Here is a 230,686-nt window from a genome sequence, read left to right as displayed (position 1 = left end):
AAGGCCGTTGAGCCGGAGCGCGTCACTGCACGACAGATCGAAGCGGCCCGCCGCGCGATCACCCGTCACATGAAGCGTGCGGGTCGTGTATGGATCCGCATCTTCCCAGACCTGCCAGTTACATCGAAGCCAACCGAAGTCCGTATGGGTAAAGGTAAGGGTTCGGTTGACTACTGGGCATGCCGTGTGGCACCAGGTCGCGTGATGTTTGAGCTTGACGGCGTACCCGAAGATGTGGCACGCGAAGCCCTACGACTCGGCGCTGCGAAGTTGCCGATCAAGACGCGCTTTATCCAGCGCATAGCTGAATAAGAGAGGCAGCCATGAAAGCCGTAGATGTTCGGGCGAAAAGCCTCGACCAGATTAACGATGAGTTGGCCGCACTGAAGAAAGAGCAGTTCAACCTGCGCTTTCAGAAGGCGACCGGCCAGCTTGAAAAAACCGCGCGCGTGAAGCAGGTTCGCCGCGACATTGCGCGTATTAAGACTATTGCCCGCCAGAAGGCGGTCGCAAGCAAGGCATAAGGAAGTATATCATGCCTAAACGCGTTCTGCAGGGCGTCGTCGTCAGCGATAAGAACGACAAGACTGTCGTGGTTAAGGTTGAGCGCCGCTATTCGCATCCGCTCCTCCAGAAGACCGTGCGTCAGTCGAAGAAGTACAAGGCGCATGACGAGAACAACCAGTTCAAGGTTGGTGATGCCGTTTCCATTGAGGAATCGGCTCCGATCTCGAAGGACAAACGCTGGGTCGTTCTGACGAACGAAGCAGCGGGCTAAATTACAAACACGCAGCTTAGGTAGGGCAGGAGCCCTTAACCAGCTGAAGGAAAAGAAGGCGGCCAGTCATGATTCAGATGCAAACAAACCTCGACGTGGCGGATAATTCCGGCGCACGTCGTGTCATGTGCATCAAGGTGCTGGGCGGTTCGAAGCGGCGTTACGCTTCCGTTGGCGACATCATTGTGGTGTCGGTCAAGGAAGCCATTCCGCGCGGCCGCGTCAAAAAAGGTGACGTGATGAAGGCGGTGGTCGTACGTACCGCCAAGGACATCCGTCGTCCGGATGGCAGCGTAATTCGTTTTGATAACAACGCAGCCGTTCTCATCGATAACAAGAAAGAGCCTATTGGTACGCGTATCTTCGGACCGGTTCCACGCGAGCTTCGCGCAAAGAGCCATATGAAGATCATCTCGCTGGCTCCGGAAGTTCTGTAAGGAAGCAAGACGATGCAAAAGATTCGCAAAGGCGACAGCGTTGTCGTGTTGTCCGGTAAGGACAAAGGCCGTAAGGGCGAAGTTCTCAAGGTCATGCCAAAGGACGATCATGCGATTGTTCGTGGTATCAATATGGTGAAGCGTCATCAGCGCCAGACCCAGACACAGGAAGCCGGCATTATTTCCAAGGAAGCGCCGATCCATTTGTCCAACCTGGCGATTGCAGATCCCAAGGACGGCAAGCCGACCCGTGTCGGTTTCCGTGTTGAGGACGGCAAGAAGGTTCGTGTCGCAAAACGTTCTGGAGCGCTGATCGATGGCTGAAGCAAAGGCACTTCCCCGCTTCAAGAAGCTTTACCGGGAAAATATCCGTAAGGCGTTGCTTGAAGAATTCAAATATGACAACGAGATGCAGATTCCGCGTATCGATAAGGTTGTCATCAACATGGGCGTTGGCGAAGCAACAGGCGACTCCAAGAAGCCGACTGTTGCTGCTGAAGATCTCGGCCTCATTGCCGGTCAGAAGGCTGTAATCACGCGTGCCCGCAATTCTATCGCAACCTTCAAGTTGCGTGAAGACATGCCGATCGGCACGAAGGTCACTCTTCGTCAGGATCGTATGTACGAATTCCTTGATCGCCTGATCACGATCGCGCTGCCGCGCGTTCGCGACTTTCGTGGTCTGAATCCCAAGAGCTTTGATGGCCGTGGCAACTTTGCCATGGGTATCAAGGAACACATCGTGTTTCCGGAAATCAACTACGACAAGGTTGATCAAATCTGGGGCATGGACATCATCGTTTGCACGACCGCCAAGACGGATGATGAAGCGCGCTCACTTCTGCGTGCCTTCAACTTCCCGTTCCGGCAGTAACGGCAAGCGTAGCGAGGTATAATAATATGGCCAAGACTAGCGCAGTCGAAAAAAACAAGCGCCGCGAAAAGTTGGTTAAGCGTCATGCTGAAAAGCGTGCACGTCTGAAGGCGATCGTCATGGATCAGAGCCTTCCGCTGGACGAGCGTTTCCGCGCGACCATCCAGCTCGCCGAATTGCCGCGCAACTCTGCCAAGGTTCGTATTCGCAATCGTTGCGAAGTCTCGGGCCGTCCGCGTGGTTATTACCGTAAACTGAAGATGTCGCGTATTGCGCTTCGTCAGTTGGGTTCGCTTGGACAGGTTCCAGGCGTCGTAAAGTCGAGCTGGTAAGGAGTAGCATATGTCTGTGTCAGATCCTATCGGCGATATGCTGACCCGTATCCGTAACGCGGTCGGCCGCAAGAAGACCAAGGTTTCGACCCCGGCTTCCAAGTTGCGCGCCCGTGTTCTCGATGTCCTTCAGGCTGAAGGTTACATTCGCGGATATTCGCAGAGCGAATTCGTTAACGGCAAGGCCGAGATCGAAATCGAGCTGAAATATTATGAAGGTGTTCCAGTTATTCGTGAGCTTACCCGCGTATCGAAGCCTGGCCGTCGCGTTTACGTATCGGTCAAGTCGATCCCGCAGGTCGCGAATGGCCTTGGCATCTCGATCCTCTCCACGCCCAAGGGTGTGATGGCGGATCATGAAGCCCGTGAACAAAACGTTGGTGGTGAGCTGCTCTGCCGCATCTTCTGATGCGGTCGGCAGCGAACAGATAGAAGACAGGTATAAAAATGTCTCGTATCGGTAAAAAACCCGTGCCGGTCCCGGCGGGCGTGACCGCCAGTGTTGAAGGGCAGACCGTCAAGGCCAAGGGCGCGAAAGGTGAATTGTCTTTCGTCGTGCACGATGAAGTTCTGGTTAAGATGGAAGAGGGCGCTATCGCCGTCGATCCTCGCGATCAGTCGAAGGAAGCCCGATCGAAGTGGGGCATGGCCCGCACGATGATTTCTAATATCTTCACGGGTGTGAAGGATGGCTTCGAGAAGAAGCTGGAAATCAGCGGTGTCGGTTATCGTGCTGCTATGCAGGGCAAGAACCTGCAGCTCTCGCTCGGCTTCAGCCATGAAGTGGTCTACGACGTGCCTGCTGGCATCTCTGTTGCTGTTCCGAAGCCGACGGAAATCGTCGTCTCGGGTATCGACAAGCAGCAGGTCGGTCAGGTTGCGGCCGAGATCCGCGAATATCGCGCGCCGGAGCCCTATAAGGGCAAGGGCGTTAAGTATGCGAACGAAGTCATCGTCCGCAAAGAAGGCAAGAAGAAGTAAGGGAAGCGCGCCATGGCATCGCCAAAACAAACTTTGCAGCGTCGCGCTGCTCGCGTGCGCCGTCAGCTCAAGTCGGTCGCTAATGGCCGTCCACGCCTCAGCGTTCATCGCTCTTCGAAGAACATTTACGTCCAGGTTATCGATGACGTTCGCGGTGTCACCATCGCAGCAGCATCGACCCTCGACGGCGATCTGAAGGGTAAGCTCAAGACTGGTGCAGACCAGGCAGCTGCGGCTGCTGTTGGGAAGCTCCTTGCTGAGCGCGCTGTGAAGGCAGGCGTCAAGGAAGTCGTATTCGACCGTGGAGCTTTCATTTACCACGGTCGCATCAAGGCTCTCGCCGAAGCCGCCCGCGAAGGCGGGTTGAGCTTCTAATCAGCAATTTGTGCTTCCGGAAAAGAATAAAGGAATAGGACATGGCACAGAGAGAACGTAACCGCGATGATCGCGGTCGTGATGAGCGTGACAGCGAATTCGTTGACAAGCTCGTTCACATCAATCGTGTGGCCAAGGTGGTCAAGGGTGGTCGTCGTTTTGGTTTCGCTGCGCTTGTCGTAGTTGGAGATCAGAAGGGCCGCGTAGGCTTCGGTCACGGCAAGGCGCGCGAAGTGCCGGAGGCGATCCGCAAGGCCACCGAGTCGGCTAAGCGTGATATGGTCTTCGTTCCGCTTCGTTCGGGCCGTACGCTGCATCACGATGTGCATGGTCGTCACGGTGCGGGCAAGGTCCTGCTGCGTGCAGCGCCTGCCGGTACCGGTATCATCGCCGGCGGCCCGATGCGTGCGGTGTTTGAAACGCTTGGCGTTCAGGACGTGGTTGCCAAGTCGCTTGGCTCGTCGAACCCTTACAACATGGTTCGCGCGACCTTCGATGCTCTGAAGCATCAGATGCATCCGAAGGACATTGCAGCACAGCGTGGCATCAAGTACTCGACGCTTCAGGCTCGCCGCCATGAAGTGGTCGGTTCGGAAGAATAGCCAAGAGTTTGTGCCAGTCCGGTGTCAACTCATCGGATACGCCATAGACAAGGGATTTGAGTGATGGCTGAGAAGAAGGGTAAGACGGTTACGGTCGAACAGATCGGCAGCCCTATCCGCCGTCCAGTCGAACAGCGTGCTACGCTGATCGGGCTTGGACTTAACAAAATGCACCGCCGCCGCACGCTGGAGGACACGCCTTCGGTTCGCGGTATGATCGCCAGGGTTCAGCATCTCGTCCGCGTTGTGGACGAGGCCTGATAGCGCAGGGAGACAGAGACATGAAACTCAACGATCTGCGTGACAAGCCAGGTTCCGTCAAGGCAGCAAAGCGCGTTGGCCGTGGTATTGGTTCAGGTTCCGGCAAAACCGCCGGTCGCGGCGTCAAGGGACAGAAGTCCCGTTCGGGCGTTTCGATCAACGGCTTTGAAGGCGGCCAGATGCCAATCTACCGCCGTCTGCCAAAGCGCGGCTTCACAAACATCTTCGCAAAAAGCTTCAACGTCGTTTCGCTTGGCCGTGTTCAGGCTGCAATCGATGCGGGCAAGCTGGATGCCAAGGCTGTCGTGAACATCGAGTCGCTGAAGGCTGCTGGCGTGATTCGCCGCGCTAAGGATGGTGTCCGTATTCTTTCGGACGGTGATTTGAAGGCCAAGGTTGCTTTCGAGGTAACTGGTGCTTCCAAGGCCGCGATCGAAAAGATCGAAAAGGCTGGCGGCAGCATCAAACTTCCTGAAGCTGCTGCGGAATAAGACTGCAATACAAATAATAGCGGCGGCCCAGAGCAATTCCCGGAAAAGTGTAAAACAGTTTTCCGGGAAATGCGATAAAAACTGGGCCGCCGCTTGCACCTTTATGCCAATGCGCATATCTGGGTAGGGTCTTCCGGTCTGCGGATACGAGTCTGAGAGATTCGCGTCTTCATAGTCGGAGGGCCGGAGACTTTTCACCGGAGAAATTTAATGGCATCGGCTGCTGAACAGCTAGTTTCCAATCTTAATTTTTCGGCTTTCTCGAAAGCGGAAGAACTCAAGAAGCGTATCTGGTTTACACTGGGCGCTCTGCTGGTGTACCGTTTCGGCACCTATATCCCGCTCCCCGGCATCAATCCGGATGCTCTTGCGCAGGTTTTCCAGCAGCATAGCCAGGGTGTTCTGGGGCTTTTCAATATGTTCGCCGGTGGTGCCGTAGGCCGTATGGCCATTTTTGCGCTCGGCATCATGCCCTATATTTCCGCTTCCATTATCGTGCAGCTTATGACGTCGGTCGTTCCGTCGCTTGAAGCGCTGAAAAAGGAAGGAGAGTCGGGCCGCAAGATCATCAACCAGTACACCCGTTATGGCACGGTGTTGCTGGCGCTCGTTCAGGCCTATGCCATTTCCGTCGGTCTTCAGTCCGGTAGCGGGATTGTGACCTCGCCAGGACCGTTCTTTATTCTTTCATCGGTGATTACACTTGTCGGCGGCACAATGTTCCTGATGTGGCTGGGCGAGCAGATTACGGCTCGCGGCATCGGTAACGGTATCTCGCTGATCATTTTTGCGGGTATTGTTGCGAACCTTCCATCTGCCATTTCGGGCACGTTGGAATTGGGCCGTACGGGCGCATTGTCGACTGGTCTCATTCTCGGCGTGATCGTTCTTGCAGTGGTGCTGATTGCAGTCATCGTCTTTGCGGAACGTGCCCAGCGCCGCCTGCTGATCCAGTATCCGAAGCGCCAGGTCGGCAATCGGATGTTTCAGGGCGATACGTCCCATTTGCCGCTCAAGCTCAATACTTCCGGCGTTATCCCGCCAATTTTCGCGTCGTCGCTTCTGCTGTTGCCCGCGACTGTGGCGGGGTTTGCTAGTACGACAGAAATGCCGACATGGGCAACGACCGTTCTCAATGCACTTGGTCATGGTCAGCCGCTATATATGCTGTTCTATGCTTCGTTGATTGCTTTTTTCTGCTTCTTCTATACGGCGATCGTATTCAACCCCAAGGATACAGCAGACCAGCTCAAGAAGCATTCCGGCTTCATTCCGGGCATTCGTCCGGGCGAGCGTACGGCAGAGTACATCGATTTTGTGCTGACGCGTATTACGGTTGTCGGTGCTATCTATCTCGTGCTTGTCTGCCTTCTGCCGGAATTTCTGATTTCCGCAACCGGCGTGCCGTTTTATCTTGGTGGTACGTCGCTGCTGATTGTTGTCAGCGTAACACTGGATACGGTTGCGCAAATTCAGGGGCATCTTGTAGCGCATCAATACGAAGGGCTGATCAAGAAGTCCAAACTCAGAGGTGGGAAACGTAATAGATGAGATTGATACTTCTTGGGCCGCCGGGAGCAGGTAAGGGGACGCAGGCTGGACTTCTTACCAAGAAGCATGGAATACCTCAGCTTTCGACGGGAGATATGCTGCGTGCGGCAGTCGCCCAGCAAAGCGAGATCGGCAAGCGTGCGAAGGCGATTATGGATGCCGGTGAGCTTGTTTCCGACGAGGTTGTAAACCAGATCGTTTCCGATCGTATCGATGCGCCGGATTGCTCAGCGGGCTTTATCCTCGACGGCTATCCGCGTACGGTGCCGCAGGCGCAGGCTCTTGGGGAGATGCTAGCGAGCAAAGGTCTCAAGCTCAATGCGGTCATCGAACTCAAAGTCGATGAGAACGCCCTGGTCAAGCGGATGGAAAATCGTGTGGCCGAGACTATCGCCAAGGGTGGACAAGCCCGTTCGGATGACAATCCGGAAGCATTCCGCAAGCGACTGGTCGAATATCGCGAGAAGACCGCGCCACTTTCGACCTATTATGCAGGAACTGGCGAGTTGCGTGTCATAAATGGCATGGCGCCTGTTGAAGAAGTTACCGCCGAAATCGAGAGAATTCTCGTTCCGGCGTGAGGTTGAATAGCCGATAATCAGATATGGGCAGAGAAGTGAACCACCTTTCTGCTCATTCTCGCTTCAAAAAGGTTGCTCGAATAGTCTGTAAAGCCGCTTTTGCGGCTTTACAGACAGTTAAGAGTTGACTTTTTCGGGTGATTCCGTCAAAGACTGCGCCACTTCATATGGTTTTGAATGGACGGTGCTGGCGGAAATAGTAAGAAGCCGGGATCGGCTGTTTCATGCCGTCCGGGGAAGGCCTCTGGATGGAGACAATTATAACTCAAGGAGAACAGACGTGGCACGTATCGCTGGCGTCAACATCCCGACGAACAAGCGCGTTATCATTGCGCTTCAGTACATTCATGGGATTGGACCGAAATTTGCCCGGGAAATCGTAACGAAAGTCGGTATCGCCGATGATCGTCGCGTTAACCAGTTGTCGGATGCTGAAGTACTTCAGATCCGTGAAGCAATCGATGCCGACTATCATGTCGAAGGCGATCTGCGCCGTGAAGTATCGATGAATATCAAGCGCCTGATGGACCTTGGCTGCTACCGCGGTCTGCGCCATCGCCGTTCGTTGCCGGTTCGCGGCCAGCGTACGCATACGAATGCACGCACCCGCAAGGGTCCGGCAAAGGCTATTGCAGGCAAGAAGAAGTAATCAATCTGTCAAGCTCATCCGGTTAGCCGGAAGGGTTTGAAACTAGTCCTTTCGCAAGGGCTGGTGGAGCCGCTGGAATTACGGCGGTGTAGAGATCAATTTGAGAGGACTACCATGGCCAAGGAAGCCACGCGCGTTCGCCGCCGCGAGCGTAAAAACATCTCGTCGGGCGTCGCCCACGTAAATTCGTCGTTCAATAACACCATGATCACCATCACGGATGCACAGGGCAATGCGATTGCCTGGTCTTCCGCAGGTGCTCAGGGCTTCAAGGGTTCGCGTAAGTCTACCCCGTTCGCCGCACAGATCGCTGCCGAAGATTGCGCCAAGAAAGCGCAGGAGCACGGCATGCGCTCCCTCGAAGTCGAGGTTTGCGGACCGGGTTCTGGCCGTGAATCCGCGCTGCGCGCCTTGCAGGCTGCGGGCTTTGTTATTACGTCGATCCGCGATGTTACGCCGATCCCGCATAATGGCTGCCGTCCGCGCAAGAAGCGCCGGGTCTGATTTTCATTCGCATGCCGCATGAGCCTCGGAAAACCTCCGGGGCTCCTCTGCGGTTTCTTCACTTGATCGCTACGATAGGATGGTAGCGACGGTTGAAAGAGGAAAACCACATGATCCAGAAAAACTGGCAAGAATTGATCAAGCCGAACAAGGTGGAGTTCATCACTCACGGTTCGGGTACGCAGGCAAGCGTCGTTGCTGAACCGCTTGAACGCGGCTTCGGTCTGACGCTTGGCAATGCGCTGCGTCGCGTGCTTCTTTCGTCGCTACGCGGCGCTGCGGTAACTGCGATTCAGATCGATGGTGTTCTGCATGAGTTTTCGTCGATTCCGGGCGTCCGCGAAGACGTGACCGATATCGTACTGAACATCAAGGAAATCGCCATCCGTATGGAAGGCGAAGGCCCCAAGCGCATGGTCGTTCGCAAGGAAGGCCCCGGCGCCGTGACAGCTGGTGACATTCAGACAGTCGGCGATGTCGAGATTCTGAACCCGGATCACGTCATCTGCACTCTGGACGAGGGCGCTGAGATCCGCATGGAGCTCACAGTCAATACGGGCAAGGGCTATGTGCCAGCCGACCGTAACCGTGCGGAAGACGCTCCGATCGGTCTTATCCCGGTCGACAGCCTGTACTCTCCGGTTCGTAAGGTGTCGTACAAAATCGAGAACACCCGTGAGGGCCAGGTTCTCGATTACGACAAGCTGACGCTTAACATCGAGACGAACGGCTCGGTGACGGGCGAAGATGCGGTTGCCTATGCAGCGCGCATTCTTCAGGACCAGCTTGCAGTCTTTGTCAACTTTGAAGAGCCGCAGAAGGAAGCCCCGCAGGAACAGGTTGCGGAACTTGCTTTCAATCCGGCTCTGCTCAAGAAGGTGGACGAACTCGAACTATCGGTACGTTCGGCAAACTGCCTGAAGAACGACAACATCGTCTATATCGGCGATCTGATCCAGAAGACGGAAGCCGAGATGCTGCGGACTCCGAATTTCGGCCGCAAATCGCTCAACGAGATCAAGGAAGTTCTGGCGTCGATGGGACTCCATCTGGGCATGGAAATCCCAGCCTGGCCGCCGGAAAATATCGAAGATCTCGCAAAGCGCTACGAAGACCAATATTAAGACCGGCAAGCCCGGTAAGATACGAATTAAAGGAGAAGGCTCATGCGCCACGGTAACGGATACCGTAAGCTGAACCGCACTGCCTCGCACCGCAAGGCGATGTTCGCCAATATGGCCGCTTCGCTCATCGAGCACGAGCAGATTGTGACGACGCTTCCGAAAGCCAAGGAAATTCGCCCGATCGTTGAGAAGCTTGTCACGCTCGGCAAGCGCGGCGATCTGCATGCCCGCCGTCAGGCTATCTCGGCTGTGCGCGATCCCAAGATCGTCGCAAAGCTGTTCGATACGCTGGCTACCCGCTATGCAACCCGCAATGGTGGCTATATCCGCATCATGAAGGCAGGCTTCCGCGCTGGCGACAATGCGCCGCTCGCAGTTGTCGAATTCGTTGAGCGCGATGTTGACGCCAAGGGCAAGGCCGATCGCGAACGCGTCGAAGCCGAACAGGCTGCCGAAGCAGACGCAGCGTAATTCACGCTTCAATATGATTTGAGAAAGGGCTGCCTTGCGCGGCCCTTTTTGCATTTGTAAAACGCATTACCTATTGTCGGCATTGCTGCGTCGTTACATTTCTGATCGGGATGCTCAGACGGATTTTGTGAAGAATTGGAGTTTGCCGATGAATTGGCGAGGTTTGGGGTTTGCGGGAATTATTGTTGCTGCCACTGGCCTGGCATTCGTGCCAGCAAGTGCGCAGGCGCCTGCGGCGGTAACAGGTAAGCAGATACCCTTGAGCCGGGCAGATATGCAGCTTTCCTTTGCGCCTCTGGTGAAGGAAACCGCACCTGCCGTGGTTAACGTCTATGCCGCGCGGCAAGTGCAGACACGCTCGCCTTTTGCAGGAGACCCGTTCTTCGAGCAGTTCTTTGGCAGCCGATTTGGTACTGGCAAGCCGCGTGTGCAACGATCGCTTGGTTCAGGTGTTATCGTGGGCGCTTCGGGAATCGTTGTGACCAATAATCATGTCATCAAGGATGCCGATGAGATCAAGGTTGCGCTAGCTGATGGGCGCCAGTTTGAAAGCAAGGTTCTTTTGCGTGACGAAACCACCGATCTGGCCATTCTCAAGATCGAATCGAAGGAAGATTTTCCCGTTCTTGCGCTCGGAAACTCCGACAATGTGGAGGTCGGCGATCTTGTTCTGGCCATCGGTAATCCATTCGGTGTGGGGCAGACGGTAACGAGCGGCATCGTTTCGGCGCAATCACGCACGCAGGTCGGGGTGTCGGATTTCGACTTCTTCATCCAGACTGATGCCGCCATTAATCCTGGTAACTCCGGCGGCGGTTTGATCGATATGCGAGGGCGGTTGATTGGCATCAATACGGCGATCTTTTCTCGTTCGGGCGGCTCGGTGGGCATCGGTTTCGCCATTCCCTCGAATATGGTGCGGGCGGTTGTCGATGCGGCGCTTAGCGGCAGCGACAGCTTCGAACGACCCTATATCGGTGCGACATTCCAGAATATTACCCCGGATGTTGCCGAGGGGCTTGGCATGGAAAAGTCGTTCGGTGTGCTAGTGACGGCGGTTGCCAAAGGTAGTCCCGCCGCGCAGGCCGGGTTGGAGGTCGGCGACGTGGTGCTCTCCGTACAGGACGTGCGAGTGGATAATCTGGATGTGCTGGCCTATCGTCTCTCTACTGCGGGTATCGGCAATACGGTTTCTTTGAAAATTATGCGCGATGGCAAGAACAGTGATCTGCCGGTCAGGCTGGCAAAGGAGCCGGAGGCGAAGCCCGAACAGCGCCAGGTGATCAAGGGGGACAATCCATTCACAGGCGCTACGGTAGAGGAAATGACGCCTTCTCTAGCCGCCCGGATGCGTATGCGCGAGAATGCGCGGGGAGTGGTGGTGGTCGATATTTACTCCGGCTCGCCTGCCGCGCGCACCGGACTGCGACCCGGTGATATTATCCGGGGTATCAATGGGAACCCGATCCGGAATGTCGGCGATCTGACGGCGACACTGAATGCCGGTCGTGGTCTGGCATGGCGGCTGGAAGTGGAGCGAAACGGTGCGCTGATCCGGCAATTCGTGCGTTAGGGTATAGCGGCGAGTGGATGGTTGCATGTCAGTGCAGGCCGGACTATGCCTGCAAGATATGCTGTTGCAGATAGAGCAGGACCAATGAGCGATCTTTTTTCAACTGCGGCTGATCCCACTGCTGACCGTAACAGGCCGCTGGCAGATCGCCTGCGCCCACGTCATCTTTCAGAGGTTACAGGTCAGGAGCACCTGACCGGCCCGGAAGGTGTGCTTACGCGCATGATCGCATCCGGTTCGCTTGGCTCCATGATTTTCTGGGGTCCTCCCGGCACCGGCAAGACGACGGTCGCCCGGCTGCTCGCTGGAGAAACCGATCTCGCCTTCGAACAGATATCGGCAATTTTTTCCGGCGTGGCAGACCTAAAAAAAGTATTTGAAGGCGCCCGCGCCCGCCGCATGTCTGGACGACAGACTTTGCTGTTTGTCGACGAAATTCATCGCTTCAATCGTGCGCAACAGGATTCTTTTCTGCCGGTGATGGAAAACGGCACCGTTATTCTGATCGGAGCGACGACGGAAAATCCGTCCTTCGAGCTTAACGCCGCTCTTTTATCGCGTGCGAGGGTGCTGACTTTTTATCCGCACGACAGCGAAAGTATTACAACGCTTCTGGCGCGTGCGGAAGAACAGGAAGAACGCCCGCTGCCGCTGGATGAGGAAGCGCGTGCGAGCCTCGTTCGCATGGCGGACGGTGACGGACGTGCGGCACTGACACTGGCGGAGGAAGTCTGGCGCGCAGCACGATCCGAGGAAGTGTTCGATGCGCAAAAGTTGCAGGAAGTCGTCCAGCGCCGCGCTCCTATTTACGATAAGGGGCAGGACGGGCATTATAATCTGATTTCAGCTCTTCATAAGTCTGTGCGCGGCTCCGATCCTGATGCAGCGCTCTATTATCTAAGCCGTATGCTTGATGCAGGTGAAGACCCGCTTTATCTTGGGCGCAGGCTCGTTCGTATGGCGGTCGAGGATATTGGTCTTGCGGATCCGCAGGCGCTCGCCATCTGCAATGCCGCTAAGGATGCCTATGATTATCTTGGTTCGCCGGAAGGCGAACTGGCATTGGCGCAGGCCTGCGTCTATCTCGCGACCGCACCCAAATCCAATGCCGTTTATATGGCTTACAAGGCCGCAATGCGCTCAGCCAAGGAAAACGGTTCGCTTCTGCCGCCCAAACATATTCTCAATGCTCCCACCAAATTAATGAAGAATGAAGGCTATGGTGATGGCTATGCTTATGACCATGACCAGCCTGATGCTTTTTCCGGGCAGGATTATTTTCCCGAAACCATGAGGCGGCAGGTGTTCTATGATCCGCCGGAACGTGGATTTGAACGTGAAATCCGCAAGCGGCTCGATTATTGGGCGCGGTTGAGGCAGGAGCGGCGAGGCCGGCACTGATGATCAGGAATGAAGTGCGGGGTAAGTGAAGAAAAGCGCGTGGGTCAGGTTCAGTAGAAAATGCACCATTATGGACGATACCAGCCAGCCGCTTTTTGAATAGGCCAAACCATAGAAAATCCCAGCGATCGCCGCCAGCGCCACATAGGTCCAATCGCTGTAAATATGGGACAGGCCGAACAGGGCCGCGCTGACCAGAATAGCAGTAAAAGGGAGCCATTCAAGCTGTTCAAATGCTTTGGACAGGCTGCCTTGAATCATGCCGCGGAACAAAATCTCTTCAGAAAAAGCCACAAATAACAGATTGTTGGCAGCCCAAATTCCTAAATAGGGCATGATCTTCGGGTCAAACGCAATATATCCGGTAGCCAGACCGACAGGCAGCAGAACGAGAATGCAACCTCCCCACATAAGGAGTATGGTTTTGAGCGTTTGAGGCAGGCGGGAGGGCTGGTAGGGAGACGTCGCAGAGGGCAAAAAGAAACCGCCGCACAGGGCAAGTATGAATGCGGCTCCTACCTTGTCGAAATTTAAATACATCGAAAAAGGCACCGCTCCTTGGGACAGGGCTTCCTCGTCTATCACTTTGGCATTGTGGAAGCCCGGTACATTGTGAGTGGCAAAGGCCAGGGCTGCTATTGTAACGAGTACTCCGGACAGAATTACCGCACCGGGAAATGTAAGCTGAGTAGTATTTTTCCGGAGGCTGAAATGCCAATACGCCAGCGCCAGAACGCCGATGGGGGTTACGTTATTTGCTACCAGTGCCGCGACAAGAGAAATCACTGCCATCATGATCGAAAATTTTCGGAGTCCACAAACAAGTGTGACTGTGGATGCAGCCAATAATAAATACGGGAAGCCATATAGTGGCAATGGAGATAAAGAGAACATCGAAAATACCTGCAAAAATTTACTATGGTAGATCGAATATTACTTTGATCTTGTTTCGGATCGTTATGATGAATGTTTATGTACTCACTGAGATTAGCTCGTAAAAAAACAGCAATGATTCATATAAAATGCTTGATTGAGCTATTTGCTATCATGAGAAAAGCCCGCGCAAGCGCAATATTTGGGGAGGCCAGTGCATGGAGCAACCGCAGCCTGCCGCCAATATGTGCATGATTTAATTTATCGTTAATCTTTACGTTTTATCAATTTTCAAACAAATGAGGTTTTCCATGATGCGCGTTTTGTTTTTCGTCGCGCTCGTTATCCTTGGGGGTTGCGCGACCGCTCCGCGGCAAATCAACAATGTTTGCGCAGTCTTTGATCAACGCGACGGATGGATAAGTAACTGGCAGACGGCCGCAAAGCGCGTTTCGCGCGAATATGGCGTGCCTGTGCCCATATTGATGGCGACCATCTATACCGAATCCGGTTTCCGACCTTATGCAAAGCCGCCACGTACCAAACTTCTTGGCTTTATTCCGTGGACGCGCCCTTCTAGTGCATATGGCTATTCCCAGGCGCTGGATGGGACATGGGATCATTATAAGCGGGAAACAGGACGTTGGGCTGCCTCGCGCAGCAATTTTGCCGACGCCATTCATTTTATCGGCTGGTATCACTATCAAAGCCATTTGAAGAACGGCATTAAACGTACTGACGCCTATAATCTTTATCTGGCCTATTATTCAGGACATGCCGGCTATGCGCGCGGAAGCTGGCGCAACAGCGCAACGGCGCGCAATGGCGCCAAAAGGGCACAAGCCATGGCTAATCGATATGCGGCGCAGTTGCGTTCATGTGGACGCATCAGTTAAAAAAAACCGCCACCGATGGCCAGAAAGATGCCATCCGACCCTAATCAAAGCTATCATTGCCGCCGAATCGAAAATTGAGGATGACTATTATATGCTGAAGAAAATCGGGATTGCTTTTATCGGTGTCACATTTCTGGCAGGCTGCACCACAGATCCTTATACAGGAGAGCAAAAAGTATCGAACACGGCCGGAGGCGCGGCTATCGGTGCCGCAGTCGGTGCCTTGGGCGGCCTTATGGTGGGTGGTTCCAGCCGCGCGCAGCGTAATGCTGTGCTGATCGGCGCTGGCATTGGTGCGCTTGGGGGCGGCGCTATTGGCAATTATATGGACCGCCAGGAATCGGAACTGCGCGCGCAGCTTCAGGGAACCGGCGTTTCTGTCACGCGCAATGGCGATCAGATCATCCTGAATATGCCATCAAACATCACGTTCGACACCGATCAGGATCAGGTGAAGAGCCAGTTCTATCCTACGCTGAACTCGGTTGCGATTGTTCTGCGTAAATTCGATAAGTCGCTTGTTGATGTCTACGGGCATACTGATTCCACCGGCAGCGCTAACTATAATCAGGGGCTGTCGCAGCGCCGTGCCTCATCGGTTGCCAGCTATCTTGGTTCTCAAGGTATCGACCCGCGCCGTTTCGCGGTTATCGGCTATGGTGCCAGCCAGCCTGTCGCAACCAATGCGACGCCAGAAGGGCGTGCGCAAAACCGCCGTGTGGAAATCCAGATTTCGCCACTGCGGGCTGCCAGCTAATCCGGAAACTCTTAACCGGGTGATAATTCGCATTTCGATGCAGCTCTTCGCAAGAAGGGCTGCATTTTTATGTGCTGCGCGCGAATCGTGATGCCTTTTATAAAATTTATACGTGGACAGAATTTATTGATTCACAATCCGATAGCAAAGAACAATAATGGAACAAAATGAGTAATTCTATTTAAATCAATACGTTATGCGTCTTGCAAAATAGGAACAAAACAGATACAAATAGATAATGGTTACGAGCCTGCCGGGCTTCTAGCGAGACAAGGGGATAGTGTAAGATGTCTCAGAAATCGTTGCGACTTGTTGAGGATAATGCAGTGGACAAGACAAAGGCTCTCGACGCGGCTCTGTCGCAGATTGAACGGGCGTTCGGCAAAGGCTCGATCATGCGCCTTGGTCAGAATGAACAGGTAGTTGAGATCGAAACCGTATCGACCGGTTCGCTTTCTCTGGACATTGCTCTGGGCGTCGGCGGTCTGCCCAAGGGACGTGTTATAGAAATCTACGGCCCTGAAAGTTCAGGTAAAACCACACTGGCGCTGCATACAATTGCAGAAGCGCAGAAAAAAGGCGGCATTTGTGCGTTCGTCGACGCGGAACATGCGCTTGACCCTGTCTATGCCCGCAAGCTTGGCGTCGATCTTGAAAACCTGCTGATTTCCCAGCCGGATACGGGCGAGCAGGCGCTGGAAATAACCGATACGCTTGTGCGTTCCGGCGCCATTGACGTTCTGGTTATCGATTCGGTCGCTGCACTTACGCCGCGCGCCGAAATTGAAGGTGAAATGGGTGATTCACTGCCTGGGCTTCAGGCCCGTTTGATGAGTCAGGCGCTGCGCAAGCTTACGGGGTCGATCTCGCGCTCGAATTGCATGGTGATTTTCATCAACCAGATTCGCATGAAGATCGGTGTCATGTTCGGCTCGCCCGAAACGACGACGGGCGGTAATGCGCTCAAATTCTATGCTTCGGTGCGCCTGGATATTCGCCGTATCGGTTCCATCAAGGAGCGTGATGAGGTCGTTGGTAACCAGACCCGCGTGAAGGTGGTCAAGAACAAGCTGGCTCCTCCGTTCAAGCAGGTCGAATTCGACATCATGTATGGCGCGGGCGTTTCCAAGGTGGGCGAGCTCGTTGACCTTGGCGTGAAAGCCGGTGTGGTCGAGAAATCGGGGGCGTGGTTCTCCTATAATTCCCAGCGTCTGGGGCAGGGGCGCGAAAACGCCAAGCAGTATCTGAGGGACAATCCGGAAACTGCCCGCGAAATCGAAACCACGCTGCGCCAGAACGCGGGGCTGATAGCGGAGCAGTTCCTCGAAGATGGCGGCCCTGAAGTAGATGATGGGCCGGAAGCTGCGGAAATGTAAGATCTGCTTAGCAGATCGTCAGAAAAGCCTCATGCTATGATATATGGTATGGGGCTTTTTTTGTTCTGGCGGGTAATGTTTCGTCCTGTCGGCAGAAATTGCTTTTATGGCGCACACGGCTTATCTGGACAGAAAAGCGGGGCGCCGCTAAAAGCGGTCAACCGAAACTCCACTTGACGGACTTTCCTATCTTGGGCGGTGCAAAGCGTGGCGGCATCAGGGTGTCGGGCATCGTGGTAGCAGTGCGTGTGGAAAAGACAATCGATGTGTTTTTGACCGATGCGTTTTCGGCAAAGACGCATCCATGCAGGGCGAGAAAAGCCCAAGGGTGAATTATGGCTGGCGTCAACGAGATCAGATCTACGTTTCTCGATTATTATTGCAAGAACGGGCATGAGGTTATTTCATCGAGCCCTCTGGTGCCGCGCAATGACCCGACGCTGATGTTTACCAACGCGGGCATGGTGCAGTTCAAGAACGTTTTTACGGGCCTTGAACACCGCTCCTATAACCGTGCAGTCACATCGCAGAAATGTGTGCGCGCGGGGGGCAAACATAATGACCTCGACAATGTCGGCTATACGGCTCGCCATCATACTTTTTTCGAGATGCTGGGAAATTTTTCTTTTGGAGATTATTTCAAGGAAGAGGCAATCAGCTTCGCCTGGAATCTGATTACCAAGGAGTTTGGCCTCGCTAAGGACAAGTTGCTTGTCACAGTCTACCATACTGATGACGATGCTGCGAATTTCTGGAAGAAGATTGCCGGACTGTCTGACGACCGTATTATCCGCATTCCGACCAGCGATAATTTCTGGGCGATGGGCGACACGGGACCATGCGGTCCATGTTCGGAAATTTTCTATGACCACGGCGACCATATCTGGGGCGGCCCTCCCGGATCTCCGGAAGAAGACGGTGATCGCTTTATCGAGATATGGAACCTCGTTTTCATGCAGTTCGAGCAGATTACGCCCGAACAGCGTGTCGATCTGCCGCGTCCATCCATCGACACCGGAATGGGGCTGGAACGCATTGCCGCCGTATTGCAGGGTGTGCATGACAATTATGATATTGATCTTTTCAAGGCGCTGATCCGCGTTTCGGAAGACGCAACCGGTGTCAAGGCTGAAGGTGATTTCCGCGCTAGCCATCGGGTGATCGCCGATCATCTGCGTGCATCAAGCTTCCTGATTGCCGATGGCGTTTTGCCATCCAATGAAGGCCGCGGCTATGTGCTGCGCCGCATCATGCGCCGCGCCATGCGTCACGCGCAATTGCTGGGTGCCAAGGAGCCGTTGATGTGGCGTCTACTTCCTGCACTGGTTCGGGAAATGGGGCAGGCATATCCGGAGCTTCTGCGTGCGGAACCCCTCATTTCCGAAACACTCAAGCTGGAGGAAACCCGTTTTCGCAAGACCCTTGAACGGGGCCTGGGATTACTTTCGGATGCTTCCGAGCAACTGATTGAAGGCGATCGCCTTGACGGTGAAACAGCTTTCAAGCTCTACGACACTTACGGCTTCCCGCTTGATCTGACGCAAGATGCACTGCGCCAGCGCGGTATTACCGTGGATGTGAATGGTTTCAATACGGCGATGGAGCGCCAGAAGGCCGAAGCTCGCGCCAACTGGGCCGGTTCGGGTGAAGCTGCAACCGAAACCATCTGGTTTGGCATTAAGGACAAGGTGGGCGCGACGGAATTCCTCGGCTACGAAACGGAAAGTGCCGAAGGCGTCATCACCGCGCTGGTTCGCGAGGGTGCGCTAGTGCAGTCGATTTCGGAAGGCGAGACTGTCTCGGTGGTCGTCAACCAGACGCCGTTCTATGGCGAGTCCGGCGGTCAGCAGGGTGATACCGGGACGATTTCCGGTGAAGGTTTTGCCATTGCGATCAGGGATACGCTGAAAAAGGGCGAAGGTGTTTTCGTTCATATTGGCGAAATCACCAAAGGTACGGCAACGACTGGCGATATGGTTGAGCTAAAGGTCAATGCGGATCGCCGCATGCGCATTCGTTCCAACCACTCTGCAACCCATCTTCTGCATGAAGCCCTGCGCGAAACGCTTGGCACACATGTGGCGCAGAAGGGCTCCCTTGTGGCGCCGGACCGTTTGCGGTTCGATTTTTCGCACCCGAAACCAATTTCTGCAGAAGAACTGGCAACGGTTGAAAATCTCGCCAATGAGATCGTGCTTCAGAATACCCCTGTTTCCACGCGCCTGATGGCGGTTGACGATGCGATTGCCGAGGGTGCAATGGCGTTGTTCGGAGAAAAATACGGCGATGAGGTTCGTGTCGTTTCCATGGGAACGGCGATACATGGTCCGAAGGCCGGCAAGACCTATTCGGTGGAGCTTTGCGGCGGTACGCATGTTCGGCAGACTGGCGATATTGGTCTGGTGCGCATTGTTTCGGAAGGCGCGGTGGCTGCGGGTGTGCGCCGTCTTGAAGCGCTGACGGGAGAGGCTGCCCGCCTTTATCTCGAAGAGCAGGATGAGCGCGTCAAAGCAATTGCAAGCGCGCTCAAAACCACGCCGGCCGAGACACTGGATCGTGTCAATGCGCTTATCGATGAGCGCAAGAAGCTTGAGCGGGAATTGTCAGAAGCGCGCAAGAAACTCGCGCTCGGCGGTGGTTCTTCGGACGGCGGCGGCAGTACCGTCGAATCGGTCAATGGCGTGAATTTTCTCGGGAAGGTCGTCACTGATGTTTCGCCGCGCGATCTCAAGCCGCTGGCGGATGAAGGCAAGAAACAGGTGGGTTCCGGTGTCGTTGTGTTCATCGGCGTTAGCGAGGACGGCAAGGGAAGCGCGGTTGCTGGTGTTACCGACGATCTGGTGGGTCGGTTCAGCGCTGTCGATCTGGTCCGTGCCGCTTCCGCAGCTCTGGGCGGGGCAGGTGGCGGCGGGCGTCCGGATATGGCGCAGGCAGGCGGGCCGGAAGGCGGTAAAGCCGACGCCGCCATTGCGGCGGTCAAGGCATTAATTGTCTGATAAAGTTACATCTGAAATGAGAAAAGCCGGGAAAATCCCGGCTTTTTCTTTATCTTGAGAGGCCGCGTCCATTGCGGCAAATCTAGAGGGCTTTTCGATATTGGATGAAGCCTGACTGCTCGGCAATACTATCATATAGTCTACGAGCAGTTGTGTTGCTTTCCTGCGTGAGCCAATAAAGCCTGTCCGCGCCTTGATTTCGCGCCAGATCAGCCACCGCTTCAATCAAAGCAGAGCCTGTGCCTTTTCCGCGCTGGCTGTTTTCCACATAGAGATCCTGGAGATAGCAGCTTCCCTGGGGCAGCCAGCAAGAGCGGTGAAAAATGACGTGAACGAAGCCAACTAGCAGGCTATCTTCAAAGGCGCCTAATGCATGCATCGGTTCCGACGAATCATGGAAGCGCTCCCATGTCAGTTTCGTCGTCTCGGGGGGAATGACGACCTCATAAAAGGCTTGGTATGCTTGCCAGAGAGGCTCCCATTTCGCGTGATGACGGGGTTCCAATGTATGAATTGTCAGCATGCCGGTTCTTCCTGCAAAGTAATTGTTCAGCGCTACAGATAAACAGACAGTCGCGGATTTGGCGAGGCTTGAATAGAGCGCTTGAAAAAACGGCGGGAAGTTCCCGCCGTTCTTTCTTATTTCTGACTGACTCAGGCAGCCATGGCTTTTTGCAGGTTCTCGTCAATCTTGTCGAGGAAGCCGGTGGTTGAGAGCCAGGGCTGATCGGGACCGATCAGCAGCGCCAGATCCTTGGTCATGAAGCCGGATTCGACGGTGTCGATGCAGACTTTCTCCAATGTTTCGGCAAAACGCTTGAGTTCGGCATTGTTGTCAACCTTGGCGCGGTGGGCAAGGCCGCGGGTCCATGCGAAGATCGATGCGATCGAATTGGTCGAGGTTTCCTCGCCCTTCTGATGCTGGCGATAATGGCGGGTTACAGTGCCGTGTGCAGCTTCCGCTTCGACGGTCTTGCCATCCGGCGTCATCAGAACCGAAGTCATCAGTCCGAGCGAGCCGAAGCCCTGCGCCACGATGTCGGACTGGACGTCGCCGTCATAGTTCTTGCATGCCCAGACATAACCACCGGACCACTTGAGCGCGGATGCGACCATATCGTCGATAAGGCGATGCTCGTACCAGATTTTGGCTTCCTTGAACTTGTCGGCGAATTCAGCGTCAAAGACTTCCTGGAAAATATCCTTGAAGCGACCGTCATAGGTTTTGAGGATGGTGTTCTTGGTCGAAAGATAGACCGGATAACCGCGTTGCAGGCCATAGTTGAGCGAAGCACGCGCGAAATCGCGAATCGAATCATCAAGGTTGTACATGGCCATGGCGACGCCGGAAGACGGCGCATCATAGACTTCATGCTCGATGGTTTCGCCATCTTCACCGACAAATTTGATCGACAGCTTGCCTTTGCCGGGGAACTTGAAATCGGTGGCGCGGTACTGGTCACCAAAAGCATGGCGGCCGACGATAATCGGCTGGGTCCAGCCCGGAACAAGGCGCGGAACGTTCTTGGCGATGATCGGCTCGCGGAAGATCACGCCGCCGAGAATATTGCGGATGGTGCCATTTGGCGACTTCCACATCTTCTTGAGCTTGAATTCTTCTACACGGGCTTCATCTGGCGTGATGGTTGCGCATTTTACACCGACACCGAATTCCTTGATGGCGTTGGCGGCATCAATAGTAACCTGATCGTCGGTCGCATCACGATTTTCAACGGACAGATCGTAATATTTCAGATCGATATCGAGATAGGGATGGATCAGCTTTTCTTTGATGAACTGCCAGATAATACGGGTCATCTCGTCGCCGTCGAGTTCAACGACCGGATTTGCAACCTTGATTTTCGCCATTGATTAAGCCTCTCATTGAATGTCTCGCGCCCGTATAGCATCGGTATGCGAGAAGGCAAAGCGTCGGAGACTTATTCTTTGGCCTATAGTTGTTTCTCAGAGGCAACTATTTGGCAAGCAGATGGATATCCATTGAGAATGGGGAGGTGGGGTCGGCCACATTTCCGTCTGCAAGCAGGCGTAAATTAGTTCGTGCGAACATTGAAGACCGCTCGGTTGGGGGCGGTCTGGAGCACTTCAGCTAAATGTTTTCATTCAGGGAGGAATGTCATGAGAACTCTGTTTCTAGCATGCAGTCTTATCGCTGCATCGACAATTGGTGTGCTGGCTGCGGAACCCGCGAAAATGGCGGACACGGAGGCTGGCAATGTGCTGGTTACGCCAGAAGGCATGACGCTTTACACCTTTGACAAGGACGAGGGCGGCAAGTCCGCTTGCGATGAAAAATGCCTGAAAAAATGGCCGGCATTCCGTGCAGACGACTCGGCTATGGCGGAAGGTGATTTCAGTGTCGTCAAGGGGACCGACGGTAAGGATATGTGGGCTTATAAAGGCATGCCGCTGTATCTGTATCACGACGACGAAAAGGCTGGAGATGCTAAGGGGGATGGAAAGGGCGGCGTCTGGCATGTCGTGAAATAAAAAGAAACGAGTTTTTCATAAGGAGATTGCGGCCTTTTGGCCGCGATGACGGTAGAGTTGTGCTGTTAATGGCTGCATGGTCTCAAAGGTAACAATATCTTTGAGATTCTGCGCTAATTGTGTCAGGGAAACGCCGTGAAACTATAGCAGTTACGGAATATATCATGGCAGGAACCGACAAGCAGCGCACGATCATCGCGGAAGGCCCGGCGATTATTCTGGTCAATCCGCAATTGCCGGAAAATATCGGCATGGTGGCGCGCGCCATGGCGAATTTCGGCCTTGCAGAGTTGAGGCTTGTCAATCCGCGCGAGGAATTCCCGAGTGAGAAGGCGCGGGCTGCGGCCAGTAAGGCCGATCACATCATCGATAATACCAGGGTCTATGACGATCTGCCATCGGCGATTGCCGATCTCAACTTCGTCTACGCCACCACCGCGCGCGAGCGCGACGGTTTCAAGCAGGTGCGTAGCGCTGTCGAGGCAAGCGGCGATCTGCGTCACCGATTTCGCGCAGGAGAGAAAACCGGCATTCTGTTCGGTCGTGAACGTTTTGGTCTCAGCAATGAAGAGGTTGGTCTCGCCGACGAGCTTGTCACCTTCCCTGTCAATCCGGCATTTGCCTCACTCAATATTGCGCAGGCCGTGCTGCTGATGTCCTATGAGTGGATGAAATCGGGCCTTGAAACGCAAACCGATACGGTTTTCCGTGGGCCGGAAATGGAAATTGCGCCCAAAAACGAGTTGCAGGGGCTATTTAATCATCTCGAAGAAGCCCTTGATGTCAGAGGATATTTTCGGCCCGAAGCGCGCAAGGAAACCATGGTCAATAATTTGCGCGCCGTTCTGACGCGTGCTGGGTTCGCTTCGGCGGAACTGAAGCTTCTGCGCGGGGTCGTTACGTCACTTGATGTATTCACCCCGAAAAAGCCGCGCGGTTCGGGTGCGCCGGAAGGGCGTGCGCGCAAACCTGCTACAGAGGGCAAGGCCGAATGAAATACGCGCCCGCTGCTGGCCTTTCCGGCAAATCCCCAGCCAATCATGCAAGACCCATTCTGGTCTTCGATAGCGGTATTGGCGGCTTGACGGTTTTGCGCGAGGCACGGGTGCTGATGCCGGACCGGCACTATGTCTATATCGCTGACGATGCGGGATTTCCCTATGGGGACTGGGAAGAGGAGGCGTTGCGAGTACGCATTGTCGATCTTTTCCGGCAGTTCATTGCCGCTTATGACCCAGAAATCGCAATTATTGCCTGCAACACGGCTTCGACGCTGGTGCTGCAAGACCTGCGCCGCGCTTTTCCCAACATGCCGTTCGTGGGCACCGTGCCCGCGATCAAGCCCGCGGCCGAGCGTACGTCTTCCGGGCTGGTATCAGTTCTCGCGACGCCGGGGACCGTCAAGCGCGCTTATACGCGCGACCTGATCCAGTCATTCGCCACACAATGCCATGTGCGGCTTGTCGGCGCGAACCATCTTGCAAGCATTGCCGAGGCGCATATTCGTGGCAAAAAGGTCGATGATGCGCAGGTGATCGAACAGATGATGCCGTGTTTTGTCGAGAAGGATGGTCTGCGCACGGATATTGTCGTGCTTGCCTGCACCCATTATCCATTTCTCGTCAATGTGTTTCGCCGTCTTGCCCCATGGCCGGTGGATTGGCTTGATCCGGCGGAAGCAATTGCGCGGCGCGCGGTATCGCTGCTCTCGCCCCGCGAGAGCGAAACGGAACTTCAATATAGTGATGACCTTGCCGTTTTTACATCGCAAAAGCCCGACTATGCGATCCGCAGGTTGATGCAGGGATTTGGCCTGCATTTTGAGCGGCAGACTATATAATTCGGGTCTATTTTTCTTCGGTGCCGATTTCGGCCTGCTCTTCCAGATGTTTGAGGATATCCTTGAGCTTGTGGAGGGGCAGATGCTCGGCACCAATGGTTATGCTGTGGGTTGTAGTAACGATACTGAGAATTTCATCGAGCTTGGCCTGCGTGGCGCTTGCTTCTCGGTTCTGGGCATTTTGAATCAGGAAGACCATCAGGAAGGTGATAATCGTCGTGGAGGTGTTTACGACGAGCTGCCAGGTATCGGAGAAGTTGAAGAAAGGGCCGCTCAGCGCCCACAAAATCACGAACAGCGCTGCTAGAATGAATGCCGCATAGTGTCCGGCAAGCTCCGCGGCCTGCTCGCTTAGTCGTGTGAAAAACTGGGACATCGATGCCTCCCTTGTGTCAGGCATAGAACGTTCCAGTTATGGGCGGGTTCCTTTCCACGGAACCTTCAACCTTCCTCTTCGTTGTTTTCTACACCGAATACGCGGAGGTAGGATCATGGAAATCGTTGAAACGCGCATCAGTTCAATTGGCGGCTTTAAATTATATGCGGTCGAATTCGTAACCCAGGGCGAAGAGCGGGTTACGGTCAGGGTCGAAAATGAAACAGATGCTGAGCTGCGGCGCGATGAGGTCATTCGGCGTGCTGCCAGAAAATTGGGCGAAGCCTTTGGTGTTGCCTGCGTCGAATGCGGCATAGAGCCCGAAAACCTGTTAACGCGGCCGAGTGCGCGACGCGCGCATGACAAGGAGGAGCTTGAACGCCAGCTTGATGAAGGGCTTGAGGATACGTTCCCTGCCAGCGATCCGGTTTCGGTCACAAGCTCCGCAATTCCAGCCTCTGCGGATCCCAAATCATAGAATTCTGAGCATGACATGATGCAGGCCGGGATGGTGGTCCCGGCCTGATTCAATATTAGATCAATTGATAAGGGTTTCTAAATAAGCTGATGATTTTAAAGTAAAATCATAAGTTACGGATCTTGCCTTCCATCAGATCGAGCACAGCACGGGCACAGTCAAGCACATTGCTGCCGGGGCCGAAGACTGCTGCGACACCATGATCGAACAGATATTGATAATCCTGTCGCGGCACGACGCCGCCGCAGACGACGATAATGTTTTCTGCGCCCTTTTTCTTCAGGGTTTCGACGAGTTGCGGCAGCAGCGTCTTGTGTCCGGCCGCCAGCGATGAGACACCGAGCACATGCACCCTGGCCTTGACCGCCATGTCGGCGGCCTCTTCAGGGGTCTGAAACAAAGGGCCGGCAAGCACATCGAAGCCGATATCGCCAAAGGCCGAAGCAATGATCTTCGCTCCACGATCATGGCCATCCTGTCCCAGTTTCGCCACCATCACCTTGGGCGTGTGGCCCAATTGGGCAGAGAAATCTTCGAGACGTGCGACCAGCGTCTGATATTCCGGCTCGTCCTTATAGGCGGCTCCATAGACCTTTCTGACGACCTTTGGCACGGCAATATGATCGCCGAAGGCGCGGCGCATAGCGTCGGAAATCTCTCCCACCGTCGCGCGCGCGCGCGAGGCTTCCACGGCGGCAGCCAGAAGATTGCCTTCGCCAGTAGTCGCTACTTTCTCAAGTTCGGCAAGGGCGGTTTCGACTTTCGTTTTGTTGCGTGTTTCCTTGATGCGGTTGAGGCGGGCGATCTGCGACTGACGGACCGCCGTATTGTCGATTTCCAGGATGTCGATGGCGTCTTCCTGCTCGAGCCGGAACTTGTTGACGCCGACGATCACTTCTTCGCCCTTGTCGACTGCAGCCTGTCGTTTGGTGGCAGCTTCTTCGATCAGACGTTTGGGCAAGCCGCTTTCGACGGCCTTGGTCATGCCGCCGAGGCTTTCCACTTCCTCAATCAGTGCCCATGCCTTTTCGGCCAGTTCGTTGGTCAGGCTTTCGATATAATAGGAGCCTGCGAGCGGATCGACCACCTTGGTCACGCCGGTTTCATTTTGCAGAACAAGCTGTGTGTTACGGGCAATACGAGCGGAGAATTCCGTAGGCAAAGCAATGGCTTCATCGAAAGAGTTCGTATGAAGTGACTGCGTGCCGCCAAGGGCTGCGGACATGGCCTCGAACGCTGTGCGGACGATATTATTATAAGGGTCCTGTTCCTGCAACGACACGCCCGACGTCTGGCAATGGGTGCGAAGCATGAGGGAACCGGGCTTTTCCGGATTGAATTCCTTCATGATGCGCGACCAGAGCAGACGCGCGGCACGCAATTTGGCGATCTCCATGAAGAAGTTCATGCCGATGGCGAAGAAAAAGGACAGGCGACCTGCGAATTCATCGACATTGAGGCCCTTTTTCAGGGCGGCTCGCACATATTCGCGGCCATCCGCAAGGGTGAAAGCCAGTTCCTGCACGAGCGTCGCACCGGCTTCCTGCATATGATAGCCGGAAATTGAAATCGAATTGAACTTCGGCATTTCGGCAGCGGTATAGGCGATAATGTCCGCAATGATCCGCATGGAAGGCTCGGGCGGATAGATATAGGTGTTGCGGACCATGAACTCCTTGAGAATGTCGTTCTGGATAGTGCCAGAAAGGAGTTCGCGCGACACGCCCTGTTCTTCGCCCGCCACAATGAAATTGGCAAGAATCGGAATTACCGCGCCATTCATGGTCATGGAGACGGAGATTTTCTCAAGCGGAATGCCGTCGAAAAGGATTTTCATATCTTCGACGGAATCGATCGCCACGCCTGCCTTGCCGACATCGCCTTCCACGCGCGGATGATCGCTGTCATAGCCGCGATGGGTGGCCAGATCGAAGGCGACGGACACGCCTTGCTGGCCCGCCGCAAGCGCCTTGCGATAGAAATTATTGGATTCTTCCGCCGTTGAAAAGCCCGCATATTGACGGATCGTCCATGGCCGGCCCGCATACATGGTGGCGCGAGGGCCGCGCAGGAACGGCTCGAAACCGGGCATCGTATCGAGATGCCCGATCTGCTCAATATCCTCAGCCGTATAGAGCGGCTTGACGTCAATGCCTTCAGGCGTGTGCCAGACGAGGCTGTCAGCAGGGCGTTTAAGTTCCTTTTCGGCCAGTTTCGACCAGTCTTGTCTGGTGGGACGCTCGCTCATTTCCGCTCTCACTCGAATTCCATAATGAGTTCGTCGACCGCGAGACTTGCGCCTTGCGTGGCCGCGATGCGTTTGACGGTAGCACGGCGCTCGGCACGCAGCACGTTTTCCATCTTCATGGCCTCGACGGTGGCCAGCGGCTGGCTCGCCTCAACGGTGTCTCCCTCCTCGACCAGGATGGATGTGATGACCCCGGGCATGGGGCAGAGTAGCATCTTCGATGTATCGGGAGGAAGCTTTACCGGCATGAGCTTCGCCAGCTCCGCCACACGTGGCTTGCGGACATGTGCGATTACATCCATGCCGCGCCAGCGCAGACGCCAGCCGGTGCCGGAACGGGATATTTTTATGGCAATTGGTTCGCCACCGACAGTGAACGAGCCAAGCTGGCTCCCTGGATGCCAGTCGCTGGCAATGGGAAGAGTGCCGCCATGAACGAAATCGACGACCGTACCGCCTTCGCCTTCGACAATCCGGACCGGCAGGCTGAAGCCGCCCAGAGTCACGACCCAATCGACGCTGGCGGGGCGCTTTTCGGGTGAAAGCCTGCCAGAAATCTGGGCATTGCGCTGTTCCAGAACGATGGTGATCTGGGCTGAGACCGCGGCAAGTATTCGCGCAGCCTCCTCGGATGGGGTAACGCCTGCAAAGCCCTCGGGATATTCCTCCGCAATGAATGCCGTGGTGATGGCACCGGAACGAAAACGCGGATGCCCCATCACTGCCGAAAGGAAAGGCAGATTGTGACCGATGCCCTCTACTTCAAAAGCATCCAGCGCATCGCCCATTGCATCTACCGCGCTGGCGCGATCCGGCCCCCATGTGCAAAGTTTTGCAATCATGGGGTCATAATACATCGAAATCTCGCCACCCTCGAATACGCCGGTATCGTTGCGGATAATGGTGCCATCATCGCGCCTGCCTTCAAGCGGCGGGCGATAGCGCGTCAACCGGCCAATGGAGGGCAGGAAGTCGCGATAGGGATCTTCCGCATAAAGGCGGCTCTCGATGGCCCATCCGTTGAGTTTGATATCGGTTTGAGAGATGCGCAGTTTCTCGCCCGAGGCAACCCGGATCATTTCCTCGACCAGATCAATGCCGGTGATAAGCTCCGTCACCGGATGCTCCACCTGCAATCGGGTATTCATTTCAAGGAAATAGAAATTGCGATCACCATCAACGATGAATTCCACCGTTCCAGCGGAATAATAACCGACCGCCTTTGCCAGAGCAACAGCCTGTTCGCCCATGGCTTTGCGGGTTGCTTCATCTAGGAAAGGCGAGGGCGCTTCTTCGATGACTTTCTGATTACGGCGCTGGATCGAGCATTCGCGTTCGCCTAGATAAATCACATTGCCGTGGCTATCGCCGAGAACCTGAATTTCGATATGGCGTGGCTGGGTGACGAATTTTTCGATAAAAATACGGTCGTCGCCGAAAGAAGCTTTCGCCTCGTTGCGCGAAAGCTGGAAACCTTCGCGGGCTTCTCCATCATTCCATGCGATGCGCATCCCCTTGCCGCCGCCGCCCGCCGACGCCTTGATCATCACCGGATAGCCGATGGATTTGGCAATCTTTACAGCTTCGTCGGCATTTTCAATCAGGCCCATATGGCCGGGAACGGTGGAGACACCCGCTTCGGCGGCGAGTTTTTTCGAGGTAATCTTGTCACCCATGGCTTCGATGGCGTTCACCGGGGGACCGATAAAGGTGACATTGGCGCTCTTCAGCGCTTCGGCAAAGCGCGGGTTTTCGGACAGAAAGCCGTAGCCCGGATGCACGGCATCCGCCCCGGTTTTTTCAATGGCGTCGAGTATCCTGTCAATGACGATATAGGACTGGTTCGAGGACGCTGGTCCGATATGCACCGCTTCGTCGGCCATTTTGACGTGAAGCGCATTGCGGTCGGCATCGGAATAGACGGCCACGGTGGCAATGCCCATCTTCTTCGCCGTCTTGATGACCCGGCAGGCGATTTCGCCGCGATTGGCAATAAGAATTTTCTTGATCATGAATTTGGTGCTCTGTTACCGGGTCACAGGGGAATGGTGTCGTGTTTTTTCCAGGGCGTATCCTGCTGCTTGTTGCGCAGGCTTGCAAAGGCGCGGGCAATGCGGCGTCGCGATGAATGCGGCATGATGACCTCATCGATAAAGCCGCGTTCGGCTGCCACGAACGGATTGGCAAAACGCTCCTCATATTCCTTTGTGCGAGCAGCGATCTTCTCCGCATCGCCCAGTTCCGAGCGGTAGAGAATTTCGGTTGCGCCCTTGGCACCCATCACTGCGATTTCCGCCGTCGGCCAAGCGTAATTTATATCCGCGCCGATATGTTTTGAAGCCATCACGTCATAAGCACCGCCATATGCCTTGCGTGTAATCAGCGTGACCATGGGCACTGTCGCCTGGGAATAGGCGAAGAGCAGTTTTGCGCCGTGCTTGATGACGCCACCATATTCCTGCGCCGTTCCCGGCAGAAAACCCGGTACGTCGACAAGGGTGAGGATCGGGATGCTGAAGGCATCGCAGAAACGCACGAAACGCGCGGCCTTGCGCGAGGAATCAATATCCAGACAACCGGCAAGCACCATTGGCTGGTTGGCAACCACCCCGATGGTCTGGCCTTCCATCCGAATGAAACCGATGATGATATTTTTGGCGAAAGCTTCCTGAATTTCAAAGAAATCGCCTTCATCGGCCAAAGCGAGGATAAGCTCCTTCATGTCGTAAGGCGTGGCAGCACTGGCGGGAACCAGCGTATCCAGCCGCATTTCAAGGCGTACGGGATCATCATGAAACGGGCGAACTGGCGGCTTCTGGCGATTGTTGAGCGGCAGGAAGTCGAACAGCATACGCACCTGTTCGAGCGCCTCAATATCGTTCTCATAAGCGCCGTCGGCGACCGAGGATTTTTGCGTGTGGGTGCGCGCACCTCCAAGCTCCTCCGCCGTAACGATCTCGTTGGTCACGGTTTTGACCACATCGGGGCCGGTGACGAACATATAGGACGAATCGCGTACCATAAAAATGAAGTCGGTCATGGCGGGCGAATAGACTGCACCGCCTGCGCATGGCCCCATAATGACGGAAATCTGCGGCACCACGCCAGAGGCGTCCACGTTGCGCTTGAATACGTCAGCATAGCCCGCAAGCGAAGCGACACCCTCCTGGATGCGTGCGCCGCCCGAATCGTTAAGACCGATGACCGGCGCCCCGTTCTTCATCGCCATATCCATGATCTTGCAGATCTTCTGCGCATGGGTTTCCGAAAGCGAGCCACCCAAAACCGTGAAATCCTGGCTGAATACATAGACCTGACGCCCATTGATCGTACCCCAACCGGTCACGACGCCATCGCCCGCCACTTTCTGCTTTTCCATGCCGAAATCGGTGCAGCGATGCGTAACATACATGTCGAATTCCTCGAACGAATCTTCGTCGAGAAGCACCTCCAGTCTTTCGCGGGCGGTGAGCTTGCCTTTTGCGTGCTGGGCATTAATGCGACGCTGGCCTCCGCCAAGACGCGCTTCCATGCGACGGGCTTCAAGCTGTTCCAGAAGTTGCTGCATTGTCTGTGGCCTTTGGAAAGGTATGAAATTGCGATATTTTTCAATTACTGCTTAGAGCCAGTATGCCGCATTGGGAAAGCTTGAAAAGGTGTCATTGTGTAATTTATAAAATTGCAAACAGTGAAATGTGAATTTGCAAACATGGCTCCCAGAAAACTTTACGTTGGCAGGAAGATCAGAGAACTGCGCCAGCAGCATCAGGCCACGCAGGCCGTTTTTGCTGAACGGTTAGGTATTTCAACGAGTTATCTTAACCAGATCGAGAATAATCAGCGGCCGGTTTCCGCTGCGGTTCTGCTTGCTCTGGCCGAAAACTACCAGATTGATATTGGCGCGATTTCGCTGGGTGACGACGACCGCTTGCTTTCCGCCGTTTCAGAGGCTTTGGCCGATCCGGTATTCGACAATTACAAACCGAATTTGCAGGAATTGAAACTGATTACGCAAAATGTGCCAGGGCTGGCGCACGCCCTGATCGCTTGTCATCAGGCATATAGGCGCAACAGCGAGCAACTTGCGAGCCTCGATAATCAGCTTGGCCGCGCGCCATCATTTGCTGAGCCTGCTCCCTATGAGGAAGTCCGCGACTTTTTCCATTTTATTGATAACTACGTGCATGAACTTGATATTGCAGCGGAAAATCTCTCAATGAGGCTGGATATTCCGGGCCGTGATCCGGGGTTGGCACTGGCGCAATATATGGAGAACCACCATGGCGTACGTATTGCGCGCGCGGCACCCGATGAAGCGATCCTGCGCCGATTCGATCCGGCGGCGCGGGTGCTTTACGTCAATCCATATTCGCCGGCTTCGACCCGGAATTTCCAGATTGCATTTCAAATCGCCGAACTGGAAATGGAAGAGATCGTGATTTCAATCGCGAAGCGTGCGGATTTCCGTTCTGCCGAAGCGGTCGAAATTTGCAAAATCGGGTTGCGTAATTATTTTGCTGGCGCGCTGATATTGCCTTACCAGACGTTTTTGACTGCGGCAAAGGAGTTACGGCACGATCTGGAACTGCTGGCGTCGCGCTTTGGTGCAAGTCTCGAACAGGTGGCGCACCGGTTGAGCACCTTGCAGCGGTCCGGTCAGCGCGGGGTACCGGTGTTTTTTGCTCGCATTGACCGCGCCGGGAACATCACCAAGCGGCATAGTGCAGCCAAGCTGCAATTTGCGCGTTATGGTGCGGCCTGTCCGTTGTGGAACGTGCATCAGGCATTTGAAACGCCAAGCCGCATCATTCGCCAACTGGCTGAAACGCCCGATGGAGCGCGCTATCTTTGCGTGGCGACGGAACTGACGAAAAGCGAGGGCGGTTTCAATGCCCTCCAGAGGCGATATGCCATCGCACTGGGTTGCGAAATCGGCTATGCGCAGGATTTCGTCTATGCCGACGGTCTGGATGTCACGATACGTTCGGCCTTCGATCCCATCGGGGTTTCATGCCGCATCTGTGAGCGCGCCGAATGTGTCCAGCGCGCAGTTCCGCCATTGAAAAGCAGGCTCGCGGTCGATCATGACCGCCGCGGAATTCTGCCTTACCAGCTTTTGTAGATCAGAAGCCGGAGTGCTCTGTCAGAAATTCAGTTTCTTCTGCTGTGGTTTCACGCCCCAGCACCTTGTTGCGATGGGGAAAGCGACCGAAGCGCTCGATAATGTCATGGTGCTGTCGGGCAAAGTCGAGCGAGACCGGATCTGCAAGTTTTTCATAAAGCTCGACGGAGCGCTTCTGATCTTTAAGCTTCTCGCTATGCATGAGCGGTAGATAGAAAAACTGGCGCTGGTCGACCGATAGATGGCGGTCAAAATCGTGGTCGAGCGCCTGAACGGCTATATCGCGGGCCAGTCCGTCGCTTTCGAAAGAGCGAGGCGAGCCGCGGAACATATTGCGTGGAAACTGGTCGAACAAGATAGTCAGAGCCAAAGCGCTTTCCGGTTTCTGCTTCCAGGATTCCATCTGATCCTTGCGCGCATCCTCATAGGCGGCGAGAAATCTTTTGCGTATTTCCACATCAATTTCGTCGCTCTTTTCAAACCAGTTTTTCCGCATTTTGGGAGAGAACCAGAAATTGAGAACGTCTTTTGGTTGAACAGCCATGGTTGCCTCTTTCCGGTTAGGGGGACTGGTTAGGATTATCCGGCTGCGGGCAGGGCATCTCGCCCTTCATGTTGCGGGACAAGCATTCGAAGCGGTCAAATCCTTTGCCCGCATCCACCGCGGCTTTCCCGGCACCGCATCCAGAAAGCACTGCCAGCGAGATGAGTAATGCGATCTTTTTCATCCAACCCTCTGTCCGGTGTGCGCTATGATTAACGATAATAGGGGCGAGGGTGCGGGACGGCAATAGACGTTGTATCCGTATCAGCCCCGACCGCGATAATTGGGAACTGTCTGTTCCGGTATCCACACATCCTGCGGCGCTGCGCCCGTCTGATAAAACACATCAATGGGAATTCCGCCGCGCGGATACCAATAACCGCCAATGCGCAACCATTGCGGTTCAAGAAGTTCCACCAGCCGTTTGCCTATGGTCACGGTGCAATCTTCATGAAAAGCGCCGTGATTGCGGAAGGAAAACAGGAAAAGTTTTAGCGATTTGCTTTCGACCAGCCATTCGCCCGGAACGTAATCTATCATCAGGTGGGCGAAATCCGGCTGTCCCGTCATCGGGCAGAGCGAGGTGAATTCGGGCGCTGTAAAGCGCACACAATAGGGCGTTCCAGTCTGTGGGTTTGATACCCGCTCAAGCACGGATTCCTCGGGCGACTGGGGAATTGCAGTGTTCGAGCCGAGCTGCTTGAGGTCTGAATATATTGTTTTTTCAGTCATTTGTGTGCCTTTCTTCGAAAGCCACAGCGCAGTCTTCATATGCAAGCGCGAACGCTTGCAACTGTCCTTGTTTTGACCGGGTAGGCTGCGACCGGTGGCGAATTACCAATTACTCGCGTAGCAGCCATGAAGGCGCAGGTAAAGCCCATGTAACAAGAACCCCGCGACTTCCAAAGTCGCGGGGCCTGCCTGGGAGGGAGAGAATTATCAATTCTTTTCTTCGTCGCATTGTCCTAACGTAAAACCGCTACGCACTTTTGCTGGAAATGCTCTAACGACGATCAGAAATCGCACAGCCAATGGCTACGCCAATCAATATGCCGAGAATGCCAGCCGTGCCGAAGAGGGTGGTCGCGGTTCCGGGGTTTTCCTTGACCGTTTCCGCCACGGCCTGACCGCGTTCACGCACAGTCTGCGCTGCATGACGAATTCGACCGGAAGCATCATCCATGACATCTTCGGCGCGGTCTCGCAGGTCGCCGGAATGGGAAGCGAGCGATTGTGAAAGGCGTTTGAGTTCGCCGCGCATATCTGCGATCTGCTGTTCCAGAGCCTGCTGGATATCATTGGCAGTCTTGTTGTCGGCCATGTTTTATCTCCATGCAATTTGATGAAGATAGAATGCGTGAAAATGGCTTTGGTTCCCACGAGGCAAAAAGAAACCTGAGGATCAATGGGATTATTTGTGCGCACGGAACAGGCGCAGGAAACTCAGGCTGCGCCCGGTGAAAACTCCGATAAATGCTCCTGTAGCCTTGATGAAAAAGTCTGCCATCTCGCCATGCCTACCGGGTGCCAGGCGCTGCAAAAGTTCAAACAGGCCCGCGCAGCCGATGGTGAGCGCAAGCACTGCCAGCCAGTAACGCGGATAAGCCAGCACAAACAGCGCGCCGACTAGAAAAAAAGCTGCAAAACGCTCCACATCGGCAGGTTCGCCGGTAATAGGACGTAACTGGATTGGACTTATCGTAACTATGAGAATCATTACAAGAAGCAGCCAGGCAGCGATGCGCAAAAATCGCGTCATGAAAAGAGGGGCCTTTTATTCTGTCGTATAATTTCTCGCCGGTTCATCCTGCCGGGGATCACCGCAACGCTGATACATCTGATCGGTGAGAGCGTTTTTCATGTCATTGCCGAAAGGCAGTTCATAATGGGCAATGACGTCCACACCCATACACCATTTGACGTTTTCCGGCGAGAGGCCGTAATTGGTTTCCAGAAAACCGATGACATAATTCATGCCTTCCTCGCAATCGGGCGTGGTGCAGAAATTACCGTCTCTGGCCAATTGGCGGATCGAATTCTCACCGATTTTCACAACAATCGGTTCGACCGCCAAAGGTGCTGCGCCCGCAAGCGCCACGATAACCAGTCCGATGAGTGTATATTTTATCGAGCGCCGCATGAGTCGTTATCAAATACCAATCATATCGCGCCATAACGCATGAGCATCCCGGCAATAGCAAGGCCATAGCCAGCCGGAGAGCGCTCTTATTACCGAGATTATGACAGTTTACAGCGTTTTCGATTGACTTTTACGTAAGAGCAGTTGCACAACAGCCGTCTGCATATTGCAAGGCAGGGATGTAATGGTGCGCGAATATTATACGATTACGGAATTGACGCGAGAGTTCGGCATATCGACCAGGACGCTGCGCTTTTACGAAGATGAGGGGCTGATTGCGCCTGTGCGCCGTGGCCGCACGCGTCTGTTTCGTCCTTCCGACCGTCATCTTCTCAAGCAAATCATGCGTGGCAAGCGGCTGGGATTCTCGATCGCCGAGATTCACGAAATCATCCAGATGTATCGCGAGCCGCCCGGTGAAACGGGGCAGTTGAAGCTTCTGATGAAGCGGGTGGAAGAAAAGCGCGACGCCCTTCGCCAGAAACGGCGCGACATTGACGAAATTCTCACTGAACTAGACCAGGTGGATGAAGCCTGCATTGAGCGACTGGCGGAACTGGGCGTTTCTACCTGACGTTTCAATTGTCTGGTGCAGGTGAGCACATCGCGGCTATGTCCTGCACGGTGCTGTTATTGTTCTGGTTCGCCTTGCCGCTGAATACGTCATCGAAAAGGTGGGCCTTATCGAGTTCGCTGACCACGCAATCGCAGAACTGCCGGCAAAGTGCTTCGCCGCCGTCCTGCATGCATGCTGCTATGCATGATTGCGTGAAAGCTTGCCGCGGCGCGGGCGCGGCTGGAGGCATGATCTGCGAAAAGCCATAGATAAGCGCAATCAGCACCGGCTGGTGGATCAGGTAGAATGCGAGGCTGTGGCGACCGATGAAGGTGAGCGGTTTTTGTGGAAAATGCGATTCACTACTCCCGCCAAGCAACGGTAACACATTGAAGCGTTCGCATAGGCGTGCAGCAGCAATGCCAATCAGCACCGCGCCAAACCACGGGAAAAGCGGCACATAATCATTGGAACGCACGGTGATTGTGGAAAGTCCCACCCATGCGAGCAAAGGCTGGTTGAAAATCTCGGCACTTAAATAGAGTGGACCGCTGATGACCAGCGTCGCTATAATCAGCGTTATGAGAGGGTGCAGGCGCTGGAACAAAAGCCCGAGCACGCTTGCCAGGGCGATCTGGTGCAAAATGCCGAAAAAGATGAAGTTTTCGGACGACATATACCATGTCACAGCCGAAATGGATGCTGCTGCGGCGACGATTTGTAAAAGTCGCTTGCCCATGGACCGCCAGCGTATGCCATTTCCATGGGCGAGAACGAGGCTGAACCCGACAAGAAACAGGAAGCTTGAAGCGATGCAGCGGGCAAAGAGTTTCCAGCCGCCCTGCGCTGTCGTCGCTGGGGCCAGGTAGCCGAAAAACTCAAGATCCCAGGCAAAATGATAGATCGCCATCGCAACGAGCGCTGCACCGCGGGCGATATCGACGCGTCCAAGCCGGGGGCGGCGTGAAGGGATGGAACCCGTTTCAGCAGTGCTCTGCATTTTACTTCCCAATCTTGAAGATTCGACTCCGGCAGATTTCTAGCACAGGCTCCGGTACCCGCTATAGTATCGAGCAGCAAGAATCGCTCCGGTCACAACGAGAGCGCGATTTACATCCGGAGATTGCGTTGTTTTTCAGTTTTTCCAAAATTTTCTGGCTGCTTTTCCAGCCTGTGACGATCATTTTCGTGCTCATGCTCGCGGCACTTGTTCTAGTGTGGGCGCGCTTTCGCAGACTCGGTCTCTCACTGCTGGCGGTGGCTGCAATCGTTGTGTTTTCAAGCAGCTACACTACGCTTGGCTCATTGCTTCTTGCGCCACTGGAGGACCGTTTTCCCAAGCAGCCGAATTTGCCACATCATGTTGAAGGCATCGTGGTTCTGGGCGGTTATATGAATGGCGATATCAATGCCGGGCGACCGGGTTTCGAACTGAACAGCGCGGCTGACCGGATATTTGAAGCCATGCATCTGGCCCGACTTTACCCCAGTGCCAGAGTCATCGTTTCTGGTGGGGATGGCGCATTCTTCGAAAAGGCGATGCCGGAAGCTGAAAGCACCCGCAGCATGCTTGCCGGTCTTGGTTTTTCCGGCGAGCGGTTTATTTTCGAGAATAAATCCCGCAATACCGTGGAAAATGCGGCCTTTTCCAAAGCGCTCGCCCACCCGAAAGCTGGAGAAACATGGCTTCTCGTGACGTCGGCCTATCATATGCCGCGTTCTATCGGCTGTTTTAGAAAGGCGGGATTCGAGGTGATCGCGTGGCCCGTCGATTACAAAACGCCAGCGAAAGAGACTTTCTCGCTCTACCTCGAAGCGCCCAATGATGCGCTGTCGCGCTTCAGCGTCGCTATGCGGGAATGGGTTGGACTGACCGCCTATTGGCTGACAGGCAAGACAGATATGCTCCTGCCGCAACCCTGATGCCGCAATTCTGCCACCCCTGTAAAGGTCTTGCTAAGCATCCTTCCAACCAAGTCCTTGATGTAACGCTATCTTTCGAAATCCGGCAGAGCAGGATGTTTGGCCTCGCCCCATTTTAGCCATTTTCCCTGATTGCGTTTTCCCCCCGCTGGGGCTATATCGGCAGTAACAGCGACGTGAAGAGCGCTGTATCCAAGAGTTGCACAACAAGGTTTTCAAAAAAATTCCATGGACGACATCGTTCAAAAGTCCTGCTGGGGCGTTACGCTCCGCGCAGTCGTTGGCCTCGCTACCCTCATTCTCATAGCTTACCTCTTTTTCGTTTAAACTGGATTCCCGCCCGAGACGGGCGGAAGTTGCGTAAAGCGGAAATTTGATGACGCATTTCGGCATTCCGCTTGCGCTGCTCCTCGCCTACACTATCTATAAAGGTGTGATATCATCGCGCCCGGCAGGTTTGCGTGCAGATTCATGTGATCTGAGGTGCAAGGGCCATGCAGCCGTTCGAGCCGGAAATACGGGCTGGAGAAGGTGTAGAATGTTTCTGTCGGTATTCGATCTATACAAGATTGGCATCGGGCCTTCGAGTTCGCACACGATGGGGCCCATGACGGCTGCCCATATGTTTCTTGATGAACTGATTGGCGGCGACTGGCCAAAACCTGCCAATGCGAAAGTTCATCGTCTCAAGGCAAGCCTGCACGGTTCGCTGGCCTATACCGGTATCGGCCATGCGACGGATCGCGCAGTGATTCTTGGCCTTTGCGGTTACAAGCCCGATTCAATCGACCCAGACATCATGGATTCGGAAGTGGAAAAGGTATCCTTGGCGCGCAAAGTGCAGCCGGAGGGCCATCCCGCCTATCATTTCGACCCCAAGACTGATCTAGTGCTGGACCGCAGGACGCCGTTGCCGGGCCATGCGAACGGCATGGCTTTCGAAGCCTATGATCGGGACGATCGACTGTTGCTGCGTCGTGTCTATTTTTCCATCGGGGGCGGTTTCGTGGTGACTGCGGAAGAACTCAGCCGTATTCAGACCAGCGGCGGCAAGCGCGATGAGAAGACGGACGGCGTTCCCTATCCATTTAGCTCTGCTTCGGAAATGCTGGATATGGCCCATACCAGCGGCCTTTCCATCGCTGAAATGAAGCGAGCCAATGAGGAATGCCATATGTCGTGCCTCGATCTGGACGAAGGTCTGGATCGTATCTGGGGTGCGATGCGTTCCTGTATCGAGCGCGGGTTGAGCTGCGGTGGCATCATGCCGGGCGGGCTGAATGTTCGCCGCCGCGCGCGCCAGCTTCATGACAAATTACAGGAGGATTGGCGCAATAACAGAGCAAATCCATTGCTCGCCAATGACTGGCTTTCCGTCTATGCGATGGCGGTCAATGAGGAAAATGCCTCCGGAGGCCGGGTCGTAACGGCTCCAACGAACGGGGCAGCGGGTGTGGTTCCTGCCGTGTTGCGTTATTATCTGCATTTTCATGAGGACGCCGACGAAAAGGGTATTCGCGATTTTCTGCTTACATCTGCTGCGGTTGGCGGCATTATCAAGCACAATGCTTCGATTTCGGGAGCGGAGGTTGGTTGTCAGGGCGAAGTGGGTTCAGCTTCCGCCATGGCCGCCGCTGGTCTTGCCGCAATCCTCGGCGGGACTGCCGAGCAGATCGAAAACGCGGCTGAGATAGCGCTTGAACATCATCTGGGCATGACATGCGATCCGGTTGCGGGGCTGGTTCAGGTACCCTGTATCGAACGCAACGCCTTTGGCGCCGTAAAGGCCGTGACCGCAGCCTCGCTTGCGATGAAGGGCGACGGCAAGCATTTTGTGCCGCTCGATGCCTGTATCGAGACCATGCGCCAGACAGGCCACGATATGAGCGAACGCTACAAGGAAACCAGCCAGGGCGGCCTGGCTGTCAATGTGGTGGCCTGCTGATCGCGGCTTTTTCGCTTTGCGTTGCTTATGGCTTGAAGCCAGTGACGAGCTTGGCTAAATCGGTTCCATGACTCTCAATCTCGTCAAACTTTGCGTTGGATGCGATAGCATCGAAGATTTCGCGGCCTGGATTGATTTCCGGCTGGCTGAACAGCGCGCAGCCGGACTCGTACCGGAACAGTTTCATACCACCCGCATGGTGCCCAAGCGAATAGGCGAGCTCCTTGAGGGTGGGTCGCTCTACTGGGTGATCAAGGGTAATGTGCAATGCCGTCAGCGTCTTCTCGATGTGCGCCCATTCACTGACAATCAGGGGATCAATCGCTGCCATCTCGTACTGGAACCTAAAATCATTCCAACACAGTGGCAACCGCGCCGTGCTTTTCAGGGCTGGCGCTATTTGGCCGAAAATGAAACGCCTGCCGATGAAGCGGCGGGCAAAGCGGGCAGAGCCGCTCTTCCGGCAGATTTGCGACGGGAGTTGACGGAGCTGGGTCTTCTGTGAACGGTAAGGACAAGTGGAAAAGAAAAACCCGCCGAAATGAATGACGGGCTATTCTGAGTTTCAGTTTTCTATGGTGAGGCGTACCGCCACCCTGTCGAGATTGACCGGCAGGGTCATGCGCATCATCGTGCGGGGCTGCGCCAGGCGTTTATTGCGTGCGGCATGGCTGATCAGTAAGCCGACCAGATCGCGCGTCTGGAGGTTTTTGCCATGACGTATATCGGCAATCCGAAGCGCCGCCTGTTTCAGGGACTGGATCGAAAAGAGTGAGCCGAACGCTGAAGGGCGATCTGCTTCGCGCGTCCACGCTTGGGAGAGTGATAACTGCTGTCTGACTGTTTCATTCATATTCGACATCTCGAAACCCTCTACGCATGACAATTACGGGTTTAAAGCGGTCACGAGGGGCGTGCCCCTCGCAGGTTTCAGTTTGCGACTGCGTAGCAGCCATAATTCTTCTTCTTCAGTGAAGCGCAGGCATCCCATGCGTCTTGCTTCGAAGTGAAGCCCACGAAGCGCGCGCGATAAAAAGTGGAGCTGCCTTTAGTAAACGTCTCGGTATAGGGCGAAGCCGAGCGCAGCGAATTGCCCGCCGACGCTGAAACCTTGGCCAGCATTTTGCGGGCCTGTCCTTCGCTAGGCAAAGAGCCGACCTGAATTGCCCAGCCGCCTGCAACAGGTGCGGAAGCGGTCGTGACAGGGTCGATTTCATTAGCGGGAGCGGTAGGAACAGCGGCCTTGGGTGCAGGGCGTATAGCAGCCTGAGCAGCCATCGCAGCCGGGCGCGGAGTAGGGGCGGCCAACGCCAGAAGCTGGGGCTGGTCGGCATCGCCTTCGCCGTTTTCACTGTTGATGACATCTTCGACCGCCACCAACTGACGCGCTACCGGAACAGGTGCGTTACGCGCCGTTGGAAGATCGATGGAAGCAATTACCTGTGGAACATCGGAGCGCATTGCGACGAGTGGCTCGGAGATACGTCCGCGTGTTGCTGCGGGCAGATATTTGCGGATTAGCTTTGTCATGTGCGCATCGCGGCTGGCGCCGGTGTTGCCGCCCATGACGACGGCGACGAGGCGGCGACCGTTATGGTTGACGGAGGAAGCTAGATTGTAGCCGGATGCATTGGTATAACCAGTCTTGATGCCGTCAACGCCCTCTACGCGTCCCAGAAGCCGATTATGGCCTCTGATCGTTTTGCCGCGGAACACGAAGCTGCGGCGCGAGAAATACGAAAACTTGTGCGGAAAATGCTGACGCAACGCGATGCTAAGGATAGCCATGTCGCGCGCGGTTGTATATTGCGCCGAGTTGGGAAGGCCGGATGCATTGCGGAAAACCGTATTACGCATGCCGAGGCGGCGGGCCTTGGTCGTCATCATCTGGGCAAAACGTTCTTCCGATCCGCCAAGATATTCACCGGTGGCGGCGGCAACGTCATTTCCCGATTTGGTAATCATCGCTAATATGGCGTCCTCAGCCCGAATGCGCTGCCCCGGACGAAAGCCGATCTTCGAAGGTGGACGTGAGGCTGCGTAAGCTGATACGGGGAACATGGTGTCCTTGGTGATGCGGCCTGCTTTCATAGCTTCAAAAACCATGTAGATGGTCATCATTTTGGTCAGTGAGGCCGGATAGCGTTTCGCATCGGCATTGGCCGCAAACATGGTTTTACCCGTATTTGCATCGATCACAATTGCCGCATATTTGTCGTTCGCTGCAACAGCAGGCACGGTCGTAGAGGCGGTTGAGCACCCCGTTACGACGGCAAGAAGAAGGGTGGCCTGCGCCGTCCTTTTCAGGGCATGGGCGATTTTATTGAATGCGGTACGCACGATGTTGACCTGCCTGTATCCCGGTTTTTTTAAACTGCGGCGCAAAAGGCACACAGCAATCTAATTCAGCGATACTACTGCCATCAGCGTTACCAATCCGTTTATGGTAACTGCATTATTCATAAAACTTGAAAAAAATTGCCCGTTGGTTCTGGGACGTTGGAGTGCGTTTATGAATGAGGGTCAATAAATTGGGTACGATCTCCGCAACTCCGGTTGCAAGTGTTGCCGAAGACCTTAAAATCAGGCCATGCTGCCCTACATAAGAGGGTGAGCAGGCCAGATAGATGGGCATCCGGGTGATGGGTTCGATGAGGCAGTTTGATTTAGTCATGCAGAGCAAGACCGACGGCGGAAACGGGCCGGATAGCGGTACCGTCGTAGTCACGCGGACGCAGCCTAAAACTAAAAAACCCAGCCTCTACCGGGTTCTGCTCCTCAATGACGACTACACGCCGATGGAGTTCGTCATTCATGTTCTGCAACGGTTTTTCCAGAAAAACCTCGAAGACGCCACGCGCATCATGTTGCACGTTCACAATCATGGTGTTGGCGAGTGCGGTGTCTTTACATACGAGGTCGCGGAGACCAAAGTAAGTCAGGTCATGGATTTTGCCCGGCAAAACCAGCATCCACTACAATGCGTAATGGAGAAAAAGTGAGGTCACATGCCATCGTTTTCCCCCAGCCTTGAAAGGGCGCTGCATCAAGCCCTCACAATCGCTAACGAGCGGCATCACGAATATGCGACGCTCGAACATTTATTGCTTGCCCTGATCGACGACCAGGATGCGGGCGCAGTCATGCGCGCCTGTAACGTCGATCTGGAACATCTCAAACGTATCGTTACCGACTATATCGACCGTGAACTGGACAATCTCGTCACCGGCTATGATGAGGATTCCAAGCCGACAGCAGCTTTCCAGCGCGTGATTCAGCGTGCCGTTATTCACGTTCAGTCGTCCAATCGCGAAGAAGTGACCGGGGCCAATGTGCTGGTCGCCATCTTTGCCGAACGTGAAAGTCATGCTGCCTATTTCCTCCAGGAACAACAGATGACGCGCTATGATGCCGTCAATTATATTTCGCATGGTATTTCCAAGCGCACGCAAAGCAATGAGCCGCGGACGCCGCGCAGTGCTGAAAGCGCGAGCGAAGAGCGCACAGGCGTGGAAGCGGAAGAAAGTGCCAAGAAAAAGCAGGACGCACTTACGGCCTATTGCGTTAATCTCAACGAGAAAGCCAAGGCTGGACGTATCGATCCACTAATTGGGCGTGACAGCGAGATCAGCCGCACAATTCAGGTTCTCTGCCGCCGCTCCAAGAATAATCCGCTCTATGTGGGCGATCCCGGCGTCGGCAAGACGGCGATCGCCGAAGGTCTGGCCAAGCGTATTGTCGAAGGGCAGGTGCCGCAGGCACTGGCTGACGCAACCATCTTTTCGCTCGATATGGGGACCTTGCTTGCAGGCACCCGTTATCGCGGCGATTTCGAAGAGCGCCTGAAACAGGTTGTAAAGGAGCTGGAAGAATATCCGGGCGCCGTTCTGTTCATTGACGAGATTCATACGGTGATCGGGGCAGGGGCTACGTCTGGCGGTGCTATGGATGCATCAAACCTGCTCAAGCCAGCACTTTCTTCCGGGGCGATTCGTTGCATCGGTTCGACCACTTATAAGGAATACCGCCAGTTTTTCGAGAAGGACCGCGCGCTGGTGCGCCGTTTCCAGAAGATAGACGTCAATGAGCCGTCGATCCCGGATGCGATAGAGATCATGAAGGGCCTCAAGCCCTATTTTGAGGACTTCCACAAGGTCAGATACACAGTCGATGCCATCAAGTCGGCGGTCGAGCTTTCTGCGCGTTATATTTCGGATCGCAAACTGCCGGACAAGGCAATCGATGTGATCGACGAAACGGGCGCAAGCCAGATGCTTCTACCTGAAAACAAGCGCAAGAAGACGATAGGCGTCAAGGAAATCGAGGCAACCATTGCCACGATGGCGCGGATTCCGCCCAAGTCGGTTTCCAAGGACGATGAAGCGGTTCTGTCGCATCTCGATGCTGAACTCAAGCGCGTGGTCTATGGTCAGGATCTGGCGATCGAGGCCCTGTCGGCTTCGATCAAGCTGGCCCGTGCGGGCCTGCGCGAGCCGGACAAGCCGATTGGTTCCTATCTGTTTTCCGGGCCGACGGGCGTTGGCAAGACAGAAGTGGCGAAGCAGCTAGCTGCTTCGCTTGGCGTCGAGCTTTTGCGTTTCGATATGTCGGAATATATGGAGCGTCATACCGTCTCGCGGTTGATCGGCGCGCCTCCCGGCTATGTTGGATTCGATCAGGGCGGGCTTCTGACCGATGGTGTGGATCAGCATCCGCATTGCGTTCTACTGCTTGATGAGATTGAGAAAGCTCATCCAGACCTGTTCAATATTCTGCTGCAGGTGATGGATCACGGCTCGCTGACCGATCACAATGGCAAGAAGATCGACTTCCGCAATGTAATCCTGATCATGACCACCAATGCGGGCGCTGCCGACATGGCCAAAGCCGCAATTGGCTTCGGTTCAACGCGGCGCGAAGGCGACGATATGGAAGCGATCAACCGGCTGTTCACGCCGGAGTTCCGCAACCGCCTCGACGCGATCGTGCCGTTTGGCCCGCTGCCGGTTCCGGTCATTCATCAGGTGGTGCAGAAATTCGTGCTTCAGCTTGAGGCTCAACTTGCCGAACGCGGCGTGACTTTCGAGCTGACCGAAGCCGCTATCGCATGGCTTGCCGAAAAGGGCTATGACGAGCGGATGGGCGCGCGTCCGTTGGCTCGCGTCATTCAGGAGCACATCAAGAAGCCGCTGGCGGATGAGGTTCTGTTTGGCAAGCTCAAGCAGGGTGGAACGGTGCGCGTTGATGTCACGACAAAACCCGATGGCAAGACCGATCTCCTGCTGGAATCGGTAGCCGACAAGCCGGTTAAGCCGAAGAAGGACATTCCAGCAGAAAAGAAATTGCCGCAGCGCAGAAAGGCGACTCCGAAGAAGGTGGAAAAGGAAAAGGTGCTGGCCGGTAAGGATGAGCCGGTGGCTAGACCGACAGCCAGAACCGCCGTGCCAAAATCATCGGTGCCGAAGGTGCCGCGCAAGAAGTGAAAATGAAAATGGCCCTTCTTCGGAAGGGCCATTTTTATAATTCCTTATTTATCAAAGGGATGCGATGATTTTTTTAGCATTTGCTGAAAGAACGGCAGGGTCTTCCATCTGCCCGCTGTGAGGCTTTAGGGCGACACCTTCAAATCGCGGTATGACGTGAAAATGCAGGTGATAAACCGTTTGCCCGGAGGCAGGTTCATTGAACTGCATGACGGTTATGCCATCGGCGTTGAACGCCTTTTTTACGGCATTGGCAATTTTCTGCACCGCCTGGATGGCTTCTACGAGCGTTTCGGGCTTTGCATCGAGCAGATTGCGCGAAGGGGTTTTGGGGACGACGAGCGTATGCCCCGTTCCCTGGGGCATCACATCCATGAATGCCAGCACATGTTCCGTCTCGTAAACGCGCGTCGAGGGAATTTCACCACGCAGGATTTTGGCGAAGATATTGTCATTATCATAGGTGGCAGACATGCTATTCTCTCCAATATTTGCATATTTCAATCACACGGCATCCATTGGCTTCGCGCAAGCTGCACGGGATTATCCCCGCCGATAGGGAGAATGCTCTTTGAGTGCCTCATGAATCTGCGCGACTTCACGGCGTTCATGTTCCAGGTAATTATTGACTGCATTTCGCAGTCCTTCATGCGCGATATAATGTGCGGAATGAGTGGTGACAGGCACGTAGCCGCGCGCAAGCTTGTGCTCGCCCTGCGCCCCCGCTTCGACAATGCGCAATTTATGTTCAATGGCGAAGTCGATGGCCTGATGGTAACAGACCTCGAAATGCAGAAACGGGTGGTCTTCGATGCAACCCCAATGACGCCCGTAAAGTGTATCGCTGCTAATGAAATTAATTGCACCTGCAATATAACGCCCGTCGCGACGCGCCATGACCAGCAGAATATCATCGGCCATTGTAGCGCCAATCAATGAAAAGAAGGCCCTGTTGAGATAAGGCCGCCCCCATTTCCGGCTACCTGTGTCGATGTAGAAAGTGAAAAACTCATCCCACACGGTTTCGGTGAGGTCGCTGCCGGTGATCCAGTCGATTTCTATCCCGTCGGACAAGGCGTCGCGCCGTTCTTTCTTCAGCGCTTTACGCTTTCTCGACACAAGCTCATTTAGAAAGTCATCATAATCATAGAAGCCATTGTTTATAAAATGGAATTGCTCATCTATCCTATGCAGGAATCCAGCTTTTTCCAGAGGCTTAATTTCATGAAATGGCGCGAAGGTCACATGGGCGGATGATACTCCGATCTGGTCCGTCAACTGTCGTAGCCCGGCGGCAAGAGCCAGTTGCACGGCTTCGCGATCATAGTCCACATGATGGAGAAGTCTGGGTCCGGTTGCCGGTGTGAAGGGAACAGCCGCCTGGAGTTTTGGATAATAGCTCCCTCCCGCGCGTTCAAAAGCGTCGGCCCAGCCATGGTCGAAGACATATTCGCCCTGGCTATGGCCTTTGAGATAGTTGGGAACGGCACCGATCAGTTCACCGCGCTCATCTTCGAGGCGCAAATGGCGCGGCAACCAGCCCGTTTTGCGCGATACCGAACCGGACTGTTCCAGAGCTAACAGGAAAGCCCTGGAAATAAAGGGATTGTAGGCCGTATCCTGTCGGGATGCTCCGGCAAGGCTGTTCCATTCGTCTTGCGTAAAGTCGTCGATGCTTTCGACGACGCGAAGAACGAAGCTTTGTTCCGTCTGCTTGTCCTTGTCGCTCACCGCTGTTCCTTTGCCGCTCGTTTTGCAAGTTTGCGGCGCGGGCAATTTCTCGTCAAGCGACAAGCGCCCGCGGATCGAAGCCTTCAAAAGTGACCTGATCTACGTTGAGTTCGCTGTGCCTTTGCATATCGGCGTCACGTACGGTCCAACTGATGGCGGGCATATGCAATTTCTCCCGCACAAAGCGGATGAAGGGGTTGGGCAGATGATGGACATTATAGGAGACGAAGGAAATCTCATGCACGAGCATTGAGAAATGCGCCTCCAAATCTCTCACTCCGGTTCCTTCTGCCGTTAATCCTCCGGGAATGCCTTTCGCATCTGTTTTGAAACGGCGAATCAAATGATGATCGAACGACATGATCGCGGCCTCACCCTTATAGGATCGAAGATCCTTCGCCACGGCTGCAACGAGGCCGTCGTCGCGGCCCTCGATGCCCTTGAGTTCGATGATGACGGGCACGCGACCATCGACCAGATCGAGCACCTGGCGCAGTGTCGGTACATGGTCGATCGTGCCACCAATAGGAAGCGCAGTGGCTTCCGCGGTCGTCAGATCAGTGATCCGGCCTTCACGTCCCGTGAGCCGCAAGAGTTCGTCATCGTGAAACACAACAACACCGCCATCGCGCGTGAGATGTACATCACATTCGATGGCAAATCCCGCTTTTGCCGCAGCTTCGAAGGCCGGGAGGGTGTTTTCCCAGCGCTCCTTATTCAGATCATGCAGCCCGCGATGGGCGATTGGTCGTTTCGTGAGCCAATCGAGCGATGACATTTCAGGCGACCTCGATGATTGCTTCCACTTCCACGGGGGCATTCAGCGGCAGGCTTGCAACGCCGACGGCCGAGCGGGCATGTTTTCCCGCATCGCCGAGCACATCGACCAGTAGATCGGATGCACCATTGGCAACCAGGTGCTGTTCAACGAAAGCGACGGTGGAAGAAACGAAGACGGTGATTTTCACCACCCGCTTGATGCGGTTAAGGTCACCAAGCGCAGCTTTTGCCTGTGCAAGCACATTGATCGCGCAGGCGCGGGCGGCAGCCTGGCCTTGCGCAACCGTCAATATATCACCGATTGGGCCTGTATGCATGAGCTTGCCGCCTTCTAGCGGAAGTTGGCCGGAGGTAAGAAGAAGGGAGCCGCTTTGTGCGAATGGAACGTAGTTTGCAGCAGGTGCGGCGGCTTCCGGCAAGGATATGCCCAGTTTTTCAAGACGGTTGTCGAATGTATCGGCCATTCCAGTTACTCCCTGATTACAAGTGATGTCCGCATCCGGTTCAAAGATAGAATCGGTAAAGCTTTCGGGGATGGTGCGTTTTTTGCCTCGCTTCCGCCACGAGTTTTTTTATCATGCAGCATAACAGATCGGGAGATTCATATATGCGGTTTTTCAGAATGGCGCCTTTGACAGGTGGAGCGGCAGTTTGTGTCTGGAGCGTACTGGCAGGCTCCGCCAATGCGGCTTCGGCGGTGATATTGGCGCCCCATCGTGCGGTTTATGATCTGATGCTCGACCGTGCTGACGAAAAATCGGGAATCAGCGGGCTGTCGGGTCGTATGGTCTATGAATTCAATGGCTCGGCCTGCGAGGGCTATACGACCAATTTCCGCTTTGTGACACGTATCGATATGGACGAGCAGCCGCAGCGCCTGACCGATCAGCAAACCGCGACATTTGAAAGCGGTGACGGCAAGGAGTTCCGCTTCGTAAACAAGACCTTTGTCGACAAGGAACTGATCAAGGAAGTGCGCGGCGATGCCACGCTGGACGGCAAGAAGACAGTCGTTGAACTTTCGAAGCCCAAGGAAAGCCGGATCGACCTGCGAGCCACGCAATTTCCCACCACGCATATGGAGGAACTCATCGGCAAGGCAGAAGCGGGTGAGAAATTCTATCAGACGACCTTGTTCGATGCTTCGGAGGATGCCGACCGCGTTGTGGCAACAACCGTTGTCGTAGGCAAGGCACAGGAAGCGAAGAACGAAGAAGCCAAGGTCATGGGACCGTTGACGGACGATCATGCCTGGCCGGTGACGATTGCCTATTTCGATGACAAGGAAAAGCAGGACGGCCTGCCGATCTATCGCATCAATTTCAAGCTCTACAGAAACGGTATCACGCGCGACCTGACGATGGACTATGGCGACTTTTCCATGCATGGAAAGCTCGTCAAGCTTGATGTTTTCGATACGAAAGGCGGTAAAACGGCCTGTGAATAGCTATTGTGGTCCGTCTTTGGCGCTATAATGGCTGCAAGACTTGCATTTTGTGGCGCGATAAGTTAACAGCGCGCCTATTCCACACACGGGATTGGGCTTTCGCCGGGAGAAATCCGGCCTCAGCCTCCGGTGGCGAGTAATCGCCTCAGCCCGTGGAGGTCAAACCGGAAAAGGAAAATACAGATGGCATTGCCTGAATTCAGCATGCGCCAGCTTCTGGAAGCTGGCGTTCACTTCGGCCACCAGACGCACCGCTGGAACCCGAAAATGGCTCCTTTCATTTATGGAGCCCGCAACAATATCCACATCATGGATCTGTCGCAGACCGTTCCGCTGCTGCACAACGCGCTCAAGATCGTTTCCGATACGGTTGCCCGTGGCGGTCGCGTTCTGTTCGTTGGCACCAAGCGTCAGGCGTCGGACATTATTGCCGATGCAGCCAGCCGTTCGGCCCAGTATTACGTTAATGCCCGCTGGCTCGGCGGCATGATGACCAACTGGAAGACGATTTCCAACTCGATCCAGCGTCTGCGCAAGCTTGACGAACTTCTGGCTGGTGACGCACAGGGCTTCACCAAGAAGGAGCGCCTGAACCTCGAACGCGAACGCGAAAAGCTCGACCGCGCTCTGGGCGGCATCAAGGACATGGGCTCGGTTCCGGACCTGATGTTCATCATCGATACCAACAAGGAATCGATTGCCATTCAGGAAGCCAAGCGCCTTGGCATTCCGGTTGTTGCTGTGATCGATTCGAACTGCGACCCCGAGCAGATCGATTACCCGATTCCGGGCAATGACGATGCTGCCCGCGCCATCGCCCTTTATTGCGATCTCATTGCTCGTGCTGCAATTGACGGCATTGCCCGCCAGCAGGGCGCGATGGGCATCGACATCGGTGCACAGGCTGAAACTCCTGTTGAACCAGCCCTTGAGGCTCCGGCTGAAGGCGCGTAACCAGCGCTTGTGAATTTCATCCATCCGTCACGGCGGGTGGATAACCTCTGTTCATTCCGGCGCATATGGCGTCGGCTAAAAGTTGGCACACCCATCCGGTGTGCCTTCGCTTTCGTGAAAGGCGACACTATGAGCATCTCCGCATCACAGGTTAAAGAACTGCGCAACCTTACCGGCGCAGGCATGATGGATTGTAAGGCGGCCCTTGCTGAAACCAATGGCGACATTGAAGCAGCCGTTGACTGGCTGCGTGCAAAGGGCATGGCCAAGGCCGACAAGAAGGCTGGACGCACGGCTGCTGAAGGCCTGGTTGGCGTCGCTTCGACCGGCAACAAGGCGGTTGTCGTCGAAGTCAATTCTGAAACCGATTTCGTGGCCCGCAATGAGGCGTTCCAGGAACTGGTTCGCAAGATCGCTCAGGCTGCTTTGACGACCGATGGCTCGTCAGAAGTTGTTGCTGAAGCAGATGTTGACGGTAAGTCGGTAACGCAGGCTGCCAAGGACGCCGTTGCGACCATCGGCGAAAATATCAGCTTCCGCCGCTCGGCTGCTCTGGAAGTTTCGCAGGGCGTTGTCGCCACCTACGTTCATAACGGCGTGGCTGACGGGCTGGGCAAGCTTGGCGTTCTCGTCGCGGTCGAAACCGCTGGCGATGCGGAATCTGCCAATGCATTCGGCCGACAGGTCGCTATGCATGTTGCTGCCGTCAATCCGCTGGCGCTGACCAATGCGGACGTCGATCCGACTGCCGTCGAGCGTGAAAAGGCGATTTTCATCGAGCAGGCCCGTGAATCAGGCAAGCCCGAGAACATCATCGAAAAGATGGTGGAAGGCCGTATGCGCAAATTCTACGAAGAAGTCGTCCTTCTTTCGCAGGCTTTTGTCATCAATCCTGATCTCACGGTCGATGCTGCGCTCAAGGAAGCCGAAAAGTCTATCGGTGCTCCTGCCAAGATCACCGGCTTCGTGCGCATTGCTCTGGGTGAAGGCATCGAGAAGGAAGAAACCGATTTTGCCGCCGAAGTGGCTGCTGCGGTCAAGAGCTAATCGCGTTTGTTTTAACGCGGACCTTGTTCCGAAAAGCACTTCATACTTTTTGGAAGGTGCTTTTGCCTGAAAAGGCTTTTGATTACGAAGGGCATCGCGTGACAACGCGGTGCCCTTCGTGTATCGGAACCGAACACTATTGATTGACCATCTTCTGCGGAGAACCCTCAATGCTAGTCAAGCCCACCTATAAACGTGTCCTTTTGAAAGCCTCGGGCGAGGCGCTGATGGGCGGTCAGGGTTTCGGCATTGATGTTTCGGTTTCTGATCGTATCGCCAGAGACATCAGCCAGGCGCGTGCGCTTGGCGTGGAAGTGGGCGTCGTGATCGGCGGCGGCAATATTTTTCGTGGGGTGGCTGTCGCCTCGAAGGGTGGCGACCGCGTGACGGGTGATCATATGGGCATGCTGGCGACCGTCATAAACTCACTGGCGCTGCGCACCTCGCTGCACAGGATCGGAGTGGACGCGGTGGTGCTTTCGGCAATTGCCATGCCGGAAATCTGCGAAAGCTTCTCGCAACGCAAGGCAACCGCCTATATGGACGAGGGCAAGGTCGTAATTTTCGCAGGCGGTACGGGCAATCCATTCTTCACGACCGACTCGGCCGCGGCATTGCGCGCGGCTGAAATCGGCGCGGATGCCCTTTTCAAGGGTACGCAGGTGGACGGTATCTATTCCGCCGACCCTAAAAAGGATCCGGAAGCGACCCGCTTCGACCGACTCACACACAAGGAAGTGCTTGATCGCGGGCTTGCTGTCATGGATACAGCGGCCGTCGCCCTTGCGCGTGAGAACGACATTCCGATAATAGTTTATTCTATCCATGAAAACGGCGGCTTGGCCGATATTTTGCAAGGCAAGGGGCGTTGCACGATCGTTTCAGATAATTGATCGTCAAACTTATTGTTGCCTTGCCGCGCACTGAAGGAGAACATGCATGAGCGATGTTTTTGACATCAACGACCTGAAGCGACGCATGGAAGGCGCAGTCAATGCGCTGAAACATGACCTTGGTGGTCTGCGTACGGGACGTGCTTCTGCAAGCTTGCTTGAGCCCATCACGATTGAAGCATACGGCTCCTCCATGCCGATTAATCAGGTCGCCAATATCACGGTTCCTGAATCGCGTATGCTGTCCGTCTCCGTATGGGACAAGAGCATGGTTGGTGCGGTCGAGCGGGCGATTCGCGATTCCGGTCTCGGTCTCAATCCGATCACGGACGGCATGACGCTTCGTATTCCGCTGCCCGAACTCAATGAGCAGCGCCGCAAGGAGCTGGTCAAGATCGCGCATCAATATGCCGAACAGGGCCGTATCGCCGCGCGTCATGTGCGCCGCGACGGTATGGACCAGTTGAAAAAGCTGGAGAAGGATAGCGAGATCAGTCAGGATGAAAGCCGGGTTCTGTCAGACAAGGTGCAGAAACTGACCGATGACACCATCGCCGAAATGGACAAGATCGTCACGGTCAAGGAAGGGGAGATCATGCAGGTCTAGAGCCTGCTGATCTCTATGAGGGAGAGTTCCGCCATGTCCGATCCGCGCCACATAGCCATTATCATGGATGGCAATGGCCGTTGGGCGAAGGCACGCGGGTTGCCGCGTAGCGCTGGTCACAGAGCCGGCGTCGAGGCCCTGCGCAACGTCGTAAGGGCTGCAGGCGATCGTGGTCTGGGCTTCCTCACCCTGTTTGCCTTTTCATCGGAGAACTGGTCGCGCCCCAGCGGCGAGGTCGGCGATCTGATGGGGCTGCTCAAGCTGTTTATCCGGCGCGATCTGGCGGAGCTTCACCGCAACAATGTTTGCGTGCGGATCATTGGCGAGCGGGAAGGGCTGGCGGCAGATATTCGCAGCCTGCTAGGCGAGGCTGAAGCGCTTACCCGCCGCAATGGCGGTCTCAATCTGATTATCGCGTTCAATTATGGCGCGCGTGACGAAATCGTACGCGCGGTACAAAGCATCGGGCGCGACATTGCTGCGGGCCTGCTCGATCCGTCATCGATTTCCTCTGAACTGATCTCGGCCAATCTCGATACGGCGGGGATTCCCGATCCCGATCTTATCATTCGTACGAGCGGCGAGATGCGGCTCTCGAATTTCCTTCTGTGGCAGGCGGCTTATTCGGAGTTTCTGTTCGTATCGTGCCACTGGCCCGACTTCACATCTACCGATCTGGATGCCGCCTATGAGGCGTTCCGTCAGCGAGAGCGCCGGTATGGCGGTATCGAGCAAGGCAAGTCAGAAGAATGCGAGACGATTGTCTCACGCCCTTCAGCCAAGGGAGCGGCGATCTAAGTTCAGCAAAAGCGGGAATCGCCCTCATGCGGCCAGTCCGCTCCGTCGAAAGGTCTCAATGTCCAATCTGCAAACCCGTATTCTGACCGCCACTATTCTGGGCGCTGTCGCTCTGTGGCTGACCTGGATCGGCGGGTTGGGGTTCAGCCTCTTTTCCATCGCTATCGGAGTGGCGATGTTTTACGAGTGGGTCGGATTAACAGCGACGAAACAGACGGCATTTTCCCGCATTTTCGGCTGGGGCTGGTTGATTATCACTTCGATTTCTCTAGTTCTGGATCACGGCGCCTTGCTGACGATTGGGGTGCTCATTGCCGGTTGTCTTGTGCTTTTGGCGACGCAATGGAAAACTGGTCGAGGCTGGACGGCAACCGGACTGTTCTATGCCGGGTTTTCAGCCATTTCTCTTTCTCTGTTGCGGGGCGACGAGCCGTTCGGCTTCATGGCGATCATTTTTCTTTTCGCTGTGGTCTGGTCGACTGATATTGCAGCCTATTTTACCGGGCGGGCTTTGGGTGGCCCGAAGCTCGCGCCACGCTTTTCGCCCAATAAAACCTGGTCCGGCGCTATCGGTGGCGCTGTAGCAGCGGTCGCGAGCGGTGTTCTGGTGGCGTCTCTTGCCGTTCCGTCAGGCAATTGGCTTGTGCCTTTGCTGGCGCTGCTTTTATCTGTTGTCTCGCAGATTGGAGATTTAGCGGAATCGTGGGTAAAGCGCCAGTTCGGTGCAAAGGATTCCGGACGCCTCCTGCCGGGGCATGGCGGGGTTCTTGACCGGGTGGACGGGCTTGTAGCTGCTGCCGCAGTTCTATACCTCTTTGGTGCTCTCATGGCGGAACCTGACGTTCCGTCCGCGATGTTTTTCAGTTTCTAAGTGTGTATGAATTTGTAGGAGTGGTAATTTGCAGGATGCACTGGCCTATTTTATCGGCAGCGAAAGCCTGCTTATAGGGACCATCATTCCGTTTCTTTTTGTGCTGACGGTCGTCGTTTTCGTACATGAAATGGGCCACTACCTGGTGGGCCGATGGTGTGGCATCGGGGCAAGTGCTTTCTCCATAGGATTCGGCCCTGAATTGATCGGCTTCACGGATCGACATGGAACGCGCTGGAAGCTTTCCGCGATTCCTCTGGGAGGTTATGTTAAGTTCATCGGTGACGAGAGCGCGACGAGTTCCCCTGTAGGCGTGGACAACGCCAAGCTAAGCGAAAAGGAGCGTGGCCGGGCGTTTCATACGCAGCCGGTCTGGAAGCGTGCCGCAACCGTCTTTGCCGGTCCTGCCTTTAATATCATTCTGACGATTGCAATTTTCAGCGTATTTTTTGCTCTTTACGGTCGGCAGATCGCGGATCCGCTCGTTGCCAGCGTACAGCCGAACAGTCCTGCAGCCGAAGCGGGATTTGAGCCGGGCGACCGTTTCGTGAGCGTTGAGGGCGAGAAGATCGTCACATTCGCCGATGTGCAGCGGGTCGTTTCGGGCCGTTCCGGCGACACGTTGCATTTCACCGTCGAGCGCGACGGGAAAATAGTCGATCTTGAAGCCGTGCCTGCGCTGGTCGAGCGAACCGATCCGCTGGGCAATAAGATCAGGTTGGGGGCGATCGGCGTGGAAACGACACAGGCAGTCGGCAATTTCCGTCGCGTTGAATACGGTCCGCTCGAATCAGTCGGGCAGGCGGTGGTCGAAACCGGCCATATCATTAGCCGCACTGGCGAATTCTTCAAACGCTTTGCCGCAGGGCGTGAAGACAAGTGCCAGCTCGGCGGGCCGGTGAAGATAGCCGATATGGCGAGCAAGGCTGCCAGTCAGGGGTTCGACTGGCTTATCCAGTTGACTGCCATGCTTTCCATCGGCATCGGGATTCTCAATCTGTTCCCATTGCCGCCGCTGGATGGGGGGCATCTCGTTTTCTATGCGGTGGAAGCGATCAAGGGCAGCCCCGTTTCTGGAGCCGCACAGGATATTTTTTATCGGGTGGGTTTCCTCTTTGTCATGGGATTCATGGGGTTCGTGCTTTTCAACGACCTGTTTGCCTGCTAGACAGCTTGCGGCTGGTGGGAGTTCGTTACGCTTGGAAGCCGAAACACGGGATCGTAAGGATGCTTTGTGTATGGCGAAAGCCACCCAAAGACGTTAATCAGAAGTGAACAATGGGAGCGAATACTCGAAAAGTGAAGCGATCTGTTTACCATAACAGCTGAATCGCGTGGCACGGATGCCACGCTCGTTGCTTAAGTAAACAGAATTTAACCACAGCGCTTGCTTGTATGGGAAAACCGGCTATTACGGTTTCATCCATGCGTGCTTTTCTGGGTAAATCGTCCCGGGGACAGACAGAAACGAAGGTTCGGAAAGCCTATGATGGCAAGTTCTAAATTCTTTGGCGCGGCTTCTGCGCTCGCCATGTCGGTGGCTCTTGTAGCTTCGGGTTCGGCTGCGCTTTCTTTGGCATCGGTCAATGTTGCCAAAGCCGCAGTTGTCAATCGTATCGAGGTGCGCGGCAATTCTCGTGTCGATGCGCAGACCATCCGGGACAATGTCGACATTCGTCCAGGTAAGGCATTCAGCAGCACCGATATCGATGCTGCGGTGAAGCGTCTTTTTGCAATGGGTCTGTTCTCCGATGTTCGTATTCATCAATCTGGCGGTTCGCTGATCGTACAGGTCAGTGAGCGCTCGGTTGTCAACAATGTGTTGTTCCAGGGCAACAAGAAGGTGAAGGATCCTGATCTCGCCCGGGCTGTTCAGTTGAAGCCGCGTTCGCCGTTCAATGCCGCGACCCTGGAATCGGACAAGGAAGCGATCAAGGCTGCCTATGCCCATGTCGGGCGCAGCGATGCGGTTGTGAATGCCCGTACCGTTGATCTCGGCCAGGGCCGCGTGAACGTGGTTTATGAAATCACGGAAGGCTCGCGCACGAAGATCGAGGATATCAACTTTGTCGGTAACAGCGCTTATAGTGCTCGCCGTTTGCGTGATGTCATTTCCACAAAGCGTTCGAACCCGCTTTCGTGGCTGACCCGTAACGACGTTTACGATGAGGGCCGTTTGCAGGCCGACGAAGAAATGCTGCGCCGCTTCTATTACAATCGTGGCTATGCTGATTTCCGCGTTCTTTCGTCCAATGCGGTTCTTGATCCGTCGACCAACGAATACACAATTACGATCACAGTCGATGAAGGGCAGCGTTATACGTTTGGCGATGTCGGCGTTGAAAGTACAGTCGAAGGTGTCGATACGCAGTCGCTCGAACATCTCGTTGAAACTCGTTCCGGCAAGCCTTACAGCGCGAAAGATATCGAAGATTCCGTTCTGGCGATCACCGAGAATGTTGCCGGAAGCGGTTATGCCTTCGCCAAGGTCGAACCCCGTGGCGACCGCGATTTCGAAAACCATACGATCTCGGTTGTTTACAGTGTCGATCAAGGACCGCGCGCCTATATTCAGCGCATTGAGGTTCGCGGTAACGATAAGACGCGCGATTTTGTGATCCGTCGCGAGTTCGACGTGAATGAGGGTGATGCCTTCAACCAGGTCATGGTGCAGCGCGCCAAGCGTCGTCTGGAAGCACTCGATTTCTTCCAGAGCGTCAATATTTCCACGGCTCCCGGTTCCGAGCCGGATCAAGTGGTGCTGGTTGTCGATGTCGTTGAGAAGTCGACTGGTGAATTCTCGATTGGTGGCGGTTACACTACCGGCGGCGAAACGCCTGGTGCCTCGGTTGAAGCTGCGGTTACAGAGCGTAACTTCCTCGGTCGCGGCCAGTATATCCGGATTAGTGCGGGTGCTGGTCAGGATGACATGCGCAATTACGGCCTGTCGTTTACTGAGCCATATTTCCTTGGCTATCGTATGTCCGCGGGCTTTGATGTCTTCCGCCGTTCTTATCGCGTGGATACGAGCGGTCGCTACGATGTGGAGCAAACCGGCGGTACCATTCGTTTCGGCTTGCCGATTACGGATAATTTCTCGGTCGGTCTCGCCTATAATCTTGTTCAGGAAAAATATGACCTGACTAGGACAATCAATGGAGAGCCTGATCCGGATTACTATGCGCCAGCGCTTATTGAAGCCGCAGAGCATAGCCCTTGGCTGCGTTCATCGGTCAGCTACTCGCTGACCTATAATTCCATCGATGATATGAAGAACCCGCGCGAAGGCCTCTATGGCAAGTTCACGCAGGAATTCGCAGGCCTTGGTGGCGACGCGAAGTATATGAAGACGACATTCAAGGGTAACTACTATACCACGCTTATGCAGGAAGCCGACATTATCGGCATGCTGGGGGCGGGAGCTGGTTATATCCATGAATTCGATAGCGACGGTGTTCGTATTTTCGATTTGTTCAAGAACAATTCGGACATTATCCGCGGCTTTAAATTCAACGGCATCGGCCCCTATCAGGATGCTGGCAATGGCAATCGCTACTGGCTGGGTGGCACGACCTACTTCAGCGGTACGGCTGAAATACAGTTCCCGATGCCGCTCATTCCTGAAAGTCTCGGTGTCCGTGGCGCTGTATTCGCTGATGCGGCCACTCTGTATGGAAATGATACAGCTGGTGCACTTGGCGATGACAAGAAGCTCCGCGCATCTGTTGGCCTCAGCCTGATGTGGGCTTCGCCGTTCGGTCCGTTGCGTTTTGACTATGCATTCCCGGTTGCGAAGGCTGATACCGACAAGGTTCAGAACTTTAACTTCGGTGTTTCGACCCGGTTCTAAGCATCTTCAGGAAAAGCAGATCCCGCTTTTCCATCTGGAAATGTGCAAAACAAGTAGTTAGAGTGGTTCTGAATTTTAGTTAAAGATGAACCACTCTGATAGATTTGCCTTTTCCCGGGGCAGTCATGCCCCGGGCAAGAAAGTGCTTTAATGGCAGATCCCATTTTCTTTAGGCCGTCGCGAGAACTCACGATTGGCGATGTCGCAGATTTTACCGGTGCAAGACTTCAAAACCCGAAGCTTGCGCCGCGTTCTGTTGTGCGTCTCGCCTCCCTGAGTGATGCAGGCGAGGATGCGCTGGTTTTTGTCGATGGCAAGAAAAATGCCCAATCTCTGGCGGATATAAAGGCGGCGGGTGTTCTATGCACGGAGGCGGTGGCGGATAATGTTCCTTCCCATATTGCCGCCCTTATCACTCGCAATCCGCATCGTGATTTCGCTTCGGTGGGGCGCATGCTTTTTCCAGCCTCGGCGCGGCCCGAAAGCTGGCTGGGCGAAAAGGGCGTTTCACCAGCAGCTTTTATCCATCCATCTGCGCAGATCGAAGATGGAGCCACGATTGAAGCGGGTGCGGTCATTGGCAAGGGCGCGAGTATCGGTTCCGGTACGCTGATCGCGGCAACAGCCGTAATCGGCGAGAGTTGCCAGGTCGGACGCGACAGTTATATCGCGCCAGGTGTGGCGGTCCAGCATGCGTTTATCGGAAACCGTGTGTCGCTGCATCCCGGTGTGCGCATTGGTCAAGACGGGTTCGGCTATGTGCCGGGTCCGGCAGGAATTGAAAAAGTACCGCAGCTTGGGCGCGTTATCATACAGGATGATGTAGAGATTGGCGCAAACACAACGGTTGATCGTGGAGCGCTTGCCGATACGATTATCGGCGAAGGCACCAAGATCGATAATCTTGTGCAGATTGCCCACAATGTGCGTATCGGTCGCTTCTGTCTTATCGCGGCACATTGCGGCATTTCCGGAAGCTGCACTATTGGCGACCAGACGATGCTTGGAGGGCGGGTCGGGCTTGCCGACCATCTGATCATCGGATCCGGGGTGCAGGTGGCAGCGGCAAGCGGCGTTATGAACGATATACCTGATGGTGAGCGCTGGGGGGGGATTCCCGCGCGCCCCATCAAGCAATGGTTTCGCGATATTGCGAACATCCGCAGCATCGGGCAATCAAGAAAGGAGCAGTCCTCAGATGAATGATATGAGGCAGAGGACGCTGGAAGCCGTTGATATTCAGGCAATTCTGTGCGCACTTCCACATCGTTATCCGTTTTTGTTGATTGATCGCATTATTGATATAGATGGCGATGAATCCGCGACGGGAATCAAGAACGTCACGATCAATGAGCCCCATTTTATGGGCCATTTCCCTAACAAGCCGATCATGCCTGGGGTTCTGATTATCGAAGCTATGGCGCAGACCGCAGGCGCAATCACGGTTCTCAATATGGGGGCCAATGCGCCGGGCGTCGTCTATTTCATGACAATCGACAAGGCAAAATTCCGTCGCCCGGTGGTTCCGGGAGATCAATTGCTTCTTCATGTGAAAAAAATGAAGCAGCGTGGAAATATCTCGAAATATGAATGTACGGCCGAGGTCGATGGCGTCAAGGTTGCCGAAGCTGAAGTCGCCGCCATGGTTGGCGTAGCTGAAGAAAAGCTGTGAGCACTTGATGCAAGAAACTTTCATTCACCCTACCGCTCTTGTGGAGCCAGGGGTCGAACTGGGGCAGGGCGCATCCGTCGGCCCTTTCTGCCATGTCCAGTCGGGCGCTGTCATTGGCGACAATTCCGAGCTGATGAGCCATGTTGTGGCGACAGGAGGCGTCAGGCTTGGGGCAGGCGCCAAGGTTTATCCGCATGCGGTTCTGGGTTGCGATCCGCAGAATGGCAAACATAAGGGTGGCCCGACGACGCTCGATGTAGGCGTTAATTGTCTTATTCGTGAAGGTGTCACCATGCATCGCGGTTCGGACAGCAGCCGTGGTTACACATCGATTGGCGATAATTGCCAGTTTCTGGCCTATGCGCATGTTGCGCATGATTGTGACATCGGTGACTATGTCACCTTCGCCAATAATGTGATGGTTGGCGGACATACGGTGATCGGTCACCACGCTATTCTGGGAGGCGGCGCGGCAGTTCATCAGTTCGTACGTGTCGGCCATCATGCCTTTGTCGGCGGAATGGCGGCGCTTGCTCATGATCTTATTCCCTACGGCAGCGCCATCGGTGTGCACGCCTATCTGGGGGGACTTAATATTATCGGCATGAAGCGTTCGGGCATGAAGCGTCAGGACATTCATAAGATGCGGCATGCGGTGCATATGCTGTTTGATCGCACAAAGCCGGTGCGTGAGCGCGCAAAAGACGTGTTGCAAACCATTCCGGATTCGGTTCCGGTTGCCGATCTGATCGCGTTTATTCTGGCCGATACAAAGCGGGCTTATTGTACGCCGCCGCTTGGCAATTCCATTGGCGGAGTCCCAGATGGTGACGACGATTGATAATGGTCAAGGCCCGGTAACGCACCCCCGTACGGCGATTATTGCGGGTAATGGTCTATTGCCGATCAGGGTGGCGGCAGCTTTGAAGGCGGATGGAAATCCGCCTTTTGTGCTTCCGCTACGTGGCGAAGCTGATTCTTCGCTTTACGAATATGACCATCAGGAAATCTCGGTGATGGATTTTGGGATGCTGATGGGCGCCATGCGCGAAGCAGGTGTTTCGCAGGTGGTTCTGGCTGGTGGGGTCCTCAACCGTCCCCATTTGAGCGACTTGAAATTCAACTGGCCGACCTTGCGGGCGGTTCCTTATGTATTGGGTGCGCTTGGCAAGGGAGACGATGCGCTTCTGCGTGCTTTCATGCGTTTGCTGGAGCGATTCGGTTTTGAAATGGTCGGCGCGCATGAAGTGGTACCCGATCTTCTTTCCCCGGCTCCTGCCCGTTATCTTACACATTTGCGGCCCGATGCACGGGCGCGCAAAAATGTTCTGCTTGCCATGGAAGCTGCCCTACGGCTTGGCGATCTTGATGTAGGGCAGGGCGCGATTGCAGCGGGAGGTCGCGTGATCGCATTGGAAGGAGCCGAAGGCACCGATCTCATGATCGAGCGTGTTTACGAGCTTCGCCAAGCCGGAAGGATATCCAAACGAGGCGGCGTCCTTGTCAAAATGGCAAAGCCGCGACAGGATGAGCGGGCTGATCTGCCCGCCATAGGCCCATCGACGGTGGAAAACGCCGCGCGCGCGGGCCTGTCGGGAATCGCTCTTGAAGCGGGGCGCACGTTCATTCTTGGCTTCGGTGAGACGATTGCTGCGGCAAATGAAAAAGGCATTTTCATAGAGACCATCAGTCGAGAGGGGAAGGACCCGGCAGAGTGAGCAAAACCAGTCGGCCATTGAAAATAGCGATCGTGGCCGGAGAGGAATCCGGCGATCTTCTCGGCGCCGATCTCATCGACGCCCTGCGTCGTCAAACAGACCGGCTGGTGGATATTGTCGGGGTTGGCGGCGATCATCTGGCGCAACGGGGTCTGAAAAGCTTCTTTGATCCGCATGAAATTGCATTGATGGGACTGGGAGCGGTCCTCAAGAACCTGCCGGGGCTGGTTCTGCGCATTCGGCAGACGGCGCGGGAAATCGTTGCCGAAAAACCCGACTGCGTTCTGCTGATCGATAGTCCCGACTTTACGCATCGTGTCGCCAGGAAAATCCGGGCGGCCGATTCTTCAATTCCCATCGTCAAGTATATTGCTCCGAGCGTTTGGGCCTGGCGCCCGCAACGCGCCAGCGCCATGCGATCCTATGTCGACCATGTGCTGACTGTGCTGCCGTTCGAGGTCGAGGTGATGAGGAGGCTCAATGGGCCGCAATCGACCTATGTCGGCCACAGGTTGAGCAGCTATGAGCCGATAGTTGCGACGCAGGCAGAACAACTGGCCATCGAACCACAGCGCTGGAATGACGATACGCGCCGCTTGCTGCTCTTGCCGGGGTCACGCCGGTCGGAAATCCAGATGCTCATGGAGCCGTTCGGCAAGACTATCGCAGAACTGGCCACACGCATCGACAAGCTTGAGCTCATCTTGCCCACCTTGCCCCGCATTGAGGCAATGGTGCGCGATCTTTCACGCGATTGGGCCGTCAAGCCGCTGATCGTGGTAGGCGACGATGCAAAATGGCAGGCTTTCTCTCGCGCAGACGCCGCGCTGGCTGCGTCGGGCACGGTCTCGCTCGAACTCGCCTTGTCACGCATTCCGACGGTTCTTTGCTACAAGGCAGACTGGTTCGCACGCCAGTTTCTCGTATCGAAAATCACAATCTGGAGTGCGGCGCTTCCCAATATCATTGCCGATAAGCCTGTCGTTCCCGAATTTTTTAATGAATTCGTCAGGGCAGGCATGCTGGCGCGCCAGATGGAACAACTGATGCGTCCCGGCTCAGCACGACAAGCACAACTGGACGGTTTCGATAAAGTGGCGTCACTCATGACGACGCAGCGGCCATCTGGAGAAATCGGCGCGGGGATTCTGCTTGATCTTGCTGAGAATGGCAGAAAGCGTTGAAACAAAGAGACAGAGCGCATTGCACTTCATAAAAAAGCCCGGCAGTTTTTCTGCCGGGCTTTTTTATTACTGCGAAGAGAACTGATTATCTGCGCTTTGCAACCGGTACATAATCGCGTTCTGGCGAACCCGTATAGAGCTGGCGTGGGCGACCGATCTTCTGCTGCGGGTCTTCGACCATTTCCTTCCACTGTGCGACCCAGCCGACGGTACGGGCGAGAGCGAACAGGACCGTGAACATTTCGGTGGGGAAGCCGAGCGCCTTCAGCGTGATACCGGAATAGAAGTCGATGTTCGGATAGAGTTTCTTTTCGATGAAATATTCATCGGTCAGAGCGATCTTCTCGAGTTCCATTGCGACGTCGAGCAGCGGATCGTCCTTGATGCCGAGTTCGCCGAGCACTTCGTGGCAGGTCTTCTGCATGATCTTGGCGCGCGGATCATAGTTTTTGTAGACACGGTGTCCGAAGCCCATCAGGCGGAACGGATCGTCCTTATCTTTCGCACGCGCGATATACTCAGGAATACGGTCGACCGAGCCTATTTCCGCGAGCATGTTGAGGGCTGCTTCATTTGCACCGCCATGTGCCGGACCCCAGAGGCAGGCTACACCAGCAGCGATACAGGCAAATGGATTGGCGCCCGAAGAACCGGCGAGGCGAACGGTGGAGGTGGAAGCGTTCTGTTCGTGGTCGGCATGGAGGATGAAAATGCGATCCATGGCGCGGGCGAGAACAGGATTGACCTTATATTCCTCACACGGAACGGCGAAGCACATATGCAGGAAGTTCGACGCGAAATCGAGGTCGTTCTTTGGATACATGAAAGGCTGGCCGATATGATACTTATGGGCCATTGCGGCAAGCGTTGGCAGCTTGGCGACCAGACGGATGGAGGCCACCATGCGCTGATGCGGGTCGGTGATATCGGTCGAGTCATGATAGAAAGCGGACATTGCGCCGACACAGCCGACAATGATGGCCATAGGGTGAGCATCACGACGGAAACCGGTGAAAAATTTCGTCATCTGCTCATGGATCATCGTATGACGAGTCACGCGATAATCGAAATCGGCCTTCTGGGTTGCGGTTGGCAATTCGCCATATAGAAGCAGATAGCAGGTTTCGAGGAAGTCGCCATGTTCGGCGAGTTGATCGATCGGATAGCCGCGATAAAGCAAAATGCCTTCGTCGCCGTCGATATAGGTTATTTTGGATTCGCACGACGCGGTGGAAGTGAAACCCGGATCGTAAGTGAAGGCATTGGTATTCTTGTAAAGCGGACCGATCTCGACGACGTCCGGCCCGACAGTGCCTTGTCGTACGGGCAGGTCGAACGTTTTGCCGTCGAGGGTAAAGCTTGCTGTCTTATCTGACATCCTGTTTCCTTTCGTGTCCACTTGGCCGCTTATGCAACGGCAGAATTCTAATCGTCGTTATAACTTGTCTTCCATTTAATCGAGAATTTGTCACCCGACAGAAAACTCCGCATCAGAGCATTATCCTGACGATTTCGCTCGCCAAACTATCCCAATGATTTCGCGATGCAATGCGTAATTTGAACTATTCCTACCGCTTTTGTCACGTCGTCGTGAAAGATAGCAACTTAACCGACCTGATCGCGGATACGATCAAGTGACTCTTGGCGGCCAAGCACGAACAGCACATCGAATACACCTGGAGAAGTAGCTTTTCCAGTCAGAGCGGCGCGCAGGGGTTGTGCAATCTTGCCCAACTTCAGCCCTGCGGCTTCAGCATGCGCACGCACCGCCGCATCAAGTGGCTCAATGTTCCATTCGCTTACCGATTCCAGATGTGGCAAGACCGAGCCGAGTATCGCTCGACCTTCATCATTGAGCAATGACGCTGCTTTTTCATCCAGATCGAGCGGGCGCGTTGCGAAAATGAACTTCGCGCCGTCGGCCAGTTCTTTCAGGGTCTTTGCGCGATCTTTCAGGCCTGGCATTGCGGCGAGAAGTTGGGCGCGGTGCTTGTCATCGAGCGCGTCGGCCAGCTCCTTGCCACCTTCCAGTTCCGGTAGCACCGTGACAAGCGCATCAAACAATGAATTGTCATCGCTTGTGCGCATATAGAGGCCATTGATGGCTTCAAGCTTCTGGAAGTCGAAGCGTGCGGCGCCCTTGTTGATGTCCTTGACGTCGAACCACTCGATCATCTGCTCGGTGGACATGATTTCGTCATCGCCATGGCTCCAGCCAAGGCGGACGAGATAATTACGCAGCGCTTCGGGCAAATACCCCATAGCGCGATAGGCATCGACGCCAAGCGCACCGTGACGTTTGGAGAGCTTCGCGCCGTCCGCGCCATGAATGAGGGGAATATGCGCCATTTGCGGCACATCCCAGCCCATGGCATTGTAAATCACGGTCTGGCGAGCAGCATTGGTGAGATGGTCGTCACCACGGATGATGTCAGTTACACCCATATCGTGGTCGTCGACGACAACGGCATGCATATAGGTCGGCGTGCCGTCCGAGCGCAGGATGATGAAATCATCCAGATCCTTGTTTGGGAACCGTACATCGCCCTGCACGGCGTCGCGGACGACGGTTTCGCCGTCTTGCGGCGCTTTGATTCGAATGACAGGCTTGATGCCTGCCGGAGCTTCCGTAGAAGGGCGCTCGCGCCAGCGTCCATCATAACGCGGAGGGCGGCCTTCAGAACGAGCCTTTTCGCGCATTTCTTCCAGTTCCTGCGGCGACGCATAGCAATAATAGGCCTTGCCATTCGCGACCAGTTCTTCGGCCACTTCACGATGGCGCGGCGCACGCTCGAACTGCGAAATGACGTCACCGTCCCAATCCAGCCCGAGCCAACTCAGTCCATCGAGAATTGCAGCCGTGGCTGCATCGGTGGAACGTTCGCGGTCGGTATCCTCGATGCGCAGAAGCATCTTGCCTCCACTATGTCTGGCATAAAGCCAGTTGAACAGCGCGGTGCGGGCTCCGCCAATGTGAAGGAAACCCGTGGGCGAGGGGGCAAAACGGGTGACGACCGGTTTCGACATGACGGCTCCACTATATTGCCTCGCAAAGCTGCGATGAGTGCCGGGAACGAGGCGAAATTCTGAATTTGCATTGCCCACCGGCTGGCAGCCTGTGGGCTATTCGGGTTCTTGGTGCGCGAACCCACTCGATTTTAACTCGCGTTCATGTAGCATAGGCAGCACAGTGCGCAAGGGCTTTGCGTTTGTTTAGCTGAGCCGGAATGGGCACAGAAACACTTTTGCAGTCAGGCGGGGGCATGACGGGCATAAGCGAAACACAGGAGATCGACGAGCGGGCGCTTGTGAAAAGCATGCCCGATGGTCTTGCTCGCTCACTATTGCCCGAGCCATGGCAGACCCATGTCAGCGATGGCGAGTCGCCATATCCGCCAGAGACGAAACCTATTCGTCTTTATGAACGACTGGCCGGACTTTTCACCAAAACGTTCGACGCTATTGGTATCGTATGGGGCCGCGAAGCGGGGAGAGGCCTTGTCTTCCTCTTGCTTCCGGTATTTGCCGGTTGCGGAGCACTTATTTATTTCACACTTTCCTTCGAGCCGTACTGGCTGCCGCTGCTATCCATTCTCACGGGATTGATTATTGTGCGCATACTGGTACGCGCGCATTTTATGCCTGCGCAGATTTTGACGCTTGTTGTCGTGCTGCAATTGGGATTGATCGCTGGAAAAGTAGAAACTGAGCGGCGGGCCACGCAGATGTTGGGGTCCGAAGTTTCTGCCCGCGTCACCGGACGGGTCGTGGCGCTGGAATATCGGAACAATGAAAGCTGGCGTGTTACGCTCGACCTGCTTGAAACAGAAAGGCCCAAACTGCGCTATGCGCCGCAACGCATAAGGATTACCGCCCGCGATATTCCTGCCAATACGACGATCGGCAGCGGATTGAACGGCTTTGCCCGCTTGCGTGTAGCATCAGGTCCCGTCAGACCCGGAAATTACGATTTCGCATTTCATGCCTATTTCAGCGGCATTGGCGCTAACGGGTTTTTTCTGGGAACGCCGAAACTTGTTGCTGTGCCGGAAGCGACAGGCATGGTTGCGAAAATCTCCGAGCGGATCGCCACGCTTCGGATCAAGATTTCTGAGCGCATTGCGGAAGTGCTCTCTGGGGAAAACGGCAGTGTCGCGGCGGCGCTGATTGCCGGAGAACGTGCTGGCATCAGCGAGGAGACCAATGAAGACCTGCGTAAATCCGGGCTTGCACATATTCTGTCTATTTCCGGATTGCACATGGCTTTGGCGGCGGGCGTTGTCATGTTGTCACTGCGTTCGTTGTTCGCCCTGTTTCCCGCGTTCAGCCAGCGGCACCCTGTCAAGAAATATGCCGCTTTTCTGTCGCTGTTGAGCTGCACGTTCTATCTGGCAATGTCGGGTGCGGATGTTGCTGCCCAGCGTAGCTATGTCATGATCGTCGTGATGCTTTGTGCGCTTCTGGTGGATCACGCCGCGATCAGCATGCGCAATCTGGCGATTGCAGCAATTGCAATGATCGCAATTTCTCCCCATGAAATTCTGGGGCCAAGCTTCCAGATGTCTTTCTCCGCGACTGCTGCCCTTATCGCAGCCTTTGCATGGTGGAGTGACAGACGGGCCAGCAAACGGTCCAGCGAGGAAAATGACCGCACATCACCCTATGGACTTGCGGCAAAAATTTTCAGGCCCGCGCTGGCCACAGCCGGGACATCAATGGTGGCAGGGCTGGCGAGCGGAATTTTCGCGGCATATCATTTCAACAATACCGCGCCGCTAGGGCTAGTCGGCAATGTGCTCGCCCTGCCGGTAATTTCCATTCTGGTGATGCCGTTTGCTGTTCTGAGCCTACTGCTGATGCCATTGCAACTCGACTGGCTACCTTTGCAAATCATGGGTTTCGGCGTGTCGATGGTCCGCCAGATTGCTGGTTTTGTTGCCAACATATCGCCGGAAGGCAATCCTGGTGCTATACCCGTCACCACACTTTTGCTTTGGACTGCGGCCGTTGTGATTGCCGTCATTTTTACCACGCGGTTGCGATGGTTGGCGTTGCCATTTATCGTTGCAGGATTTATCGTATTCATACGAACGCCATTGCCCGATATTCTGATAAGCGAAGATGCAAAGCTCATTGCGGTTCGGTTGCCGGATGGCAATTTTGCCGTCAATCATAACAGGCCACCAAAATTCACCGCGCAAAACTGGCAAACCGCCTATCTGATCGATGAGTTTATTCCCCCTCAAAAGGTTGGAAAACAAAACCCGGTTTCTGATGAGAATGCTTTCATTTGCGAGGAGGAAGTGTGCAGCATCCCTCTGCGGGATGGGCGCATGTTGGCCTATAGCGCCGATGAGAGTGGAGAGGAAATCGCCTGTAATATCGGGGATTTAGTGATTCTGGCGGTTGTTGGCAAAGTGCGCGGCTGTGGCCGATCCAATGTCCTTGTCATTGGCAAGCAGGAACTAGCCTTAAAAGGAACTTTGGAAATAAGGTTAGGCCGAAAGCTGTCGGATATCCCCGAAAAGGCCGATAGCGCGTCGGACGACAAAGAAAACGGCTTTCTGGAAGAGGGGCGTCCTGTTCCTCGATCGCCGGTTGAGGCGTCGGAGGCAGTCAGAAAATCTATATATGGTGACGAGCTGATCTTTGCAGTCGGCACGCCAGTGCGCCCCTGGCATCTGCATCGCCTTTATTCCCGACCGGCACGCGGTTTGCCAGAACGCGAATATAAAAGAAAGTCTGCAAATTAGAGCGGTTCCTGTTTAAACGGAACCATCGGGCCCGCTCTGATTTTTGTTTTACGCATGCCTTTATTGGAAAAGCGTAGGTCAGTAGCGGCGGATGAGACCAATCAGCTTGCCCTGCACCTGTACCCGGTCCGGGCCGAAGATACGAGTTTCATAGGCGGGATTGGCAGCTTCCAGTGCAATCGATGCGCCCTTACGGCGAAAGCGCTTCAACGTGGCTTCTTCGTCGTCCACAAGCGCTACAATGATTTCGCCTGGGCTGGCTGTATTGCCACGTTTTATAATGACGGTGTCTCCGTCGAATATGCCTGCTTCGATCATCGAGTCACCTTTGACTTCGAGGGCATAATGTTCGCCCGGGCCAATCATTTCGGGGGGCAAGCTTAGAGAATGGGTCTGGTTCTGAATAGCGGAAATCGGAACGCCCGCAGCAATCCGACCCATAACCGGAATCGAAACGGTTGCGGAGGCATCGCTGCTGGTTGCCGATGGCGGCGCTGGCTGAGGCGGAGGAGCTTTGCCCAAGCTGCCTTCTATGACGCTTGGCGCAAATTTCTTCTGCGCATTGAGGCCCGGTGCGATGGAATCAGGCAGTCGCAGCACCTCGAGCGCTCGTGCACGATTGGGTAGCCTGCGGATGAAACCACGCTCTTCAAGCGCTGTGATCAGCCGATGAATACCTGATTTGGAAGCAAGATTGAGCGCTTCCTTCATTTCGTCGAAAGAAGGTGGAATGCCAGACTCTTTTAGACGTTCATGAATGAACAGCAGAAGCTCGTGCTGTTTACGGGTTAACATGTGCGCTACCCTCCCGGCCCAGAATCAAATAAAAACAAATGCAGAACAAACACTATATGTTCCAGTCTTGTTCTGCAATGGTTTTAAAATAATTAATGAAGGCTAAAATAATGTTGGCCGGAAAGGCAGGAGATTATCGGGCATCGCAGCTTTTAGAGCATAAGAACGTGGCAGGGGTCGCCTTCTGATGCTGCGGATGCGCTCGCTTCGCGAATGAGAAGGGTATCAGCGCGCACCAGAGCGGACAGCATGGATGAATCCTGTATCGGATATGGAGTAGCGATCAGGGTTCCATCATCGGCGCGCTTGATCGTGGCACGGATAAAATCGCGGCGCGCGGTATTGGCGGGCATGGCTGCGCCAAGACGCGCGAGCCTTATATCAGCGGTCTGATCGATGCCGGATAACCTGGCCACTAACGGTTGCAAGAAGATGAGGCTGCAAACAAGGCTCGACACTGGATTGCCTGGCAAGCCGATGACATGCACTATCCTGCCCGAAACATCCTTGCGGCCATACATAAGAGGTTTTCCGGGGCGCATCGCAATCTTCCAGAAGCCGAGATCAACCCCGCAATTGCGCAATGCGCCATGAACGAAGTCGCGGTCTCCGACTGATGCACCGCCAATCGTTACGAGAATGTCGATATCGTCATCAAATGCTGCGCTGATTGTGGCCTCGATCAGGGATAGATCGTCCTGAACTATGCCCAGATCGTTTGCGTCTCCACCTGCGCGGCGCACGATTTCGGCAACGCCGACGCTATTGGAGGCAATGATCTGATCCTTGCCGGGGGTGATGCCGGGCGCGACAAGCTCATCGCCAGTGGCGAGAATGGCGACGCCTGGCTTCTTGTAAACGGAAACAGCTGAATGACCGCTTGCGGCTGCCAGCGACAAAGCGGGGGCATCAAGTTCTCTTCCAACTGGGAGAAGTTCATCGCCCGGTGCGAAATCGAGACCAGCGCGGCGGATATGGCGGGTTTTTGTAATACCTTCCAGAATGGTAAGCCGATCACCGGAGCGTTGTGTGTGCTCCTGAATAACGATCGTATCGGCCTCTTTGGGGAGAGGTGCGCCGGTGAATATCCGCACGGCCTGCCCACGGGACAGCCGCCCTTCAAATTGCTTGCCAGCCGCCGATTCGCCGATAATCTCGAATTCGAGCGGATAGGCGATCTCATCAGGCGCGATCAGCGCATAACCGTCCATGGCCGAACAGTCGAAGGGCGGTTGCATAAGGCGAGCTTGCAGCGGTTCGCAGACGACCCGCCCTCCGGCGGAAGCCAGCGCGACCTGCTCGGCACCGCGCGGAGCGGCACCCTCCAATATGCGGGCCAGTGCCTCATCGACCGAAAGAAGGGACATTTTGTTTCCTCCCGTGGGAATCTCAGGCTTTCCAGTCGCCTGATTTGCCGCCGCTTTTTTCGACCACCCGGATGCCGGTCATTTCCATATGGCGGTCAACCGCCTTGGCCATGTCGTAAATGGTGAGACACGCGACGGAAACGGCGGTCAATGCTTCCATTTCGACGCCAGTGCGACCTTTGAGCTTTGCCGTTGCGCGCACGCGCAATCCGGGCAGCGCCGGTTCTGGCTCAATATCCACTGACACTTTCGTCAGCATCAGGGGATGACACAAAGGGATGAGCTCGGCAGTTTTCTTGGCGGCCATGATACCGGCTATCCGGGCAGTGGCGATGACGTCACCCTTGGCAGCATTACCTTCAAGAATCAGCGCCAGCGTTTCCCGCTTCATCCTGACCGCGCCTTCGGCGGTGGCCTCGCGCCCGGTTTCATTCTTGTCGCCGACATCGACCATATTGGCGGCACCCGTGTGATCAAGATGGGTGAGCTTTGGCGTCATTGGTCAGCCTTGCCGGTCAGCAACTCACGCGTGGCTGCGGCCACATCGTCCTTTCGCATGAGACTTTCCCCGATCAGGAACGTTCCGATGCCGGATTTTTCGAGCCGCAAACAATCCCCATGGGTGAAAATACCACTTTCACCGACCAGAAGACGATCCGAAGAAACCATATTGGCCAGCCGCTCGCACACCGCCAGATCGACTTCAAACGTGCGCAGATTGCGGTTGTTGACACCAACAAGACGAGAGGAAAGCTTGAGCGCACGCTCCATTTCCGCTTCGTCATGCACTTCGATCAAGGCATCCATGCCCAGTTCGAAAGCGGTTTCTTCCAGTGCTTTAGCCAGATCGTCATCAATGCTGGCAAGAATGATAAGAATGCAGTCTGCGCCCCAATTGCGCGCTTCATGAACCTGATAGGTATCGAAAAGGAAATCCTTGCGCAGCGCGGGCAATGAGCAGGCATTGCGAGCGGCGCCCAGAAATTCCGGTGCACCCTGAAAGGATGGGGCGTCGGTCAATACGGACAGGCAGGCAGCACCGCCTTCCTCATAGGCATGGGCCAGTGCCGGAGGATCGAAATCGGGACGAATCAGACCCTTTGAGGGGCTGGCCTTCTTGATCTCGGCAATGAGAGCGAATTTATCCGCTGCTCGTTTTGCTTCCAGCGCCTTGAGAAATCCGCGCGCGGGTGGCTGATCCTTGGCGCGGGCTTTCACTTCTTCCAGCGGCAGACGCGCTTTGGCGGCTGCGATTTCATCACGCTTATAGGCTTCGATCTTGCGCAGAATGTCGGTGGACATGAAGCAAATCCTTCCTGGTCAGAGCGGTCTGTCATTGGTGACTGCGATCACCTTTTGCAGAACCGTCAATGCCGCGCCGCTGTCAATAGACTGGGCGGCAAGTGCGATGCCTTCCCTGATATCTCCGGCCTTGCCGGCAATAACCAGTGCCGCACCGGAATTGAGCAGCACGATATCGCGATAGGCATTCTGATTTCCTTCAAGAACGCCCAGAAGCGCCCTGGCATTTTCCGCGGCCTCACCGCCCTTTAATTGGGCCGGATCGACGCGGCGAAGGCCGACATCTTCCGGCTCTAGCTCGAAAGTGCGGATATTGCCGTCTTCAAGGGCAGCGATCCTCGTGGTGCCTGCCGTAGTCATTTCATCAAGGCCATCGCCGTAGACGACCCATACTGTTTCGGAGCCAAGTTCCTTGAGCACATGCGCTAGAGGCTCGACCCAATCGGCGGAAAAGACTCCAAGAAGCTGGCGCTTTACGCCTGCGGGATTGGAGAGGGGACCAAGCAGATTGAATATAGTGCGTGTACCCAGTTCAACGCGCGACGGGCCGACATGGCGCATTGCCGAATGATGTGTAGGCGCGAACATGAAGCCAAGACCTGCTTCATTTATGCAGCGCCCGATGGTGTCCGCGTCGGCTTCGATATTGACCCCGAGCGCGGCCAGGGCATCGGCTGCACCCGAGCGCGATGAAAGTGCGCGATTACCATGTTTGGCTACGGGCACGCCTGCGCCTGCGACGACAAATGCCGAACAGCTCGATACATTATAGGAACCCGACTGGTCGCCACCAGTGCCGACAATATCCACGGCGCCGACAGGGGCCGAAACTGGCAGCATACGCGCACGCATGGAGGCAACGGCTCCGGCGATTTCCGGCACGGTTTCTCCGCGTACGCGCAGTGCCATGAGAAAACCGCCAATTTGCGAAGGAGTCGCCCGCCCGGACATCATGATGTCGAAGGCAGCTTTTGAATCCTCGAACGACAAGGAAGAGCCGGAGGCAACCTTTGCGATATAGGGTTTTAGATCGGCCATGATTCCATACCTGGTGCGGATCAGAATGCGAGGGCGTTGTTGATGACGCTCTGGTTCACTCTGACCGGATATTGTTTTTGCAACTCGCCGACGAATTGCTCGAGAATATCGTCTCCAAGCCTTGTGGACAAATAGTCCCGCTGTTCTTGTGGAATGGCTTCCGGTCCTGCTGCCGTCGGCGCCGTCACTTCCACCACCTTGAAGAGTATCTGCGCATCGTCCGACGACGCCGCTGCTATGCCCGTATGGCCATTAGGACCACGGAAGACCTGAGCGGTCGCTGCCGAGCCGAAATCAGCATCGTTGGTGCTACGGGTAATGCCGCGCTTGGTCTGTTTTTCTGTATCCGCTTCAGCGGCGATCACATCAAGCGTCTCGCCGCTATCGAGGCGCTTCTTAAGGTTTTCCATGCGCTGGCTGAGCCGCTTGACAGCTTCTTCACCTTTCCATGCGGCGATAGTCTGGTCCTTGACTTCATCAAGCGTACGGTCGCGGGCAGGGGTAACTTCATCCACCTGATACCAGAGGTAGCCGGTATTGCCCATGGTCAGCGCATCATTATCGAAACCCTGATCAGCTTCGAACGACGCGGAAAGCAAGGCTTCCGCATTGGGCAGGTCGACCGCGCTTCCGGCCATATCGTTGCCTTCGGCGTCGATAGAGTCGACGGTCACGGCCTTCAGATTAAGCTTGCCTGCAACTTCCGCCATGGTGGCACCATCCGAGCGCTCCTGCTCGTAGCTGTCATGGATACCGTTGATGGAGCTGATGGCGATATTGGTCGCAACCGTGCTGCGGATTTCGCTTTCAACTTCACTCAGCGCCCTGATATGCGCGGGATGGACTTTGGATACACGCAGGATCACTGGGCCGAAAGCGCCATTCACAACTTCGCTGACGCCGCCTTCGTTCAATGCAAAGGCTGCATCGGCAATGACCGGATCGGGGAGAGCCGATTTTTCAAAGGTGCCGAGCGTGAGATCGGCTTCCGACTTGCCCTGTTCCTTGCCGATGTCCATGAAGCTGGTTCCGGCGAGGATTTTCTGATGTGCGGCTTGCGCGGAAGCGTCATCAATAAAGCTCAATTGCTCGATGATACGCGTTTCGGGTGTACTGAACTGATCGCGGTTCTTTTCGTAATAATCGTCGATTTCTTCCTGCGTGACGGCGGAGGGGTCAGCAATATCGGACGGCTCCAGCTTCACATAAGTGATCTTGCGATATTCGGGCGCCCGATATTCATCCTTATGTGCTTCGAAATAGGTCTTGAGGACTTCATCGGAAGGGGCAGGGATGCTATCCGCTTTCTCTGCTGGAATAGCGATGTAATCGGCGCTTCGGCTTTCGCCCTGATAGAGAGCAAGCGCCTTGAGCATGGTATCGGGCATTTTCACGCCATCGGTTGCCGCTTCCACAATCTGTTGGCGTCGGGCGACATTCGCACGGTTGTCGAGATAGTCTTGTGGGCGGATACCCGCCTGACGCAACACGGCGTCAAACTGGGAGCGGCTGAAATTTCCGCTTGCGTCCTGAAATGAAGGATCCTGAGCGGTCAAGCGAGCGATTCCGTCTTTGGAGAGACCGAGCTGCATATTGCGTGCCTCCTCATCGAGAACGACACCGGCCGCAAGCTGTGCCAGAACCTGGTGTTCTATGCCTAATGACTGCGCCTGTTCGCGGGTTAGCCGCTGCCGGAACTGCTGCGACAAACGCAAGAGCTGCTGTTCATAAGCAAAACGGTAGTCTGTTGCACTGACTTCCGACTTGCCGGCGCTCAACGCAGCATTGCCTGCCCTGTCGCCTTGGAAAGCATCGGATATGCCCCAGACTGCAAAGCTTAACACAAGCAGGCCAAGCAAAAATTTGGCGACCCATGAGCGGGCGGCATTACGCAAGCTGTCGAGCATCGGAAACCCTTCGAGAATAAAACATAGCTCGGCTATCGATATAGAAGCCTTGAAAGGGGATAACCTCAAGCTAGGCCCTGATGCAAGGTCTCATTGAATATCGAGTACCTAGAACATTGCATTGAAGGGCAAATACGCTTAGTCAGGGCAAAATCTGGCGCTCCGTACCGTTCTCAATTGAGCGGAGCGTTGCTCAAGGTGAGGAGAATGCGATGACTCCGGGAATCCGTCCGTTGGTGGCTGGCAACTGGAAAATGAATGGCACGGGGGAATCCCTTACGGAATTGCGCGCCATAGCAGCGGGTCTGAGTTCCGATCTGGGCCGCAAGCTCGATGCCGTCATTTGTGTTCCGGCAACATTACTATCGCGCGCGATAGAAACGCTGGAGGGCGGGGCCGTAGTATTGGGCGGTCAGGACTGCCATCAAAAGGTTTCGGGTGCGCATACAGGCGAAATTTCCGCTCCAATGCTGAAAGAGGCGGGCGCAAACCATGTGATTCTGGGCCACTCGGAGCGCCGCACCGATCAATTTGAAACCAATGAGCTGATCCGAAGCAAAGCCGAGGCCGCGTGGGCTGCCGGGCTGGTAGCCATCGTCTGCGTGGGCGAGACGGCCGACGAGCGAAAGGCGGAACGCACGCTGGAAGTAATCGGTGCACAGCTTGCCGCCTCACTGCCGGAAGGCGTGAGCGCGGAAAATACGATTGTCGCCTATGAACCCGTTTGGGCGATCGGGACCGGCATGACGCCGACCGTTCAGGATGTGCGCGCTGCCCATGCGTTCATGCGAGAAAAACTGGCCGAGCGTTTTGGCGCCAATGGAACGCATCTGCGTCTGCTCTATGGCGGCTCGGTCAAGCCTTCAAACTCTGCCGAATTGCTGGGCGTGGCTGACGTGGACGGTGCGCTGGTCGGAGGCGCAAGCTTGAAAGCTGCCGACTTTCTCGCCATATGCGAAACCTATCGCAATCTGTGACCGGTATTCGTATCTGTCCGGGGTTGGATTATCGTATAATAAGGTGTAAGAGCCGCTCTATCTGTTTGTATCATCGTCCGGCCGGACGCAAATTTGCCGGAATGGCATTAGTTCAGAGACATAAAGACCGTAACCTATGCAGACCATAGTCATTGTCATTCATTTGTTGATCGTCCTAGCGCTTGTCGGCGTGGTGCTTATCCAGCGCTCCGAAGGCGGTGGCCTTGGTATCGGCGGCGGCTCGGGCTTCATGACGGCGCGAGGCGCTGCGAATGCGCTCACCCGTACGACGGCCATTCTGGCAGCTGCCTTTTTCGCGACCTCGCTCCTCCTGGGCATCATGGCGCGTTTTGGTGATCGCCCGACCGACATTCTCGACCGTATTCCGGCGGCGACTGGTAGCCAGACTCAGCCTGCAAGCGGTAATGGGACAGACGGCGGCGGAATTCTGGATCAATTGGGCGGCGAATCTTCACGCACCAACAGTGATGAGGCGCCTGCACCCGATGCCGCTCCGGCAGGCACGACCAATCAGGTTCCGAATTCGCAATAGGCTATTTGCAGGACACGAATTTGAAAACCGGCCGATGAAGGCCGGTTTTCTTTTTGTTAACCATCCTCTCCCAAAGTGTTGCATGCAGGCAATAGGGTGTGTTGAATCGCTGCAGGCTGAGCTTGCGGCGAATTGAGTAGCGCTACTGTTTCCAGTAAGGAAAATGAAAGCCTGATTGTTATGGAGCGACAGGCGTTTTCCCATATATGCCAGGATTTCAGGAACTGATCATGACTTCGCGCTTTATTTTGATGGCTGGTATTGCAAGTCTTTGCATCGGGCTTGCCGGTCCCGCTTATGCTGCCTCCCCGACCGATGCAAAAGCCAATTCGGGAACGAAGAAGAAGAGTGCAGCCAGTACCGCTACGGCAAAGAAGGTGGTGCTCAACCGGTACAATATCGATCCGCGCTACCACGCCCAGACGGTTCCCTTCAGCGGCTACAAGCCGGGGACGATTGTGATCGATCCGGCGAAATATTTCCTCTATTTCATCGAAACTCCAACGACCGCGCGTCGCTACGGGATTGCTGTGGGTAAAGTGGGGATGGAATTCAAGGGAACTGCGACCGTTGACGCCAAGCGCGAGTGGCCACGCTGGATCCCCACCAAGGACATGATCGAACGCAGCCCATCGCAATATGGGCGTTACAAGAACGGTATGGATGGCGGTCCGGGCAACCCGCTTGGTTCACGCGCCATGTATCTCTTTCAGGGTAATAAAGATACTTACATCCGCATCCACGGCACGACTCAGCCATGGACCATTGGCAGTTCCGCTTCGAACGGGTGTTTCCGCATGACCAATGAAAACGTCATGGATCTCTATGAACGCGTTGGTCTTGGGGCAGAAGTCGTCGTGCTCTGACGACAGAGCAGTTATTGCCGGAGAAGCCGGGCTTGTCCCGGCTTTTATATTGCACTGATGCTGGACGCATGTGCCAACAGCATTAAAGTGCAGGAAAAAAACGCCTGACAGAATTTTTTAGTGGCGGAATCAATCAGAAGGGTCTAACGACATAAGCCCATGGCGCGATATGTATTCATCACAGGCGGCGTGGTTTCCTCCCTCGGAAAAGGCATTGCCGCAGCAGCTTTGGCTGCACTCCTTCAGGCACGCGGTTATCGCGTGCGTATCCGTAAACTCGACCCTTATCTGAATGTCGATCCCGGCACGATGTCGCCTTACCAGCATGGTGAGGTCTTCGTCACTGACGATGGTGCTGAAACAGACCTCGATCTGGGCCACTACGAGCGGTTCACCGGTCGTCCAGCAAACCAGCAGGACAATATCACCACCGGTCGTATTTACCGCAACATCATCGAAAAAGAACGCCGCGGCGATTATCTCGGTGCGACGGTTCAGGTTATTCCGCATGTCACGGATGCAATCAAAAACTTCGTTCTCGAAGGGAACGAAGATTTCGATTTTGTGCTGTGCGAAATCGGCGGCACGGTCGGCGACATCGAAGCGATGCCGTTTCTCGAAGCCATTCGCCAGCTGGGTAACGAACTGCCGCGCGGTAGCGCCGTGTATATCCACCTGACTTTGATGCCGTATATTCCGGCGGCGGGCGAACTGAAGACCAAGCCGACGCAGCATTCTGTCAAGGAACTGCGCTCCATCGGCATTGCCCCGGATGTTCTTTTGGTGCGCGCGGATCGCGCGATTCCACAATCTGAGCGCCGAAAGTTGTCGTTGTTCTGCAATGTGCGCGAAAGCGCTGTCATTCAGGCGCTCGACGTCTCGTCGATCTATGACGTGCCGATCGCCTATCATAAGGAGGGCCTCGATTCCGAGGTTCTGGCCGCGTTTGGAATCGATCCGGCGCCAAAACCGCGCATGGAGCGCTGGGAAGAAATTTCCCGTCTCGTGCACAATCCGGAAGGCGAGGTGACCATTGCCGTCGTCGGCAAGTATACCGAGCTCAAGGACGCCTATAAGTCACTGATCGAGGCGCTTCAGCATGGCGGTATGGCCAACAAGGTGAAGGTTAATCTCGACTGGATCGAAGCGGAAGTCTTTGAAAGCGAAGACCCGGCTCCCTATCTTGAAAAGGTGCACGGTATTCTGGTGCCGGGCGGCTTTGGCGAGCGTGGCGCGGAAGGCAAGATTCTTGCGGCGAAATTCGCACGCGAGCGCAAGGTTCCCTATTTCGGTATCTGCTTTGGTATGCAGATGGCATGCCTTGAGGCCGCGCGTAATCTGGCTGGTATCGAGAATGCTTCCTCGACAGAATTCGGCCCGACCAAGGAGCCTGTTGTCGGTCTGATGACCGAATGGCTGAAGGGCAATATGCTCGAAAAGCGTACGAAGGCAGGCGATCTCGGCGGTACGATGCGTCTTGGCGCTTATGATTCCACGCTTAAAGCGGGAACGCATATCGCCGAAATTTACGGCTCAACCGCAATTTCTGAACGTCATCGCCATCGCTATGAAGTCAATGTCGATTACAAGGACCGGCTGGAAGCATGCGGTCTGGTCTTCTCCGGCATGTCGCCGGATGGCATTCTGCCGGAAACAGTGGAATATGCCGACCATCCGTGGTTCATCGGCGTTCAGTACCATCCAGAGCTGAAATCTCGTCCGTTTGAACCACATCCGCTGTTTGCATCCTTCATCGCCGCTGCCATGGAGCAGGGCAGGCTGGTTTGATGCATGTGAAGAACTTTTACACGCGACGGAATCCCTTTTATAAAGGGGTTCCGTATTGTCGTTCCCGCTCCAGTTCGGGGATATTGTTTGCATTTGAAGGTTTCAGATCATGACGCCCGCCAATTCTTCCGTGAAAATCGGTAATGTCACTTTCTCGAATAGCGCACCTTTGGCACTTATTGCCGGACCGTGCCAGATGGAAAGCCGCGACCACGCTTTCGACATGGCTGGACGCCTCAGGGAAATTGCCGGAAGACTTGGCATCGGCCTCGTCTACAAGTCGAGTTTCGACAAGGCGAATCGCACGTCGCTGAAAGCGCAGCGCGGTATCGGGCTTGAAAAGGCGCTGGAAGTTTTTGCCGATCTCAAGGCAGAGTTCGGATTTCCGGTTCTCACCGACGTCCATACCGAAGAGCAATGCGCCGCCGTGGCGCAAGTGGTGGATGTGCTGCAAATCCCAGCATTCCTCTGCCGCCAGACTGATCTTCTTATTGCCGCTGCGAAGACCGGACGGGTTATCAATGTCAAGAAGGGGCAGTTTCTTGCCCCCTGGGACATGAAAAATGTGCTCGCCAAAATTACGGAAAATGGCAATTCCAATGTATTGGCAACAGAGCGCGGGGCGTCGTTTGGTTATAATACGCTTGTTTCCGACATGCGTTCGCTACCGATCATGGCCGGTTTCGGTGCACCGGTGATTTTCGATGCGACACATTCCGTGCAGCAACCCGGAGGGCAGGGTGGTTCTTCCGGCGGACAACGCGAGTTCGTCGAGACGCTGGCACGCGCGGCCGTCGCTGTTGGCGTGGCGGGCGTTTTCATTGAAACCCATGAAGATCCCGACAATGCGCCCTCTGACGGACCCAATATGGTGCCAATCGATAAAATGCCTGCGCTGCTCGAAAAATTGATGGCTTTCGACCGCATCGCCAAAGAACTTTAAAAATAGGACGATAATTCACAGGGCGAGGGATTTTCCTTCGCCTTTTGTTTCTATAATGAAGGTCTCACATCGGATTTCTTCAATGGGCCTCGCACCAGAAGCGGGGCAATCTACAGGGAAGGACCTGCTCCTATGACTGCAATCATCGACATCGTTGGCCGCGAAATTCTCGACAGCCGCGGCAACCCGACCGTCGAAGTGGACGTGGTGCTTGAAGATGGCTCGTTTGGCCGCGCGGCCGTGCCGTCCGGTGCATCGACCGGCGCTCATGAAGCCGTTGAATTGCGTGATGGCGGCAGCCGTTATCTCGGCAAGGGTGTCGAAAAAGCCATTGAAGCGGTCAACGGCAAGATTTTTGACGCTATTGCCGGTATTGATGCCGAAAGCCAGTCGCTGATCGATCAGACCATGATCGAGCTTGACGGTTCGCCGAACAAGGGCAATCTGGGCGCCAATGCTATTCTCGGTGTTTCGCTCGCGGTCGCCAAGGCTGCGGCACAAGCAACCGGACTGCCGCTTTATCGCTATGTCGGCGGCGTCAATGCCCATATCCTGCCGGTGCCAATGATGAACATCATCAATGGCGGCGCACATGCGGACAATCCGATTGATTTTCAGGAATTCATGATCCTCCCTGTTGGTGCGCCTTCATTTCGTGAAGCTGTTCGCTATGGCGCGGAAGTGTTCCATACACTTAAAAAACGCCTCAAGGATGCCGGTCATAATACAAATGTCGGCGATGAAGGTGGCTTTGCGCCGAACCTGAAGAATGCGCAGGCGGCTCTCGATTTCGTTATGGAGTCGATTGAAAAAGCAGGGTTCAAGCCGGGCGAAGACATTGCAATCGGCCTTGATTGTGCGTCGACGGAATTCTTCAAGGACGGCAATTACGTTTATGAAGGCGAGCGCAAAACGCGCGACCCAAAGGCGCAAGCCAAGTATCTTGCAAAGCTCGTTGGCGATTATCCGATTGTCTCGATTGAAGACGGTATGGCTGAGGATGACTGGGATGGCTGGAAATACCTGACAGAACTGGTCGGCAATAAATGCCAGCTCGTTGGCGACGATCTGTTTGTCACCAATTCGGCTCGCCTGCGCGATGGCATTCGCATGGGTGTTGCGAATTCGATCCTCGTTAAGGTCAACCAGATTGGCTCGCTGAGCGAAACGCTCGATGCTGTAGAAACCGCCCATAAGGCCGGTTACACGGCTGTGATGTCGCATCGTTCGGGAGAAACCGAGGATGCAACGATTGCCGATCTCGCTGTTGCGACCAACTGCGGCCAGATCAAGACCGGCTCGCTGGCACGTTCGGATCGTACCGCCAAGTACAACCAGCTTATCCGTATCGAGGAAGAATTGGGCAAGCAGGCGGGTTATGCTGGTCGTAGCGCCTTGAAGTTTCTGTAATTCTGACAAGACTGCTCTTGAGGAAAGAACGGCGGCTTTGTGAGCCGCCGTTTGTTTTATTCGGCATTCTCCTTATGGATCATCATGACCACAAGTGCCATCATGCAGGGCAGGGCGTAAAGCAATGCGCCCAATTGCGTGTTGAGCGGATTTTCCTTCGCTTGCCACGCCATGAACCAGTCGCCACCCACGACCATGAAGCCGATGCCCCATACGGCAATGGCGCAAAGCGCGCCCAGCATCGCCCAAGCCTTGCCGCGAGCGAATTCCGAGTAGTCTTTCCGAAAGCTAGAAAGCATCTTGAGAATTCCGGCAGTGGCGAGAATTCCGGCTAGCGTTTCTATGGTCGTAATTGCACCTAAGCCCAGATAGGGCGCCCAGCTTGCCGTGACGGCTCGCCATGTGAGTGCCGGGTTGCCGTAAGTGTCAGTCATGGAAAGTAGAGGGGCGACTGCATTTTGCGCTGTGTCTGTAAAGTCAGCCGTATTGTTAAGAAAACTAAACAGACCCCATAAAGCGGGAAAGAGCGCCATAATGATACATGCAAAGCGTTTCACGATAATATCATTCATATGCTTACCTATTCATTTGAGTAAATAGTATTATTATGATCGTAAATTATTAATAATTATTATATTGGCCTTCTATCTATTCAAGCTATTGATTTATTATTTTAATCAGTAACATTATTACATGATCTTTGTGAGCGGCCTTTTACCGACCTATATTCCAATGGTGCAAATTGACGTGTTTTTAATATGTTGATATCAATGTATAAGCTTCATCCAGCGACAACTCAATGTTGGGCGCGGCCAAAGAATGCAAACGAAGCAATGGGCGGGCAAAAGGGAGAGAGAAATGGCTTATATTGAAGGGTTCGTTGTGCCTGTTCCAAAGGCGAATAAGGAAACCTACCGCAAGCATGCAGCGCAAGCGGCTGCGCTTTTCAAGGAGTTCGGCGTTACTCGCATGGTCGAGGCGTGGGGTGACGATGTACCAGATGGCAAGGTCACTGATTTTCGCCGCGCTGTACAGGCCGGGCCGGATGAAGATGTTGTCTTCTCCTGGTTTGAATATCCGGATAAGGCAACGAGAGATGCCGCTAATGAGAAGATGATGAACGATCCGCGCATGAAAGAGATGGGCAACGAGATGCCTTTCGATGGAAAGCGGATGATATTCGGCGGCTTCTCAACCATTCTCGACGTATAAATTCACTCGTCCAATAATCAGATGGCAGCTTCGGCTGCCATTTGTGTTTTCAGGCGGTAGAGCAACGGAAAATCTCTCAAATTTTTTTTCAGAATAGGGTTGTGATAAACCTCTGTTAAGCAAAATAATGCTTGATGGTAGAAATCGGATTGACGGCCTTTGCACGAATCGGGCCACTCGGAATATCCGGAAAGGAAGCCTGAATGTGGACCAAGCAGAAACGTAAATCCATTCGTGGGCGCTTCGTCCTGCCCGTTCTGACGGCAGCGTTTCTGAGCTATTTCGGTTTTCACGCCTATCATGGCGAGTTCGGGCTTTATTCGCGCATACAGCTTGAAGAGCAGAAAAGCATCCTCACCCGGCAGCTTGAGAAAATTACCGTCGATCGCGTGGCATTGGAAAAGCGAGTCGCGCTTTTGCGCGACGGTTCCATTGAAAAGGACATGCTTGACGAACAGGCCCGCAGGGCGCTTAATCTCTCCCATCCCGATGAGATGACGATAATCCTCTCGCGGGAAGACAGGTCGAATTAACTAAAATCAAGTTAATTGTCTTTTTGTGGTGTGTTTTTAAAGGCTTGGCGGCATAGCAGCTATGCTCCTGGTGCATATTGTATCTTGTAAGATGCCTGTATAACGTCACAATAGAACGACAATTTAGGGAGCGAGATATGGCACCGAGGGCTAAAAGGGCGCCTGCTGGCAAAATGCAGACGTCTTCAGTTAATGCACCCAAGGCACCTGCGCCTGCAAATTTTGACAAGAAGCAGGAACTGGACGCTTATCGTGAAATGTTGTTGATCCGGCGTTTTGAAGAAAAGGCCGGCCAGCTTTATGGCATGGGTTTCATTGGCGGCTTCTGCCATCTCTATATCGGCCAGGAAGCGGTCGTGGTCGGTATGCAGATGGCGTTGAAGGAGGGTGATCAAGTCATCACTTCCTATCGTGACCATGGTCATATGCTGGCAACGGGCATGGAAGCGCGCGGCGTCATGGCCGAACTGACCGGACGTCGTGGAGGTTACTCCAAGGGCAAGGGCGGCTCCATGCACATGTTCTCCAAGGAAAAGGGTTTCTATGGCGGGCATGGCATTGTCGGCGCTCAGGTTCCAATTGGGGCCGGTCTTGCCTTCGCGAACAAGTATCGCGGCAACGACAATGTCTCGCTGACCTATTTCGGCGATGGCGCGGCCAATCAGGGACAGGTCTATGAAAGCTTCAACATGGCGGCGCTGTGGAAGCTTCCGGTGATCTTCATCATCGAGAACAACCGCTATGCCATGGGTACATCGGTTTCGCGTTCTTCTGCTGAAACCGACTTTTCCAAGCGTGGTGTCTCCTTCAATATTCCGGGCATTCAGGTGGATGGCATGGATGTGCGCGCCGTCAAGGCCGCCGCCGATTTCGCTGCCGATTGGGCGCGTTCGGGCAAGGGGCCGCTGATTCTGGAAATGCTCACCTATCGCTATCGCGGTCACTCCATGTCGGACCCGGCGAAGTATCGGACCAAGGAAGAAGTGCAGAAGATGCGTTCGGAGCATGATCCGATCGAGCAGGTCAAGCAGCGTCTGGTCGAAAAGGGCTGGGCAACCGAAGAAGAGCTGAAAGAAATCGACAAGCAGGTACGCGATATTGTCGCCGATGCAGCCGATTTCGCTCAAAACGATCCGGAGCCGGATGTTTCCGAGCTCTACACGGATATTCTGCTCTAATTCTGGAAAGGTGTTGTCATGCCCATAGAAATTCTCATGCCCGCCCTTTCTCCGACGATGGAAGAGGGCAAACTGTCCAAGTGGCTTAAACAGGAAGGCGACAAGGTCGTCTCCGGCGATGTGATTGCCGAGATCGAAACCGACAAGGCGACGATGGAAGTCGAAGCTGTTGATGAGGGTACGGTTGGCAAGATCCTCATCGAAGAAGGCACAGAAGGCGTGAAGGTCAATACGCCGATTGCCGTTCTGCTTGGCGATGGCGAAAGTGCGGACGATATTTCGTCGGCACCGGCGGCGCAAGCCGAGGCACCCAAGGAAGAAGTGAAGCAAGAGCCCAAGACGGAAGACAAGAAGGCCGAAGATAAAAAGGCTGACAGCGTTCCAGCCGCTCCCAGGATAGAAGTAGCTTCCGATCCCGATATTCCAGTCGGCACGGAAATGGTTTCAACAACAGTGCGTGAAGCACTGCGCGACGCCATGGCAGAAGAAATGCGCCGCGATGAAGATGTCTTCGTCATGGGCGAGGAGGTCGCCGAGTATCAGGGCGCATACAAGATCACACAAGGCTTGCTGGACGAGTTCGGCTCGCGCCGCGTCGTCGATACGCCGATCACCGAACACGGCTTTGCCGGTGTGGGTGTGGGCGCCGCCATGGCCGGTCTTAAGCCGATTGTCGAATTCATGACCTTCAACTTCGCCATGCAAGCGGTTGACCAGATCGTCAATTCGGCAGCGAAAACGCTCTATATGTCGGGCGGACAGATGGGGGCGCCCATGGTGTTCCGTGGCCCATCCGGGGCTGCTGCGCGCGTGGCCGCACAACATTCGCAGTGCTATGCTGCATGGTATAGCCATATTCCGGGTCTGAAAGTGGTCATGCCCTACACGGCTGCCGACGCCAAGGGCCTGCTCAAGGCTGCGATCCGCGATCCAAATCCGGTCATCTTCCTTGAAAATGAAATTCTCTACGGTCATCATTTCGATGTGCCCAAGCTCGATGATTTTGTGCTGCCGATCGGCAAAGCGCGCATTCACAAGCAGGGCAAGGACGCGACCATCGTTTCGTTTGGTATCGGTATGACTTATGCCGTAAAAGCCGCGGAAGAACTGGCGGGGCAAGGCATTGATGTGGAAATCATCGACCTGCGCACCATTCGCCCGATGGATATTCCAACGGTTGTCGAATCGGTCAAAAAGACAGGCCGTCTGGTGACTGTGGAAGAGGGCTTCCCGCAATCGTCGGTCGGTACGGAAATTGCGACCCGTGTCATGCAGCAGGCGTTTGATTATCTTGATGCGCCGATCCTGACCATTGCAGGCAAGGATGTGCCGATGCCTTATGCGGCAAATCTCGAAAAACTTGCTTTGCCGACTGTTGCAGAAGTTGTGGAAGCGGTGAAAGCCGTGACCTACACCGCCTGAGGAGGAACGGGACATGCCGATAAATATCACCATGCCTGCGCTGTCTCCGACGATGGAAGAAGGCAATCTGGCCAAATGGCTGGTCAAGGAAGGCGACAAGGTCTCCTCGGGCGATGTGATCGCCGAGATCGAAACCGACAAGGCAACGATGGAAGTCGAAGCCGTTGATGAGGGCACTGTCGCCAAGATCGTCGTTCCGTCCGGTACGGAAGGCGTAAAGGTCAATGCGCTGATCGCAATTCTCGCTGAAGAAGGCGAGGATGTGGCGGAAGCTGCCCAGAGTGCTGGCACTGCTGCTAGCGCGCCAAAGGCGGAAGCGAAGGCCGAAACTCCCAAGGAAGAGCCAAAGGCAGAAGCTGCACCAGCGGCTGCGCCAGCCAGCACTCCGGCTCCGGTCAAGGCTGAGCAGCCGAAGATTGCCGATACGGGCGAGAAGGGCGAGCGCGTCTTCTCATCGCCGCTGGCGCGCCGCATCGCCAAGGATGCAGGCATCGATATTGCAGCCGTCACGGGTTCGGGTCCGCGTGGTCGTGTCGTGCAGCGTGATGTCGAAGCCGCGATTGCTTCAGGCGGTGCCAAAGCTGCCGCTCCACAGGCTGCTGCTGCGCCTGTCGCCGCACCCAAGGCGATGTCGGACGATGCCGTTCTCAAGCTGTTCGAGGAAGGTTCTTACGAAATCGTACCACATGACGGTATGCGCAAGACCATTGCCCGCCGTCTGGTGGAATCCAAGCAGACGGTTCCGCATTTCTATCTGACGATTGATTGCGAACTGGATGCGCTTTTGGCCTTGCGCTCGCAGATCAATGCTGCAGCGCCACTCGTGAAGACGGAAAAGGGCGAGGTTCCGGCCTACAAGCTTTCTGTCAACGATCTGGTCATCAAGGCGACGGCGTTGGCATTACGTGACGTTCCCGATGCGAATGTATCGTGGACCGAAGGCGGTATGCTCAAGCACAAGCGCGCGGATGTCGGCGTAGCCGTTTCCATTCCGGGCGGGCTGATTACGCCAATCGTGCGTCATTCAGAAAGCAAGACACTGTCGGCTATCTCCAACGAGATGAAAGACCTCGCCAAGCGCGCGCGTGACCGCAAGCTGAAGCCTGATGAATATCAGGGCGGCTCGACCTCGGTATCCAATCTTGGCATGTTCGGCGTCAAGGACTTCGCTGCGATCATCAATCCGCCGCATGCGACGATTTTCGCAATCGGTGCAGGCGAGCAGCGCGCCGTGGTCAGAAATGGCGAAATCAAGGTGGCCACGATCATGTCGGTCACGCTTTCGACCGACCACCGGGCGGTCGATGGGGCGTTGGCTGCCGAGCTTGCGCAGGCTTTCAAGCGCCGTATCGAAAACCCGATGGGCATGCTGGTCTGATGGAAAGTGCCGCGCTGAAGGTGCGGCGTTTCCGTCTTTCAGGAATAAGGGCAGGACAATATGGCCGACATCTATGATGTAATTGTTATCGGATCAGGACCGGGTGGTTATGTGACTGCCATTCGCGCAGCGCAGCTTGGCCTCAAGACGGCGATTGTCGAGCGCGAGCATCTGGGCGGTATCTGTCTCAACTGGGGTTGCATTCCGACCAAGGCGCTGCTGCGTTCTGCGGAAGTCCTGCATCTGGGCGAGAATGCCAAGGATTATGGCCTAACGCTGGAAGGCTCGATCAAGGCCGATGTGAAGGCAGTTGTACAGCGTTCGCGCGGCGTGTCGGCGCGCCTGAATGGTGGCGTCGCTTTTCTCATGAAAAAGAACAAGATCGACGTGATCTGGGGCGAAGCCAAGCTCGTCAAGGGCGCCTCGGGCTCTAATCCGGCTGAAATTGCAGTTTCAAAATCGACCAAAGAGCCGATGCAGCCACAGAATCCGGTGCCGAAGGGCGTTCTGGGTGAGGGCAGCTACAAGGCAAAGCACGTTATTGTTGCAACTGGCGCGCGTCCGCGCTCGCTGCCGGGTATCGAGCCGGATGGCAAGCTGATCTGGACCTATTTTGAAGCTATGGTGCCGCCTGCATTGCCAAAATCCATGCTTGTCATGGGATCGGGCGCAATCGGCATTGAATTTGCGTCCTTCTACAATGCGATGGGCGTCGATGTAACGGTCGTCGAACTGATGCCGCAGATCATGCCGGTCGAAGATGCGGAAATTTCAGCTTTCGCGCGCAAGCGTCTGGAAAAGCTCGGCCTCAAGATCATCACCGACGCCAAGGTGACAAAGGTTGAGAAGGGCAAGGATTCCGTTACTGCCCATATTGAAACCAAGGGCGGCAAGGTTGAAAATCTCACCGTTGACCGCATGATTTCCGCAGTCGGGGTGCAGGGCAATATCGAAAATCTCAGCCTTGAAGCGCTTGGCGTCAAGACTGATCGCGGCTGTGTTGTCATCGATGGCTATGGCAAGACCAATGTCGAAGGCATCTATGCGATTGGCGACGTTGCCGGTCCTCCGATGCTGGCGCACAAGGCGGAGCATGAAGGCACGATCTGCGTGGAAAAGATCGCCGGATTGCCCAATGTGCATCCGCTCGACAAGAGCATGATTCCGGGCTGCACCTATTGCAATCCACAGGTCGCGTCGGTTGGCCTCACCGAAGCCAAGGCCAAGGAGCAGGGGCTTGATATCCGGGTTGGCCGTTATTCTTTCGCCGCCAATGGCAAGGCGATTGCGCTGGGTGAAGATCAGGGTATGGTCAAGACGATCTTCGACAAGAAGACGGGCCAATTGCTCGGCGCGCATATGGTTGGCGCGGAAGTCACCGAACTCATTCAGGGCTTCGTTGTGGCGATGAACCTTGAGACGACGGAAGAAGAGCTGATGCATACGGTCTTCCCGCATCCGACCCTCTCCGAAATGATGAAGGAAAGCGTTCTGGATGCCTATGGCCGAGTCATCAATGCCTGATGCATAAAGGAGAGGCAATATTCCTCTGATCGAAGATGGAGGGCCGTGGCGGCGCGCCGCCTGGCCTGCGATCAAATGGTGCACAGTAGGCGGTCTGTTGCTTGGCTTCATTGCCGGCACCTTGAGCCTGCTTGGCGGAAACACCATATCGATCAATGGAATGGCGCTTTCAGGCTGGTATGGCGTCTGGATAGTGACGCTGGCAATGGGCATAGCGGGATTGGCGTTCGGCCTGATATGGGCTTTGGTGTTCCGCGCGCTCGGGCTGGCCGCACGACATTGACAGCAAGCGGCGCAGCAATTACCACCGCTTCAGTTACAAGGAGCTATGGCTGCTCCGGATAGGCAGGAAATAGCATGGTTACAGTTCTCGACATGGTGGACCAGAGCAGACGCCAGCGGCACCCGGAAAAGGCGCACCGCCCCGATAATGAAGTGCTGAAAAAGCCGGACTGGATTCGTGTCAAGGCTCCTGTTTCGCGCGGTTATGCGGAGACCCGCGATATTGTTCGCTCGAACAAGCTGGTCACTGTCTGCGAGGAAGCTGGTTGCCCGAATATTGGTGAGTGTTGGGAAAAGAAGCACGCGACCTTCATGATCATGGGCGAGATATGCACGCGCGCCTGTGCATTCTGCAATGTTTCGACCGGAATTCCGACCGCGCTTGACCCTCATGAGCCGGAAAATGTTGCCAAAGCCGTCAAGCAGATGGGGCTGACCCATGTGGTCATTACCTCTGTTGATCGTGACGATCTTGCCGATGGCGGCGCGCAGCATTTTGCCGAGGTGATCCATGCGATCCGCGCCGCGACACCCAAGACCACAATTGAAATTCTGACGCCGGACTTCCTGCGCAAGGAAGGCGCGCTTGAGGTCGTGGTCAAAGCTCGCCCGGATGTATTCAACCACAATCTGGAAACCGTGCCGTCGAAATATCTCAAGGTCCGCCCCGGTGCGCGCTATTTCCATTCGATCCGTCTCTTGCAGCGGGTCAAGGAGCTGGACCCGACCATTTTCACCAAGTCAGGCATTATGGTCGGTCTCGGTGAAGAGAGAAATGAAATTCTCCAGCTCATGGATGATCTGCGTTCGGCTGAGGTCGATTTCATGACCATTGGCCAATATCTCCAGCCAACCCGAAAGCATCATCCGGTCATCCGTTTCGTGACGCCGGACGAATTCAAATCGTTCGAGACTATTGGTCGGACGAAGGGATTCCTGCTGGTTGCCTCCAGCCCGCTGACGCGTTCGTCACACCACGCCGGTGATGATTTCGCCAAGCTCAAGGCTGCGCGCGAAGCGCAGATCGCAATACAGGCTTCGTAACATATGCCGCAATTTACGACCGTCAGGCGGGTGAACCACCGGGCCGAACAAATGTTCGCTCTGGTTGCGGATATCGAAAAATATCCACTTTTCCTGCCCATGTGTGAGGCTTTGACCATCCGCACGCGCAAGGAGCGAGGCGAAAAGGCGCTACTGATCGCCGATATGACAGTGGGCTATAAGATGATCCGCGAGACATTTACCAGCCAGGTGCTGCTCAGCCCGACGCATAATGTGATCGACGTCAAATATCTCGACGGTCCGTTCCGCTATCTTGACAATCGGTGGACCTTCATTTCCGTTGGCGACGGTTCCCAATGCGATGTGGAGTTCTTCATCGATTATGAGTTCAGGAGCCGTACCCTCGGCTTGCTGATGGGAACCATGTTCGATCTGGCCTTCAAGAAATTTTCCGAAGCTTTTGAAAAACGCGCCGACCAGATTTACGGCATTGCCTGAAGAACCAGTTCCAGCGCGGCAAGTACGGTCGCGTGGCGTATTTCTGCTCGCGTCTTTTCGCCAAAGTGGCATTCTTTATGCAGGGTTGGATGACCGCTGCGTGCACTGGCAATATGCACCAGACCGACAGGCTTTTTGGCGGAGCCGCCGCCGGGACCGGCAACGCCGGTGACAGCGATGCTGATGCCTGCGCGCGAATGGGCAAGCGCCCCTTCGGCCATGGCGATGGCAACTTCTTTCGATACTGCGCCTTTTTCGATAATGAGTTCGACCGGTACGCCGATCATCTCATGCTTGGCTTCGTTGGAATAGGTCACGAAGCCTCGATCCACCACATCGGAAGATCCTGCGATATCAGTCAGGGCCGCCGCAATCAGCCCGCCGGTGCAGGATTCGGCGGTGACAATCATCAGGCTGTGGCTGCGGCAGGCTTCAAGAACCTGAATGGACTTTTCTTCTGCGATCATTCGGGAACCTCACCGGGATAGACCACCGTTGCAGTCACAATAGCAGCAATTCCTTCGCCACGGCCAAGAAAGCCGAGCTTTTCATTGGTTGTGGCCTTGATCGAAATCCGGTCGGTGCTGATACCCAGCATATTGGCCAGCGCCTCGGTCATAGCGGGCCGGTGCGGGCCGATTTTCGGCTCCTCGGCAATCAGCGTCACATCGGCATTGGCGATGCGACCACCCGCGTCGCGCACGATTTTTACCGCATGTTCGACAAAGATATGAGAGGCAGCACCCTTCCATTGCGGATCGGAGGGCGGAAAATGCGTGCCGATATCGCCCGCGCCTCGGGTGGCGAGCAGGGCGTCGGTCAAGGCATGTAAAGCGACATCCGCGTCGGAATGTCCGCTGAGTTTTTTCTCATACGGAATGTCAACGCCGCACAGAGTTACATGGTCGCCGGGCTCGAAGCTGTGAACGTCATAGCCATTGCCGGTGCGAATATCTGGAAATGAAGTCATATTCTGCCTTAAACGTTTGTCGGCCATTTCGATATCCTTGGCCCATGTCAGTTTCGTATTGTCTGCGGAGCCTTCGATTATACGCACCGTCAGCCCGTGCCACTCGGCAATTGCAGCGTCGTCGGTAAAATCCGCGCGCTGGATGGCGAACGCCTTTTCATGCGCTGCCAGAATGGGCGTAAACGGAAAAGCCTGCGGCGTCTGTGCCGAGAACAGGCCTGCGCGCGGGACAGTGGTTTTCACTGTGCCATCGGCTGTCGCCTGTTTTAATGTGTCCGATACGGCAAGCGCAGGCAATATGCCTTCTTGGGGTGACAAGCTGTCAAGAATGCGGGTGAGCAAATCCTGCTTCACAAAGGGGCGCACGCCATCGTGGATCAGGACATATTGTGGCGGATTTTCTGCAAGGGCCAGCAATCCAAGGCGGGTAGATTCCTGCCGGGTCGGGCCGCCGATAACCACGCGCACATTCGCGTAATCGGCCTGAATGGCGTTCTGATAAAGCACGGTGTCATCCGGGTGGATGACGACGATGATCTCATCAATCAGGGGGTAATCAGCGAAAGCGCGCAGCGTACGCGCCAGGACGGTCTCGCCGCCAATGCGCCGATATTGTTTCGGTCCCTCGATGCTCTGGCCTGCCCGTTCGCCCCGACCGGCTGCCACAATGACCGCTGCTGCCCTAGAAATCGCCTTAGCCCTTATGAAAGAATTGCCTCTCCAGCGGGATAATGCCTTGTGACGTCAATTGCCAGTCGGCAATTGTTTTATCAGGGGTCGCGTGTGCTTTTTCTTGCGTCCAAAACACATATTGATTAAAGTATGGGCTAATTCCTTCATGCACATCAAATAGGCATTATTGGTGGATTTCCTTAATCAAGCTTTGAATATCGGTGGCGTGGTACTCAAGAACCGCGTCTTCCTTGCGCCCATGTCGGGTGTGTCCGATCTCCCGTTTCGCAAACGCGCTGCGGAAGCGGGCGCGGGTATGGTGGTTTCGGAAATGGTGGCGAGTGCCGAATTGTGCAATCGCCATAAGGAAAGCATGTTGCGGCTTTCCGGCGAAGGACTTGGTACGCATGTGGTGCAACTTGCAGGCCGCGAAGCGCACTGGATGGGCGAGGCCGCAAAGATAGCGGAGGGCGAAGGTGCCGATATTATCGATATCAATATGGGTTGTCCGGCGAAGAAGGTAACGGGCGGCTATTCCGGTTCGGCCCTCATGCGCGATCTCGATCATGCCATGACGCTGGTGGAGGCCACGGTCGCGGCAGTCAAGGTCCCGGTTACACTCAAAATGCGATTGGGCTGGGATGAAAACAGCATCAATGCGCCCGAACTGGCCAAACGCGCTGAAGATGCCGGTATCGTCATGGTTACGGTGCATGGACGTACGCGCTGCCAGTTCTATGAGGGCAACGCCGACTGGACTGCCATCCGCGCGGTGCGGGATGCTGTGAAAATTCCGCTTGTGGCCAATGGTGATGTTGCATCCCGGCAGGATGCGGAAGAAATATTGCGCCGTTCGGGAGCCGATGCGGTCATGGTCGGGCGTGCCTCTTACGGCCAGCCCTGGCTTGCGGGCTCGATTGCCGGAAGCGATCATGCGCCGCAATCCGAGAATACAATTCTCGATTATATTATAAGACATTATGAAGATATGCTGAACCATTATGGCAGCAAGACAGGTATCCGTCATGCTAGAAAGCATTTGGGCTGGTATCTGGATCGTCACGCAAGCGCGGCATTCTCGCCTGCCGATAAGGCTCAGATCATGACATTGACTGACCCCGCCGATGTTATTGACGGGCTGCGTCGCATTTTCCTGCGCGAGGCAGTTTTGCCTGGCACGACGAGAAAGGTTGCCTGATGCGCGGAAGCGGCGAAGCGGCCAATCTTGCGTCCGCCAATCTTGCGTCGATTGTGCTGGATGCACTCAGCCAGCCTGTCATCATGATCGGCGCTGACAATCATATTGTTTACGCCAATCTCGACGCCGAACAGTTTTTCCGTTCGGGTTCGTCTATTCTGGCACGCAACCGGTTCGAATCCTTCCTGCCATTCGGCAGTCCCTTGCTGGCCTTGGTTGATCAGGTCCGCGCCAGCCAGATTCCAGTCAATGAATATCGCGTCGATATTTCGTCACCGAAGCTCGGTACAGAGCGGATTGTCGATCTCTATGTCGCGCCGGTGATCGAAGCGCCGGGAGCCGTGGTTATCCTGTTCAAGGAGAAGAGCATGGCGGAAAAGATCGACCGCCAGATGACCCATCGCGGTGCCGCGCGTTCGGTGTCGGGCCTTGCTTCCATGCTGGCACACGAGATCAAGAATCCGCTCTCGGGCATTCGAGGCGCCGCTCAATTGCTCGAACAGGTGGTGAGCGATGAAGATCGCGCACTTGCGAGGCTGATCACCGATGAGACGGACCGCATTGTAAAGCTGGTCGACCGTATGGAAGTGTTTTCTGACGAGCGCCCCATTGAGCGTAGTGCCGTCAATATTCATGTTGTGCTTGATCGAGTAAAAGCGATAGCGCGCAATGGTTTTGCGCGACATGTCCGATTTACGGAGGATTATGATCCGTCGCTGCCGCCGGTCTTTGCCAATCGGGATCAGCTTGTGCAGGTTTTTCTCAACCTCATAAAAAACGCGGCGGAAGCCATCGATGGGCGTGAAGGCGGTGAAATTATTCTTTCTTCGGCCTATCGTCCGGGTATCCGCTTGCAGGTTCCCGGCGCGCGAGATCGGGTGGCGCTGCCGCTTGAATTCTGCGTCCAGGACAATGGCCCCGGCGTACCGCAGGATATGCTGCCGCATCTGTTCGATCCATTCGTCACCACCAAGATTAACGGTTCGGGGTTGGGTCTGGCGCTGGTCGCAAAGATTATCGGCGATCATGGCGGCATTATCGAATGCGATAGCCACCCTTCGCGCACGACCTTCCGTATTCTCATGCCCGCCTGGACGAATCCGGCTGATCTCATTGGAATGGCAGAAAATATGCCAGCACGGACAGGAAACGACGCATGAATGCTGGACGTCCCACGGGTACGATATTAGTGGCTGATGATGACGCCGCAATCCGCACGGTGCTCAATCAGGCGCTGTCACGCGCGGGTTATGACGTGCGGGTGACTTCCAATGCCGCGTCGCTTTGGCGCTGGGTTTCCGCTGGAGACGGCGATCTCGTCGTCACCGACGTGATGATGCCTGATGAGAATGCTTTCGATCTGCTGCCGCGCATCAAGAAAACGCGTCCCGATCTGCCGGTAGTGGTGATGAGCGCGCAGAACACCTTCATGACCGCCATACGGGCTTCCGAAGCGGGAGCCTATGAATATCTGCCCAAGCCGTTCGACCTGACCGAACTTATCAATATTGTCGGGCGTGCGCTTGCAGAGCCGAAAAGCAGACCCGTGGCCACATCGCTTGGCGATGAGCAGGTCGAGAATATGCCTTTGGTGGGCCGGTCTCCGGCGATGCAGGAAATCTATCGTCTTCTGGCGCGCATGATGCAGACCGATCTGACCGTTATGGTGACGGGCGAATCCGGGACCGGCAAGGAACTGGTCGCTCGCGCGCTGCATGAATATGGACGCCGCTGCAAGGGGCCGTTCGTTGCGATCAATATGGCGGCCATTCCGCGCGATCTGATCGAATCGGAGCTGTTCGGACATGAGAAAGGCGCTTTCACCGGCGCGCAGAACCGTTCGAGCGGACGTTTCGAGCAAGCCAATGGCGGTACGCTTTTTCTTGATGAAATCGGTGACATGCCGATGGAAGCGCAGACGCGATTGCTGCGCGTGTTGCAGCAGGGCGAATATATGACTGTGGGCGGACGCACGCCGATCAAGACCGACGTGCGGATCGTGGCCGCCACCAATAAGGATCTGCGCCAGCTCATCGCGCAAGGGCTGTTCCGGGAAGACCTGTACTACCGGCTCAATGTAGTGCCTTTGCGCCTGCCGCCGCTGCGTGAACGTAGCGAGGATGTGGCCGATCTCGTCCGGCATTTTTTCAAGCGGATCGCAGACGAAGGATTGCCGGAAAAACGCATTACCGCAGACGGTCTGGACATGATGCGCCATTACCCCTGGCCGGGAAATGTGCGCGAGCTGGAAAACCTCGTGCGCAGGCTGGCAGCGCTTTATCCGCAGGAGGAGATTTCCCCTGAAATCATCGAAGCCGAATTGAAGCCTGATATTCCAAGACCCGACAGTCCGGCGGTCGGGGAGGGAAGTACCGACAATATTACCATATCTCAGGTGGTTGAGCAGAATATGCAGCGCTATTTCGCATCCTTCGGCCCTGATTTGCCGCCGCCGGGCCTCTATCATCGGGTTCTGGCGGAGTTTGAGTATCCGCTCATCCTCGCCTGCCTGACTGCCACGCGTGGCAATCAAATCAAGGCAGCAGAAATTCTGGGCCTTAATCGCAATACATTGCGCAAGAAAATCCGCGAACTGGGCGTCAACATCTATCGCGGAACCAGATCAGGCAACTAAACTGTAAAATACCGTTGCATTTTCGCCACAATGCGTTGCATAGATGCAACGCTATTGGGTAACATGGTTAACATGGAAACAGCGCATTTGATGACGGATACGGATACGGCGGACCAATCATCAGGCAATGAGGGGCGCAGACTCCTGGCCTTGCCGGGAATAATCACCGTTGTCTCCGCTTTGATAACGGCCTCACTCTCCTTTGCCATTCTCATCGGAATTACGCCGCTAACGCCGGATCGTACCGTCACGCTTGCGCTGGTCATAGTCAATGTTGCGCTGATTTCTTTTCTGATCCTGCTGATCTGCCGCGAAGTCTATCGTATCATCACCGCGCGGCGATTGGGAAAAGCGGCTTCGCGCCTTCATGTGCGCATCGTGGCTCTGTTTTCGCTGATAGCGGCAGTTCCCGCTATCGTTGTGGCGATTGTGGCCTCGGTGACACTCAATCTGGGTCTCGACCGCTGGTTTGATACCAATACCCGCGACATTGTAAGTTCCTCGCAAAGCCTCTCGACGGCCTATATTCGCGAAACGGCGCTCAATCTGCAAAGTACGTCCTATTCGATGTTGCAGGAACTGGACGCGCAAAGGACGCTTTACAGCCTCGACCGCGGCGGTTTCATTCGCTACCTTACTCTACAGACCGGCGGGCGCGGCCTGCTTGGAGCGTTCCTTGTGCGCGAGAACGGCGATGTTGTCGTAAAAAGCGAAACAGGTGTGGAAAGCCGCCTGCCGCCGCCGACCGACGATGCGCTGAAGACCGCAGTCGATGGCAAGCCGGTCATCATTCCGCCGGGAAACAGTAATTTTGTCGGCGCTGTCATCCAGATGCGGGAGATACCCGACGTCTATCTTTATACGGTGCGCACGGTTGACCAGCAGGTTCTGGAAGCGATGCGCCTGATGGAAGCCAATACGCAGCGCTATCAGGAAATGGATGCCAATCGCGTCCCGACGCAGATCGCCTTTGCACTGCTTTATTTCGGGCTGACGCTGATCGTGCTGCTTTCGGCCATATGGACAGGCATCGCCGTGGCCGACCGTCTGGTGCGTCCAATCCGGCTTCTGATCGGTGCGGCAGACGAAGTGGCGGCGGGTAATCTGGAAATTTTCGTACCTGTGCGCTCGTCGGATGGCGATGTGGGCGCGCTTTCGGATACATTCAATAAAATGGTCGCGGAAGTCAAAAGCCAGCGCAACGAACTTCTTTTCGCAAATGTCCAGATCGATGAACGCCGCCGTTTTTCGGAAGCCGTGCTTTCGGGCGTTACCGCTGGTGTTATCGGTATCGAGACGGACGGGTCCATTTCCATTCTGAACCGTTCGGCGGAGTATATGTTCGGGGTGAGTTCCGAAGACGCTATCGGCAGAAGCCTCAGCAGCATCGCGCCGGAAGTTGGGCAGGCTTTCGAGGTGGCACGTACTACGGGACGCACAGTGCATCGCGAGCAGGTCAGCATGACCCGTGCGAACATCGCTCGCAACTTCAATGTACAGGTGACGGTGGAAGATGCCGAATCGGACGATCATTCCTATGTGGTGACAGTCGATGACATTACCGATCTCGTTCAGGCGCAACGTTCTTCGGCCTGGGCAGATGTGGCCCGCCGTATCGCGCATGAAATCAAGAACCCTCTGACCCCGATCCAGCTTTCTGCCGAGCGCATTCGCCGCCGCTATGGAAAAGTGATCACCGAAGACCGCGAAGTGTTCGATCAATGCACGGAAACGATCATCCGGCAGGTTGGCGATATTGGCCGCATGGTCGATGAATTCTCGGCATTTGCCCGGATGCCCAAGCCCGAAATGCGCGTCATGGATTTACGCGAGGCATTGCGGGAGGCGTCGTTCCTGATTGAGGTCAGTCGTCAGGATATTCGTTTCAATCACGAGTTTGGCAATGTCCCGATGATGGGCTCTTTCGACAGCCGTATGCTCGGTCAGGCCTTCGGAAATGTCATCAAGAATGCCAGTGAGGCCATAGATGCGGTCGCCAAGGAAGAGCGGGAAGAGGGGCATATTCTCGTTCGTGCGTGCAAATCCGAAGGGCAGTTGGTGGTCGATGTCATCGACAACGGCAAGGGCCTGCCGGGCGACGACCGCCAGAAACTGCTGGAGCCTTATATGACCACCCGCGAAAAGGGTACCGGTCTTGGCCTCGCCATCGTTCGCAAGATCGTGGAGGAACATGGCGGTCATCTGGAATTGCATGATGCGCCGACGGATTTCCACGGAGGTCGCGGCGCGATGATACGCATGATCTTTCCCGAAGCTTCTTCCGGTTCAGCCGGTGCGGAAGAGGGAAATCACGCAAACAGGATAATTGGACAGGTGAATTGATATGGCAGCCGATATTCTTGTAGTTGACGATGAAGCAGATATTCGGGATCTGGTAGCGGGTATCCTGAGCGATGAGGGATATGAAACCCGCACGGCTTTCGATGCGGACAGCGCGCTCGCCGCCATTGACGACCGTGTGCCGCGGCTGGTGTTTCTCGACATCTGGCTTCAGGGCAGCAGGCTCGACGGTCTTGCCCTGCTTGATGAAATCAAGAAGCAGCATCCCGGCTTGCCGGTGGTGATGATTTCGGGCCATGGCAATATTGAAACGGCGGTTTCAGCAATCCGTCGGGGGGCTTACGATTTTATTGAAAAACCCTTCAAGGCCGACCGCCTCATTCTGGTTGCGGAGCGAGCACTGGAAACGTCAAAGCTCAAGCGCGAAGTCTCAAGCCTGCGCAAGCGGGGCGGTCATAATCTCGATTTGATCGGTGCGTCGCTGGCCATCAACCAGTTGCGGCAGACCATCGAGCGCGTCGCGCCGACCAATAGCCGTATCATGATTACGGGGCCTTCCGGAGCAGGCAAGGAGCTTGCCGCCCGCGCCATTCATGCGCAATCGGGCCGCGCCAACGGACCGTTCGTTACGGTCAACGCTGCAACGATTACACCGGAACGCATGGAGATCGAGCTTTTCGGTACGGAAATGGATGGCGGCGAACGCAAGGTAGGAGCGCTTGAGGAAGCGCATGGCGGCATTCTTTATCTTGATGAGGTTGCCGATATGCCGCGCGAGACACAAAACAAGATTCTGCGTGTGCTGGTCGATCAGCAGTTTGAGCGCGTGGGCGGAACCAAGCGCGTGAAAGTCGATGTCCGCATTATCTCCTCCACCGCACAAAATCTGGAAGGAATGATTGCCGAAGGTACATTTCGTGAAGATCTGTTCCATCGTCTGTCTGTGGTGCCGGTGCATGTCCCCGCACTTGCAGCGCGGCGCGAGGATATTCCGGCGCTGGTGGAATATTTCATGACGCAGATTGCCGAACAGGCGGGCATAAAGCCTCGCAAGATCGGCTCGGACGCCATGGCTGTATTGCAGGCACATAGCTGGCCGGGTAATATCCGTCAGTTACGCAATAATGTGGAACGCGTGATGATTCTGGCGCGCGGTGACGACCCGGAAGCGCCGGTGACAGCCGATTTGCTACCTGCCGAAATCGGCGACACGCTGCCGCGCGCGCCTACGGAATCAGATCAGCACATCATGGCGCTGCCCCTGCGTGAAGCGCGTGAGCGTTTCGAGAAGGAATACCTGATTGCCCAGATCAATCGTTTTGGCGGCAATATTTCGCGCACCGCCGAATTTGTAGGCATGGAACGCTCGGCATTGCATCGCAAACTGAAATCTCTCGGCGTATAGGCCTATAGCGAACAGAATATCTCAGATCAGGCGGAACGATCATGCGGGTAATCGTATGCGGAGCAGGGCAGGTTGGTTATGGTATTGCCGAACGGCTTGCTGCGGAAGAAAATGACGTTTCCGTAATCGATACGTCGGCGCGGCATATCGAGATCGTGCGGGATACGCTCGATGTGCGCGGCTTCGTGGGCCATGGGTCGCAGCCGGATGTTCTTGCGGCGGCGGGTGCCGACGAAGCGGATATGATCATTGCCGTCACGCTCTCCGACGAGGTCAATATGGTGGCCTGCCAGGTGGCGCATTCGGTGTTTAATGTGCCGACCAAAATCGCGCGCATCCGCGCTCAGTCCTACCTTCAGGCCGAATATCAGGATCTGTTCTTGCGGGAAAACCTGCCGATCGACGTCATCATCTCGCCCGAACTTGAGGTGGGGGAGGTGGTTTTGCGGCGCATCGCGCTACAGGGAGCGACCGATGTGCTGCGATTTGCCGACGACAAAATCGTTGGCCTTGCCATTGAATGCCTTGAGGAATGCCCGGTTATCAACACACCTCTCAAGCAATTGTCGGACCTTTTTCCCGACCTTACCGCGACCGTAGTCGGCGTGGTTCGCAATGGCAGCCTTTTTATTCCACGTTCTTCCGATCAGCTTCATGTAGGCGATCTTGCCTATGTAGTCACAACGCGTGAGCAGGTGCGTCGAACGCTGTCGCTGTTTGGCCATGAAAAGCCCGAAGCGCGTCGTATCGTGATTGCGGGCGGCGGTAATATTGGCCTGTATGTGGCGAAGGCCATCGAAGACCGTAAGTGGCATACGCGTGTCAAAATGATCGAAAGCGAGCATGAACGCGCTTTTGCAATCGCCGACCAGCTTAGCCGGACCATGGTGCTGCATGGCAGCGCGCTTGATCAGGCACTTCTGCAAGAAGCCGATATTGAAGATGCAGATCTGATGGTCGCTCTCACCAATCAGGATCAGGTTAATATTTTATCGAGTATCATGGCCAAGCGGCTGGGCTGCAAGACGAATATGGCGCTGATCAATACCGTAGCCTATCAGGATTTCACCCATATGGTGGGCATAGATGCCTATATAAATCCAAAGGCAGTCACCGTATCGAAAATCCTCCAGCATGTGCGTCGAGGCCGTATTCGTGCAGTTTACAGTGTCTACCGCGACATGGCAGAAATCATCGAGGCTGAAGCACTGGAGACGTCTTCGCTTGTCGGGGCGCCGTTGCGCGATCTGGACTTGCCGGAAGGATTGCGGATCGGGGCGATCTATCGCGACGGAAAGGTCATCCAGCCCGATGGTGATGTCCAGATAAAACCCAGGGATCGGGTTGTGATTTTTGCGATAGCCGATGCGATCAAGCATGTGGAACAGATGTTCCGCGTCAGTCTTGAATTCTTTTGATCTGTTTTTTTGGGGGCGCAACCAGAAAAGGCCGAATTGCTTGAGGCCGATCGAAAATAACGGAAGATTGCTGTGATCGGTGAAATTTGAAACAGGACTTCCAAAATTGTCGGTTGCCTAAAGATTCCCATCCTGTTAACCGAGTTGTGAAAGCGAAGCAGTTGTCTTTCCACAGCAATTGCAATCAGGCCCCGGTTTTGCGCGCTCCGGCAACTTGATTTATATGTGCGCGCATGTTCGTCTGCAACTAGGCGAACTGACTGCTGATCGATTAAAGGAATAAAAACAATGGCTGAACGATCGCAAAATCTTCAAGATCTTTTTCTCAACTCTGTACGCAAGCAGAAGATTTCACTGACCATCTTCCTCATCAATGGCGTGAAACTTACCGGCATTGTGACGTCTTTCGATAATTTCTGCGTGCTGCTGCGCCGCGATGGCCATTCGCAACTTGTCTATAAACATGCGATTTCGACCATCATGCCGAGCCAGCCCGTGCAGATGTTCGAAGGCGAGGAAGTCTGATATCCTCAGTTTTCATTCAATCATGGTCCGGACCGGAAACGGTTCGGGGCCATGTTCTGACAGGCCGGGGCGTATTCTATTTGAAACCGCTTGTATGATCGCCTATCTGCAAGGGTAAGTTATCCGCAGCCCCGGAGTAAATCTGTTTGCCCAAATTCGAGGATAAAAACACGCCGCCTGCCGATCAGCAAAAAGGCATTGATCTATCCAAGGTAGAGCCGACCAAGGCTGCGGTTATCGTTCCCATACTGCCGGAGCGGTATAGTTCGAGCGCTGCCAATGAGGAAACGGCAAAATCCCGGTTCCAGCGATCCAGTGAGGCGCGGCTTGAAGAAGCCGTGGGATTAGCGCGTGCCATCGACCTCGATATCGTCCATGCTGAAAGCGTAATCGTGAATACTCCGCGTCCGGCAACACTGCTTGGAACGGGCAAGGTCGAAGCGATTGCCGAGACGGTGGAAGAAAAAGCAATCGAACTTGTGATTGTCGATCATTCCCTGACGCCGGTGCAGCAACGCAATCTCGAAAGGGAATGGAACGTCAAGGTCATCGACCGGACCGGCCTTATTCTGGAGATTTTTGGCGAAAGGGCGCGTACTAAGGAAGGTACGCTACAGGTCGAACTGGCACATCTCAACTACCAGAAGGGCCGTCTGGTCCGAAGCTGGACTCATCTTGAGCGACAGCGCGGCGGTAGCGGCTTTCTCGGCGGTCCGGGCGAAACGCAGATCGAGGCCGACCGCCGCATGCTTCAGGAAAAAATCCTGCGCATCAAACGCGAGCTTGAGACGGTTGTGCGGACACGCAATCTGCACCGGCAAAAGCGACGCAAGGTGCCTCATCCAGTGGTGGCGCTGGTGGGCTATACCAATGCCGGGAAGTCGACGCTTTTCAATCGCATGACCGGTGCGGAAGTGCTCGCGGAAGACATGCTGTTTGCAACGCTCGACCCAACCTTGCGACGCATCCGGCTTCCTCACGGCGAAACTGTCATCTTGTCGGATACGGTCGGATTTATTTCGAACCTGCCGCACCATCTGGTCGCAGCTTTCCGCGCCACGCTTGAAGAAGTGGTCGAGGCGGATCTCATTTTGCATGTACGCGACATTTCCGACCCGGACAATGCGGCGCAGTCTGAAGATGTCGAAAGCATTCTGACCAGCCTCGGCATTGAGGCGCAAGATCGTCATCGCGTCATTGAAGTATGGAACAAGATAGACAATCTCGATGAATCCGGGCGTGAAGCGGCGCTTCGCCTTGCCGCCGCAGGCGGCGAAGAGGGGCGTCCCGTTCCCCTGTCGGCCTTAACGGGTGAAGGCATTGACAGGCTGCTTTCGCTGATCGAAACCCGCATAGCAGGCGCGTTGGGAACGGTCGAAGTGGCACTCTCGCCGTTCGAATTGCATATTCTTGACTGGATTTACCAGCACGGCAGTGACGTTGAGCGGGAAAACCTTGATGACGGCTCGGTTCGTATTCGCGTGCGTCTGACTGAAAATGCACGGAAAATGCTCGACAAGAAACGCGGCATTAAGCCTGTCGATGAGGATTCGGAACTGGATTGATCGGCATCTTGCAGAACAGGGGCGCCTCGCCCTATGTATGGGGCATCAACGATTCAAATTCATCCTATCGCCATAAATATCCAGAGGCCAATAATGAGAGATCCCATTGAAACCGTCATGAACCTCGTGCCGATGGTGGTCGAGCAGACCAACCGTGGTGAGCGGGCCTATGATATTTTTTCGCGCCTGCTCAAAGAGCGTATCATTTTCGTCAATGGTCCTGTCGAAGACGGTATGTCGATGTTGATCTGCGCTCAGCTGCTCTTTCTGGAATCGGAAAATCCGAAGAAAGAGATCAACATGTACATCAACTCGCCGGGCGGTGTCGTAACTTCGGGCATGGCGATTTATGACACCATGCAATTCATTCGTCCGCCGGTTTCCACGCTTTGCATGGGGCAGGCCGCTTCGATGGGTTCGCTTCTCCTGACTGCAGGCACTACGGGCCAGCGTTATGCTTTGCCCAATGCGCGTATCATGGTTCACCAGCCTTCGGGCGGATTCCAGGGCCAGGCTTCAGATATCGAGCGGCATGCGCAGGACATTATCAAGATGAAGCGCCGCCTCAATGAAGTCTATGTCAAGCATACCGGTCGCGACTACGAGACCATTGAACGGACCCTTGACCGTGACCATTTCATGACAGCGCAGGAAGCGCTCGAATTCGGCCTGATCGATAAAGTTATCGAATCGCGCGATTCAAGTGCTGAGGAATCGAAGTAAAAGGGACCGGTTTGTCCGGTTTCCTAATTTTTAGCGCACGTTGCCACAAAAGCGGCTTATTTCTTGGCCGTACGTGAAGGTTAACGAGTAGCGTTAAGCATCTGTTGGGGTTCGGGACGCTAGAATTACCCTGATTATGCCGAATCTTCGCAGGGAAGCGGATTTTTCAATTGTCCCCTGTTGCTGGTTCTGCAAAAGTCACTGCAAGGACTTCTTCGGTCGGGAAGTCCGCAGTGACGGTGATAGGTCCGAACCGGAAGAAACGATCAAAATGAACTGCGATGAAACTGGCGTTCATTTTGGTTTATTGAAAGGAAACTGCAATGAGCAAAGTCAGCAACGGCGGCGGCGATTCAAAGAATACGCTTTATTGCTCGTTCTGTGGAAAAAGCCAGCATGAGGTGCGTAAGCTGATTGCAGGCCCGACCGTATTTATCTGCGACGAATGTGTCGAACTTTGCATGGACATCATCCGCGAGGAAAACAAGACCTCGATGGTAAAGTCGCGCGAAGGTGTACCGACTCCGCAGGAAATCATGGGTGTTCTTGACGATTATGTCATCGGCCAGAAGGACGCCAAACGCGTTCTCTCGGTTGCCGTGCACAATCACTACAAGCGTCTCGCGCATCAGTCGAAGAGCAACGATATCGAACTGGCGAAGTCGAATATCCTATTGGTCGGCCCTACGGGCTGCGGCAAGACATATCTTGCCCAGACGCTGGCCCGCATCATTGATGTGCCATTCACTATGGCCGATGCGACGACACTGACGGAAGCTGGCTATGTCGGTGAAGATGTAGAGAATATCATTCTGAAACTGCTTCAGTCCGCCGATTACAATGTGGAACGGGCGCAGCGCGGTATTGTCTATATCGATGAAGTGGACAAAATCAGCCGAAAGTCCGACAATCCGTCGATCACGCGCGACGTTTCAGGCGAGGGTGTGCAGCAGGCGCTTCTCAAGATCATGGAAGGCACCGTTGCGTCGGTTCCACCGCAGGGTGGGCGCAAGCATCCACAGCAGGAATTCCTGCAGGTGGATACAACGAACATCCTGTTCATCTGTGGTGGTGCTTTTGCCGGCCTCGACAAGATTATCTCGGCGCGTGGCGAGAAAACCTCTATCGGTTTCGGTGCGACGGTTAGATCCGTCGATGAACGCCGGATCGGCGATATTTTCAGGGAACTGGAGCCGGAAGACCTGCTCAAATTCGGACTTATCCCCGAATTTGTAGGCCGTTTGCCGGTGATAGCGACACTGGAAGACCTTGATGTTGACGCGCTGGTGACAATTCTCACCGAGCCGAAGAATGCGTTGGTCAAGCAATATCAACGCCTGTTCGACATGGAGAACGTCGAGCTGAGCTTCCATGACGACGCCTTGCGTGCGATCGCCAACAAGGCGGTTGAGCGTAAGACAGGTGCACGCGGCCTGCGTTCGATCATGGAGAAGATTCTTCTCGACACCATGTTCGAATTGCCGACCCTGGAAGGCGTGCAGGAAGTGGTCATTTCCGGAGATGTGGTTGATGGCAGCGCGCGCCCGCTGTATATCTATGCGGAACGTCAGGAAGAGAAGGGGAATGCTTCCGCCTGATAGGATTTAGCGGAATAGATGCGAAAAGGCCGCGAAAGCGGCCTTTTCCTTGTCTACGTCTTGCTCGGAGCGGTAATTGATGTTTGCAAACGGCATATCGTACGGGCCTGATATTGTGCAAAATGTCGAGACGGCGCAGGATAGTTGACGATTCTATGAATGCTGCTTGAATTAAGGGGTTCGGCTCTCCAAGTATGGACCGAAGCACGCTTTGTGATCTGCCTGTAAGGAAAGGGGACACAGGTGTGGCAATCGGGTCGAACGACCTGAGAAAGGACTTGAATAATGACGGGTATTGAACAGAAGACGCCAGTGGGCGGCGAAGACGGGCTGCTTGCCGTCCTCCCGTTGCGCGATATCGTAGTCTTCCCTCATATGATCGTCCCGCTTTTTGTCGGGCGTGAAAAGTCGATCCGCGCCCTCGAAGAAGTGATGGGTGTGGACAAGCAGATTCTGCTTGCGACGCAGAAGAACGCTGCCGACGATGATCCGGCGCCCGATGCAATCTACGAAATCGGTACGATTGCCAATGTGTTGCAACTTTTGAAATTGCCAGACGGTACCGTCAAGGTGTTGGTCGAAGGCATTGCGCGTGCGAAGGTTTCCAAATTTACGGATCGTGAGGATTACCACGAGGCCTATGTTGTGGCCATGCCGGAGCCGGAGGAAGATGCGGTCGAGATCGAGGCGCTGTCCCGCTCGGTGGTCTCCGATTTTGAAAATTACGTCAAGCTGAACAAGAAAATCTCGCCGGAAGTGGTTGGTGCCGCAAGCCAGATCGATGATTATTCCAAGCTCGCAGATACAGTGGCTTCGCACCTTGCGATCAAGCTACCTGAAAAACAGGAAATGCTATCGATTCTTTCGGTGCGCGAGCGTCTGGAAAAGGCGCTTTCCTTTATGGAAGCTGAAATTTCAGTTCTGCAAGTCGAGAAGCGTATTCGCAGCCGCGTCAAGCGCCAGATGGAGAAGACGCAACGCGAATATTATCTCAATGAGCAGATGAAAGCGATTCAGAAGGAGCTTGGCGATGGAGAGGACGGTCGTGACGAGGCGGCTGAACTCGAAGAACGCATCAACAAGACCAAGCTAACCAAGGAAGCACGCGAAAAGGCGCAGGCCGAACTGAAAAAGTTGCGCAGCATGAGCCCGATGTCTGCCGAAGCAACGGTCGTTCGCAATTATCTCGACTGGCTGCTCTCCATTCCATGGGGCAGGAAGTCGAAGGTGAAGCAGGACCTGAACTTTGCACAGGAAATTCTTGACACTGAGCATTTTGGTCTGGACAAGGTCAAAGAGCGTATCGTCGAATATCTTGCCGTTCAGGCTCGTTCGACCAAGATCAAGGGTCCGATCCTTTGTCTCGTCGGACCTCCCGGCGTCGGCAAGACCTCGCTGGCCCGTTCAATCGCCAAGGCGACCGGACGCGAATATATCCGCATGTCGCTGGGCGGTGTGCGTGACGAGGCCGAAATCCGCGGTCACCGTCGCACCTATATCGGTTCGATGCCCGGCAAGGTCATTCAGTCGATGAAGAAGGCGAAGAAATCCAACCCGCTTTTCCTGCTCGATGAAATCGATAAGATGGGCCAGGATTTCCGTGGAGATCCGTCCTCGGCGATGCTGGAGGTGCTCGATCCGGAACAGAACTCGACCTTTATGGACCATTACCTTGAGGTCGAATATGATCTGTCGAACGTCATGTTCGTGACGACTGCCAATACGATGAACATCCCTGGTCCGCTACTGGATCGCATGGAAATCATTCGTATTGCCGGTTACACCGAAGATGAAAAGCTGGAGATCGCCAAGCGGCACTTGTTGCCGAAGGCGATCAAGGATCACGCTTTGCAGCCGAAGGAATTTTCGGTCACTGAAGAGGCTCTGCGCCATGTCGTCCGTCATTATACGCGGGAAGCAGGTGTACGTAATCTCGAACGCGAACTGATGACTCTTGCCCGTAAGGCCGTGACCGAAATTCTCAAGTCGAAGAAGACGTCGGTGAAAATAACCGATAAGAATCTCTCCGACTATCTGGGTGTGGAGAAATTTCGCTTTGGTCAAATCGACGGCGAGGATCAGGTCGGTGTCGTTACAGGTCTTGCCTGGACGGAAGTTGGCGGTGAGTTGCTCACTATTGAAGGCGTGATGATGCCCGGCAAGGGACGCATGACTGTCACGGGTAATCTTCGTGACGTGATGAAGGAATCGATCTCTGCTGCGGCGTCCTATGTCCGTTCGCGTGCGGTTGACTTCGGCATTGAACCGCCGCTCTTCGACAAGCGTGACATTCACGTTCACGTTCCTGAAGGCGCAACGCCGAAGGACGGTCCATCGGCGGGTATCGCGATGGTTACGGCCATTGTGTCCGTGTTGACCGGCATTCCGGTTCGCAAGGATATCGCAATGACGGGCGAAGTCACGTTGCGCGGTCGTGTCCTGCCTATCGGCGGCCTCAAGGAGAAGCTCCTCGCGGCTCTGCGCGGTGGCATCAAGAAAGTTCTGATCCCGGAAGAAAACGCCAAGGATTTGGCAGAGATTCCGGACAATGTGAAGAACAATCTTGAGATCGTTCCGGTATCGCGTGTTGGCGAAGTGCTTAAGCATGCACTGGTTCGTCAACCCGAACCGATAGAATGGACCGAGCCAGCAACGCCGGTTACAGCCCCTGTTGCGGACGACGAAGCAGGCGTTACGACCGCTCATTGACCTTCGTCATTGTCATATAATGTAATAATGCCGGGCTATTTGCCCGGCATTTCTGTGTTTAACCCCGGATTTCTGGGGTTTTTTATTGTTGACAGGCTTGGTTTGTCATTCGTTTTGAATAAACTCCACTCAATCCGGTCACGTTATCCGTTCCGGTCAATAGAGAAAGGAAATGCCTATGAACAAGAACGAATTGGTGGCCGCTGTAGCGGAAAAAGGCAGTCTGACAAAGGCTGATGCTGGTACGGCCGTCGATGCTGTGCTCGCCGCAGTTACTGGCGCATTGAAGGCCGGCGAAGAAGTTCGTCTGCCCGGTTTCGGCGTTTTCTCGGTTTCGCACCGCGCTGCTTCAACGGGCCGCAATCCGTCGACTGGCAAGGAAGTTGCCATTCCGGCTCGTAATGTGCCGAAGTTCTCGGCTGGCAAGAGCCTGAAGGAAGCCGTTAACGGCTGATCTTCTGGGGTGTTGCGAATAATTGTGCGAAAAGCCCGGATTGGTCCGGGCTTTTTTGCTTTTGGCATTTATTCGGCAGCTTCAGCCTTACCCCTTCCAGGGCGGCGTTCCAACAATTCCTTGAGAAAGTGCCCGGTATAGGAACGTGGCTCCTTCACAATGTTCTCCGGACGTCCGACAGCGACAATTTCGCCGCCGCCATCGCCGCCTTCGGGACCGAGATCGATCACCCAGTCGGCGGTTTTGATAACTTCAAGATTATGTTCGATGACGACAACCGAATTGCCCTGTTCGACAAGTTCATGCAGCACTTCGAGAAGCTTTGCCACGTCATGAAAATGCAGGCCCGTGGTGGGTTCATCAAGAATATAGAGCGTGCGTCCCGTCGCGCGGCGTGAAAGCTCCTTGGCTAGCTTCACGCGTTGGGCTTCACCGCCCGAAAGTGTAGTTGCCTGTTGCCCGACCTTGATATAGCCAAGCCCTACCTTGACGAGGGTTTTGAGCTTGTCGCGGACAGCGGGGACGGCAGCAAAGAATTCTGCGCCTTCTTCGACCGTCATATCGAGGACATCAGCGATGGATTTTCCCTTGAAAAGGACCTCCAGCGTTTCGCGATTGTAGCGTTTGCCGTGGCAGACATCACAAGTCACATAAACATCCGGCAGGAAGTGCATTTCGATCTTGATGACGCCATCGCCCTGGCAGGCTTCACAACGCCCACCTTTCACGTTGAAGGAAAAACGTCCAGGCTGATAGCCACGCGCCTTGGCCTCCGGCAACCCTGCAAACCAGTCACGGATCGGCGTGAATGCACCGGTATAGGTCGCCGGGTTGGAGCGCGGCGTGCGGCCAATCGGCGACTGGTCGATATCGATTACCTTGTCGAGAAATTCCAGTCCCTCAATGCGGTCGTGTTCCGCAGCATGCGCACGTGACCCCATGATGCGGCGTGACGCCGCCTTGAACAGGGTCTCGATTAAAAAGGTAGATTTGCCGCCACCGGAAACGCCTGTAACAGCAGTAAATGTTCCCAACGGAATATCGGCGGAGACATTTTTTAGATTATTGCCGCGTGCGCCCACGACGCGGATGCGCTTTTCCTCGGAAATATTGCGCCGCTCCGAGGGAATGGCGACTTCCAGTACGCCTGACAAATATTGACCGGTGAGCGAGTTAGGATTCGACATGACATCGTTGGGAGCGCCCTGTGCGATCACGCGACCGCCATGGATACCGGCGGCAGGGCCGATATCGACCACATAATCGGCAGTCAGAATGGCGTCTTCGTCATGCTCAACGACAATGACCGTATTGCCAAGATCGCGCAGATGGCGCAGCGTGTCCAGTAGCCGCGCATTGTCACGCTGATGCAGACCGATGCTTGGCTCGTCGAGTACGTAAAGCACACCAGTCAAGCCGGAGCCAATCTGTGAAGCGAGGCGGATGCGCTGGCTTTCCCCGCCTGAAAGCGTGCCTGAATTACGCGCCAGTGTGAGGTATTCGAGGCCGACATCGTTTAGAAATTGCAGCCGTTCACGGATTTCCTTGAGAATTCTGACCGCTATCTCACGCTGCTTCTCGTTAAGGCTGCCATCGATGTCGCGGAACCAGATATCGGCATTCTTGATTGACATCTGCGTGATTTCGCCAATGTGCTTCATGCCGACTTTTACCGCGAGAGCTTCTGGCTTCAAACGGTAGCCATTGCAGGCAGGGCAGGGCGTCGAGGACATGAAACGTTCAATTTCCTCGCGCGACCAGGCCGAATCCGTTTCCTTCCAACGGCGTTCAAGATTGGGAATGACGCCTTCGAAAGCCTTGGTGGTCTGGTAGGAACGCAGGCCGTCATCATAGTTGAAGACGATTTCGCGCCCTTTTGTGCCGTAAAGAATAGCTTGTTGCGCTTCCTGCGGAAGATCGGCCCAATGAGCTCCGATCTTGAAGCCGTAAGCTTTGCCAAGCGCTTCGAGGGTCTGGTTATAGTATGGTGATGAAGAGCGCGACCAAGGTGCAATAGCTCCCTCTTTTAGTATCGCGTTTTCGTCAGGAACCACCAGACTGGGATCAATGGCCTGCTGCGTGCCGAGGCCGTCGCAGGTCGGGCAGGCACCAAACGGATTGTTGAAGGAAAACAATCGGGGTTCGATTTCCGAGATCGTAAAGCCCGAAACAGGGCAGGCGAACTTTTCCGAGAACAAAAGCCGATCATGCGTTTCATTCGCCGATTTATTTGCAGCACCTCCTTCCGCAGTCTCTCCAGAAGGCAATGGCTTGTCGGCAAATTCGGCAATTGCCAGCCCTTCGGCTAGCTTGAGGCTGGTTTCAAGACTGTCGGCAAGACGTGTCGAAAGATCGGGACGAACGACAATGCGATCCACGACGACATCAATGTCGTGCTTATATTTCTTGTCGAGCGCGGGTACATCGGCGACTTCATAAAAAACGCCGTCAACCTTGACGCGCTGAAAACCCTTCTTCTGTAACTCGGCTAACTCCTTCTTGTACTCGCCCTTCCGACCACGCACGATAGGCGCCAGAACATAAAGGCGAGTGCCTTCTTCCAGCGCCATAACACGGTCGACCATTTGGCTGACGGTCTGGCTCTCGATGGGCAGACCGGTCGCAGGCGAATAAGGAATGCCAACGCGCGCAAAAAGAAGGCGCATATAGTCGTAAATTTCGGTAACGGTTCCAACGGTTGAGCGTGGATTGCGGCTCGTCGTTTTTTGCTCGATGGAAATTGCCGGGGAAAGACCGTCGATCTGATCGACATCCGGCTTTTGCATCATTTCAAGGAATTGGCGTGCATAGGCCGAAAGGCTTTCGACATAACGGCGCTGGCCCTCCGCATAGATCGTATCGAAAGCAAGCGAAGACTTTCCGGAGCCTGAAAGACCCGTCATTACGATCAGCTTGTCACGAGGCAAATCGAGATCGACATTTTTTAGATTGTGCTCGCGTGCACCACGTATGGAAATGAATTTCTGATCGCTCATTCCGCGTCCTGCTTTTTGGTCATGCCATGGATGTACGGGCGCCGGATAGGGATGCGTCGCTCCGCTCCATAATATGGGGTGGAACCTTCCAAGAAGAAGGGGTCGAAAAATCGTTCCATGCCATTTAACATTAGAACAAATATCGAACAAGCTGCTTTCTGATAGGCGATATGAAATGTGAACGCAAGAGCGTTGACTGTGACTCCTGACAGGTGCAGACTATCATTACTCGCCAGTGACGGAGAGACATCGTTAAGGGATGAAACGATATCGCCAAGAGGTCCAAGCTGAGCGGGTAGACGCAAGAGGAGGTAAAGGAGCATGAGTCCACCTGACCACGTCGTCTAGCTTTCATGATGATGAAAGCACAATCGCATCTGATCGTAGCGCATCTTCTGTAAGGAACGATGCATAGTTGATTAAAAGAAGCGATTGCCGAAAACTTCAACCATGCGCGGTGATTAAATGGCTGTGTGCCATTGATCTCCGAAAAAATTATCGGCGAATTATTGTCGATCTAAGAGCTTTGCTCAACCCCAAGCCCTGCGCGCCAGAGAAACAGTGAGCGGCAGGGCTTTTCCTATGGAAACAGTTTTACAAGCCGGTGATGCAGTTTTGACTGATATGTGGAAAATACCAGGATCTGACCTAAAATTAGCCAAGGCCCCTTGTTTTTCGAACAAATCAAGAACATAAACTCTGTGGACAGTATGAAATTCGCCGCGCCAGAATGAGCGCGGATGGGATGGCTGCTATAAAGTGGCAACTGAATTTTGGCGATGGCGTATGTCTGCGCCTGATCTATCTTTAGGAAGCGCACTCTATTTGGCTGGATATTAAGGTTCGCCAAGCGTGTGTATGCGAGAGACCCGGAGTATAATTTTATGGCTGGTAGCGTCAACAAGGTCATTCTGGTCGGCAATCTTGGGGCCGACCCGGAAATCCGTCGCCTCAACTCGGGCGATCAGGTCGCCAACCTGCGAATCGCGACGTCGGAAAGCTGGCGCGATCGTCAGTCCGGTGAACGCAAAGAGCGCACCGAATGGCACAGTGTCGTCATCTTCAATGAGAACCTGGCCAAAGTTGCCGAGCAATATCTGAAAAAGGGCTCCAAGGTTTACATTGAAGGCGCTCTCCAGACGCGCAAATGGCAAGACCAGAACGGCAATGACCGTTACACGACTGAAATCGTGCTGCAGAAATTTCGTGGTGAACTCCAGATGCTCGACAGTCGTGGCGACAGTGGCGAACAGGGCCGCTCATTTGGTGGCGGAGGTAATCGCAATCAAATGCAGGATCATTCGGGCGGCGATTTTGGATCGTCCGGACCATCCTCTTCGAGTAGCGGTGGCGGTGGTTTTTCCCGCGATCTGGATGACGAGATTCCGTTCTGACCGGAGCGGATCACCATCTAGCAAGATTGAAAAAGAATTCAAACAATGGGCGCTCATGGCATCCATTGTTTTAGCTTGAATTATTAGTTTCATACTTTACTATATCTATATGATTTTAAAAATTATTGTACTGTTTCGCTCTCTATTGAAAGCTCCATGCGGTCGGCGGAAAAGCGTGTCAGAGAGTATTGAACAGGTCTTCCCTGTGCATCGATATTGATTGCGCGCGCGGTCAGCACGATGGCTCCAGGCGAAAGTTTCAAATATCGGAGGTCGCCGGGGGCAGCATGATGAGCTGATATGATGGTTGATTTTCTGAAATAATCATTCAGATCGGCTGCCTTGAAAGCAAGCGTCATAGAAGCGTTTACGGTATAATCTTCGGCAATTGTAGGGAACCGTTCGGCGTCAATCCAATGGGTAGCGATGGATATGGGGTGACCATCGGCGCTATGCATGGTTTCCAGCCTTGTTACCCGCGCGCCTTCGTCGATGGCAAGGTTCTGCGCGATTTCCGCAGTTGCAGCCTCGATAGATGAACCTAGCAGAATGCCTTTGGTTTCACTCACCTGCATCGCCAGTGCCTGCGAAATGCGGGTACGTCGTTCGATCCTGTAGGTGAGGCGTCTGGCATTGGCAACAAAAGTGCCGCGTCCCTGCTCGGCGCGCAGAACGCCTTCCTGTGTCAGGGCGGCAATGGCGCTGCGCACCGTATGACGATTGACACCAAAACGTTCCGCGAGCTCCATCTCCGCAGGCATGCGAGCGCCGGGCTGGAGTTTGCCAGCCATTATATCGCTGCGTATCTCATCGGCGATCTGCCGCCAGATCGCTACGCCGCTGTTTCTCTCAATTCGTCTTGTCTTCGCCATGGATTGTCATCGTCCTGTCATTGGCAGGGTGTAAAAATTAGGCTATTGTATAGTTGTCTATATGAATAGACAATTTGAGATGATAAGTCAACGGGGCCGAACAGGGCAGGAAACTCATGCACAGAACGGATGACGGCGGCAAGAAGACCGCAGGAAATGAAGCGCCGCTGGATGCGACGCAGATTGCGCGGCAGGCCAGCATGGCGGTTCTTGCGCAGGCAAGCACGGAAGAACTCGAAACGTTCTGGGGGCAATGGCCGGAACAGCCTGAATTTGAAATTCTTCGCGGTCCCGAAACCGGACTGGTGATGCTGCGCGGGCGCATGGGTGGTGGCGGAGCGTCGTTTAACGTGGGTGAGGCAACCGTGACACGCGCCACGGTTCGTCTGGCTGATGGTTCGGTCGGTCATTCCTACGCCCTTGGTCGAGACAAGGTGAAAGCGCGTCTGGCCGCCTTGTTCGATGCGCTCTGGCTTGATGAAGGCAGGCGTGATGCGGTGGAACGGAAAGTCCTCGATGCATTGCGCAGCCGTATGGAACAGGCCGATGCGAAAATGCGCGGCGAGGTCGCCGCCACCAAAGTCGATTTCTTCACTATGGTTCGGGGAGACAACTGATGCTTCATTCCTCTCCTGTATTCGAAGGTGGTCTGGCCGATCCGGTCACTGAGGCGCAGTCGGTGTTTCATGCGGTCATGCATGCGATGGCAAATCCCGGATGTATCCAGCCGTTGCTGCGTGCCGCTACGCCGCCGCCACCGCTATCTGCCGAGCTTGGTACGGTCGCTGCCACATTGCTCGATCATGACACGACCGTCTGGTGCGATGCTGAAATCGCGGCCGACGGGAATGCCTGTGACTGGCTTGTGTTTCACACCGGCGCGCCTCGTGTGGATGAGACTTCTCAGGCGCAGTTTGCTCTCGTCGGCAATGTCGCGGCTTTGCCAAAGCTTGCAGTATTTTCGCAAGGGGAACCGGAATTCCCCGATCGCTCCACGACCGTGGTGCTTGCGGTAGCTTCGCTGGGCGGGGGGCAGGGCTTCGCTCTGAAGGGGCCGGGCATAGATGGCGAGCGTGTGTTTCATGTCGATGGTCTGCCGCAGGACTTTATCGAGCAATGGCGCGAGAACGGTGCTCAATATCCGCTCGGTGTCGATCTGGTTCTCGTCTGTGACGGGACGCTTGCTGCACTTCCCCGCACAACCCGTATTACACCTCTGGAGGGCTGAATATGTATGTTGCCGTCAAGGGTGGCGAAGCGGCCATCCGTAACGCTCACCGTTTGCTGGATGATCGCCGTCGCGGCGACCGTTCGGTTCCTGCTCTGCGCCTCGACCAGATCGCCGAACAGCTTGCGCTGGCTGTGGATCGCGTCATGGCGGAAGGCTCGCTTTATGATCGTGAGTTGGCCGCACTGGCTGTTCGCCAGTCGCGCGGCGATCTGATTGAGGCGATTTTTCTGGTGCGTGCCTATCGCACGACCCTGCCGCGCTTTGGTTATTCGCGGCCAATGGAAACGGCTGATATGCTGATTGAGCGCCGCATTTCCGCAACCTACAAGGATCTGCCCGGCGGGCAGTTGCTCGGCCCGACTTTCGACTATACGCATCGCCTGCTCGATCCAGAACTGGCGGGCAATGCTGCGGTGGCGGAGCCGGAATTGCGCGAGAGCGAAAAGGAAGCGACCCCGCGAGTGACTGATATTCTCGGTGTCAATGGCATGATCGAGGAAGACGGCGCGATGCCGGAAGGCCATGAGCCGGGCGATCTTACCCGCGAGCCGTGGACGTTCCCCATGCCGCGCGATTTGCGCTTGCAGGCGCTGGCGCGCGGCGACGAAGGTTTTCTTCTGGCGCTCGGCTACTCCACACAGCGCGGCTACGGCAATTCGCATCCATTTGTCGGCGAAATCCGCATCGGTGAAGTAGATGTTGAATTCGACGTGCCGGAACTGGGTTTTGCTGTCTCGCTTGGTCGCGTGCAACTGACCGAATGCCAGATGGTAAACCAGTTCAAGGGATCGGCCAGGCAGCCGCCGCAATTCACGCGCGGCTATGGTCTGGTCTTCGGCCAGAGCGAGCGCAAGGCCATGTCCATGTCGCTTTGCGACCGCGCCCTTCGAACGCGCGAATTCGATAGCGATGTGACCGCTCCTGCGCAGGATGAGGAATTCGTCATTTCGCATTCCGACAACGTGCAGGCAACGGGCTTCGTCGAACACCTGAAGCTGCCGCATTATGTGGATTTTCAGGCTGAACTCGAACTCATCCGCCGTATGCGTTCCGAATATGAGGAAGCGCAGAACCCAATCAAGGAGGCCGCAGAATGAGCGATCTCGCCACCTATAATTTTGCCTATCTGGATGAACAGACCAAGCGGATGATTCGCCGCGCTATCCTTAAAGCCATCGCCATTCCTGGTTACCAGGTGCCGTTTGCAAGCCGCGAAATGCCGATGCCCTACGGTTGGGGAACAGGCGGCGTGCAGGTGACGGCTTCCATACTGGGGCCGAACGATGTGCTCAAGGTGATTGATCAGGGGGCAGACGACACGACCAATGCCGTGTCGATCCGTGCCTTCTTCCAGAAGACGGCGGATGTTGCGGTCACGACCCATACGGGCGAGGCGACCATTATCCAGACCCGCCATCGCATCCCGGAATATCCGCTGCGCGAGGGGCAGGTACTCGTCTATCAGGTGCCGATCCCCGAACCATTGCGCTTTCTGGAGCCGCGCGAAACCGAAACCCGGAAGATGCACGCCCTTGCTGAATACGGCCTCATGCATGTGAAGCTTTACGAAGACATTGCGCATCACGGCCATATCGCCAAAACCTATGATTATCCGGTGATGATCGAGGGGCGCTATGTGATGGCTCCCTCGCCGACGCCGAAATTCGACAATCCCAAGATGCATATGTCGCCAGCCTTGCAGCTTTTCGGCGCTGGCCGTGAGAAGCGCATCTATGCCGTGCCGCCCTATACGGACGTGGTGAGCCTCGATTTCGAGGATCATCCTTTCGAGGTGCAGAAGTTCAAGGAACCCTGCGCCCTGTGCGCCGCGCGGGGCGTCTATCTCGATGAAGTCGTGCTCGATGATCGCGGCGGCTCGATGTTTGTCTGTTCCGATACCGATTACTGTGACGAACGTCAGGCGGCAGGCCATTACGGGCATCTGGCAGCAAATAACAAGGCTGCGGCCAAGGAGACAGCTCAATGAGCGGCGAACCTCTGCTGAGAGTGGACAGCCTGTCCAGGTTTTATGGCAATCGCCGTGGTTGCGAGGATGTTTCCTTCAACTTGTGGCCGGGTGAAGTGCTGGCAATCGTCGGTGAGTCAGGGTCGGGCAAGACCACATTGCTCAATTGTCTCGCCACGCGGCTGGAGCCGACATCCGGAACGGTGGAATACCGGATGCGAGATGGCGAATTTCGCGATCTCTACAGGATCGGCGAAGCGGAACGCCGCTTTCTGATGCGTACCGATTGGGGTTTTGTGCATCAGAACCCGGCGGATGGGCTGCGTATGACGGTTTCCGCGGGCGCCAATGTCGGCGAACGGCTGATGGCTGTCGGTGAACGCCACTATGGCAATATCCGTTCGACGGCCACGCAATGGCTTGGACGCGTGGAAATTGCGGCTGATCGCATTGATGACCAGCCGCGTGCCTTTTCCGGCGGCATGCGCCAGCGTTTGCAGATCGCGCGCAATCTCGTCACGGCTCCACGTCTCGTTTTCATGGATGAGCCGACGGGCGGCCTTGATGTCTCGGTGCAGGCGCGGCTGCTTGATCTGTTGCGCGGGCTTGTCAGCGACCTCGGCCTTTCGGTCGTCATCGTCACGCATGATCTGGCGGTGGCGCGTCTTCTTTCGCATCGCATTATGGTGATGAAAGATGGCTATATCGTCGAGCAAGGCCTGACAGATCGCGTTCTGGATGACCCGCAAGCGCCTTACACGCAGTTGCTCGTGTCGTCTATATTACAGGTATAACTCAACTAAAACAGAAGGTTGTAGCGTGTTGTTCGTAAGTTAGCGAAACTTCATGTGCAAAATAAAAAATGACTTTTCTGGAAACCCCCTTTCCGTTGGCCGTGTCCGATGTGGCGAAGACCTTCACCATGCATTTGCAAGGTGGCATCGAGTTGCCCGTTGTGCATGGCGTAAGTTTTGAACTTAGATCAGGTGAATGTGCGGTGCTGGGCGGGCCTTCGGGTGCAGGCAAAAGCTCCATACTGAAAATGGTCTATGGCAATTATGCCGTCAATGTCGGCTCTATCACCGTCCGGCATGCCGGACGTCTGGTGGACCTGGCGACAGCCGATCCGCGCGAGGTTCTGGAGGTGCGGCGCGATACAATCGGCTATGTCAGCCAGTTCCTGCGCACACTGCCGCGTGTGGCCGCCATTGACGTGGTGGCGGAACCGCTGGTCGCGCGGGGAACGGATCGTGAAGCTGCCAGGGAGCGCGCGGCTGAACTTCTATCGGGCCTCAATCTGCCGGAACGTCTTTGGTCCCTGCCGCCAGCGACATTTTCGGGCGGTGAGCAGCAGCGCGTCAACATCGCGCGCGGATTCATCACCGACCATCCGGTGCTGCTGCTTGATGAACCCACTGCTTCGCTCGATGCGAAGAACCGCGCTGTCGTGGTCGATCTTATCAAGGCCAAGAAGATGCAAGGCGTGGCCATGCTGGGCATTTTCCACGATGAGGACGTGCGCGGCGAAGTGGCCGACCGCATCATTGACGTGACCGCATTCGCGCCGAAAGCTGCGGCGTAGGAGATATCATGACAAGAGAAACCGTTCTGAAAAATGCCCGTATCGTACTCACGGATGAAATCGTTTCCGGCGCCATTCTGATCCGGGATGGAAAAATCGCAGCCATCAATCGGGGCAATGTCAATAGCGGTGAGGATATGGCTGGCGATTTCGTCATTCCGGGATTGATTGAGTTACATACCGACCAGCTCGAAAGCCATTATGCGCCGCGTCCGAAAGTACGCTGGCACGTCGATGCGGCGGTGCAGGCCCATGATGCGCAGGTGGCCGCTTCCGGTATCACTACCGTATTCGATGCCATGCGAGTCGGCACCGATTACGATCGCGATTTTGCGGGCAAAGATATGCGGACGCTGGCCGACGCCATCGAAAGCGGCGTTCAGGAAAACCGTCTGCGTGCGGATCACTTCCTGCATCTGCGCTGTGAAGTTTCCTCGGCGGATTGTCTGGAGACACTCGCCCTGTTCGAGAATGATGACCGGGTGAAGCTGGTCTCGCTCATGGATCATGCACCAGGCCAGCGGCAATTCGTTGATCTTGAAACTTATCGCACCTATTACATGCGCAAGATGAAGCTTACCGATGAGGAGTTCCGGGTGCATTGCGAAAAGCGCATGGCGGATTCGGACGTCTATTCCGCGCGGCATCGCCGCGCGATTGCCGATCTTGCCGCCACTCGCAATATCGTTCTGGCAAGCCATGACGATGCGACAAGCGCACATGTGGGCGAATCGCTCGATCATGGTGTGCGGATCGCCGAATTCCCGACTACGATGGAAGCCGCCACAGCTTCGAAGAATGCCGGGCTTTCGATTCTTATGGGCGCGCCGAATATTGTTCGCGGTGGATCGCATTCAGGCAATATTGCGGCGCGCGATCTGGTGGAGAATGGCAGTCTGGACATTCTTTCGTCCGACTATATTCCGTTCAGCCTGATACAGTCGGCGTTTGGGCTGGCGTCTGGAGAGCAAGCGATAGCGCTGCCCGAAGCTATCCGTCTGGTTACGAAGAATCCCGCCGATGCAATGGCCATGGATGACCGTGGTGAAATCGCTGTAGGCAGGCGCGCCGATCTGGTACGCGTGCATAGAAAGGGAGCTATTCCGGTGGTTCGTACTGTCTGGCGCGAAGGCATGCGCGTGTTGTGATGCACACACCATATAAATCCCAAGGCTATTTTGTCGCCGTGGTCGGCCCCAGCGGGGCAGGCAAGGACACGATCATGAATGGTGCGCGCGCGGCACTGAAAGACGATGCACGTTTTCATTTCGTGCGGCGCGTCATCACACGTCCGCAAATGCCGGAAAATGAAGATCATGACAGCCTTGATGAGGCGACTTTTGAAAGAGCCTCCCGTGAAGGCGCATTCGCACTTCATTGGCAGGCGCACGGCCTGAGTTACGGCTTGCCGAAGTCGCTTGACGCGGAAATAACGCAGGGCCGGGTGGTCATCGCCAATATATCGCGCCGCATTCTGGGCGATGTACGCAGGCTCTACCCTTCGCGCCTGATCGTGGTGATTACCGCAAGGCAGGAGGTTTTGGCTGACCGGCTGGCCTCGCGTGGCCGTGAAACGCGCGAGGAGATCGAACAGCGACTTGCACGGGAAATCCGGTTTGACAGTACGGATAATGATGTCGTTACGATTGATAATTCTGGTGAAGTGCAGATATCCACGCAGGCCCTCATCCACCATCTTATAAAAACGGGTGAAAAAACAAAACTTTAGTTGAGATTCTCTCGGTAGTGACCAAGTTTACATAAACGTCATGATGCTTTCATTGCAGTGTCATGGACCAGCGTCAGAGTGAGCATGAATGGAGATGAATTCATGCTTCAGCTTAAAGGCATAACCCGCCGCTTCAATGATAAGGTGGCGGTTTCGGATGTTAATCTTGAGATTGAACCCGGTACTTTCGTGGGGATTATCGGGCGTTCGGGTGCAGGAAAATCTACGCTTTTGCGCATGGTCAACCGCCTCGTGGAGCCTTCCGAGGGTACAATCCATTGGGATGACCGCGATGTGACCTGTCTGAAAGGCACGGGACTACGCGACTGGCGCGCACAATGCGCCATGATCTTCCAGCATTTCAATCTGGTTGATCGTCTCGATGTTCTAACCAATGTGCTGATGGGGCGTCTGAACTACGTTTCGACGCCAAAATCGCTGCTGCGTATCTGGAGCGACGAAGAGCGCCTGATCGCGCTTTCTGCCTTGCAACAATTCGATATCGCACATCTTGCCGCCAATCGTGCCGATGAACTTTCCGGCGGTCAGCAGCAACGCGTGGCCATCGCGCGTGCGCTTGTGCAGCAACCGCGCATTATTCTCGCCGACGAGCCGATTGCATCACTCGACCCGCGCAATACGCGCAGCGTCATGGACGCGTTGCGACGCATCAATCGTGAATATGGCATCACGGTGCTTTGCAATCTGCATTCGCTCGATATTGCGCGCAGCTACTGTGATCGCCTGGTCGGCATGTCTGCGGGCAAGATCGTGTTTCGGGGCACTCCGTCCATGCTGACCGAGATGGCGGCACGCGATCTTTACGGCATGGAAGCCGCCGATGTCGTGGATATGGGTGAGGCGATTGAGCCGATGCCTGTTCCGGTTCCACAAGCCGATCAATCCGCATTGCGGCAGATTTCTGCCTGAGACCGATAAATTACGCTCCAAATCAAGGATTAACAGGAGAGACTCATGTTCAACCGTAGAAGTTTTCTGGCGGCTGTCGCGCTGACCGCCACCATGACATTCCCCATGATGGCCTACAACGCACAGGCTGCTGACTGGAGCAAGGATTATCCGGAACTGGTTCTGGGCGTCATTCCGGCTGAAAATGCTTCGACGACCAGCGATCGTTATGCACCGCTCGCAGCCTATCTGGGCAAGGAGCTCGGCACGAAGGTTACGCTACGCGTCGCTAATGACTATGCCGCCGTTATCGAAGGCCAGCGCGCCGGTAATATCCATATCGCTTTCTATGGGCCGGCGTCCTATTCGCGCGCCGTTATGACGGGCGTGGAAACCACGCCGCTTGTTAACCAGCGTCACGACACAGGCGTCAACGGTTACTATTCGGTCGTATATGTCCGCGCCGACAGCCCGTACAAGACCATGGACGATCTCAAGGGCAAGACCATCGCTCTCGTCGACCCAAACTCGACGTCCGGCAATAATGCACCGCGTTACTTCCTCAATCGTGAGGGCTACAGCGTTGACAGTTTCTTCGGCAAGAACTTCTTCGCCGGTAGCCATGAAAACGCCATTCTGGCTCTCTCGCAAGGTACAGCAGACGCTGCCGCCAATTCCTGGAACTCGGAAAACGACTCCAATCTGGTGCGCATGCTGGATCGCGGAATTGTCAAGAATGCCGATGGCAAGCAACTGACCAAGGACGATTTTCGCATCATCTTCAAGTCGGACTTCCTTCCTGAAGGTCCTTTTACGGTTCTGACCGGCCTGCCGGAACAGCTCAAGGCTGATATCAAGCAGGCTTTCCTTGATATGCCAAAGAAGGACAAGGCCGGTTTCGACGCCCTTTCCGACGGCAAGGATAAGGAATTCGTGGCTACCGACGCCAAGGAATACGAGCCGATCATCGAAATGCTCAAGTTTAACGACAAGGCTCGCAAGTCCTGAACGGTCAAACAATCGGAATGCCCGGAGCAGATCAAGCTCCGGGCATTTTTGATGATAAGGAAACGCGCATGACGGTGTCCACTTTTGACGTTAGCGGGGCCAGGGGGCTTCTTGCCGAGTATCGCAGGGAAGTCGGCAGGCGGCGTCTTTACGGCATAGGGCTGCTTCTCGCACTTGTCGTTATCGCCATGGCTGCATCCGTTGTCGCCGATGTCCGGCCGGGCACGCTGGCTGAAAACCTCTTTCGTTTCACGAGCTATCTTGGCCGCATCCTGCCGGAACTGACAGTCGCCAATTTTTGGGGCGATCTCGCCGCATGGTACTGGAATTTCGGCGGCTGGCTCAAGCTGCTGTTCGAGACATTGCTGATCGCCTATCTCGCAACCTTGATTGGCATTGTGATCGCATTCGCTGCTTCTTTTGCAGCGTCGTCGAATATGAGTCCCAATTCAAAAACACGCTTCGTCGTGCGTCGTGGCCTTGAGCTGCTGCGTACCGTACCGGAAATCGTTTTTGCGCTTCTGTTCGTCATTGCTTTTGGCCTTGGTCCCATGGCGGGTGTTCTGGCGCTGATGCTCCATAGCGCCGGTTCCCTGGGCAAGCTTTTTTCCGAGGTGGTCGAGAATATCGACATGCGCCCGGTCGAGGGCATCCGCGCTTCGGGCGGTTCGGGTCTGCAAGTGATCCGCTTCGCCGTGCTGCCACAGGTCGCGCCCAATTTCGCATCCTACGGATTGCTGCGTTTCGAAATCAATGTGCGTGGCGCATCGGTGATGGGCTTTGTCGGGGCAGGCGGCATCGGGCAGGAACTGCTCACCTCCATTCGCCAGTTCTATTATAGCGATGTCAGCGCGATCCTGCTTCTCATCATCGTCACGATTGTCGTGATCGATCTCATCACGCAGCGCGTCCGTCACGCACTTCTTGGCCGCATCGGTTGAGCGAGGGGTTATAATGTCCGACATTGCACAAAGCCTTTCGCGTGAAGCCCATGCACATGAAAAGGAACTCAGGGCAGAATATGCCGATCTGTTTGGCAATGGGCGCATCTGGCGCAACCTGACCATTGCTGGCGTGCTTGTTCTCGCTTCGGTTGCGTTTTCCTTCTATTGGCTCGATTTTTCGCTGTTGCGTATTCTCAACGGGTTTGCTCGCCTTGGCGATTTCGCCCTGATGATGATGCCGCCCAGTTCCGGGGGCCGCTTTAGCCTCTATATGTGGTCGCTGCTTGAGACACTGGCAATTGCCTATCTGGGCACATTGCTCGCGGCCGTCCTTGCCTTTCCGTTCGGTTTTCTCGCGGCAAAAAACATCATTCCGAATGTCTTTTTGCATTTCGGCATTCGCCGCTTTCTGGATACGATCCGCGGTGTCGACACGCTGATATGGGCGCTGATATGGGTGTCCGTGGTCGGTCTTGGACCGTTTGCAGGCATATTGGCCATTGCCTGTTCCGACTTCGGCGCATTCGGTAAACTGTTCTCGGAAGCGATCGAAGGTGCGGACAAAAAGCCGGTCGAAGGCGTTGTTTCGTCGGGCGGTAGAAATCTGCATGGCTATCGCTTCGGTGTGCTGCCGCAGGTATTGCCGTTGATGGGCAGTCAGGTTCTGTATTACTTTGAATCGAACACTCGTTCAGCGACTATTATCGGTATTGTCGGGGCAGGGGGCATCGGTGCGCATCTGGCCGAGCAGATAAAGGTGCTCAATCTTCAGGATGTGTCGTTCCTGATCCTGATGATTCTCGTGGCCGTTGCCGTAATCGACTGGGTTTCTTCCAGATTGCGGCATGCGATGATCGGCAAGAAAGCGCTTAAATCCGCTTAACCACCTATCAGCGCCTTGATGCCATCAGCGACGAACTGTACGGCCAGCGCGGCCAGTATAACGCCGAGAAGCCGGGTGAGGATAGAACGACCGGTTTCGCCAAGAAACCGGTCGACGCGTTCCGCGAGCAGCAGAACCAGATAAGTGATCAGCAAGCATACGAAAATCACGCCGACGAGTGTCAGCCTCGCGCCGATGCCTTGAAAGGAATCAGACGTCAGCACGATGGCTGAAATTGCACCGGGTCCGGCAATGAGCGGTATTGCCAGCGGGAAGGCCGCAATATTGCGGATATGATCCTTGGTAATGGCGACTTCGGCGCTCTTTTCCTTTCGTTCAGTACGTTTTTCGAAAATCATTTCGAAAGCGATCCAAAACAGAAGCAGACCGCCCGCGACGCGGAAAGCACCAATAGTAATGCCGAACATGCCCAGAATCTCGACGCCTGCCACGGCAAAGAGCGTCATGACGCAGAAACCGATCACGGACGCCCGCAACGCGACCTGGCCGCGCGAATGACGATCCATACCGGGGGTAAGCGCCAGAAACAATGGCGCAAGCCCGGGCGGATCTATGGTGACGAGCAAGGTGACGAAGGCGCTGAAAACCGTATCGTAGAAGCCCATATCGTGCTTGCCCCGTTGGTGTTGCTTACTGCCTGAACTGTGATGCGGATTGTAGCCGATGTGCGGCCTATGGTCGACGCAAAGGGCAGGTCCGGGCAACATCATTGCGCGATCTTTATGTGAACATCTTTTAAGTTATTGATTCAACAAAAGAAATCGGTGGCTTGAAATGGCCCTGAAACTGGCATTTTGTGATATCTTCCTTTATAAAGTTACTTTATCGATTCTGTTGAGAAAGATATCTGAATAGTGTCAGATCAAACGCCTCCACCCGGCTCCGGTGATATGAGCGACGACCCTATCGGTCCGAGCGGCATCGAGCCGATTTCCATCATTGAAGAGATGCAGCGCTCTTATCTCGATTACGCCATGAGCGTTATCGTGAGTCGTGCGTTGCCTGATGTGCGCGACGGTCTCAAGCCCGTGCACCGGCGCATTCTCCATGCCATGAACGAGATGAACCTCGCCTATAACCGGCCGTACCGCAAATCGGCGGGTGTGGTCGGTGAAGTGATGGGTAAATTCCATCCCCATGGCGACGCTTCGATCTATGACGCCCTTGTACGCATGGCGCAGGACTTCTCCCTGCGTGACCCGCTTGTGGACGGGCAGGGCAATTTCGGCTCCATCGACGGCGACCCTCCAGCGGCAATGCGTTATACGGAATGCCGTCTGGAAAAGGTTACGGAATCTCTTCTTTCCGACATCGACAAGGATACGGTCGATTTTCAGGACAATTACGATGGCCGTGAACGCGAGCCGTCGGTTCTTCCAGCGCGGTTCCCCAATCTGCTGGTCAATGGGTCCGGTGGTATCGCGGTCGGTATGGCGACCAATATTCCGCCGCACAATCTGGGCGAGATCATCGACGGCTGCATTGCGCTGATCGATGATCCGGCCATCGAGCTTGAAGAAATGATGCAGATCATTCCCGGCCCGGACTTTCCGACCGGCGGCATCATTCTGGGGCGGGCGGGCATCAATTCCGCCTACAGCACAGGCCGCGGTTCCGTTATCATGCGTGGTCGCGCTGTGATCGAGCCGATGCGTGGCGATCGTGAGGCAATCATTATCACCGAAGTTCCCTATCAGGTGAACAAGGCGACGATGATCGAGAAAATGGCTGAGTTGGTGCGCGACAAGCGTATCGAGGGCATTTCCGATCTGCGCGACGAATCCGACCGTGACGGCTATCGTGTGGTGGTCGAACTGAAGCGCGATGTCGTGGCCGACGTGGTGTTGAATCAGCTTTACCGCTACACGCCGCTCCAGACTTCGTTTGGTTGCAACATGGTCGCGCTCAATGGCGGCAAACCCGAACAGTTGACGCTGCTCGACATGCTGCGTGCATTCGTTGCCTTCCGTGAGGAAGTGGTGACGCGCCGCACCAAGTTCTTGCTCAACAAGGCACGCGACCGCGCTCATGTTTTGGTTGGACTTGCGATTGCTGTCGCCAATATCGATGAGGTGATCGCGCTTATCCGCCGCGCTCCTGATCCGGCGACTGCACGCGAACAGTTAATGGAGCGCCGTTGGCCCGCAGCCGATGTCGCCCCGCTGATCAAGCTGATCGATGATCCGCGGCATACGCTCAATGCCGACAACACCTATAATCTTTCCGAGGAACAGGCTCGCGCGATTCTCGAACTGCGGCTTCAGCGCCTCACCGCGCTTGGACGCGACGAGGTGGCGGACGAGTTGAACAAAATCGGTGAGGAAATTCGCGACTATCTGGATATTCTCGGTTCGCGTCTGCGCGTCATGACAATCGTCAAGGATGAGATGATTGCCGTTCGCGACGAATTCGCCACGCCGCGTCGCACCGAATTTGGTCTTGGCGGCGCAGAAATGGACGATGAGGACCTAATCGCCCGCGAAGATATGGTCGTCACCGTCAGCCATGCCGGCTACATCAAGCGGGTGCCGCTTGCGACCTACCGCGCGCAGCGCCGCGGAGGCAAGGGCCGTTCGGGCATGGCGACCAAGAACGAGGATTTTGTCACGCGCCTGTTCGTGGCCAACACGCATACGCCTGTTTTGTTCTTCTCCTCACGCGGTATCGTCTACAAGGAGAAAGTCTGGCGCCTGCCGATCGGCAATCCGCAATCGCGTGGCAAGGCGCTCATAAACATGCTGCCTTTGCAGCAGGGCGAGCGCATCACCACAATCATGCCATTGCCGGAAGATGAAGAATCCTGGGCTAACCTCGACGTAATGTTCTCGACGACGCGCGGTACTGTTCGCCGTAACAAATTGTCGGACTTCGTTCAGGTCAATCGTAACGGCAAGATTGCGATGAAGCTGGAAGACGAGGGCGACGAAATCCTCTCCGTCGAAACCTGTACGGAATTCGATGACGTCCTTCTGACTTGTGCTGGTGGCCAGTGCATTCGCTTCCCCGCCACCGATGTACGTGTCTTCGCAGGTCGCAATTCGATCGGCGTGCGCGGCATCAATCTGGCGGATGGCGACAAGGTCATCTCCATGGCGATTCTGCAACATGTCGAGGCAGATGCAGCCGAACGCTCGGCCTATCTCAAACGCTCAATCGCCGAACGGCGTGCCCAGGGCGCGGACGATGCGGATGATATCGTCGTGGTGGGCGAGGAAGTCGGTGTCGATGCAGAGCTTTCGGAAGAGCGTTATCAGGAACTGAGTGCGCGCGAGCAGACTGTACTCACCGTTAGCGAATATGGCTACGGCAAGCGTTCTTCTTCATATGAGTTCCGCGTTTCAGGCCGTGGCGGCAAGGGCATCCGCGCGACCGATACGTCGAAGACCGATGAAATTGGCAAGCTCGTGGCTCTGTTCCCCGTAGAGCCGCGCGACCAGATTCTGCTCGTTTCGGATGGCGGTCAGCTTATCCGTGTGCCGGTCGACGGTATTCGCATTGCCGGACGTTCGACAAAGGGCGTCACGATCTTCAATACGGCTGACGGCGAGAAAGTCGTCTCGGTCGAGCGCATTTCGGAAGCGGAAAGCGATGAAGAGAATGGCGACGATGCAGTAACTGACGATTCGGTGTCATCAGGCGAAACGCCTATTGAAAACGGAGAATGATCTGGCTGGTTTCACGCAAGATGCGTTGAAACTGTATCGGATGGTTCTGCTGGACCCCAATGAAAAAAGGCCGATGACTAATCATCGGCCTTTTTTAAGATGCCAAGACTGGAGGAGTTGGCAATCCTTAAAACTGCCTAATGCGAGCGCAGATTGCGTATTGTGCTCAGATTGAAAGCTACCGGCCGGACGCGCTGTTTCTTTGCTTCGTTCTCTTCCAGAAGCAGTACGATTGCCGAAGCAGCCATTGCTACCATCATGGATAATGCCAGAAGAAATATCATCATCGCGGTATCCTTTCGACATATATACGCTTGAGACGCGAAAAGGTTGCATCATCCTTGCACCTGTTCTGGTAAATCGGTCGTGAACTTTCTCTGAAATCATTGTTCATGCCACAGTCATCTGCTTTCATGGTTTCCACTTTCTTATTCTTGTGGTTGTTGTTGAAAATCTGATCAGAAAAGGCTAGCTGGGAGAAATGACGATCGCGATTTATGCGGGTTCCTTCGACCCTGTGACCAATGGCCATATGGATGTCCTCAAAGGTGCACTGCGCCTAGCGGATCACGTCATTGTTGCGATTGGCCTGCATCCGGGGAAAAAGCCGCTTTTCAGCTTTGAGGAGCGCCTTGAACTGATTGGCATGAGCGCGGAGCACGGGCTGGGAAAAGACGCCAGCCGCATTTCGGTTATTTCCTTCGATAATCTGGTAATCCACGCCGCGCGCAAACATGGCGCACAACTGATGGTGCGCGGATTGCGCGACGGCACCGATCTTGATTATGAAATGCAGATGGCGGGTATGAACGGAACCATGGCGCCGGAATTGCAGACAGTGTTCCTGCCCGCCGATCCGGCGGTGCGCACGATTACCGCCACATTGGTCCGCCAGATTGCTTCCATGGGCGGCGATATCCGTCCTTTCGTTCCCGCAGTGGTTGCCGCTGCGCTCGAAGCAAAATTCAAATCCTGATCGCAGGGAGTTTTTCGATCATGTCATTCATCCGTTCGGCGCTTGCCGCCGCCGCCTTTCTCGCGCTTTCGCTGGGAACCTCTCATATCGCTTCCGCGGCCGATCCTGAAAATACTGTCGTTCTGACGCTCAAGGATGGGGACGTTGCAATCGAACTTCGCCCGGACCTCGCGCCCAAGCATGTGGAGCAGATCAAGAGGCTGGTTCGCGACGGGGCCTATAACGGCGTTGCCTTTCATCGCGTTATTCCAGGTTTCATGGCGCAGACCGGCGACGTGAAATTCGGAAATATGGATAAGGGTTTCAATGCATCGAGCGTTGGCACCGGCGGTTCTGATTATGCAAATATTCCCGCTGAATTCTCGCAGGAACCTTTTGTGCGTGGTACGGTTGGTATGGCGCGCAGTCAGGATCCGAATTCGGCCAATTCGCAATTCTTCATCATGTTTGCCGATGGCGCGTTCCTGAACGGGCAATATACGGTGGTCGGTAAGGTTGCCAGTGGCATGGAAGCCGTAGACAAGATCAAGAAGGGTGATGAAGCCGATAATGGTTCGGTTGAAAACCCGGATAAGATCATCAAGGCCGCTATCGAGGCCGACAAAAAATAAGTTTGAAAAGGAGAGGCCCGCATGGCTTACAAAGACCCTGAAAATACGCTCGTTCTGGAAACCACCAAAGGCAATGTGATTCTCGAACTCTATCCCGATCTTGCTCCCGGTCATGTCGAGCGCATCAAGGAACTGGCCCGCGAAGGTGCTTATGACGGCGTCGTCTTCCATCGTGTGATCGACGGTTTCATGGCGCAGACGGGCGATGTGAAGTTCGGAAAGACGGGCGGCGCCGATTTCAACGGCTCGCGTGCTGGCATGGGCGGTTCGGAGAAGCCAGACCTCAAGGCCGAATTCTCCAACACGCAGCACAAGCGCGGCACGGCTTCGATGGCACGTTCACAGAATCCTAACTCGGCCAATTCGCAGTTCTTCATCTGCTTTACCGATGCGCCGTGGCTCGACCGCCAGTATACGGTATGGGGCCAGGTGATTGAAGGCATGGATAATGTCGACAAGATCAAGCGCGGTGAGCCAGTCGCTGATCCGGACGTGATCGTGGCCGCGCGGATCGCTGCGGATATCTGATCGTTTATGCATATGATCGCGGCTCCGGCGTAACCCCGCCGGGGCCGTAGTTTGTTTGCCGCATTTTCGGACATAAACCGCTTCGCGCTTTTGCCGGAAATGCTTTGTGAGGTTTCCTATGCGCGTTGATCTTTTCGATTTTGATCTGCCGGAAGAGTGCATCGCCCTGCGCCCGGTGGAGCCGCGCGACCATGCCAGACTGTTATGTGTCCGCCCCGGCCAGCCCTTCGTGGACCGCCAGGTATTTGAGCTCCCCGACCTGTTGCAACCTGGCGACGCCCTTGTTTTCAATGATACCAAAGTGATACCAGCACATCTTGAAGGTATGCGTGAACGCGATGGCAACATTGCGCAGGTAAGCGCGACGCTGCATATGCGCACCGGCCCTGATCGCTGGAAAGCCTTTCTCCGGCCCGGTAAGCGCGTTAAGGAAGGCGATCGTATCCGGTTCGGCCATTCTGGTTCAAGCTGCTTCATGGGTACGCTTGATGCTACGGTCACAGAGAAGGGCGATGCGGGCGAGGCGCTGCTTGTGTTCGACCTGTCCGGGCCAATTCTCGATGAAGCGATTGCCGCTGTCGGCCATATTCCGCTACCGCCCTATATTGCTTCCAAGCGAGCGGAAGACGAGCGTGATCGCAAGGACTACCAGACTGTTTATGCCCGTGAGGAGGGTGCAGTCGCGGCTCCCACGGCAGGGCTACATTTTACGTCCGAGCTTCTCGGAAAAATCAAAGCGCGCGGCATTGAAGAACATTTCGTCACCCTGCATGTCGGGGCGGGCACGTTTTTGCCGGTAAAAGCCGACGATACGGGCGACCACAAGATGCATTCGGAAATCGGCCATGTTTCGCAAAGAACCGCCGACGCGTTGAATGCCGTACATGAGCGCGGCGGGCGCATCGTCTGCGTCGGGACGACCTCGTTGCGGTTGATCGAAAGTGCGTGCGGCGAAGACGGCATTATCCGGCCATGGTCGGGTGCGACCGATATTTTCATCACGCCCGGCTATCGTTTTCGCGCGGTCGATCTTCTGATGACCAATTTTCACCTGCCTCGTTCGACGCTTTTTATGCTGGTTTCGGCATTCAGCGGCCTTGATACGATGCGTGAAGCCTACGGACATGCGATTGTGGGCAATTACCGCTTCTATTCGTATGGCGACGCCGGCTTGCTCGAACGGGCCGACCAAGATAGACACACCACATGAGCAGCGAAAAGTTTGAGTTTAAAGTGCTGGCGCGCGATGGCGCGGCCCGGCAGGGTGAAATCTCCATGCCGCGCGGTGTGGTGCGCACGCCCGCCTTCATGCCGGTCGGCACTGCCGGGACCGTCAAGGCCATGTATATGGATCAGGTGAAGGAGCTGGGCGCGGATATTATTCTGGGTAATACCTATCACCTCATGCTGCGTCCAGGTGCCGAGCGAGTCGCGCGCCTCGGCGGGCTGCACCAGTTCGGCGGCTGGAAGGGGCCAATCCTGACCGATTCCGGCGGATTTCAGGTCATGTCGCTGGCGCAATTACGCAAGCTGAACGAAAATGGTGTCACTTTCCAGTCGCATATTGACGGGAAAGCCTATGAAATGTCGCCTGAACGCTCCATCGAAATTCAGGGACTGCTTGATTCCGATATCCAGATGCAGCTTGACGAGTGCGTGGCGCTGCCGTCGTCAGAAGCCAATACGGAACGGGCGATGGAACTTTCGCTGCGCTGGGCCGAACGCTGCAAGGTGGCCTTCGGCGAACAGCCGGGCAAGGCTATGTTCGGCATTGTACAGGGCGGCGACAATGCACGTCTGCGCGAATGTTCTGCGCAAGCATTGAAGGCGATGAATCTCAAGGGATATTCTGTCGGCGGCCTTGCGGTGGGTGAGCCACAGGCAGTCATGCTTGATATGCTCGAGGTGGTCTGTCCGATCCTGCCACCAGAAAAGCCACGCTATCTGATGGGGGTAGGGACGCCCGATGATATTCTGAAATCGGTTGCACGCGGTATCGATATGTTCGATTGCGTCATGCCGACCCGCGCCGGACGGCATGGTCTTGCTTTCACGCGGTTTGGCAAGGTCAATCTGCGCAATGCGCGCCATGCAGAGGATCATCGCCCGCTCGATCCGGAATCCGATTGTCCGGCGGCGCGCGATTACAGCCGCGCCTATCTGCATCATCTGGTGAAATCCGGCGAGGCGCTCGCCGCCATGCTGCTTACCTGGAACAATCTTGCCTATTATCAATATCTGATGAAGGGCATCCGCGCGGCGATTGCCGAAGGCAATTTCGTCGATTTTTCTGCTGAAACCACGGCAGGATGGGAGCGGGGTGATATTCCTGCCCTTTGATCGAAGTGTGATCAGCCAGCTTCGAGTATTTTTTCCAGCCGACAGATAACGGAGTGGCGTTCCTTCTCCGAGAGTACTTCGCAGTCGAGAAGCTTGCCGCATTCAAGCCCCGTCAGGGCGAGGTAGGCAATCAGGGCAATGTCGGTGTCGCTGGCATCATCAAGCATTCGGTTGAGCAGGACTCGGTGGTAATGGCGCACCGGAATCATGAAATCTGGGTTTTCCATGAGGGCGGCAAGAACACCGCAACCGGGCGGCGCATCGTCGGAGTGAACACGATAAACATCGACAAAAGCCCGCGCCACACGGTTTTGTTCACCCTGCTGAAGATTTTCCTGCACCTTCATGGCGCGCTCATGTTCTTTCATATATTCTTCGACTACAGCTTCCAGGAGCCGGGCCTTGGTGGGAAAAGAATAAAGCAGTCCTCCTTTCGAAAGTCCGGCACGGGCGGCTACCGCATCAAGGGATATATGTGCAGGACCGACTTCCTGGGCCAGTTCCACTGCTGCACGCACAATGCGCTCACGCGAAGATACCTTGTTCCTTGATAGCAATTTCGTTGGCTTCCTGACAGTTCGATAGTTGACATTACCGTCTGGACGGTACAGTTTTTCGCCTCTTTAGTTCAAGTAAAATACGTGCGAGCGCTGCAACGGAAACCGACAGGCAGTTCGCCAACGCCGCCTTTGGAGTGCATCCGCAATGATCAAGCGCCTTATTTTGGCAATAATATTTCTGGCGATCGTCGTTGGCGGACTCGTCGGATTCAATCTTTTCCGAACACAGGCGATCAAGGATTTCTTCGCCAATATGCAACAGCCAGCCAAGACTGTTTCGACTATTACGCTGGAGCCGGGTACCTGGACGCCGGGGATAGAAGCGATCGGCACGGCCAATGCGCGAAACGGTATCGATCTGACGGTACAGGTCAACGGTATCGTGCAGGAAATTGGTTTCAAGGCGAACCAGACCGTCGAAGTGGGCGATGTTTTACTGAAGCTTGAGGACAGTATCGAGAAAGCTGATCTCGCCGCCGCACAGGCCGAGGCGGTTCTTGCCGAGCAGAACCTCAAACGTGCCGATACCTTGCGCACACGCGGTGTCGGTGCGGTGTCCGATGTCGATACGACTGCCGCGGCGGCAAGCGCCAAGCGGGCAATGGTTGCCAAGCTTCAGGCTGTATTGGAGCAGAAGACCGTCACAGCGCCGTTTTCCGGGGTTATCGGAATCGCTAAGGTCGACATAGGCCAGTATCTCACGCCCGGCACGGTGATTGCCACCTTGCAGGAAACTGATACGATGCGCATCGATTTCACAGTACCCGAACAATCGCTTTCTGCCATCAAGCTTGGCCAAAACGTCGAAGCTGGATCGAACAGCCAGTCCCTCAATTATAAGGGCACGATTGTCGGCATCGATCCGAAGATCGATCCGTCCACTCGACTTGTTTCGGTTCGTGCGGAAGTAAAAAATTCCGAACCCCGGCTAACGCCGGGCCAATTCGTGCAGGTGCGCGTTGAACTTCCACAAGAGGATAATGTGCTCGCATTGCCGCAAACTGCAATTGTGACAAGCCTCTATGGTGATTATGTCTATGCGGTTCGCCCGGAGGAGCCAAAGGAAGGCGAGGAAGCCCCGGAGGATCAGGCTGACCGACAGGTCGCACGACAGGTATTCGTGAAGATCGGTCGGCGTTATGGTGGTGTTGCCGAGATCACCGATGGTCTCAAGCAGGGCGATGTCATCATTACAGCAGGCCAGAATCGCCTTGCGCCGGGCATGCCGGTAACAATCGACAATACCATCAACCCGACCCCTGCGGTTGGCAACCAATAGGCGCGCGCGATGAGTTTTTCCGATATTTTCATCCGGCGACCCGTGCTTGCCACCGTGGTTGCCCTCATGATCATTCTTCTAGGTCTACAGGGGATCGCACAGCTTTCAGTACGCGAATATCCAAAGGTAGATGAAACGGTTATCACGATTTCCACCACCTATGCCGGTGCTAGCGCCGAGCTAATTCAGGGGTTTATCACAGCGCCAATCGCTGAGGCCGTCGCGACAACCGAAAATATTGATTATGTGACTTCATCGAGCCGCCCGTCCATGGGGGTGGTGACAGTACAGATGAAGCTCGGCGCAAATCCGGATGCGGCGCTGACCGAAGTCATTGCCAAAGTTAATCAGGTTCGCGGCAAGTTGCCATCCGAATCAGAAGATCCGGTGATTGTTAAGGGTACGGGGCAGAGCTTCGCCACGATGTATCTGGCTGCGCAGAACCCGAATATGACAAGCGAGCAGATCACCGAATATCTGGAACGCGTCATCCAGCCCCGCATGTCGACCATTCAGGGCGTCGCCAAGGCTGAAATTCTTGGCGGGCAGATTTATTCGATGCGTGTCTGGCTCGATCCGATCCAGCTTGCGGCACATGAGATTACGGCGTCTGAAGTTCTTGCGGCCATCCGAGCGTCGAACTTCCTTTCCGCACCCGGCAAGACCAAGAACGAATATGTTTCGTCTTCGATCACGCTGGAATCGACGTTGCAGACACCGGAAGCTTTTGGCGCGATGCCGCTCAAAACGTCGGGCGATGATGTGGTGCGCCTGCGCGACGTGGCGAGGGTCGAGTTGGCTGCCGAGAGCACCGATACCATCGTTTCGTTCAATGGCTCTGCGGGCACATTCCTTGGCGTCTTCCCAACTCCTGCCGCCAATCCCATCGATATGGCGACTGCCGTGCGCAAGGAACTGCCTTCCATTCAGGCCTCACTGCCCGAAGGCATGTCCATCGAACTCGTCTATGACGCGACCGAGCAGATCAGTTCGTCCATTGAGGAAGTGTTTACGACTATTGCCGAAGCGATGGCGATCGTCATTCTTGTCATTATCGTGTTTCTGGGATCTTTTCGCTCGGTTATAATTCCGATCGTCACAATTCCGATCTCCCTGATCGGGGTCTGTTTCTTCCTTTATGTGCTTGGTTTTTCGATCAACCTTCTGTCACTTCTGGCGATGGTTTTGGCAATCGGTCTGGTGGTGGATGACGCCATCGTCGTTCTGGAGAACATCCATCGGCATATCGAGGAAGGGTTACGCCCGATGGACGCGGCCTTCAAAGGCATGAAGGAAATCACCGGCTCGATTGTTGCCATGACAATTACGCTGGCAGCGGTGTTTGCTCCCCTTGGCTTTACTGGCGGACTGACAGGTGCGCTGTTCCGTGAGTTCGCCTTCACGTTGGCGGGTGCCGTTATTATTTCAGGTGTAGCGGCTTTGACTGTCTCGCCGATGATGTGCGCGCGCATCCTCAAGCACGGGGATACATCACGTTTCCAGACCTTTATCGACAATACATTCACCAAAGTTGAAAAGTGGTATCACCGCCGCGTGTCGAACTCGCTGGATTATCGTTCGATCACCTTGATGATCGTGGCGGCTCTGGTTGGCCTGACCGGTTTTCTGTTTATGAATACATCGAGTGAGCTCGCCCCGGAAGAAGATGTCGGGGCGCTATTCTCGCTCTTCAATGCGCCGCAATATGCGACCTCGGCCTATACTAATCTTTACGCCGAGCAGATTGATGAATTGACGAAAGACCTGCCGGAACTGAAAACGCGTTTTCAGATCGTCGGTATGGATGGCGGCACCAACTCCGGTATCGCGCTGTGGGTGCTCAATGATTGGGGAGATCGCACGCGTTCTCAAAAGGAAATCCAGCAGGATCTGACCGAACGCCTGAACAAGCTGGCCGGCGTCGAGGCATTCATTTTTGCGCCGCCCTCCTTGCCGGGTACAGGCGGCGGCCTGCCAATCTCTATCGCTTTGCAGTCTACCGGCCCGGCCGATCAGGTCTTTGAACTTGCGGAAGAAATCAAGAACGAAGCGCAGGCGACGGGTCAGTATATCATTGTGCAGAACTCGCTCTCCTTTAATGCGCCGCAAACGACGATCACCATCGATCGCGACCGTGCCGCAACACTTGGTATTCAGGTGAGCGAGATCGGGGCGACTCTGGGTCTTCTTACGGGCGGCGCGTCAATCGCCAAATTCGATCGCGATTCGAACAGCTATGACATCATAACGCAGGTTCCTGATGTCTATCGTGCCAATCCGGAAAACCTCGGCGACTTCTATGTCCGCAGCGTTTCGGGTTCCATGGTGCCTTTGTCATCTGTCATTCAGATCAAGCAGAACGCCTCTCCGGCAGCTATCGAGCAGTTCAACCAGTTGAACTCCGCAACAATTTCAGCTTTGCCTCTACCGGGCGTGACCACGGGCCAAGGGCTTCAGACACTGGTCGATCTGGCGCGGCAGAAGATGCCGGAAGGCTTCTTCCTCGATTATTCGGGCCAATCGCGACTTGAAGTGGAGCAGGGCAACACGATCCTGATCGCTTTTGGTCTGGCCGTTATCGTCATCTATCTGGTTCTGGCGGCGCAGTTTGAAAGTTTCCGTGATCCATTCATCATCATGATGTCGGTGCCGCTTTCAATCTTTGGTGCTATCGTGCCGCTCAATCTCGGTCTAGGTACGCTGAACATATATACGCAGGTCGGTCTGATCACTCTCGTAGGATTGATAACCAAGCACGGTATTCTGATGGTGGAATTTGCCAATCAGCAGCGCCGCCTACATGGGCATACGCGCCGCGAAGCGATCGTGATCGCTGCTGAAACCCGCCTGCGCCCGATTCTGATGACGACGGCGGCCATGGCGCTTGGCGTTGTACCGCTGATCACCGCCAGCGGCGCGGGCGCTGCGGCGCGCTATTCTATGGGCCTGGTTATTTTCACCGGCATCACCATCGGCACGATCTTCACGCTTTTCGTGGTGCCGATGTTCTATACTTTCATCGCCAAGAAGGATGTGGAGGGCGAGTTCTTGCCCGCCCAGCCCGCCCAAGAAGGCAGCGGTGCGCCAGAGCCTGCTCCGCATCACTGAAACTTGCATTGAAGAACACTTGAAGGGCAGCCTAGAAGTAGGTTGCCCTTTTTTCTGGCTGATGTTGCAACCTTAAGTTATCAACCCATATGAGCAGGCATGATACCTTTATCCGTTCTCGATCTCTCACCCGTTCCCGAAGGCAGCGATGCCGGACAGTCTCTGCGCAATACACTGGAACTCGCCCGGCAGGCGGAACATCTCGGTTTCAACCGCTACTGGCTTGCCGAACATCACAATATGCCGGGAATCGCCAGTGCTGCGACCGCGGTGGTGATCGGCCATGTTGCTGCAGGTACCTCGACCATTCGCGTTGGGGCCGGGGGTGTTATGTTGCCGAATCATGCGCCTCTTGTGGTGGCGGAGCAGTTTGGCACGCTCGAATCTCTGTTTCCCGGACGCATCGATCTGGGCCTTGGGCGCGCGCCCGGAACCGATCCGGTCACAGCCCATGCGCTGCGACGCACGCTTGACAGCGACCCGAATGGATTTCCGCAGGATGTGGTCGAACTGACTAATTATTTCGGTCCTGTCGAGCCGGGGCAGCGGGTGCAGGCTGTGCCGGGCGGTGGGCTGAACGTGCCGATCTGGATATTGGGTTCGAGCCTATTCGGCGCGCAGCTTGCCGCTATATTGGGTCGGCCATATGCCTTTGCGTCACACTTTGCCCCTGCAGAAATGGAACGAGCCGTTGCGCTTTATCGCGAGCGTTTCGAACCATCGCAATATCTCGACAAGCCTCATGTCATGTTGGGATTGAACGTGATTGCCGCCGATACGGACGAGGAAGCAAATTATCTGTTCACCTCGCAGGTGCAGTCTTTCGTCAATCTGCGCACCGGTCGTCCGGGCAAGCTTCCTCCTCCGGTGGAAGGTTATGCGGAACAGCTGGACCCTTCCGCGAAGGCGCTCATTCGTCAGATGCTGTCATGCCGCGTTGTGGGCAGACCTGAAACGGTGGCAAAAGGCATAAGCGAATTTGCGGACCGGACCGGTGCCGATGAACTGATGATCACCGGCATGATTTATGACCATCAAAAGCGTTTGCGCTCTTATGAAATCGTCAGCAATTCAATTGCATGAGGGTCGAATTCGCGGCTGACTTCGCCCAGAAGCCAGTCGCGGAACGCGGCGACCGCAGGTGCATTGGCGTGCGCTTTAGGCGTTATGAAATAATAGCTGCTCGGGCTTTTTACCGTATGCGGATAGGCGATGACGAGTTGCCTGTTCTCGATTTCAGCGCTGATGAGAAACAGAGGCATGAGCGCGATGCCAAGTCCGGCAATGCAAGCCTGTGAAACGTTTGAAAATTGCTCGAAACGCATGCCGCCGGAAACGGGGGCTGTAATATCAAGGCTTTTGAACCAGTGCTTCCAAGCGCCTGGGCGCGACGCCATATTGAAGAGCGGCAAGCGCAGCAAATCTTGCGCTGCACTTATCGGATGCTCTTGCAAAAACTTTGGGCTGCATACCGGCGCTACAATCTCCTCAAGTAAAAATGTGCAGTCGGCATTGGGCCAATCAGCCTGGCCGGTATGGATTGCCGCATCAAGCCCTTCGCGTTCGAAATCGAACTGGCCGATGCGCGTCGCAAAATTCAGGATAATATCCGGATATTGCGCCACAAAACGCGGGATGCGCGGGATCAGCCATCGTGTGCCGAATGTCGGCAGGAATGCCAGATTGAGCGTCGTTCCGCGCATTTGCGACATCACCTGGAGTGAAGCAGCGCGAATGGACGCCAGCGCCGGTCCAACAATATCGAGATAGGTGCGGCCGGCATCGGAAAGCACTACATGGCGGCTGCTGCGGTCGAAAAGCGCTGCGCCAAGCTGTTCCTCCAGCACGGCAATCTGACGGCTCACGGCGCCTTGGGTCAGAGACAATTCTTCGGCGGCGGCAGAAAAACTTTTATGCCGAGCCACGGCGTCAAACGCGGCCAGCGCACTGGTAGAGGGAAGAAGGCGTCGGGATAGTGAGTTCATAATCTATTACTAAATGGAATAGATCGATGAGTAAACGTCGATTGCATGGCTTTCTGTACCGCGTCATATTTGCACCAACCGAATTTGAGGAGACTATGCATGTCACGCGCGGCTTTTAACTGGGAAGATCCATTTCTGCTTGATGAGCAATTGACCGAAGACGAGCGCATGATCCGCGACTCAGCCAAGGCATTTGCCAGCGACGTTCTGCAATCGCGCGTCGAGAAAGCTTATATGGACGAAACCACCGATCCCGAATTGTTCCGACTCATGGGGCAGGCAGGTCTGCTGGGAGTCACGCTTCCGGAAGAATATGGCGCAGCCAATGCAGGCTATGTTTCCTATGGATTGGTCGCGCGGGAGGTCGAGCGCGTGGATTCCGGTTACCGCTCGATGATGAGCGTGCAATCTTCCCTCGTCATGTATCCGATCTATGCCTATGGCTCGGACGAGCAGCGCAAGAAATATCTGCCGGGCCTCGTATCGGGCGAGCTCATCGGCTGTTTCGGTCTGACCGAACCTGATGCTGGTTCCGATCCAGCCGGGATGAAGACCCGCGCCGAGAAAATCGATGGCGGCTATCGCCTGTCCGGTTCAAAAATGTGGATTTCCAATTCCCCGATCGCCGATGTTTTCGTCGTATGGGCAAAGTCAGCAGCACATGACAATGCCATTCGCGGCTTTGTGCTCGACAAAGGCATGAAGGGACTTTCTGCCCCGAAAATCGGAGGGAAACTTTCGCTGCGTGCTTCCATCACCGGCGAAATCGTCATGGATGGCGTGGAAGTTTCCGAGGATGCTTTGCTGCCCAATGTTTCTGGCCTCAAGGGACCGTTTGGCTGTCTCAACCGTGCGCGCTACGGCATTTCATGGGGTGTTCTGGGCGCTGCGGAAGATTGCTGGTTCCGTGCGCGCCAGTATGGCCTTGACCGCAAGCAATTCAATAAACCGCTTGCAGGCACACAGCTTTACCAGAAGAAGCTGGCCGATATGCAGACGGAGATCGCGCTTGGCCTTCAGGCAAGCCTTCGGGTCGGACGCCTTTTCGATGAAGACAAAATGGCGCCGGAAATGATTTCCATCGTCAAGCGCAACAATTGCGGCAAGGCACTCGATATTGCCCGGCAGGCGCGCGACATGCATGGCGGTAACGGTATCCAGATCGAATATCATGTCATGCGCCACGCGCAGAATCTGGAAACCGTGAATACCTATGAAGGAACGCATGATGTTCACGCCCTGATCCTTGGGCGGGCACAGACTGGCATTCAGGCGTTTTTCTGATCGCCATTCCTGCCGCCGTCACGATGGCCCGCTCGCTTCCTGTGGGCGGGCTTTTTCATGGAAGGTTTCAACATGCAGAATACACCGCTTGCCGGTCTCAAAGTGATCGAACTCGCTCGCATTCTGGCCGGACCATGGGTCGGCCAAACCCTGTCTGATCTTGGTGCTGATGTTATAAAGGTAGAAAGCCCGGAAGGCGATGACACTCGCCAATGGGGGCCTCCCTTCATTGAGGTCGAGGGCGAGAAGTCCGCAGCTTATTTTCACGCCTGCAATCGGGGCAAGCGCTCGATCAGAGCTGATTTCCGCACCGATGAGGGCAAGGAGCTTGTCCGGCGACTCGTGGCGGATGCCGATATCGTTATAGAGAATTTCAAATTTGGTGGGCTGGATAAATACCAACTCGATTACGAAAGCCTCAAGGCGATCAATCCGCGCCTGATCTATTGCTCGATCACTGGCTTCGGGCACAGCGGTCCTTATGCCGAGCGCGCGGGTTATGATTTCATGATTCAGGGCATGGGCGGCATCATGGATTTGACCGGTGAGCCGGATCGCGAGCCGCAAAAGATCGGTGTCGCTTTTGCCGATATATTTACCGGGCTTTATAGCGTGATCGCCATTCAATCGGCTCTCATTATGCGCGAGCGCACAGGGCAAGGACAGCATATCGATATGGCGCTGTTCGACTGCATGGCGGCGGTTCTCGCCAATCAGGCGATGAATTATCAGGCATCAGGCATCACGCCAAAGCGCATGGGCAATGCGCATCCCAATATCGCGCCTTACCAGACATTACCGGTATCTGACGGCTATTTCATCATAGCGTGCGGCAATGACGGGCAGTTCGCAAAGCTGGCAACCTTGCTGGGTGTTGACGCGCTGATTCGGGACGAGCGCTTCGTGACCAATGCAGCGCGCGTCGCCAATCGTGCCGCCCTTACAGTTCTACTGGAAGAAAAAACGCGACTGTGGCAACGGGACGATCTTCTGGCCGAACTGGCAAGCATTGGTGTTCCTGCGGGGCCGATCAATACGGTGGCTGATGTGTTTGCCGATCCGCAATTTATCGCTCGCGGCATGATGATCGATCCGCAGGGCATTCCGGGTTTGCGTACGCCGATCCGGTTCTCGGATGCAGAACTCAAGCTCGACCGGCGTTCGCCAAAACTTGGCGAAGATGAAGAAGCAATTCTGGCCGAGCTAGACTACAAATAAAAGATAGCGCGCTCTTCCCAACGGAGGGCGCGTTTTAGCCATGCCGAAAAACACAGACGATCTTCCGGGGTGGAAGAAAATATCATCAGCTCTTATGAGAAGAAATGGTGCGGTCGAGAAGACTCGAACTTCCACGGGTTGCCCCACAGCGACCTCAACGCTGCGCGTCTACCAATTCCGCCACGACCGCCCGTGGTAGGAGCCGAACAGTGTCGGCGAGGGGCATGTAGCAAATCGATTGGGGGTGCACAAGCCCCATCTGTGTGCTGAACTGATCTTTTTATGAAGGAATGCGAAAAAGATTTTGGCCGTTGAGCCAGGCAATTGAGAAAAGCCCGGAAATCCGGGCTTTTTCAACGAGTTCGCCAATCATAAAGAATATCAGAACTTCTTCACATAAGCGCAAAATTCTCACAGAAAACAGGCCAATCCGGTAGAGGCCAGAATCATCATGGGGCAAGATTCGCGCGTACCGCGATTTCAGCCCATAACACCCTGAAGACGCTTTATATCTTCGAGACGCTTGATTGTTTCAGTATAACCCGCATCGATTGCTTCCGCTGCACGATGAAAATCGGCAAGACCGATCTGGCCGACGGTCGGCATCAGTGTCACGTCCGGCGGATCACCGGCCATGCGGGCGCGTGAAATGCGATCCTGGATAATATTGAATGCTTCCATCATCACGCCGGTAATGCCCAAACGGCTTTCTTTTTCACTGCGCAATGTGTCGGAAAAGGATTCCTGCTGTGATTGTGCGTGCTTAATGACTGCGGCGCGTCCAAACTGATCGTAATGCAGGTTCACGGCCAGAACGAGCCGCTGCTCATAGGCGCGGCAAACAGATACAGGAACCGGATTGACAAGCGCGCCGTCCACCAGGACGCGTCCTTGCCAGCGCACGGGCGCAAAAACGCCAGGCAGGGCATAGGATGCGCGCATGGCTTCCACCAGCGGCCCGGTGGACAGCCAGATTTCGTGACCAGTATGTAACTCGGTGCATACGGCGACAAACGGCTTGGCAAGGTTCTCTATGGATACGCCATCAAGATGCTCGCGCATGCGGTTATCGAGCTTCATGCCCCCGAACAGGCCGCTGCCGCGAAATGTAATATCGAGAAGGTTAAACATGCGCCGCCGCGTCAGGCTACGGGCAAAATCTTCCAGCTCGTCGAGTTTTCCGGCAAGGTAGCAGCCGCCAACCAGCGCACCGATGGAAGTGCCGGCAATCATTGCAATCTCGATACCCGCTTCATCGAGCGCGCGAAGCACTCCAATATGCGCCCAGCCGCGCGCAGCGCCACCGCCAAGCGCCAGCGCAATTCGATGCGGTTCCTGCTCGCCCTGCGGGTGCTGGATGATTTCTTCTTGCGGCGTCTCGGCCTCTATGGTCGCAGCCTTACGCCTCGCTCCCCATGCAAGCATTAATGAACACCTCTTTGTTTTCTTAATTTAACAAAGCACGGTATCCAAACAATAAATGCCGCAAATTGATGGCGCGCGCCTGATTGCGCCATCACATAGATTTGAAAGTAATCAGCAAGTGTGATCACCAGTAATTTCGAGCCTGATATTGCTCGCATTGTCTTCCGAACGAACCTTACGATAAAAACACGAACGACGTTCTGTATGACAGGTGGGACCGTCGCCTACAACGCGCACCTTAAGCCATAGCGCGTCCTGATCACAATCGGTGCGCAGTTCGACCACGCTTTGCAGATTGCCGGAGGTTTCCCCTTTTTTCCAGAGCGTGCTGCGTGAGCGTGACCAGTAATGGGCGATGCCGGTTTCAAGCGTCAGGCGCAGGGCTTCTTCGTTCATGTGAGCGACCATCAGCAGTTCACCGTCGCGCGCATCGGTTACGACTGCGGTTATGAGACCAGAGGCGTCAAAACGCGGCATGAAAACCGCGCCTTCTTCAATCGCCTTCTTGTCCGAAAGCTGTGAGGGGAAAAAGCTCATATTCGGCCCTATTGACGAATAAGGTTCATGAAGCGCACCTGTTCATCGACATTTTCCTTGAAAGCGCCGGTAAAAGTGGTCGTGATCGTGCTGGAACCCTGCTTGCGGATGCCTCGCATTGCCATGCACATATGTTCGGCATCAATCATGACGGCAACGCCGCGCGGCTTGAGAATGCGCTGGATGCTGTCCGCGATCTGGGCAGTGATGCTTTCCTGCGTTTGCAGGCGGCGGGCGAACATATCGACCACGCGTGCGATCTTGGAAAGGCCCAGAACCTTGCCATCGGGAAGATAGGCGACATGCGCTTTTCCGATGACAGGCACCATATGGTGCTCGCAATGGGAAAAGAAGGAAATATCCTTCAGCAATACGATATCGTCATAGCCCGACACTTCTTCGAAAGTCGTGCCAAGCACGTCTTCGGGGCTTTCGGCATAGCCGCTGAACAATTCGCCATAGGATTTGGCGACGCGTTTAGGGGTCTCCAGAAGACCTTCGCGCGTCGGGTCGTCACCTACCCAGAGAAGAAGCGTACGCACGGCAGCTTCGGCTTCGGCCTGCGTAGGTCTGTGCAATTTTACGGGCAGGTTGGATTCGTCATCTTTTTTGAGGATACGAGCGTCCATCAGTATTCTCCAGTAGTCTCCTTCGAAGAGGAGACGAGTTAAACGGACAATACAACGATGCGCTTTTGCGAGCGGGCGATGTATTGATCCGGCACCATCAGGCTGCCGGATGGATATTAGTGCGGTCGCCCGTCACCATGTGATAATCTGCCCATGGCGCAGTTGCGACTTGCCTACTATATAGATAGGAGATTGCAACTTCAAACCATGGCTGGCTGACATTTTTTCGTTTTTGCCCGGCGGGGCGGAAGGTTCGTCTAAATGATCGACGATGTTTATAATAAACGTATTCTTGAGTTTGCAGGCAATATCGAGCGCCTTGGGCGGCTTGAGGATGCGGATGCGGTGGCAACAGTCCATTCCAAACTGTGCGGTTCGACCGTCACCGTCTATCTCAAGATGAGCGATGGAATCGTCATCGATTTCGCCCATGAAGTGAAGGCCTGCGCGCTGGGGCAGGCATCTTCTTCGGTTATGGCGCGTAATATCATCGGTGCTTCCGCAGAAGAACTTAAAACTGCGCGCAACGCGATGTATCGAATGCTCAAGGAAAATGCTCCGGCCCCGCAAGGCCGTTTCGAGGATCTGAAATATTTCGAGCCGGTACGCGAATATAAGGCCCGCCACGCTTCCACGCTGCTGACATTCGATGCTGTCGCCGATTGCATTCGCCAGATCGAGGAAAAGGCAAAGGCCGCCTGATATGTGTTCGTGTGGCCGAAATAATGCGGAAACTGGGCGCAATAGGCAAAATGTTAAGCCGCAAACGCGGAATTTCACCGATTCGTGGCAAAAAACGCCCGGACGGCTGTTCGGAACCGCGCTGATACGCATTTATCAGTTGACGCTTTCGTCTTTTATCGGCAATTCCTGCCGCCATATGCCGACCTGTTCCGAATATGCCTATGAGGCGATTGCACGTCATGGCCTATGGAATGGCGGCTGGCTCGGGCTTTTCCGCGTCGCACGCTGCGGTCCGTTTGGTACGCATGGTTACGATCCGGTGCCGCAAACGCTTTCCGCGCGTCAGCGCTGGTATATGCCGTGGCGTTTCTGGTGGCGCGAAAAGAGTTGAACTCCCGCTCCTTATGGGCGAAAGCATGTCCTGGTATGTAAATATATGTTTACATACATTTCGAAAACCACCCGCAATCGTTGGCGGGACTGGATAAGGAAGAATAGAATGTCGAATAATGTTTCCCTGCAATTTCCCGATGGATCGTCCCGCGAATATGACGCCGCAATGAGCGGTGCCGAACTTGCGCAATCGATCTCGAAATCGCTGGCGAAAAAGGCCGTGGCCTATGCTGTCGATGGTACGGTGCGCGATCTCTCCGATCCGCTGGGCAATTCCGGCAAAGTGGAAATCCTGACCCGCGAGGACCCGCGTGCGCTGGAACTCATCCGCCACGATACGGCCCATGTGCTGGCCGAGGCCGTGCAGGAACTTTTCCCTGGTACGCAGGTCACGATCGGCCCTGTCATTGAAAACGGCTTCTATTACGACTTTGCCCGCAACGAGCCTTTTACGCTCGATGATCTGCCGGTGATCGAAAAGAAGATGCGCGAAATCATTGCGCGCAACAAACCGTTCACAAGGGAAATCTGGTCACGCGACAAGGCCAAGCAGGTATTTGCCGATAAGGGCGAGAACTACAAGGTCGAACTGGTCGATGCGATTCCCGAAGGGCAGGACCTCAAGATTTACTATCAAGGCGACTGGTTCGACCTGTGCCGTGGGCCGCATATGGCCTCCACCGGCCAGATCGGCAATTCCTTCAAGCTGATGAAGGTTGCAGGAGCTTATTGGCGCGGCGATGCCAACAATCCGATGCTGACGCGTATCTATGGCACTGCCTTTGCCAATGATAATGACCTTCAGGCATATCTGCATATGCTTGAAGAAGCCGAAAAGCGCGACCACCGTCGTCTTGGCCGCGAAATGGACCTGTTCCACTTTCAGGAAGAAGGTCCAGGCGTAGTCTTCTGGCATGCCAAGGGATGGAAGATGTTCCAGACTCTGGTGAGCTATATGCGCCGCCGTCTCGACACTCATGGCTACCAGGAAGTCAACGCGCCGCAGGTGCTTGACAAGTCGCTTTGGGAGACGTCCGGCCACTGGGGCTGGTATCGCGACAACATGTTCAAGGTGACGGTGGCCGCGGACGAAACCGACGATGATCGCGTGTTTGCCCTCAAGCCGATGAATTGTCCCGGCCATGTGATGATTTTCAAGCACGGCCTCAAATCCTATCGCGATCTGCCGATCAAGCTTGCAGAATTTGGAAATGTGCATCGCTATGAACCATCAGGCGCGCTGCATGGCTTGATGCGCGTGCGTGGTTTTACGCAGGACGATGCGCATATTTTCTGCACCGAAGACCAGATGGCGGCGGAATGCCTGCGCATCAACGATCTCATCCTGTCGGTCTACAAGGATTTCGGCTTTGAAGAGATCACCATCAAGCTTTCCACTCGCCCTGAAAAGCGCGTGGGATCGGACGAGCTTTGGGATCGCGCCGAAAGCGTGATGACAAAGGTGCTGGAGCAGATTCAGCAGCAGTCGAACGGCATCAAGACCGGCATTCTGCCGGGCGAGGGTGCTTTCTATGGCCCGAAGTTCGAATATACGCTGAAAGACGCCATCGGTCGCGAATGGCAGTGCGGAACAACGCAGGTTGATTTCAATCTTCCCGAACGTTTCGGCGCATTTTATATCGACAAGGATTCGGAGAAGCGCCAGCCCGTGATGATCCATCGCGCCATATGCGGTTCGATGGAACGGTTCCTGGGCATTCTAATCGAGAACTTTTCCGGTCACATGCCGCTATGGTTCGCGCCGGTTCAGGTGGTCGTCGCGACTATCACTTCAGAGGCTGACGAATACGCGCGAGAAGCTGCCGCTAGGCTTAAGGCTGCGGGCCTACAGGTCACAACCGATCTGCGCAATGAGAAAATCAACTACAAGGTGCGCGAACATTCGCTTCAGAAGGTTCCGGTCATTCTCGTATGCGGCAAGCGTGAGGCGGAAGAAAAGAGCGTTAATATGCGCCGTCTTGGTTCGCGCGATCAGGAATCAATGACGCTCGAAGAGGCGATCTCACGCCTGTCCGAAGAAGCGACGCCTCCCGATCTCCTGCGTTTGAGTAGCAAGAAAAACTAGTTAAAGAAAGGCCTGTTTGGGCATTTCAAACGGGCCTTTTTTATTCGGAAATGGTTGAATCAGCGGCATCGTCCGGAATTTCATAATTGCCATTGGCCACGACTTCGACTTCTTCATTGTTGCCGGAGGCAACCTTGAAATCGCGCTGGTAGATCCGATCCTTGTTCTTGGCGACGGCAACGTATTCGCCTTCCATCAAAACCATCGAAGAATAGGCTCCCACACTCTCGCGAACCACGTCGCCAGATGCGTTGAGGATCGACCATGCAGTGTCGGCGAGCGCCTCGCCGCCTTTTTCGCGCACGAGTTTCAATATGACCTCGGCTGCACGGTGCTGCACAGTGGCCTCAGTCAGCTTGCCCGCTTCCACGCGAATATCTGCACGAATGATTGCATTTGCGGAACCGTAATTGGAGACGACGTGATAGGTGCCGCTGTTAAGCCTGATGATCGTATCCGGCTTCACGTCGGGCACGATTAGCGAACGTTCGCTGTTATCGTCATCGGCATAGATGGAGAAGCGAACAAGATCACTCTTTATCTTGCCCTCGTCGGGCAAGACTGCGCTGAGCTTCATGCCACCAGCGTCAAGAATCATGACTTCGTTTCGGTTGGCATTCGTAAGCATTATGCGCTTGGTCGCGCCTGCACGTCCATAGGCCGCGTGCACCAGATAGCTGCCTTCCGGCAGATCAAAAACGGCACTCCCGCCTTTCGACGAAGCAACGAGCGGCAATTGCCCGTCAGGTCCGGCATCCGGCGTGAAAACGCGCCATACAATCCCGGTCGATATATCCGCTCCATCCTGATTAAGTCGTGCTTTCAAATCCAGTTCATGAGTCCCGATCAGCGGGTTGTTCTCAGGACTGTCAGGCGCTGCATAGGGACTGAGCGTGGGCAGATCAAGCTTTGGCTCCGGAAGGCTCAACCCAGCGCTGCCGCCTGTTATAGGATCAATACCTTGCGCACTGGCAAAAGACGCCATCAGTGACAGCACAAGAGCACCGGCAAGCGATGTGCTGCGTAATGCCGCTTTATTTTTTGCGCGGAGTAGGTCCATTTTATAAGACATGATGCTTTTGAGCCTAAGCCTGCGGCAAATTCAAGACCAAATCGCAATTGGGCTGGCTTTTCAGCCAGCAACATTGGCCCTTATCCCGTTAGAACAGACTTTACAGTATAATCGAGACGGGCGAGAAGGGGGTAGCCCTGAATAGGGGCGGCATTTTGTAATTTCAGCGGTAAGGTGTTCCTGTGACGTATCCGGTTTTCCAATTTCTCGCGCAGCGCAGTTCCACGCCGATTTCAGCTATTACCGAACCGGCTCCCGAAGGTGATGAACTTGCCGAACTTTTAAAAGTTGCCGCGCGCGTGCCGGATCACGGTCGTCTGACGCCATGGCGTTTCATTCTTTATCGCGGTGAGATCCGTCATCAGGTGGGGGATTATCTTGCCAGCCGTGCACAAGAGCGGGAAGGGCCGCTACCAGAAAGCCGTGTAAACCAGGAGAGGGCGCGTTTTGCGCGTGCACCGCTGGTTATCGGCGTCATTTCAGCGCCTGTCGCACATGAGCGTATCCCGCAATGGGAGCAGTTTCTTTCGGCAGGAGCTGTGGCCTTGAATCTGTGTGTCGCAGCCAATGCGTTGGGTTATGCGACGAACTGGATCACCAACTGGTATTCGGACGATGCTCCGGCTCGCGCCTTTCTCGGTCTGGCTCCAGATGAGCGCGTGGCCGGGTTCGTCCATATCGGGACCGCCGGAAACAAGATGCCTGAACGGCCAAGGGCGGATATGGATCAGATCGTTTCCTACTACGATGGGCCATGGAGGCCTTGAGCCATTTATTTAAATATAATCGGTAAGTTATGGAAAAAATATGTTTTATGAACCTAGGAATGGTCATAACCTACCCCATAATCCATTCAAAGCGATTGTGTCGCCGCGCCCGATCGGCTGGATCGGCACCTGCTCCAGAAGCGGGGCAGTGAATCTCGCGCCTTATTCGTTTTTCAATGCCATTTCCGATACACCGCCTATGGTGATGTTCTCTTCGACGGGCGCAAAAGACAGTCTGGCGTTCATTGAGGAAACGGGCGAATTCACTGCCAGCGCGGTCAGTGACGATCTGAAGATCCAGATGAATGCTTCATCCGTGAATGCACCGCGCGGCGTGAGCGAATTCGGCTATGCCGGGCTGACCGCAGCGCCAAGCAAATTGATTGCGGCGCCCTATGTTAAAGAGGCTTATGCAGCGCTTGAATGCGTGGCAGTCGAGGTCAGGCGCTTGCAGGATAAGAAGGGTAGGGCGACTGATAATTATATGGTTATCGGCGAGGTGGTGGGCGTGCATCTTGATGAACGCGTTCTGACGGATGGTCTGGTTGACATAAAAAAAGCCAAGCCGGTTACGCGTCTTGGCTATATGGATTATGCGACCACCGAAAATGCCTATCAGATGTTCCGCCCCAAATGGGACGGCAAGTCCTGAATTGTGCGACCCCAATCAAAGCCCGTTTTTCTTCGCTTCGCACCAGATCGATTCCATTTCGTCAAGGCTTGCCGCTTCCAGACTGCGATCGGTTTCGTTCAGGCTTTTCTCGATAAAATGGAAACGGCGGCAGAACTTTTCATTTGCAGAAACGAGCGCCGTTTCAGCATCAATTTCAAGATGGCGGCCAAGATTGACCATAGCGAATAAAAGGTCGCCATATTCCTCTTGAATAGCCGCTTTGTCACTGCCTGCCATGGCTTCCTTGAGTTCCCCGGTTTCCTCTGCGATCTTGTCGAGAATTGGAGCTGCCTCGGTCCAGTCGAAGCCAACTCTTGCGGCTTTCTGCTGTAGCTTCAGCGCTCGCAGGAGGGCCGGAAAGGCATTTGGTATATCGTCGAGATAGCCATCTTTGTGCGCTGTCTCCAACCCGAGCCGCGCGCGGCGTTCGGCACGTTCGGCTTTTTCTACAGCCTTGATGTGATTCCACGATCCCTTTGCCATGCCAGCATTTCTGGCCTCCACATCACCAAATACATGCGGATGCCGACGTATCATTTTACGCGTAATGGCTTCCACGACATCGCCGAAAGAAAAATCACCCTGTTCTTCAGCTATGCGTGCATGAAACACCACCTGCAAAAGCAGATCGCCCAACTCTTCGCACAGATCGTCCATGTCAGTGCGTTCAATGGCGTCGAGAACTTCATAGACCTCCTCAAGCGTGTAAGGCGCTATGGTGCGGAAAGTTTGTTCTATATCCCACGGACAGCCGGCTTCGGGGTCACGAAGGGCGGCCATGATTTCCAGCAGGCGATCAATGTTGCGGGAAGGTTCCATCTTCACTCCGAGACAATTGATTGGAACAGCAATTCGTAAAAATTGCGCAAGCGCGGCTTGCAGTCTGCGGCTGTTTTTGCATAGTCAGCCGTGGATCGCACATCGGGGCTTTATGTTCAACATGCGGATAGGTGAAGAATGACGATTCTTGTGACAGGCGGCGCTGGCTACATCGGCTCGCATACTTGCGTTCAGTTGATCGAGGCTGGCCAGGACGTTGTCATCGTTGATAATTTTGCCAATAGCCACCCCGAATCTTTGCGCAGGATAGAAAAAATTACCGGCCAAACGCCACGACAGGAAGTGGGCGATATTCGTGACCAGGCATTTCTGGAGAAGGTTATTCGACGCAATAAATGCACGGCGGTCATTCACTTTGCCGGTCTCAAGGCTGTGGGAGAATCCACCGAAAAGCCGTTGCATTATTATGACTGCAATGTTCTTGGTACATTGCGTCTGTTACAGGCCATGGAAGCTACTGGCCTCAAGAAGCTGGTTTTCAGTTCTTCGGCGACTGTTTATGGCGACCCGCAAAAACTGCCGATCACAGAAGACCAGCCGCTTTCCGCCACCAACCCTTATGGCCGGACCAAGCTGGTTATCGAAGACATGCTGCGCGATCTTTATATCAGCGATGATAGCTGGAGGATTGCGATCCTGCGTTATTTCAATCCGGTTGGCGCGCATGAAAGCGGACTGATCGGCGAAGACCCCAAGGGTATCCCCAACAATCTGATGCCAATTATCGCGCAGGTCGCGACTGGGCGCCGCGAGAAGCTCAGTATATGGGGCAATGATTATGCGACCCCGGATGGCACCGGTGTTCGCGACTATATCCATGTGGTCGACCTTGCTGCAGGCCATCTCAAAGCGCTCACTAAACTCGACGAGCCGCAATGTTTTTCGGTCAACCTTGGAACAGGGCAGGGCTATAGCGTTTTCGACGTGGTCAAGGCGTTTGAACACGCTTCTAATCGCGAAATCAAATACGAGATTGCCCCACGGCGCCCCGGCGATGTAGCAGAATGCTACGCGGACCCCGCCTTTGCCCGCGATTTTCTAGGATGGTCAGCGGAAAAGAATCTGCGCGAAATGTGCCAGGATATGTGGCATTGGCAATCGAAGAACCCGGACGGTTATGAGTGAACCGATACCGGCAGGATGTATGAAGGAACTGATGGCATAATGCGTTTCCTGCCTGATAAATTCACCACCATGCTGGTTGCCACCATGTTGCTGGCATCCTTGCTGCCAGTACAGGGCGAATTCGCCGACTGGTTCGCCTTGGCAACCAAAATTGCAGTCGGACTCTTGTTCTTTCTGCATGGCGCGCGCCTCTCCCGCGAGGCCGTTATTGCCGGTCTTACCCATTGGAAACTGCATGTTGCAGTTCTTTCCGCTACCTTCGTACTGTTTCCACTATTGGGATTACTGGCCGGTTGGCTGGTTCCCGGCCTTTCCCATTCGGCATTTTATACCGGCATTCTTTATCTTTGTTTGCTACCTTCGACAGTGCAGTCCTCCATCGCCTTTACTTCGATCGCAGGCGGTAATGTTTCCGCAGCCATCGTTTCCGCTTCTGCATCCAATATTTTTGGCATGTTTCTCACGCCCTTGCTCGTCGGGTTGCTCTTTGCAATCAAGGGCGGCGGCGGCGTTTCAGTCGATGCGCTGCAATCCATACTGCTTCAATTGCTGGCACCTTTCCTGCTGGGGCAGATATTACAGCCATGGATCGGCAGATTCCTACGCCGCCACAGCAAGTCACTTGGCATCGTCGACCGAGGGTCGATTCTCATGGTCGTCTATCTGGCCTTTAGCGAGTCAGTCGTTTCCGGTCTCTGGCGCACCGTATCCTGGAACGATCTTGGAATGATGATCGGCATGAGTCTCATGCTTCTGGTGGTCGTGCTGGGCGCTACCTGGTATGGTAGCAAGTGGCTTGGTTTTAATCATGCGGACTGCATTACAATCCTATTTTGCGGCTCGAAGAAAAGTCTGGCCAGTGGCGCGCCGATGGCGAGTGCAATTTTCGCAGGTGCAAATGTGGGAAGCATCGTTTTGCCTTTGATGCTGTTTCATCAGATACAGTTGATGGCCTGCGCCATTATCGCGCGCAAGCTTGCCCACCATAAACCGATTACTGAAAGAGTTCCTGCTGCGGCAGAGTAGGGCAAACATGACTCATCATAATGATAAACCCCACAAGCCCAAAATGCTGGATCAGGACGCGCTCGCAGAGGCTTATAATCGGGCCCTTTCTCTTGAGAAAGCGGGTGATCTGGATGGTGCAGCCATGGCTTACCAGAAAGTTCTGGAAATAGATCCAGACGATCATGGCGGTGCTGCCGTGCGCCTGGCGAGCATGGGGCGTGGCATTGTGCCGCCAAAAGCGCCTGATGCCTATGTAGCGACGCTCTTCGATCAGCATGCGGAAATGTTCGATACTATTCTTGTCGATCAGCTTGGCTATGATGTGCCTTTGCAATTGCGCGAAATGTTCCTTGAAATAGATGGCGAATTTCATGCCGCACGCATGCTCGACCTTGGCTGTGGAACAGGGCTTTCGGCTGACGCTCTAGATAATATGGCCAGCCACAAGACCGGCGTAGATATATCCGAGAATATGATCGAAGTAGCCTATGAAAAAGGCGATTATGATGCGCTTTTTGTCGGTGAAGCAGTGCGGTTCCTCGAAACAGCGGCGGACGGTGTCTGGGATTTGATCGCCGCAACTGATGTGCTGCCTTACATGGGAGAACTTGACCGTTTCTTTGCTGGTATATCGGCGCATCTGCAATCAGCAGGATACTTCGGCTTTTCGAGTGAAACGCAGTCCGATGAGCGGTTTTCCGGGCGCGACTTCATAGTTGGTGATTTCCATCGCTTCGCGCATGCACAATCCTATGTGCGGACCATGCTTGCCAAGCATGGTATGGAATGCGTGCGCTGCGAGAACATAACAGTTCGGAGCGAACAAGGTTCTCCTGTGCCGGGGCATCTTTATGTAGCGCGACGTAAGTGAACGACGAAAGCATATATCCGCCGTGAATGTGAGGCTATACGCTTCAGGTTTCATACATATGAGATAGTTCCATAAGATAGATTATGCAATTGACTGATGTAGCAGGCTTTTAATCTCCTTGCATAGCCTTCGACTTAAATGCTGAAAAAAACCAGTAATCCATTTATTAGCAAATAATAAAATACTATTGAGAAAAGATTGACTTGAATCATAGTTGCCGAAAAGCACGTTTCTCCCTAAGATAAATAAATATTAACTACCTTAGATTGTATATGCATTGCGTACGCATCTCACGGTAGCTAAATGCTGTTTTTTATCGTTTGGATGCCTTGCCTATACGAAAGATCGGAAGCAGGCGGCCGAAATATCCTTATCTGGGTGGGAGTGGACTGGACATGAAAATGGCTTTGATGAAGGCGGCGTTGATAACGCTGTCTGTTACCCTTTGTTCATTAGGGGTAACCTGGGCTGTCGGTTTTATGACCGGTTCTATACCGGGCTTTGTTGCTACGAGTCTTAGTATCGCTATTCCCATCGCCACAGCCTTCCCTTCCCTAACTTATATTTTTATCCAGCATAGCAAGCTCCGCGAAACCTATGCACAGCTTGAAAAGGCTCATATCGAGCTACAGGCGCGCTCGCGTATGGACCACATGACTGGCTTGCTCAATCGTGAAGCACTGTTTGAATCGATGAAAATCAGCCGATCACGCATTGAAAACGGGGCTGTTCTGGTCATTGATGCCGATCATTTCAAGACCATCAACGATACGTTTGGGCATGGTACAGGTGATCGTGCTTTGAAGCTGATCGCCTTTGCGATGCAAAATGTAACGCGAAAAGGCGATCTGGTTGGACGGATTGGTGGCGAGGAGTTCTGTGTCTTCTTGCCGGGCGCAAGCGGAGAAACCGGGATGCGCGTTGCCCAACGCATACGCGCAGAAGTTGAAAATACGCCATTTCATGCAACGGAATATGAAATTTATCCGCTGACAATCAGTGTTGGCGTTGCCTCTGCACCCAAACACGAAACCAATTCGCAAGTCCTAAGCCACGCTGATCGTTGCCTGTACATGGCAAAACAGCGTGGACGTAATTGCGTTGTCTTCGATGAGGAAGGCGATATTCAGGTCAGCGCCTCGGTTGTTTCAATCGCTAACGGGCGTGGATCTGCGATGAGAGGATAGTGTGTCAGTCCTCCCACGGGACGACTTCTTCTTCGGACCAGCCAACAGGCACAAAACCCATCTTCTGATATAGCTGCAAGGCTCGTGGATTATCGAGCGTATTAGTGTGGATAGCCACTTTCTGCGGCCCATGCCCCCAAGCGGCAGAAATTGCTTCGCTTAGGAAGAATTTACCCAAGCCCCTGCCCTGATAATCACCGACAAGCCCGAAATAGATGATCTCGGCAACATCTGGCATGGCTGACAGGTCAAGTTCAAGAAAGCCTGCAGGGCAGCCATCTGCATAGAGCACATGAATCTCTGTTGTATCTGCATGAATGATTTGCGCGACCTCCGTATCGCTTTGCAATCGGCGCAACATCCAATGATGCTCTCGTCCTACATACTCATACAGGTAGCGGTAAAAGTGCACAGGCATATGGGTTGCACGCATGATTGCCAGACGCATGCCGGACGGAACCGGTACCGCGATCGTTGACCGAGCCATCATTTCCAGGTGCGTTATTCTGGCTATCAGTTTCTCGGCCATGATTATTCCGCGTCACCCATGACTACAGGTGTATCCTGCCTGCTGCCCCATTCGCTCCACGAACCATCATAAAGCCGGTTATCCTGATGGCCCAATGAAGTCAAAGCCAGCGTTATAACTGCGGCGGTCACGCCTGAACCGCAGCTTGTAACAATCGATCGATTAAGATCGACACCTGCGTCAGAAAAAATCTTTCGCAGGCTATCGAGGTCTTTCAGTTCGCCATTCTCAGATAGAGTACCGGCAGGAACATTACGTGCACCAGGCATATGACCTGAACGCATGCCCGCACGCGGTTCAGCGTCGCGGCCAGTAAACCGACCGGTGGCCCGCGCGTCCGCAATCTGCGAACTGCGTTGATCTACAATTTTTCGCATCTCATCGAAACCGACGACCTGTGCGGCATTAAAAGAAGGCGTAAACAAAGTTGGAGCAATCTTCGTTACTTCATCCGTGGCAGGAAAACCAGCTTTCCTCCAACCATCAAACCCGCCATCAAGCAAGAAAACGTTCTGCACGCCCATGACGCGGAACATCCACCAAACACGCGGGGCGGAGAACATGCCGGGGCCATCATAGACGACTATGGTTTCATCTGCTGTGATACCCATCGAGCCGATATGACGGGCAAAGAGTTCAGGCGAAGGCAATGTATGCGGCAGGCCAGAATCCTTGTCTGCGATCTCGTCCTGATCGAAAAACACCGCACCGGGAATATGTGCCGCGTCATACTCCTCGCGGCCATTACGTCCAGCGGCGGGCAGATACCAAGATGCATCCACTATGGCCAGGCCAGGTTCGCCCAATCTTTTCTTCAGCTTTTCACGGGAAATGACAAATGTGCTTTTCTCAGACATGATTGCTCCTGGAGAAAGATCAGGCTTGTGGAAGAGCGCCGAAACGAATGCGGAAGCGGCGGTTCTCCTTGCCCTTCTTCTCGATTTTACCGATGTGGATCTCACCGACTTCATGAGTTTGAGAAACGTGCGTTCCGCCGCATGGTTGCGAATCCACGGATCCATTTTCACCGATGATGACCAGGCGAATACGTCCCAGACCGACAGGAGGACGAACATTCTTCGATTTCACAATATCGGGATTGGCCAACAACTCATCGTCGCTGATCCAGCGCAGGCTTACTGGATCATCGGCGCGTACCAGTTTCATCAGCCTTTCGGTTACAAATTCCTTTGTATAGCTGGCGTCTGGCAGATCGAAATCAACGCGGCTTTCGTCTTCGCCAACGGCAGCGCCGGTGATTGAAAATGGACAAGCGACAGAGAGCAGATGACAGGCCGTATGCATGCGCATCAGTTTGTAACGCCGCGCCCAATCAATATGCAGCATTAGTTCTTCACCAATTTCCGGCAAGGGCTGTCCGTCTGCGGGAACATGGACGACTTCATTCTTGTTTTCGCCGGTAACCGTTGCGGTAATATCGATGCGAGAGCCGTCCGTTCGCTCGAAATATCCAGTGTCCCCCGGCTGTCCACCGGAAGTCGCATAGAAAATTGTCCGATCGAGAATGATCCCGCCGTTTTCGGTAATAGCCACGACCGAGCCTGCCGCTGTTGAAAGATAAGCATCCTCGCGGAACAGTGCTTCGGTCTCATAGGCCATGATTATTCCTCAAACGGTATATTAATCTCGGTTTTGGTTTCCAGCCAGCCCGGCACCGGCAAGTTCTTACCGCGCAGGAATACCGGATTGAACAGTTTAGATTGGTAACGATTACCATAGTCACAAAGCACCGTCACGATTGTGTGGCCCGGTCCGAGATCTTTTGCAAGGCAGATTGCGCCTGCAATGTTGATGCCGGAAGAGCCGCCAAGGCAAAGTCCCTCTTCCTGCACCAGATCAAACAGAATTTCGATCGCCTCCGCATCGGGAATGCGATAGGAAAAATCTGGGGTGAAGCCTTCGAGATTGGCGGTAATACGCCCCTGCCCAATGCCTTCAGTGATCGAATCGCCTTCAGCTTTCAGTTCGCCTGTCGTGTAAAAGGAATGAAGGGCTGCGCCATAGGGATCGGCAAGAGCGATTTTGATATCCGTGTTTTTGCCTTTGAGTCCTAGGGCTGCACCTGCGAGCGTACCGCCGGAGCCAACAGCCGAGACGAATCCGTCAATCTTGCCGTTTGTATCGCGCCAGATTTCCTGCGCCGTGGTCTCGATATGCGCATCGCGATTGGCAACATTATCGAACTGATTAGCCCAGATCGCGCCATTGGATTCTGTCCTCGCTAACTGATCGGCAAGGCGTCCCGAAAGCCGCACATAATTATTGGGATTACGGTAAGGCGCAGCTGGAACCTCGATCAGTTCTGCGCCAAGCAGGCGCAGCGCATCTTTCTTTTCCTGACTCTGGGTTTCAGGAATCACGATGACCGTACGATAACCAAGTGCTTTGGCAACCATGGTCAGGCCAATGCCGGTATTGCCAGCCGTTCCTTCCACGATGATGCCGCCGGGTTTGAGTAGGCCGCGCTTTTCCGCATCACGAATAATATAGAGAGCTGCGCGGTCCTTGACCGATTGTCCGGGATTGAGAAACTCCGCCTTGCCATAGATTTCGCAGCCGGTAATCTCGGAAGCCTTCTTCAAACGGATCAGCGGCGTATTGCCGACAGCGTCGAGTACCGAACTGAGCATGACTACCATCCTTTCTGGTTGAAAGGAAACTATGGGGAAGCAAGCCCATCTTCAAGCAAGGCTGGGATAATTTTGCATCGCGTTTAACAATTGCGTACTCATATCCATATTCTTAACGAAAAAACCGCCCTTAATCGGGCGGTTTTAAGAAAAACTCATTTCAACAAAGGTGCCTGGCAATTAAAATGTCAGGCAGCTTTTTGCCCGCCACCAGTGTTGCGGCGCTTGCGTCTGAATGGACGCTTTGGCTGCGCAGTGGTATCGCTGTTAGCTGCTTTGGGAGCGGCATTTCCGCGATGATCACTTACATTCTGCGCGGGGCGGCGATGTTTTTGCGGGCCATTCTGCGAGCCGGGCTTGCGGCTTTGCTGTGGCTTGCGTTCATCCGAATCTTTTGCAACTGGTGCAGGTGCAGGTTTTACCGGCGCTTCCCTGACCATCAACTTACTGCGAGTCACCCGCTCCACGGCTTTCAGCTTCGCCTCTTCCGTAGCCGGGTCGTAAAGCGTTACCGAAGCGCCGCTTGCGCCATTGCGTCCGGTGCGGCCAATACGGTGCACATAGGTTTCCGGTTCGTCCGGCAGGTCGTAATTGACGACATGGCTGATTCCCGGAACATCGATGCCGCGTGCCGCGATGTCGGTGGCGACGAGAATACGCAGCGTGCCAGAACGGAAGCCCGTCAGCGCGCGTTGACGTGCATTCTGCGATTTATTGCCATGGATGGCGGCAACATCATAATTGTCGCGCTCCAAATGGCGCACCACAGCATCCGCACCGTGCTTGGTGCGGGTGAAGACGATAACGGATTTCATATCCGGGTTGGTCAGCATCGCCGACAGCAGACGACGCTTGTCCTTTGTCGGGACTGGGTGTACGACCTGCGTGATTTCGGCGGCGGTCGTACCCTGCGGGGCTACTTCCACACGCACGGGATCCCGCAAGAGGCTTTGTGCGAGTGCTGCAATTTCCTTCGGCATAGTTGCCGAGAAGAGAGCGGTTTGCCGGTCCTTATGCGTACCCTTGGCGATGCGTTTTACATCGTTGATGAAACCCATGTCGAGCATACGGTCGGCTTCATCGAGTACCAGCCAGCGGGTTTCCGACAGGTCAATGCAGTTTTCACGTACCAGATCAGTCAAACGGCCCGGCGTGGCAACGAGCACATCAACGCCCGGCTGCATACGCTTGATCTGACTCAGGCGCGACACACCACCGAGAACGAGGGCAGTGGAAACATGCGCATTCTTGGCAACGGTCCGAATCGTTTCCTCGATCTGCACGGCTAGTTCACGGGTCGGTGCAAGAATCAGCGCACGCGCCGTCTTGCCCTTGCGCTTGTCACCAAGCGCAATAATCTTTTGCAGGATCGGCAGGCTGAACGCCGCTGTCTTGCCGGAGCCGGTCTGGGCGATGCCCAGAATATCACGGCCCTGAAGCTGATGCGGAATAGCTTGTGTCTGGATGGGTTTCGGCTCGGTCAGGCCAGCGGCCTCGACGCCTTTAAGCAGAATGCCGGTGACGCCAAGCGCGGCAAAGCCGCCAGTGTTTTCTTTAGTCAATTCAATCTCTTTCGACGGCACTGCCCATCGGCAGTCCGCTTTAAAACTCGGAACAAGCGCAACTTGCCCAATAAAATCTTTTTAATGATACGACGGGACGCCGGAAAATATCCTGGCGACTTGCGCAGCCGTGCCCGAACGCGGTTCGGGTCTCTCCTGTGAACGGACCATTCCGAAAGCAGGAGATGAGACGCAACAAGTCCAAGTCCGGGAAAGCCAAAATCGTTCAGCCCATGCGCCTGAATCGCCATATGGGCTGTTCTGGAGAAAAAAGCAAATGTTTTCGCACTTTTCCGCTCAGATGATGAAATCCGCGAGCACCTGATTGTCGGTGATGTCCTGATAGGCCCAACCGGCTTCCGCGAATTTCTTTTCCAGAACCTTGAAGCTTGTGGCATCCTTGGTTTCTATGCCGATCAGAACGGAACCGAAATTGCGCGCGGATTTCTTCAGATATTCAAAGCGGGCCACATCGTCTTCTGGCCCCAGAAGATCAAGGAAGGAGCGTAGCGCACCGGGGCGCTGGGGAAAGCGGAAGATGAAATACTTCTTCAATCCCTCGTAGCGCAGCGCCCTTTCCTTTACGTCAGGCAAGCGTTCAAAATCGAAATTTCCGCCGGAAACGACAATAACGATGCGCTTGCCCTTCAATTCGCTTTTCTTGAAATCCTTCAATGCGTCGATACCGAGCGCACCCGCTGGTTCCAGTACGACACCTTCGATATTAAGCATTTCGATCATTGTCGAACACAGGCGGTTTTCGGGAATCGTTATGACGGCATTCGCATTGAAGCCTTTGAGAAGCTTGAAGTTTTCCTTGCCAATTTCTGCTACTGCAGCGCCATCGACAAAATTATCGACCTGAGAAAGCTTGATTCGCTTGCCTGCCTCAAGGCTACGCTTAAGGCTCGCCGCTCCCCCTGGCTCGATGAAGCGATAAGCGGTTTTCCAGCCGAGGGCCGTGAAATATTGTGTGACGCCACCCGAAAGACCGCCACCGCCAACGGGAAGGAAAACGAAATCGGGCTTTTTGCCATCCGGTAATTGTCGCTCGATTTCCAACGCCACCGTCGCCTGTCCTTCGACGATTTCCGGATGGTCAAAGGGGGGCACCATGACGCCCTTATGGCTTGCGGCAAACTTCTGAGAAGCTGCATAGCAGACGTCGAAAATATCGCCGACAAGCCGGATTTCGACAAAATCCACACCGAAAGCGCGGGTCTTGTCGATCTTCTGCTGCGGCGTGGTTACGGGCATGAAGATGACGCCCTTGCGCCCGAAATGGCGGCAAGCGAAGGCAAAGCCCTGCGCGTGATTACCTGCAGAGGCACAAACGAAAATGGCACTTTCATCCGCAGTTTTCACAGCGTGGGAGATGAAATTGAACGCCCCGCGTATCTTGTAGGAGCGAACCGGGGTCAGGTCTTCGCGCTTGAGCCAGATTTCCGCGCCATATTTTCGAGACAGAAAGTCATTGAGTTGCAAGGGCGTTTCGGGGAAAAGCGCACGCATTGCTTTTTCGGCTTGTTTCACGGCTTGGACGAAGGCGGTCATCGTTCAGCTTTCTGTCTTTCAGCGGCATTGGGCACGAATGGCTATAGGGCTTTAACGCAGCAAACAAGCCCGCTGTGGCGGAGATAGCGGGCTTTTAGCGGATAAATGGTGCGGTCGGCGGGACTTGAACCCGCAAGTCTTATAGACGACGGATTTTAAGTCCGTTGCGTTTACCAGTTTCGCCACGACCGCAGCTGATGTTTCTATGTCATGATTTGTGCTGCAAATTCAAGCCGGTTCACGCATTTGCAACTACTGGCCCTGATGTCAGTGTATTTTGGGTAAACACTGTAAGGGTTATCGCGCCGAAATAAGTTGCAGCATTCTCCCGCCGGAGATTAACTGTGGAGATACAAAATGGAGTCAGGCATGACGAATACCACCCAGCAGGCCGTTACGGCTGCAATGCTTGCTATTGGCGATGAACTTCTCTCAGGGCGCACTAAAGATAAGAATATCGGTCATCTCGCCGATATACTCACGGCTGCCGGTATCGATCTGAAAGAGGTTCGTATCGTTCCCGACGAAGAAGACGCAATTGTCATAGCCATCAATGCTTTGCGGCCCTGCTTCGATTATGTTTTCACTTCCGGCGGGATCGGGCCTACCCATGACGATATCACCGCCGACGCCGTTTCGCGGGCTTTCGAGGTGCCGTGTATCTATGACGATAAGGCGATGAAGCTTCTTGCGGATAATTATGCCCGGCGCGGTCTGGAATTCACCCAGTCGCGCCAGCGCATGGCGCGAATGCCGCAAGGGGCAGAACATATAGACAATTCGGTTTCGGCTGCACCGGGCTTTCAGATCGGCAATGTCTATGTCATGGCGGGTGTGCCATCCGTATTTCAGGCCATGCTTGATAATGTAGTGCCGGGCCTGCGCGCAGGTCGAAAACTTCTGTCGAAAGCTATGCGCAGCCCATTCGGGGAAGGCGTCATCGGCGCTCCCCTCGCCGCCATTCAGAAAGATCATCCCGACACAATCATCGGCTCTTATCCGAAATTCGAAGAAGGCCGATTCAGCACCGAACTGGTGGTTCGAGGCAGTGATTTAGCGAAGGTTGAGGCGGCAGCCTGGGCGATAGAAAGCATGATTGAAACGCTACAAGAACAAGGTGCGGCCTGAAGGAGAAAAAATTTATATTTGCATAATTGCTTACCTTATATGTTAAAATGGAAATATAGTCGGAAGGAGATCTAATATGTCCTACAAGACGGTGGTGGCCTATTCCCGCAGCGAAAATGAACTGAAACGAGTACTCTCTGCGATCAGGCTTCTGATGCAAAGACTGCCCGATATTCATGTTATTGGGCTGTATGCGATCCCCTCTCCTATCGTTTATGCAGATCCTAATGGCTTCATCGATCCGGGCATGTTTGAACTGCATGATAAGCAACACAAGGAAATTTCCGAGCGGCTGAGGCTGGTTTTCGAAGAAGAAATGCGCCGACAGGCTACCCCTCATGAGTTCCGTGTTACACGCTCGGAGACAGGAACTGCTGCGGACGGCGTTCTCACCTCCTGTCTTGGCGCCGAATTGCTGGTTGCCGGTCAGCCCGATCCCAACGACCCAGCCACCAATGATGAAACCGCCGACACGCTGGTATTCCACTCAAGTTGTCCGGTCCTGCTGGTGCCTTATGCACCCGTTTTGCCGCTTGAAGCGCTCGACCGTATTGTTGTGGCATATAATGGCAAGCGGGAAGCAGCGCGTGCCGCCTTCGATGCCATTCCGCTGATGAAAAGTGCAAGCCGAACAGAAATTATCTGGATCGATGCCCCGGTCCGGGAAAACGAAGATGAGACGCTCGCTGGAAGCGGCCTTGCAGAAGCCCTGTCTCGCCACGGAATTGAGGTGAGTCTCACGCCTCTGCCGTCGAATAATCGTTATGCGCAGGATGTTTTGCGCGAATATATTGTTTCCCAGCGGGCCGATCTTCTCGTCATGGGAGCGTATAGTCATTCTCGACTGCGCGAACTCGTATTTGGCGGCGTGACCCGCGCAATGCTCAATGAGTTGCCAATCTTGACGCTTTTCTCGCGCTAGATATCCATTTTCGGCATCGAATCAGAGGGCTGGCTTTACGTCGCTCTTGCAAGGCAGGGTTCTTTGCGGTTAACAGCATCTCCCGGCGCTGGCTGTGCCGGGCGGAGAAGTTTTCATTAGCGCGCTGCATGCATTCGTGATGCCGGGGCGTATGGGGAAGCATAGATCCATAATACAGTTCAGCGCGAATGGCATTGCGTCGTCGCGCATTTTGGTTTTACAGACCTGGAAGGAATGCCGGGTCTTTCCACGGAGCGTTTTCGATGTCGTTGCCTGATAAAGCCTTTCCCGTTTCCTGGGACCAGTTTCACCGTGATGCCCGTGCCCTCGCTTGGCGCATTGCAGATATGGATCGTGAATGGCGGGCGATTGTCGCGATTACGCGCGGCGGGCTGGTTCCCGCTGCCATCATATGCCGTGAGCTGGGAATTCGCCTAATCGAAACGGTCTGCATCGCCTCCTATCACGACTACACATCGCAAGGCGATATGCAGGTGCTCAAAGGAATTGGCGAGGCACTACTCGAAAATGAAGGCGATGGTGTCATCGTAGTCGACGATCTCACGGATACCGGTAAAACCGCGGCAATCGTGCGCGAAATGATGCCGAAAGCGCATTTCGCAACCGTTTACGCCAAGCCTCAGGGACGCCCCCTCATCGATACCTTCATTACAGAAGTGTCGCAGGATACGTGGATCTATTTTCCGTGGGATTTGGGCTTCACCTACCAGGAGCCGATTTCGCAAGGAAAACGCGGCTAAACGAAACCAAACGAACCCAAATTGCGGTGGAAATTCTGCCGCAATCATCTTATATGAAAGCCAGGCTTATTGGTGTGGCTGAAGGAATTATCGTTTTTCCACCTAAAGTTATATGTCGATATATTTCAGCAACTCCTTTAAAATAAAAGATTTTTTGTTTACCATCACAGGATTTTTTGATTGATCCATTGTCATTTTGGCGAATCAATTCATCCTGCCAAAAAACGATTGGACTTTTCGCAGTGAAACCGCAGGCTAAAAAACTTATTGCAAAGGAGAAGCGTATTCTTACGCCTTCTGGCCGCTTGCAACAGGTTGCAGCGCTCGTTTATCGCTATGAGTCCAACGCATTGAAGATTCTCCTCATCACTAGTAGAGGCACAGGCCGGTGGGTTATCCCCAAGGGATGGCCACAAGTTGGGTGCACATTGGCCGAAACCGCCGCCTGCGAAGCCTATGAGGAAGCCGGTGTTCGGGGCGATATTTCTCAACATCCTATCGGCAGCTTTGATTACAGTAAAAGCGACCTGCCTCCGGAGCGGCTTAATCAATTTACGGTTGCAGTCTTTGCCTTGCACTATTCGCAACAGGCTAAAGATTGGCCGGAGCGTGAGCAGCGCGTTTGCGAGTGGGTTTGCCCCTATGAGGCCGCCAAACGCGTTGATGAAGCTGAACTGAAGCATATTATGCGTGGATTTGCCGACCTACGCCTGACAATGGCCGCCGAATAGCCGTCCATTCGATATGTTCTGCTAATGTGCATGATGCGAGGCATATCTGGCCCGCGTCGCAAACATACGCAAAAGTTTGGCGCTCCTAAAAAATACTGTTCTCCCCGTTATCCACATTCGGCTGCGCTGCTTTCCACAATATATAGGGTATGGCAGCTTATACGAAACCAGTGCTTGACGGTCTCGTCCGAGTCGCTTTTTATAGCAGTGTCGTTGCGTGAGTGGCGTGGCCGGGCGTATCAAATCAGTCGGCCTTTTTTTCAAATCAGTCGAATTTCGGAGCGTGCGTTGTGCCATTCAGGCGCGTATCGCGCGGGGATTTTCGTGTCTGCAATCAGGCCAAACCGCCTGCGGAGAAAAACGTGTTTTAGCGCCACTGAAATTGCATTAACACTAGATTTAGTGTTTTCTGTTGTGGTATTATACCAGATAAAGGGTTACCCACCCACAATACCCTCGACTATGAACAGGGCTGACCTATATGGCTATAGTGCCGAATCCGCTTCGCGGAGAATAAAGTGACTTGATGATTTTCCGGGGAAATGTCGCTCTCCGATACGATTGCCCTTCCGAATGGGGGGTGTTCGGAACAACAAACGACAGACGCACCAGGGCTGGAAGCGAAAGCCTTTAATCAGGCTACCATATATAGAATGTTTGGATGGGACAGATGAAGATCGAACGCCGTTTTACCAAAGAAAACCAGTCGGCTTATGCGGAAATTGAATTCCGCAAGACGATCAGCGAGATCAAAAATCCCGACGGCTCGATCGTCTTCCGTCTTGAGGATATCAATGTTCCGGCGCAGTTCAGTCAGGTTGCAGCCGACATTCTGGCGCAGAAATATTTCCGCAAGGCTGGTGTCCCCGCGCGTCTGAAGAAAGTCGAGGAAAACGACGTTCCGTCCTGGCTGTGGCGTTCCGTGGCTGACGAAGACGCTTTGACGAAGCTCCCCGAAGAGGAGCGTTACGGCTCGGAAATGGATGCTTGCCAGGTCTTTGATCGCCTGGCTGGCACATGGACCTACTGGGGCTGGAAGGGCGGCTATTTTGATTCGGAAGAAGACGCTTCCGCTTTCCGCGACGAACTTGCCTATATGCTGGCTACCCAGCGCGTGGCTCCCAACAGCCCACAGTGGTTCAACACAGGTTTGCATTGGGCCTATGGGATTGATGGTCCCGGTCAGGGCCACTTTTATGTCGACTGGCAGACCGGCAAGCTGACCAGATCCAAATCGGCTTATGAACATCCGCAGCCGCATGCCTGCTTTATCCAGTCCGTTGGCGACGATCTCGTCAATGAAGGCGGCATTATGGATCTGTGGGTTCGTGAAGCGCGCCTGTTCAAATATGGCTCCGGCACCGGTTCGAATTTCTCGTATCTTCGTGGCGAAGGTGAAAAGCTTTCCGGCGGCGGCAAGTCGTCGGGCCTTATGAGCTTTCTCAAGATCGGTGATCGTGCCGCAGGCGCTATCAAGTCGGGCGGTACGACACGTCGCGCCGCAAAAATGGTGGTTGTCGATGTCGACCATCCGGATATTGAAGAATATATCGACTGGAAGGTGAAGGAAGAGCAGAAGGTTGCCGCCCTCGTCACCGGTTCCAAGATCGTCAAGCAGCATCTGGCCGCCATCATGAAGGCCTGCGTCAATTGCGAAGGCCATGATGACGATTGCTTCGATCCGGCTATGAACCCTGCGCTCAAGCGCGAAATCAAGGCGGCGAAAAAGAATCAGGTTCCCGAAAACTACGTCAAGCGTGTGATCCAGTTCGCGCGTCAGGGCTATACCGACATTCAGTTCAAGACCTACGATACGGACTGGGATTCGGAAGCCTATCTGACCGTTTCGGGCCAGAACTCTAATAATTCCGTGTCGCTGAAGGACGAATTTCTACGCGCCGTTGAGAATGACGGCGACTGGAACCTGACCGCACGTCGCGATGGCCGTGTGATGAAGACGCTCAAGGCGCGCGATCTGTGGGAAAAAATCGGCTATGCCGCATGGGCCTCGGCTGATCCGGGTCTGCATTTCAACACCACGATGAATGACTGGCACACCTGCCCCGCCGCAGGGCCGATCCGCGCATCCAATCCGTGCTCGGAATATATGTTCCTTGATGATACGGCCTGCAATCTGGCCTCGATCAACCTGCTGACCTACCGCAACAAGGATGGTTCGTTCGATATTGCAGCCTATGAGCATACAGCTCGCCTGTGGACGATGGTTCTTGAAATTTCGGTAATGATGGCGCAGTTCCCGTCCAAGGAAATCGCGCGTCTGTCTTATGAATACCGTACGCTCGGCCTTGGATATGCCAATATTGGTGGCCTGCTGATGACATCGGGCATTCCTTATGATTCCGATGAAGGCCGTGCGATCTGTGGTGCGCTGACCGCGATCATGACCGGTGTCGCTTATGCAACATCGGCGGAAATGGCTGGCGAACTGGGCACTTTCCCCAGCTATGCGCCTAATGCAGACAATATGCTGCGCGTTATCCGTAATCATCGCCGCGCGGCACATGGGGAAACCCAAGGCTATGAAGGTCTGGCCGTCAACCCGGTCGCTCTTATTGCCCAAGACTGCCCCGATCAGGATATGATTGCTCATGCCCGTGCGGCCTGGGACAAGGCGCTGGAACTTGGTGAAAAGAACGGCTATCGCAATGCGCAGGCCACCGTCATCGCGCCTACCGGCACGATCGGCCTTGTCATGGATTGCGACACGACCGGCATCGAGCCTGATTTCGCCCTGGTCAAGTTCAAGAAGCTCGCTGGCGGCGGCTATTTCAAGATCATCAATCGCGCGGTGCCGGAAGCGCTGCGCACGCTTGGCTATTCGGAAAGCCAGATTGCCGAGATCGAAGCCTATGCAGTGGGCCATGGCAATCTCAACCAGGCTCCGGGCGTTAATCCTTCAACCCTGAAGGCCAAAGGTTTTACGGATGAGAAAGTCGAAGCACTGAATGTAGCCCTCCAGAGCGCTTTTGACATCAAGTTTGCTTTTAACAAGTGGACGCTTGGCGAAGACTTCTGCAAGGATGTGCTCAATCTCACCGATGAGCAGCTCAACGATTTCTCATTTGAAATGCTGTCAGCGCTTGGCTTCACCAAGAAAGAAATCGAAGCTGCCAATATCCATGTTTGCGGTGCGATGACGCTCGAAGGCGCGCCTTTCCTGAAAGAAGAGCACTATCCGGTGTTCGACTGCGCCAATCCCTGTGGTAAAATCGGCAAACGTTATCTCTCGGTCGAGAGCCACATCTGCATGATGGCGGCAGCGCAGCCTTTCATTTCCGGCGCGATCTCCAAGACGATCAACATGCCCAATGAAGCAACCGTCGAAGATTGCAAGAACGCCTATATGCTTTCATGGAAGCTGGCATTGAAGGCCAATGCGCTCTACCGTGACGGCTCCAAGCTTTCGCAGCCGCTCAATGCTTCGCTCATCGCCGATGATGAGGATGAAGAGGATGCGGTAGAAACATTCATCGAAGCACCCGCTGCGGCCCGCGCAGTTCAGGTGACTGAGCGCATCGTCGAGAAAGTGGTCGAGAAGATCGTGCATGAGCGCGAGAAACTTCCAAATCGCCGTCAGGGCTATACGCAGAAGGCGGTTGTCGGCGGCCACAAGGTTTATCTTCGTACCGGTGAGTTTGGTGACGGTCGTCTGGGTGAAATCTTCATCGATATGCATAAGGAAGGTGCTGCCTTCCGCGCGATGATGAATAATTTTGCCATCGCTGTATCGCTTGGCCTGCAATATGGCGTTCCCCTGGAAGAATATGTCGAAGCATTCACTTTCGTGAAATTCGAGCCTGCGGGGATCGTTCAGGGTAATGATGCAATCAAAACCGCGACGTCGATCATCGATTATGTCTTCCGCGAGCTGGCCGTTTCCTACCTTGGGCGCAATGACCTCGCCCATGTAGATACGAGTGACTTTTCCAACACCGCGCTCGGCAAGGGCATCAAGGAGGGCAAGACGAATCTTGTTTCCACTGGCTGGACCCGTGGTTACAAGCCTACTCTCGTAACCAGCACCCAGCCGACTGGCGAAGCAAAAGGCGCCGCCCCTTCGACACCGCAAGCATCCAATGTGACGACGCTGAAATCTCCGTCCGCCCGCGCGGCAACGGTGGGACTGGTGACGGATGGCGCAACGGCCTTCAAACGCGAGTTTGAGGAACAGCCAGCCCCGGTATCCCCACAGCAGGAAAAAGCTTCGGCTACCGCGCTGTTCTCCGATAAGGCAGCAGCTGATGCGGCCTCCGCGCGTCAGGAAAGCGCCAATGCGGCCAAAAAGCTCGAAGCCGATCGCCGCATCAAATCGATGATGCAGGGCTATACAGGCGATAGCTGCACAGAATGCCAGAACTTCACAATGGTCCGTAACGGTACCTGCCTCAAATGCGATACCTGCGGAGCAACAAGCGGCTGTAGCTGATCCTGAACAAATCTGAGTAAAAACAGGCCGGCTTGTTCCCGGCCTGTTTCATTTTGTCTTATTTATTTACCGCATGTAAGGATCGAGCTAGCCGCAACTCTTCGAAAAACGGGAACTGAACCCGCATTTCTACGTTCATTCAATGCGACCGAACGTATAAGGAGATAGTTATGTTTAGGACTACACTTCTGACGACGACGTGTGCATTGCTGATTGGGGGAGCGGCGTTTGCCCAAACAACCGCTCCGGCACCGATGGAATCCCCCCCGGCGGCAGAATTGCCTGTTACGTCACAGAACATGTTTGGCAATCCACCAGCAGAGAATGCCGACAAGGTAGGCTTCGTTGAGGCTAAAGACGGTCAGATTCTGGTTTCGTCTTTTATCGGGCAAAGCGTTTATGAAAGTGAAGCAGCCGACGCACAGTCTGTCGGCAAGCTCAAGGATCTGATCGTAAGCCCTGAAGGCAATATCGAAGCAGCTGTAATCGGTGTTGGGGGATTTTTGGGTGTTGGCGAGAAAGAAGTAGCGGTCAGTCCCGACCAGGTACAACTTGCGACCCGTAGTGATGGCAAGAAATGGCTAGTTATAAAGGCTAGCAAGGAGCAGCTTAACGACGCTCCCGCCTTTGAACGCGACACACTTTTCTCCGAAGGTGTAGCAGACCCGAATGCGGCGACAAAATCGAATGCTACGACCCCGTCAGATGCAGCACCGGCTGACACAGCCCCTGCCCCTGCCCCGGACGCTACTTCGCCTGCCCCCGATAGCACGCCCGCCACTCCGGCTCCGGCCCAGTAAGTATGGCGGCAGCAGTTTTGCGGATATAAAATACAGAAAACCCCGACGATCTTGCCGGGGTTTTTGCATATTGCGGACCAAACGGCTTGATTTCGCCAATTCATCACCGTACCACAGGCAAAGTACTGGTTCGAATGATTTTACTCTCGAAACAATCAGGAAAGTCTATTGCCGGAATTCTTTGCTAGTCATTTGTGGGCACAGACAATTGCTGTCTTGGGCGGCCTTTTTCTTTCGGCCTTTATCGCCAATTATCTGATCAAGGCAATCCTGTTGAAGATTCTTAACAGGATTGTGCAGAAAACATCCTTCGGCCAGGATGAGGAATTAAAACGGCATGGCGTTATTGCTCATCTGGCCAATGTCGTTCCGGCCCTTATTATTGCGTCAGGTATTGCTGCTGTGCCGGGATTGCCGGAAACGGCTGTTACCATTATCAGCAATGTTGCCGTGGCATTCATTATTCTGACATTAGCATTGGCGCTCAGCGCCTTTCTCAGCGTGGTCGATACACTTTATGGCCGTCGTGAGGAAGCGAAAGATCGACCGATCAAAGGCTATATTCAGGTCGGAAAGCTCGTAATCTATGTCATCGCGGTGGTTTTCATCATCGCAACACTGCTGGATCGTTCGCCGATTATCCTTTTGTCGGGTGTCGGTGCCATGGCCGCCGTACTGATTCTGGTCTTTCAGGATACGTTGCTATCCCTTGTTGCCAGTATGCAAATCGCCTCATCCAATATGGTACGGGTGGGTGACTGGATCGAAATGAGCCATCTCGATGCCAATGGGGATGTGGTTGAGATTGCGCTTTATACAGTCAAAGTGCAGAATTTCGACAAGACCATCACCACCATTCCCATCCGCAAGCTCATTACCGAGCCAATGAAAAACTATCGCGGAATGCAGCAAGCGGGTGGTAGGCGCATCAAGCGCTCGATTTTTATCGATCAGGCGACGATCAGATTTCTTACTGAAGAGGAACGGCAGCGGCTCGCTTCCATTGATCAGCTCAAGGATTATCTGCCGAAAAAAGAAAAGGAAATTGCCGATTGGAACGCGCAGCTCGGAGAGCGGGCCAAAAACCCGGTCAATACACGCCGCTTTACCAATATCGGAACATTCCGGGCTTATGTTCAAACCTATCTGCGCAACCACCCACATGTGCATAAAGGCATGACATTGCTAGTACGGCAGCTCAATCCGACTCCGGATGGCCTGCCACTGGAAATCTATTGTTTTACCAATACGGTTATCTGGGCCAATTATGAAAACATCCAGTCGGATATTTTCGATCATCTTTATGCTGTCATGCCGGAATTTGGCCTCACTCCATTCCAGAACCCAAGCGGCAGGGACTTTCGCAAACTGGCTCTCACCGATCTACCGCGGTTATCGCCATAGGTTTCCGGAGCTTATGCCTTGGCATTCGGCGTGCTGGTTTGCAGCCAATTGTGAATGCCGTTGGCTGCTGCAAATCCCATCGCGAAGCATGCAGTCAGAAGATACCCGCCCGTCGGCGCTTCCCAATCGATCATTTCTCCGGCGACAAACAATCCCGGTGTTTTTTTCAACATGTAGTGCTTGTCGATTTCATTCCAGTGGATGCCACCCGCTGTCGATATAGTTTCTTCAATTGGACGTGGATGGAGGAGCGGCACAGCAAGGGTTTTGATTGCCTGGGCTAATTTCTGCGGATTTTTTTCCTGTACGAATTCAAGCACGAGGGCCGCTTTTACGCCGGTGAGCCCCGCCCCTTTTCGCAGCAGATTGCCAAAGCTGAGTTTTGGATTCTGCCGCGCAAGCTCGTTAGCAAGGCGCTCCTGCGTCTTTCCGGGAACCAGATCAAGAACCAGTTCTGCCCTGCCGTTTGTTTCCAGATCGTCGCGAAGCGAAGCGGAGTGCGTATAGATCAGGCTGCCCTCAACGCCATCACGCGTTATGACAAATTCGCCCTGTGTCATCCCCGCCCTACTCGTCACCGTAACTGATTTGACTGGCACACCTGCGAAGCGTTCAACAAAATAATCGCTCCAGCCGGTGCCAAAGCCGCAATTTGCCGGCCTTAACGGAGCAATTTCGATGTTTTTCTCTCTAAATATTTCAGCCCACAAACCGTTGGAACCAAGTTTTGGCCAACTCGCTCCGCCGAAAGCAAATAGGGCAGCATCGCATTGGACGATCTCCCCGCCATGTGAGGTTTCGACCACTGGCCTGCCGCCTTCAAAGCCTGTCCATCGATGCCGCGTCAGGATGCAAACGCCCTGCTGCGTTTCCAGCCGTCGCAACCATGCCCGCAGCAAGGGCGAGGCTTTCATGGCCCTGGGGAAAACCCGTCCCGAAGAACCGATGAAGGTCTCTGCACCCAGTACGTCAGCCCATGAGCGTAATTCGTCAGAGCCGAAGGCCTGCAAGGCCGGTCGGATGTGCTCCGCACTTGCACCATAGCGCACCAGAAACTGTGAAAAATCTTCCGAATGGGTAAGGTTGAGACCCGATTTGCCCGCAAGCAGAAATTTGCGGCCAACAGTCGGCATCTGCTCATAGATCGTGACCCTATATCCCAGAGTCGACAGGCGTTCGGCGGCGATCAGCCCTGACGGGCCGCCGCCGAAGATCGCGACGACCTTCTTACGCATGAGTGCTCACAGGGTGCTGAACAGTCAATCTTCTTTCTCCAGCATTTCCTTAACTGCGGTAGCTAACTGTTTGAGAGAGAATGGCTTTGGTAAAAAACCGAACTTTGCATCGGCAGGAAGATTACGTGCGAATGCATCCTCCGCATAGCCGGATACGAAGATGAATTTGATATCTGGATGGGTCTTGCGCAACTCACGCAGGAGCGTCGGGCCGTCCATTTCCGGCATGACGACATCCGAGACTACAATATCCACCTGCCCGTTGAGTTCTTCCAGAACTTCGAGGGCTTCAACACCAGATGCAGCTTCATGAACCGTATAGCCGCGCGACTGGAGCGCACGTACGCCACCCATACGCACCGCATCCTCATCTTCCACCAGAAGCACCGTTGCCGAGCCAGAAAGATCGGTGGCTTTTTCGATCTTCTTTTCTTTAACAGCTACGGGCGCATCGTCGGCGCTTTTTTCTTCGATATGGCGCGGCAGGAAAATCTTGAAGCAGGTACCCTTGCCCGGCTCGGAATCGCAATAGATGAAGCCGCCGGTCTGCTTGATGATGCCGTAGACCATAGAGAGGCCAAGCCCGGTTCCCTTCCCGACTTCCTTGGTGGTGAAGAAGGGCTCGAATATCTTTTCAACGACATTGGCGGGAATGCCAGTACCTGTGTCCTCCACTTCGAAAAGAACATAGTCGGCCTCCGGCAAGTCGCGGTATTGCAGAGCAGCAACCTCCGCAAGTGGCACGTTGCGGGTACGTAGCGCGATTTCCCCGCCATCGGGCATGGCGTCGCGTGCATTGACCGCGAGGTTGACTGCAACCTGCTCGAATTGCCCCAGATCGGCTTTGACTGCCCATAGGTCGCGGCCATGCTCGATCTTGAGGTTAATATCCTTGCCGACGAGGCGAGCCAGAAGCATGCGTAGATCGGCCAAAACGTCGGTCAGGTCCAGAACTTCCGGTCGCAGGGTCTGGCGGCGCGAGAATGCCAGCAACTGGCGCACGAGCGAAGCGGCGCGATTTGCATTCTGCTTGATGTTCATGATGTCTGGGAATGACGGATCGGCGGCACGATGATTGCTCAGCAACAGGTCCGAAGACATGATGATTGCTGTCAGCACATTGTTGAAATCATGCGCAATCCCGCCTGCAAGCTGGCCCACTGCCTGCATCTTCTGGCTTTGCGCCATCTGGTTTTCAAGCGCTTTCTGCTCGGTTGTCTCGACCGCCGAGATGATTGCCGCTTCCTCGGTCGACTCGCCGCCCAGATCGGTGACAGCGCTGAGATAAAAGCGGATATGACGCTCTTCATTGCCCGGAAGCACGGTGTCGACCGGTGAGATGCTCGCCTGCCCCGCGAATGCCGCCGCGAGTGCTTTATTGAAAGCTTCCCGGTCGCGCTCATGAACAACATTTTCAAGTTTCATACGTCGATCGATGGCATCGCGATCAACCACAGACGAGAAAATATCCAGAAACCGCGCGTTGGTGCGCAGCGTATGACCTTGAGCATCCACCGCTGCAATCGCCATGGGGGCCGAATTGAAGAAACGTGTGAACCGCACCTCGGAAGAACGCAATGCAACCGAAGAATCGTCACCTTCGGCGCGGTCAAGAACAATGGTACGACTGGTGCCGCGCGTTCCATCGCGTGCTGCCTGAACACGATGATAAAAGCGCACGGCGAGGCTTTGGCCGTTACGCTTGATGAGATCAAGGTCGATCACGGTATTGCGGCTGGTTCCGGGCTCCGCCTTGACGGCCTTTATCAGCGCCATGCCGCTTCCGGCGACAATATCGTTGAGCGTCAGCGATCCCGGCGTAAACTGAGTCAGATCGACTCCAAGCCATTCGGCGAGCGTCGCATTGAGATAAATGATCCGGCCGGAAGGGTCGGCAGAAAAAAAGCCTGCCGGAGCATGGTCAAGATGGTTGATCGCCTCCTGAAGCTCTTGGAAGAAGCGCTCCTGCTCGGCTCGTTCTTCGGAAATGTCGGCGATTTGCCAAGCGGCAAGCTGACCTTTGAAATCCTGCCCTCCATCAAAAGGGCGCGCCTTGATGCGATACCAGACCGGGGCTAGCGTGCCGTGACTGCTCTGTGCAAGTCCGCCCGAAAGGCGCACTTCCTCCTGAGCTGACAAGCCGTCCCGCACGGCATTTGTCAACCGATAAATAGCATCGGAGGCGGCGGGCTCTTGAGTGAGAATATTGTCGAGAGAACGCACATTGTCGGCGGTGGCAACACCGGTCATGTGGGCATAGGCATTATTCGCATAAACGATCTGGCCGCGAGAATCGGAAATCACCGTTCCTTCAGGCAGTGTATCGATGAAGGAATGCGCCAGATTCCGGCTTCCCTCACGCTGGTTGAACTGAATAAGGCCGATGGCCGCTCCGAAAAGATAAAAAACGCCCACCATGGAAAGAAGACCCATGAGCACAAGCGCGAAGCCGTCACCCAGCCTGTCCCGGAACAGGAAATAAACAAGAGCAGCCCCGATCAGTACAATACCGATCGTCAGAAGCCGCAAGGCGGCATGAGAGCCACGCCGGGGCATGACAAGCGGTTTCGGATAGGTATTCTCCGTCTGTCGCGACATCAGGCGCACTGCCCTTTCATGCTGTTTTGCTGCACTGTGCGGGTCTTGGTCGCCCGTTTCCTGTTTGGTCTGGGGGCATATGTCAGAATTTTCCACATATTGCAGGGTATATCCGATTCGCAGAATGCGTTAATCGCGCGGCAATACAAGCTTGAGAGCGCGCAAATGAACATTGGGCGACTTTTTACACTGTTTTGGCTGGGGATCATATGATCCCCACAAATGAATGCCACATTCCCAAGCTTGGCAAATTGAACTAGTGTTCTGTGCAACAGTTATTGTCACGATGATTGGAAGCGCGGGGATGTTGCGATGTCCACCAGGCGGACATAGTTCGTTTTAGTTTAGTATGAGAGGGTTTACCGCATGAAGGAATGGCTCAGCGGTCTTGTTGGAGAAAGCACGGCGAATATTGTCGGCTTCATCCTTATTTTTGCGATCATTCTCGGCGGAATTTTCGTTGTTCTTTCCATCATCCGGCGCTTCAGTGGTGGAGGTTTTTCGGCCAGCGGACGAGGTCTGCGCCAGCCCCGGCTTTCGGTGATGGATGCAGCGGCAGTAGACAGTCGCCGCAAGCTCGTTCTGATCCGGCGTGACGACGTAGAGCATCTGCTTCTCATCGGTGGCCCGACGGATGTCGTGGTCGAGCAGAATATCACGATGGAACCGCGCGCCCAGTCTTCGCGCATCGAGCCGGAACATATGGAGCGGTTCCGTCAGCATGAAGCGAGCATTGCATCAGACAAAGACCAGACCATTCAATTGAATTCACCCATAGAAACACGCACTTTCCGCGATCCGTCTGCGATTCAGGAAGCGGCTCCCGCTCCACAGGCGGATCGAGAGGCTGCGCAATTACGCACACCGCCCCAATCGCCCGTCACGCCGGTAGCTCCGCAAGTGCCAAAATCACCAGAAGCGCCAGCGGCTCAGATGCCTCCGCAGCCGCGCTCGATTCCTAATTATCCATCGCAACCGCGCACGGTTCTTCCCGCGCGCCCCGCGGAGCAGCAATCACCGCGTTTGCATCCGGTCTATCCACTCAGTCAGGTTTCGCGCGGTGTCCTGACTTCGACGTCAGGGCTTGCAGCGAGCGTCAAAGAAACACCGACGGTTGCAGCAGCGGATCTTGGCAGTATTACTCCGGCCCGCGAGACGACAGCGCACAAGCCGGTAGAGGAAACTATCTCCCAACCTGTGCCGGAATTCACAGACGACAGTCTCGAAGGACTGGGCGGCGCCCTGCGCGATGCTATCGTGTCCGATCTGGCCACTGAATCGCCGATCGAGCAAAGCGCAAATGAGCCAGAAATGTTCAAGGCTGAAGACTTTGAAAGCGAATTGCTGGGCTCGCTCGATATTACGCCGACCGGAAACAAGTCGGAACATAGTATTGAAGACGAAATGGAAAAGCTGCTTGGTGAACTGACCAGAGATCAGACGCGCTAATTATTAAGGCGATTGTTAGACCCAAGCATGATCCGAACAAAAAAGGCTGCACCAAGATGCAGCCTTTTCAAATTTAAGAGTAAGCTCCGCAAGCCTAGTCATCGCGATAAACTTTTTCGCGGCGCTCATGGCGCTCTTGTGCTTCAATTGAAAGCGTTGCGATTGGTCGTGCGTCGAGGCGTTTCAAGCTGATCGGGTCGCCGGTTTCCTCGCAGAAACCATAGGTGCCCTCGTCAATACGGCTGAGAGCTGCATCAATTTTGGAAATCAGTTTACGCTGTCTGTCGCGCGCGCGGAGTTCAATTGCCCGATCCGTTTCGGAGGATGCCCTGTCCGCCAAGTCCGGGTGGTTTGCATTTTCCTGCTGGAGCGCTTCCAGTGTTTCACGCGCTTCGCGCAGAATATCATTCCTCCAGGCAACAAGCTTTGCACGGAAGTAAGACTTCTGCCGTTCATTCATGAACGGCTCGTCTTCAGTGGGCCTATAGTTAAGGTCGATCAATTCACTCATTCTGAATCACCCCACATCTAGGAGACGCGAGCGGTTATATAAGTCCATCGTAACAAGGACACAACACCAAACAAACAAGCCTCACTATTTTTTAATGCATAAAAATTGAGCAATTTTGATAAAAACAAATCAAATATAATTCGCGAATTGCCGTTCCATTCTTGGAATTATTAAGATTCTTCAAATAATTACCTCATACCTCCTACCATATAATAATAGCGAGCCCAATATAGCTAGCTTACGATTTTGTGCCTAATAAGAAAGCAAAATTATCTGTGAATATTCATTCCTCACGCTAAAAAGTTGGTCGAAAGACCATCCAGTCAAAGAAATCCAAAGACAAATATGGCACAAAGGTGTTGTATCGAGGATAAACCGCCCGGAGGCCGTATCGATGAGCCAGCTTCTTCTTCTCCGCCATGCCAAGGCTGTAAAGGCAAAGCCTGCCATGAACGACTTCGACAGACCTCTTGCTGAAGAAGGTCGTGCGGCTCTGGACTTGCTGGCCAAGGCCATGAAAAAATCATGCATTTTTCCTGACCGGGTGGTACTTTCGGGATCGTGCCGAACCCGCGAAACCGCATTTGGTCTTATCGAGCGTCTGGGTATCGAGATTGAGGCAATAATTGACGATGCGATCTATCATGGCGGGCCGGGCGAATATATGAAGGCGATCACACAGCATGGCGATGTGGAACGATTGATGCTGGTCGCGCATAATCCCACCATTGAAGATGTGGCGCTGACGCTGTGCGGTCATGGCAACACGGATAGCATTGCAAGGCTGGTCGGGGGCTTTTCGACTGCGGCGCTTGCTACGATTTCATTTGAAAAGCCATTGTCGGAAATAGCGCGCAAACAGGGCTTTCTGGAGAGTTTTCCCATACCACGAGTCATTTCGTGACGGACGATGGAAGCTTCTGTTTCTTGTCAATCTGACGGACAGGTTCTTATTTATGGCGCTGGTAAGCAGTAATATGCGCGAGGAAGCAATTGGCAAAACTGACCAGTTTCGGCGATGAAGCAAAGATCGCATTCGATACGCTGACCGAGCGTGCAAGCGGTCTGCTCTCTCCTTCGCTCCGATTGGGCGTTACCGGCCTTTCAAGAGCCGGGAAAACGGTTTTCATCACCGCGTTGGTACATAATATGGTGCATGGCGGTCGGCTGCCGATGTTTGAAGCCTATAAATCGGGCCGGATTTCGCGTTCCATGCTTGAGCCGCAACCTGACGATGCCGTTCCGCGTTTTCAATATGAAGAACATCTTTCAGCACTGCTGGATAAACGTATCTGGCCCGATTCCACTCGCGCAATATCACAGCTTCGCCTGACCATTGAATATGAAACGGCATCCGCATGGGGGCGCTGGCTGTCGCCGGGGCGGCTTTCGGTCGACATTGTCGATTATCCGGGCGAATGGCTACTCGATCTACCGTTGCTGGGAAAGTCCTATCGCGAATTCAGCGCCGATTCCTTCTCGCTTGCTCAGGAGCCTACCCACAAGGATCTGGCGCGTGGATGGCTGACGGAGGCCGAAACTGTAAAGGGGTCCGAAAGCGCTGACGAATTAACCGCGCAGCGGCTGGCGAAAAGCTTCACTGCCTATTTGCGTGCCGGGAAAGCCGACGAACGCGCGCTATCCACCCTGCCGCCGGGGCGTTTTCTCATGCCGGGCGATCTCGATGGCTCGCCCGCGCTGACATTTGCGCCCCTGCCACACCTGTCGCCGGACGATTTCAAAAACGGTAGTCTGGCCGCGATGATGGAGCGCCGTTACGAAGCCTATAAGACGCATGTCATAAAACCGTTCTTCCGCGAACATATCGCGCGTCTGGACCGACAGATCGTTCTTATCGATGCCATGCAGGCTCTGAATGCCGGCGGCGCGGTGGTAGCCGATCTTGAACGCGCGCTGACCGACATTCTTTCCTGCTTCCGCCCCGGGCGCTCCAATCTGCTGACGGGGCTGATCCAGCGCCGGATCGGGCGCATTCTGGTGGCCGCCACAAAGGCTGACCACCTCCATCATGAAAGCCATGACCGTTTGCAGGCCATCGTAAGGCGACTCGTGGAACGGGCGATTGAGCGCGCGGACTTTTCGGGCGCGGATATAGAGGTGCTGGCAATGGCCGCAGTGCGCGCAACGCGCGAGGCGACCGTCAAGGAAGGCAAGGACACCCTACCCGTGATTGTCGGAACACCACTCAAGGGTGAGCGGATCGACGGGGAGTTTTTTGATGGAGAAACAGAAACAGCTATATTTCCTGGAGATTTACCACGTAATCCTAATGTAATCTTTGAACAAGTCTCGAATGAAGAAACCGCCATTCGTTTCGTGCGGTTTCGCCCGCCCAGGCTGGAGCATACCGCGGAGGGTATCACGCTTTCCCTGCCGCATATAAGGCTTGATCGCGCCCTGCAATTTCTTATCGGGGACCGTCTGGCATGAATGAAAAGCCTCCACGCAAACCCGCAGCCTTTAGCGTAAAGCAGTCGCCGGAACTGACACCCGCGCAGGAAACGCCACGACGACGCCCTCGCGCCGTTACCAATCTCGAACAGATCGTGGCCCATGAGGATATTTTTACACTTAGCGATGAAGAAGAAGTCGAACTGGCGGCGCTGGACCCCACATTTGAAGCACAGCCTCGTAGCCGTTGGTCGTTGAGCCGTATCCTGTTTTGGGCTTTGGGCATACTGATCTCATTTGCGGTCGGCATCTGGACCGAAGACCTTATCCGGGCGCTGTTCGCTCGCGCCGACTGGCTTGGCTGGACGGCGCTGGGTGTGGCGCTCGTCGCTCTTGTAGCCTTTATAGCTATCATTGCCCGGGAGTTGATTGCCTTGCGCCGCCTAGCCTCGGTTCAGCATCTGCGCAAAGATGTGGCCGATGCAACTGCGCGCGACGATATGGCGGCAGCAAGAAAGGTGGTCGACGCCTTGCGCGGCATTGCCAGCAACCTGCCCGAAACCGCGCGCGGCAGACAGATGCTCGATAGCCTGGCCGACGACATCATCGACGGACGTGATCTCATCCGCCTCGCTGAGACGGAAATATTGCGACCACTCGACCGTGAGGCACGCGCATTGATCATGAATGCATCGCGGCGCGTATCCATTGTGACGGCCATCAGCCCGCGTGCGCTTGTTGATATCGGCTATGTCATCTTTGAATCAGCACGTTTGATCCGCAGGCTTTCACAGCTTTATGGCGGGCGGCCGGGAACACTTGGCTTCATGAAACTTATACGTCGTGTCGTGGCGCATCTGGCCGTCACAGGAACGCTGGCCATGGGCGACAGTGTCATTCAGCAGCTCGTCGGCCATGGGCTAGCATCGCGGCTTTCGGCAAAGCTTGGCGAAGGCGTCGTCAACGGTCTTATGACGGCACGTATCGGCATTGCGGCCATGGATGTTGTCCGCCCCTTTCCATTCAATGCTGAAAAACGCCCCGGAGTCGGCGATTTCATCGGCGATCTTGCCCGAATGGCTGGCGAGAAAAACACAAAGGCAAAAGCTGGCAATTAAATGCTACTTGCTCTATGCAAATCCTGATGACTTTAATCGGCGCGCAAACCAAGCGTTAACCATTCGCTACGATTATAGAAGGACATGATAGGGTAGAACACTCTAGGCCCTGCATCGTCGAATTATACTGGATGACAATCATTAGAAATCCACCTACGGGTCGGAATTCCGGACAGAGCTGAACATGAAAAAACACATCGTTGCCTGCCTCACGCTGCTGCCTGCATCGCTTCTGGCTGCGCCTGCCGTGGCGGCGGACAGGGATGAAAAGTTCTTTCAGTCGATCGAGGGCCAATGGACCGGCCCCGGCGAGATTGTCGCCGGAAAATATAAGGGTACGAAATTCGTCTGCACACTTGAAGGCTCCACGCCCGACGAGGCGGTGGGCATGACGCTTGATGGCTCCTGCCGGGTCGGCGTTTTCTCTCAGCCGATGAAGGCCACCGTGACCCGTGTCGGCTCCAGCTATTCCGGCAAGTTCAATGATGGCGCCGAAGGCAAAGGGCTGAATGTGACATCGGGCTCAGTGAGCGGAAACAAGGTCATTCTCGGCCTTAACCGCAAAGAACTCAACGGCGCCATGTTGGCACGCGTGGCCGACAGGAACACGATGAATGTCACCGTATCGGTTCGCGTGGAAGAGAACCTTATTCCGGTAATCGGCATGAGTCTCAAGCGGATCGACAATGTAGCCGTCGGCAGTATCGCCAAGAATTAGAGTTATAGCTGCTCCAGCCACCATCCCGCATTCGTGCGGGCTTTTTCTATTCCCGACTGCTCGCAATCCGTCGTCCATTCCGCAACGCTTTTGCCTGCAATATGGAGGTCCGGCGCGATATCGTTGAGTGGCACCAGCACAAAAGCGCGCTCCTGAATGCGCGGATGCGGCAGGATAAGCGATGTTTCATCGATTACGACCGCCCTGCCCGCTTCGTCTTGCATAGCCAGAATATCGATATCGATGATGCGCGGTCCCCAACGCTCCAGCCGCACACGTTTGAGCGTGCGTTCGATTTCAAGGCATGTCTCGATCAACGCCAACGGTTCCAGCGTGGTTTGAATTTCAGCGCATGCATTACGAAACCATGCCTGATCCGTCTTGCCCCATGGGGGCGTGCGGTAAACCGGAGAAACCGAAATTACGCGTGTATCCCCACGCGCATCAAGCGATCGCAATGCGCGCGCCATGGATGCCATCGGATCGTCGAGATTACCGCCGAGACCAAGCCAGGCGCTAAAAGGTAATTTGGCACTCATCAACGTGGATATACCACCGTGACTTCAACATGATCGAGCACGCCCGGCACTGGCGCATTGGGTTTGCGGATGGTGATTTCGGCGCGCTTGATCTGGGGGAAGCGCTCGACCAGTGCCCGCCCGACATCAAGCGCCAGCGTTTCGATCAGATAGCGCTGGCGGCCAGTGACGATGTCTTGAATAACGGTAAAAGCGATGCCGTAATGGACTGTGCCTTCGATATCATCATTTTCCAAGGAATTGCCCGGATCGACATCTAGTACCGCATCGACATAAAAACGCTGACCGAGTTTGTGCTCTTCATCGAAGACGCCGTGATGCGCGAAGAAGGCGCAATTCATGATGCGGATTGTGTACACGGCCTTGTTTCCTGTTCTGTATCTGCTTTGCTCTGCAAGATAGCATCCGCAACGGCAAGAGCATCCCTATTAAAAGCGACATTGTGAACCCGGAAAATGTCGGCACCTGCCAGCCGCATCGCCACAGACGTCGCAGCCGTGCCGATATCGCGCATCAAAGGCTCACTCTGCCCCGTTATAGCACCGATAAAACGCTTGCGCGATGTTCCGACAAGCAGCGGATAGCCGAAGCGCTGGAGTTCCTCCAGCCGCGCCATCAATCCGACATTTTCCTTTGCCTCCTTGCCGAAGCCAAAACCGGGATCAAGCACGATGTGCGACGTTTCGATCCCCGATTTTTGGGCGATTTGCAGCGAGATATCGAGAAAGGCGGACTGATCCGCGATAACATCGGGATTGACCGCGCGGTCGCGGCTGGTATGCATGATGACCAATCCTGCGCCGCTGTCCTTGGCAACCTGTGCTATTTCCGGCTCTTTTTGCAGTCCCCACACATCGTTGACGATATGGGCGCCCGCCTTCACTGCAAGCCGAGCAGTCGATACGCGATAAGTATCGACCGAAACGAGGCAATCGAAACGTTCTGTCAATGCCGCAATAACCGGAACCACTCGCGCTGTCTCCGTTTCAGCATCGACCGATGCGCCACCCGGACGAGTCGATTCGCCGCCGACATCAATGATTGTGGCACCCTCTTCGAGCATTTTTTCCGCAAGCGCCAATGCCTTATCCAGCGTGGTGTAACGCCCGCCATCGGAAAAAGAATCAGGTGTTACATTCAGGATGCCCATAATTACGGATTTTTCGCCCAGTGGAAGACTACGACCATGGGCGAGTTGCCATTGTTTCATCATTGCAGGAAATTCCGGTTGTTTTCATGCCAGGCGGAATACGGATTGGCACGCGCAATATCATCGTCCAAGCTGTTGTTATAGTTCTCTTGACGAATGCATGCCATGTTGCACATGGATGATTTATGAGTTTCTTTCTGATTTTATGAAGAGGTCCCGGAACATGTCTTTAAGGAAACGGGTTCTGGCTTTTGGCCTCGCTTTGATTTTTGTAGCGCCTCAAGCCGAAGCGGCATCTATTTTCCGCACTGTAAGCTATTATGATATCAACGGAAAGACGGCGGCTGATCTCGACAAGGCATTGTCGGGCAGCGGTCCTTTTCTCAAAAAGACTGGTCAACACCATCCTGGCGCAGCGGAAATCCGTTTCGATGCGAAGGTTCGCTACGGACGTGCTACGGGCAATATCGCCTGCAAGGTACAGGACGTTTATGTGAATATTCATGCCAAGGTCATGTTGCCGCGCTGGAAACAACGCCGCAAAGCTTCATCCGAACTGGCGTTAGTGTGGGATACGCTGTTGCGTGATATTCGGCGCCACGAGGAGAGTCATATCGTTATCGCTCGCAGCCATGCCAGTCAGATGGAACGGCAGATCCGGGCTTTACGCAGCCGCACGGACTGCGCTGCACTGCGCGCTGATATCGACAACATCACTGCAAAGTTGATGAAAGCGCATGACCGGGCGCAAGAGCTTTTCGATCGTGTCGAAACCATCAATTTCGAAAGTCGTTTTGAACGGCTGCTTACCTACAAAATGGAACAGATGCGCGAGAAGCAGCACTGAGGTCAGTTTTGGCGCTCGGGAACCCTTACTACGAGTCCATCAATGTCATCCGTTACACGAATCTGGCAGGAAAGGCGCGAATTGGGCTGCGTTTCATAGGCGAAGTCGAGCATGTCTTCTTCCATCGCATCGGGGCCGCCAACTGTGTCCGTCCAGTCTTCGTCAACATAGACATGGCAGGTTGCGCAGGCACAAGCTCCGCCACATTCCGCATCAATGCCGGGAATACCATTGCGAATGGCGGCTTCCATCACGCTCGATCCGTTGTCGGCTTCGACTTCCGTTCGCGAAACACCATCAGCGGAAACGAATATAATTTTTGTCATTTTCAGTTCGGTCCCTGAACGCGCCGACCCGGCGCGATTGAAATTTTCTGACTCACATTTGAAATCATGGCAAGATGTTTACGTGTGATCTTGCGCTGGCAGATACGGCCTTATGCCCACAAGTTCAACACTTGGCCCGCACGGAAGCAGAGAAGTGCGCCAAAATGCCGTATGGAATTCATGTCTAACGCGGATTCCGTTAACGAATTCAGAGCGCGCATTATCGTGGATAATCGCATATAATTAATTTCCACAGAATGATCGTGAAGGCCGGAAGGCCGGAAATCCGGACTTTTTCATAGCTGCGACCCATTCTTGTTAACCTTGTATTTAAAGTTTTAGGCATCGCGCAACCCTGCCTATTTCCTTAACAAGGTTGAGCCGGTACGATGCAAAATGGCGGAATAAGTTTTGTAATGGCTCTTCGGGTCGGGCCGTCACAGTAATGAGTACGAGGTAGGCAAAGCAATGGCTTCCAAATCCAAGGCGCAAAAGCTCGATCACGAGGTCGAAGAAGCGTTGGAAAAAGCACTCAATATCGATTTCGACGATGATTTCGATATTGATATGGATCTGAGTGCATTTGACGACGAATTCTCGGTTGACGATCTGGAGCAGCAGATTTCGCGCGCGGCCGAAGAACTGGTCGCCGAGCAGAGCACGAAGACGAGTGAGGCTACGAGCCCCGCCTCTGTGGAAGTACCTGCGACCAGCAGTTCCAGTTCCGATGTCATCAAAGCCGTTTCTGTGATCGCAAGCCCAGCCGCGCCGCCGGTTCCTCCTGTGGTGCATGCTGCAGCATCCGTTTCACCCGCTGCGGAAAGTATTTCTGCCAAGCCCACCAATAAATCCCCTGCCAATAAATCCAAAGCCACCCAGCAGGAAGCCGTTGCAAAACCGGCAATAGCCGCGCCTTCGCTGGCGCCATCCGCCAATCCGGCCCGCACTCCGGCTAATGACGATTCCCGCAATGGTCGCGCCCTTTCCGCCGCGCCGCGCCGCGTCACCGAGCAATCATCTCGACTTTACTGGACGACAACCGCCATCAGCGTACTTTGGGCCGCAGGCGGTATCGCCATCAGCAAGGCGATCAGCCCGGAAGTATTCTCCACCTTGCAGGCAACCAAAGAGTTCTTCACGTCGCCAGCCGGTATCGGTGTGGCAGCGGGCGTAGCATTGCCAGTCGTGATGTTCTGGGGCTTTGCGCATCTTGTTCGTCGCGCACAGGAGATGCAGTTTGCCGCACGTAGCATGTCTGAGGCGGCATTAAAGCTTCTCCAACCTGAAGCAGTTGCCGGTGATCGCGTTTCCACACTCAGCCAAGCTGTCCGCCGCGAAGTCGCGGCAATGAATGAAGGCATCGAGCGCACGCTTGCGCGTGCCGTTGAATTGGAAACGCTGGTTCAATCAGAAGTCAATCAGCTTGAGCGCGCCTATAGCGACAATGAAGTACGCATCCGTTCGCTTGTCAGCGAACTTGGCAATGAGCGCGAAGCCGTCGTCAGCCATGCGGAACGTGTCCGCTCTTCGATTTCTGGTGCACATGAACATCTCAAGGAAGAATTGTCGAGCGCGGCCAATATCATACGCGATAATGTTGCTTCCGCGTCTCAGCAGCTCAGTTCGCTTCTCGGCGATTCAGGCGAGCGCCTGATCGGCAGCATCAACGAGAGTGGTGGCGCGATTGCCGACGCCATAGAAAAGCGTACCGGAGACATTGCTTCGCGCATCACTACTTCCGGGGAGGCTTTTGCCAATGAGCTGGATACGCGCATTGCAACGCTGGATCAGCACTCGCGCGATATTTCCGAGCGGGTCAGCTCAGCGCTGGACGAGCGCGTCACGGGTATCACCACTCTTCTCGGTGGCGCCACGCAATCGATGGTCAGCGAATTCGATACACGCTTGGCCAGTCTTGAAACGACGCTAGATGAGCGCGGGCGCTCTCTGCTTTCCGAATTCGAGACGCGCGCGCATGCGCTCGATAACAGCACCGAAAAGCTCAATGCCGCGCTTGAAGCACGCTCGCGGCAGATCAATGAAAACCTCATTGCCCGCACCCGCGAGATCGCGGAAACCTTCTCCGGTGGCCGCACCGCGCTTAGCGAGATGATTGATGAAACCAAGGTCAGAATCGGCAGCGACCTAACATCGATCAGCGAAAGCGTAGGGAATGTTCTGAACGAAAAGGCCTCGGCCTTTGCAGGCAAGCTTGCCGAAAGCCGTGACATTCTGGCCTCCTCGCTCGAAGGGGAATCCGAACGCGTCTCTGCTATCATTCGCGGACATACGGACACGCTTGCAGCGCGCACCGGTGACATAGAAAATGCCGTCAGCAACAGTGCATCGGCACTTAATTCAGTTGCCGAGCAACATGCCGCCATCCTTGCAGAGCGTACTGCGGCGCTTCAGCAGGAAATGGCGAATAATGCCACACGCCTCGATACTTCCTTTGCAGACCACGCCCGTTCGCTGGAAGAGCGTGCCGCATCTCTGCATAATGTCATTGCCGGAAATCAGGCGCTGCTTTCTCAGCTTCTGGATGAACGAACCACTGCATTGCGCGATAGTTTCAATGAAAATCGTGAAATGCTTGCGCAGACCTTCGATGAACGGGTCAGATCGCTTCAGGCTCTCATTGCCGATAATCAGGATACATTGGCGCGCGTACTGGATGAGCGGTCGCAAGCTCTCAATGAAACGATCGGCGCGAGCCGCGACGCATTCGAGACCACTTTCAGCGATCATGTGCGCCGGGTAGAGGAACGCACGAGCGGCCTGCGCTCGGTCTTAAGCGATCATAATAGCGCACTCGCCAATATTCTTGACGGGCATGAGCAGACAATCGAAAGCCGAGCCGACACGATCCGCTCCACGCTGGTTGAAACCACCGCTTCCCTGAGCCAGACTCTACAGGACCATGGCGATATTCTTTCGCAGCGCACTGCCAATCTGCACGAAGCAATTGAAAGCAGCAGCAGCACCATCAGCCAGGCATTTGAAGGCCAGACCGGCATCATTGATGAGCGTACGCAGACGATGGAAAAGGCGCTGACCATCGGCGTTGACAATGTTCGCCGCGCCCTTGAGCAGAGCGCAGGAGTGGTTGCGGGATCGCTGCGCGAAAAAATTACCGAAGCGGCCAGCACCCTTTCCGCCGAAGCGGCAAAGGCTGGCGAGGCACTTGACGGTTTTGGTGAAACCTTCAGTTCCCATCTCATCAGCAACCTGTCCGCCACGGAAGAGCGTCTGGGTGAACATGCAAATGCCATTGCCGACCGTCTGGTCGCCATTGAAACCAGCATTGCGGATACGGCCTCCAAGACGAGTGCTACCCTTGCGGGCCAGAGCGAGGCATTTTCCGCCAGTGTTGCGGACAATCTCGCTGGTACAGAAAGCCGCTTGAATGAACGCGCAAGCGCCATTGCAGGCGGTCTTGAAGCTATCGAAAGCCGGCTTACCGGCGAATTGGGTGCAATCGAAGCGCGCATTGCCGAAACAGCCTCCAAGACCAGCCAGACACTTGCCGGTCACAGCGAAGCCTTCTCGGCGAGCGTTACCGAAAACCTGTCGGGCACCGAGGCTCGCCTCACCGAACGCGCGGATGCCATCGCCACCCGCCTTGGTGATATCGGCTCGCGGATTACGATGGAGCTGGGCTCCGTCGAAGCGCGCATCGCGCAGGTCACTGACACCACAGCGGTCACGCTCGAAGAACGCACGCGGGAACTCAATACTGTTCTTGCTGCGCGCTCGCAGGAAATCACGCAGATTCTCAACGATACCGCCGAACCGCTTGTGCAGCGTCTTGCCGACAGCGGACGCGGTCTGGCACAGCAGCTTGAAGAAGCGACCCACGCGGCGACAGATCGCCTGCGTGCGGAAAATGCGGCTTTGGTCAATGCCTTAGCGAGTCGGACCGCGGAAACCATCGCAGCCGTTCAGCAGGCCAAGTCCGGCTTGTCGGACAATGTAAGCGAATTGATCGACCGCCTCTCCGCCTCGAATGGCGAGTTGGGCAAGCTGATCGATGCGGCAGCGCGTAATCTGACGGATATCGATGGGCGTCTGGTCGAAACCACCTCAAGCTTTGTGGAAAACGCCAATCGCGCCGCACAGATGTTCCAGGCTTCGACCGGCCTTATTGATGGTAATATCGGCACGTTACGCGCGCTTTCCGACAGCACTTTGTCGCAGATCGCCGACATTGCCGAACGCTTCGAAGAGCATGGTAAGGTGCTTTCAACGGCATCCGACATGATCGGTTCAGCACAGAACGGTCTTGCAGGCACATTGGAAGATCGGCATCAGGCACTGGACAAGCTTGCTTCGGGGCTCGTTGAGAAGTCCGAAAGCGTCGAAAAGCTTATGCGGTCCTTTGAATCGGTTGTTACTTCCGCTTTCCAACGAGCTGAAGGCCAGACCCGTGCTTCAGCGGAAAAGATGCGCGAAAGCGTATCGGACATTGTTGAACAGGCATCGCAGAAGTTCTCCGCCGCAACCGACGATATCCGTCGCACGGCAAGCGAAATTCGCACCGAGCTGGATAGCACTCGCGGCGAACTTAAGCGCGGCGTATTGGATATGCCAGCGGAAGCGAAGGAAACCACAAGCGCGATGCGCAAGGCGGTGAGCGAGCAGATCAACGCGCTTAAGGAACTGGCAGAAATCGTCAACAAGTCTGGACGTCTGGTCGATGTGGGCGAAAGCCGTGCAGATCGCCCGGTTTCCCGCCCCGCGCAGACGCCGCGTCGTGCTCCGGCTCCGGTGCAGGCCCCGGTCGCCCTGTCACAGGCCGATACAGCAGTGCCTTCGCACCCTGTCGAAGCTCCGCAGGCCACACAAACTGCGTCCGCTAGCGAGAAGCCGCGTGGATGGGTATCGGATCTTCTGGCCCGTGCTTCGCGCGAAGACGATGAAACCATGCAGCCATCGGCGCAGCCAAGCGCGGCTCCACGTTCGCCAAGGCATGTCGTTGAATCTCTCAACTCGCTTTCGGTCGATATTGCTCGCGCCATCGATCACGAAGCATCGGTGGAATTGTGGGACCGCTATCGCCGCGGCGAGCGCAATGTCTTCACACGTCGCCTCTACACGCTCAAGGGACAGCAGACCTTTGACGACATCAAGCGCAAATACCAGTCGGATGGAGAGTTCCGGCGCGCGGTTGATCGGTACATGGACGACTTCCAGCGCCTGCTCGAAGATGTCGCCCGCAATGACCGCGACAATATGGTGACGCAAACCTATCTGACTTCGGATACGGGCAAGGTCTACACCATGCTTGCCCACGCAAGTGGTCGCCTGCGCTAAAAACTATTACGATAATAAATAAAAACGCGGCTCTCGGGCCGCGTTTTTATTTGTCTCAATCAAATAAGATTTGTGCGCAAGGTCTACTGAAAACAGCTACAGGTTTTCTCGTGGCGCGCTTTATTAAAGTGACGATATCGTCCAGTTCACTATTTCGGTCGCAGTGCGTTCGAAGGCTGCGTCCAGTGCCTTGACGTAGGCGTTGTTGCTTGTGCCGGTGACTGGAATTGCCGTGCGGAATATGCGCGTGGCACGCACTTCGCCATTCTTGTCATTCATTAGCTTGACGGCCAGTTCAACGACCGCACTTCGCGGTGAACTATAGGTCTGAATGCCGAACATCCGCAGATCGGTCAATATCTGGTAGTTGATTGCCAAACCGTCGCCCGGGCGCCCGATGCCGCCGAATAAGCCGGTGTTTTCATAAGTCTGCACAAGGCGCGCCTGGACAATATTGGTCAACCGGTCGCCCCATTGGGCGCCTTTGAGATATTCGATAGAACCCGGCGACGAGCTTACCACGATATTCTCGCTATCGAGCGCCTTGAGTGCCGTGGGCGTTGGCACGAGCAACTGGATATTCTTACGATTGGGGGCGCTCACAGCAAGCTGCGGCGCGGATAGGTTGAATGTATCGAGCGGCGTGGTTGTGCCGCAGCCCGCAAAAAGCGTAGCAATCAGGGTGGAGGCTACGGTTTTTGTGATGCGCGGGCGACACGTTCTCATGTCAGTTGAACCGGCTTTGAAAATCAATGACGCGTCCTTCCATCATAACGAGGTACGTTGCCCTGCCCCCCGAAAATGAGACGCTGAGGATTGCGTTCAAGGTCAGTAATTGCTTGCTCTATGCGCTGGAGCGAGCGACGACTGTCAACGACCACCGATTGCACATCACGCAGCCCCTGCCCAGAAAAGCGCTCTAGATTGCTGGCAATGGGTGCGAGGCGCTTGTCGAGATTGGTCGAGGTTTGACGGATGGATTCAAGCGTTGCTTTCGCCTGCGCGACGATACCGTCTTTATCCTCGCTGGAAAGAAGTCTGTCGGCCTTCGCCATAATTCCCTCCACCCGAACGGATGCTGCATTAAGGCGCGCCATCATGTCTTTCGCATCCGATATGATCTTGTTGATATTGCCCGTATTGGAGCCAAGTTCTTCAATCACGCTGGCATTTTTCGCCAGCGCGTCAGTAAAGACTTTGGTGTTATTGATCGTCTCCGTCAACGGCCCACGAGCCTCCTTGGCAAAACCTTCCAGTTCACCAAGTACGCTATTGGCACGGGCGAAAATATCCTGAGCCGTAGCCAGAAGATTGTTGACGGCGGAAGGATCAGCATCAATGCGGGGAACCGTATCTTCTTTCGCAGCTTCCGTCAGCAGATTGGGCTCGTCCAGCCGGCCACCTTTAAGTTCGATATAGGCTTGCCCCGTCAGCCCCTGAAAACCAAGGGTTGCAGCAGTCGAGCGGGTTATCGGCGTTGTTGCGTTGACGCGCGTCTGCACGATCACCATTTCGGGATTTGTCTCGTCAAGGTGCAACCGGCGGACATCACCCACCTTGATACCGTTAAATAGCACCTGACTGCCGATACTCAATCCTGTAACCGAACCGGGTATGCGCACATCCAGTGGCATGGAATCGCGTGCCTCGCCGTATCGGGCGATCCAGTATACGAAGCCAAAAGCCATCAGGCTGATTATCAGCGTGAAGATGCCTACCAGGACGTAATTGGCTTTAGTTTCCATATCTTATCCCGTTTGCAAGCGGCTGCCCGGCCGCCGTCTGCTTGGTGCCGAAGTATCCATCTGGCGCGCTCTCTTGCCTCGAAAATAGGATTTTACCCACGGATCATCCACCGTCAGCATGTCCTCAATAGAGCCGCTGACAAGCACTTTTTTGTTTCCCAGCACCGCAATACGGTCGCAAATCGCAAACAGGCTGTCGAGATCATGCGTCACCATATAGACGGTCAGACCCATTGTATCGCGTAGATTAGCGATCAATTCATCAAATTCAGCCGCGCCGATCGGATCGAGGCCAGAGGTCGGCTCGTCAAGAAAAACGATATCGGGGTCCAGGGCCAGCGCCCGCGCAAGGGCTGCGCGCTTGATCATGCCTCCGGACAATTCCGATGGAAACTTCTCAGCCGTATCCGGCTTTAGCCCGACCAGATCGATTTTCAGCCGCGCCAGCTCATCCATCAGCCTGGGCGACAGATCGAGATATTCGCGCATTGGAACCTGAATATTTTCCAGCACATTGAGCGCGGAGAAGAGCGCACCGTGCTGAAACAGTACACCCATACGCATATCGATAGCCATTTTCTCCAGTTCATTGAGATCGTCGATATTGCGTCCAAGAATCTCGATCTCGCCGGACTGCTTCTTGTTGAGACCAAGAATGGTACGCATGAGAACCGATTTACCCGAACCGGATGGCCCGATGAAGCCAAGCACCTCGCCTTTATAGATATCGAGAGACAGTTTATCGAGCACAGGCGCGCGACCACCAAAAGCCACAGTGACGTCGCGCACCGAAATCATAGGCACTAGCTTCTGGCGGCAATCTTCATGCGGCGGCTGCAACTGGTTTTCGATGCTGTTCTCCATGCTCATTCTTTATCCGAGCTTGTCGCCAGACTAAACCGCGCCAGACAGCCATTATGCCCGTTTGTGTTCGAGTGTGTCAAAAAGACCCCATAAGAATCAATGGATCGCAGCATTTCTAGAAATCAATCGCCGCGTAGAACATTGCAAACATGCCATCTACGACAATTACGACAAAAATCGCCTTCACCACGGATGCAGTAACGCGTCGTCCCAGTGATTCTGCGCTACCACCAACCTTCATCCCCTCTACCGATGCAAGGATACCGATAATCATAGCCATGAACGGTGCCTTGATGAGGCCGGCAAAATAGGTATTGAGCGCAACCGCGTCATGCAGGCGGCTGATGAATGCCTCGGGCGAAATATTCGAATAAAACCATGTGACTCCGGCAGCCCCCACCAGAGCCGCGATGTCGGCGATAATCGTCAGCAGTGGCAGGACGATAACCAACGCAACGAGGCGGGGAAAGACCAGTACTCCGACCGGGTTGAGGCCGATAACCGTCAGGGCGTCGGTTTCTTCGCGCATTTTCATGGAGCCTATTTCGGCGGTGATAGCACTACCTGAGCGGCCTGCAATCATGATTGCGGTCAGCAGAACGCCAAGCTCGCGCAACACGAGGATGCCGACCAGATCGACTACGAAGATTTCAGCGCCGAAATAACGCAACTGGAATGCGCCCTGCTGGGCAATGATAGCTCCCACGATGGTCGACATGAGCACAATAATGGGAATTGCGCCCACGCCCATCCGATCCATCTGATTGATGATGGCGGGAATTGGAATACCACTGCCGCGCCCGGCCTTGAGCTGCGCACCGCGAATGGTCGCGCCCAGAATATGCATGGCCATTTTGAAATCGTCAAAGACCGATACCACGCCACGACCGAGCGCTTCCAGCATGGCGAGGATGAAAAATGGCTTCTTCACTCTGGGAACATCAAGTGTTCGCTCGACGGCTTTGCCGACTTCTTCCATCAAAGGAAGCCAAGCATCGCGGATACCGTCCAGATGCACATCAACGTTCTGGATCGACAAGCGCTGCCGCAGCCGCTCGATCAGCCACGCGCCTGCCGTATCGAGACCGAAAACTCCGGAAACGTTGATAATGGTAAGCTGCGTACCATTACGCTTTTCAAGCTCGCGCATCTTGGCATCGACCAGATTGACACTCTGGGAAACCCAGCGACCGCTCAAATTTATCAGGCGTGCACCATCGCGCTCATCCAAATCAATCTTTGGCATGGGATCGGCGGCAGCACTTGCTTTGTCAGCAGCGTCGGTCAACATGGCTATCCCATATACGAGTCGTTGCGCGACAGAAATACTGCGTCCTGGAAGGCATATCTATGCACAATAGCTTGAAAATCATACATGAACGCTATCCTATTGCCGGGAAATTCACAATCTCCCGTGGCTCCAAGACCGAAGCTGAAGTTGTTGTGTGCGAGATCGGTCGTGGGGACACCACAGGGCGCGGGGAGTGCGTCCCCTATGCGCGCTATGGCGAATCCATTGAAAGCGTAATGCAGCAGATCGAAGCGTTGCGCGAGGCAATCGAAAGTGGCGCCACGCGGCTCGACATACAAAGCCTCATGCAAGCAGGAGCGGCGCGCAACGCCGTCGACTGTGCATTCTGGGATATGGAAGCGAAAATAACTAACAAAAGCGTTGCCGACACGCTGGGCATCAAGGCTCGTGCGCTGGAAACGGCCATTACCGTCTCCCTGGGCACAGCCGCTGAAATGGCACAATCCACCGCGAAAGTAGCGCATTATCCGCTCATCAAGGTCAAAATGGGCGGTAACAATGACATAGAACGCATTCGCGCCATTGCAGCAGCGGCTCCCGACAGCCGCATCATCATCGACGCCAATGAGGGATGGACGCCAGATAATATAGAAGAAAACATGCGTGCGGCGGCGAAAGCAGGCGTGGTGCTGATCGAGCAGCCACTTCCCGCCGGGAACGATGAAATTCTGAACGTAATCGACCGGCCAGTCACGATCTGCGCCGATGAAAGCGCGCATACATCCGAGGGACTGAAAGAGCTGGCAGGGCGCTACGATGCAGTCAATATCAAGCTCGACAAGGCGGGTGGGCTGACTGAAGGGCTGGTCATGCGCGATAAGGCCATCGAACTTGGATTGCAGATCATGGTTGGCTGCATGGTGGGTACATCTTTAGGGATGGCGCCCGCCGTTCTGCTTGCGCAGAAAGCGAATGTGGTTGATCTGGATGGCCCGCTTCTTCTCGCGCGGGACCGGGAGCCGGGTCTGCACTATGAGGGTGCCTTGGTTTATCCGCCTGAAACTGCGCTCTGGGGCTGATTCCCGGCCTGAGACGACAGGATGCTGCTTCCATTCGTGCAGGCGAGAGCGTTCTCAAAAATATCGGCGCAAGCTTTCCATGTAAAAGGCTCCAGCACTTGCGCCGGGTCGAAAACGGGCATTTCAAGTGCTGCCATGCAGGCTGCGCGCAGGTCTTCGGATAAGACGCCTGCGCCCGTCGCGCCGACCACATCGCTTGCTCCGGGAACTGGAAAGGCTGCGACCGGAACTCCTGACGAAATCGCCTCCAGCAGAACCAGGCCGAATGTATCCGTTCGACTAGGGAAAACAAAGACATCAGCACAGGCATAAAGCTTTGCCAGCGCCACACCTTCTTTTTTCCCTGCAAAAACAGCGTCGGGAAAGCGGGTCTTCAGATCGTTCAGCGCCGGGCCATCTCCGACGATCAGCTTTGTGCCAGGCAGATCAAGTTCGAGAAAGGCGGGCAGGTTCTTTTCCAATGCCACGCGCCCCACGCAGATGAAGACCGGCCCCGGCAGATTTTTCTCGATATCCGGGTGCGGATGAAAAAGAGCGCGGTCGACGCCCCGTGTCCACAGATCAAGCCCGGTAAAGCCGCGTGACTGCAAATCGTCCATAATAGATTGGGTCGGCACCAGAGTATGGGATGCGGCATTGTGGAAACGCCGCAGGAAAGCGTAGGTCCACGATAGCGGAATGGGAAAGCGGTCGCGTAAATATTCCGGGAAACGCGTATGGAAGCTGGTGGTGAAGCTCCAGCCCATTTTCTGGCAGGCGCGCCGGGCCATGAAACCAAGCGGGCCTTCCGTTGCAATATGGATATAGTCGGGCTCCAATCCGACGAGCCTATCCTTCACGGCATTCGGCGTCGTCAATGCCAGCCGTATTTCTGGATAGGTCGGGCAAGGTACAGAGCGATAATCCTGCGGCGAGACGACGATCACCTCATAGCCTCGCTCGGTCATGAGTTCGCAGCATTTTGTCAATGTGCGCACCACACCGTTGACTTGCGGATGCCATGCATCGGTGATGATGACGAGTTTCTTCATCTGCCGTTGTTCACTGCCTTCCGAGACGCATATGGCAGTCGGATGACCCTGCCATTTGCTTGATCTTTCTTGCGTTCCGCGGGGAGTGCAGGTTTCCGGTCGAGCCGCTTGGTCCATTCAAGAAGCTCCATGCGGCCATCGAAATGTTCGACAATAGCCGTACAACTTTCCACCCAGTCGCCGGTATTGATATATTCGACGCCATTCATGGTTTCGATCGTTGCGTGATGAATGTGGCCGCAAATGACCCCGTCCACGCCAATGCGCTGCGCTTCCTCAGAAACGACGGCCTCAAACTTGCCAATGAAATTAACCGCTTTCTTGACGCGAAATTTCGCCCAAGCAGAGAAGGACCAGTAGCGCAGGCCAAGCAACGAACGAACACGGTTCATCGCCGTATTTACCCAGATCGCCGTATCGTAGGCCCAGTCGCCAAGATAGGCGATGAAACGTGCATTGCGCACGACGACATCAAACTGGTCGCCATGAATAATCAGAAACTTGCGGCCGTCCACGGTTTCGTGGATGGCGCGATTCATCACTTCGATGCCGCCGAAATGCGTACCCTGAAAATTACGCAGAAATTCGTCATGATTTCCGGCGATGTAGATGATCGATGCACCTTTGCGGCTTTTACGTAAAAGCTTCTGCACCACATCATTGTGTTCCTGCGGCCAATGCCAGTTACGCCGCAGCCGCCAGCCATCGACGATATCGCCCACCAGATAGATCGTGTCGGCTTCATGATAACGCAGAAAATCCAACAGCAATTCGGCCTGGGCTGCTTTTGATCCCAGATGCACATCCGAAATAAAAAGAGTGCGAAATTTCTTGGCTTCAATCGGGTCGGTGCTCATGTGGCCGTCTTTCTCAGTGGCAAGCCGAATTTGAGCGTAGAAAACCCGATTTATGTCACAGCCATATGACGGCCCGATAAGGCCCGAAAACTGATGGAACAGGTGGACATATCCGCACGATAACCAGAATCGGGTTGATCGGAGCCGGAGCTTGATGGCATGTGTGTGGCCGATAGACTTCTTCCGCGCCTTGCTCCCAGGCAGTCGGAAAGAATTGGAAAGCGATGCGATATGACCAAGAAGACCCCCTCCACTTCCGCCCGCTCGGATTTTGACGAAGCGGCGCTGTTTTTCCACCGCTATCCGAAGCCGGGCAAGCTGGAAATCCAGGCCACCAAGCCGCTCGGCAACCAGCGTGATCTCGCCCTCGCCTATTCGCCGGGCGTTGCTGCCCCCTGCCTCGCAATCCATGAGGATGCAGCCACCGCCGCTGAATATACGGCGCGAGGCAATCTCGTCGCTGTGATCTCCAACGGCACGGCGGTTCTGGGCCTTGGCAATATCGGCGCCCTTGCCTCAAAGCCGGTCATGGAAGGCAAGGCGGTATTGTTTAAAAAATTCGCCGATATCGACGTTTTCGATATCGAGATCGAAGCGCATGAGATCGGGCATATCGTCGATGTGGTATCCGCGCTCGAACCGACTTTTGGCGGCATCAATCTTGAAGACATCAAAGCGCCCGAATGTTTTGAAGTCGAAGAGCAATTGCGCAAAAAGATGAACATTCCCGTTTTCCACGACGACCAGCACGGAACGGCGATCATCGTTGCAGCAGCGATACTAAACGGGCTCGAACTGGCCGGAAAGAAGATTGACGAAGCCAAGATCGTGACATCGGGCGCGGGCGCTGCGGCCCTTGCCTGCCTCAATCTGCTTGTCAATCTGGGTGCAAAACGCGAGAATATCTGGGTTTGCGATATTGAAGGCGTGGTCTATGAAGGCCGTGAAGCGCTGATGGATCGCTGGAAACAGGTTTATGCGCAGAAAACGCAAGCGCGTGTTCTCGCCGATATTATCGGTAGTGCGGATGTGTTTCTCGGCCTGTCGGCAGCCGGGGTTCTCAAGACCGAACTGCTCAAGCAGATGGCCGAAAAGCCGCTTATCATGGCGCTGGCCAATCCCAACCCCGAAATTATGCCGGAAGTTGCGCGCGAAGCGCGTTCCGACGCAATGATCTGTACCGGACGCTCGGACTATCCGAACCAGGTCAACAATGTTCTGTGCTTCCCCCATATTTTCCGTGGTGCACTGGATGTGGGGGCGACAGCGATCAATGAAGAAATGAAGTTGGCTGCGGTTCGCGCCATTGCCGGTCTTGCACGCGAAGAGCCTTCCGATGTGGCCGCGCGAGCCTATTCCGGTGAGACGCCGACATTCGGTCCCGACTATCTCATTCCATCGCCTTTCGATCAGCGACTGATCCTGCGCATCGCGCCTGCCGTTGCCAAGGCCGCAATGGAAAGTGGTGTGGCTACCCGCCCCATCGAGGATATGGAAGCTTATCTCGACAAGCTCAATCGTTTCGTCTTCCGTTCGGGTCTCATTATGAAGCCGGTTTTTGCCGCCGCCCGCGCGCAAAGCAAGCCGAAGCGCGTTATTTATGCCGATGGCGAGGACGAGCGCGTACTACGCGCCGCGCAGGTGGTGATTGAAGAACGCATTGCCACGCCAATCCTTGTCGGCCGCCCGCAGGTGGTTGAAACCCGGCTGAAGCGCTATGGTCTCAAAATCCGCCAGGGCGTGGATTTCGAGCTTATCAACCCTGAGGATGATCCGCGCTATCGCGATTATGTAGATCTCTACCTTTCCTATACTGGCCGTCAGGGCGTGACGCCCGAAGCTGCTCGAACCATCGTACGCACCAATTCAACTGCGATTGCTGCCCTTGCCGTCATGCGCGACGAAGCCGACGCCATGATCTGCGGTCTCGAAGGCCGCTTCGAGCGTCATTTGCGTGTCGTGCGCCAGATCATCGGTAAGGTTCCCGGCATCCGCGACTATTCGGCTTTAAGCCTGCTTATCTCGCAACGCGGAACCCTCTTTCTCACAGATACCTATGTCAGTGTCGAACCAGAAGCTGAAGAAATTGCCGAAATGGCGATATTAGCGGCTAAGGAAATCAGCCGTTTCGGTATTGAACCCAAGGCGGCTCTGGTTTCGCATTCCAATTTTGGCTCGAAAGAATCGGCAAGCGCTGAAAAAATGCGTCAGGCGGCGGCCCTACTTGCCCAAAAAGCACCGGAGCTGGAATCGGATGGTGAAATGCACGGCGATTCTGCTTTGTCGCAGGTATTGCGTGACCGGGTGTTCCCAAACTCGCGCCTCAAAGGCGAAGCCAATCTTCTGGTTTTCCCCAATCTTGATGCAGCAAACATCACCCTCAACGTCGTAAAATCCGTGACCGATGCCCTGCATGTCGGCCCCATTCTGCTGGGCGCGGCGCGTCCCGCTCATATTCTGACACCTTCGGTTACATCGCGCGGCGTCGTAAACATGACAGCCCTTGCAGTTGTTGAAGCGCTTCAGCGAGATGGAGAAGCAAAGACAAAAGCCTGAATTAGACTGCAACCAAGTAGTTATATTTAATACTCTAATGCTAACGTCAGGTACATTAAACAATACTTGGCGTTAGTATTTTTTTAACTATAAAAATTAATCATCGCTTCATACGAACAACGAAACAGGCTGTTCTATGATGATTACTCAAAAAATATTTTTTTATATATATTCATTAAAGCACTTTATTTTTTCATCTGTCCGAAGCGATGATTCACAAACCAATGTTCTGGCAACGACGCTAACCGTTGCAGCCCTTCTCGTCGGATGTACCACCATGAGGCCCGCTCCCGATTGCACGCCGCAACAAATTGCGCGCCTGAGCAGCAATATTGCCTCCACGAAAGCAAAACTCGTTCAAAGCAGGCGAAAATTGTCGCGCGTTCGCATCATGATAACCAGAGAGGGCTGTAGGGGTAGCCTCTTCTTACCTGCCGTTGAATCACGCCAGTGCGGGCGATTGACCGCAAGTGCGGACCGGCTGGAAACCCAGATCAGGACGATGGGAAAACAATTGGCTGAAATGAATGCAGCCATTTCCGGCAAGCCGCATCCGCAAGAACACGTAAAGGCTTGTACTGCAAGTTGGCTGCGGCCAGCTGTCCATAAAGTACGAAAAGCCACACCTAAAAAACAGGAGGTGCAAGCGACAAAGTCTACCAGGACACTCACGCCAATAAAGCCAAAAGTAAAGGTAGCCGCCGGCAAGCCGATCAAGGACATAGTCGTTCCGGCTTATGCGGCGCCAGAATCAGCCCGAATTACACCCGCTGCCTTAATTATTGCACCGATAGAGGCAGAAACACCCGCACCCTCGCTTGCACATAATCGCGCCCCTACTGTCAAAGTACCGCCAGTTGAGCGTGGCTATTCTACAGATTCCGACATCAGGGTTGTCGGCCCTTCGTTCTTTCCGGACCAATCAACACCAGAAGGTCCGCCAGTTCTGGTCCATGAGTCTGCCCAGTAAGGGCGATGCGTAAGGGCATGAAGAGGCTCTTGCCCTTACGTCCGGTTTCCATCTTTACCCGCTCGGTCCAGTCTTTCCATGTTTGCCTGTTCCACGGCGCATCGGGAAGCAGCTTGAATGCATCGTGCGCGAAGGCCTTGTCTTCATCGGAGAGAAGCGGCGCTTCCGGTAATTCGCCATTTATGATCTGCCACCAATGGGCGGCGTCGTTAAAGCGCTCAAGATTACCCCGGATGGCCAGCCAGAACGGCTCGGCTTGCTCACCGGATATATCCAGAGCTTCCAATCGGGCCTGCGCCTCTCCAAATGATAGTTCATGCAGCAAGGTGCGGTTCAAAGTGTCCAGTTCCGCCGGATCAAACTTGGCCGCAGATTTGGAAATCCCGGTAAGATCGAACTGTTCGACCAAAGCGGCCATATTTGGAACGGCAGCTACTGCTTCGGAAGTTCCGATCAAAACTGCAAGCGAAGCGACAGACATCGGCTCATAGCCAGCTTCCCGCAATGAGCCGATGGATAATGCGCCGGAGCGTTTGGAAAGCCCCTCACCCGAAACCGTCGTCAAAAGATTATGGTGCCCGAAAACCGGCGGTTCGGCTCCCAGTGCCCTGAAGATGGCAATTTGCGCGCCCGTATTGGTGACATGATCGTCACCGCGGATGATATGGGTCACGCCCATATCGATATCGTCAGTTACCGATGGCAGTGTATAGAGATAGGTGCCATCTTCGCGCACCAGAACGGGATCAGACATGGAGGCCAGATCGACCGTTTGCGGACCACGGATCAGATCATCCCAATGCACCTCGGTGCGGCTGGTGACAAACGGATCGTTTTCAAAATTGGGCAGAAGAAAACGCCAATGCGGCTTGCGACCTTTGGCTTCAAACTCCGACTTGTCCGCATCCGTCAGCTTGAGAGCTTCACGGCCATAGATTGGCGGAAGGCGGCGGGCCAAACGCAATTTGCGGCGACGTTCCAACTCATCGGCGGTTTCGTAGCAGGCATAGAGCAAGCCAGCCTGCTTGAGTCTTTCAACGGCCTTTGCATAAATATGAAAGCGCTGCGACTGGTATTCAACGCAATCAGGCTTGATTCCCAACCAATCGAGATCGACAGCGATAGCGTGCGCATACTCCTCTTTCGAGCGCTCGACATCGGTATCGTCATAACGCAGAATGAATTTGCCGTCATTCTTTTGGGCATAAAGCCAGTTTGAAAGCGCGGTGCGCGTGTTGCCTATATGGATATAACCGGTTGGCGATGGTGCGAAGCGGACAGTTATGGTCATTAAAAAATCTTTCAGCGATCGCGGAAGCGGTTCGTTATCGGATAACGACGATCGCGTCCGAAATTCTTCTTGGTAATCTTGACGCCGGGCGCGGACTGGCGGCGCTTATATTCGGCAAGATTGAGCAGATGCTCGATACGTTGCACGGTTTCAGGTGAATGGCCGCGAGCAATGATTTCCGCATTGCTCATTTCGTTTTCGACCAGACATTCAAGAATATCGTCGAGCACCGGATAGGGAGGCAAGGAGTCCTGATCGGTCTGGTTCTCGCGCAGCTCGGCGGATGGCACTTTCGAGATGATATTATGCGGGATCACCTCGCCTGCCGGACCGAACGCGCCTTCCGGAACATGAGTGTTTCTCCATTCGGACAAGGCGTAGACATGCATCTTGTAAACATCCTTGATCGGGTTGAATCCCCCGTTCATATCACCATAAAGCGTGGCATAGCCCACCGACATTTCCGACTTGTTGCCGGTGGTAACGACCATGGAGCCGAACTTGTTGGAGATCGCCATCAAAATTGTGCCACGGGTTCGACTCTGGAGGTTCTCTTCCGTAACGCCGCTATTGGTGCCTTCAAACAACGGCTCCAGCGCAGATAAAAAACCTTCGACAGGCGGTTCTATCGGCACGATATCATAACGCACCCCAAGCGCCTTGGCACAATCGGCAGCATCCTTGAGCGATTCGCCGGAAGTGTAGCGATATGGCAGCATCACGCAGCGCACGCGATCCTTGCCGAGCGCATCGACACCCAGAGCCGCGCAAATGGCCGAATCTATACCGCCCGACAAACCGAGCACGACATCGTTGAAGCCGTTCTTGTTCACATAATCGCGCAGGCCCAGCATACAGGCGGTATAATCGGCCTCCATTTCTTCGGGCAGGCGGGCTTTCTCGCCTGTGCAGCGCCAGCCTTCGCCATCTCGCTCCCATACCGTAAGAGCCACATGTTCGGCGAATTGCGGCATCTGGAAGCTCAGGGATTTGTCCGCATTGAACGCAAATGAGCCGCCATCGAAAATCAGCTCGTCCTGACCGCCCACCTGATTGGCATAGAGAATCGGAAGCCCTGTCTGGATCACCTGTTTGAGAACCACCTGATAGCGGCGATCTATCTTGGCGCGGTGATAGGGCGAGCCGTTGGGCACCAAAAGAAATTCCGCTCCGCTCTCGGCAAGGGTCTCCGCAACATCGAGATCGCCCCAAATATCCTCGCAGACCGGAATACCGATACGCACATCCCGGAAGTTGACCGGGCCCGGCATCGGGCCGGGCTGGAAAACCCGCTTCTCATCGAACTCACCATAATTTGGCAGATCCACCTTGAACCGTTCGGCTATGATTTTGCCGCCATCGAGCACCGCAACCGCATTATGCAAACCGCTCTGGCGGCGCATCGGCGTGCCTATGATGACACCGGGACCGCCATCGGCGGTATCCTCCGCCAACTGGTTGACCGCCTTCTCGCAAGCCGCGACAAAGGCCGCTTTCAAAACCAGATCCTCGGGCGGATAGCCGGCAATAAAAAGTTCCGAAAACAGAACGAGATCGGCCTTCATCTTCGCAGCTTCGGCGCGGGCTGCACGCGCTTTAGCAAGGTTTCCGGCGATGTCGCCCATAACAGGATTAAGCTGCGCCACGGCAATACGAAGCATATCGGGATTCTCGCGAGTGGTGGTCATGCGCAAGCTTTAACGTGGCGCAGGCATCGATGCAATTACGGCCTTGTCAAATAGGAATAGAAGAGGCTCCAACCATATCAAAATCCAGAAAAATATGCTGAAATCAAAATATACCCCCATACAGTCGCAACAATAATAGTGGAAATGAGAACCGCCAGCGAGCCGCAATCCTTGGCAATCTGTATCTCCTTATGAAAATCCCGCGAAACCGCATCGCATGCGGCTTCAATGCCTGTATTGAGCACTTCGACAAGAATGAGAAACAGGATCGATCCCGTCATCAGCAGGAATGCGAGCCAGCTGGGTGCGAGAAAAAATGCCACCGGCAATGAGATCAAAAACAGTGCCAGTTCCTGCTGAACAGCCTTTTCGTGCTGCGCAAGGTGCTTGAGCGCACGCATGGAATTAAGAAGCGCCAGAAAGATTCGCTGCATGGATAGCCTCAAGCACGAGTTGCGCTGACGATGAATAAAAGAGTTTCTGCGAAAAGCAACAGGGCGGAGTTCGAAACCTCCGCCCTGAAAGCTGTTTATACGTCCGTGCTATCAAATCAGGCGGTTGCCGCCTGTCTTTCAGTACCGGCATCACGCTCCTTCTTGAGCAGTTCCGCCAGAAGGAAAGCAAGTTCAAGCGCCTGATCAGCATTCAGACGCGGATCGCAATGGGTATGATAGCGATCATGCAGATCTTCGGCCAAAATGGCGCGCGCGCCGCCGGTGCATTCGGTGACGTTCTTGCCGGTCATTTCGATATGGATGCCGCCGGGATGCGTGCCTTCGGCGCGGTGGATCGCGAAGAAAGATTCCACTTCCTTTAGAATATAGTCGAACGGACGCGTCTTGTAGCCGCCAGCAGTGATCGTATTACCGTGCATCGGATCGCAGGACCATACGACCTTGCGGCCTTCGCGTTCCACAGCGCGGATTAATTGCGGCAGGTGGTCGCCAACCTTGTCATATCCGAAACGTGCGATGAGCGTCAGACGCCCCGCTTCGTTTTCCGGATTGAGAAGGTCGATCAGATGAATGAGATCATCCGGCTGGAGCGACGGGCCGCATTTAAGACCGAGCGGGTTTTTGATGCCGCGGCAGTATTCGATATGCGCGTGGTCGGCCTGACGGGTGCGATCACCAATCCAGATCATGTGACCGGAGGTGCCATACCAGTCACCCGAAGTGGAATCGACGCGGGTCAGTGCTTCCTCATAGCCAAGCAGCAATGCTTCATGGCTGGTGTAGAAGTCGGTCTCGCGCAAAGCATGATTGCTGTCGGCAGTGATGCCGATGGCACGCATGAAATTCATCGTTTCGGAAATGCGCTGAGCAAGAGCCGCATAACGTTCTGCCTGTGGGCTCTCACCGACGAAACCGAGCATCCACTGGTGCACATTTTCGAGATTGGCGTAACCGCCTTGCGCGAAAGCACGCAGCAGATTGAGGGTTGCCGCCGACTGCCGATAAGCCATATCCTGACGGTTCGGGTCCGGAATGCGGGACGAACTGTCAAATTCGATCCCGTTGATGATGTCGCCGCGATAGGACGGCAGTTCGACGCCGCTCTGCGTTTCCATATCGGACGAACGCGGCTTGGCGAACTGACCGGCGATACGGCCCACTTTAACAACAGGCTTGGAAGCGCCAAAGGTCAGTACAACGGCCATCTGCAAGAAGACGCGGAAAAAGTCGCGGATATTATCCGCGCCATGCTCCGCAAAACTCTCCGCACAGTCTCCACCCTGAAGCAGAAATGCCTTGCCCTCAGCCACCGCCGCCAGTTGCTCTTTCAGCTTGCGTGCTTCGCCTGCAAAAACAAGTGGCGGATAGGTGCGAAGACGAGCCTCAACATCGTTCAGAGCCTGTGCATCCGGATAGAATGGCACTTGCTTGATCGGCTTGCTTCTCCAGGAATTAGGGGTCCAATTCTTCGTCATTTCACACCTGCTTGATTATCCGCACGATTTCTCTTCGGACTAATTTCCTCCTTACACGAAAGCCTGATTCCATTTCGGACAGGCAATTGACCGCCTGCCCCGGAAGACCGGCATACGTGGCCGCGTTGATATAATGCAGACGCGCACTTTATACCAGCAATATTCCTTGACAGAGCGCCGCAACCCTTCGGCGTAGCCCGATCATCTAATCCTCTACCCGCACTCCATCGATAACTCGGTAGGTCGGCTGGTACATGGTAACGAGCTCTTCGGCTGCGGTCGGATGCACGGCCATGGTGCGGTCAAAGTCATCCTTGGTCGCACCTGCTTTAAGTGCGATGCCAACGATCTGCGCCATTTCGCCCGCATCCGGTCCCATAATATGGACACCGACCACCTTGCGGCTTTTGCCATCCACTACGAGCTTCATGAGCATTTTCTCGTTGCGGCCGGACAGTGTATTTTTCATCGGACGGAACAGAGCGCGGTATATTTCCAGTTCGGAATATTTTTTCGCAGCTTCGTCTTCAGGCAGGCCCACTGTGCCAATTTCCGGCTGCGAGAAGACGGCGGTCGCGATAAGCTCATGATCCGGTCTGATCGGGTTGTCCTTGAAGGCGGTTTCCAGAAAACACATCGCTTCATGGATGGCGACCGGCGTAAGTTGCACGCGATTGGTCACGTCACCGACTGCCCAGATATTTGGCACGGTTGTACGTGAATAATCGTCCACCTTAATCGCACCCGTGGCCTCGTCGGTATCAACACCGGCCTGCTCCAATCCCAGATCGGCTGTGTTCGGCTGGCGTCCGATAGCCATCATGGCCTGATCGACTTCCAGCGTATCGCCATTGGAGAGCATGATCTTGAGCTCACCATCGGACTGCTTTTCTACTTGCTTGAAAATAGCACCGCAGATGACGCGAATGCCTTTTGCTTCCATGGTTTCATGGAGAAGGCGTCTCAGGTCGTGATCGAAACGCGAAAGGATTTCCTTACCCCGATAGACGATAGTGGTTTCAACGCCGAGGCCATGGAAAATATTGGCGAATTCTACGGCGATATAGCCACCGCCGGTAATCGCGATCGATTTCGGCAGTTCTTCCAGATGAAAGGCATCGTTGGAATTGATACAATGTTCGATACCGGGCAGGCTATCGCCCATGGCTGGTCGTCCGCCGGTCGCAATCAGGATTTTTTCGGCTGTCACCCGGCGTCCGTCGGCCTTCAATTCGATGGTATGCGGGTCGACGAGCGTGGCGCGGCTCGCGAAAATCTCGACATTCGAATTTTCCAATCCCTTGCGGTAAAGCCCTTCGAGGCGGGAAATTTCCTTGTCTTTCGCTTCAATCAGCTTTGTCCAATCGAAACTACTCTCACCGACAGCCCAGCCGTAGCCGACTGAATCTTCGAAATGCTCGGGGAATTGCGAGGCATAAACAAAAAGCTTTTTGGGAACGCAGCCGCGGATGACGCAGGTGCCCCCCATGCGGTATTCTTCGGCCAGCGCGACCTTCTTGCCCATTGCTCCGGCCAGACGCCCGGCCCGTACACCGCCGGACCCGCCCCCGATAACAAAAAGATCATAGTCAAAACCGGCCATGGGATTCTCCATTAAAGCTAAACAGCTTACTATATGTAGCAAAAGAAAAAGCCCGGCCAAGCGCCGGGCTTTTTAAAATTCACGTTACCGACGAAACTCACTGCTGGGCTGGCTGCTCGGGGGCAGCAGTAGCGCCAGCTTGGGCCGCCAGCACTTCGCCAACGCTTTGTGCGAGATCGCGGGCCACGCCATTCTGCCAGATATTGGCGGCTTTAAGCACTTCGCGCGTGACGATCGGACCTTCGGTCAGGAGTTTTTTGCCTGCATCAGAGGTGTAAAAGGCCGCAATGGCCTTCAATTCGTCTTCGCTGAATGCATTGGCATAAGCGCGGGCGGATTCCGTTTCGAGATCCGCTCGGCGTGACGCGAGCGCCAGAGCCTTGTCATCCACCGTCTTGGTGATGAGAGCCTCAAGATTGGGATCCTTCTGGATCAGTTCGGCCTTGAGTGCACGGGCCGCGCTGGGCAAGATTTCGTCGAATTGATCAGTTGCCTGAATCGCAGCGATAGCCGAACGTGCGGCATCCAGGTGGGATTCGGAAATTTCCTGCGCAGAAGCCGCATGAACGCCTGCCATCAGGACGAGAGCGGAAAACGGTGCAATCAGACGGCGAAAGCCAGTTGCCGAGGTCATATGGTCAGTACTCCGTTCAAATAATTCATAGCGGCGGTTCAAGGCCGGTTCATGGTTCGGATTCCGTCGGTACCAGCGATAACCGCTGCCTGCGTCAGTCCGATAAAAAGTCCATGCTCCACAACACCCGGTATGGCGAAGAGAGCGGTTGACAGAATCTTTGGATCGGGAATGCGGCCAAAAGATGCATCCACGATATAATGTCCGCCATCGGTAACGAAAGGCGCTCCATCTTTTAACCGCAGGATCAACCCGCCTGCAAGGCCGCATTGCGAAACAGCCAGTTCGATGGCGCGCATCGTGGCGCCCAGACCGAAGCGATTGACCTCGATAGGCAAGGGAAAACGACCCAGCGTTTCCACAACCTTTGATTCATCCGCAATCACGATCATGGAATCGGAAGCCGCAGCCACAATCTTTTCGCGCAGCAGCGCCCCGCCTCCACCCTTTATGAGCGAAAGGTCCCCATTCACCTCATCCGCGCCATCCACGGTCAGATCGAGGTGCGGCGTTTCTTCCAATGTAGTGAGCGGAACACCAAGTTCGCTGCAAAGCTTCGCCGTGCGCTCGGAAGTCGGCACCCCTATGATCCTGAAGCCTTCATTCGCTTTCTCTGCAAGCAGACGCACGAATTCTTCCGCAGTCGAGCCTGTGCCGATTCCAAGGCGCATCCCCTGCCTGACATAGGTAAGCGCCTCTGCGGCGGCAGCGATCTTTAGCTTGCGTGCTTCATCCATGCGCGAATTCCTGTTCTCCCCGCGGATTCTTATCCTCCGAAACGCCTCTAGCACGCGCCAGCAATGCAACAAAGCTTCTAATCCAGTTATTAGAGTAAATTTTAGGCTTGTTCCGCTGACCAAGGTTCAACTTGAGCCTTAGTCCGGGATGAGCTAGCAATGCCTGACTCTGTTCATGCTGAAGGAAGCCCGAATGTTCCCCGCCAATGCCAAGCCCATCATTGTTTTCGATCTGGACGGAACACTGGTCGACACTGCGCCGGACCTTCTCGACAGCCTCAATCATTGCCTCAATATTTCCGGCTTGCAGAGCGCCGATCCTGTGTCGCTGCGCCGTTTCGTGGGACAGGGTGGGCGGACCATGATCGAACGCGCTTTCGCAGCGCAGCAAAAACAAATTGATGATGTGATGCTGGATCATCTCGTCGAGGAGTTTCGCGACCATTATGCAGCGCATATACCGGGGCAATCGGTGTTCTTTCCCGGCCTCATCGATACCCTCGACCGTCTTGCGACGAATGGATATGAGTTGGCAGTGTGCACCAACAAATTCGAGGCCCTTTCCCTGCGGCTTCTCAAAGCCATGGGAGAAGCGCACCGCTTTGCGGCGATTTGCGGGGCCGACACATTCGCCTACCGCAAACCCGATCCGCGCCATCTGACTGACACTATCATGCAAGCAGGCGGAAACCCTCATCGCGCCGTCATGGTCGGAGACAGCCGCACGGACATCGATACGGCAAAAGCCGCAGGCATCCCGGTCGTCGCCGTGGACTTCGGCTATACGGATTTGCCGGTCCACCATTATGAACCGAGCCGCGTCATTTCTCATTATGATGAGTTTACGCTCGAAATGGTCGAGGAACTGATGGAAGCGGCTACCGACCGGGTCTGAGAAAAACTTTATTCCGCGCGCGCCAATGAAGCCCAGACAGCCGGGATCAGTTCGGGCAGGTCTTCCGCGATCAGGCCGCGACCGAAACGGCGCGCCGCATCCGCATGTATCCAGACCGATGCGCTCGCTGCTTCAAATGCCGGCATTCCCTGCGCAAGAAGCCCGCAAATCATGCCTGCCAGAACGTCGCCGGAGCCTGCCGTCGCCAAAGCTGGCGTGCCATTCGCATTGATCGCGGCATGACCCTCGGGCGCGGCAATAACCGTATCCGGCCCCTTAAAGACGATAATGGCGTTGGCGCGACTGGCAGCCTCACGCGCTTTGGTCGTCTTTGACATGCTGCCGCTTTCAGCAATATCGGGGAAAAGGCGCGCAAATTCGCCTTCATGGGGTGTGAGCACAAGGGTCGCCCCATTACGCTTCGCACCGAAAAGTTCCTCGGGCCGGTTTTCAAAAGCGGTAATGCCATCGGCATCAAGCACAAAGCCTTTCAGGCCATTCTGCGCCGCCAGAAGCGCCAATATATTACCGCGTGCAATTGAGGGACTTCCATAACCGGGACCGAGCAAGGCGCTCGCTACTTTTCGATTTTCGACAAAGCCTTCCGCATCGTTCGGACTGCGCGTTTCCCGCAGCATGATGCTGGTCAGGTGATATGCATTCACGGCGAGCGCATCGGGAGGTGAGAGCAATGTAACAGCCCCTGCTCCGCTACGCGCCGCAGCCATTGCAGCCAGCCGTGCCGCGCCGGTGGAATGGGCAGATCCTGAAAAGACGACGGCGTGTCCACGGCTATATTTATGCGCATTCACATCCAGAGCGGGCAGCTTTTTGAGCCACAATTGCGGCATGTTCTCAAATGTGTCGGGGCGAATTTGATTGAGTACCTCGTCGGCGATGCCGATATCGGCAAGATGAAGAACACCGCAATAGCTGCGACCCGGCTGTAACAGATGTCCCGGTTTCTTGCGGAAAAATGTTACAGTCGCACGCGCCATAACTGCCACGCCCACCACTGCGCCGCTTTCACCAGAAACACCGCTCGGCAAATCCACCGCAATGACCGGCAGGCCGGAGGCATTGAGTGTGTTGATCGCGTTCGCTTCTACCCCGCCCACCGGGCGGCTCAGACCGGCACCGTAAAGGGCATCAATCACGCCTGCGAAATCTGTCAATGCGAACTCGTCGAGGCTGCGAACCTCTCCCTTATAGAAAATCGAAGCCCGCATCGCATCAGTTCCGGGGCGCGGTTGGCCAGCACTGAAACAGACGACATCCCGACCCGCCTCACGGAGGAATTGCGCTGCGACATAGCCATCGCCGCCATTGTTTCCCGGACCGCAAAACACAGCAATAGCTCCCTTGCCAGAAAACATGCCCTGGGCCACATCGGCAACCGCATGGCCGGCAGCAAGCATCAGCGTAAAGCCGTCCTTTGTGCCTGCTTCAATCGTCAGGCGGTCCGCTCGCGCCATTTCTTCGGGTGTCAGTAACTTAAACATGGCTGCCTTCCCTCGACTATGGAAGAGATTCATGGCGCGGCGGGAAACTTTATGCAAGCCCGCTCATTTTTACTGCATTATGATGCTTTTTTAAGCAGCACTAACGAGTTGGAAACCTCATGGACAAGCTTCGACAGCACATGTCTTGTATATATGAGCGAAATAATGGCATTCTGAAGCGCGCGGCGATCGAGCACAACCACACCAGACGTTAAAATCCTTCCGAAGAAAATGAAACGAATTTTTTTATCGGCTTTCCTGAATCTGGCACAGTTCATGCTTCTATACCGTTGAAACGAGCATCATGCTCATTTGCGAACAAGAGCGGAGACCATTCTGCGATGAAAAAAATCGAAGCCATCATTAAGCCTTTCAAGCTCGATGAAGTAAAAGAAGCCCTTCAGGAGGTTGGCTTGCAGGGCATTACCGTGATCGAAGCCAAGGGTTTTGGTCGCCAGAAAGGCCATACCGAACTTTACCGCGGCGCCGAATATGTCGTCGACTTTCTTCCCAAGGTGAAAGTCGAAGTCGTCGTTGCCGACGAAGCCGCCGAAGGTGCTATCGAAGCCATCCGCAAGGCCGCACAGACGGGCCGTATTGGCGACGGCAAGATTTTTGTCTCGCATATAGAAGAAGTCATTCGTATCCGCACCGGCGAAACTGGCGTGGATGCCATCTGATAAATCACAGCCTACCGACCATCGTCGCGCAAACAGGAAACCAAAATGACGACTGCCAACGATATTCTAAAACTGATCAAAGACAACGACATCAAGTTTGTCGACCTTCGTTTCACCGATCCGAAGGGTAAACTGCAACATGTCACGATGGATGTGGGCCTTGTGGACGAAGACATGTTCGTAGACGGCGTGATGTTCGACGGTTCCTCGATTGCCGGTTGGAAAGCCATCAACGAATCCGACATGGTGCTCATGCCAGATCCGGAAACAGCCCATATCGATCCGTTCTTCGCGCAATCCACGCTGGTCGTGCTTTGCGATATTCTCGACCCGGTTTCAGGCGAAGCCTATAGCCGAGATCCGCGCACGACTGCAAAAAAGGCCGAAGCCTATCTCAAATCGCTGGGTATTGGCGATACGGTCTATGTCGGCCCGGAAGCTGAATTTTTTGTCTTCGACGATGTGAAATACAAGGTCGATCCATTTAATACAGGTTTCAAGCTCGACTCGTCGGAACTGCCGTCGAACGACGACACCGACTATGAAACAGGCAATCTGGGCCATCGTCCGCGCGTCAAGGGCGGCTACTTTCCTGTTCCTCCTATCGACAGCGCACAGGACATGCGCTCGGAAATGCTCACCGTTCTCAGCGAAATGGGCGTTGTGGTCGAAAAGCATCATCACGAGGTAGCGGCTGCCCAGCACGAGCTTGGCGTCAAGTTCGACACACTCGTACGCAATGCAGACAAGATGCAGATATTCAAATATGTCGTGCATCAGGTCGCCAATGCCTATGGCAAGACCGCAACCTTCATGCCCAAGCCAGTTTTTGGCGACAATGGTTCGGGCATGCACGTTCACTTCTCGATCTGGAAAGATGGCAAGCCGACTTTCGCAGGCAATGAATATGCAGGCCTGTCGGAAAACTGCCTCTTTTTCATCGGCGGCGTCATCAAGCACGCCAAGGCGGTCAACGCATTCACCAATCCGTCGACCAACTCCTACAAGCGCCTGGTTCCGGGTTACGAAGCCCCGGTTCTGCTGGCCTATTCAGCGCGTAATCGCTCAGCCTCCTGCCGCATTCCATTTGGTTCATCGCCGAAATCGAAGCGCCTTGAAGTCCGCTTCCCCGATCCGGCAGCCAATCCGTATCTGTGCTTCGCAGCGCTGCTGATGGCAGGTCTCGATGGCATCAAGAACAAAATTCATCCGGGCCAGGCCATGGACAAGGATCTTTACGATCTGCCGGCCAAGGAGCTGAAACAGATCCCAACTGTTTGCGGCTCCTTGCGGGAAGCCCTCCAGTCGCTCGACAAGGACCGCGAATTCCTCAAGGCTGGCGGCGTGTTCGAAGACGACCAGATCGATAGCTTCATCGAACTCAAGATGGCCGAAGTGATGCGTTTCGAAACGACGCCGCACCCGGTCGAATTCGACATGTATTACTCGGTTTGATACGCTTACCGAGGGGTAGCGACACCCAGTAAAGCACGCAAAAAAACCCTGCTGTAAGGCAGGGTTTTTTTATTATCTTCAGAGATTTATGCTATTTTATTAAACTCTTGATCAAGCTTTCTTAAAGTGCTCGCAGCAACCGTGCAGCAACCATCATTTCACTTTCACGTATAGCGCGCCGTGCCTTGGCCTCGGCGTCTTCGCCCCATTGCTCGGTCGTCCAGTCCTCATCGATATGCGCGCGCAACCAGCCTTCTTCGGCGCTTAGTTCACCCTTGGCGATCGCCAGCGCAATGATTGCCGACCCGGTCAAAGTCGTCATGGTGTGCATGGAAGCCAGAGCGACCGGATGCTGAAAAGCCGACAGATGGATGCCGAACGCAGTCAGTGCCTCGCGCGGCTGCTCAATATGCATGACACCTTCCGCAAGCGAGAATCGCGCGCCCAATCCTTCCATCCAGTCGATCAGCGGGTCCCAGCGTTCAGTCTGTCTGGCAACCAGTTCTTTTGGGCTGTCGGTGCGATAGCAGATCATATCCGTGCCAGCAAAACGCAGAATATCCTCAAAAACCGCTTGCGGATCCTGCGCAATACCATCAATCGCCGTATTGACCAGGCGGGTCGCAGGCATCTTGCCCGGATCAATGGTTTTCTCCTGCGCGCGAAACTCCCTGGCTACGATTTCGGCGGCAGGTCCAGTGGGTAAAAGCAGCAGACTGCGCGCGGGTGTTCTGACCGGGCGTCCGTCAAGATGAACGGCAAAACCGCCATCCGCTTCCGCAACTTCGGCCTTCTCGTAAAAACGCTTCGGCAGTTGCGCCTGCATCTGTTTTTGCGCTCGCACAATCGGATTTTCGTCGGAAAGGTGCTTGCCCGTTTCGAGGTCGTTCAGAATATCGCGCATGTTTTGTCCAGTTCAGTTCTGCCCAGGGCAGTTTATCACTCTTCCGCATCCGCTTCATTAAAGCCAAGCAGGTTCCACGACTGTACCATATGGGGCGGCAGCGGCGCGGTAACATCGATCCAGCCACCGGATGGATTGGGAACGCGGATGTGGCGCGCATGAAGATGCAGTCGTTTCTGGATGCCGCCGGGAAATTCCCAGTTCTGATCCGCCTCGAAATATTTTGGGTCGCCGATAATAGGATGGCCGATATAGGCGGCATGGACGCGAAGCTGGTGCGTACGGCCCGTATAGGGTTCCATTTCCAGCCAGGTCAGATTATTGCCTGCTTTTTCGATGATACGGTAATAGGAAACCGCATGGTCGGAATCCGGCTCGCCATGCTGGCAGACCCGCATCTTATCACCATCGGGCGTCTGCTCTTTCACCAGCCAGGTCGAAATCTTGTCTTCGCGCTTGCGCGGCACACCTTTAACTAAAGCCCAATAGGTCTTTTTGGTTTCGCGCTCGCGGAAAGCGGCAGTCAACGCCTGAGCCGCGCCGCGCGTGCGAGCCACAACCAAAGCGCCCGACGTATCGCGGTCGAGACGATGCACAAGGCGCGGCTTCTCGCCCTTCTTGTTGCGCCATGCTTCCAGCATGCCGTCGACGTGACGGGTCAGGCCGGACCCGCCCTGCACCGCAAGACCGGCAGGCTTGTTGAAAACAAAAACCTTCGGGTCTTCATAGAGCAGCATTTGTGAGAGCACATCGCCGTCCTGCTGACTGCGGATGGTTTTTGCCGTCATCGGCCCCGATGCTTTTTCATCCACGCCCAAAGGCGGAATGCGGATTGCCTGCCCTGCTTGCAAACGCGTATCGGTTTTGGCGCGACCGCCATCGATACGGATCTGCCCCGAACGAAGCAGTTTTTGCAGATACCCGAAGCCAAGTCCGGGATAGTGGACCTTGAACCAGCGGTCGAGCCGCATGCCCGCCTCGCCCGTATCTACAATCTTTTGTTCAATGCCTGCCATGGAAACCCTGATCGATGCCTGTTTTTCAACCTGTCAATAGACGCGCGCATCGCGGATTGCCAGCATAATCGCGGAAAATAACGATCTGGTACCTTTGCGCATGGCAGCAGCGTATAACGTCTTCAATCTTCACGCAGGGTTACAAGCATTTTTAATTTATGGTCAATTCCGACACCCAATTGCCACTTCTTGCCTTCATTGCATGTTGATAGATCAACGGGGCTATACCATTTAGCCCAGTGAAATATAACGAGCGGGAGTGCGAAGTGTCATTGCTCAAAATCTACTGGCGCGCCATGGAATATCTTGCAGCCGAGAAAGCTGCAACAATAACCATGTGTATTGCAAGTGTGCTGGTGGCCCTCGTCATGCTGGCCGAGCCAATCCTTTTCGGTCGCGTCATACAGGCGATTTCCGATAAGGGAGACATCGTCACGCAGCTCGCCATGTGGGCTGCTCTCGGTGTTTTCAATATCATAGCGGCTGTCTTCGTGGCGCGCGGCGCAGACCGGCTGGCGCATCGCCGCCGCCTGAGCGTGATGGTCGAATCCTATGAACGCATCATCACCATGCCTCTGGCCTGGCATCAGGAGCGCGGAACATCCAACGCGCTGCATACGCTGATCCGTGCAACGGATTCCCTTTTCACGCTCTGGCTCGAATTCATGCGCCAGCATCTGACGACCATCGTTGCGCTTTGCGCACTTATCCCGGTCGCGATGAATATGGATATGCGCATGTCGCTGGTGCTGATTGTGCTCGGTGTCATCTATATCATGATCGGCCAGCTCGTCATGCGCAAGACGAAGGATGGACAGGCTGCAGTCGAAAAACACCATCATCAGCTATTTGAGCATGTCAGCGACACCATCAGCAATGTCTCTGTCGTCCAGAGCTATAATCGCATCGCATCGGAAACGCAGGCATTGCGCGATTATGCCCGCAAGCTGGAGAATGTTCAGTTTCCAGTTCTCAACTGGTGGGCGCTCGCCAGCGGCCTCAACCGCATGGCCTCGACCTTCTCGATGGTCGTTGTTCTGGTGCTCGGCGCATATTTCGTCACCAGAGGACAGATGCGGGTTGGTGATGTGATTGCCTTTATCGGCTTCGCACAACTCATGATTGGCAGGCTCGACCAGATCAGCGCTTTCATCAATCAGACCGTCACGGCACGCGCCAAGCTTGAAGAGTTTTTCGAGATGGAAGACGCGACCGCCGAGCGTCAGGAGCCCGAAGGAGCGACGGAACTGGAAGACATCAAGGGCGATATTGTTTTCGACAATGTGACCTTTGAATTCCCCAATTCCGGTCAGGGCGTCTATGATGTGTCGTTTCAGGTGAAGCCCGGCCAGACCGTAGCCATTGTTGGCCCGACAGGCGCGGGCAAAACGACGCTGATCAACATTCTCCAGCGGGTGTTTGATCCGGCGGCGGGGCGTATCCTGATCGACGGTGTGGATACACGCACCATCAGCCGCCATTCACTGCGCCACGCCATTGCCACGGTCTTTCAGGATGCGGGCCTCTTCAACCGCTCGGTGGAAGACAATATCCGCATCGGTCGTAGAGATGCCGCCAACGAACAGGTACATGCCGCCGCAAAGGCCGCTGCCGCGCATGACTTCATTCTGGCGAAAAGCCACGGCTACGATACGGTTGTCGGCGAGCGCGGCTCACAGCTTTCGGGCGGCGAACGCCAGCGTCTGGCGATTGCCCGCGCGATCCTGAAGGACTCGCCCATCCTCGTGCTCGATGAAGCCACCAGTGCCCTTGATGTGGAAACCGAAGAAAAGGTGAAGGAAGCCGTCGAAGACCTTAGCCATAACCGCACAACCTTCATCATTGCTCACCGTCTTTCGACCGTCCAGTCGGCCGATCTGGTGCTGTTCATGGACAAGGGGCATCTGGTCGAACAAGGCAGCTTTGGCGAGCTTGCCGTCCGTGGCGGACGCTTCTCGGATCTCCTGCGCGCAGGCGGCCTCAAGCTCGAAGGCAAGCTGGATAAGCCAGCAGAAACGAACGATGCGGAAGAAGGCAATAATGTTATGCAATTCCCGGTCAAAGGATCTGCTGCCTGATTCCGTAAAATAAAACGCCGCAGATTCTGCGGCGTTTTTTATAGCGGCACCTCGAAACGCAACCCGTCATAACCAGGTTCGACATGATCCGGCGTTTCGCGCATGACGGTTTCATAATCGAGCGGCACATGCATATGAGTCAGGATCGCGCGTTTGGGCGTCAGTTCCCCGATCCATTCCAGCGCCTCGCCCAGCGAAAAATGACTTGGATGCGGGCGGTATTGCAAGGCATCGATAATCAGCACTTCCGCGCCGCAAATATGTTTGAGGCTCTCTTTGGGAAACGCGCTGACATCGGTGCAATAGGCAACGCTTCCGATACGGAAGCCGAGCGATTCAATATCGCCATGCATCTGCGAAAACGGCGCGAAACGTATCGGCCCGCCTGCTCCGTCAATCGAAAACGGGATTTCGGGGGCAATATCATGCATGCGCAGGATCGGCGGGTAATTCGAGCCGGGCGGTGTTTCGAAGCAATAACCAAAAGCTTCAAAAAGACGGTTGCGCGTCAGCCTGTTGGCATAGACATCCATCAGCCGCCTGTTTTCCACGACATAGGTTCGCAGATCATCGATGCCATGGATATGATCGGCGTGCGGATGGGTGTAGACAGCCGCATCGAGCGAATGCACATCGGCGTCGATCATCTGGCCCCGAAAATCCGGCCCCGTGTCGATGACAACAACCGTATTGTTACCGCTTTCATCAAAGCGCTCGACCAGAAGGGACGCACGACGGCGGCGGTTTTTCGGATTTTTGGGATCGCAATTTCCCCAATCGCCATTAATGCGCGGCACGCCGGGCGACGAACCGCAGCCCAGAAGCGTGAAACGCAGGCAATTGCGGGGCGACGCCACGATTACTGTCCCTCAACCGGTGCGGGCATTTTGGAGAAAAGCCGGAAGACATTCGCGCTGGTGATCTCGGCAATCTCTTCCTTACTCACACCAATCGTCTCAGCCAGCACGCCAGCCGTATGCTGTACGAAGGACGGCTCGTTGCGTTTGCCGCGATGGGGCATCGGCGCAAGATAGGGCGCGTCGGTTTCCACCAGCAGGCGCTCATGCGGCACAATCTTTGCAACTTCACGAATTTCCGCGGAATTCCTGAACGTCAGAATACCGGAGAAAGAAACGTACCCCCCCAGTTCAATGCCCTTCTTAGCCAGAGCGCGCCCGGAAGAAAAGCAATGTAGAATGAAGGGAAAGGCGCCCTTCTGCATTTCGCTTTCAAGAATTGACGCCATATCCGCATCGGCATTGCGCGCATGGATGACAAGCGGCAATTGCGTGCGGCGCGCGGCCTCTATATGCACCAGAAAGCCCTGTTTCTGGGCTTCCGGCGGTGCATAATCATAGTGATAGTCCAGCCCCGCCTCGCCGATTGCCACCACTTTGGGATGTGCTGCCAGCCGCACGAGGTCGTCAGCGGTCACGTCAAGTTCTTCATGCGCATTGTTTGGATGGGTGCCGACAGAACAATAGACGGATTCATAGGCTTCCGCGAGCGCGCGGATCGTATCGAACTTTCTGACCCGCGTGCAAATCGTGACCATGCGCCTAATGCCCGTATCAAGTGCACGCTGCACAATCGCGTCACGCTCAGGCTCAAAATCGGCAAAGTCCAGGTGGCAATGACTATCGACCAGCATGTTCAACTCAGTTCTGCTCGTCAGCATCCACAAAGCGCGGGAATACCGGCTGCGGTGCTGGCAGTTCGGTTCCAGCAACAAGCGGGCTTGCGGCAATATCGACAAATTGCCGCTTGTCTGCCGGGATCGCCAGAATATCGAGAAGCTTTTCGGCCGATTGCGGAATATAGGGCTGCACCATTATGCCGACGCGCCGGATCACTTCTGCCGTCACATAAAGCACGGTGTCCATGCGCGCCGGATCGGTCTTGCGCAATGCCCAAGGCTCCTGCCCGGCAAAATAACGATTGGCTTCGGCAACGACTGCAAAAATGGAGCCTAGTGCCAGATGCAGCGCCTGATCCCCCATCGCCTTGCGCACGTTTTCAAGTGCGGCCCCGGCCTGATCGAGAATGGCCTTGTCGGCATCCGAAAAGTCACCCGGTTGCGGGACCTTGCCCTCGCAGTTTTTGGCGATCATCGACAGGGAGCGCTGGGCAAGATTGCCCAGATCATTGGCAAGATCGGCATTGGTGCGATTGACGATTGCTTCGTGGCTATAGCTGCCATCCTGACCGAAAGGCACTTCGCGCATCAGGAAATAGCGCAACTGGTCCAGCCCGTAGCGCTCAACCAGATCGAACGGATCAATGACATTGCCGACCGACTTTGACATTTTCTCGCCGCGATTAAACAGAAAGCCGTGCGCGAAGACGCGCTTTGGCAATTCGATGCCCGCCGACATCAGAAATGCTGGCCAGTATACGGCATGGAAGCGCGAAATATCCTTACCTATCACATGCGCGTTTGCAGGCCAGTAGCCCCATTTTTCGCTGCCGGTATCGGGATAGCCGAGCGCGGTAATGTAATTGGTCAAGGCATCGACCCAAACATACATGACGTGTTTTTCATCGCCCGGCACCGGAATGCCCCAGTCGAAAGTAGTGCGCGAAATCGAAAGGTCTTTCAGGCCCGATTTAACAAAGCTGACGATTTCATTGCGGCGCTCGGCAGGCATGATGAAGCCCGGATTCTTCTCGTAAAGATCGAGAAGCCTGTCCTGATAATTGGACAGGCGGAAGAAATAGCTTTCCTCCTCAACCCATTCGACAGGCGTGCCCTGCGGGCCGTAGCGAACGCCATCCTCACGGACTTCGGTTTCGTCCTCGCCATAATAGGCTTCGTCGCGCACCGAATACCAGCCGGCATAGCCGCCCTTATAGATGTCGCCATTGGCGGCCATCGCCTGCCAGATACCCTGAGTGGCCTTGTAATGACGTTCTTCCGATGTGCGGATATATTCGTCATGCGAGCTGTTGAGCATTTCGCCCATGCGCTGGAACGCCGCCGTATTGCGGTCAGCCAGTTCACGCGGCGTGATGCCTTCCTTGCGCGCGCTCTGCAACATCTTGATACCATGTTCGTCGGAGCCGGTAAGGAACCAGACATCCTTGCCATCGAGGCGTTGGAAACGCGCCAGAGCGTCGGTTGCAATCAGCTCATAGGCATGACCGATATGGGGCTTGCCGTTCGGGTAAGCAATCGCGGTGGTGATATAGAATTTTTCGCGGCTCATTATGGACCCGGTCTTTCGATGATTGGAAACGCATCTGAATGATCACCAGACACGCAAAATAGAAAATTTGTCAGCGGTGACATAACCCATGTCAGCGATCATGTCACGCCAGCGAAGGCACGCCAGACTGAAAAGCGCGATGGGTTTTTTGCAGGAGGATCAAAACCGCTTGCCTGCGGTCGAGATTATAGGTCTCCGCGTCAAAAATTTCGCGGGTAAGGTCGCTCCAGAAACGCGACCACCGGTCGGCGTCACGCAATTGCCCCGAATCCGCAAAACGCCGTGCTTCGGCTGCAATGCGCCCCATCAGATAATCGCGAAACAATTCATACTGAACTTCAGCATCGCGGCCGTTCACCACGCCCGCAAGTGCCTGCGCCTTTGGAAGGTCGAATATCTGACCGCTCAATACGCCATCGACCGTATCGGAAAGTTCAAGTCCGCCATATGCCGCCAGAAGCAGGGCCTTGCGCACGCTGCCTTCTGAGCGCTCCAGCAGGGAGGGCGTAATGCCGCTGGCGTCCAGACCTATACTGGAACCAATATGCACCAATGCGTCAGTCAGGGCATCGTCGCCCAGCGGTTTGAACTGGATGCTCTGGCAACGCGAACGGATCGTGGGCAGAAGACGGCCCGAAGAATGTGAAACCAGAATGAAAATTGCGCGCGCAGGCGGTTCTTCCAGAGTTTTAAGCAAGGCATTGGCCGCATTGCGATTCATATCGTCCGCCGGATCGACAATGACGATGCGCCATGCATTATCGGACGCAGTACGGGTAAGAAAATGCGTTACACGGCGGATTTCCTCAACAGGAATACCCGTTCTGAATTTTCCGGTCTTCTGATCGAAGGGGCGGTTGATATGAAGGACAGCCGGATGCATTCCGCCTGCAATCTGCCGCCAGAGCGGCTTGCTGAAATCAGGCGTGGAAATCGCTTCCGGTGCGCTCGCATGGTCGCCATGGGCGAGCATATGACCGGCAAGGTGAAATGCCAGTGTAGCCTTGCCAATTCCCTGCGTTCCTTCAAACAGAAGGGCGTGATGCATTCTGCCTTCGCGATAGGCTTGCGCAAGAAAAGCCGCTATTTCATCATGTCCGGTGAGGTAAGCGCTCGCGGAGGGCTCCGCCACTCCCTCGATGGAATCCTGTGTTTTGGGAACATCCAGCCCTTCGATCACAGAAGCCCCCTCTTCTTCAGAATCTCATCAACGATCACAATGATATCATCGGATATTTCCGCCAGGGGACGATCCGCATTCACGATCTTACAACGGTCAGGTTCGGCTTTGGCAATTGCGAGGAATGCCTGACGGCGAGCTTCATGCACTGCTATATCTTCCTTTTCGAAACGATCCGCCACATCCTTTCCGCGGCGCTTCCCTGCTCGCGACATTCCTTTTTCGGCGGTTATGTCGAGAATGAGCGTCAGATCGGGCATCATGCCATCGATGGCGATGCGCTCAATAGCCGCCATATAGGTCGCGTCGAGATTACCGGTTACGCCCTGATAGACGCGGCTCGAATCAATAAACCGATCGCAAAGCACGACGCACCCCTTAGCCAAGGCGGGGCGGATGAGTTGATCAACATGATCGGCACGAGCGGCGGCAAAGAGCAAAGCTTCCATGGCAGGCCCGTAATTTTCCGCATTGCCGCTCAAAATGACGTGGCGAATGGCTTCTGCGCCCGGAGAACCGCCGGGTTCGCGCGTTATCAGCGGATCCAGCCCCAACGAGCGCAAATGCTCTGCGAGCAAGGCGATTTGGGTCGATTTCCCCGCCCCCTCCCCACCTTCGAAGGTAATAAACAATCCGCTCACGCTGGTTTCCGTACAATAAGTGTATGCCCAAACGGGCTTTTGCCCTATTTATCGGCGTTTAGACGTAAGGTCGAGCCTTTAGAGCGGCACCTGTTTAAACGGAATCATCGGAACCGCTCTAAGTCTTTGTTTANCGGGCTTTTGCCCTATTTATCGGCGTTTAGACGTAAGGTCGAGCCTTTAGAGCGGCACCTGTTTAAACGGAATCATCGGAACCGCTCTAAGTCTTTGTTTAAACGCATTATCCGGACGCAAAATCGCTATGCACTTTTGCTGGGAGTTCTCTAGAGATATTTCCTCAGCCAACCCGTCGCAAGTTCGATTGCGGCGTCGAAAGCGCGTTGCGAAAGACTACCCGTAGCGACCGGTTGAGCAGTAAAAACCGGGACTTTCTGGACAATATCGCCATTGAGTTCAAATTGCAGTGATCCAATCTGCCTACCGCCTTCGACAGGGGCATACAACGGTGCTTCATAAACAATGCGCGCCTTGAGCTTGTCTCGTCCATCTTTGGGCAGCAGAAGCTCGACCTCGTCGATGACTTTCAAGGCAACCCGCGCCTGCGCGCCGCCATAGATCTGCGCCTCGCCCACCTGTTCGTTCGCTGCATAAATATGCACCCTATCGAATGCAGTCATACCCCATTCTATAAGTTTTTTAGCCTCTTCCTCACGCTCCTTGGCACTTGCAAGTCCGCTCATGGCAAGAAAGAGCCTGCGTCCGTTCTGTTCTGCCGAGGCAACCAGAGCATAACCAGAGTCTTCTGTAAAACCGGTGCCCATTCCATCGGCTCCAACCTCAAGACGCAACAGTGGATTGCGGTTACGCTGGAAAATATTGTTCCAGGTGAAAGCCGCTTGGGCGTAATATTTGTAAAGTTCAGGATAAGCGGTGCGGACGTGACGCGCGAGTTTTATCAGATCAGACAGCGTTACCACCTGTCCTTCAGCGGGCAATCCGGTGGAGTTTACGAAACGAGAATCGTGCAGCCCCAGTTCATTTGCCCGGTCATTCATCTTTTGCGCGAAAGCCTGTTCGCTTCCGGCCAATCCTTCGGCGAGAACGATCGCACCATCATTTGCCGCCTGCACGATCATGCCTTGCAAAAGGTCCGCAACCGTTGGGGTCGACTTAATGCGCGCAAACATCGTTGACGTCCCCGATGGCGCACCGCCCGTCCGCCACGCATATTCGCTGACCGGATAGGTCGTTTCTAAGGTAATCTGGCCTTTTTTCAGTGCACCGAAAACGATTTCCGCTGTCATCAGCTTCGCAAGCGAAGCTGGCGGAATTTCCTTGTTCGGGTGTTTCGACAGAAGCACAGTGCCGCTGCCATCATCGATCAGCAGCACCTGCGGCGCTTTGGTTGCAAGTGCGCCCTCGGCTGTATCAGCCCCGGCAGGCGGGGTCATCACCGACATTGCAACGGAGATGACCATTGCAAACTTTATGCTCTTTGAAAAAAGCCCCATAATTTACCCACTACGCAAGCAACCATGGCGAGCTTACGCAGCGTCTTTGGTTAAAATCAATCCGCACGAACGATAAAGGCGTCCGTTGCGCCGGCATTCCACGCCGCTTGCAACAGATCGTCATTGCTGCCGTTTTCAGCAAAAGCCGCCAGCTCGTAAAGCTCACCATTTTCGGCGGGAATTCTTGTCCGCGTGACTTTAGCAAAAGGCGGCAAGACTTTTTCCAGCCTGTCGACCTCAGCGAGCGTCCCGAACAGGCCAAGCTCGACATATTCGCGCTTTTCATCCGCATTTCTGCGCTTCCATGCACTCGATATAGCACTTGCGGTCAGGATGTCGCCATAGGTCCGTTCCTGGACATACTCCGCAGCAGCCAAACGGTCCGTGGCGTAGCCCGCAAGTCCACCAATACTGGCGGCACCGGCAACGCTGAAGCTGGAAGCGGGGCGCTGCGACGGTACAGGCACATTAACGGGAAGCACTGGCGCCTCGCCCAATGCATTGCCATAGGCGGGATTAATCTCGAAGGGCGAAGCTTGCGGCACAGGAACGGATATCGGCATCGCTGCCATTGCCGGGGGGGTCGGCGTCGGGCCATTCATCGCCATCATGACACCCGTGGCAGGCTGGCCAATCATATCGTCATTGCCGGGCTGGTACGACGCCATCAGATAGGAATCGTCATTTCCGTCCAGCGGCGCGCGCCCTACATATTGCACCTTCACATCGGCGGTTCCGTGATGCTTGTAATCCAGCAGTTCAGCGGCTTTTTGGGAAAGATCGATAATACGATTGCGCTCAAAAGGACCGCGATCATTGACGCGGACGATAATAGAGCTGCCATTCGCGGTGTTAGTGACACGCGCATAGCTTGGGAGCGGCATAGTTGGATGCGCAGCAGTCAGGTGCTCCATATCATAAATTTCGCCATTGGCGGTTAGTCGGCCATGGAAAGCACTGCCATACCAGGACGCCCGGCCAGTAGCGGCGTAATTCTTGTTTTCCTTGGGATAATACCAACGGCCCTTAACCTGATAAGGCTTGCCGATCTGATTACGTCCACCGCCGCGCGGCAATGGCTTGCCCTGTGCAGCATCAACACGAGGGCTGGCCTTCACCCCATATTTGGATTCAGCAAAATATTCTTTCGACCGTTTTTTCTTCGGCTTCTGATCGGGAGAGCCCGCGCAACCAGCAAGGACCGCAGCCAAGGCCGTGAAGGCCAGCATCGTAGCTGTTCCTCGTTTCCCCTGCCATCGATATGAACTCATACGCCACACGCCCGCAATTCGATAAACGGCTTCAAGACCGTTCCAAGCTTTTTAAAAATCATTGATCTCACTGAATCATTGACGGAACATTAATGACTTCACAACGCCTGTAATTGAATCGGACACAAATACGACCGGATAATCCAGCCGCCAGGAACTATCTCCATAGAGGAACGTTCTAATTCCAACAGGAAGGAGATACAATATGTTCCGTGCACTGATCCTTTGGCTTTTAGGCGTCCCGTTTCTCGTCGTTTTGCTTATCTGGTATTTTTTCTTTTAGTGTTGGAACATTCGGAAGGCCCAACCGTTATACCAGCGGCTCTTATGACCTCCGAGCCAGTCACCTAACGTCATGAACTTGGCCCGCTTCTCGATAGGCGGGCCATTCTTTTGACTATCATTGCGGACGCTAAACCGGTTGTTAAATCGGCTGGGGCCTGTAAACAGTGATGGCCTTGCGACGAAGACGAAAATGAGCCGGGGTCCAGGTCGAAAGCTCACCATCTGTATTCACTGGTCGCGGTTTCTTCGTCTTTATGACAACTTCTGTCGTGGAAAAAGCACGGACATCGTCCCATTTCGAATGCGTGCCCTGACGCAGACTGGGCAGCAATTGCAGCAATTTCCACCAGTGATGGATCTCGAGGCTGTAGAAATCAAGCAGGCCATCATCAATGGCCGCGTCGCTTTTGACCGCCATGCCGCCGCCGTAAAACTTGCCATTTCCCACCGAAATCTGGAATGTCTTCATCTTTTCGGTCAATCCATCATGTTCCAGATAGGCTGTAAAAAGTTCCGACCGCATCACAATACGGCCAGCGGCAATGGCATAGCCCAGCTTGCCCCATTTCTTCTTCGCATCGGCGCTTAATTTGTCGGCTAACTCTGCGCTGAAACCAATGCTCGCGACATTAAAATAGAGATGCCCGTTTACCTCGCCAAGATCGATAGGATGCGGGCTGTATGTCAGCAGTTGACGCGCGGCATCGATAGGGTTTGCCGGAATTCCGATCGTGCGGGCAAAATCATTCGCCGTTCCAAGCGGCAATATTGCAAGTGGAAGCCCGGTTTGGACAAGACCTTTTGCGGCGGCGTTCAGGGTTCCGTCTCCGCCGCCGACGATAACGAGATCGATTCCCTCGCTTGCGCTTATTATTACGTCAGAAAGAGTTTCATCACCCTGCGCTGCCTTCTCAACCAACGAAAAGCCACCGCGTTCCAGAGTGGACCGCATGGAAGGGCTAAATCCTTTACCATTACGGGCTTTGGGGTTAACGATGAGCAATGCGTGGCGTCTGGGATGCGGGGCCATAAATTACCTGTTACATGAATGGGGTTTGATCCATTCAAATGGGGACAGTTTTACGGATATCAAAGGGCGGGATGATGAATTCTTCACATTCCTACTGCTCAAACCTCGCCCGGCAAGGATATTATGGCAGGATTGCCTTTTCGTCTCCGGAACGAATTTCAAGCCATCGACATAAACAAGGCGTATATTACACGGGGCAGTATCGGCCGAGGAGGCTTCTTGACAACGGATGATTCCGGCGCGATGAAAGACAGGCTGCCGTGTGAGCGTATCCGAGCGGGTATGATGTAATGGTAGCTTGTCAGCTTCCCAAGCTGAACGCGCGGGTTCGATTCCCGCTACCCGCTCCATTTTGGCAAGTTTTTTCAAGCAAGTTCTTAGCTCCGCAAAAACATGCGTATGGAGTCTGAAATAAACTGCCGCTTTGATTGTTGTTGCATTGGAGAAGGTGGAAGTGAATCGCGGGCAAGCTGGAGTTCGGTGATCTTCGCGCCTAGGTCCAGAAGTTCCCTGAGCTCGGACAGCGTGAAACCGGGCCCTATATTGGTGCTGACAAAATCACAAGAACAGAAGGAGACGTGAAATGTCGGCTACAGCTATTCACCAATCAAACGGCAAGAAGGCGGACCTCCACAGGATGGTGATGCCCGACCACACTTGTCCGTACGGTCTCAAGGCCAAGGATCTTCTGAAGCGATCGGGATACGAGGTCGAGGATCACCACCTGACGACGCGCGAGGAGACGGACGCCTTCAAGGCGCAGCACGGCGTCAAGACCACACCCCAGACGTTCATCGCCGGCGAGCGCATCGGAGGCTACGACGACCTGCGCAGATTCCTCGGCAAGCCCGTCGCGGACCCTAATGCGACCAGCTACCGTCCTGTAGTTGTACTGTTTGCGTTGACCGCGTTGATGGCTCTTGGGGCGAGCTACGCCGTCATGGGCAGCGTGTTCACCGTCCGGGCGGCAGAGTGGTTTATCGCCTTCTCGATGGTGGTGCTGGCGCTGCTGAAGCTCCAGAACGTCGAGAGCTTTGCAACGATGTTCCTGAATTACGACCTGTTGGCGAAACGGTGGGTGCCCTATAGCTACATCTATCCTTACGCGGAGGGTTTCTCCGGTGTGCTGATGGTCGCCGGCGCGTTGACTTGGCTGTCGGTGCCGGTTGCACTCTTCATCGGCACAGTCGGCGCAGTGTCGGTCTTCAAGGCTGTCTACATCGACAGGCGCGAGCTGAAATGCGCTTGCGTCGGCGGGTCGAGCAACGTGCCGCTCGGCTTCATCTCGCTGACCGAGAACCTGATGATGATCGCAATGGCGATCTGGATGTCGCTCGTGGCCTTTGGAGTTGCTCCCGGCACCGCTTACACGATGTAGGCCAAGGCATTGCGATGAGCATTACCGATGCCTGTTGCCGTACTAACGGCAGCAGTTAATGGGAACTGTCTAACTTATGGTAAGGATGATTACCGATCGAACATCAGATTGAATTCTAACGGTTGCGAATTCTCTCGGCGATTCTGTTCATCTGCTCAATCTCTTCACGCTGCGCTTTGGTGATCTCGCTGCAAAGCGCTACGAGTTCGGGATCGGAGAGGTCTGCCTCGCGGCACATCAGGACAGCACCGGAATGGTGCGGGACCATGGAGCTAATAAACTGGCGATCATCGATGATTGCCTGGGCGCGTGTCGCCCAGAACGACCCGGCGGTGAGCGCTGCGAAGAGAACGTAGAGTACGAGATTCGCCCTGCGGTTCGGATACATGCCCGGCATTGTGGCGAGCATAAAGATGCCCATCGGTGCCCACATGGTGACCGCCATGTAGAACATGTTCAGATTGTTCCTGAAGTCGCCCCAACCATCGATCATGGAGAACATGACGACGTACATGACGGCGAGGCCGAGAGCCATATTGACCCAGAACATCAGGTAAGGATGGCTATAAGAACGGCGTCTCCCGCCATCTTGCTCTGTGTGCGCCTCATGGTCGTTCGACATTTGCCTTCTCCGGTCTGTACCCGATGCCAGGCTTTAAGGGGCAACGAGAGTTCACTTCCACGCTATTAAACCGCGCGTTACCTCAGATGGTTCCAAGCTGACTACAAAGGTACCCGAGGAAGTCCGTCGTCGAGATTGGTCAAGCGGATCCCGCTACCCTGTTCGTTCGGAATGGGTGGAATTTTGGCGCGCCGCACCAGGTGGAGATGCAACTATGTCTACGCTATTCTCCTCCATAGTCCTCCTTAACGCTGTCACCGGCGCTGACGCGAGCTTACTCGGTTAGGCCGTTGAGAATTTCCGCTGGTGTTCAGCGCAACTTTGGCGTATCTATTATCTCAATGATTCTTGAATTATTGAGATAATGATGCATGAAAAACAAGCCCTCAATGCCTTTGCCGCGCTGTCGCAGGAAACGAGGCTGCGCGTCGTTCAGATGCTGGTTGCTGCTGGTCCCGAAGGCATGCCAGCCGGAGCCATCGGCGAGGCGATGGACGGCGCGTCGTCGTCCCGCATATCGTTTCATCTGAGCCATCTTGAACAGGCTGGGCTCGTCGAATCCCGGCGTGATGGGCGGTCAATCATCTATAGCGCCGCTCTGACCACGCTTTCCCGCCTTGTTGAATTCCTCATGCGCGATTGCTGCCAGGGCCATCCAGAGGTCTGCAATCCAGCAATGGCCGCGTTGTCCTCCTGCTGCGAACCCACAAAAGGGATTTCCCATGCCTGATACTGCTCAACCCGACCACATCTTTAATGTCTTGTTTCTCTGCACTGGCAATTCCGCACGCTCCATCCTCGCCGAAAGCATTTTAAACAAGGATGGTGCCAGCCGCTTCCGCGCCTTCTCCGCCGGAAGTCAGCCGAAAGGTTCGGTCAATCCCCTTGCCCTGAAAGTGCTGAGGAGCTTTGATTATCCCGCCGATAGCTTCCGCTCGAAGAACTGGGAAGAGTTTACCGGACCCGATGCGCCTGTCATGGATTTCGTGTTTACCGTCTGTGACAGTGCCGCTGGCGAAACGTGCCCGGTCTGGCCCGGCCAGCCCATGACCGCCCATTGGGGGATCGAAGACCCCGCCGCCGTCGATGGTATGGATATCCAGAAGGAAGCCGCCTTCGTTGCGGCCTTCCGGTACATGAAAAACCGCATCTCGACCTTTACATCCCTGCCTGTCGCTAGTCTAAACAAGGCATCGCTGCGCATCAAGCTCGCAGAGATCGGCCAGGCCGAAGGCACGTCCTCTCCGCGAGACAGCGCAGCGTGAGGCGGTTCATGGATATCATCATCTATCACAACCCCGATTGTGGCACGTCGCGCAACACCCTGGGTCTGATCCGCAATGCCGGTGTCGAGCCGCATGTCATCGAATATCTAAAGACGCCACCAAGCCGAGCAATGCTTGAGCAGCTGATCGAGCGCATGGGTATCTCCGTCCGCGCCCTGCTGCGCTTGAAGGGCACGCCCTATGCCGAGTTGGGCCTTAGCGACTCAAAGCTGAGTGACCAACAATTGCTCGACGCTATGATGGCGCGTCCCATTCTCATCAACCGTCCCATCGTCATCAGCCCCAAGGGCGTGAAGCTCTGCCGACCTTCCGAGGAAGTGCTCGACCTTCTGCCGCCGCAACGTGGTGAGTTCATCAAGGAAGATGGCGAGCCTGTGATCGACGAACTCGGCCGCCGCGTCGCGACCGCTTGAGGAGAATCTATGTCCACCTTTGAACGCTACCTCACCCTTTGGGTCGCACTGTGTATTGTCGTGGGTATTGCCCTCGGTCACTTTCTGCCCGGTGTTTTCCAGGCCATCGGTGCAGCCGAAATCGCCAGTGTAAACCTACCGGTGGCGGCTCTAATCTGGCTGATGGTCATTCCCATGTTGCTCAAAATCGACTTTGCCGCATTGGGCGAGGTCGGCCGCCACTGGCGGGGCATCGGCGTAACGCTCTTCATCAACTGGGCGGTGAAGCCCTTCTCCATGGCGCTGCTGGGATGGCTGTTCATCGGCTGGCTTTTCCGGCCATATCTGCCAGCGGACCAGATAGACTCCTATATCGCCGGCCTCATAATCCTTGCCGCCGCGCCTTGCACGGCCATGGTCTTCGTCTGGTCGAACCTGACCAAAGGTGAACCGCATTTCACGCTTTCACAGGTTGCCCTCAATGATGCGATCATGGTGGTGGCTTTCGCCCCGATTGTCGGGCTGTTGCTCGGCCTGTCAGCGATCACGGTACCGTGGGGCACGCTCGTCCTATCAGTCGTGCTCTATATCGTCATTCCGGTTATCATCGCGCAGATCCTGCGTCATCGCCTGCTGGCAAACGGCGGGCAGGTGGTGCTCAATCGGCTGCTCGCCAAACTCGGCCCGGCATCGCTTGTCGCACTTCTGGCAACGTTGGTGCTGCTGTTCGGCTTCCAGGGCGAACAGATCATCGCGCAACCGATGATCATTGGCCTGCTCGCTGTACCCATCCTTATTCAGGTGTATTTCAACTCCGGGCTCGCCTATCTGCTCAACCGGATGACGGGCGAACAACATTGCGTTGCCGGGCCGTCGGCGCTGATCGGGGCATCGAACTTCTTCGAGCTGGCCGTTGCCGCTGCCATCAGTCTATTCGGCTTCCAATCGGGTGCAGCACTCGCCACCGTGGTCGGTGTGTTGATAGAGGTGCCGGTGATGCTTTCCGTCGTCTGGATCGTGAATCGTTCGAAAGGCTGGTATGAGCGCGGTGAGAAGCTCAGGGTCGTGGCCGAGGCGAAGCGCTGATGCCGCGTGATCGTCCTAACATCGATGGCGCATGCCTGGATATACCCAGGACCGACCGGCTCCAGGCCGCGCTCTCGCCCCATCCACGGCGGTTGTGTTGTCTGCGCGGTGCTTCCGTAGGTAGTCCAAACAGAGACTGTTAAACCACTCTACGCGTGGATTCGTTTGAATTGCACGTTTTCTGGCACGAATGGGGCGTGAAGGGAGATGCTTAGACTCAAGGTAGTTGAATAGCCCCCCTATTGGCAATTTTCTGCAGATTGAAGCGGGCGCCGAATTTTACTGCATCCTCGGGATTATGAGCAATGATATCGCTGTCTTGTCCCGTCATTACGCCTTGGGCATTGGCTATGATGGCGAAACTGTTGGCGTCAATCCTGGTCACACTTTCGATCTTGAACGCGCCTTCGGTCAGCGCATAGAAGCGATCATCTGTCAATCGGAACGGAATATTCACCCCCTTTACTTGTCCAA

At 54.8% G+C, this 230,686-nt stretch carries 217 protein-coding genes, 3 tRNA genes and 3 pseudogenes (1 of these 223 cut by a window edge); 139 read left to right on the top strand and 84 right to left on the bottom strand.

Annotated features, from left to right (window positions below; genetic code table 11):
* From rplP to KUG47_RS14190, 21 genes are all read left to right on the top strand, one after another.
* Positions 1-312: the 3' portion of a 50S ribosomal protein L16 gene (gene rplP, locus KUG47_RS14290; RefSeq protein WP_006467023.1), read on the top strand. 102 nt of this gene lie to the left of the window's left edge; the window shows 312 of its 414 coding nt (coding positions 103-414); its start codon lies off the left edge, out of view; its stop codon occupies positions 310-312.
* Between the two features lie 11 nt (positions 313-323).
* Positions 324-524, top strand: a complete 201-nt coding sequence (gene rpmC, locus KUG47_RS14285) for a 50S ribosomal protein L29 (protein ID WP_217678649.1) — start codon at positions 324-326, stop codon at positions 522-524.
* An 11-nt stretch (positions 525-535) separates the two neighbouring features.
* Positions 536-778, top strand: coding sequence for a 30S ribosomal protein S17 (gene rpsQ, locus KUG47_RS14280; RefSeq protein ID WP_217678648.1), 243 nt, complete (start codon positions 536-538; stop codon positions 776-778).
* Between the two features lie 68 nt (positions 779-846).
* A complete protein-coding gene (rplN, locus tag KUG47_RS14275) occupies positions 847-1,215 on the top strand; it encodes a 50S ribosomal protein L14 (RefSeq protein WP_109705997.1) in 369 nt (122 codons plus the stop codon).
* 12 nt (positions 1,216-1,227) lie between these two features.
* Positions 1,228-1,539: a 50S ribosomal protein L24 gene (gene rplX / locus KUG47_RS14270; protein ID WP_217678647.1), complete on the top strand. Its 312-nt coding sequence runs from the start codon at positions 1,228-1,230 to the stop codon at positions 1,537-1,539.
* Positions 1,532-2,089 carry a 50S ribosomal protein L5 gene (rplE, locus tag KUG47_RS14265; protein WP_217678646.1) on the top strand — a complete coding sequence of 186 codons (558 nt, stop codon included), beginning with the start codon at positions 1,532-1,534 and terminating at the stop codon, positions 2,087-2,089. The genes rplX and rplE overlap by 8 nt, the downstream gene beginning before the upstream one ends.
* 26 nt (positions 2,090-2,115) lie before the next feature.
* On the top strand, positions 2,116-2,421 hold the full coding sequence (rpsN, locus tag KUG47_RS14260; RefSeq protein WP_109706000.1) for a 30S ribosomal protein S14: 306 nt from the start codon (positions 2,116-2,118) through the stop codon (positions 2,419-2,421).
* Between the two features lie 10 nt (positions 2,422-2,431).
* On the top strand, positions 2,432-2,830 hold the full coding sequence (gene rpsH, locus KUG47_RS14255; protein WP_217678645.1) for a 30S ribosomal protein S8: 399 nt from the start codon (positions 2,432-2,434) through the stop codon (positions 2,828-2,830).
* A gap of 38 nt (positions 2,831-2,868) precedes the next feature.
* Positions 2,869-3,402, top strand: coding sequence for a 50S ribosomal protein L6 (gene rplF / locus KUG47_RS14250; RefSeq protein ID WP_217678644.1), 534 nt, complete (start codon positions 2,869-2,871; stop codon positions 3,400-3,402).
* A 12-nt stretch (positions 3,403-3,414) separates the two neighbouring features.
* Positions 3,415-3,777 (top strand): 50S ribosomal protein L18, encoded by a 363-nt coding sequence (gene rplR / locus KUG47_RS14245; RefSeq protein WP_217678643.1) that lies wholly within the window; start codon positions 3,415-3,417, stop codon positions 3,775-3,777.
* Positions 3,778-3,818: 41 nt separating this feature from the next.
* Positions 3,819-4,379, top strand: a complete 561-nt coding sequence (rpsE, locus tag KUG47_RS14240) for a 30S ribosomal protein S5 (protein WP_217678642.1) — start codon at positions 3,819-3,821, stop codon at positions 4,377-4,379.
* A gap of 63 nt (positions 4,380-4,442) precedes the next feature.
* Positions 4,443-4,640: a 50S ribosomal protein L30 gene (gene rpmD, locus KUG47_RS14235; RefSeq protein ID WP_217678641.1), complete on the top strand. Its 198-nt coding sequence runs from the start codon at positions 4,443-4,445 to the stop codon at positions 4,638-4,640.
* Positions 4,641-4,660: 20 nt separating this feature from the next.
* Complete coding sequence (gene rplO / locus KUG47_RS14230) at positions 4,661-5,131, top strand: 50S ribosomal protein L15 (RefSeq protein ID WP_217678640.1); 471 nt, start codon at positions 4,661-4,663, stop codon at positions 5,129-5,131.
* 210 nt (positions 5,132-5,341) lie between these two features.
* The gene (gene secY, locus KUG47_RS14225) at positions 5,342-6,682 is read left to right on the top strand and encodes a preprotein translocase subunit SecY (protein WP_217678639.1); all 1,341 of its coding nucleotides are present in this window, start codon (positions 5,342-5,344) and stop codon (positions 6,680-6,682) included.
* Positions 6,679-7,263, top strand: coding sequence for an adenylate kinase (locus KUG47_RS14220; protein WP_217678638.1), 585 nt, complete (start codon positions 6,679-6,681; stop codon positions 7,261-7,263). Before secY ends, KUG47_RS14220 begins: the two co-directional genes overlap by 4 nt.
* A gap of 280 nt (positions 7,264-7,543) precedes the next feature.
* On the top strand, positions 7,544-7,912 hold the full coding sequence (gene rpsM / locus KUG47_RS14215) for a 30S ribosomal protein S13 (protein ID WP_217678637.1): 369 nt from the start codon (positions 7,544-7,546) through the stop codon (positions 7,910-7,912).
* A 114-nt stretch (positions 7,913-8,026) separates the two neighbouring features.
* A complete protein-coding gene (gene rpsK / locus KUG47_RS14210) occupies positions 8,027-8,416 on the top strand; it encodes a 30S ribosomal protein S11 (protein ID WP_217678636.1) in 390 nt (129 codons plus the stop codon).
* Between the two features lie 110 nt (positions 8,417-8,526).
* Positions 8,527-9,540, top strand: coding sequence for a DNA-directed RNA polymerase subunit alpha (locus KUG47_RS14205; protein WP_217678635.1), 1,014 nt, complete (start codon positions 8,527-8,529; stop codon positions 9,538-9,540).
* 42 nt (positions 9,541-9,582) lie between these two features.
* Positions 9,583-10,011: a 50S ribosomal protein L17 gene (gene rplQ / locus KUG47_RS14200; RefSeq protein WP_217678634.1), complete on the top strand. Its 429-nt coding sequence runs from the start codon at positions 9,583-9,585 to the stop codon at positions 10,009-10,011.
* 148 nt (positions 10,012-10,159) lie between these two features.
* The gene (locus KUG47_RS14195; RefSeq protein ID WP_217678633.1) at positions 10,160-11,584 is read left to right on the top strand and encodes a DegQ family serine endoprotease; all 1,425 of its coding nucleotides are present in this window, start codon (positions 10,160-10,162) and stop codon (positions 11,582-11,584) included.
* A gap of 84 nt (positions 11,585-11,668) precedes the next feature.
* Positions 11,669-12,985, top strand: a complete 1,317-nt coding sequence (locus KUG47_RS14190; RefSeq protein WP_217678632.1) for a replication-associated recombination protein A — start codon at positions 11,669-11,671, stop codon at positions 12,983-12,985.
* 3 nt (positions 12,986-12,988) lie between these two features.
* On the opposite strand, the gene KUG47_RS14185 is transcribed toward KUG47_RS14190, so the two are convergent.
* Entirely contained in the window at positions 12,989-13,780 is a 792-nt protein-coding gene (locus tag KUG47_RS14185) for a CPBP family intramembrane glutamic endopeptidase (protein ID WP_217678631.1), read from the bottom strand.
* 389 nt (positions 13,781-14,169) lie between these two features.
* Between KUG47_RS14185 and KUG47_RS14180 the strand changes: the two genes are divergently transcribed.
* The 4 genes from KUG47_RS14180 to alaS all read left to right on the top strand — a co-directional run bounded on the left by KUG47_RS14180 (position 14,170) and on the right by alaS (position 19,883).
* On the top strand, positions 14,170-14,754 hold the full coding sequence (locus KUG47_RS14180) for a transglycosylase SLT domain-containing protein (protein ID WP_217678630.1): 585 nt from the start codon (positions 14,170-14,172) through the stop codon (positions 14,752-14,754).
* Positions 14,755-14,845: 91 nt separating this feature from the next.
* Positions 14,846-15,511: a YiaD family glycine zipper/OmpA-like lipoprotein gene (locus KUG47_RS14175; RefSeq protein WP_217678629.1), complete on the top strand. Its 666-nt coding sequence runs from the start codon at positions 14,846-14,848 to the stop codon at positions 15,509-15,511.
* Positions 15,512-15,798: 287 nt separating this feature from the next.
* A complete protein-coding gene (recA, locus tag KUG47_RS14170) occupies positions 15,799-16,887 on the top strand; it encodes a recombinase RecA (RefSeq protein ID WP_217678628.1) in 1,089 nt (362 codons plus the stop codon).
* A gap of 335 nt (positions 16,888-17,222) precedes the next feature.
* Entirely contained in the window at positions 17,223-19,883 is a 2,661-nt protein-coding gene (gene alaS, locus KUG47_RS14165) for an alanine--tRNA ligase (protein WP_217678627.1), read from the top strand.
* Between the two features lie 82 nt (positions 19,884-19,965).
* Here alaS and KUG47_RS14160 read toward each other — a convergent pair whose 3' ends face one another.
* Together KUG47_RS14160 and KUG47_RS14155 are read right to left on the bottom strand one after the other, a co-directional pair.
* Positions 19,966-20,406 (bottom strand): GNAT family N-acetyltransferase, encoded by a 441-nt coding sequence (locus KUG47_RS14160; RefSeq protein WP_217678626.1) that lies wholly within the window; start codon positions 20,404-20,406, stop codon positions 19,966-19,968.
* A 131-nt stretch (positions 20,407-20,537) separates the two neighbouring features.
* Entirely contained in the window at positions 20,538-21,752 is a 1,215-nt protein-coding gene (locus KUG47_RS14155; RefSeq protein WP_217678625.1) for an NADP-dependent isocitrate dehydrogenase, read from the bottom strand.
* Between the two features lie 270 nt (positions 21,753-22,022).
* Between KUG47_RS14155 and KUG47_RS14150 the strand changes: the two genes are divergently transcribed.
* From KUG47_RS14150 to murI, 3 genes are all read left to right on the top strand, one after another.
* Positions 22,023-22,394 carry a COG4315 family predicted lipoprotein gene (locus KUG47_RS14150; protein WP_217678624.1) on the top strand — a complete coding sequence of 124 codons (372 nt, stop codon included), beginning with the start codon at positions 22,023-22,025 and terminating at the stop codon, positions 22,392-22,394.
* 164 nt (positions 22,395-22,558) lie between these two features.
* On the top strand, positions 22,559-23,389 hold the full coding sequence (locus KUG47_RS14145; protein WP_217678623.1) for an RNA methyltransferase: 831 nt from the start codon (positions 22,559-22,561) through the stop codon (positions 23,387-23,389).
* The gene (gene murI, locus KUG47_RS14140) at positions 23,386-24,234 is read left to right on the top strand and encodes a glutamate racemase (protein ID WP_217678622.1); all 849 of its coding nucleotides are present in this window, start codon (positions 23,386-23,388) and stop codon (positions 24,232-24,234) included. The genes KUG47_RS14145 and murI overlap by 4 nt, the downstream gene beginning before the upstream one ends.
* 7 nt (positions 24,235-24,241) lie before the next feature.
* Here murI and KUG47_RS14135 read toward each other — a convergent pair whose 3' ends face one another.
* Positions 24,242-24,610, bottom strand: coding sequence for a low affinity iron permease family protein (locus KUG47_RS14135; RefSeq protein WP_217678621.1), 369 nt, complete (start codon positions 24,608-24,610; stop codon positions 24,242-24,244).
* A gap of 115 nt (positions 24,611-24,725) precedes the next feature.
* Here KUG47_RS14135 and KUG47_RS14130 point away from each other — a divergent pair, with 115 nt between their 5' ends.
* Positions 24,726-25,088: a hypothetical protein gene (locus tag KUG47_RS14130; protein ID WP_217678620.1), complete on the top strand. Its 363-nt coding sequence runs from the start codon at positions 24,726-24,728 to the stop codon at positions 25,086-25,088.
* Between the two features lie 106 nt (positions 25,089-25,194).
* Here KUG47_RS14130 and scpA read toward each other — a convergent pair whose 3' ends face one another.
* The 3 genes from scpA to KUG47_RS14115 are packed head-to-tail and all read right to left on the bottom strand — an operon-like array spanning position 25,195 to position 30,904.
* A complete protein-coding gene (scpA, locus tag KUG47_RS14125) occupies positions 25,195-27,336 on the bottom strand; it encodes a methylmalonyl-CoA mutase (protein WP_217678619.1) in 2,142 nt (713 codons plus the stop codon).
* Positions 27,337-27,344: 8 nt separating this feature from the next.
* Positions 27,345-29,348 (bottom strand): acetyl-CoA carboxylase biotin carboxylase subunit, encoded by a 2,004-nt coding sequence (locus tag KUG47_RS14120; protein ID WP_217678618.1) that lies wholly within the window; start codon positions 29,346-29,348, stop codon positions 27,345-27,347.
* Between the two features lie 23 nt (positions 29,349-29,371).
* A complete protein-coding gene (locus KUG47_RS14115; protein ID WP_217678617.1) occupies positions 29,372-30,904 on the bottom strand; it encodes an acyl-CoA carboxylase subunit beta in 1,533 nt (510 codons plus the stop codon).
* Positions 30,905-31,045: 141 nt separating this feature from the next.
* On the opposite strand from KUG47_RS14115, the gene KUG47_RS14110 reads away from it, so the two are divergent.
* Complete coding sequence (locus tag KUG47_RS14110) at positions 31,046-32,458, top strand: helix-turn-helix domain-containing protein (protein ID WP_217678616.1); 1,413 nt, start codon at positions 31,046-31,048, stop codon at positions 32,456-32,458.
* A 1-nt stretch (position 32,459) separates the two neighbouring features.
* Here KUG47_RS14110 and KUG47_RS14105 read toward each other — a convergent pair whose 3' ends face one another.
* From KUG47_RS14105 to KUG47_RS14080, 6 genes are all read right to left on the bottom strand, one after another.
* Positions 32,460-33,002 carry a DUF924 family protein gene (locus KUG47_RS14105; protein WP_217678615.1) on the bottom strand — a complete coding sequence of 181 codons (543 nt, stop codon included), beginning with the start codon at positions 33,000-33,002 and terminating at the stop codon, positions 32,460-32,462.
* Between the two features lie 16 nt (positions 33,003-33,018).
* Positions 33,019-33,186, bottom strand: a complete 168-nt coding sequence (locus KUG47_RS14100; RefSeq protein ID WP_217678614.1) for a hypothetical protein — start codon at positions 33,184-33,186, stop codon at positions 33,019-33,021.
* Between the two features lie 80 nt (positions 33,187-33,266).
* The gene (queF, locus tag KUG47_RS14095; protein ID WP_217678613.1) at positions 33,267-33,734 is read right to left on the bottom strand and encodes a preQ(1) synthase; all 468 of its coding nucleotides are present in this window, start codon (positions 33,732-33,734) and stop codon (positions 33,267-33,269) included.
* 271 nt (positions 33,735-34,005) lie between these two features.
* Positions 34,006-34,323, bottom strand: coding sequence for an ElaB/YgaM/YqjD family protein (locus KUG47_RS14090; protein WP_217678612.1), 318 nt, complete (start codon positions 34,321-34,323; stop codon positions 34,006-34,008).
* A gap of 90 nt (positions 34,324-34,413) precedes the next feature.
* Positions 34,414-34,761, bottom strand: a complete 348-nt coding sequence (locus KUG47_RS14085; protein ID WP_217678611.1) for a VanZ family protein — start codon at positions 34,759-34,761, stop codon at positions 34,414-34,416.
* Positions 34,762-34,776: 15 nt separating this feature from the next.
* Entirely contained in the window at positions 34,777-35,142 is a 366-nt protein-coding gene (locus KUG47_RS14080) for a hypothetical protein (RefSeq protein ID WP_217678610.1), read from the bottom strand.
* Between the two features lie 187 nt (positions 35,143-35,329).
* On the opposite strand from KUG47_RS14080, the gene KUG47_RS14075 reads away from it, so the two are divergent.
* On the top strand, positions 35,330-35,716 hold the full coding sequence (locus KUG47_RS14075; protein WP_217678665.1) for a MerR family transcriptional regulator: 387 nt from the start codon (positions 35,330-35,332) through the stop codon (positions 35,714-35,716).
* A gap of 4 nt (positions 35,717-35,720) precedes the next feature.
* Here the strand turns inward: KUG47_RS14075 and KUG47_RS14070 are convergent, their stop codons facing one another.
* Complete coding sequence (locus tag KUG47_RS14070) at positions 35,721-36,698, bottom strand: heparan-alpha-glucosaminide N-acetyltransferase (protein WP_217678609.1); 978 nt, start codon at positions 36,696-36,698, stop codon at positions 35,721-35,723.
* Between the two features lie 128 nt (positions 36,699-36,826).
* Between KUG47_RS14070 and KUG47_RS14065 the strand changes: the two genes are divergently transcribed.
* From KUG47_RS14065 to KUG47_RS14055, 3 genes are all read left to right on the top strand, one after another.
* Positions 36,827-37,621 (top strand): YdcF family protein, encoded by a 795-nt coding sequence (locus KUG47_RS14065; RefSeq protein WP_217678608.1) that lies wholly within the window; start codon positions 36,827-36,829, stop codon positions 37,619-37,621.
* A gap of 538 nt (positions 37,622-38,159) precedes the next feature.
* The gene (locus KUG47_RS14060; RefSeq protein WP_217678607.1) at positions 38,160-39,566 is read left to right on the top strand and encodes an L-serine ammonia-lyase; all 1,407 of its coding nucleotides are present in this window, start codon (positions 38,160-38,162) and stop codon (positions 39,564-39,566) included.
* 67 nt (positions 39,567-39,633) lie between these two features.
* The gene (locus KUG47_RS14055) at positions 39,634-40,071 is read left to right on the top strand and encodes a DUF1489 family protein (protein WP_217678606.1); all 438 of its coding nucleotides are present in this window, start codon (positions 39,634-39,636) and stop codon (positions 40,069-40,071) included.
* Between the two features lie 60 nt (positions 40,072-40,131).
* Here KUG47_RS14055 and KUG47_RS14050 read toward each other — a convergent pair whose 3' ends face one another.
* Positions 40,132-40,428: a hypothetical protein gene (locus tag KUG47_RS14050; protein WP_217678605.1), complete on the bottom strand. Its 297-nt coding sequence runs from the start codon at positions 40,426-40,428 to the stop codon at positions 40,132-40,134.
* Positions 40,429-40,496: 68 nt separating this feature from the next.
* Positions 40,497-41,906 carry an SPOR domain-containing protein gene (locus KUG47_RS14045; RefSeq protein WP_217678604.1) on the bottom strand — a complete coding sequence of 470 codons (1,410 nt, stop codon included), beginning with the start codon at positions 41,904-41,906 and terminating at the stop codon, positions 40,497-40,499.
* 311 nt (positions 41,907-42,217) lie between these two features.
* Here KUG47_RS14045 and clpS point away from each other — a divergent pair, with 311 nt between their 5' ends.
* Together clpS and clpA are read left to right on the top strand one after the other, a co-directional pair.
* Positions 42,218-42,568 carry an ATP-dependent Clp protease adapter ClpS gene (gene clpS / locus KUG47_RS14040; protein WP_217678664.1) on the top strand — a complete coding sequence of 117 codons (351 nt, stop codon included), beginning with the start codon at positions 42,218-42,220 and terminating at the stop codon, positions 42,566-42,568.
* A 6-nt stretch (positions 42,569-42,574) separates the two neighbouring features.
* Positions 42,575-45,049, top strand: a complete 2,475-nt coding sequence (gene clpA, locus KUG47_RS14035) for an ATP-dependent Clp protease ATP-binding subunit ClpA (RefSeq protein ID WP_217678603.1) — start codon at positions 42,575-42,577, stop codon at positions 45,047-45,049.
* A 51-nt stretch (positions 45,050-45,100) separates the two neighbouring features.
* On the opposite strand, the gene KUG47_RS14030 is transcribed toward clpA, so the two are convergent.
* The 4 genes from KUG47_RS14030 to KUG47_RS14015 form a co-directional block, all read right to left on the bottom strand.
* Positions 45,101-45,523 carry an HIT family protein gene (locus KUG47_RS14030; protein ID WP_217678602.1) on the bottom strand — a complete coding sequence of 141 codons (423 nt, stop codon included), beginning with the start codon at positions 45,521-45,523 and terminating at the stop codon, positions 45,101-45,103.
* A 69-nt stretch (positions 45,524-45,592) separates the two neighbouring features.
* On the bottom strand, positions 45,593-46,780 hold the full coding sequence (locus KUG47_RS14025; protein WP_217678601.1) for a GNAT family N-acetyltransferase: 1,188 nt from the start codon (positions 46,778-46,780) through the stop codon (positions 45,593-45,595).
* A 52-nt stretch (positions 46,781-46,832) separates the two neighbouring features.
* Complete coding sequence (locus KUG47_RS14020) at positions 46,833-47,558, bottom strand: glycerophosphodiester phosphodiesterase (RefSeq protein WP_217678600.1); 726 nt, start codon at positions 47,556-47,558, stop codon at positions 46,833-46,835.
* Position 47,559: 1 nt separating this feature from the next.
* The gene (locus KUG47_RS14015; protein ID WP_217678599.1) at positions 47,560-48,024 is read right to left on the bottom strand and encodes a RidA family protein; all 465 of its coding nucleotides are present in this window, start codon (positions 48,022-48,024) and stop codon (positions 47,560-47,562) included.
* Between the two features lie 143 nt (positions 48,025-48,167).
* On the opposite strand from KUG47_RS14015, the gene eipB reads away from it, so the two are divergent.
* The 14 genes from eipB to lpxB all read left to right on the top strand — a co-directional run bounded on the left by eipB (position 48,168) and on the right by lpxB (position 62,601).
* Positions 48,168-49,007, top strand: coding sequence for a cell envelope integrity protein EipB (gene eipB / locus KUG47_RS14010; protein ID WP_217678598.1), 840 nt, complete (start codon positions 48,168-48,170; stop codon positions 49,005-49,007).
* 183 nt (positions 49,008-49,190) lie between these two features.
* A complete protein-coding gene (gene rpsB / locus KUG47_RS14005) occupies positions 49,191-49,961 on the top strand; it encodes a 30S ribosomal protein S2 (protein ID WP_217678597.1) in 771 nt (256 codons plus the stop codon).
* Between the two features lie 129 nt (positions 49,962-50,090).
* Complete coding sequence (tsf, locus tag KUG47_RS14000) at positions 50,091-51,008, top strand: translation elongation factor Ts (RefSeq protein WP_217678596.1); 918 nt, start codon at positions 50,091-50,093, stop codon at positions 51,006-51,008.
* 170 nt (positions 51,009-51,178) lie between these two features.
* Complete coding sequence (gene pyrH / locus KUG47_RS13995) at positions 51,179-51,901, top strand: UMP kinase (RefSeq protein WP_217678595.1); 723 nt, start codon at positions 51,179-51,181, stop codon at positions 51,899-51,901.
* 46 nt (positions 51,902-51,947) lie between these two features.
* Positions 51,948-52,508 carry a ribosome recycling factor gene (gene frr / locus KUG47_RS13990; RefSeq protein ID WP_217678594.1) on the top strand — a complete coding sequence of 187 codons (561 nt, stop codon included), beginning with the start codon at positions 51,948-51,950 and terminating at the stop codon, positions 52,506-52,508.
* Positions 52,509-52,541: 33 nt separating this feature from the next.
* Positions 52,542-53,306 (top strand): isoprenyl transferase, encoded by a 765-nt coding sequence (locus KUG47_RS13985; RefSeq protein ID WP_254799565.1) that lies wholly within the window; start codon positions 52,542-52,544, stop codon positions 53,304-53,306.
* Positions 53,307-53,364: 58 nt separating this feature from the next.
* A complete protein-coding gene (locus tag KUG47_RS13980; RefSeq protein ID WP_217678592.1) occupies positions 53,365-54,177 on the top strand; it encodes a phosphatidate cytidylyltransferase in 813 nt (270 codons plus the stop codon).
* 28 nt (positions 54,178-54,205) lie between these two features.
* Positions 54,206-55,345 carry an RIP metalloprotease RseP gene (rseP, locus tag KUG47_RS13975; RefSeq protein ID WP_217678591.1) on the top strand — a complete coding sequence of 380 codons (1,140 nt, stop codon included), beginning with the start codon at positions 54,206-54,208 and terminating at the stop codon, positions 55,343-55,345.
* 318 nt (positions 55,346-55,663) lie between these two features.
* Positions 55,664-58,027, top strand: a complete 2,364-nt coding sequence (gene bamA, locus KUG47_RS13970) for an outer membrane protein assembly factor BamA (RefSeq protein WP_217678590.1) — start codon at positions 55,664-55,666, stop codon at positions 58,025-58,027.
* Between the two features lie 150 nt (positions 58,028-58,177).
* The gene (lpxD, locus tag KUG47_RS13965; RefSeq protein WP_217678589.1) at positions 58,178-59,233 is read left to right on the top strand and encodes a UDP-3-O-(3-hydroxymyristoyl)glucosamine N-acyltransferase; all 1,056 of its coding nucleotides are present in this window, start codon (positions 58,178-58,180) and stop codon (positions 59,231-59,233) included.
* On the top strand, positions 59,226-59,699 hold the full coding sequence (fabZ, locus tag KUG47_RS13960; protein WP_217678588.1) for a 3-hydroxyacyl-ACP dehydratase FabZ: 474 nt from the start codon (positions 59,226-59,228) through the stop codon (positions 59,697-59,699). The genes lpxD and fabZ overlap by 8 nt, the downstream gene beginning before the upstream one ends.
* Before the next feature lie 7 nt (positions 59,700-59,706).
* Complete coding sequence (lpxA, locus tag KUG47_RS13955; protein ID WP_217678587.1) at positions 59,707-60,540, top strand: acyl-ACP--UDP-N-acetylglucosamine O-acyltransferase; 834 nt, start codon at positions 59,707-59,709, stop codon at positions 60,538-60,540.
* Entirely contained in the window at positions 60,524-61,417 is an 894-nt protein-coding gene (locus KUG47_RS13950) for an LpxI family protein (RefSeq protein ID WP_217678586.1), read from the top strand. The genes lpxA and KUG47_RS13950 overlap by 17 nt, the downstream gene beginning before the upstream one ends.
* Positions 61,414-62,601 carry a lipid-A-disaccharide synthase gene (lpxB, locus tag KUG47_RS13945; protein WP_217678585.1) on the top strand — a complete coding sequence of 396 codons (1,188 nt, stop codon included), beginning with the start codon at positions 61,414-61,416 and terminating at the stop codon, positions 62,599-62,601. The genes KUG47_RS13950 and lpxB overlap by 4 nt, the downstream gene beginning before the upstream one ends.
* An 85-nt stretch (positions 62,602-62,686) precedes the next feature.
* On the opposite strand, the gene gltA is transcribed toward lpxB, so the two are convergent.
* Both gltA and gltX (KUG47_RS13935) read right to left on the bottom strand, forming a co-directional pair.
* The gene (gltA, locus tag KUG47_RS13940; protein WP_217678584.1) at positions 62,687-63,979 is read right to left on the bottom strand and encodes a citrate synthase; all 1,293 of its coding nucleotides are present in this window, start codon (positions 63,977-63,979) and stop codon (positions 62,687-62,689) included.
* Positions 63,980-64,206: 227 nt separating this feature from the next.
* Complete coding sequence (gene gltX / locus KUG47_RS13935) at positions 64,207-65,628, bottom strand: glutamate--tRNA ligase (protein WP_217678583.1); 1,422 nt, start codon at positions 65,626-65,628, stop codon at positions 64,207-64,209.
* Positions 65,629-65,864: 236 nt separating this feature from the next.
* Between gltX (KUG47_RS13935) and KUG47_RS13930 the strand changes: the two genes are divergently transcribed.
* Positions 65,865-68,354, top strand: a complete 2,490-nt coding sequence (locus tag KUG47_RS13930) for a ComEC/Rec2 family competence protein (RefSeq protein WP_217678663.1) — start codon at positions 65,865-65,867, stop codon at positions 68,352-68,354.
* 78 nt (positions 68,355-68,432) lie between these two features.
* On the opposite strand, the gene lexA is transcribed toward KUG47_RS13930, so the two are convergent.
* The 6 genes from lexA to KUG47_RS13900 form a co-directional block, all read right to left on the bottom strand.
* Positions 68,433-69,149 carry a transcriptional repressor LexA gene (gene lexA / locus KUG47_RS13925; RefSeq protein WP_217678582.1) on the bottom strand — a complete coding sequence of 239 codons (717 nt, stop codon included), beginning with the start codon at positions 69,147-69,149 and terminating at the stop codon, positions 68,433-68,435.
* A gap of 152 nt (positions 69,150-69,301) precedes the next feature.
* Positions 69,302-70,516, bottom strand: a complete 1,215-nt coding sequence (locus KUG47_RS13920; protein ID WP_217678581.1) for a molybdopterin molybdotransferase MoeA — start codon at positions 70,514-70,516, stop codon at positions 69,302-69,304.
* Between the two features lie 22 nt (positions 70,517-70,538).
* Positions 70,539-71,015 (bottom strand): cyclic pyranopterin monophosphate synthase MoaC, encoded by a 477-nt coding sequence (gene moaC, locus KUG47_RS13915; RefSeq protein ID WP_217678580.1) that lies wholly within the window; start codon positions 71,013-71,015, stop codon positions 70,539-70,541.
* Entirely contained in the window at positions 71,012-71,818 is an 807-nt protein-coding gene (trpC, locus tag KUG47_RS13910) for an indole-3-glycerol phosphate synthase TrpC (RefSeq protein ID WP_217678579.1), read from the bottom strand. The genes moaC and trpC overlap by 4 nt, the downstream gene beginning before the upstream one ends.
* Positions 71,819-71,836: 18 nt before the next feature.
* Positions 71,837-72,856 (bottom strand): anthranilate phosphoribosyltransferase, encoded by a 1,020-nt coding sequence (gene trpD / locus KUG47_RS13905; protein ID WP_217678578.1) that lies wholly within the window; start codon positions 72,854-72,856, stop codon positions 71,837-71,839.
* A 20-nt stretch (positions 72,857-72,876) separates the two neighbouring features.
* On the bottom strand, positions 72,877-74,763 hold the full coding sequence (locus KUG47_RS13900) for a peptidyl-prolyl cis-trans isomerase (RefSeq protein ID WP_217678577.1): 1,887 nt from the start codon (positions 74,761-74,763) through the stop codon (positions 72,877-72,879).
* A 212-nt stretch (positions 74,764-74,975) separates the two neighbouring features.
* Here KUG47_RS13900 and tpiA point away from each other — a divergent pair, with 212 nt between their 5' ends.
* The 6 genes from tpiA (at position 74,976) to eno (ending at position 81,300) form a co-directional block, all read left to right on the top strand.
* Entirely contained in the window at positions 74,976-75,740 is a 765-nt protein-coding gene (gene tpiA, locus KUG47_RS13895; RefSeq protein ID WP_217678576.1) for a triose-phosphate isomerase, read from the top strand.
* Between the two features lie 136 nt (positions 75,741-75,876).
* Positions 75,877-76,293, top strand: coding sequence for a preprotein translocase subunit SecG (gene secG, locus KUG47_RS13890; RefSeq protein WP_217678575.1), 417 nt, complete (start codon positions 75,877-75,879; stop codon positions 76,291-76,293).
* Between the two features lie 230 nt (positions 76,294-76,523).
* Positions 76,524-77,159 (top strand): L,D-transpeptidase, encoded by a 636-nt coding sequence (locus tag KUG47_RS13885; protein ID WP_217678574.1) that lies wholly within the window; start codon positions 76,524-76,526, stop codon positions 77,157-77,159.
* A 159-nt stretch (positions 77,160-77,318) separates the two neighbouring features.
* A complete protein-coding gene (locus KUG47_RS13880; RefSeq protein ID WP_217678573.1) occupies positions 77,319-78,947 on the top strand; it encodes a CTP synthase in 1,629 nt (542 codons plus the stop codon).
* 109 nt (positions 78,948-79,056) lie between these two features.
* Complete coding sequence (gene kdsA, locus KUG47_RS13875) at positions 79,057-79,890, top strand: 3-deoxy-8-phosphooctulonate synthase (protein WP_217678572.1); 834 nt, start codon at positions 79,057-79,059, stop codon at positions 79,888-79,890.
* Positions 79,891-80,022: 132 nt separating this feature from the next.
* Positions 80,023-81,300 carry a phosphopyruvate hydratase gene (gene eno / locus KUG47_RS13870; protein ID WP_217678571.1) on the top strand — a complete coding sequence of 426 codons (1,278 nt, stop codon included), beginning with the start codon at positions 80,023-80,025 and terminating at the stop codon, positions 81,298-81,300.
* A 56-nt stretch (positions 81,301-81,356) separates the two neighbouring features.
* Here eno and KUG47_RS13865 read toward each other — a convergent pair whose 3' ends face one another.
* Complete coding sequence (locus KUG47_RS13865) at positions 81,357-81,872, bottom strand: DUF2165 family protein (protein ID WP_217678570.1); 516 nt, start codon at positions 81,870-81,872, stop codon at positions 81,357-81,359.
* 286 nt (positions 81,873-82,158) lie between these two features.
* Here KUG47_RS13865 and KUG47_RS13860 point away from each other — a divergent pair, with 286 nt between their 5' ends.
* From KUG47_RS13860 to KUG47_RS13820, 9 genes are all read left to right on the top strand, one after another.
* On the top strand, positions 82,159-82,512 hold the full coding sequence (locus tag KUG47_RS13860) for a DUF1428 domain-containing protein (protein ID WP_217678569.1): 354 nt from the start codon (positions 82,159-82,161) through the stop codon (positions 82,510-82,512).
* 203 nt (positions 82,513-82,715) lie between these two features.
* Entirely contained in the window at positions 82,716-83,045 is a 330-nt protein-coding gene (locus KUG47_RS13855) for an FtsB family cell division protein (protein ID WP_217678568.1), read from the top strand.
* A gap of 137 nt (positions 83,046-83,182) precedes the next feature.
* On the top strand, positions 83,183-84,223 hold the full coding sequence (pdhA, locus tag KUG47_RS13850; protein WP_217678567.1) for a pyruvate dehydrogenase (acetyl-transferring) E1 component subunit alpha: 1,041 nt from the start codon (positions 83,183-83,185) through the stop codon (positions 84,221-84,223).
* Positions 84,224-84,241: 18 nt separating this feature from the next.
* Positions 84,242-85,645, top strand: coding sequence for a pyruvate dehydrogenase complex E1 component subunit beta (locus KUG47_RS13845; RefSeq protein ID WP_217678566.1), 1,404 nt, complete (start codon positions 84,242-84,244; stop codon positions 85,643-85,645).
* A 13-nt stretch (positions 85,646-85,658) separates the two neighbouring features.
* Positions 85,659-87,023, top strand: coding sequence for a pyruvate dehydrogenase complex dihydrolipoamide acetyltransferase (locus KUG47_RS13840; RefSeq protein ID WP_217678565.1), 1,365 nt, complete (start codon positions 85,659-85,661; stop codon positions 87,021-87,023).
* A gap of 60 nt (positions 87,024-87,083) precedes the next feature.
* Positions 87,084-88,547, top strand: a complete 1,464-nt coding sequence (gene lpdA / locus KUG47_RS13835) for a dihydrolipoyl dehydrogenase (RefSeq protein WP_217678564.1) — start codon at positions 87,084-87,086, stop codon at positions 88,545-88,547.
* A gap of 97 nt (positions 88,548-88,644) precedes the next feature.
* Positions 88,645-88,830 (top strand): hypothetical protein, encoded by a 186-nt coding sequence (locus KUG47_RS13830; RefSeq protein ID WP_217678666.1) that lies wholly within the window; start codon positions 88,645-88,647, stop codon positions 88,828-88,830.
* A 74-nt stretch (positions 88,831-88,904) separates the two neighbouring features.
* On the top strand, positions 88,905-89,873 hold the full coding sequence (gene lipA, locus KUG47_RS13825; RefSeq protein WP_217678563.1) for a lipoyl synthase: 969 nt from the start codon (positions 88,905-88,907) through the stop codon (positions 89,871-89,873).
* A gap of 3 nt (positions 89,874-89,876) precedes the next feature.
* Positions 89,877-90,332 (top strand): type II toxin-antitoxin system RatA family toxin, encoded by a 456-nt coding sequence (locus KUG47_RS13820; protein ID WP_217678562.1) that lies wholly within the window; start codon positions 89,877-89,879, stop codon positions 90,330-90,332.
* Here KUG47_RS13820 and KUG47_RS13815 read toward each other — a convergent pair.
* Positions 90,317-90,799 (bottom strand): CinA family protein, encoded by a 483-nt coding sequence (locus KUG47_RS13815; protein WP_217678561.1) that lies wholly within the window; start codon positions 90,797-90,799, stop codon positions 90,317-90,319. The genes KUG47_RS13820 and KUG47_RS13815 overlap by 16 nt on opposite strands.
* A complete protein-coding gene (locus KUG47_RS13810) occupies positions 90,796-92,007 on the bottom strand; it encodes a bifunctional 2-C-methyl-D-erythritol 4-phosphate cytidylyltransferase/2-C-methyl-D-erythritol 2,4-cyclodiphosphate synthase (RefSeq protein ID WP_217678662.1) in 1,212 nt (403 codons plus the stop codon). Before KUG47_RS13810 ends, KUG47_RS13815 begins: the two co-directional genes overlap by 4 nt.
* Before the next feature lie 157 nt (positions 92,008-92,164).
* Here KUG47_RS13810 and dusB point away from each other — a divergent pair, with 157 nt between their 5' ends.
* From dusB to KUG47_RS13750, 12 genes are all read left to right on the top strand, one after another.
* Positions 92,165-93,172, top strand: coding sequence for a tRNA dihydrouridine synthase DusB (gene dusB / locus KUG47_RS13805; protein WP_217678560.1), 1,008 nt, complete (start codon positions 92,165-92,167; stop codon positions 93,170-93,172).
* The gene (locus tag KUG47_RS13800; RefSeq protein WP_217678559.1) at positions 93,172-94,332 is read left to right on the top strand and encodes a two-component system sensor histidine kinase NtrB; all 1,161 of its coding nucleotides are present in this window, start codon (positions 93,172-93,174) and stop codon (positions 94,330-94,332) included. Before dusB ends, KUG47_RS13800 begins: the two co-directional genes overlap by 1 nt.
* Complete coding sequence (gene ntrC / locus KUG47_RS13795; protein WP_217678558.1) at positions 94,329-95,807, top strand: nitrogen regulation protein NR(I); 1,479 nt, start codon at positions 94,329-94,331, stop codon at positions 95,805-95,807. Before KUG47_RS13800 ends, ntrC begins: the two co-directional genes overlap by 4 nt.
* A gap of 30 nt (positions 95,808-95,837) precedes the next feature.
* Entirely contained in the window at positions 95,838-98,150 is a 2,313-nt protein-coding gene (locus tag KUG47_RS13790) for a sensor histidine kinase NtrY-like (RefSeq protein ID WP_217678557.1), read from the top strand.
* Between the two features lies 1 nt (position 98,151).
* Positions 98,152-99,513, top strand: coding sequence for a nitrogen assimilation response regulator NtrX (ntrX, locus tag KUG47_RS13785; RefSeq protein ID WP_217678556.1), 1,362 nt, complete (start codon positions 98,152-98,154; stop codon positions 99,511-99,513).
* A 41-nt stretch (positions 99,514-99,554) separates the two neighbouring features.
* Entirely contained in the window at positions 99,555-100,931 is a 1,377-nt protein-coding gene (gene trkA / locus KUG47_RS13780; protein ID WP_217678555.1) for a Trk system potassium transporter TrkA, read from the top strand.
* A 288-nt stretch (positions 100,932-101,219) separates the two neighbouring features.
* Positions 101,220-101,456: an RNA chaperone Hfq gene (hfq, locus tag KUG47_RS13775; protein ID WP_007875113.1), complete on the top strand. Its 237-nt coding sequence runs from the start codon at positions 101,220-101,222 to the stop codon at positions 101,454-101,456.
* Between the two features lie 146 nt (positions 101,457-101,602).
* Positions 101,603-103,021, top strand: a complete 1,419-nt coding sequence (gene hflX, locus KUG47_RS13770) for a GTPase HflX (RefSeq protein WP_217678554.1) — start codon at positions 101,603-101,605, stop codon at positions 103,019-103,021.
* 93 nt (positions 103,022-103,114) lie between these two features.
* Entirely contained in the window at positions 103,115-103,744 is a 630-nt protein-coding gene (gene clpP / locus KUG47_RS13765; RefSeq protein WP_217678553.1) for an ATP-dependent Clp endopeptidase proteolytic subunit ClpP, read from the top strand.
* Between the two features lie 323 nt (positions 103,745-104,067).
* Positions 104,068-105,342, top strand: a complete 1,275-nt coding sequence (gene clpX, locus KUG47_RS13760; protein ID WP_217678552.1) for an ATP-dependent Clp protease ATP-binding subunit ClpX — start codon at positions 104,068-104,070, stop codon at positions 105,340-105,342.
* A gap of 285 nt (positions 105,343-105,627) precedes the next feature.
* Positions 105,628-108,051, top strand: a complete 2,424-nt coding sequence (gene lon / locus KUG47_RS13755) for an endopeptidase La (RefSeq protein ID WP_217678551.1) — start codon at positions 105,628-105,630, stop codon at positions 108,049-108,051.
* Between the two features lie 178 nt (positions 108,052-108,229).
* Positions 108,230-108,505, top strand: coding sequence for an HU family DNA-binding protein (locus KUG47_RS13750; RefSeq protein ID WP_217678550.1), 276 nt, complete (start codon positions 108,230-108,232; stop codon positions 108,503-108,505).
* Between the two features lie 68 nt (positions 108,506-108,573).
* On the opposite strand, the gene uvrA is transcribed toward KUG47_RS13750, so the two are convergent.
* Both uvrA and KUG47_RS16840 read right to left on the bottom strand, forming a co-directional pair.
* Positions 108,574-111,501: an excinuclease ABC subunit UvrA gene (gene uvrA, locus KUG47_RS13745; RefSeq protein WP_217678549.1), complete on the bottom strand. Its 2,928-nt coding sequence runs from the start codon at positions 111,499-111,501 to the stop codon at positions 108,574-108,576.
* 125 nt (positions 111,502-111,626) lie between these two features.
* A pseudogene (locus tag KUG47_RS16840) lies at positions 111,627-111,824 on the bottom strand (hypothetical protein); the annotation flags it as partial.
* Between the two features lie 561 nt (positions 111,825-112,385).
* On the opposite strand from KUG47_RS16840, the gene ssb reads away from it, so the two are divergent.
* A complete protein-coding gene (gene ssb / locus KUG47_RS13740) occupies positions 112,386-112,895 on the top strand; it encodes a single-stranded DNA-binding protein (protein ID WP_217678548.1) in 510 nt (169 codons plus the stop codon).
* A 122-nt stretch (positions 112,896-113,017) separates the two neighbouring features.
* Here ssb and phnF read toward each other — a convergent pair whose 3' ends face one another.
* The gene (gene phnF / locus KUG47_RS13735) at positions 113,018-113,767 is read right to left on the bottom strand and encodes a phosphonate metabolism transcriptional regulator PhnF (protein WP_217678547.1); all 750 of its coding nucleotides are present in this window, start codon (positions 113,765-113,767) and stop codon (positions 113,018-113,020) included.
* Between the two features lie 200 nt (positions 113,768-113,967).
* Between phnF and phnG the strand changes: the two genes are divergently transcribed.
* From phnG to phnE (KUG47_RS13675), 12 genes are all read left to right on the top strand, one after another.
* Positions 113,968-114,384, top strand: coding sequence for a phosphonate C-P lyase system protein PhnG (phnG, locus tag KUG47_RS13730; RefSeq protein ID WP_217678661.1), 417 nt, complete (start codon positions 113,968-113,970; stop codon positions 114,382-114,384).
* Positions 114,384-114,995 carry a phosphonate C-P lyase system protein PhnH gene (phnH, locus tag KUG47_RS13725; RefSeq protein WP_217678546.1) on the top strand — a complete coding sequence of 204 codons (612 nt, stop codon included), beginning with the start codon at positions 114,384-114,386 and terminating at the stop codon, positions 114,993-114,995. The genes phnG and phnH overlap by 1 nt, the downstream gene beginning before the upstream one ends.
* A gap of 2 nt (positions 114,996-114,997) precedes the next feature.
* Positions 114,998-116,095, top strand: coding sequence for a carbon-phosphorus lyase complex subunit (locus tag KUG47_RS13720; RefSeq protein WP_217678545.1), 1,098 nt, complete (start codon positions 114,998-115,000; stop codon positions 116,093-116,095).
* Positions 116,092-116,985 carry an alpha-D-ribose 1-methylphosphonate 5-phosphate C-P-lyase PhnJ gene (locus KUG47_RS13715; RefSeq protein ID WP_217678544.1) on the top strand — a complete coding sequence of 298 codons (894 nt, stop codon included), beginning with the start codon at positions 116,092-116,094 and terminating at the stop codon, positions 116,983-116,985. Before KUG47_RS13720 ends, KUG47_RS13715 begins: the two co-directional genes overlap by 4 nt.
* Positions 116,982-117,758 (top strand): phosphonate C-P lyase system protein PhnK, encoded by a 777-nt coding sequence (gene phnK / locus KUG47_RS13710; protein WP_217678543.1) that lies wholly within the window; start codon positions 116,982-116,984, stop codon positions 117,756-117,758. Before KUG47_RS13715 ends, phnK begins: the two co-directional genes overlap by 4 nt.
* A 68-nt stretch (positions 117,759-117,826) precedes the next feature.
* The gene (phnL, locus tag KUG47_RS13705) at positions 117,827-118,546 is read left to right on the top strand and encodes a phosphonate C-P lyase system protein PhnL (protein WP_217678542.1); all 720 of its coding nucleotides are present in this window, start codon (positions 117,827-117,829) and stop codon (positions 118,544-118,546) included.
* 8 nt (positions 118,547-118,554) lie between these two features.
* The gene (locus tag KUG47_RS13700; protein ID WP_217678541.1) at positions 118,555-119,694 is read left to right on the top strand and encodes an alpha-D-ribose 1-methylphosphonate 5-triphosphate diphosphatase; all 1,140 of its coding nucleotides are present in this window, start codon (positions 118,555-118,557) and stop codon (positions 119,692-119,694) included.
* Positions 119,694-120,275: a phosphonate metabolism protein/1,5-bisphosphokinase (PRPP-forming) PhnN gene (gene phnN, locus KUG47_RS13695; RefSeq protein WP_217678540.1), complete on the top strand. Its 582-nt coding sequence runs from the start codon at positions 119,694-119,696 to the stop codon at positions 120,273-120,275. Before KUG47_RS13700 ends, phnN begins: the two co-directional genes overlap by 1 nt.
* 102 nt (positions 120,276-120,377) lie before the next feature.
* Complete coding sequence (phnC, locus tag KUG47_RS13690) at positions 120,378-121,205, top strand: phosphonate ABC transporter ATP-binding protein (RefSeq protein WP_217678539.1); 828 nt, start codon at positions 120,378-120,380, stop codon at positions 121,203-121,205.
* 45 nt (positions 121,206-121,250) lie between these two features.
* Positions 121,251-122,192, top strand: coding sequence for a phosphonate ABC transporter substrate-binding protein (gene phnD, locus KUG47_RS13685; protein WP_217678538.1), 942 nt, complete (start codon positions 121,251-121,253; stop codon positions 122,190-122,192).
* 68 nt (positions 122,193-122,260) lie between these two features.
* Positions 122,261-123,133: a phosphonate ABC transporter, permease protein PhnE gene (gene phnE, locus KUG47_RS13680; RefSeq protein ID WP_217678537.1), complete on the top strand. Its 873-nt coding sequence runs from the start codon at positions 122,261-122,263 to the stop codon at positions 123,131-123,133.
* A gap of 13 nt (positions 123,134-123,146) precedes the next feature.
* Positions 123,147-124,019: a phosphonate ABC transporter, permease protein PhnE gene (gene phnE, locus KUG47_RS13675; protein WP_217678536.1), complete on the top strand. Its 873-nt coding sequence runs from the start codon at positions 123,147-123,149 to the stop codon at positions 124,017-124,019.
* On the opposite strand, the gene KUG47_RS13670 is transcribed toward phnE (KUG47_RS13675), so the two are convergent.
* Entirely contained in the window at positions 124,016-124,645 is a 630-nt protein-coding gene (locus KUG47_RS13670; RefSeq protein WP_217678660.1) for a MarC family protein, read from the bottom strand. The genes phnE (KUG47_RS13675) and KUG47_RS13670 overlap by 4 nt on opposite strands.
* 285 nt (positions 124,646-124,930) lie before the next feature.
* Here KUG47_RS13670 and gyrA point away from each other — a divergent pair, with 285 nt between their 5' ends.
* On the top strand, positions 124,931-127,705 hold the full coding sequence (gyrA, locus tag KUG47_RS13665; RefSeq protein ID WP_217678535.1) for a DNA gyrase subunit A: 2,775 nt from the start codon (positions 124,931-124,933) through the stop codon (positions 127,703-127,705).
* Positions 127,706-127,842: 137 nt separating this feature from the next.
* Here gyrA and KUG47_RS13660 read toward each other — a convergent pair whose 3' ends face one another.
* Positions 127,843-127,992, bottom strand: coding sequence for a hypothetical protein (locus KUG47_RS13660; protein WP_217678534.1), 150 nt, complete (start codon positions 127,990-127,992; stop codon positions 127,843-127,845).
* Positions 127,993-128,186: 194 nt separating this feature from the next.
* Between KUG47_RS13660 and coaD the strand changes: the two genes are divergently transcribed.
* From coaD to tgt, 5 genes are all read left to right on the top strand, one after another.
* Positions 128,187-128,681, top strand: coding sequence for a pantetheine-phosphate adenylyltransferase (gene coaD / locus KUG47_RS13655; RefSeq protein WP_217678533.1), 495 nt, complete (start codon positions 128,187-128,189; stop codon positions 128,679-128,681).
* 20 nt (positions 128,682-128,701) lie between these two features.
* Positions 128,702-129,292 (top strand): peptidylprolyl isomerase, encoded by a 591-nt coding sequence (locus KUG47_RS13650; protein WP_217678532.1) that lies wholly within the window; start codon positions 128,702-128,704, stop codon positions 129,290-129,292.
* 21 nt (positions 129,293-129,313) lie between these two features.
* Entirely contained in the window at positions 129,314-129,820 is a 507-nt protein-coding gene (locus KUG47_RS13645) for a peptidylprolyl isomerase (RefSeq protein WP_217678531.1), read from the top strand.
* Between the two features lie 118 nt (positions 129,821-129,938).
* Positions 129,939-131,030, top strand: a complete 1,092-nt coding sequence (queA, locus tag KUG47_RS13640) for a tRNA preQ1(34) S-adenosylmethionine ribosyltransferase-isomerase QueA (RefSeq protein ID WP_217678530.1) — start codon at positions 129,939-129,941, stop codon at positions 131,028-131,030.
* Entirely contained in the window at positions 131,027-132,160 is a 1,134-nt protein-coding gene (gene tgt / locus KUG47_RS13635) for a tRNA guanosine(34) transglycosylase Tgt (RefSeq protein WP_217678529.1), read from the top strand. The genes queA and tgt overlap by 4 nt, the downstream gene beginning before the upstream one ends.
* An 11-nt stretch (positions 132,161-132,171) precedes the next feature.
* On the opposite strand, the gene KUG47_RS13630 is transcribed toward tgt, so the two are convergent.
* A complete protein-coding gene (locus KUG47_RS13630; protein WP_217678528.1) occupies positions 132,172-132,717 on the bottom strand; it encodes a TetR/AcrR family transcriptional regulator in 546 nt (181 codons plus the stop codon).
* 148 nt (positions 132,718-132,865) lie between these two features.
* Between KUG47_RS13630 and KUG47_RS13625 the strand changes: the two genes are divergently transcribed.
* From KUG47_RS13625 to KUG47_RS13615, 3 genes are all read left to right on the top strand, one after another.
* A complete protein-coding gene (locus KUG47_RS13625; RefSeq protein WP_217678527.1) occupies positions 132,866-133,999 on the top strand; it encodes an efflux RND transporter periplasmic adaptor subunit in 1,134 nt (377 codons plus the stop codon).
* A 9-nt stretch (positions 134,000-134,008) separates the two neighbouring features.
* Positions 134,009-137,107 (top strand): efflux RND transporter permease subunit, encoded by a 3,099-nt coding sequence (locus KUG47_RS13620; RefSeq protein ID WP_217678526.1) that lies wholly within the window; start codon positions 134,009-134,011, stop codon positions 137,105-137,107.
* Between the two features lie 99 nt (positions 137,108-137,206).
* A complete protein-coding gene (locus KUG47_RS13615; protein ID WP_217678525.1) occupies positions 137,207-138,190 on the top strand; it encodes an LLM class flavin-dependent oxidoreductase in 984 nt (327 codons plus the stop codon).
* Here the strand turns inward: KUG47_RS13615 and KUG47_RS13610 are convergent.
* A complete protein-coding gene (locus tag KUG47_RS13610; RefSeq protein ID WP_217678524.1) occupies positions 138,160-139,092 on the bottom strand; it encodes a LysR family transcriptional regulator in 933 nt (310 codons plus the stop codon). The two genes, KUG47_RS13615 and KUG47_RS13610, sit on opposite strands and share 31 nt — an antisense overlap.
* Positions 139,093-139,191: 99 nt before the next feature.
* Here KUG47_RS13610 and KUG47_RS13605 point away from each other — a divergent pair, with 99 nt between their 5' ends.
* A complete protein-coding gene (locus KUG47_RS13605) occupies positions 139,192-140,376 on the top strand; it encodes an acyl-CoA dehydrogenase (protein WP_217678523.1) in 1,185 nt (394 codons plus the stop codon).
* Between the two features lie 72 nt (positions 140,377-140,448).
* Positions 140,449-141,594 (top strand): CaiB/BaiF CoA transferase family protein, encoded by a 1,146-nt coding sequence (locus tag KUG47_RS13600; protein ID WP_217678522.1) that lies wholly within the window; start codon positions 140,449-140,451, stop codon positions 141,592-141,594.
* A gap of 105 nt (positions 141,595-141,699) precedes the next feature.
* Here KUG47_RS13600 and KUG47_RS13595 read toward each other — a convergent pair.
* The 4 genes from KUG47_RS13595 to folE form a co-directional block, all read right to left on the bottom strand.
* Positions 141,700-141,784: transfer RNA gene (locus tag KUG47_RS13595), tRNA-Leu, on the bottom strand.
* Positions 141,785-142,074: 290 nt separating this feature from the next.
* Positions 142,075-143,019, bottom strand: coding sequence for a patatin-like phospholipase family protein (locus tag KUG47_RS13590; RefSeq protein WP_217678521.1), 945 nt, complete (start codon positions 143,017-143,019; stop codon positions 142,075-142,077).
* 111 nt (positions 143,020-143,130) lie between these two features.
* Positions 143,131-143,556, bottom strand: coding sequence for a phosphoribosyl-AMP cyclohydrolase (hisI, locus tag KUG47_RS13585; protein WP_217678520.1), 426 nt, complete (start codon positions 143,554-143,556; stop codon positions 143,131-143,133).
* A gap of 8 nt (positions 143,557-143,564) precedes the next feature.
* Complete coding sequence (gene folE / locus KUG47_RS13580) at positions 143,565-144,185, bottom strand: GTP cyclohydrolase I FolE (RefSeq protein ID WP_217678519.1); 621 nt, start codon at positions 144,183-144,185, stop codon at positions 143,565-143,567.
* A gap of 261 nt (positions 144,186-144,446) precedes the next feature.
* Here folE and KUG47_RS13575 point away from each other — a divergent pair, with 261 nt between their 5' ends.
* The 3 genes from KUG47_RS13575 (at position 144,447) to thrS (ending at position 147,348) form a co-directional block, all read left to right on the top strand.
* Positions 144,447-144,887 carry an iron-sulfur cluster assembly scaffold protein gene (locus tag KUG47_RS13575; protein ID WP_217678518.1) on the top strand — a complete coding sequence of 147 codons (441 nt, stop codon included), beginning with the start codon at positions 144,447-144,449 and terminating at the stop codon, positions 144,885-144,887.
* A 1-nt stretch (position 144,888) separates the two neighbouring features.
* Complete coding sequence (gene yidD / locus KUG47_RS13570) at positions 144,889-145,260, top strand: membrane protein insertion efficiency factor YidD (RefSeq protein ID WP_217678517.1); 372 nt, start codon at positions 144,889-144,891, stop codon at positions 145,258-145,260.
* Positions 145,261-145,368: 108 nt separating this feature from the next.
* Positions 145,369-147,348, top strand: coding sequence for a threonine--tRNA ligase (thrS, locus tag KUG47_RS13565; RefSeq protein ID WP_217678516.1), 1,980 nt, complete (start codon positions 145,369-145,371; stop codon positions 147,346-147,348).
* A gap of 40 nt (positions 147,349-147,388) precedes the next feature.
* Here the strand turns inward: thrS and KUG47_RS13560 are convergent, their stop codons facing one another.
* On the bottom strand, positions 147,389-148,333 hold the full coding sequence (locus KUG47_RS13560) for a hypothetical protein (protein WP_422718095.1): 945 nt from the start codon (positions 148,331-148,333) through the stop codon (positions 147,389-147,391).
* A 269-nt stretch (positions 148,334-148,602) separates the two neighbouring features.
* Here KUG47_RS13560 and KUG47_RS13555 point away from each other — a divergent pair, with 269 nt between their 5' ends.
* Both KUG47_RS13555 and KUG47_RS13550 read left to right on the top strand, forming a co-directional pair.
* Entirely contained in the window at positions 148,603-149,187 is a 585-nt protein-coding gene (locus tag KUG47_RS13555) for a nitroreductase family protein (RefSeq protein ID WP_217678514.1), read from the top strand.
* Between the two features lie 40 nt (positions 149,188-149,227).
* A complete protein-coding gene (locus tag KUG47_RS13550) occupies positions 149,228-149,839 on the top strand; it encodes a flavin reductase family protein (RefSeq protein ID WP_217678513.1) in 612 nt (203 codons plus the stop codon).
* 15 nt (positions 149,840-149,854) lie between these two features.
* Here the strand turns inward: KUG47_RS13550 and mazG are convergent, their stop codons facing one another.
* Positions 149,855-150,679 carry a nucleoside triphosphate pyrophosphohydrolase gene (mazG, locus tag KUG47_RS13545; protein WP_217678512.1) on the bottom strand — a complete coding sequence of 275 codons (825 nt, stop codon included), beginning with the start codon at positions 150,677-150,679 and terminating at the stop codon, positions 149,855-149,857.
* Between the two features lie 138 nt (positions 150,680-150,817).
* On the opposite strand from mazG, the gene galE reads away from it, so the two are divergent.
* The 4 genes from galE (at position 150,818) to KUG47_RS13525 (ending at position 154,891) form a co-directional block, all read left to right on the top strand.
* Positions 150,818-151,825, top strand: coding sequence for a UDP-glucose 4-epimerase GalE (gene galE, locus KUG47_RS13540; protein ID WP_217678511.1), 1,008 nt, complete (start codon positions 150,818-150,820; stop codon positions 151,823-151,825).
* A 39-nt stretch (positions 151,826-151,864) separates the two neighbouring features.
* Positions 151,865-152,851, top strand: coding sequence for a bile acid:sodium symporter family protein (locus KUG47_RS13535; protein WP_217678510.1), 987 nt, complete (start codon positions 151,865-151,867; stop codon positions 152,849-152,851).
* Between the two features lie 7 nt (positions 152,852-152,858).
* Positions 152,859-153,704 (top strand): class I SAM-dependent methyltransferase, encoded by an 846-nt coding sequence (locus tag KUG47_RS13530; protein WP_422718094.1) that lies wholly within the window; start codon positions 152,859-152,861, stop codon positions 153,702-153,704.
* Positions 153,705-154,099: 395 nt separating this feature from the next.
* The gene (locus KUG47_RS13525) at positions 154,100-154,891 is read left to right on the top strand and encodes a GGDEF domain-containing protein (protein ID WP_217678509.1); all 792 of its coding nucleotides are present in this window, start codon (positions 154,100-154,102) and stop codon (positions 154,889-154,891) included.
* Between the two features lie 4 nt (positions 154,892-154,895).
* Here the strand turns inward: KUG47_RS13525 and KUG47_RS13520 are convergent, their stop codons facing one another.
* The 7 genes from KUG47_RS13520 to KUG47_RS13490 form a co-directional block, all read right to left on the bottom strand.
* Positions 154,896-155,420, bottom strand: a complete 525-nt coding sequence (locus KUG47_RS13520) for a GNAT family N-acetyltransferase (RefSeq protein WP_217678508.1) — start codon at positions 155,418-155,420, stop codon at positions 154,896-154,898.
* A gap of 2 nt (positions 155,421-155,422) precedes the next feature.
* Positions 155,423-156,277 carry a 3-mercaptopyruvate sulfurtransferase gene (sseA, locus tag KUG47_RS13515; RefSeq protein ID WP_217678507.1) on the bottom strand — a complete coding sequence of 285 codons (855 nt, stop codon included), beginning with the start codon at positions 156,275-156,277 and terminating at the stop codon, positions 155,423-155,425.
* Between the two features lie 19 nt (positions 156,278-156,296).
* Positions 156,297-157,040 carry an alanyl-tRNA editing protein gene (locus tag KUG47_RS13510; RefSeq protein WP_217678506.1) on the bottom strand — a complete coding sequence of 248 codons (744 nt, stop codon included), beginning with the start codon at positions 157,038-157,040 and terminating at the stop codon, positions 156,297-156,299.
* Between the two features lie 2 nt (positions 157,041-157,042).
* Positions 157,043-158,071, bottom strand: a complete 1,029-nt coding sequence (locus KUG47_RS13505; RefSeq protein ID WP_217678505.1) for a cysteine synthase A — start codon at positions 158,069-158,071, stop codon at positions 157,043-157,045.
* Positions 158,072-158,259: 188 nt separating this feature from the next.
* On the bottom strand, positions 158,260-159,654 hold the full coding sequence (locus KUG47_RS13500; RefSeq protein WP_217678504.1) for a DEAD/DEAH box helicase: 1,395 nt from the start codon (positions 159,652-159,654) through the stop codon (positions 158,260-158,262).
* A 276-nt stretch (positions 159,655-159,930) separates the two neighbouring features.
* Entirely contained in the window at positions 159,931-161,187 is a 1,257-nt protein-coding gene (gene ilvA, locus KUG47_RS13495) for a threonine ammonia-lyase IlvA (protein ID WP_217678503.1), read from the bottom strand.
* Between the two features lie 106 nt (positions 161,188-161,293).
* Positions 161,294-161,379, bottom strand: a tRNA-Leu gene (locus tag KUG47_RS13490).
* A gap of 177 nt (positions 161,380-161,556) precedes the next feature.
* Here KUG47_RS13490 and KUG47_RS13485 point away from each other — a divergent pair.
* From KUG47_RS13485 to KUG47_RS13455, 7 genes are all read left to right on the top strand, one after another.
* Positions 161,557-162,315, top strand: coding sequence for a competence/damage-inducible protein A (locus tag KUG47_RS13485; RefSeq protein ID WP_217678502.1), 759 nt, complete (start codon positions 161,557-161,559; stop codon positions 162,313-162,315).
* A 76-nt stretch (positions 162,316-162,391) separates the two neighbouring features.
* Complete coding sequence (locus KUG47_RS13480; RefSeq protein ID WP_217678501.1) at positions 162,392-163,237, top strand: universal stress protein; 846 nt, start codon at positions 162,392-162,394, stop codon at positions 163,235-163,237.
* Between the two features lie 263 nt (positions 163,238-163,500).
* Entirely contained in the window at positions 163,501-163,998 is a 498-nt protein-coding gene (gene gpt, locus KUG47_RS13475) for a xanthine phosphoribosyltransferase (protein WP_217678500.1), read from the top strand.
* A gap of 242 nt (positions 163,999-164,240) precedes the next feature.
* A complete protein-coding gene (locus KUG47_RS13470; protein WP_217678658.1) occupies positions 164,241-164,729 on the top strand; it encodes an NUDIX hydrolase in 489 nt (162 codons plus the stop codon).
* A gap of 670 nt (positions 164,730-165,399) precedes the next feature.
* Positions 165,400-169,176 carry a vitamin B12-dependent ribonucleotide reductase gene (locus KUG47_RS13465; RefSeq protein WP_217678499.1) on the top strand — a complete coding sequence of 1,259 codons (3,777 nt, stop codon included), beginning with the start codon at positions 165,400-165,402 and terminating at the stop codon, positions 169,174-169,176.
* 170 nt (positions 169,177-169,346) lie between these two features.
* A complete protein-coding gene (locus tag KUG47_RS13460; protein ID WP_217678498.1) occupies positions 169,347-169,976 on the top strand; it encodes a PRC-barrel domain-containing protein in 630 nt (209 codons plus the stop codon).
* A 168-nt stretch (positions 169,977-170,144) separates the two neighbouring features.
* Positions 170,145-171,380, top strand: coding sequence for a mechanosensitive ion channel family protein (locus tag KUG47_RS13455; RefSeq protein ID WP_217678497.1), 1,236 nt, complete (start codon positions 170,145-170,147; stop codon positions 171,378-171,380).
* Positions 171,381-171,391: 11 nt separating this feature from the next.
* On the opposite strand, the gene KUG47_RS13450 is transcribed toward KUG47_RS13455, so the two are convergent.
* Entirely contained in the window at positions 171,392-172,615 is a 1,224-nt protein-coding gene (locus KUG47_RS13450) for a TIGR03862 family flavoprotein (RefSeq protein WP_217678496.1), read from the bottom strand.
* A gap of 24 nt (positions 172,616-172,639) precedes the next feature.
* Positions 172,640-175,213, bottom strand: coding sequence for a cell cycle histidine kinase CckA (gene cckA / locus KUG47_RS13445; protein ID WP_217678495.1), 2,574 nt, complete (start codon positions 175,211-175,213; stop codon positions 172,640-172,642).
* A gap of 366 nt (positions 175,214-175,579) precedes the next feature.
* Here cckA and KUG47_RS13440 point away from each other — a divergent pair, with 366 nt between their 5' ends.
* Positions 175,580-176,662 (top strand): flagellar biosynthetic protein FliO, encoded by a 1,083-nt coding sequence (locus KUG47_RS13440; protein WP_217678494.1) that lies wholly within the window; start codon positions 175,580-175,582, stop codon positions 176,660-176,662.
* 94 nt (positions 176,663-176,756) lie between these two features.
* Here the strand turns inward: KUG47_RS13440 and dksA are convergent, their stop codons facing one another.
* Positions 176,757-177,173 carry an RNA polymerase-binding protein DksA gene (dksA, locus tag KUG47_RS13435; RefSeq protein WP_217678493.1) on the bottom strand — a complete coding sequence of 139 codons (417 nt, stop codon included), beginning with the start codon at positions 177,171-177,173 and terminating at the stop codon, positions 176,757-176,759.
* Between the two features lie 394 nt (positions 177,174-177,567).
* Here dksA and KUG47_RS13430 point away from each other — a divergent pair, with 394 nt between their 5' ends.
* From KUG47_RS13430 to KUG47_RS13415, 4 genes are all read left to right on the top strand, one after another.
* Positions 177,568-178,077: a SixA phosphatase family protein gene (locus KUG47_RS13430; protein WP_217678492.1), complete on the top strand. Its 510-nt coding sequence runs from the start codon at positions 177,568-177,570 to the stop codon at positions 178,075-178,077.
* 89 nt (positions 178,078-178,166) lie between these two features.
* Positions 178,167-179,624, top strand: coding sequence for a YcjX family GTP-binding protein (locus KUG47_RS13425; protein WP_217678491.1), 1,458 nt, complete (start codon positions 178,167-178,169; stop codon positions 179,622-179,624).
* Positions 179,621-180,703 carry a YcjF family protein gene (locus tag KUG47_RS13420; RefSeq protein WP_217678490.1) on the top strand — a complete coding sequence of 361 codons (1,083 nt, stop codon included), beginning with the start codon at positions 179,621-179,623 and terminating at the stop codon, positions 180,701-180,703. The genes KUG47_RS13425 and KUG47_RS13420 overlap by 4 nt, the downstream gene beginning before the upstream one ends.
* Before the next feature lie 184 nt (positions 180,704-180,887).
* Entirely contained in the window at positions 180,888-181,421 is a 534-nt protein-coding gene (locus tag KUG47_RS13415; RefSeq protein ID WP_217678489.1) for a hypothetical protein, read from the top strand.
* 2 nt (positions 181,422-181,423) lie between these two features.
* On the opposite strand, the gene folK is transcribed toward KUG47_RS13415, so the two are convergent.
* The 3 genes from folK to folP are packed head-to-tail and all read right to left on the bottom strand — an operon-like array spanning position 181,424 to position 183,173.
* The gene (folK, locus tag KUG47_RS13410; protein ID WP_217678488.1) at positions 181,424-181,960 is read right to left on the bottom strand and encodes a 2-amino-4-hydroxy-6-hydroxymethyldihydropteridine diphosphokinase; all 537 of its coding nucleotides are present in this window, start codon (positions 181,958-181,960) and stop codon (positions 181,424-181,426) included.
* Positions 181,960-182,319 carry a dihydroneopterin aldolase gene (folB, locus tag KUG47_RS13405; protein ID WP_217678487.1) on the bottom strand — a complete coding sequence of 120 codons (360 nt, stop codon included), beginning with the start codon at positions 182,317-182,319 and terminating at the stop codon, positions 181,960-181,962. The genes folK and folB overlap by 1 nt, the downstream gene beginning before the upstream one ends.
* Positions 182,298-183,173 (bottom strand): dihydropteroate synthase, encoded by an 876-nt coding sequence (gene folP, locus KUG47_RS13400; RefSeq protein WP_217678486.1) that lies wholly within the window; start codon positions 183,171-183,173, stop codon positions 182,298-182,300. Before folP ends, folB begins: the two co-directional genes overlap by 22 nt.
* A gap of 160 nt (positions 183,174-183,333) precedes the next feature.
* Here folP and KUG47_RS13395 point away from each other — a divergent pair, with 160 nt between their 5' ends.
* A complete protein-coding gene (locus tag KUG47_RS13395; RefSeq protein ID WP_217678485.1) occupies positions 183,334-183,957 on the top strand; it encodes a DUF922 domain-containing Zn-dependent protease in 624 nt (207 codons plus the stop codon).
* A gap of 2 nt (positions 183,958-183,959) precedes the next feature.
* Here the strand turns inward: KUG47_RS13395 and KUG47_RS13390 are convergent, their stop codons facing one another.
* Positions 183,960-184,283 carry a 2Fe-2S iron-sulfur cluster-binding protein gene (locus KUG47_RS13390; RefSeq protein WP_217678484.1) on the bottom strand — a complete coding sequence of 108 codons (324 nt, stop codon included), beginning with the start codon at positions 184,281-184,283 and terminating at the stop codon, positions 183,960-183,962.
* A gap of 468 nt (positions 184,284-184,751) precedes the next feature.
* Here KUG47_RS13390 and KUG47_RS16875 point away from each other — a divergent pair.
* A pseudogene (locus tag KUG47_RS16875) lies at positions 184,752-185,088 on the top strand (hypothetical protein); the annotation flags it as partial.
* A 74-nt stretch (positions 185,089-185,162) separates the two neighbouring features.
* A pseudogene (locus tag KUG47_RS13385) lies at positions 185,163-189,596 on the top strand (apolipoprotein A-IV repeat region-like domain-containing protein); the annotation flags it as partial.
* 123 nt (positions 189,597-189,719) lie between these two features.
* On the opposite strand, the gene KUG47_RS13380 reads toward KUG47_RS13385, so the two are convergent.
* The 4 genes from KUG47_RS13380 to KUG47_RS13365 all read right to left on the bottom strand — a co-directional run bounded on the left by KUG47_RS13380 (position 189,720) and on the right by KUG47_RS13365 (position 193,496).
* The gene (locus KUG47_RS13380; protein WP_422718093.1) at positions 189,720-190,322 is read right to left on the bottom strand and encodes an ABC-type transport auxiliary lipoprotein family protein; all 603 of its coding nucleotides are present in this window, start codon (positions 190,320-190,322) and stop codon (positions 189,720-189,722) included.
* A 23-nt stretch (positions 190,323-190,345) separates the two neighbouring features.
* On the bottom strand, positions 190,346-191,341 hold the full coding sequence (locus KUG47_RS13375; protein ID WP_217678481.1) for an MlaD family protein: 996 nt from the start codon (positions 191,339-191,341) through the stop codon (positions 190,346-190,348).
* 3 nt (positions 191,342-191,344) lie between these two features.
* Positions 191,345-192,211: an ABC transporter ATP-binding protein gene (locus tag KUG47_RS13370; RefSeq protein WP_217678480.1), complete on the bottom strand. Its 867-nt coding sequence runs from the start codon at positions 192,209-192,211 to the stop codon at positions 191,345-191,347.
* 109 nt (positions 192,212-192,320) lie between these two features.
* The gene (locus tag KUG47_RS13365; RefSeq protein ID WP_217678479.1) at positions 192,321-193,496 is read right to left on the bottom strand and encodes an ABC transporter permease; all 1,176 of its coding nucleotides are present in this window, start codon (positions 193,494-193,496) and stop codon (positions 192,321-192,323) included.
* 59 nt (positions 193,497-193,555) lie between these two features.
* Here KUG47_RS13365 and dgcA point away from each other — a divergent pair, with 59 nt between their 5' ends.
* On the top strand, positions 193,556-194,536 hold the full coding sequence (gene dgcA / locus KUG47_RS13360; protein WP_217678478.1) for an N-acetyl-D-Glu racemase DgcA: 981 nt from the start codon (positions 193,556-193,558) through the stop codon (positions 194,534-194,536).
* Here the strand turns inward: dgcA and KUG47_RS13355 are convergent.
* Positions 194,506-195,567: a glycosyltransferase family 4 protein gene (locus tag KUG47_RS13355; RefSeq protein WP_217678477.1), complete on the bottom strand. Its 1,062-nt coding sequence runs from the start codon at positions 195,565-195,567 to the stop codon at positions 194,506-194,508. The genes dgcA and KUG47_RS13355 overlap by 31 nt on opposite strands.
* Positions 195,564-196,424 (bottom strand): UDP-2,3-diacylglucosamine diphosphatase, encoded by an 861-nt coding sequence (locus KUG47_RS13350; RefSeq protein ID WP_217678476.1) that lies wholly within the window; start codon positions 196,422-196,424, stop codon positions 195,564-195,566. The genes KUG47_RS13355 and KUG47_RS13350 overlap by 4 nt, the downstream gene beginning before the upstream one ends.
* A gap of 231 nt (positions 196,425-196,655) precedes the next feature.
* Between KUG47_RS13350 and KUG47_RS13345 the strand changes: the two genes are divergently transcribed.
* Positions 196,656-198,980, top strand: a complete 2,325-nt coding sequence (locus tag KUG47_RS13345; protein WP_217678475.1) for an NADP-dependent malic enzyme — start codon at positions 196,656-196,658, stop codon at positions 198,978-198,980.
* Positions 198,981-199,116: 136 nt separating this feature from the next.
* On the top strand, positions 199,117-199,950 hold the full coding sequence (locus tag KUG47_RS13340) for a hypothetical protein (protein ID WP_217678474.1): 834 nt from the start codon (positions 199,117-199,119) through the stop codon (positions 199,948-199,950).
* Here KUG47_RS13340 and gltX (KUG47_RS13335) read toward each other — a convergent pair.
* The 7 genes from gltX (KUG47_RS13335) to rpiA all read right to left on the bottom strand — a co-directional run bounded on the left by gltX (KUG47_RS13335) (position 199,868) and on the right by rpiA (position 207,833).
* Positions 199,868-201,241: a glutamate--tRNA ligase gene (gene gltX, locus KUG47_RS13335; RefSeq protein WP_217678473.1), complete on the bottom strand. Its 1,374-nt coding sequence runs from the start codon at positions 201,239-201,241 to the stop codon at positions 199,868-199,870. The genes KUG47_RS13340 and gltX (KUG47_RS13335) overlap by 83 nt on opposite strands.
* Positions 201,242-201,252: 11 nt before the next feature.
* Positions 201,253-202,902, bottom strand: coding sequence for an NAD+ synthase (locus KUG47_RS13330; protein WP_217678657.1), 1,650 nt, complete (start codon positions 202,900-202,902; stop codon positions 201,253-201,255).
* A 104-nt stretch (positions 202,903-203,006) separates the two neighbouring features.
* On the bottom strand, positions 203,007-203,363 hold the full coding sequence (locus KUG47_RS13325; RefSeq protein WP_217678472.1) for a diacylglycerol kinase: 357 nt from the start codon (positions 203,361-203,363) through the stop codon (positions 203,007-203,009).
* Between the two features lie 116 nt (positions 203,364-203,479).
* A complete protein-coding gene (locus tag KUG47_RS13320; RefSeq protein ID WP_217678471.1) occupies positions 203,480-204,859 on the bottom strand; it encodes a class II 3-deoxy-7-phosphoheptulonate synthase in 1,380 nt (459 codons plus the stop codon).
* 205 nt (positions 204,860-205,064) lie between these two features.
* Complete coding sequence (gor, locus tag KUG47_RS13315; protein ID WP_217678470.1) at positions 205,065-206,462, bottom strand: glutathione-disulfide reductase; 1,398 nt, start codon at positions 206,460-206,462, stop codon at positions 205,065-205,067.
* A gap of 97 nt (positions 206,463-206,559) precedes the next feature.
* Positions 206,560-207,096: a DUF2059 domain-containing protein gene (locus KUG47_RS13310; RefSeq protein WP_217678469.1), complete on the bottom strand. Its 537-nt coding sequence runs from the start codon at positions 207,094-207,096 to the stop codon at positions 206,560-206,562.
* A 38-nt stretch (positions 207,097-207,134) separates the two neighbouring features.
* Positions 207,135-207,833, bottom strand: coding sequence for a ribose-5-phosphate isomerase RpiA (rpiA, locus tag KUG47_RS13305; RefSeq protein WP_217678468.1), 699 nt, complete (start codon positions 207,831-207,833; stop codon positions 207,135-207,137).
* A 193-nt stretch (positions 207,834-208,026) separates the two neighbouring features.
* On the opposite strand from rpiA, the gene KUG47_RS13300 reads away from it, so the two are divergent.
* Positions 208,027-208,728, top strand: a complete 702-nt coding sequence (locus tag KUG47_RS13300; protein ID WP_217678467.1) for an HAD family hydrolase — start codon at positions 208,027-208,029, stop codon at positions 208,726-208,728.
* Positions 208,729-208,736: 8 nt separating this feature from the next.
* On the opposite strand, the gene KUG47_RS13295 is transcribed toward KUG47_RS13300, so the two are convergent.
* A complete protein-coding gene (locus KUG47_RS13295) occupies positions 208,737-210,230 on the bottom strand; it encodes an NAD(P)H-hydrate dehydratase (protein WP_217678466.1) in 1,494 nt (497 codons plus the stop codon).
* Positions 210,231-210,571: 341 nt separating this feature from the next.
* Between KUG47_RS13295 and KUG47_RS13290 the strand changes: the two genes are divergently transcribed.
* Together KUG47_RS13290 and glnA are read left to right on the top strand one after the other, a co-directional pair.
* Positions 210,572-210,910, top strand: coding sequence for a P-II family nitrogen regulator (locus KUG47_RS13290; protein ID WP_217678465.1), 339 nt, complete (start codon positions 210,572-210,574; stop codon positions 210,908-210,910).
* A gap of 45 nt (positions 210,911-210,955) precedes the next feature.
* Entirely contained in the window at positions 210,956-212,365 is a 1,410-nt protein-coding gene (gene glnA, locus KUG47_RS13285) for a type I glutamate--ammonia ligase (protein ID WP_217678464.1), read from the top strand.
* A gap of 121 nt (positions 212,366-212,486) precedes the next feature.
* Here glnA and KUG47_RS13280 read toward each other — a convergent pair whose 3' ends face one another.
* Both KUG47_RS13280 and KUG47_RS13275 read right to left on the bottom strand, forming a co-directional pair.
* Positions 212,487-213,269: an ATP12 family chaperone protein gene (locus KUG47_RS13280; RefSeq protein WP_217678463.1), complete on the bottom strand. Its 783-nt coding sequence runs from the start codon at positions 213,267-213,269 to the stop codon at positions 212,487-212,489.
* A 35-nt stretch (positions 213,270-213,304) separates the two neighbouring features.
* The gene (locus tag KUG47_RS13275; RefSeq protein ID WP_217678462.1) at positions 213,305-214,285 is read right to left on the bottom strand and encodes an RluA family pseudouridine synthase; all 981 of its coding nucleotides are present in this window, start codon (positions 214,283-214,285) and stop codon (positions 213,305-213,307) included.
* 266 nt (positions 214,286-214,551) lie between these two features.
* On the opposite strand from KUG47_RS13275, the gene KUG47_RS13270 reads away from it, so the two are divergent.
* A complete protein-coding gene (locus KUG47_RS13270; protein ID WP_217678461.1) occupies positions 214,552-216,363 on the top strand; it encodes a glucan ABC transporter ATP-binding protein/ permease in 1,812 nt (603 codons plus the stop codon).
* Between the two features lie 38 nt (positions 216,364-216,401).
* On the opposite strand, the gene KUG47_RS13265 is transcribed toward KUG47_RS13270, so the two are convergent.
* The 8 genes from KUG47_RS13265 to KUG47_RS13230 all read right to left on the bottom strand — a co-directional run bounded on the left by KUG47_RS13265 (position 216,402) and on the right by KUG47_RS13230 (position 225,448).
* Positions 216,402-217,220, bottom strand: coding sequence for an MBL fold metallo-hydrolase (locus tag KUG47_RS13265; protein ID WP_217678460.1), 819 nt, complete (start codon positions 217,218-217,220; stop codon positions 216,402-216,404).
* Between the two features lie 2 nt (positions 217,221-217,222).
* On the bottom strand, positions 217,223-218,014 hold the full coding sequence (locus KUG47_RS13260; RefSeq protein WP_217678459.1) for a TatD family hydrolase: 792 nt from the start codon (positions 218,012-218,014) through the stop codon (positions 217,223-217,225).
* 7 nt (positions 218,015-218,021) lie between these two features.
* Complete coding sequence (metG, locus tag KUG47_RS13255) at positions 218,022-219,569, bottom strand: methionine--tRNA ligase (RefSeq protein ID WP_217678458.1); 1,548 nt, start codon at positions 219,567-219,569, stop codon at positions 218,022-218,024.
* A 103-nt stretch (positions 219,570-219,672) separates the two neighbouring features.
* Positions 219,673-220,749 (bottom strand): DNA polymerase III subunit delta', encoded by a 1,077-nt coding sequence (locus tag KUG47_RS13250; protein WP_217678457.1) that lies wholly within the window; start codon positions 220,747-220,749, stop codon positions 219,673-219,675.
* Positions 220,746-221,390, bottom strand: a complete 645-nt coding sequence (tmk, locus tag KUG47_RS13245) for a dTMP kinase (RefSeq protein ID WP_217678456.1) — start codon at positions 221,388-221,390, stop codon at positions 220,746-220,748. Before tmk ends, KUG47_RS13250 begins: the two co-directional genes overlap by 4 nt.
* Positions 221,391-221,674: 284 nt before the next feature.
* Complete coding sequence (locus tag KUG47_RS13240; RefSeq protein WP_217678455.1) at positions 221,675-222,862, bottom strand: D-alanyl-D-alanine carboxypeptidase family protein; 1,188 nt, start codon at positions 222,860-222,862, stop codon at positions 221,675-221,677.
* Between the two features lie 56 nt (positions 222,863-222,918).
* Positions 222,919-224,133, bottom strand: coding sequence for a septal ring lytic transglycosylase RlpA family protein (locus KUG47_RS13235; protein WP_254799561.1), 1,215 nt, complete (start codon positions 224,131-224,133; stop codon positions 222,919-222,921).
* Between the two features lie 424 nt (positions 224,134-224,557).
* On the bottom strand, positions 224,558-225,448 hold the full coding sequence (locus tag KUG47_RS13230) for a lipid kinase (RefSeq protein ID WP_217678453.1): 891 nt from the start codon (positions 225,446-225,448) through the stop codon (positions 224,558-224,560).
* Positions 225,449-225,724: 276 nt separating this feature from the next.
* Here KUG47_RS13230 and KUG47_RS13225 point away from each other — a divergent pair.
* Positions 225,725-225,798: transfer RNA gene (locus KUG47_RS13225), tRNA-Gly, on the top strand.
* 233 nt (positions 225,799-226,031) lie between these two features.
* Entirely contained in the window at positions 226,032-226,826 is a 795-nt protein-coding gene (locus KUG47_RS13220) for a glutaredoxin family protein (protein ID WP_217678452.1), read from the top strand.
* A gap of 115 nt (positions 226,827-226,941) precedes the next feature.
* Here the strand turns inward: KUG47_RS13220 and KUG47_RS13215 are convergent, their stop codons facing one another.
* Positions 226,942-227,448 carry a DUF305 domain-containing protein gene (locus tag KUG47_RS13215; RefSeq protein ID WP_217678451.1) on the bottom strand — a complete coding sequence of 169 codons (507 nt, stop codon included), beginning with the start codon at positions 227,446-227,448 and terminating at the stop codon, positions 226,942-226,944.
* Between the two features lie 367 nt (positions 227,449-227,815).
* Here KUG47_RS13215 and KUG47_RS13210 point away from each other — a divergent pair, with 367 nt between their 5' ends.
* From KUG47_RS13210 to arsB, 4 genes are read left to right on the top strand one after another with little or no spacing between them, the layout of a single operon-like run.
* Positions 227,816-228,178, top strand: a complete 363-nt coding sequence (locus KUG47_RS13210) for an ArsR/SmtB family transcription factor (protein WP_217678656.1) — start codon at positions 227,816-227,818, stop codon at positions 228,176-228,178.
* A complete protein-coding gene (locus KUG47_RS13205; RefSeq protein WP_217678450.1) occupies positions 228,171-228,713 on the top strand; it encodes an arsenate reductase ArsC in 543 nt (180 codons plus the stop codon). Before KUG47_RS13210 ends, KUG47_RS13205 begins: the two co-directional genes overlap by 8 nt.
* 8 nt (positions 228,714-228,721) lie before the next feature.
* Positions 228,722-229,147, top strand: a complete 426-nt coding sequence (gene arsC, locus KUG47_RS13200; protein WP_217678655.1) for an arsenate reductase (glutaredoxin) — start codon at positions 228,722-228,724, stop codon at positions 229,145-229,147.
* 9 nt (positions 229,148-229,156) lie between these two features.
* Positions 229,157-230,212 carry an ACR3 family arsenite efflux transporter gene (gene arsB, locus KUG47_RS13195; protein WP_217678449.1) on the top strand — a complete coding sequence of 352 codons (1,056 nt, stop codon included), beginning with the start codon at positions 229,157-229,159 and terminating at the stop codon, positions 230,210-230,212.
* A gap of 217 nt (positions 230,213-230,429) precedes the next feature.
* Here the strand turns inward: arsB and KUG47_RS13190 are convergent.
* The coding region (locus KUG47_RS13190) for a hypothetical protein (protein ID WP_217678448.1) at positions 230,430-230,686 on the bottom strand (257 nt) is incomplete at its 5' end.

This window comes from Falsochrobactrum tianjinense (assembly GCF_019100495.1).
Lineage (GTDB): Bacteria > Pseudomonadota > Alphaproteobacteria > Rhizobiales > Rhizobiaceae > Brucella > Brucella tianjinense.
This window is presented reverse-complemented; position numbering and strand designations above follow the sequence as displayed.

Coding starts and splice junctions, on each gene's coding strand:
- KUG47_RS13210 (WP_217678656.1), top strand. CDS start 227,816: ATGCATGAAAAACAAGCCCTCAATGCCTTTGCCGCGCTGTCGCAGGAA.
- KUG47_RS13650 (WP_217678532.1), top strand. CDS start 128,702: ATGTCATTCATCCGTTCGGCGCTTGCCGCCGCCGCCTTTCTCGCGCTT.
- KUG47_RS13290 (WP_217678465.1), top strand. CDS start 210,572: ATGAAAAAAATCGAAGCCATCATTAAGCCTTTCAAGCTCGATGAAGTA.
- KUG47_RS13885 (WP_217678574.1), top strand. CDS start 76,524: ATGACTTCGCGCTTTATTTTGATGGCTGGTATTGCAAGTCTTTGCATC.
- tpiA (WP_217678576.1), top strand. CDS start 74,976: ATGACTCCGGGAATCCGTCCGTTGGTGGCTGGCAACTGGAAAATGAAT.
- KUG47_RS13460 (WP_217678498.1), top strand. CDS start 169,347: ATGTTTAGGACTACACTTCTGACGACGACGTGTGCATTGCTGATTGGG.
- KUG47_RS13485 (WP_217678502.1), top strand. CDS start 161,557: ATGACGAATACCACCCAGCAGGCCGTTACGGCTGCAATGCTTGCTATT.
- phnG (WP_217678661.1), top strand. CDS start 113,968: ATGGCGGTTCTTGCGCAGGCAAGCACGGAAGAACTCGAAACGTTCTGG.
- murI (WP_217678622.1), top strand. CDS start 23,386: ATGAAATACGCGCCCGCTGCTGGCCTTTCCGGCAAATCCCCAGCCAAT.
- pyrH (WP_217678595.1), top strand. CDS start 51,179: ATGCTAGTCAAGCCCACCTATAAACGTGTCCTTTTGAAAGCCTCGGGC.
- KUG47_RS14015 (WP_217678599.1), bottom strand. CDS start 48,024: ATGGCCGATACATTCGACAACCGTCTTGAAAAACTGGGCATATCCTTG.
- KUG47_RS14080 (WP_217678610.1), bottom strand. CDS start 35,142: ATGCGGCGCTCGATAAAATATACACTCATCGGACTGGTTATCGTGGCG.
- KUG47_RS13330 (WP_217678657.1), bottom strand. CDS start 202,902: ATGCTTCGTATTGCCGTGGCGCAGCTTAATCCTGTTATGGGCGACATC.
- KUG47_RS13295 (WP_217678466.1), bottom strand. CDS start 210,230: ATGTTTAAGTTACTGACACCCGAAGAAATGGCGCGAGCGGACCGCCTG.
- KUG47_RS13320 (WP_217678471.1), bottom strand. CDS start 204,859: ATGACGAAGAATTGGACCCCTAATTCCTGGAGAAGCAAGCCGATCAAG.
- KUG47_RS13310 (WP_217678469.1), bottom strand. CDS start 207,096: ATGACCTCGGCAACTGGCTTTCGCCGTCTGATTGCACCGTTTTCCGCT.
- KUG47_RS13240 (WP_217678455.1), bottom strand. CDS start 222,862: ATGGGGCTTTTTTCAAAGAGCATAAAGTTTGCAATGGTCATCTCCGTT.
- KUG47_RS13880 (WP_217678573.1), top strand. CDS start 77,319: ATGGCGCGATATGTATTCATCACAGGCGGCGTGGTTTCCTCCCTCGGA.
- rplX (WP_217678647.1), top strand. CDS start 1,228: ATGCAAAAGATTCGCAAAGGCGACAGCGTTGTCGTGTTGTCCGGTAAG.
- hfq (WP_007875113.1), top strand. CDS start 101,220: ATGGCTGAACGATCGCAAAATCTTCAAGATCTTTTTCTCAACTCTGTA.
- KUG47_RS13390 (WP_217678484.1), bottom strand. CDS start 184,283: ATGACAAAAATTATATTCGTTTCCGCTGATGGTGTTTCGCGAACGGAA.
- KUG47_RS13615 (WP_217678525.1), top strand. CDS start 137,207: ATGATACCTTTATCCGTTCTCGATCTCTCACCCGTTCCCGAAGGCAGC.
- trpD (WP_217678578.1), bottom strand. CDS start 72,856: ATGGCCGATCTAAAACCCTATATCGCAAAGGTTGCCTCCGGCTCTTCC.
- bamA (WP_217678590.1), top strand. CDS start 55,664: ATGATGGCAAGTTCTAAATTCTTTGGCGCGGCTTCTGCGCTCGCCATG.
- KUG47_RS13930 (WP_217678663.1), top strand. CDS start 65,865: ATGACGGGCATAAGCGAAACACAGGAGATCGACGAGCGGGCGCTTGTG.
- KUG47_RS13215 (WP_217678451.1), bottom strand. CDS start 227,448: ATGTCGAACGACCATGAGGCGCACACAGAGCAAGATGGCGGGAGACGC.
- KUG47_RS13465 (WP_217678499.1), top strand. CDS start 165,400: ATGAAGATCGAACGCCGTTTTACCAAAGAAAACCAGTCGGCTTATGCG.
- phnC (WP_217678539.1), top strand. CDS start 120,378: ATGCTTCAGCTTAAAGGCATAACCCGCCGCTTCAATGATAAGGTGGCG.
- metG (WP_217678458.1), bottom strand. CDS start 219,569: ATGAGCCGCGAAAAATTCTATATCACCACCGCGATTGCTTACCCGAAC.
- gltA (WP_217678584.1), bottom strand. CDS start 63,979: ATGTCAGATAAGACAGCAAGCTTTACCCTCGACGGCAAAACGTTCGAC.
- KUG47_RS13260 (WP_217678459.1), bottom strand. CDS start 218,014: ATGCTGGTCGATAGTCATTGCCACCTGGACTTTGCCGATTTTGAGCCT.
- rplN (WP_109705997.1), top strand. CDS start 847: ATGATTCAGATGCAAACAAACCTCGACGTGGCGGATAATTCCGGCGCA.
- KUG47_RS13860 (WP_217678569.1), top strand. CDS start 82,159: ATGGCTTATATTGAAGGGTTCGTTGTGCCTGTTCCAAAGGCGAATAAG.
- KUG47_RS13820 (WP_217678562.1), top strand. CDS start 89,877: ATGCCGCAATTTACGACCGTCAGGCGGGTGAACCACCGGGCCGAACAA.
- KUG47_RS13505 (WP_217678505.1), bottom strand. CDS start 158,071: ATGCTCAGTTCGGTACTCGACGCTGTCGGCAATACGCCGCTGATCCGT.
- KUG47_RS14190 (WP_217678632.1), top strand. CDS start 11,669: ATGAGCGATCTTTTTTCAACTGCGGCTGATCCCACTGCTGACCGTAAC.
- galE (WP_217678511.1), top strand. CDS start 150,818: ATGACGATTCTTGTGACAGGCGGCGCTGGCTACATCGGCTCGCATACT.
- dgcA (WP_217678478.1), top strand. CDS start 193,556: ATGCACAATAGCTTGAAAATCATACATGAACGCTATCCTATTGCCGGG.
- dksA (WP_217678493.1), bottom strand. CDS start 177,173: ATGAGTGAATTGATCGACCTTAACTATAGGCCCACTGAAGACGAGCCG.
- frr (WP_217678594.1), top strand. CDS start 51,948: ATGAGCGATGTTTTTGACATCAACGACCTGAAGCGACGCATGGAAGGC.
- KUG47_RS13660 (WP_217678534.1), bottom strand. CDS start 127,992: ATGATGATATTTCTTCTGGCATTATCCATGATGGTAGCAATGGCTGCT.
- clpP (WP_217678553.1), top strand. CDS start 103,115: ATGAGAGATCCCATTGAAACCGTCATGAACCTCGTGCCGATGGTGGTC.
- KUG47_RS13420 (WP_217678490.1), top strand. CDS start 179,621: ATGAATGAAAAGCCTCCACGCAAACCCGCAGCCTTTAGCGTAAAGCAG.
- KUG47_RS13355 (WP_217678477.1), bottom strand. CDS start 195,567: ATGAAGAAACTCGTCATCATCACCGATGCATGGCATCCGCAAGTCAAC.
- KUG47_RS13525 (WP_217678509.1), top strand. CDS start 154,100: ATGAAAATGGCTTTGATGAAGGCGGCGTTGATAACGCTGTCTGTTACC.
- KUG47_RS13625 (WP_217678527.1), top strand. CDS start 132,866: ATGATCAAGCGCCTTATTTTGGCAATAATATTTCTGGCGATCGTCGTT.
- KUG47_RS13600 (WP_217678522.1), top strand. CDS start 140,449: ATGCAGAATACACCGCTTGCCGGTCTCAAAGTGATCGAACTCGCTCGC.
- secG (WP_217678575.1), top strand. CDS start 75,877: ATGCAGACCATAGTCATTGTCATTCATTTGTTGATCGTCCTAGCGCTT.
- KUG47_RS13275 (WP_217678462.1), bottom strand. CDS start 214,285: ATGGCAGGCATTGAACAAAAGATTGTAGATACGGGCGAGGCGGGCATG.
- lpxA (WP_217678587.1), top strand. CDS start 59,707: ATGCAAGAAACTTTCATTCACCCTACCGCTCTTGTGGAGCCAGGGGTC.
- rpsK (WP_217678636.1), top strand. CDS start 8,027: ATGGCCAAGGAAGCCACGCGCGTTCGCCGCCGCGAGCGTAAAAACATC.
- recA (WP_217678628.1), top strand. CDS start 15,799: ATGTCTCAGAAATCGTTGCGACTTGTTGAGGATAATGCAGTGGACAAG.
- tsf (WP_217678596.1), top strand. CDS start 50,091: ATGAGCATCTCCGCATCACAGGTTAAAGAACTGCGCAACCTTACCGGC.
- rplE (WP_217678646.1), top strand. CDS start 1,532: ATGGCTGAAGCAAAGGCACTTCCCCGCTTCAAGAAGCTTTACCGGGAA.
- KUG47_RS13430 (WP_217678492.1), top strand. CDS start 177,568: ATGAGCCAGCTTCTTCTTCTCCGCCATGCCAAGGCTGTAAAGGCAAAG.
- KUG47_RS13550 (WP_217678513.1), top strand. CDS start 149,228: ATGTTTTATGAACCTAGGAATGGTCATAACCTACCCCATAATCCATTC.
- ssb (WP_217678548.1), top strand. CDS start 112,386: ATGGCTGGTAGCGTCAACAAGGTCATTCTGGTCGGCAATCTTGGGGCC.
- kdsA (WP_217678572.1), top strand. CDS start 79,057: ATGACGCCCGCCAATTCTTCCGTGAAAATCGGTAATGTCACTTTCTCG.
- lexA (WP_217678582.1), bottom strand. CDS start 69,149: ATGTTAACCCGTAAACAGCACGAGCTTCTGCTGTTCATTCATGAACGT.
- KUG47_RS13395 (WP_217678485.1), top strand. CDS start 183,334: ATGTCTTTAAGGAAACGGGTTCTGGCTTTTGGCCTCGCTTTGATTTTT.
- phnH (WP_217678546.1), top strand. CDS start 114,384: ATGCTTCATTCCTCTCCTGTATTCGAAGGTGGTCTGGCCGATCCGGTC.
- KUG47_RS13535 (WP_217678510.1), top strand. CDS start 151,865: ATGCGTTTCCTGCCTGATAAATTCACCACCATGCTGGTTGCCACCATG.
- rpsB (WP_217678597.1), top strand. CDS start 49,191: ATGGCATTGCCTGAATTCAGCATGCGCCAGCTTCTGGAAGCTGGCGTT.
- KUG47_RS14050 (WP_217678605.1), bottom strand. CDS start 40,428: ATGTCGAATATGAATGAAACAGTCAGACAGCAGTTATCACTCTCCCAA.
- KUG47_RS14135 (WP_217678621.1), bottom strand. CDS start 24,610: ATGTCCCAGTTTTTCACACGACTAAGCGAGCAGGCCGCGGAGCTTGCC.
- KUG47_RS13900 (WP_217678577.1), bottom strand. CDS start 74,763: ATGCTCGACAGCTTGCGTAATGCCGCCCGCTCATGGGTCGCCAAATTT.
- KUG47_RS13575 (WP_217678518.1), top strand. CDS start 144,447: ATGATCGACGATGTTTATAATAAACGTATTCTTGAGTTTGCAGGCAAT.
- KUG47_RS13480 (WP_217678501.1), top strand. CDS start 162,392: ATGTCCTACAAGACGGTGGTGGCCTATTCCCGCAGCGAAAATGAACTG.
- KUG47_RS14175 (WP_217678629.1), top strand. CDS start 14,846: ATGCTGAAGAAAATCGGGATTGCTTTTATCGGTGTCACATTTCTGGCA.
- KUG47_RS13590 (WP_217678521.1), bottom strand. CDS start 143,019: ATGCTTGCATGGGGAGCGAGGCGTAAGGCTGCGACCATAGAGGCCGAG.
- KUG47_RS13715 (WP_217678544.1), top strand. CDS start 116,092: ATGAGCGATCTCGCCACCTATAATTTTGCCTATCTGGATGAACAGACC.
- KUG47_RS14130 (WP_217678620.1), top strand. CDS start 24,726: ATGGAAATCGTTGAAACGCGCATCAGTTCAATTGGCGGCTTTAAATTA.
- KUG47_RS14055 (WP_217678606.1), top strand. CDS start 39,634: ATGACTCTCAATCTCGTCAAACTTTGCGTTGGATGCGATAGCATCGAA.
- KUG47_RS13325 (WP_217678472.1), bottom strand. CDS start 203,363: ATGCAGCGAATCTTTCTGGCGCTTCTTAATTCCATGCGTGCGCTCAAG.
- KUG47_RS13345 (WP_217678475.1), top strand. CDS start 196,656: ATGACCAAGAAGACCCCCTCCACTTCCGCCCGCTCGGATTTTGACGAA.
- KUG47_RS14030 (WP_217678602.1), bottom strand. CDS start 45,523: ATGTCTGCCACCTATGATAATGACAATATCTTCGCCAAAATCCTGCGT.
- folP (WP_217678486.1), bottom strand. CDS start 183,173: ATGATGAAACAATGGCAACTCGCCCATGGTCGTAGTCTTCCACTGGGC.
- gltX (WP_217678473.1), bottom strand. CDS start 201,241: ATGACCATAACTGTCCGCTTCGCACCATCGCCAACCGGTTATATCCAT.
- lpxD (WP_217678589.1), top strand. CDS start 58,178: ATGGCAGATCCCATTTTCTTTAGGCCGTCGCGAGAACTCACGATTGGC.
- arsC (WP_217678655.1), top strand. CDS start 228,722: ATGGATATCATCATCTATCACAACCCCGATTGTGGCACGTCGCGCAAC.
- phnD (WP_217678538.1), top strand. CDS start 121,251: ATGTTCAACCGTAGAAGTTTTCTGGCGGCTGTCGCGCTGACCGCCACC.
- lon (WP_217678551.1), top strand. CDS start 105,628: ATGACGGGTATTGAACAGAAGACGCCAGTGGGCGGCGAAGACGGGCTG.
- phnF (WP_217678547.1), bottom strand. CDS start 113,767: ATGGCGAAGACAAGACGAATTGAGAGAAACAGCGGCGTAGCGATCTGG.
- KUG47_RS14115 (WP_217678617.1), bottom strand. CDS start 30,904: ATGCAGCAACTTCTGGAACAGCTTGAAGCCCGTCGCATGGAAGCGCGT.
- KUG47_RS14195 (WP_217678633.1), top strand. CDS start 10,160: ATGAATTGGCGAGGTTTGGGGTTTGCGGGAATTATTGTTGCTGCCACT.
- arsB (WP_217678449.1), top strand. CDS start 229,157: ATGTCCACCTTTGAACGCTACCTCACCCTTTGGGTCGCACTGTGTATT.
- KUG47_RS14100 (WP_217678614.1), bottom strand. CDS start 33,186: ATGAAAAAGATCGCATTACTCATCTCGCTGGCAGTGCTTTCTGGATGC.
- KUG47_RS13620 (WP_217678526.1), top strand. CDS start 134,009: ATGAGTTTTTCCGATATTTTCATCCGGCGACCCGTGCTTGCCACCGTG.
- folK (WP_217678488.1), bottom strand. CDS start 181,960: ATGAGTGCCAAATTACCTTTTAGCGCCTGGCTTGGTCTCGGCGGTAAT.
- KUG47_RS13415 (WP_217678489.1), top strand. CDS start 180,888: ATGAAAAAACACATCGTTGCCTGCCTCACGCTGCTGCCTGCATCGCTT.
- eipB (WP_217678598.1), top strand. CDS start 48,168: ATGCGGTTTTTCAGAATGGCGCCTTTGACAGGTGGAGCGGCAGTTTGT.
- mazG (WP_217678512.1), bottom strand. CDS start 150,679: ATGGAACCTTCCCGCAACATTGATCGCCTGCTGGAAATCATGGCCGCC.
- rplF (WP_217678644.1), top strand. CDS start 2,869: ATGTCTCGTATCGGTAAAAAACCCGTGCCGGTCCCGGCGGGCGTGACC.
- yidD (WP_217678517.1), top strand. CDS start 144,889: ATGTGTTCGTGTGGCCGAAATAATGCGGAAACTGGGCGCAATAGGCAA.
- KUG47_RS13980 (WP_217678592.1), top strand. CDS start 53,365: ATGTCCAATCTGCAAACCCGTATTCTGACCGCCACTATTCTGGGCGCT.
- cckA (WP_217678495.1), bottom strand. CDS start 175,213: ATGTCGCGACAGACGGAGAATACCTATCCGAAACCGCTTGTCATGCCC.
- ntrX (WP_217678556.1), top strand. CDS start 98,152: ATGGCAGCCGATATTCTTGTAGTTGACGATGAAGCAGATATTCGGGAT.
- gor (WP_217678470.1), bottom strand. CDS start 206,462: ATGGCCGGTTTTGACTATGATCTTTTTGTTATCGGGGGCGGGTCCGGC.
- moaC (WP_217678580.1), bottom strand. CDS start 71,015: ATGACGCCAAAGCTCACCCATCTTGATCACACGGGTGCCGCCAATATG.
- KUG47_RS13520 (WP_217678508.1), bottom strand. CDS start 155,420: ATGGCCGAGAAACTGATAGCCAGAATAACGCACCTGGAAATGATGGCT.
- KUG47_RS13790 (WP_217678557.1), top strand. CDS start 95,838: ATGCGTTGCATAGATGCAACGCTATTGGGTAACATGGTTAACATGGAA.
- folE (WP_217678519.1), bottom strand. CDS start 144,185: ATGGACGCTCGTATCCTCAAAAAAGATGACGAATCCAACCTGCCCGTA.
- KUG47_RS13670 (WP_217678660.1), bottom strand. CDS start 124,645: ATGGGCTTCTACGATACGGTTTTCAGCGCCTTCGTCACCTTGCTCGTC.
- KUG47_RS13750 (WP_217678550.1), top strand. CDS start 108,230: ATGAACAAGAACGAATTGGTGGCCGCTGTAGCGGAAAAAGGCAGTCTG.
- KUG47_RS14155 (WP_217678625.1), bottom strand. CDS start 21,752: ATGGCGAAAATCAAGGTTGCAAATCCGGTCGTTGAACTCGACGGCGAC.
- KUG47_RS14110 (WP_217678616.1), top strand. CDS start 31,046: ATGGCTCCCAGAAAACTTTACGTTGGCAGGAAGATCAGAGAACTGCGC.
- KUG47_RS13450 (WP_217678496.1), bottom strand. CDS start 172,615: ATGCGTAAGAAGGTCGTCGCGATCTTCGGCGGCGGCCCGTCAGGGCTG.
- glnA (WP_217678464.1), top strand. CDS start 210,956: ATGACGACTGCCAACGATATTCTAAAACTGATCAAAGACAACGACATC.
- KUG47_RS13220 (WP_217678452.1), top strand. CDS start 226,032: ATGTCGGCTACAGCTATTCACCAATCAAACGGCAAGAAGGCGGACCTC.
- KUG47_RS13380 (WP_422718093.1), bottom strand. CDS start 190,322: ATGAGAACGTGTCGCCCGCGCATCACAAAAACCGTAGCCTCCACCCTG.
- phnE (WP_217678536.1), top strand. CDS start 123,147: ATGTCCGACATTGCACAAAGCCTTTCGCGTGAAGCCCATGCACATGAA.
- lipA (WP_217678563.1), top strand. CDS start 88,905: ATGGTTACAGTTCTCGACATGGTGGACCAGAGCAGACGCCAGCGGCAC.
- KUG47_RS14220 (WP_217678638.1), top strand. CDS start 6,679: ATGAGATTGATACTTCTTGGGCCGCCGGGAGCAGGTAAGGGGACGCAG.
- KUG47_RS13340 (WP_217678474.1), top strand. CDS start 199,117: ATGATGATTACTCAAAAAATATTTTTTTATATATATTCATTAAAGCAC.
- KUG47_RS13205 (WP_217678450.1), top strand. CDS start 228,171: ATGCCTGATACTGCTCAACCCGACCACATCTTTAATGTCTTGTTTCTC.
- KUG47_RS14090 (WP_217678612.1), bottom strand. CDS start 34,323: ATGGCCGACAACAAGACTGCCAATGATATCCAGCAGGCTCTGGAACAG.
- clpX (WP_217678552.1), top strand. CDS start 104,068: ATGAGCAAAGTCAGCAACGGCGGCGGCGATTCAAAGAATACGCTTTAT.
- KUG47_RS13845 (WP_217678566.1), top strand. CDS start 84,242: ATGCCCATAGAAATTCTCATGCCCGCCCTTTCTCCGACGATGGAAGAG.
- KUG47_RS13645 (WP_217678531.1), top strand. CDS start 129,314: ATGGCTTACAAAGACCCTGAAAATACGCTCGTTCTGGAAACCACCAAA.
- KUG47_RS13605 (WP_217678523.1), top strand. CDS start 139,192: ATGTCACGCGCGGCTTTTAACTGGGAAGATCCATTTCTGCTTGATGAG.
- KUG47_RS13370 (WP_217678480.1), bottom strand. CDS start 192,211: ATGAGCATGGAGAACAGCATCGAAAACCAGTTGCAGCCGCCGCATGAA.
- KUG47_RS13865 (WP_217678570.1), bottom strand. CDS start 81,872: ATGAATGATATTATCGTGAAACGCTTTGCATGTATCATTATGGCGCTC.
- clpS (WP_217678664.1), top strand. CDS start 42,218: ATGAGGCAGTTTGATTTAGTCATGCAGAGCAAGACCGACGGCGGAAAC.
- KUG47_RS14150 (WP_217678624.1), top strand. CDS start 22,023: ATGAGAACTCTGTTTCTAGCATGCAGTCTTATCGCTGCATCGACAATT.
- KUG47_RS13235 (WP_254799561.1), bottom strand. CDS start 224,133: ATGAGTTCATATCGATGGCAGGGGAAACGAGGAACAGCTACGATGCTG.
- queF (WP_217678613.1), bottom strand. CDS start 33,734: ATGACTGAAAAAACAATATATTCAGACCTCAAGCAGCTCGGCTCGAAC.
- eno (WP_217678571.1), top strand. CDS start 80,023: ATGACTGCAATCATCGACATCGTTGGCCGCGAAATTCTCGACAGCCGC.
- rpsH (WP_217678645.1), top strand. CDS start 2,432: ATGTCTGTGTCAGATCCTATCGGCGATATGCTGACCCGTATCCGTAAC.
- queA (WP_217678530.1), top strand. CDS start 129,939: ATGCGCGTTGATCTTTTCGATTTTGATCTGCCGGAAGAGTGCATCGCC.
- rpsQ (WP_217678648.1), top strand. CDS start 536: ATGCCTAAACGCGTTCTGCAGGGCGTCGTCGTCAGCGATAAGAACGAC.
- ntrC (WP_217678558.1), top strand. CDS start 94,329: ATGAATGCTGGACGTCCCACGGGTACGATATTAGTGGCTGATGATGAC.
- phnL (WP_217678542.1), top strand. CDS start 117,827: ATGACTTTTCTGGAAACCCCCTTTCCGTTGGCCGTGTCCGATGTGGCG.
- tgt (WP_217678529.1), top strand. CDS start 131,027: ATGAGCAGCGAAAAGTTTGAGTTTAAAGTGCTGGCGCGCGATGGCGCG.
- KUG47_RS13350 (WP_217678476.1), bottom strand. CDS start 196,424: ATGAGCACCGACCCGATTGAAGCCAAGAAATTTCGCACTCTTTTTATT.
- KUG47_RS13855 (WP_217678568.1), top strand. CDS start 82,716: ATGTGGACCAAGCAGAAACGTAAATCCATTCGTGGGCGCTTCGTCCTG.
- rplQ (WP_217678634.1), top strand. CDS start 9,583: ATGCGCCACGGTAACGGATACCGTAAGCTGAACCGCACTGCCTCGCAC.
- KUG47_RS14020 (WP_217678600.1), bottom strand. CDS start 47,558: ATGTCATCGCTCGATTGGCTCACGAAACGACCAATCGCCCATCGCGGG.
- KUG47_RS14180 (WP_217678630.1), top strand. CDS start 14,170: ATGATGCGCGTTTTGTTTTTCGTCGCGCTCGTTATCCTTGGGGGTTGC.
- uvrA (WP_217678549.1), bottom strand. CDS start 111,501: ATGAGCGATCAGAAATTCATTTCCATACGTGGTGCACGCGAGCACAAT.
- KUG47_RS14185 (WP_217678631.1), bottom strand. CDS start 13,780: ATGATGGCAGTGATTTCTCTTGTCGCGGCACTGGTAGCAAATAACGTA.
- pdhA (WP_217678567.1), top strand. CDS start 83,183: ATGGCACCGAGGGCTAAAAGGGCGCCTGCTGGCAAAATGCAGACGTCT.
- coaD (WP_217678533.1), top strand. CDS start 128,187: ATGACGATCGCGATTTATGCGGGTTCCTTCGACCCTGTGACCAATGGC.
- KUG47_RS13700 (WP_217678541.1), top strand. CDS start 118,555: ATGACAAGAGAAACCGTTCTGAAAAATGCCCGTATCGTACTCACGGAT.
- KUG47_RS14085 (WP_217678611.1), bottom strand. CDS start 34,761: ATGACGCGATTTTTGCGCATCGCTGCCTGGCTGCTTCTTGTAATGATT.
- rpmC (WP_217678649.1), top strand. CDS start 324: ATGAAAGCCGTAGATGTTCGGGCGAAAAGCCTCGACCAGATTAACGAT.
- KUG47_RS13230 (WP_217678453.1), bottom strand. CDS start 225,448: ATGGCCCCGCATCCCAGACGCCACGCATTGCTCATCGTTAACCCCAAA.
- KUG47_RS14160 (WP_217678626.1), bottom strand. CDS start 20,406: ATGCTGACAATTCATACATTGGAACCCCGTCATCACGCGAAATGGGAG.
- KUG47_RS13950 (WP_217678586.1), top strand. CDS start 60,524: ATGGTGACGACGATTGATAATGGTCAAGGCCCGGTAACGCACCCCCGT.
- ilvA (WP_217678503.1), bottom strand. CDS start 161,187: ATGACCGCCTTCGTCCAAGCCGTGAAACAAGCCGAAAAAGCAATGCGT.
- rpsE (WP_217678642.1), top strand. CDS start 3,819: ATGGCACAGAGAGAACGTAACCGCGATGATCGCGGTCGTGATGAGCGT.
- secY (WP_217678639.1), top strand. CDS start 5,342: ATGGCATCGGCTGCTGAACAGCTAGTTTCCAATCTTAATTTTTCGGCT.
- KUG47_RS13800 (WP_217678559.1), top strand. CDS start 93,172: ATGCGCGGAAGCGGCGAAGCGGCCAATCTTGCGTCCGCCAATCTTGCG.
- rplR (WP_217678643.1), top strand. CDS start 3,415: ATGGCATCGCCAAAACAAACTTTGCAGCGTCGCGCTGCTCGCGTGCGC.
- phnK (WP_217678543.1), top strand. CDS start 116,982: ATGAGCGGCGAACCTCTGCTGAGAGTGGACAGCCTGTCCAGGTTTTAT.
- rpmD (WP_217678641.1), top strand. CDS start 4,443: ATGGCTGAGAAGAAGGGTAAGACGGTTACGGTCGAACAGATCGGCAGC.
- KUG47_RS13985 (WP_254799565.1), top strand. CDS start 52,542: ATGTCCGATCCGCGCCACATAGCCATTATCATGGATGGCAATGGCCGT.
- KUG47_RS13560 (WP_422718095.1), bottom strand. CDS start 148,333: ATGGCGTCTTTTGCCAGTGCGCAAGGTATTGATCCTATAACAGGCGGC.
- gpt (WP_217678500.1), top strand. CDS start 163,501: ATGTCGTTGCCTGATAAAGCCTTTCCCGTTTCCTGGGACCAGTTTCAC.
- rpsN (WP_109706000.1), top strand. CDS start 2,116: ATGGCCAAGACTAGCGCAGTCGAAAAAAACAAGCGCCGCGAAAAGTTG.
- KUG47_RS14105 (WP_217678615.1), bottom strand. CDS start 33,002: ATGGCTGTTCAACCAAAAGACGTTCTCAATTTCTGGTTCTCTCCCAAA.
- KUG47_RS14145 (WP_217678623.1), top strand. CDS start 22,559: ATGGCAGGAACCGACAAGCAGCGCACGATCATCGCGGAAGGCCCGGCG.
- KUG47_RS13280 (WP_217678463.1), bottom strand. CDS start 213,269: ATGCGCGATATTCTGAACGACCTCGAAACGGGCAAGCACCTTTCCGAC.
- rplO (WP_217678640.1), top strand. CDS start 4,661: ATGAAACTCAACGATCTGCGTGACAAGCCAGGTTCCGTCAAGGCAGCA.
- KUG47_RS14060 (WP_217678607.1), top strand. CDS start 38,160: ATGTTTCTGTCGGTATTCGATCTATACAAGATTGGCATCGGGCCTTCG.
- fabZ (WP_217678588.1), top strand. CDS start 59,226: ATGAATGATATGAGGCAGAGGACGCTGGAAGCCGTTGATATTCAGGCA.
- scpA (WP_217678619.1), bottom strand. CDS start 27,336: ATGAGCGAGCGTCCCACCAGACAAGACTGGTCGAAACTGGCCGAAAAG.
- trpC (WP_217678579.1), bottom strand. CDS start 71,818: ATGTCCACCGACATTCTGCGCAAGATCGAAGCCTATAAGCGTGATGAA.
- KUG47_RS13920 (WP_217678581.1), bottom strand. CDS start 70,516: ATGTCCCTTCTTTCGGTCGATGAGGCACTGGCCCGCATATTGGAGGGT.
- KUG47_RS14070 (WP_217678609.1), bottom strand. CDS start 36,698: ATGCAGAGCACTGCTGAAACGGGTTCCATCCCTTCACGCCGCCCCCGG.
- phnE (WP_217678537.1), top strand. CDS start 122,261: ATGACGGTGTCCACTTTTGACGTTAGCGGGGCCAGGGGGCTTCTTGCC.
- KUG47_RS14120 (WP_217678618.1), bottom strand. CDS start 29,348: ATGATCAAGAAAATTCTTATTGCCAATCGCGGCGAAATCGCCTGCCGG.
- rpiA (WP_217678468.1), bottom strand. CDS start 207,833: ATGGATGAAGCACGCAAGCTAAAGATCGCTGCCGCCGCAGAGGCGCTT.
- KUG47_RS13720 (WP_217678545.1), top strand. CDS start 114,998: ATGTATGTTGCCGTCAAGGGTGGCGAAGCGGCCATCCGTAACGCTCAC.
- KUG47_RS13375 (WP_217678481.1), bottom strand. CDS start 191,341: ATGGAAACTAAAGCCAATTACGTCCTGGTAGGCATCTTCACGCTGATA.
- hisI (WP_217678520.1), bottom strand. CDS start 143,556: ATGAGCTTTTTCCCCTCACAGCTTTCGGACAAGAAGGCGATTGAAGAA.
- KUG47_RS13815 (WP_217678561.1), bottom strand. CDS start 90,799: ATGATCGCAGAAGAAAAGTCCATTCAGGTTCTTGAAGCCTGCCGCAGC.
- phnN (WP_217678540.1), top strand. CDS start 119,694: ATGCACACACCATATAAATCCCAAGGCTATTTTGTCGCCGTGGTCGGC.
- KUG47_RS13610 (WP_217678524.1), bottom strand. CDS start 139,092: ATGAACTCACTATCCCGACGCCTTCTTCCCTCTACCAGTGCGCTGGCC.
- KUG47_RS13530 (WP_422718094.1), top strand. CDS start 152,859: ATGACTCATCATAATGATAAACCCCACAAGCCCAAAATGCTGGATCAG.
- gltX (WP_217678583.1), bottom strand. CDS start 65,628: ATGTCGAAACCGGTCGTCACCCGTTTTGCCCCCTCGCCCACGGGTTTC.
- lpdA (WP_217678564.1), top strand. CDS start 87,084: ATGGCCGACATCTATGATGTAATTGTTATCGGATCAGGACCGGGTGGT.
- gyrA (WP_217678535.1), top strand. CDS start 124,931: ATGAGCGACGACCCTATCGGTCCGAGCGGCATCGAGCCGATTTCCATC.
- trkA (WP_217678555.1), top strand. CDS start 99,555: ATGCGGGTAATCGTATGCGGAGCAGGGCAGGTTGGTTATGGTATTGCC.
- alaS (WP_217678627.1), top strand. CDS start 17,223: ATGGCTGGCGTCAACGAGATCAGATCTACGTTTCTCGATTATTATTGC.
- KUG47_RS14205 (WP_217678635.1), top strand. CDS start 8,527: ATGATCCAGAAAAACTGGCAAGAATTGATCAAGCCGAACAAGGTGGAG.
- thrS (WP_217678516.1), top strand. CDS start 145,369: ATGTCGAATAATGTTTCCCTGCAATTTCCCGATGGATCGTCCCGCGAA.
- KUG47_RS13440 (WP_217678494.1), top strand. CDS start 175,580: ATGAAGGAATGGCTCAGCGGTCTTGTTGGAGAAAGCACGGCGAATATT.
- KUG47_RS13365 (WP_217678479.1), bottom strand. CDS start 193,496: ATGTTGACCGACGCTGCTGACAAAGCAAGTGCTGCCGCCGATCCCATG.
- sseA (WP_217678507.1), bottom strand. CDS start 156,277: ATGTCTGAGAAAAGCACATTTGTCATTTCCCGTGAAAAGCTGAAGAAA.
- KUG47_RS13510 (WP_217678506.1), bottom strand. CDS start 157,040: ATGGCCTATGAGACCGAAGCACTGTTCCGCGAGGATGCTTATCTTTCA.
- clpA (WP_217678603.1), top strand. CDS start 42,575: ATGCCATCGTTTTCCCCCAGCCTTGAAAGGGCGCTGCATCAAGCCCTC.
- KUG47_RS13300 (WP_217678467.1), top strand. CDS start 208,027: ATGTTCCCCGCCAATGCCAAGCCCATCATTGTTTTCGATCTGGACGGA.
- KUG47_RS13840 (WP_217678565.1), top strand. CDS start 85,659: ATGCCGATAAATATCACCATGCCTGCGCTGTCTCCGACGATGGAAGAA.